Annotated in this window: 207 protein-coding genes, 9 tRNA genes and 3 pseudogenes; 101 read left to right on the plus strand and 118 right to left on the minus strand. The window is 64.2% G+C overall.

Annotated elements, in window-relative coordinates:
- Positions 1-346: 346 nt before the first annotated feature.
- The 3 genes from KM135_RS19785 to KM135_RS12180 form a co-directional block, all read right to left on the minus strand.
- Positions 347-946 carry a methyltransferase family protein gene (locus KM135_RS19785; RefSeq protein ID WP_246606030.1) on the minus strand — a complete coding sequence of 200 codons (600 nt, stop codon included), beginning with the start codon at positions 944-946 and terminating at the stop codon, positions 347-349.
- Between the two features lie 85 nt (positions 947-1,031).
- Positions 1,032-1,412, minus strand: a complete 381-nt coding sequence (locus KM135_RS12175; RefSeq protein WP_221714301.1) for an antibiotic biosynthesis monooxygenase family protein — start codon at positions 1,410-1,412, stop codon at positions 1,032-1,034.
- A 56-nt stretch (positions 1,413-1,468) separates the two neighbouring features.
- Positions 1,469-2,362 (minus strand): NAD(P)/FAD-dependent oxidoreductase, encoded by an 894-nt coding sequence (locus KM135_RS12180; protein WP_221714302.1) that lies wholly within the window; start codon positions 2,360-2,362, stop codon positions 1,469-1,471.
- Between the two features lie 89 nt (positions 2,363-2,451).
- Between KM135_RS12180 and KM135_RS12185 the strand changes: the two genes are divergently transcribed.
- Complete coding sequence (locus tag KM135_RS12185) at positions 2,452-3,099, plus strand: TetR/AcrR family transcriptional regulator (protein WP_221714303.1); 648 nt, start codon at positions 2,452-2,454, stop codon at positions 3,097-3,099.
- Positions 3,100-3,216: 117 nt separating this feature from the next.
- On the opposite strand, the gene KM135_RS12190 is transcribed toward KM135_RS12185, so the two are convergent.
- From KM135_RS12190 to moaA, 3 genes are all read right to left on the minus strand, one after another.
- Positions 3,217-3,291 (minus strand) — tRNA-Asn (locus KM135_RS12190).
- Between the two features lie 65 nt (positions 3,292-3,356).
- Entirely contained in the window at positions 3,357-4,127 is a 771-nt protein-coding gene (locus KM135_RS12195) for an NAD kinase (protein WP_221714304.1), read from the minus strand.
- Between the two features lie 5 nt (positions 4,128-4,132).
- A complete protein-coding gene (moaA, locus tag KM135_RS12200; RefSeq protein ID WP_221714305.1) occupies positions 4,133-5,164 on the minus strand; it encodes a GTP 3',8-cyclase MoaA in 1,032 nt (343 codons plus the stop codon).
- Between the two features lie 68 nt (positions 5,165-5,232).
- Here moaA and KM135_RS12205 point away from each other — a divergent pair, with 68 nt between their 5' ends.
- Positions 5,233-7,326, plus strand: a complete 2,094-nt coding sequence (locus KM135_RS12205; protein ID WP_221714306.1) for a putative bifunctional diguanylate cyclase/phosphodiesterase — start codon at positions 5,233-5,235, stop codon at positions 7,324-7,326.
- Here KM135_RS12205 and KM135_RS12210 read toward each other — a convergent pair.
- The gene (locus KM135_RS12210) at positions 7,323-8,003 is read right to left on the minus strand and encodes a spermidine synthase (protein WP_221714307.1); all 681 of its coding nucleotides are present in this window, start codon (positions 8,001-8,003) and stop codon (positions 7,323-7,325) included. The two genes, KM135_RS12205 and KM135_RS12210, sit on opposite strands and share 4 nt — an antisense overlap.
- A 60-nt stretch (positions 8,004-8,063) precedes the next feature.
- Here KM135_RS12210 and KM135_RS12215 point away from each other — a divergent pair, with 60 nt between their 5' ends.
- Positions 8,064-8,507, plus strand: a complete 444-nt coding sequence (locus tag KM135_RS12215) for a hypothetical protein (protein ID WP_221714308.1) — start codon at positions 8,064-8,066, stop codon at positions 8,505-8,507.
- Positions 8,508-8,513: 6 nt separating this feature from the next.
- On the opposite strand, the gene hemA is transcribed toward KM135_RS12215, so the two are convergent.
- On the minus strand, positions 8,514-9,734 hold the full coding sequence (hemA, locus tag KM135_RS12220) for a 5-aminolevulinate synthase (protein WP_221714309.1): 1,221 nt from the start codon (positions 9,732-9,734) through the stop codon (positions 8,514-8,516).
- A 105-nt stretch (positions 9,735-9,839) separates the two neighbouring features.
- Positions 9,840-10,652, minus strand: coding sequence for a glutamate racemase (murI, locus tag KM135_RS12225; RefSeq protein ID WP_221714310.1), 813 nt, complete (start codon positions 10,650-10,652; stop codon positions 9,840-9,842).
- 121 nt (positions 10,653-10,773) lie between these two features.
- On the opposite strand from murI, the gene KM135_RS12230 reads away from it, so the two are divergent.
- Positions 10,774-11,787 (plus strand): methyltransferase, encoded by a 1,014-nt coding sequence (locus tag KM135_RS12230; RefSeq protein WP_221714311.1) that lies wholly within the window; start codon positions 10,774-10,776, stop codon positions 11,785-11,787.
- Here the strand turns inward: KM135_RS12230 and KM135_RS12235 are convergent, their stop codons facing one another.
- The 3 genes from KM135_RS12235 to KM135_RS12245 all read right to left on the minus strand — a co-directional run bounded on the left by KM135_RS12235 (position 11,788) and on the right by KM135_RS12245 (position 13,145).
- Positions 11,788-12,105, minus strand: a complete 318-nt coding sequence (locus tag KM135_RS12235) for a YnfA family protein (RefSeq protein WP_221714312.1) — start codon at positions 12,103-12,105, stop codon at positions 11,788-11,790. It abuts the gene before it with no gap.
- An 18-nt stretch (positions 12,106-12,123) separates the two neighbouring features.
- Positions 12,124-13,026, minus strand: a complete 903-nt coding sequence (gene folD, locus KM135_RS12240; RefSeq protein WP_221714313.1) for a bifunctional methylenetetrahydrofolate dehydrogenase/methenyltetrahydrofolate cyclohydrolase FolD — start codon at positions 13,024-13,026, stop codon at positions 12,124-12,126.
- 29 nt (positions 13,027-13,055) lie between these two features.
- Positions 13,056-13,145: transfer RNA gene (locus tag KM135_RS12245), tRNA-Ser, on the minus strand.
- Between the two features lie 155 nt (positions 13,146-13,300).
- On the opposite strand from KM135_RS12245, the gene KM135_RS12250 reads away from it, so the two are divergent.
- The 23 genes from KM135_RS12250 to KM135_RS12360 all read left to right on the plus strand — a co-directional run bounded on the left by KM135_RS12250 (position 13,301) and on the right by KM135_RS12360 (position 34,810).
- Positions 13,301-14,404, plus strand: coding sequence for a lytic murein transglycosylase (locus tag KM135_RS12250; RefSeq protein WP_221714314.1), 1,104 nt, complete (start codon positions 13,301-13,303; stop codon positions 14,402-14,404).
- Positions 14,388-15,512 (plus strand): septal ring lytic transglycosylase RlpA family protein, encoded by a 1,125-nt coding sequence (locus KM135_RS12255; RefSeq protein WP_246606032.1) that lies wholly within the window; start codon positions 14,388-14,390, stop codon positions 15,510-15,512. Before KM135_RS12250 ends, KM135_RS12255 begins: the two co-directional genes overlap by 17 nt.
- Positions 15,513-15,559: 47 nt before the next feature.
- Positions 15,560-16,720, plus strand: coding sequence for a D-alanyl-D-alanine carboxypeptidase family protein (locus KM135_RS12260; protein WP_221714315.1), 1,161 nt, complete (start codon positions 15,560-15,562; stop codon positions 16,718-16,720).
- 7 nt (positions 16,721-16,727) lie between these two features.
- On the plus strand, positions 16,728-17,357 hold the full coding sequence (tmk, locus tag KM135_RS12265) for a dTMP kinase (RefSeq protein WP_221714316.1): 630 nt from the start codon (positions 16,728-16,730) through the stop codon (positions 17,355-17,357).
- Positions 17,354-18,346, plus strand: coding sequence for an AAA family ATPase (locus KM135_RS12270; RefSeq protein WP_221714317.1), 993 nt, complete (start codon positions 17,354-17,356; stop codon positions 18,344-18,346). Before tmk ends, KM135_RS12270 begins: the two co-directional genes overlap by 4 nt.
- A 185-nt stretch (positions 18,347-18,531) precedes the next feature.
- Entirely contained in the window at positions 18,532-20,091 is a 1,560-nt protein-coding gene (gene metG, locus KM135_RS12275) for a methionine--tRNA ligase (protein WP_221714318.1), read from the plus strand.
- Complete coding sequence (locus KM135_RS12280; protein ID WP_221714319.1) at positions 20,091-20,873, plus strand: TatD family hydrolase; 783 nt, start codon at positions 20,091-20,093, stop codon at positions 20,871-20,873. The genes metG and KM135_RS12280 overlap by 1 nt, the downstream gene beginning before the upstream one ends.
- Before the next feature lie 4 nt (positions 20,874-20,877).
- Entirely contained in the window at positions 20,878-21,651 is a 774-nt protein-coding gene (locus KM135_RS12285) for an MBL fold metallo-hydrolase (RefSeq protein WP_221714320.1), read from the plus strand.
- Positions 21,652-21,726: 75 nt separating this feature from the next.
- On the plus strand, positions 21,727-21,867 hold the full coding sequence (locus tag KM135_RS12290; RefSeq protein ID WP_246606094.1) for a hypothetical protein: 141 nt from the start codon (positions 21,727-21,729) through the stop codon (positions 21,865-21,867).
- Positions 21,868-21,963: 96 nt separating this feature from the next.
- Complete coding sequence (locus KM135_RS12295) at positions 21,964-23,604, plus strand: GMC family oxidoreductase (protein WP_221714321.1); 1,641 nt, start codon at positions 21,964-21,966, stop codon at positions 23,602-23,604.
- A 25-nt stretch (positions 23,605-23,629) separates the two neighbouring features.
- The gene (locus KM135_RS12300; RefSeq protein ID WP_221714322.1) at positions 23,630-24,526 is read left to right on the plus strand and encodes an MBL fold metallo-hydrolase; all 897 of its coding nucleotides are present in this window, start codon (positions 23,630-23,632) and stop codon (positions 24,524-24,526) included.
- A 132-nt stretch (positions 24,527-24,658) separates the two neighbouring features.
- Complete coding sequence (locus KM135_RS12305) at positions 24,659-25,843, plus strand: cytochrome P450 (RefSeq protein ID WP_221714323.1); 1,185 nt, start codon at positions 24,659-24,661, stop codon at positions 25,841-25,843.
- 1 nt (position 25,844) lies between these two features.
- Positions 25,845-26,657 carry an N-acyl homoserine lactonase family protein gene (locus KM135_RS12310; RefSeq protein WP_221714324.1) on the plus strand — a complete coding sequence of 271 codons (813 nt, stop codon included), beginning with the start codon at positions 25,845-25,847 and terminating at the stop codon, positions 26,655-26,657.
- Positions 26,654-27,547: an NAD(P)-dependent oxidoreductase gene (locus tag KM135_RS12315; protein WP_221714325.1), complete on the plus strand. Its 894-nt coding sequence runs from the start codon at positions 26,654-26,656 to the stop codon at positions 27,545-27,547. The genes KM135_RS12310 and KM135_RS12315 overlap by 4 nt, the downstream gene beginning before the upstream one ends.
- Positions 27,548-27,638: 91 nt before the next feature.
- Entirely contained in the window at positions 27,639-28,859 is a 1,221-nt protein-coding gene (locus tag KM135_RS12320) for a serine hydrolase domain-containing protein (RefSeq protein WP_221714326.1), read from the plus strand.
- A gap of 12 nt (positions 28,860-28,871) precedes the next feature.
- Positions 28,872-29,258: a carboxymuconolactone decarboxylase family protein gene (locus tag KM135_RS12325; RefSeq protein WP_221714327.1), complete on the plus strand. Its 387-nt coding sequence runs from the start codon at positions 28,872-28,874 to the stop codon at positions 29,256-29,258.
- 23 nt (positions 29,259-29,281) lie between these two features.
- Positions 29,282-29,767 (plus strand): nuclear transport factor 2 family protein, encoded by a 486-nt coding sequence (locus KM135_RS12330; protein WP_221714328.1) that lies wholly within the window; start codon positions 29,282-29,284, stop codon positions 29,765-29,767.
- Positions 29,764-30,174, plus strand: coding sequence for a nuclear transport factor 2 family protein (locus tag KM135_RS12335; protein WP_221714329.1), 411 nt, complete (start codon positions 29,764-29,766; stop codon positions 30,172-30,174). Before KM135_RS12330 ends, KM135_RS12335 begins: the two co-directional genes overlap by 4 nt.
- On the plus strand, positions 30,171-30,926 hold the full coding sequence (locus tag KM135_RS12340; protein WP_221714330.1) for an SDR family NAD(P)-dependent oxidoreductase: 756 nt from the start codon (positions 30,171-30,173) through the stop codon (positions 30,924-30,926). The genes KM135_RS12335 and KM135_RS12340 overlap by 4 nt, the downstream gene beginning before the upstream one ends.
- Before the next feature lie 12 nt (positions 30,927-30,938).
- Positions 30,939-32,084: a serine hydrolase domain-containing protein gene (locus KM135_RS12345; protein ID WP_221714331.1), complete on the plus strand. Its 1,146-nt coding sequence runs from the start codon at positions 30,939-30,941 to the stop codon at positions 32,082-32,084.
- A gap of 48 nt (positions 32,085-32,132) precedes the next feature.
- Positions 32,133-33,695, plus strand: coding sequence for a phytoene desaturase family protein (locus KM135_RS12350; RefSeq protein WP_221714332.1), 1,563 nt, complete (start codon positions 32,133-32,135; stop codon positions 33,693-33,695).
- A gap of 121 nt (positions 33,696-33,816) precedes the next feature.
- A complete protein-coding gene (locus KM135_RS12355) occupies positions 33,817-34,023 on the plus strand; it encodes a hypothetical protein (RefSeq protein ID WP_221714333.1) in 207 nt (68 codons plus the stop codon).
- 4 nt (positions 34,024-34,027) lie between these two features.
- Positions 34,028-34,810, plus strand: a complete 783-nt coding sequence (locus tag KM135_RS12360) for an SDR family NAD(P)-dependent oxidoreductase (RefSeq protein WP_221714334.1) — start codon at positions 34,028-34,030, stop codon at positions 34,808-34,810.
- Positions 34,811-35,233: 423 nt separating this feature from the next.
- Here the strand turns inward: KM135_RS12360 and KM135_RS12365 are convergent, their stop codons facing one another.
- The 3 genes from KM135_RS12365 to KM135_RS12375 form a co-directional block, all read right to left on the minus strand.
- A complete protein-coding gene (locus tag KM135_RS12365; protein WP_221714335.1) occupies positions 35,234-36,193 on the minus strand; it encodes a helix-turn-helix domain-containing protein in 960 nt (319 codons plus the stop codon).
- A 142-nt stretch (positions 36,194-36,335) separates the two neighbouring features.
- Entirely contained in the window at positions 36,336-38,705 is a 2,370-nt protein-coding gene (locus KM135_RS12370) for a serine/threonine-protein kinase (protein ID WP_221714336.1), read from the minus strand.
- Positions 38,698-39,240, minus strand: a complete 543-nt coding sequence (locus tag KM135_RS12375) for an ECF-type sigma factor (protein WP_246606035.1) — start codon at positions 39,238-39,240, stop codon at positions 38,698-38,700. Before KM135_RS12375 ends, KM135_RS12370 begins: the two co-directional genes overlap by 8 nt.
- Before the next feature lie 267 nt (positions 39,241-39,507).
- On the opposite strand from KM135_RS12375, the gene KM135_RS12380 reads away from it, so the two are divergent.
- Positions 39,508-40,302 carry a PEPxxWA-CTERM sorting domain-containing protein gene (locus KM135_RS12380; RefSeq protein WP_246606037.1) on the plus strand — a complete coding sequence of 265 codons (795 nt, stop codon included), beginning with the start codon at positions 39,508-39,510 and terminating at the stop codon, positions 40,300-40,302.
- A 101-nt stretch (positions 40,303-40,403) separates the two neighbouring features.
- Here KM135_RS12380 and KM135_RS12385 read toward each other — a convergent pair.
- The 6 genes from KM135_RS12385 to KM135_RS12410 all read right to left on the minus strand — a co-directional run bounded on the left by KM135_RS12385 (position 40,404) and on the right by KM135_RS12410 (position 46,362).
- Positions 40,404-40,479, minus strand: a tRNA-Lys gene (locus KM135_RS12385).
- A gap of 139 nt (positions 40,480-40,618) precedes the next feature.
- On the minus strand, positions 40,619-41,734 hold the full coding sequence (rodA, locus tag KM135_RS12390) for a rod shape-determining protein RodA (RefSeq protein WP_221714337.1): 1,116 nt from the start codon (positions 41,732-41,734) through the stop codon (positions 40,619-40,621).
- Positions 41,731-43,902 (minus strand): penicillin-binding protein 2, encoded by a 2,172-nt coding sequence (gene mrdA / locus KM135_RS12395; protein WP_425517035.1) that lies wholly within the window; start codon positions 43,900-43,902, stop codon positions 41,731-41,733. Before mrdA ends, rodA begins: the two co-directional genes overlap by 4 nt.
- Positions 43,887-44,402 (minus strand): rod shape-determining protein MreD, encoded by a 516-nt coding sequence (locus KM135_RS12400; protein ID WP_343228186.1) that lies wholly within the window; start codon positions 44,400-44,402, stop codon positions 43,887-43,889. The genes mrdA and KM135_RS12400 overlap by 16 nt, the downstream gene beginning before the upstream one ends.
- A complete protein-coding gene (gene mreC, locus KM135_RS12405) occupies positions 44,399-45,301 on the minus strand; it encodes a rod shape-determining protein MreC (protein ID WP_221714338.1) in 903 nt (300 codons plus the stop codon). The genes KM135_RS12400 and mreC overlap by 4 nt, the downstream gene beginning before the upstream one ends.
- Positions 45,302-45,318: 17 nt before the next feature.
- Positions 45,319-46,362: a rod shape-determining protein gene (locus KM135_RS12410; RefSeq protein WP_221714339.1), complete on the minus strand. Its 1,044-nt coding sequence runs from the start codon at positions 46,360-46,362 to the stop codon at positions 45,319-45,321.
- 143 nt (positions 46,363-46,505) lie between these two features.
- Here KM135_RS12410 and mutL point away from each other — a divergent pair, with 143 nt between their 5' ends.
- Positions 46,506-48,293 (plus strand): DNA mismatch repair endonuclease MutL, encoded by a 1,788-nt coding sequence (gene mutL / locus KM135_RS12415; RefSeq protein ID WP_221714340.1) that lies wholly within the window; start codon positions 46,506-46,508, stop codon positions 48,291-48,293.
- A gap of 317 nt (positions 48,294-48,610) precedes the next feature.
- Here the strand turns inward: mutL and KM135_RS12420 are convergent, their stop codons facing one another.
- From KM135_RS12420 to KM135_RS12435, 4 genes are all read right to left on the minus strand, one after another.
- The gene (locus KM135_RS12420; RefSeq protein ID WP_221714341.1) at positions 48,611-49,072 is read right to left on the minus strand and encodes a MaoC family dehydratase; all 462 of its coding nucleotides are present in this window, start codon (positions 49,070-49,072) and stop codon (positions 48,611-48,613) included.
- A gap of 17 nt (positions 49,073-49,089) precedes the next feature.
- Positions 49,090-50,646: an alkaline phosphatase D family protein gene (locus tag KM135_RS12425; RefSeq protein WP_221714342.1), complete on the minus strand. Its 1,557-nt coding sequence runs from the start codon at positions 50,644-50,646 to the stop codon at positions 49,090-49,092.
- Positions 50,647-50,798: 152 nt separating this feature from the next.
- Positions 50,799-51,896 (minus strand): redox-regulated ATPase YchF, encoded by a 1,098-nt coding sequence (ychF, locus tag KM135_RS12430; protein WP_221714343.1) that lies wholly within the window; start codon positions 51,894-51,896, stop codon positions 50,799-50,801.
- A 198-nt stretch (positions 51,897-52,094) separates the two neighbouring features.
- Positions 52,095-53,981, minus strand: a complete 1,887-nt coding sequence (locus tag KM135_RS12435) for a PhoX family protein (RefSeq protein WP_221714344.1) — start codon at positions 53,979-53,981, stop codon at positions 52,095-52,097.
- Positions 53,982-54,190: 209 nt separating this feature from the next.
- On the opposite strand from KM135_RS12435, the gene KM135_RS12440 reads away from it, so the two are divergent.
- On the plus strand, positions 54,191-54,757 hold the full coding sequence (locus KM135_RS12440) for a septal ring lytic transglycosylase RlpA family protein (protein ID WP_221714345.1): 567 nt from the start codon (positions 54,191-54,193) through the stop codon (positions 54,755-54,757).
- 590 nt (positions 54,758-55,347) lie between these two features.
- Here KM135_RS12440 and KM135_RS12445 read toward each other — a convergent pair.
- From KM135_RS12445 to KM135_RS12470, 6 genes are all read right to left on the minus strand, one after another.
- Entirely contained in the window at positions 55,348-57,048 is a 1,701-nt protein-coding gene (locus KM135_RS12445) for a hypothetical protein (RefSeq protein WP_221714346.1), read from the minus strand.
- A gap of 520 nt (positions 57,049-57,568) precedes the next feature.
- The gene (pth, locus tag KM135_RS12450; protein ID WP_221714347.1) at positions 57,569-58,138 is read right to left on the minus strand and encodes an aminoacyl-tRNA hydrolase; all 570 of its coding nucleotides are present in this window, start codon (positions 58,136-58,138) and stop codon (positions 57,569-57,571) included.
- Positions 58,139-58,230: 92 nt separating this feature from the next.
- A complete protein-coding gene (locus tag KM135_RS12455; RefSeq protein ID WP_221714348.1) occupies positions 58,231-58,851 on the minus strand; it encodes a 50S ribosomal protein L25/general stress protein Ctc in 621 nt (206 codons plus the stop codon).
- Between the two features lie 144 nt (positions 58,852-58,995).
- Positions 58,996-59,799, minus strand: coding sequence for a PAS domain S-box protein (locus KM135_RS12460; RefSeq protein WP_221714349.1), 804 nt, complete (start codon positions 59,797-59,799; stop codon positions 58,996-58,998).
- A 125-nt stretch (positions 59,800-59,924) separates the two neighbouring features.
- Complete coding sequence (locus KM135_RS12465; protein ID WP_221714350.1) at positions 59,925-60,848, minus strand: TraB/GumN family protein; 924 nt, start codon at positions 60,846-60,848, stop codon at positions 59,925-59,927.
- 4 nt (positions 60,849-60,852) lie between these two features.
- Positions 60,853-61,683, minus strand: coding sequence for a TraB/GumN family protein (locus tag KM135_RS12470; protein WP_343228187.1), 831 nt, complete (start codon positions 61,681-61,683; stop codon positions 60,853-60,855).
- Between the two features lie 258 nt (positions 61,684-61,941).
- Here KM135_RS12470 and KM135_RS12475 point away from each other — a divergent pair, with 258 nt between their 5' ends.
- The 5 genes from KM135_RS12475 (at position 61,942) to KM135_RS12495 (ending at position 68,597) form a co-directional block, all read left to right on the plus strand.
- Positions 61,942-62,835: a glycine--tRNA ligase subunit alpha gene (locus KM135_RS12475; RefSeq protein ID WP_221714352.1), complete on the plus strand. Its 894-nt coding sequence runs from the start codon at positions 61,942-61,944 to the stop codon at positions 62,833-62,835.
- Entirely contained in the window at positions 62,832-65,150 is a 2,319-nt protein-coding gene (gene glyS, locus KM135_RS12480; RefSeq protein WP_221714353.1) for a glycine--tRNA ligase subunit beta, read from the plus strand. Before KM135_RS12475 ends, glyS begins: the two co-directional genes overlap by 4 nt.
- 99 nt (positions 65,151-65,249) lie before the next feature.
- Complete coding sequence (gene ppdK, locus KM135_RS12485; protein WP_221714354.1) at positions 65,250-67,913, plus strand: pyruvate, phosphate dikinase; 2,664 nt, start codon at positions 65,250-65,252, stop codon at positions 67,911-67,913.
- A complete protein-coding gene (locus KM135_RS12490; protein WP_221714355.1) occupies positions 67,910-68,410 on the plus strand; it encodes a hypothetical protein in 501 nt (166 codons plus the stop codon). Before ppdK ends, KM135_RS12490 begins: the two co-directional genes overlap by 4 nt.
- A 110-nt stretch (positions 68,411-68,520) precedes the next feature.
- Positions 68,521-68,597 (plus strand) — tRNA-Arg (locus KM135_RS12495).
- Between the two features lie 127 nt (positions 68,598-68,724).
- Here the strand turns inward: KM135_RS12495 and KM135_RS12500 are convergent.
- Both KM135_RS12500 and KM135_RS12505 read right to left on the minus strand, forming a co-directional pair.
- The gene (locus KM135_RS12500; RefSeq protein WP_221714356.1) at positions 68,725-69,618 is read right to left on the minus strand and encodes a hypothetical protein; all 894 of its coding nucleotides are present in this window, start codon (positions 69,616-69,618) and stop codon (positions 68,725-68,727) included.
- Positions 69,619-69,996: 378 nt separating this feature from the next.
- Positions 69,997-70,491 carry a nuclear transport factor 2 family protein gene (locus KM135_RS12505; RefSeq protein ID WP_221714357.1) on the minus strand — a complete coding sequence of 165 codons (495 nt, stop codon included), beginning with the start codon at positions 70,489-70,491 and terminating at the stop codon, positions 69,997-69,999.
- 250 nt (positions 70,492-70,741) lie between these two features.
- Between KM135_RS12505 and KM135_RS20025 the strand changes: the two genes are divergently transcribed.
- Positions 70,742-73,354 carry a porin family protein gene (locus KM135_RS20025; RefSeq protein WP_221714358.1) on the plus strand — a complete coding sequence of 871 codons (2,613 nt, stop codon included), beginning with the start codon at positions 70,742-70,744 and terminating at the stop codon, positions 73,352-73,354.
- Here the strand turns inward: KM135_RS20025 and KM135_RS12515 are convergent.
- The 3 genes from KM135_RS12515 to KM135_RS12525 are packed head-to-tail and all read right to left on the minus strand — an operon-like array spanning position 73,351 to position 75,253.
- Positions 73,351-74,253 (minus strand): carbon-nitrogen hydrolase family protein, encoded by a 903-nt coding sequence (locus KM135_RS12515; protein ID WP_221714359.1) that lies wholly within the window; start codon positions 74,251-74,253, stop codon positions 73,351-73,353. The two genes, KM135_RS20025 and KM135_RS12515, sit on opposite strands and share 4 nt — an antisense overlap.
- Positions 74,250-74,843 carry a GNAT family N-acetyltransferase gene (locus KM135_RS12520; protein WP_221714360.1) on the minus strand — a complete coding sequence of 198 codons (594 nt, stop codon included), beginning with the start codon at positions 74,841-74,843 and terminating at the stop codon, positions 74,250-74,252. Before KM135_RS12520 ends, KM135_RS12515 begins: the two co-directional genes overlap by 4 nt.
- Positions 74,840-75,253, minus strand: coding sequence for a ketosteroid isomerase-related protein (locus tag KM135_RS12525; RefSeq protein ID WP_221714361.1), 414 nt, complete (start codon positions 75,251-75,253; stop codon positions 74,840-74,842). The genes KM135_RS12520 and KM135_RS12525 overlap by 4 nt, the downstream gene beginning before the upstream one ends.
- 86 nt (positions 75,254-75,339) lie before the next feature.
- Here KM135_RS12525 and ald point away from each other — a divergent pair, with 86 nt between their 5' ends.
- Positions 75,340-76,455, plus strand: a complete 1,116-nt coding sequence (gene ald, locus KM135_RS12530; RefSeq protein ID WP_221714496.1) for an alanine dehydrogenase — start codon at positions 75,340-75,342, stop codon at positions 76,453-76,455.
- Here ald and KM135_RS12535 read toward each other — a convergent pair.
- The 4 genes from KM135_RS12535 to KM135_RS12550 all read right to left on the minus strand — a co-directional run bounded on the left by KM135_RS12535 (position 76,452) and on the right by KM135_RS12550 (position 79,264).
- Complete coding sequence (locus KM135_RS12535; RefSeq protein WP_221714362.1) at positions 76,452-77,054, minus strand: hypothetical protein; 603 nt, start codon at positions 77,052-77,054, stop codon at positions 76,452-76,454. The two genes, ald and KM135_RS12535, sit on opposite strands and share 4 nt — an antisense overlap.
- Before the next feature lie 12 nt (positions 77,055-77,066).
- Positions 77,067-78,164, minus strand: a complete 1,098-nt coding sequence (locus KM135_RS12540; RefSeq protein WP_221714363.1) for a M64 family metallopeptidase — start codon at positions 78,162-78,164, stop codon at positions 77,067-77,069.
- A 261-nt stretch (positions 78,165-78,425) separates the two neighbouring features.
- Positions 78,426-78,647, minus strand: coding sequence for a hypothetical protein (locus KM135_RS12545; protein ID WP_221714364.1), 222 nt, complete (start codon positions 78,645-78,647; stop codon positions 78,426-78,428).
- Between the two features lie 125 nt (positions 78,648-78,772).
- Positions 78,773-79,264 (minus strand): RNA pyrophosphohydrolase, encoded by a 492-nt coding sequence (locus KM135_RS12550; protein ID WP_221714365.1) that lies wholly within the window; start codon positions 79,262-79,264, stop codon positions 78,773-78,775.
- Between the two features lie 170 nt (positions 79,265-79,434).
- Between KM135_RS12550 and KM135_RS12555 the strand changes: the two genes are divergently transcribed.
- From KM135_RS12555 to KM135_RS12575, 5 genes are all read left to right on the plus strand, one after another.
- Positions 79,435-81,306 (plus strand): 2-oxoacid:acceptor oxidoreductase subunit alpha, encoded by a 1,872-nt coding sequence (locus tag KM135_RS12555; RefSeq protein ID WP_221714366.1) that lies wholly within the window; start codon positions 79,435-79,437, stop codon positions 81,304-81,306.
- Positions 81,303-82,388, plus strand: coding sequence for a 2-oxoacid:ferredoxin oxidoreductase subunit beta (locus KM135_RS12560; RefSeq protein ID WP_221714367.1), 1,086 nt, complete (start codon positions 81,303-81,305; stop codon positions 82,386-82,388). The genes KM135_RS12555 and KM135_RS12560 overlap by 4 nt, the downstream gene beginning before the upstream one ends.
- 81 nt (positions 82,389-82,469) lie before the next feature.
- Positions 82,470-83,423: a metal-dependent hydrolase gene (locus tag KM135_RS12565; protein ID WP_221714368.1), complete on the plus strand. Its 954-nt coding sequence runs from the start codon at positions 82,470-82,472 to the stop codon at positions 83,421-83,423.
- Between the two features lie 9 nt (positions 83,424-83,432).
- Positions 83,433-84,809 carry a cryptochrome/photolyase family protein gene (locus tag KM135_RS12570; RefSeq protein ID WP_221714369.1) on the plus strand — a complete coding sequence of 459 codons (1,377 nt, stop codon included), beginning with the start codon at positions 83,433-83,435 and terminating at the stop codon, positions 84,807-84,809.
- A 69-nt stretch (positions 84,810-84,878) separates the two neighbouring features.
- Positions 84,879-86,147: an SAM-dependent methyltransferase gene (locus KM135_RS12575; RefSeq protein WP_221714370.1), complete on the plus strand. Its 1,269-nt coding sequence runs from the start codon at positions 84,879-84,881 to the stop codon at positions 86,145-86,147.
- On the opposite strand, the gene KM135_RS12580 is transcribed toward KM135_RS12575, so the two are convergent.
- Both KM135_RS12580 and KM135_RS12585 read right to left on the minus strand, forming a co-directional pair.
- Entirely contained in the window at positions 86,113-88,491 is a 2,379-nt protein-coding gene (locus KM135_RS12580; protein ID WP_221714371.1) for a patatin-like protein, read from the minus strand. The two genes, KM135_RS12575 and KM135_RS12580, sit on opposite strands and share 35 nt — an antisense overlap.
- Positions 88,492-88,531: 40 nt before the next feature.
- Entirely contained in the window at positions 88,532-89,239 is a 708-nt protein-coding gene (locus KM135_RS12585) for an endonuclease/exonuclease/phosphatase family protein (RefSeq protein ID WP_221714372.1), read from the minus strand.
- 108 nt (positions 89,240-89,347) lie between these two features.
- Between KM135_RS12585 and KM135_RS12590 the strand changes: the two genes are divergently transcribed.
- The 6 genes from KM135_RS12590 to KM135_RS12615 are packed head-to-tail and all read left to right on the plus strand — an operon-like array spanning position 89,348 to position 94,376.
- Entirely contained in the window at positions 89,348-89,788 is a 441-nt protein-coding gene (locus KM135_RS12590; protein ID WP_221714373.1) for a host attachment family protein, read from the plus strand.
- Positions 89,789-89,847: 59 nt separating this feature from the next.
- Entirely contained in the window at positions 89,848-91,215 is a 1,368-nt protein-coding gene (gene radA, locus KM135_RS12595; RefSeq protein ID WP_221714374.1) for a DNA repair protein RadA, read from the plus strand.
- Positions 91,216-91,224: 9 nt separating this feature from the next.
- Positions 91,225-91,809 carry a CvpA family protein gene (locus tag KM135_RS12600; protein WP_221714375.1) on the plus strand — a complete coding sequence of 195 codons (585 nt, stop codon included), beginning with the start codon at positions 91,225-91,227 and terminating at the stop codon, positions 91,807-91,809.
- Positions 91,806-92,243, plus strand: a complete 438-nt coding sequence (locus KM135_RS12605; RefSeq protein ID WP_221714376.1) for an iron-sulfur cluster assembly scaffold protein — start codon at positions 91,806-91,808, stop codon at positions 92,241-92,243. Before KM135_RS12600 ends, KM135_RS12605 begins: the two co-directional genes overlap by 4 nt.
- Complete coding sequence (locus tag KM135_RS12610) at positions 92,236-94,044, plus strand: cation:proton antiporter domain-containing protein (RefSeq protein ID WP_221714377.1); 1,809 nt, start codon at positions 92,236-92,238, stop codon at positions 94,042-94,044. Before KM135_RS12605 ends, KM135_RS12610 begins: the two co-directional genes overlap by 8 nt.
- Positions 94,041-94,376, plus strand: coding sequence for a DUF423 domain-containing protein (locus tag KM135_RS12615; protein WP_221714378.1), 336 nt, complete (start codon positions 94,041-94,043; stop codon positions 94,374-94,376). Before KM135_RS12610 ends, KM135_RS12615 begins: the two co-directional genes overlap by 4 nt.
- Before the next feature lie 34 nt (positions 94,377-94,410).
- Here the strand turns inward: KM135_RS12615 and KM135_RS12620 are convergent, their stop codons facing one another.
- From KM135_RS12620 to KM135_RS12630, 3 genes are all read right to left on the minus strand, one after another.
- Positions 94,411-94,548 (minus strand): hypothetical protein, encoded by a 138-nt coding sequence (locus KM135_RS12620; RefSeq protein WP_221714379.1) that lies wholly within the window; start codon positions 94,546-94,548, stop codon positions 94,411-94,413.
- Between the two features lie 108 nt (positions 94,549-94,656).
- Positions 94,657-95,754: a 3-dehydroquinate synthase gene (aroB, locus tag KM135_RS12625; protein WP_221714380.1), complete on the minus strand. Its 1,098-nt coding sequence runs from the start codon at positions 95,752-95,754 to the stop codon at positions 94,657-94,659.
- On the minus strand, positions 95,751-96,290 hold the full coding sequence (locus tag KM135_RS12630; RefSeq protein WP_221714497.1) for a shikimate kinase: 540 nt from the start codon (positions 96,288-96,290) through the stop codon (positions 95,751-95,753). Before KM135_RS12630 ends, aroB begins: the two co-directional genes overlap by 4 nt.
- Before the next feature lie 92 nt (positions 96,291-96,382).
- On the opposite strand from KM135_RS12630, the gene KM135_RS12635 reads away from it, so the two are divergent.
- The 5 genes from KM135_RS12635 (at position 96,383) to KM135_RS12655 (ending at position 102,027) form a co-directional block, all read left to right on the plus strand.
- Complete coding sequence (locus KM135_RS12635; RefSeq protein WP_221714381.1) at positions 96,383-96,556, plus strand: hypothetical protein; 174 nt, start codon at positions 96,383-96,385, stop codon at positions 96,554-96,556.
- A 6-nt stretch (positions 96,557-96,562) separates the two neighbouring features.
- Positions 96,563-98,410, plus strand: a complete 1,848-nt coding sequence (locus KM135_RS12640; RefSeq protein ID WP_221714382.1) for a hypothetical protein — start codon at positions 96,563-96,565, stop codon at positions 98,408-98,410.
- A complete protein-coding gene (locus KM135_RS12645) occupies positions 98,410-99,339 on the plus strand; it encodes a tyrosine recombinase (RefSeq protein WP_221714383.1) in 930 nt (309 codons plus the stop codon). Before KM135_RS12640 ends, KM135_RS12645 begins: the two co-directional genes overlap by 1 nt.
- Before the next feature lie 9 nt (positions 99,340-99,348).
- Positions 99,349-100,293, plus strand: a complete 945-nt coding sequence (locus tag KM135_RS12650; protein ID WP_221714384.1) for an acetyl-CoA carboxylase carboxyltransferase subunit alpha — start codon at positions 99,349-99,351, stop codon at positions 100,291-100,293.
- A 252-nt stretch (positions 100,294-100,545) separates the two neighbouring features.
- Complete coding sequence (locus KM135_RS12655) at positions 100,546-102,027, plus strand: M48 family metalloprotease (RefSeq protein WP_221714385.1); 1,482 nt, start codon at positions 100,546-100,548, stop codon at positions 102,025-102,027.
- Positions 102,028-102,139: 112 nt separating this feature from the next.
- Here KM135_RS12655 and KM135_RS12660 read toward each other — a convergent pair whose 3' ends face one another.
- Positions 102,140-102,304, minus strand: coding sequence for a Flp family type IVb pilin (locus KM135_RS12660; protein ID WP_221714386.1), 165 nt, complete (start codon positions 102,302-102,304; stop codon positions 102,140-102,142).
- A 126-nt stretch (positions 102,305-102,430) separates the two neighbouring features.
- The gene (locus KM135_RS12665; RefSeq protein WP_221714387.1) at positions 102,431-102,601 is read right to left on the minus strand and encodes a Flp family type IVb pilin; all 171 of its coding nucleotides are present in this window, start codon (positions 102,599-102,601) and stop codon (positions 102,431-102,433) included.
- Between the two features lie 82 nt (positions 102,602-102,683).
- Here KM135_RS12665 and KM135_RS12670 point away from each other — a divergent pair, with 82 nt between their 5' ends.
- Entirely contained in the window at positions 102,684-103,088 is a 405-nt protein-coding gene (locus KM135_RS12670) for a (deoxy)nucleoside triphosphate pyrophosphohydrolase (RefSeq protein ID WP_221714388.1), read from the plus strand.
- Here KM135_RS12670 and KM135_RS12675 read toward each other — a convergent pair.
- On the minus strand, positions 103,085-103,936 hold the full coding sequence (locus tag KM135_RS12675) for a class I SAM-dependent methyltransferase (protein WP_221714389.1): 852 nt from the start codon (positions 103,934-103,936) through the stop codon (positions 103,085-103,087). The genes KM135_RS12670 and KM135_RS12675 overlap by 4 nt on opposite strands.
- 43 nt (positions 103,937-103,979) lie before the next feature.
- Here KM135_RS12675 and KM135_RS12680 point away from each other — a divergent pair, with 43 nt between their 5' ends.
- The 5 genes from KM135_RS12680 to KM135_RS12700 all read left to right on the plus strand — a co-directional run bounded on the left by KM135_RS12680 (position 103,980) and on the right by KM135_RS12700 (position 106,479).
- Complete coding sequence (locus tag KM135_RS12680; RefSeq protein WP_221714390.1) at positions 103,980-104,726, plus strand: ComF family protein; 747 nt, start codon at positions 103,980-103,982, stop codon at positions 104,724-104,726.
- A gap of 50 nt (positions 104,727-104,776) precedes the next feature.
- On the plus strand, positions 104,777-105,034 hold the full coding sequence (grxC, locus tag KM135_RS12685) for a glutaredoxin 3 (RefSeq protein WP_221714391.1): 258 nt from the start codon (positions 104,777-104,779) through the stop codon (positions 105,032-105,034).
- Positions 105,035-105,050: 16 nt separating this feature from the next.
- Complete coding sequence (locus tag KM135_RS12690; RefSeq protein WP_221714392.1) at positions 105,051-105,875, plus strand: carbon-nitrogen hydrolase family protein; 825 nt, start codon at positions 105,051-105,053, stop codon at positions 105,873-105,875.
- Positions 105,872-106,339 carry a DUF1178 family protein gene (locus KM135_RS12695; RefSeq protein WP_221714393.1) on the plus strand — a complete coding sequence of 156 codons (468 nt, stop codon included), beginning with the start codon at positions 105,872-105,874 and terminating at the stop codon, positions 106,337-106,339. Before KM135_RS12690 ends, KM135_RS12695 begins: the two co-directional genes overlap by 4 nt.
- Before the next feature lie 63 nt (positions 106,340-106,402).
- Positions 106,403-106,479 (plus strand) — tRNA-Arg (locus KM135_RS12700).
- 105 nt (positions 106,480-106,584) lie between these two features.
- Here the strand turns inward: KM135_RS12700 and KM135_RS12705 are convergent.
- Positions 106,585-107,799: a glycosyltransferase family 4 protein gene (locus KM135_RS12705; protein ID WP_221714394.1), complete on the minus strand. Its 1,215-nt coding sequence runs from the start codon at positions 107,797-107,799 to the stop codon at positions 106,585-106,587.
- Between the two features lie 25 nt (positions 107,800-107,824).
- On the opposite strand from KM135_RS12705, the gene KM135_RS12710 reads away from it, so the two are divergent.
- From KM135_RS12710 to mazG, 5 genes are all read left to right on the plus strand, one after another.
- Positions 107,825-108,085 (plus strand): hypothetical protein, encoded by a 261-nt coding sequence (locus tag KM135_RS12710; RefSeq protein ID WP_221714395.1) that lies wholly within the window; start codon positions 107,825-107,827, stop codon positions 108,083-108,085.
- Positions 108,086-108,248: 163 nt separating this feature from the next.
- Positions 108,249-109,349 carry a Gfo/Idh/MocA family protein gene (locus KM135_RS12715; RefSeq protein WP_343228188.1) on the plus strand — a complete coding sequence of 367 codons (1,101 nt, stop codon included), beginning with the start codon at positions 108,249-108,251 and terminating at the stop codon, positions 109,347-109,349.
- Positions 109,346-110,209: a WecB/TagA/CpsF family glycosyltransferase gene (locus KM135_RS12720; protein ID WP_221714397.1), complete on the plus strand. Its 864-nt coding sequence runs from the start codon at positions 109,346-109,348 to the stop codon at positions 110,207-110,209. Before KM135_RS12715 ends, KM135_RS12720 begins: the two co-directional genes overlap by 4 nt.
- Positions 110,210-110,234: 25 nt before the next feature.
- The gene (locus tag KM135_RS12725; protein ID WP_221714398.1) at positions 110,235-111,110 is read left to right on the plus strand and encodes a hypothetical protein; all 876 of its coding nucleotides are present in this window, start codon (positions 110,235-110,237) and stop codon (positions 111,108-111,110) included.
- Positions 111,111-111,215: 105 nt separating this feature from the next.
- Positions 111,216-111,977, plus strand: a complete 762-nt coding sequence (gene mazG / locus KM135_RS12730; RefSeq protein ID WP_221714399.1) for a nucleoside triphosphate pyrophosphohydrolase — start codon at positions 111,216-111,218, stop codon at positions 111,975-111,977.
- A 31-nt stretch (positions 111,978-112,008) separates the two neighbouring features.
- Here the strand turns inward: mazG and hflX are convergent, their stop codons facing one another.
- The 7 genes from hflX to dusB all read right to left on the minus strand — a co-directional run bounded on the left by hflX (position 112,009) and on the right by dusB (position 121,363).
- A complete protein-coding gene (gene hflX, locus KM135_RS12735; protein ID WP_221714498.1) occupies positions 112,009-113,349 on the minus strand; it encodes a GTPase HflX in 1,341 nt (446 codons plus the stop codon).
- A gap of 16 nt (positions 113,350-113,365) precedes the next feature.
- Positions 113,366-113,854, minus strand: a complete 489-nt coding sequence (hfq, locus tag KM135_RS12740; RefSeq protein ID WP_221714400.1) for an RNA chaperone Hfq — start codon at positions 113,852-113,854, stop codon at positions 113,366-113,368.
- Between the two features lie 162 nt (positions 113,855-114,016).
- The gene (gene ntrX / locus KM135_RS12745) at positions 114,017-115,381 is read right to left on the minus strand and encodes a nitrogen assimilation response regulator NtrX (protein ID WP_221714401.1); all 1,365 of its coding nucleotides are present in this window, start codon (positions 115,379-115,381) and stop codon (positions 114,017-114,019) included.
- Positions 115,371-117,617 (minus strand): sensor histidine kinase, encoded by a 2,247-nt coding sequence (locus tag KM135_RS12750; RefSeq protein WP_246606042.1) that lies wholly within the window; start codon positions 117,615-117,617, stop codon positions 115,371-115,373. Before KM135_RS12750 ends, ntrX begins: the two co-directional genes overlap by 11 nt.
- Before the next feature lie 140 nt (positions 117,618-117,757).
- Entirely contained in the window at positions 117,758-119,209 is a 1,452-nt protein-coding gene (gene ntrC / locus KM135_RS12755) for a nitrogen regulation protein NR(I) (protein ID WP_221714403.1), read from the minus strand.
- The gene (locus KM135_RS12760; protein WP_221714404.1) at positions 119,206-120,330 is read right to left on the minus strand and encodes a two-component system sensor histidine kinase NtrB; all 1,125 of its coding nucleotides are present in this window, start codon (positions 120,328-120,330) and stop codon (positions 119,206-119,208) included. The genes ntrC and KM135_RS12760 overlap by 4 nt, the downstream gene beginning before the upstream one ends.
- Positions 120,320-121,363, minus strand: a complete 1,044-nt coding sequence (gene dusB / locus KM135_RS12765; RefSeq protein ID WP_221714405.1) for a tRNA dihydrouridine synthase DusB — start codon at positions 121,361-121,363, stop codon at positions 120,320-120,322. The genes KM135_RS12760 and dusB overlap by 11 nt, the downstream gene beginning before the upstream one ends.
- A gap of 276 nt (positions 121,364-121,639) precedes the next feature.
- On the opposite strand from dusB, the gene KM135_RS12770 reads away from it, so the two are divergent.
- Positions 121,640-122,815, plus strand: a complete 1,176-nt coding sequence (locus tag KM135_RS12770) for a bifunctional 2-C-methyl-D-erythritol 4-phosphate cytidylyltransferase/2-C-methyl-D-erythritol 2,4-cyclodiphosphate synthase (protein WP_221714406.1) — start codon at positions 121,640-121,642, stop codon at positions 122,813-122,815.
- Between the two features lie 140 nt (positions 122,816-122,955).
- On the opposite strand, the gene KM135_RS12775 is transcribed toward KM135_RS12770, so the two are convergent.
- Both KM135_RS12775 and KM135_RS12780 read right to left on the minus strand, forming a co-directional pair.
- Positions 122,956-124,932, minus strand: a complete 1,977-nt coding sequence (locus tag KM135_RS12775; RefSeq protein WP_221714407.1) for a DUF2207 domain-containing protein — start codon at positions 124,930-124,932, stop codon at positions 122,956-122,958.
- A gap of 10 nt (positions 124,933-124,942) precedes the next feature.
- On the minus strand, positions 124,943-125,509 hold the full coding sequence (locus tag KM135_RS12780) for a LemA family protein (RefSeq protein ID WP_221714408.1): 567 nt from the start codon (positions 125,507-125,509) through the stop codon (positions 124,943-124,945).
- 133 nt (positions 125,510-125,642) lie between these two features.
- Between KM135_RS12780 and KM135_RS12785 the strand changes: the two genes are divergently transcribed.
- Positions 125,643-126,170, plus strand: a complete 528-nt coding sequence (locus KM135_RS12785) for a CinA family protein (protein ID WP_221714499.1) — start codon at positions 125,643-125,645, stop codon at positions 126,168-126,170.
- Here the strand turns inward: KM135_RS12785 and KM135_RS12790 are convergent.
- On the minus strand, positions 126,107-126,592 hold the full coding sequence (locus KM135_RS12790; protein ID WP_221714409.1) for a type II toxin-antitoxin system RatA family toxin: 486 nt from the start codon (positions 126,590-126,592) through the stop codon (positions 126,107-126,109). The genes KM135_RS12785 and KM135_RS12790 overlap by 64 nt on opposite strands.
- A complete protein-coding gene (lipA, locus tag KM135_RS12795; protein WP_221714410.1) occupies positions 126,592-127,524 on the minus strand; it encodes a lipoyl synthase in 933 nt (310 codons plus the stop codon). Before lipA ends, KM135_RS12790 begins: the two co-directional genes overlap by 1 nt.
- A 67-nt stretch (positions 127,525-127,591) precedes the next feature.
- Between lipA and KM135_RS12800 the strand changes: the two genes are divergently transcribed.
- From KM135_RS12800 to KM135_RS12810, 3 genes are read left to right on the plus strand one after another with little or no spacing between them, the layout of a single operon-like run.
- Positions 127,592-128,233, plus strand: a complete 642-nt coding sequence (locus KM135_RS12800; protein ID WP_221714411.1) for a carbonic anhydrase — start codon at positions 127,592-127,594, stop codon at positions 128,231-128,233.
- Entirely contained in the window at positions 128,226-128,609 is a 384-nt protein-coding gene (locus KM135_RS12805; RefSeq protein WP_221714412.1) for a gamma-glutamylcyclotransferase family protein, read from the plus strand. The genes KM135_RS12800 and KM135_RS12805 overlap by 8 nt, the downstream gene beginning before the upstream one ends.
- Before the next feature lie 21 nt (positions 128,610-128,630).
- Positions 128,631-128,912, plus strand: coding sequence for an acylphosphatase (locus KM135_RS12810; protein WP_221714413.1), 282 nt, complete (start codon positions 128,631-128,633; stop codon positions 128,910-128,912).
- Between the two features lie 18 nt (positions 128,913-128,930).
- On the opposite strand, the gene ettA is transcribed toward KM135_RS12810, so the two are convergent.
- Positions 128,931-130,610, minus strand: a complete 1,680-nt coding sequence (gene ettA, locus KM135_RS12815) for an energy-dependent translational throttle protein EttA (protein ID WP_221714414.1) — start codon at positions 130,608-130,610, stop codon at positions 128,931-128,933.
- A gap of 270 nt (positions 130,611-130,880) precedes the next feature.
- Between ettA and KM135_RS12820 the strand changes: the two genes are divergently transcribed.
- The 5 genes from KM135_RS12820 (at position 130,881) to KM135_RS12840 (ending at position 134,878) form a co-directional block, all read left to right on the plus strand.
- Complete coding sequence (locus KM135_RS12820; protein ID WP_221714415.1) at positions 130,881-131,096, plus strand: hypothetical protein; 216 nt, start codon at positions 130,881-130,883, stop codon at positions 131,094-131,096.
- A 149-nt stretch (positions 131,097-131,245) separates the two neighbouring features.
- Positions 131,246-131,322 (plus strand) — tRNA-Pro (locus KM135_RS12825).
- A 197-nt stretch (positions 131,323-131,519) separates the two neighbouring features.
- Positions 131,520-133,571, plus strand: a complete 2,052-nt coding sequence (locus tag KM135_RS12830; RefSeq protein ID WP_246606045.1) for a nuclear transport factor 2 family protein — start codon at positions 131,520-131,522, stop codon at positions 133,569-133,571.
- A gap of 201 nt (positions 133,572-133,772) precedes the next feature.
- Positions 133,773-134,627, plus strand: a complete 855-nt coding sequence (locus KM135_RS12835; protein ID WP_221714417.1) for a DNA-binding transcriptional regulator — start codon at positions 133,773-133,775, stop codon at positions 134,625-134,627.
- Positions 134,624-134,878 (plus strand): hypothetical protein, encoded by a 255-nt coding sequence (locus tag KM135_RS12840; protein WP_221714418.1) that lies wholly within the window; start codon positions 134,624-134,626, stop codon positions 134,876-134,878. The genes KM135_RS12835 and KM135_RS12840 overlap by 4 nt, the downstream gene beginning before the upstream one ends.
- 62 nt (positions 134,879-134,940) lie before the next feature.
- On the opposite strand, the gene KM135_RS12845 is transcribed toward KM135_RS12840, so the two are convergent.
- From KM135_RS12845 to KM135_RS12855, 3 genes are all read right to left on the minus strand, one after another.
- Positions 134,941-135,016: transfer RNA gene (locus KM135_RS12845), tRNA-Ile, on the minus strand.
- A gap of 83 nt (positions 135,017-135,099) precedes the next feature.
- Positions 135,100-136,101, minus strand: a complete 1,002-nt coding sequence (locus KM135_RS12850; RefSeq protein ID WP_221714419.1) for a polysaccharide deacetylase family protein — start codon at positions 136,099-136,101, stop codon at positions 135,100-135,102.
- Positions 136,102-136,196: 95 nt separating this feature from the next.
- Positions 136,197-137,921 (minus strand): sensor histidine kinase, encoded by a 1,725-nt coding sequence (locus KM135_RS12855; RefSeq protein WP_221714420.1) that lies wholly within the window; start codon positions 137,919-137,921, stop codon positions 136,197-136,199.
- Positions 137,922-138,072: 151 nt separating this feature from the next.
- Between KM135_RS12855 and KM135_RS12860 the strand changes: the two genes are divergently transcribed.
- Positions 138,073-138,546, plus strand: coding sequence for an Lrp/AsnC family transcriptional regulator (locus KM135_RS12860; protein ID WP_221714421.1), 474 nt, complete (start codon positions 138,073-138,075; stop codon positions 138,544-138,546).
- Between the two features lie 70 nt (positions 138,547-138,616).
- Here KM135_RS12860 and KM135_RS12865 read toward each other — a convergent pair whose 3' ends face one another.
- Together KM135_RS12865 and KM135_RS12870 are read right to left on the minus strand one after the other, a co-directional pair.
- A complete protein-coding gene (locus KM135_RS12865; RefSeq protein WP_221714422.1) occupies positions 138,617-139,942 on the minus strand; it encodes a hypothetical protein in 1,326 nt (441 codons plus the stop codon).
- Between the two features lie 148 nt (positions 139,943-140,090).
- Positions 140,091-140,819, minus strand: a complete 729-nt coding sequence (locus KM135_RS12870; protein WP_221714423.1) for a hypothetical protein — start codon at positions 140,817-140,819, stop codon at positions 140,091-140,093.
- A gap of 333 nt (positions 140,820-141,152) precedes the next feature.
- Between KM135_RS12870 and gyrA the strand changes: the two genes are divergently transcribed.
- Positions 141,153-143,846, plus strand: a complete 2,694-nt coding sequence (gene gyrA, locus KM135_RS12875) for a DNA gyrase subunit A (protein WP_221714424.1) — start codon at positions 141,153-141,155, stop codon at positions 143,844-143,846.
- 269 nt (positions 143,847-144,115) lie between these two features.
- On the opposite strand, the gene KM135_RS12880 is transcribed toward gyrA, so the two are convergent.
- Both KM135_RS12880 and KM135_RS12885 read right to left on the minus strand, forming a co-directional pair.
- Positions 144,116-146,431, minus strand: coding sequence for a serine/threonine-protein kinase (locus KM135_RS12880; protein ID WP_221714425.1), 2,316 nt, complete (start codon positions 146,429-146,431; stop codon positions 144,116-144,118).
- Entirely contained in the window at positions 146,415-146,960 is a 546-nt protein-coding gene (locus KM135_RS12885) for an ECF-type sigma factor (protein WP_221714426.1), read from the minus strand. The genes KM135_RS12880 and KM135_RS12885 overlap by 17 nt, the downstream gene beginning before the upstream one ends.
- A 159-nt stretch (positions 146,961-147,119) precedes the next feature.
- Between KM135_RS12885 and KM135_RS12890 the strand changes: the two genes are divergently transcribed.
- Positions 147,120-147,323: a DUF5818 domain-containing protein gene (locus tag KM135_RS12890; RefSeq protein ID WP_221714427.1), complete on the plus strand. Its 204-nt coding sequence runs from the start codon at positions 147,120-147,122 to the stop codon at positions 147,321-147,323.
- A gap of 126 nt (positions 147,324-147,449) precedes the next feature.
- On the opposite strand, the gene KM135_RS12895 is transcribed toward KM135_RS12890, so the two are convergent.
- From KM135_RS12895 to KM135_RS12920, 6 genes are all read right to left on the minus strand, one after another.
- Complete coding sequence (locus KM135_RS12895; RefSeq protein WP_221714428.1) at positions 147,450-150,788, minus strand: TonB-dependent receptor; 3,339 nt, start codon at positions 150,786-150,788, stop codon at positions 147,450-147,452.
- Positions 150,789-150,876: 88 nt separating this feature from the next.
- The gene (locus KM135_RS12900) at positions 150,877-151,887 is read right to left on the minus strand and encodes a FecR family protein (protein ID WP_221714429.1); all 1,011 of its coding nucleotides are present in this window, start codon (positions 151,885-151,887) and stop codon (positions 150,877-150,879) included.
- Entirely contained in the window at positions 151,856-152,485 is a 630-nt protein-coding gene (locus tag KM135_RS20215; RefSeq protein WP_221714430.1) for a sigma-70 family RNA polymerase sigma factor, read from the minus strand. Before KM135_RS20215 ends, KM135_RS12900 begins: the two co-directional genes overlap by 32 nt.
- Before the next feature lie 179 nt (positions 152,486-152,664).
- Positions 152,665-153,270: a PEPxxWA-CTERM sorting domain-containing protein gene (locus KM135_RS19800; protein WP_246606049.1), complete on the minus strand. Its 606-nt coding sequence runs from the start codon at positions 153,268-153,270 to the stop codon at positions 152,665-152,667.
- Between the two features lie 296 nt (positions 153,271-153,566).
- Positions 153,567-153,642: transfer RNA gene (locus KM135_RS12915), tRNA-Ala, on the minus strand.
- A 109-nt stretch (positions 153,643-153,751) separates the two neighbouring features.
- Positions 153,752-154,081: a TIGR02300 family protein gene (locus KM135_RS12920; RefSeq protein ID WP_221714431.1), complete on the minus strand. Its 330-nt coding sequence runs from the start codon at positions 154,079-154,081 to the stop codon at positions 153,752-153,754.
- Between the two features lie 174 nt (positions 154,082-154,255).
- Here KM135_RS12920 and aroA point away from each other — a divergent pair, with 174 nt between their 5' ends.
- The 8 genes from aroA (at position 154,256) to KM135_RS12960 (ending at position 161,278) form a co-directional block, all read left to right on the plus strand.
- Entirely contained in the window at positions 154,256-155,596 is a 1,341-nt protein-coding gene (gene aroA, locus KM135_RS12925; RefSeq protein ID WP_221714432.1) for a 3-phosphoshikimate 1-carboxyvinyltransferase, read from the plus strand.
- On the plus strand, positions 155,593-156,102 hold the full coding sequence (locus KM135_RS12930; RefSeq protein WP_221714433.1) for a hypothetical protein: 510 nt from the start codon (positions 155,593-155,595) through the stop codon (positions 156,100-156,102). Before aroA ends, KM135_RS12930 begins: the two co-directional genes overlap by 4 nt.
- Before the next feature lie 10 nt (positions 156,103-156,112).
- The gene (locus tag KM135_RS12935; protein WP_221714434.1) at positions 156,113-156,730 is read left to right on the plus strand and encodes a (d)CMP kinase; all 618 of its coding nucleotides are present in this window, start codon (positions 156,113-156,115) and stop codon (positions 156,728-156,730) included.
- Between the two features lie 177 nt (positions 156,731-156,907).
- Positions 156,908-158,614 carry a 30S ribosomal protein S1 gene (gene rpsA, locus KM135_RS12940; RefSeq protein ID WP_221714435.1) on the plus strand — a complete coding sequence of 569 codons (1,707 nt, stop codon included), beginning with the start codon at positions 156,908-156,910 and terminating at the stop codon, positions 158,612-158,614.
- A 220-nt stretch (positions 158,615-158,834) separates the two neighbouring features.
- Positions 158,835-159,116 (plus strand): HU family DNA-binding protein, encoded by a 282-nt coding sequence (locus KM135_RS12945; protein WP_221714436.1) that lies wholly within the window; start codon positions 158,835-158,837, stop codon positions 159,114-159,116.
- Positions 159,117-159,210: 94 nt separating this feature from the next.
- Positions 159,211-159,296 (plus strand) — tRNA-Leu (locus KM135_RS12950).
- Between the two features lie 26 nt (positions 159,297-159,322).
- On the plus strand, positions 159,323-160,795 hold the full coding sequence (locus tag KM135_RS12955; RefSeq protein ID WP_221714437.1) for an ABC transporter substrate-binding protein: 1,473 nt from the start codon (positions 159,323-159,325) through the stop codon (positions 160,793-160,795).
- A gap of 48 nt (positions 160,796-160,843) precedes the next feature.
- Positions 160,844-161,278: a DUF4112 domain-containing protein gene (locus tag KM135_RS12960; RefSeq protein WP_221714438.1), complete on the plus strand. Its 435-nt coding sequence runs from the start codon at positions 160,844-160,846 to the stop codon at positions 161,276-161,278.
- Between the two features lie 2 nt (positions 161,279-161,280).
- Here the strand turns inward: KM135_RS12960 and KM135_RS12965 are convergent, their stop codons facing one another.
- Positions 161,281-161,844 carry a ribonuclease T2 gene (locus KM135_RS12965; RefSeq protein WP_343228190.1) on the minus strand — a complete coding sequence of 188 codons (564 nt, stop codon included), beginning with the start codon at positions 161,842-161,844 and terminating at the stop codon, positions 161,281-161,283.
- Between KM135_RS12965 and KM135_RS20150 the strand changes: the two genes are divergently transcribed.
- Positions 161,728-161,991, plus strand: coding sequence for a hypothetical protein (locus KM135_RS20150; protein ID WP_343228191.1), 264 nt, complete (start codon positions 161,728-161,730; stop codon positions 161,989-161,991). The genes KM135_RS12965 and KM135_RS20150 overlap by 117 nt on opposite strands.
- On the opposite strand, the gene nadC is transcribed toward KM135_RS20150, so the two are convergent.
- The 25 genes from nadC to thiS form a co-directional block, all read right to left on the minus strand.
- Positions 161,978-162,844, minus strand: a complete 867-nt coding sequence (gene nadC, locus KM135_RS12970; RefSeq protein ID WP_221714500.1) for a carboxylating nicotinate-nucleotide diphosphorylase — start codon at positions 162,842-162,844, stop codon at positions 161,978-161,980. The genes KM135_RS20150 and nadC overlap by 14 nt on opposite strands.
- Positions 162,845-162,846: 2 nt before the next feature.
- A complete protein-coding gene (locus tag KM135_RS12975) occupies positions 162,847-164,982 on the minus strand; it encodes a prolyl oligopeptidase family serine peptidase (protein WP_221714440.1) in 2,136 nt (711 codons plus the stop codon).
- Positions 164,983-165,038: 56 nt separating this feature from the next.
- A complete protein-coding gene (nadA, locus tag KM135_RS12980) occupies positions 165,039-166,037 on the minus strand; it encodes a quinolinate synthase NadA (protein WP_221714501.1) in 999 nt (332 codons plus the stop codon).
- 52 nt (positions 166,038-166,089) lie between these two features.
- Positions 166,090-166,872, minus strand: coding sequence for a hypothetical protein (locus KM135_RS12985; RefSeq protein ID WP_221714441.1), 783 nt, complete (start codon positions 166,870-166,872; stop codon positions 166,090-166,092).
- A gap of 69 nt (positions 166,873-166,941) precedes the next feature.
- A complete protein-coding gene (locus tag KM135_RS12990; RefSeq protein WP_221714442.1) occupies positions 166,942-167,823 on the minus strand; it encodes an MBL fold metallo-hydrolase in 882 nt (293 codons plus the stop codon).
- Positions 167,824-167,899: 76 nt separating this feature from the next.
- Positions 167,900-169,546: a M56 family metallopeptidase gene (locus KM135_RS12995; protein ID WP_221714443.1), complete on the minus strand. Its 1,647-nt coding sequence runs from the start codon at positions 169,544-169,546 to the stop codon at positions 167,900-167,902.
- Positions 169,543-169,911, minus strand: a complete 369-nt coding sequence (locus KM135_RS13000; RefSeq protein WP_221714444.1) for a BlaI/MecI/CopY family transcriptional regulator — start codon at positions 169,909-169,911, stop codon at positions 169,543-169,545. The genes KM135_RS12995 and KM135_RS13000 overlap by 4 nt, the downstream gene beginning before the upstream one ends.
- Before the next feature lie 294 nt (positions 169,912-170,205).
- Positions 170,206-170,535, minus strand: coding sequence for a Grx4 family monothiol glutaredoxin (gene grxD / locus KM135_RS13005; RefSeq protein WP_221714445.1), 330 nt, complete (start codon positions 170,533-170,535; stop codon positions 170,206-170,208).
- Between the two features lie 52 nt (positions 170,536-170,587).
- Positions 170,588-170,821 (minus strand): BolA/IbaG family iron-sulfur metabolism protein, encoded by a 234-nt coding sequence (locus KM135_RS13010; protein WP_221714446.1) that lies wholly within the window; start codon positions 170,819-170,821, stop codon positions 170,588-170,590.
- A 10-nt stretch (positions 170,822-170,831) separates the two neighbouring features.
- The gene (locus tag KM135_RS13015) at positions 170,832-171,155 is read right to left on the minus strand and encodes a DUF1476 domain-containing protein (protein WP_221714447.1); all 324 of its coding nucleotides are present in this window, start codon (positions 171,153-171,155) and stop codon (positions 170,832-170,834) included.
- Between the two features lie 314 nt (positions 171,156-171,469).
- Positions 171,470-172,063 (minus strand): 3-isopropylmalate dehydratase small subunit, encoded by a 594-nt coding sequence (gene leuD / locus KM135_RS13020; RefSeq protein ID WP_221714448.1) that lies wholly within the window; start codon positions 172,061-172,063, stop codon positions 171,470-171,472.
- A gap of 346 nt (positions 172,064-172,409) precedes the next feature.
- Positions 172,410-172,970: a twin-arginine translocation pathway signal protein gene (locus KM135_RS13025; protein ID WP_425517038.1), complete on the minus strand. Its 561-nt coding sequence runs from the start codon at positions 172,968-172,970 to the stop codon at positions 172,410-172,412.
- Between the two features lie 155 nt (positions 172,971-173,125).
- Positions 173,126-173,977, minus strand: a complete 852-nt coding sequence (locus tag KM135_RS13030; RefSeq protein ID WP_246606052.1) for an N-acyl homoserine lactonase family protein — start codon at positions 173,975-173,977, stop codon at positions 173,126-173,128.
- A gap of 133 nt (positions 173,978-174,110) precedes the next feature.
- Entirely contained in the window at positions 174,111-175,556 is a 1,446-nt protein-coding gene (gene leuC / locus KM135_RS13035) for a 3-isopropylmalate dehydratase large subunit (protein WP_221714450.1), read from the minus strand.
- 55 nt (positions 175,557-175,611) lie between these two features.
- Positions 175,612-176,520 (minus strand): alpha/beta hydrolase, encoded by a 909-nt coding sequence (locus KM135_RS13040; RefSeq protein WP_221714451.1) that lies wholly within the window; start codon positions 176,518-176,520, stop codon positions 175,612-175,614.
- 3 nt (positions 176,521-176,523) lie between these two features.
- Positions 176,524-177,804 carry an MFS transporter gene (locus tag KM135_RS13045; protein WP_221714452.1) on the minus strand — a complete coding sequence of 427 codons (1,281 nt, stop codon included), beginning with the start codon at positions 177,802-177,804 and terminating at the stop codon, positions 176,524-176,526.
- A gap of 71 nt (positions 177,805-177,875) precedes the next feature.
- Positions 177,876-179,231, minus strand: coding sequence for a cytochrome P450 (locus KM135_RS13050; protein WP_221714453.1), 1,356 nt, complete (start codon positions 179,229-179,231; stop codon positions 177,876-177,878).
- Positions 179,232-179,234: 3 nt separating this feature from the next.
- The gene (locus KM135_RS13055; RefSeq protein ID WP_246606054.1) at positions 179,235-180,347 is read right to left on the minus strand and encodes a hypothetical protein; all 1,113 of its coding nucleotides are present in this window, start codon (positions 180,345-180,347) and stop codon (positions 179,235-179,237) included.
- Positions 180,348-180,365: 18 nt separating this feature from the next.
- Positions 180,366-181,424 carry an alkane 1-monooxygenase gene (locus tag KM135_RS13060; protein WP_221714454.1) on the minus strand — a complete coding sequence of 353 codons (1,059 nt, stop codon included), beginning with the start codon at positions 181,422-181,424 and terminating at the stop codon, positions 180,366-180,368.
- A 15-nt stretch (positions 181,425-181,439) separates the two neighbouring features.
- The gene (locus tag KM135_RS13065) at positions 181,440-182,144 is read right to left on the minus strand and encodes a ferritin-like domain-containing protein (protein ID WP_221714455.1); all 705 of its coding nucleotides are present in this window, start codon (positions 182,142-182,144) and stop codon (positions 181,440-181,442) included.
- Between the two features lie 85 nt (positions 182,145-182,229).
- The gene (locus KM135_RS13070) at positions 182,230-182,880 is read right to left on the minus strand and encodes a CoA transferase subunit B (RefSeq protein WP_221714456.1); all 651 of its coding nucleotides are present in this window, start codon (positions 182,878-182,880) and stop codon (positions 182,230-182,232) included.
- Positions 182,880-183,587, minus strand: a complete 708-nt coding sequence (locus KM135_RS13075) for a CoA transferase subunit A (protein WP_221714457.1) — start codon at positions 183,585-183,587, stop codon at positions 182,880-182,882. Before KM135_RS13075 ends, KM135_RS13070 begins: the two co-directional genes overlap by 1 nt.
- A gap of 139 nt (positions 183,588-183,726) precedes the next feature.
- On the minus strand, positions 183,727-184,173 hold the full coding sequence (locus KM135_RS13080; protein WP_221714458.1) for a GNAT family N-acetyltransferase: 447 nt from the start codon (positions 184,171-184,173) through the stop codon (positions 183,727-183,729).
- A gap of 141 nt (positions 184,174-184,314) precedes the next feature.
- Complete coding sequence (locus tag KM135_RS13085; RefSeq protein WP_221714459.1) at positions 184,315-184,497, minus strand: CsbD family protein; 183 nt, start codon at positions 184,495-184,497, stop codon at positions 184,315-184,317.
- Between the two features lie 92 nt (positions 184,498-184,589).
- Positions 184,590-185,594, minus strand: coding sequence for a sulfur carrier protein ThiS (gene thiS / locus KM135_RS13090; RefSeq protein ID WP_221714460.1), 1,005 nt, complete (start codon positions 185,592-185,594; stop codon positions 184,590-184,592).
- An 89-nt stretch (positions 185,595-185,683) separates the two neighbouring features.
- Between thiS and aroQ the strand changes: the two genes are divergently transcribed.
- From aroQ to arsC, 5 genes and pseudogenes are all read left to right on the plus strand, one after another.
- A complete protein-coding gene (gene aroQ / locus KM135_RS13095) occupies positions 185,684-186,127 on the plus strand; it encodes a type II 3-dehydroquinate dehydratase (RefSeq protein ID WP_221714461.1) in 444 nt (147 codons plus the stop codon).
- Between the two features lie 95 nt (positions 186,128-186,222).
- Complete coding sequence (gene accB / locus KM135_RS13100) at positions 186,223-186,720, plus strand: acetyl-CoA carboxylase biotin carboxyl carrier protein (RefSeq protein ID WP_221714462.1); 498 nt, start codon at positions 186,223-186,225, stop codon at positions 186,718-186,720.
- 13 nt (positions 186,721-186,733) lie between these two features.
- The gene (accC, locus tag KM135_RS13105; RefSeq protein WP_221714463.1) at positions 186,734-188,086 is read left to right on the plus strand and encodes an acetyl-CoA carboxylase biotin carboxylase subunit; all 1,353 of its coding nucleotides are present in this window, start codon (positions 186,734-186,736) and stop codon (positions 188,084-188,086) included.
- A 13-nt stretch (positions 188,087-188,099) separates the two neighbouring features.
- The gene (locus tag KM135_RS13110; RefSeq protein ID WP_221714464.1) at positions 188,100-188,795 is read left to right on the plus strand and encodes an immunity protein Imm33 domain-containing protein; all 696 of its coding nucleotides are present in this window, start codon (positions 188,100-188,102) and stop codon (positions 188,793-188,795) included.
- Positions 188,792-189,131 (plus strand): annotated as a pseudogene (arsC, locus tag KM135_RS13115) (arsenate reductase (glutaredoxin)). Before KM135_RS13110 ends, arsC begins: the two are co-directional and overlap by 4 nt.
- A 114-nt stretch (positions 189,132-189,245) precedes the next feature.
- Here arsC and KM135_RS13120 read toward each other — a convergent pair.
- Both KM135_RS13120 and KM135_RS13125 read right to left on the minus strand, forming a co-directional pair.
- On the minus strand, positions 189,246-191,450 hold the full coding sequence (locus tag KM135_RS13120; protein ID WP_221714465.1) for a xanthine dehydrogenase family protein molybdopterin-binding subunit: 2,205 nt from the start codon (positions 191,448-191,450) through the stop codon (positions 189,246-189,248).
- Entirely contained in the window at positions 191,447-191,920 is a 474-nt protein-coding gene (locus KM135_RS13125) for a (2Fe-2S)-binding protein (protein WP_221714466.1), read from the minus strand. Before KM135_RS13125 ends, KM135_RS13120 begins: the two co-directional genes overlap by 4 nt.
- A gap of 146 nt (positions 191,921-192,066) precedes the next feature.
- Here KM135_RS13125 and KM135_RS13130 point away from each other — a divergent pair, with 146 nt between their 5' ends.
- Positions 192,067-192,984, plus strand: a complete 918-nt coding sequence (locus tag KM135_RS13130; RefSeq protein WP_221714467.1) for an XdhC family protein — start codon at positions 192,067-192,069, stop codon at positions 192,982-192,984.
- Positions 192,971-193,549, plus strand: coding sequence for a nucleotidyltransferase family protein (locus tag KM135_RS13135; protein WP_221714468.1), 579 nt, complete (start codon positions 192,971-192,973; stop codon positions 193,547-193,549). The genes KM135_RS13130 and KM135_RS13135 overlap by 14 nt, the downstream gene beginning before the upstream one ends.
- A gap of 18 nt (positions 193,550-193,567) precedes the next feature.
- Here KM135_RS13135 and KM135_RS13140 read toward each other — a convergent pair whose 3' ends face one another.
- From KM135_RS13140 to ccmC, 10 genes are all read right to left on the minus strand, one after another.
- Positions 193,568-195,073 carry a malonate--CoA ligase gene (locus tag KM135_RS13140; RefSeq protein ID WP_221714469.1) on the minus strand — a complete coding sequence of 502 codons (1,506 nt, stop codon included), beginning with the start codon at positions 195,071-195,073 and terminating at the stop codon, positions 193,568-193,570.
- 41 nt (positions 195,074-195,114) lie between these two features.
- Positions 195,115-196,485 (minus strand): MFS transporter, encoded by a 1,371-nt coding sequence (locus KM135_RS13145; protein WP_221714470.1) that lies wholly within the window; start codon positions 196,483-196,485, stop codon positions 195,115-195,117.
- Between the two features lie 101 nt (positions 196,486-196,586).
- A complete protein-coding gene (locus KM135_RS13150) occupies positions 196,587-198,506 on the minus strand; it encodes a potassium transporter Kup (protein ID WP_221714471.1) in 1,920 nt (639 codons plus the stop codon).
- Between the two features lie 106 nt (positions 198,507-198,612).
- Positions 198,613-199,272 (minus strand): tetratricopeptide repeat protein, encoded by a 660-nt coding sequence (locus tag KM135_RS13155; protein WP_221714472.1) that lies wholly within the window; start codon positions 199,270-199,272, stop codon positions 198,613-198,615.
- Positions 199,269-199,685: a cytochrome c-type biogenesis protein gene (locus KM135_RS13160; protein ID WP_221714473.1), complete on the minus strand. Its 417-nt coding sequence runs from the start codon at positions 199,683-199,685 to the stop codon at positions 199,269-199,271. Before KM135_RS13160 ends, KM135_RS13155 begins: the two co-directional genes overlap by 4 nt.
- A complete protein-coding gene (locus tag KM135_RS13165; protein WP_221714474.1) occupies positions 199,682-200,218 on the minus strand; it encodes a DsbE family thiol:disulfide interchange protein in 537 nt (178 codons plus the stop codon). Before KM135_RS13165 ends, KM135_RS13160 begins: the two co-directional genes overlap by 4 nt.
- Positions 200,215-202,161, minus strand: coding sequence for a heme lyase CcmF/NrfE family subunit (locus KM135_RS13170; RefSeq protein WP_221714475.1), 1,947 nt, complete (start codon positions 202,159-202,161; stop codon positions 200,215-200,217). Before KM135_RS13170 ends, KM135_RS13165 begins: the two co-directional genes overlap by 4 nt.
- Complete coding sequence (gene ccmE, locus KM135_RS13175) at positions 202,158-202,637, minus strand: cytochrome c maturation protein CcmE (protein WP_221714476.1); 480 nt, start codon at positions 202,635-202,637, stop codon at positions 202,158-202,160. The genes KM135_RS13170 and ccmE overlap by 4 nt, the downstream gene beginning before the upstream one ends.
- Positions 202,638-202,643: 6 nt before the next feature.
- Complete coding sequence (locus KM135_RS20030) at positions 202,644-202,775, minus strand: hypothetical protein (protein WP_281422173.1); 132 nt, start codon at positions 202,773-202,775, stop codon at positions 202,644-202,646.
- 5 nt (positions 202,776-202,780) lie between these two features.
- Positions 202,781-203,506 (minus strand): heme ABC transporter permease CcmC, encoded by a 726-nt coding sequence (gene ccmC, locus KM135_RS13180; RefSeq protein WP_221714477.1) that lies wholly within the window; start codon positions 203,504-203,506, stop codon positions 202,781-202,783.
- 186 nt (positions 203,507-203,692) lie between these two features.
- Between ccmC and purF the strand changes: the two genes are divergently transcribed.
- Positions 203,693-205,156, plus strand: coding sequence for an amidophosphoribosyltransferase (gene purF, locus KM135_RS13185; protein WP_221714478.1), 1,464 nt, complete (start codon positions 203,693-203,695; stop codon positions 205,154-205,156).
- Positions 205,157-205,168: 12 nt separating this feature from the next.
- Positions 205,169-205,897, plus strand: coding sequence for an SDR family NAD(P)-dependent oxidoreductase (locus tag KM135_RS13190; protein ID WP_221714479.1), 729 nt, complete (start codon positions 205,169-205,171; stop codon positions 205,895-205,897).
- A 39-nt stretch (positions 205,898-205,936) separates the two neighbouring features.
- On the opposite strand, the gene dnaJ is transcribed toward KM135_RS13190, so the two are convergent.
- The gene (gene dnaJ, locus KM135_RS13195; RefSeq protein WP_221714480.1) at positions 205,937-207,052 is read right to left on the minus strand and encodes a molecular chaperone DnaJ; all 1,116 of its coding nucleotides are present in this window, start codon (positions 207,050-207,052) and stop codon (positions 205,937-205,939) included.
- Between the two features lie 72 nt (positions 207,053-207,124).
- Entirely contained in the window at positions 207,125-209,032 is a 1,908-nt protein-coding gene (dnaK, locus tag KM135_RS13200; RefSeq protein ID WP_221714481.1) for a molecular chaperone DnaK, read from the minus strand.
- 177 nt (positions 209,033-209,209) lie between these two features.
- Here dnaK and KM135_RS13205 point away from each other — a divergent pair, with 177 nt between their 5' ends.
- The 4 genes from KM135_RS13205 (at position 209,210) to KM135_RS13220 (ending at position 215,360) form a co-directional block, all read left to right on the plus strand.
- On the plus strand, positions 209,210-209,707 hold the full coding sequence (locus KM135_RS13205) for a copper chaperone PCu(A)C (protein WP_221714482.1): 498 nt from the start codon (positions 209,210-209,212) through the stop codon (positions 209,705-209,707).
- A 31-nt stretch (positions 209,708-209,738) separates the two neighbouring features.
- On the plus strand, positions 209,739-211,535 hold the full coding sequence (locus tag KM135_RS13210) for a tetratricopeptide repeat-containing sulfotransferase family protein (RefSeq protein ID WP_221714483.1): 1,797 nt from the start codon (positions 209,739-209,741) through the stop codon (positions 211,533-211,535).
- A gap of 147 nt (positions 211,536-211,682) precedes the next feature.
- On the plus strand, positions 211,683-214,052 hold the full coding sequence (locus KM135_RS13215; RefSeq protein WP_246606064.1) for a TonB-dependent receptor: 2,370 nt from the start codon (positions 211,683-211,685) through the stop codon (positions 214,050-214,052).
- Positions 214,053-214,082: 30 nt separating this feature from the next.
- Positions 214,083-215,360: an APC family permease gene (locus tag KM135_RS13220; RefSeq protein ID WP_221714484.1), complete on the plus strand. Its 1,278-nt coding sequence runs from the start codon at positions 214,083-214,085 to the stop codon at positions 215,358-215,360.
- Here KM135_RS13220 and KM135_RS13225 read toward each other — a convergent pair.
- Genes KM135_RS13225 through KM135_RS13235 form a run of 3 tightly spaced genes read right to left on the minus strand, consistent with a single transcriptional unit; the run spans position 215,334 to position 219,465 of the window.
- Complete coding sequence (locus KM135_RS13225; protein ID WP_221714485.1) at positions 215,334-216,947, minus strand: phytoene desaturase family protein; 1,614 nt, start codon at positions 216,945-216,947, stop codon at positions 215,334-215,336. The genes KM135_RS13220 and KM135_RS13225 overlap by 27 nt on opposite strands.
- Positions 216,944-218,110: an aromatic ring-hydroxylating oxygenase subunit alpha gene (locus KM135_RS13230; RefSeq protein ID WP_221714486.1), complete on the minus strand. Its 1,167-nt coding sequence runs from the start codon at positions 218,108-218,110 to the stop codon at positions 216,944-216,946. The genes KM135_RS13225 and KM135_RS13230 overlap by 4 nt, the downstream gene beginning before the upstream one ends.
- Positions 218,107-219,465, minus strand: a complete 1,359-nt coding sequence (locus tag KM135_RS13235) for a M20/M25/M40 family metallo-hydrolase (RefSeq protein ID WP_221714487.1) — start codon at positions 219,463-219,465, stop codon at positions 218,107-218,109. The genes KM135_RS13230 and KM135_RS13235 overlap by 4 nt, the downstream gene beginning before the upstream one ends.
- Before the next feature lie 153 nt (positions 219,466-219,618).
- Here KM135_RS13235 and KM135_RS13240 point away from each other — a divergent pair, with 153 nt between their 5' ends.
- Positions 219,619-220,449, plus strand: a complete 831-nt coding sequence (locus tag KM135_RS13240; protein ID WP_221714488.1) for a hypothetical protein — start codon at positions 219,619-219,621, stop codon at positions 220,447-220,449.
- Positions 220,450-220,869: 420 nt separating this feature from the next.
- Positions 220,870-221,379: pseudogene (locus tag KM135_RS19805) on the plus strand (tyrosine-type recombinase/integrase); the annotation flags it as partial.
- Positions 221,380-221,534: 155 nt separating this feature from the next.
- On the opposite strand, the pseudogene KM135_RS19810 reads toward KM135_RS19805, so the two are convergent.
- Positions 221,535-221,649: pseudogene (locus KM135_RS19810) on the minus strand (IS5/IS1182 family transposase); the annotation flags it as partial.

Raw genomic sequence — 221,649 nt, forward strand, 5'->3', positions numbered from 1 at the left:
GATGAAGCTGCTATACCTCGTACTCAACAAGGCCGCCGATGAATGGAAACGGCCACCGCGCGAGTGGGCCGAGGCAAAAACCCAGTTCGCCGTGATCTTCGGCGAGCGGTTCGTCATCTGATGACGATAACCGGCCTCGCGCACAAAATATCTGACAGTCCCCTGACGAGCAGCTCAAAGCCCAGCACTTTGCACCATTTGGCGTACCAGTCTGTCAGAAAATGCTCGTAACGGCAGACAACGGAATTGAGCATAGCGTCCCCCCTGCACCGCACCCCATAGACTGGCGAGTGCCGGCCAGCAAGTCGTGCGAAATGGAGGTCGCCCCATGAGCTTCGGCCTTTCTCTAGGGCTTAGCCTTTCTGCGCGCGCAAGCGGCACGCCCAAACACGATCGGCCGCTCGTTGCGCTGGAAATAGACCGCAACGCCGTGATCATAAATCTTCGACTGACGCGATAGAGGGATATCGTCCTGTCGCAGCTCCATATTGAAGCTGAGCACCGGTAGCCGCCCTCCCATCTTCCGCACCTCGGTCAACAAGAAATCGCAAGCGCTCGCGATGGTTTTGTCGCAAATGCCGACGCTGGCGGGATACGCGAAGGCGATCGGCCCGTCGAAGCCGATCGCAAGGCCGGCATAGACAAGCGCCATGCCGAGATACATGGGATTGCGGGTCCACCGGTAAGGACCGGTCGTGGCAATGAGGGTCGTTGGCTGCGACGGTGGAACGCTGGTGCCCAGCCGCCGGAACAGCCCCGCCGCCGCAAGCATCGTCGCGCCGCCGGCAATGAACAGCAGCGCCCCCGTCGCGGCCAGCAACCGCCAGTCGATACCAAAAGAGCGCAGGGTGAAGAACCGCTCCGCCGCCAGCCCCAAGAGTAGCGCGCCCAAATAGACGAAGGGCGGAGGGCAGCGCACGCCCGCGCTGTCCGGTTCGACGGTCATGCCCATCTCCAATCTTTGTTCTCTCAAACCAGCATCGACTGCTGGGCGGACAAGCCCGCCGTCGCGCGGAGCCACATTTGCCGGATCAGGCCGTGCAAAAGCCAGGGACGGCGATCTTTTGGAACAGGTGCGGTCTGGCCTCGACCGATGACGGATATGCTGGAAGTTTCGCGAGGAACTCGGGATCAGTGAAGGCGGCGCGGACCGCCTCGGTGGATTCCCACACCACATAGTTCAGATAAGTCGGGCTATCGCCGATCACTCGATGCAGTTGCATGGAAATGAAACCCGGTTGCTTCGTTATGATCTCGGCAGCCGCCCTGAAAGCGTCCAGGAACCCGGCTTCGTCAGCGGGATCGACGACCGTAAAGAGGTTTATAAGCACGAGAGGCGCTGCCGCGACACCGAGTTGGCGGTCAAACGGAAATTTCTCGTCGAGAGGGATGAATGGTTTTGCGGCGGGCATGTTGGCGCTCCCGTCTATCGTGAAATTGAAGCTGGCGTGATCGATGCTGCTTGCTCTCAAACCAGCATCGACTGCTGGGCGAAGATGCCCGCCATGGCGCCTTGCCATGTTGCCGTGGTGACCGAGGGCAGGGTGGGGTTGGTGATGTCGCCCGCGGCGTAGATGCCGGGCATGCTGGTCTCGCGGCGCTCGTCAACCTTGAGGACGATGCCGAGGGGCGTATCGACCGTGGCGAGACCCAGTGCTTCATGCAGACTTGCGGACGGCTTGTTGAGCGGATGCGCGAACAGGATATCGACCGAGACCTTGGAACCGGTATCGAGCATGACGGCCGCCCCATGGTCCCCGTGATGGGCGATCCCGGCCATCCGGCCATCGACGACGGGGATCCCGCGGCGCGCCAGATCAGCGCGGACATCGGATGGAATGTCGTGACCATCGGCCAGGACCGTCAACGTGTCGGTCCAATCGTGGAACAGTCTGACTTGATTCATCGACTGCGGGCCGGACCAGACGAAGCCCCAATGCTGACCAGCAACTTCGAAGCCGTCGCAATAGGGACAGGGTATGATGGACCTGCCCCAGCCTTCGGCATAGCCCGGAACATCAGGCATCTGGTCGACCACGCCATAGCTCAGGATCAGGCGGCGCGCGCTAAGGCTTTCGTTGTCGTCAGTGACGACGCGAAAGTCGTCGATCGTGCCGGAGAGGCTCTCGGCCCGCGCATTTACCAGCCGGATCGCTGGATAGCGCGTCAGTTGCTCCCGCGCCTCGGCCAGGATGTCCAGCGGTGGCTTGTGATCGTGGCCTAGCATGCCATGCGAATGGCCGGCGAAGCGGTTGCGCGGCCGACCGGTGTCGAGGACCGTGACCTTGCGGCGAGCACGGCCGAGCTGCAGGGCGGCAGCGAGACCGGCAAAGCTGCCGCCGATGATGATGACGTCTTCCATGGGAACATCCATTCTTTGGCTTGCACATTTATGAAACTGCGTGGTATCGTAATTCAGGAATTAGGATACTGTCAAGGACCGAAATTGTGATGACCGAAAAAAGCCGGGTGCGACGCGGCCGGCCCGTCAACGAGGCGCTGGGCCAAACCATAGTCGACGCCGCGGGCGAACTCTTTGCGGAATTGGGTTTTCAAGCGACGACATTGGACATGGTCGCCCAGCGGGCGAAGATATCCAAGCTCAGCATCTATCGACACTTCGAGAACAAGGAGGCGCTGTTTGGCGCTGCCTTTGCGGCCCGCTGCCATCAGTTTATACCACAAGCCCTTTTCGAAGGCGTCGATGGTTCGGCCGAAGATCAGCTCATGGCGGTGGGAACATCATTGCTTCGCACACTGTTGCGCCCGGGCGTCCGCAGTGTCGAAGCCATGGTCATGGCCGACAGCCCCAATCAACAGGCGTTGAGCAAGCTCCATTACGAAGCCGGCCCCGCCCACATCATCGCTCAAATCGAGGCCTTGCTGCGTCAGTTGCACGCGAAGGCGGCTCTGAACGTGCCCGATCCTCTCCAGTCCGCCCGCTTGTTTGCCGCGCTTTTCAAAGGGTCCGATCTCCTGATCATCGCACGCTTCGACGAAGCGAGAGCAGAGGACGACAACGAGATCGAATCCTATTGCCGATCGGCCGTCGCCATGTTCATCGCCGCGCACGGTGGTGCGGGCCACGCCGGCGGATAGCCTGGACGAGGATCCTCGATGGTCTGATGCTCTGGAAACAGGGCTATCGAGATCGAAGGGGAGGGGAGAAATTGCACGCTGGCGCGCGCAGCATCGCGCCATGCGTGGAAAAGACGGTGGCTCCCCGAGTAGGATTCGAACCTACGGCCATTCGATTAACAGTCGAATGCTCTACCGCTGAGCTATCGGGGAGCAGTCGGGGTTTCCCCCGACGAGGGGGCGCCTATAGCAGCGCCATTCTTAAGATTGCAAGAGCGTCAGGAGATAAATTGCTCGGCGGCGATGCGATCGTCCAGCGTGTGCTCCGGATCGAACAGCAGGGTGAGCGGCATGGCGAAGTCGATGGCGATCTCGACCTGTGCGACATCGCGCACCTCTCGTTGGTCTGCCACGGCGGAAACCGGCCGTTTGACGGGATCGATGACGCGCATCTTCACGCGCGTGCGCTCGGGCAGGATCGCGCCGCGCCAGCGACGAGGGCGGAACGGACTGATCGGTGTCAGCGCGACGAGACCGCTATCGAGTGGCAGGATCGGCCCTTGCGCCGAGAGATTATAGGCGGTCGAGCCGGCCGGCGTGGCGACCAGAGCGCCGTCGCAGACCAGCTCGGGAATGACGACGCGGTTGTTGACCGACACTTCAAGCCAGGCCGTCTGGCGCGTCTCACGCAGCAGCGAGACCTCGTTGATGGCGGGCAGGGCGATCTGCTCACCCGTGACGCTCGTCGCCAGCATGCGCAGCGGATTGACCTTGAACGCTTTGGCGCGGTCCAGCCGCTGGTCGAGTCCGTCGAGCCGCCATTCGTTCATCAGAAAGCCCACGGTGCCCAGATTCATACCGAAGATCGGCACCGTCCGGTGGTTCTCCAGCATGCCGTGCAGGGTCTGGAGCATGAAGCCATCGCCTCCCAGCGCAATGACGGTATCGGCCTGGGACAACGGCACGAACGTCGAGACGGCCATCAGCCGCCGTGCCGCTTCCTGCGCCGATTCGGTCGGCGAGGCGAGGAGAGCCAGCTTGCGCTCCACGATTGCTATCCGCCCGTCACGCTCATGTGGCGGCGTGTCGAGGGACTGGCGCCCCTCGCCACGTTGAACTGGTGCGCGATCGGCTTGGTGGCGAGCGCGCGATCGAGCAGCGCATCGATGCCGGCGACGCCCTGCTCACGGAAAGCCGCCTTGAGATCGACATGATCCTCATGGCCCAGGCACATGTAGATGCGGCCCTGGCAGGTAAGGCGCATGCGATTGCAGTCAGCGCAGAAATTGTGGGAGAGCGGCGTAATGAGGCCCAGACGTGTCTGCATGTCCGACAGGGCGAAATAGCGCGCGGGTCCGCCGGTGCGCTCGTCCAGCGGGATCAGGTCGTGCCGCTCGCGGATCGGCGCGATGGCCTCGATCAGCGGCAGGAAGCGATCCGAACGATCATCGGCGACCTCGCCGAGCGGCATGGTCTCGATGAGGGTGAGGCCGAAGCCCTGCTCCTCGCAATAGTCGAGGACCGGCAGCACCTGATCCTCGTTGACGTTGCGAAGCGCGACCATGTTGATCTTCACCTTCAGGCCGGCCGCACGCGCCGCCGCAAGACCATCGAGCACCTTGGCCAACTCGCCGCCGCGCGTGATGTGCGCGAAGATTGCGGGATCGAGCGAGTCCAGGCTCACGTTGATACGGCGCATGCCGGCATCGAACAGCATCTCGGCGTGACGCGCGAGCTGCGTGCCGTTGGTCGTCATCGTAAGCTCATCGAGCGCGCCGGATTTGACATGACGCCCGAGGGCATAAGCGAGATCGGCGAAATCGCGGCGCACCAGCGGCTCGCCTCCTGAGAGGCGAATGCGCCGGATGCCGCGCGCAATGAAGCGCTCGGCGATGATCGCAATTTCTTCCAGCGTGAGGATTTCCCGACGCGGAAGGAACTGCATGACCTCGTCCATGCAATAGCGACAGCGCAGATCACAGCGATCCGTCACGGAGATGCGCAGATAGTCGATGCGCCGGCCGTGACCATCGCGCATGCCGCTCGCCGTTGCCGGTCCAGTCTCGATTGCGTTGATCATACGCATGAATTAGGCGATGCCTGTCAAAGGCGCAACCTCGGCGCCCAAAATTGGAACAGGTCGCAGCCGCCTCGATGTCGGATTCTCGCCCAACAACGGACGGCACTGCCGATGCCGCGTCCGGTCTGACGGACGATGCCGACGCGCTGCCGCTGTTCATCCTCTCGCCGGGCCAGCGCGACGAACTTTCGCTTGTCGCAAGCCGACTGGGCTGGAAACCTGTGGCTGCACGGAGCCGGGAACGGGCCGAAAGCCGCTATCTGGGCAGTCTTGCGCGCACGGCCCTGGTCGATCTACGCGGCTTGGGGCCGGATCAGGCGCGGGCCGCGGTTGCCGGCCTTGCCGATGCGGTGGAAGCGTCCGGCGGAGCCATGCTCATCCTGATCGAGGATGCAGGCGCACCACACGTCGCAGAACTCGTGCGGGCCGGGGCGACACACTTGCTGGACGGCGAGATCAACCAGGCACGGCTCGAAGTTGCCTTGCGGGCGGCCGACAAGCTGGCCGAGCGCCTGATCGGCAGTCTGGCGGCGGCGCGCAACCGGCATGCCGTGCAGCGCAGCGATGCGCTGTTCTGGCGTTGGAACGGGGCGGAGCGGACGCTGGCGATCAGCCCGGCCCTCGCCAAGCTGCTGGAACTCATGGCGCCGGGCGTGGATCATAGCCGCTGGACGATCAGCGACCTTGTGCGCGCCCTGCCGCGTCCCGACCGCGCCGGTGCCATTGCCGCGATCCGTCATGCTGTCGATGACCTGATGCCCGCCGCCTTCGCGCACAGCGTGCCCGATCAGGCGCGCCGCCTCGTCCAGCATCTCTATCCGGACTCCAAGGGATTCAGTGGCGAGGTCGAGGAGCTGGATACGCATCGCCGGCCGGATTCGCGCGATCGCGATCCGATGACCGGCCTCGGCAGCCGACAGGGTGCCGTGCGCTGGCTGGATCATGTGCAGGCCGAAGGACGGCGTCCGGTCGTCCTGCTCATCGGGCTTGGCGAGTTCGACCGGGTGAACAGCGCTTATGGCCGGCTCGTGGGGGATGCGATGCTGACGCGCGTTGCCATGCGCATGACGCGGCTCGTCGATGCGATGGCAGCCCGTGACGCGCTTGTCGCCCGCCTGACCGGCACGGATTTCCTGATCGGACTGGCAGGCGAGCCGGGCGGAGGGGAGCCCCAGGTAGAGCGTGCCGCGCTGCTGGCGCGGCAGCTCATCGCCGAGATCAGTCGGCCATTCAACGCCGGCGATTTCCTGATCCGCCTGACAAGCCGCTGCGGCATCGCGATCGGGCATCCGGGCGATCCTGCCGAGCTTGTGCTGCGGCGCGCCAGCAATGCCCTCGCCGATGCCCGGCGTGGGGGCGCGCAGGGCGGCATTCGCATCCGGGTCGCTGACGACAGCAGCCGGATCGTGGACGACGATCGCCTTCACAACGACCTGCGCTATGCACTCGACAGCGGACAGATCCAGATCCTCTTTCAGCCGCAATATAACATGGCGAGCGACGGTATCGTCGGCGTCGAGGCGCTCGCGCGCTGGCAGCACCCGCATTATGGCGAGATCGGCGCGGGCGCGCTGTTCGCTATTGCCGAGCGCTCTGATTTCATGCTGCCGCTTTCGGACCATATCCATGCCCGCGCGCTGTCGGAGGCTGCGGCCTGGCCGGCGGCGCTGGGTCACTTGCGACTCGCGGTCAATGTCACGGCGGCCGATATCGCGGAGCCGGACTTCCTGACGAGTTTCCTGCGTCTGGTCGATGAGTCCGGGTTTGCACGCGATCGCCTGACCGTGGAGTTGACCGAGAGCGGGCTGGTCGAGGATCTGTCGAGCGCATCGCTCCTGTTGATGCAATTGCGCGAGGCGGGCCTGGCTGTTGCCGTGGACGACTTCGGAACCGGCTACTCCAGCCTCGCCTATCTGAAGGCGCTGCCGCTCGATTATCTCAAGATCGACAGCAGCATTGCCCGCGACATTACCGGCAATGGCCGCGATCGGATCATCGTGCGGGCCATCATCGACATGGCGCGCTCGCTCGATCTCGGCGTGATCGCGGAAGGCGTGGAGACCGAGCAGCAGCTTGCCTTGCTCGCGCGCGCGGGCGCTACTTGCTATCAGGGCTTCCTGCGCTCGCCGCCCGTGACGAGCGAGGTGCTTGCGGGGCTGGTGGCCTAACGCACCTTCGGCTTAATCGCGAACCAGATGATGTGGCGCGGTCCCTTGCCGTTCGTCCGTGCGCGAACCGCGACTTCTTCGACCACGAATCCGGCCTGGGACAAGCGGCGCGCAAAGGCATTGTCCGGCGCCGCAGACCAGATCGCCAGCACACCGCCGGGCCTCAACGCGCTGCGAGCGGCGGCCAGCCCCCGCGCCGAATAGAGTCGGTCATTCTCGATGCGCGTCAGCCCGTCCGGACCATTGTCGACGTCGAGCAGGATGGCGTCATAAGTCGCGGTGCCGGCTTCGATCAGGGCGGCCACGTCATCCTCGATCACGCGCACGCGCGGATCGTCGAGACAATCGGCGGCCAGTTCGGCCATCGGCCCGCGCGCCCAGGCGAGGATCTCCGGCACCAGTTCGGCGACCGTGACCTGTGCCTTCGCATCGAGCCGCGCGAGCGCCGCGCGGAGCGTGAAGCCCATACCATAGCCGCCGATCAGCAGATGCGGCGATCCCTGCCCCCCGAGCCGGTCGCAGGTGAGCTCGGCCAGCGCGATCTCCGAGCCGTTCATGCGCGTGCTCATCAGTTCGTTTCGGTCGAGCACGATCATGAAGTCGCCACCGCGCCGGAAGAGCCTTAGCTCGACGCCGCCGGGGACTGCCGCCGTTCCGATCAGTTCGCGCGCTTGCATAAGGGCCTTTCGCTTTTGCCGGGGGTTTACGCTCAGGTCGCGTCTCGTCATAGGGCCGCCATGCGATATTTCCTGGATACCGAGTTCAACGGCTTTGGCGGCGCGCTGATCAGTCTGGCCCTGGTGCCCGAATTTGGCGACGAGGAATTCTACGTCTCGCTACCTTTGCCGGACGAGATACATCCCTGGGTCGAGCAGCACGTCATCCCCTATCTGCGGTTCGTACCGCCGGCATTGGACTATGAACTGAGCCGCGAGCATGCGGCGCATCATCTGGAGGTCTATCTGGCGAGCGATCCCGATCCGGTGATCGTCGCCGACTGGCCGGACGATCTCGCGCATTTCTGCCAGATCCTGCTGACCGGGCCGGGTGAGATGATCGCGCTGAACGGCCTGCGGCTCGAACTGATCAACGGCGTCGGTTTCAGTTCCGCCATGAACAGCAAGGTCCCGCACAACGCGCTGCATGATGCGCGTGCGCTGAAGGACTTCTGTCTCGGATAGCCCGCGTCAGGCGGCCTGGCGGAATTCCAGCTCCAGCCGGTCCCAGATCTCGACCAGCGCCGAGACCAGCTCGCGCATCATCTCTTCCGAGTGCGAGGGGCCGGGCGTGAAGCGCAGCCGCTCGGTGCCGCGCGGCACGGTCGGATAATTGATGGGCTGCACATAGACGCCATATTCGGCGAGCAGGATGTCGCTGATCCGCTTGGCCTTGACCGGATCGCCGACCATCAGCGGCACGATGTGGGTGACCGAAGGCATGACCGGCAGGCCCTTTTCGGCCATTTCGGCCTTTAGGAAGGCTGCGGCCGCCTGTTGCTGATCGCGCTCGACCTGGCTGCCCTTGAGGTGACGGACGGCGGCGAGCACGCCGGCGACCAGCACGGGCGAGAGCGAGGTCGTGAAGATGAAGCCGGGCGCATAGCTGCGGATTACGTCGATGATGACCTGATCGGCCGCGATATAGCCGCCCATGACGCCGAACGCCTTGCCCAGCGTGCCCTCGATGATGGTGACGCGGTTGGCGACCTCGTCGCGCTCGGTGATACCGCCGCCGCGCGGGCCATACATGCCGACGGCATGGACTTCGTCGCAATAGGTGAGGGCGTTATACTCGTCGGCGAGATCGCAGATTTCAGAGATCGGCGCGACGTCGCCGTCCATTGAATAGACGCTCTCGAAGGCGATGAGCTTGGGCGCATCCGGATCGGCCGCTTCCAGCATCTCGCGCAGATGCGCCAGGTCGTTGTGGCGGAAGACCTGCTTCTCGCAGCCAGAGTTGCGGATGCCCGCGATCATCGAGGCGTGGTTGAGCTCGTCCGAGAAAATGATGCAGCCGGGCAGGATCTTGCCGAGCGTCGCCAGCGTCGCTTCGTTCGAGACATAGCCCGAGGTGAAGAGCAGCGCGCCTTCCTTGCCGTGCAGATCGGCAAGCTCATGCTCCAGATCGACGTGATAATGCGTGTTGCCGCCGATATTGCGCGTGCCGCCCGAGCCGGCGCCGACATCGTGCAGCGCTTCTTCCATCGCTGCGATCACCTTGGGATGCTGGCCCATGGCGAGATAGTCGTTCGAGCACCAGACGGTGATCGGCTTCGGCCCGTTATGCCCCGCGAAGCAGCGCGCATTGGGGAACATGCCCTTGTTGCGCAATATGTCGATGAAGACGCGGTAGCGGCCTTCGGCATGCAGGCGCTCGATCGCCTGATTGAACACGTGCTGATAATTCATCGTCGGCAGCAACCCTGTCTCACTTCCGCGCCTCTAGCGAGCTATCGCATGGAAAGCCACTGATAATGGCTCGCAGAATTTCCACTCTCTCTGATCGCTTCGGCATCAAAGCGCCTTGACTCGCGTCAAGCCGAAGCCGGCCAGCGCGGGGGTGAGCGCTTCGACCCAGCTGTCGATGCGCGTGAACACGGCGATCCCCTCGGGGGGCGCATCGGGCCAGGGCGCATCACCGTTCAGATAGGCGATCCGCCGCGCAATGCCCTCGCCGCCGTCGAGAAAGGTCAGCGGACGGGGAGCGGCTGCTGCCAGCTCATCGCGAACCAGTGGGAAATGGGTGCAGGCAAGGACGACCATGTCCATGCGCTCTCCGCCCGGCTGATCGAGCAGACCCGCGAGGGCGTCGGCGGGAATGGCGGGGTCGGCCGGCTCACCGCGCAACCGCGCTTCGGCATAGGCGACCAGGGCGGCGCTGCCATGGCGCAGGACGGTGCAATCGGCGCCATGCTCGGCGGTCAGGCGATCGACATAAGGCTGGCGCACGGTCGCCTCGGTGCCGAGCACGCCGATGACGCGGGTCTTCGAGGCGATGGCGGCAGGCTTGATTGCCGGCACCGTGCCCACCACCGGGATGTCGAGAGCGGCGCGGACATGAGTCAGCGCAATGGTTGCGGCCGTGTTGCAGGCAATGACGGCGATACGCGGCCGATAGCGCTCGACGAGGCGGCCCAGCAGCGCCGGGACGCGGGCGGCGATCTCGGCATCGCTCTTGGTGCCATAGGGGAAGCCGGCGCTGTCCGCGGCATAGACGACCGGGATATTCGGAATGAGGGTCTTGGCGGGCGCGAGAATCGAGAGGCCGCCGACCCCGGAATCGAAGAAGAGAACGGGCGCGTCTGGAGGGGTGCTGGCGTCGGGCATCAGCCTACCTTGTGGCGGAAGGGCGGGGCAGTCAATCGCGGCATCCGAGGCAGGCGGCGCCAAACATATTGAGTCCTCACCATCATTCGGTCAGTAAAGAAACAAGGTAAAGGAGAGGTGAATGATGGCGGATGCCCTGGTGTCGGAGCGCGATCAGGTGATCGGGATGATCACGGGCGCCTGGAAGACGCAGGTCATCGGCGAAGGCGTGAAGCTCGGCCTGTTCGACAGGCTGGGTGATGGCCCGATGGCGGCTTCCGCGCTCGCGTCGATGGCAGGCGCCAATGAGGATGGCGTCATGCGGCTGCTGCGCGGCCTCGCGACGCTCGGCCTGCTCGAGCATCAGCCCGGCAATCGCTTCGCCTTGACGCCGCTCGGACACTATCTGCGCCGCGACACGCCGGATTCGCTGAACGGCATGACCGGTCACTGGGCGGACAGGATGTGGAATAGCTTCGCCGGCATCGGTCAGAGCATCCGCACCGGCGAGGCCTCCGCGCCTTCGGGCATCGATCATTTCGCCGAGCAGCAGGCCGATACCGGTGCTGCCGATGTGTTCAACCGGGCGATGGCGGAAGGCAGCTTGCGCGTGGGCCGGGCACTGGCTCGCGCCTATGATTTTTCGGACTGTCAGCTGCTGATGGATGCGGGCGGCGGCTATGGCGCCTTGCTGGTCGGGCCGCTGGAAGCCAATCCGCACCTCTCGGGCCAGATATACGATCTGCCGAGTCTTTCCGGCGTCGCGACTGCCTATCAGGCAGAGCAAGGCGTCGCGGATCGCGTTCGCTATGTCGGCGGCTCCTTCTTCGAGACGGTACCGGCGAGCGCCGACTGCGTCCTGCTCAAGTTCATCCTGCATGACTGGAACGACGCCAATTCGCTGACCATCCTGCGGCATTGCCACGCGGCGATCGGCGAAGACGGCCGCATCCTCGTGATCGAGCGCATAGTGCCGGAGACTGTGAGCCCAGCCGATCAGGACGTGATCCGCGGTGACCTCACCATGCTGACGGTCGGCGGCAAGGAGCGCACCGAGGCGGAATATCACGCTCTGCTGGGCGAAGCGGGGCTGCGCATCACGAAGATCGTGCCGATCGATGCGGGGTATTCCGCGATCGAGGCGCGGGCGGCCTGATCAGCGCGGCTGAAAGGCGATGATGCTCATGCCCGCAAGCGCGACGGCGACGCCGGCCCAGTCCCAGTTCGTCGGCCTGACCCCATCGACGGCCCAGAGCCAGAGGATCGCCGCGCCGATATAGACGCCGCCATAAGCTGCATAGACGCGGCCAGCAGCGGTGCCGTGCAGGGTCAACAGCCAGGCGAATAGCGCGAGGCTGATCGCGGCTGGCAAGAGCAGCCAGGGCGACTTGTCGCCCCTGAGCCAGAGCCATGGCAGGTAGCAGCCGATAATCTCGGCGAGGGCGGTCGCCGAATAGAGCAGGAATGTCTTCATGCCATCGGCTGCGCAGGGTCAGTCGTGGGCTGGCTCGCGCAAGCCCGCCTTGCGTTCCGCCGACTGGATCGTGTTTTCCAGCAGCATGGCGATGGTCATCGGGCCGACCCCACCGGGGACGGGCGTGATGTAGCTCGCCTTCTTGCGCACACCCTCGAAATCGACATCGCCGACGATCTTCCCATCGGGCAGGCGATTGATACCGACGTCGATCACCACCGCGCCGGTCTTGACCATCTGGGGGACGATAAGGTTCGGCACGCCGGCCGCGACGACGAGGATGTCGGCGAGGATGGTCCACTGGCCCAGATCGCGGGTCTTGGCGTGGCAGATGGCGACGGTCGCGTCACGCGCCATCAGCATGAGCGCCATCGGCTTGCCGACGATGTTCGACGCGCCGATCACGACGACATTGCGGCCCTCGATGGGGATGTCGCTATATTCGAGCAGATGCATGACGCCATAGGGCGTGCAGGGCGGGAAAATCTGGCGGCCGACGACGAGCGCGCCGACATTATAGAGGTGGAAGCCGTCCACATCCTTTTCCGGCGCGATCGTCTCCAGCACTTTGGCCATGTCGATATGGGCGGGCAGGGGCAACTGGACGAGGATGCCGTGAACATTGGGATCGGCATTGAGCTTGCCGATCAGGACCAGCAGCTCCTCGTTGGTGATGCTGGACGGGTGGCGATGGCTGATCGACTTGATGCCGACCGCCTCGCACGCCTTGACCTTGCGGCTCACATAGATGCTAGACGCGGCGTCGTCTCCGACCAGTACGACCGCGAGGCCCGGCGTCACGCCGGTCGCCTGCAGCGCCTCGACTCGCGCGCGCTGCGCTTCACGCATTTTCAGCGCGACAGCCTTGCCGTCGATGAGCTTGGCGCCAGTCTGCTCCGCCTTCAGGGCCGTCGAAGTCACGGGAATCGTCCTTTCATCTCAAAGCCTGTTGGCGGACAGGGTGGGATTCGAACCCACGGTGAGCGCAAACCCACGGCGGTTTTCAAGACCGCTGCCTTAAACCACTCGGCCACCTGTCCGCATGCGGCCCCGTGCAGGGCCGCGCTTGCGAGCGGGCCTAGTCCAAAGCGCGACGGGAGGGAAGGGGCGAGCGTGGGCCGAGCCGAGCGCTGGATCGGGGCCGGGGCGGCACGGCGCGCCTTGCCTCGCCGATAAAGTCTGCCACTATAAGGACATGTCCGTTCTCCGCTTCCCGCTTCGCCAGCTCCGTCTCGTCAGCCTGGCCGCTCTGGTCTGCCTTGCGGGCGGACAGGGAGCGCATAGCCAGCAGGTGACCAATGCCGGCGCGCCGCTGCCGTCCTCGACGGCGGCGGTCGGCGCCGAAACGGCGAGCGGATTCGCGCGCTATCTGGAGGGGCTGCGGCCCAAAGCGCGGGCCAAGGGCGTCAGTGATGCGACCTTCGACCGGACGATCGCCGGGCTGACCTTCAATCCGCGCGTGGCGGCGCTTGATCGGGGCAATCTGCCGGTTGCGGACAATGCGCCGATCCCCGATTTCGAACCCTATCGCCGGAAGCACATTGATGCCTCGAAGATTGCGCGGGGGAGAGCCGTTTATTCCGCCAACCGTGCCCTCCTGACCGGTATCGAGCGCGACACGGGCGTGCCGGAGTCCATCATGGTCGCCATTTTCGGCCACGAGACGAATTACGGGACGATCACCGGCGATTTCGACCTGCTGCGCTCGCTGGCGACGCTGGCTTATGAGGGGCGCAGGCGCGAGCTGTTCGAGCCGGAGCTGCTCGCAGTCATGCAGATGATGCAGCGGGGGATTCCGCGCGAGCGGCTGGTAGGGAGCTATGCCGGGGCGTTCGGCTATCCGCAGTTCCTGCCGACCGTCTATCTGCGCGACGCTCGCGATGCCGATGGCGACGGTCAGCCCAATATCTGGTCGAGCCAGGCGGATGCGCTGGCCAGCATCGCGAATTATTTCGTCCGGGCCGGATGGCGCAAGGGCGAGCCCTGGGGCGTCGCGGTGCGCGTGCCCGCCGGGTTCGACCGGTCCGAGGTCGTCAACCGCACCGTCGCGCCGCGCTGCCGCCGCGTGTTCGAGCGGCACAGCCGCTGGCTCAGCATGAAGGAATGGCAGGCGCTGGGCATCACGACCGTCAGCGGAAACTGGCCGCGCGGCGAGATACAGGCCAGTCTTTTGGAGCCGGATGGCCCCGGCAACACTGCATACTTACTCACTGGTAACTATCGCGCGATATTGGACTATAATTGTTCCAATTTTTACGCGCTGTCAGTGGGGCTCCTTGCAGATGAGGTCGGGCGGTAGGAAGATTTTCGCGGCAGTGCTGGCGCTCGCGCCGCTCGCCGCCTGTGGCATGATCGATGGCCGGGACGACAGCCGTCCGCGCGAACGACTTGCCGTGAACCTGCCCGGCGAAGGCATCCGGACACCGGCCGCATCCGACAGCGCCTATGACGCCCTGCCTGAAGCGCCGATGGCACCGGACGAGCCGGTGCATCTCGTGACGCCGATGAGCGACGAGCGTGTTGTGGTCGGCGATCCCTACATGATCGACGGCAAGGCTTATGCGCCGGCCCCGGCCGCGACCTATGACGAAGTCGGTTACGCTGCCGTGCTCTGGGAAACCGCCGATGGCCGCCACACCGCCAATGGCGAGGCCTATGTGCCCGGCGCGATCAGTGCGGCGCACCGCACCTTGCCGATGCCGAGCTATGTCGAGGTGACGGCGCTCGACACCGGCAAGACCATTCTCGTGCGCGTCAACGATCGCGGGCCGCTGCTGAACGATCGTGTCATCGCGCTTTCGCCCGGCGCGGCGCGTCAGCTCGGCCTGACCGCGATCGACGGGACGTCCGCCGTCCGCGTGCGCAAGGTCAGCCCGACCGAGCAGGACCGGCAGGTGCTGCGCAATGGCGGCAAGCTCGCCGAGCGGATCGAGACGCCGGCTGGCCTGCGCACGGCCCTGGTGAAGCGCCTGCCGAGGGCGCCGGTGCCGCTGGCGGGACCGGTTCGCACGCTCGCGGTGATGCCGCCGCTGGCCGCTGCCGCACCGGCGCCTCAGCCTGGCGCAAACGAACCGATCCGCAAGGTCGTGCCCGTCCAGCATTCGCGCCCGACACCCCGGCCGCCGGTGCCCCGCCCCGCGGCTGCGCCGCCTGCCGAGCGTCCGGCTCCCGCCCCGGCGCCCTTGGCCCGTCGCGGCGGCTATGTGGTTCAGATCGCGGCACTTTCCTCGCGCGCCAAGGCCGATGCGCTGGCGCGCTCCGTAGGCGGCTACGTCATGCCGATCGGTAGCCTCTTCCGCGTCCGCACCGGTCCCTTCCCAACGGAAGCGGCCGCGAGCGGATCGCTCGGTCAGGTCCGCGCCAAGGGCTATGCAGAGGCGCGCCTGATGGCTAATGACGCTCGCTGAGCGCTGGCGTCGCCGCGCTCGAATGTTCGTCATGACCGGATTTCTCGATGCGCTCTTTCCTGCCGTTTGCCCTGGCACTCCCGCTTCTCGCGACGAGTGCCGCGGCGAGCACGCCAAGCTATAACAGCACTGCTCCCGTCGCTTACATGATCGACCTGGCCTCGGGCCGGGTGCTGTTCCAGCGCGATGCCGATCGGCGCATCCCGCCCGCCTCCATGGCCAAGATGATGACGACTCACGTCGCCTTCAAATTGATCAAGGAAGGCAAGCTCAAGCTCAACCAGAGCTTCACCGTGCGCCCGGAAACCTGGCGCAAATGGCATAGCCAGGGATCGACCATGTTCCTGGCCGTAAATGAGCAGGTTTCGGTCGAGAATCTGCTGCACGGTATCGTGACGCTCTCCGGCAACGATGCCTGCGTCGTCCTGGCCGAGGGCATTGCCGGCTCGGAAGAGGCTTTCACCGATCTCATGAATGCCGAAGTCAAGCGGCTCGGCCTTTCCAACAGCCATTTCGGCAACAGCAATGGCTGGCCGGACGAGGGGCGCACCTATGTGACCGCCCGCGATCTCGCTGTGCTCGCGCGCGCCACGGTCGAGGAAACGCCGGATCTCTATCGGCAATTCTATGCGACGACCTCGTTCACCTGGGGCAAGACGCTCGGCAGCGGCGCCGCAATCAGTCAGGCCAATCGCAACCCGATCCTCGGCAAGATCACCGGCGCCGACGGTCTCAAGACCGGTCACACGGAGGAAGCCGGCTTTGGTTTCACCGGATCGGCCGTTCAAAATGGCCGCCGTCTGGTCATGGTCGTTGCGGGTCTGACCAGCTTCAATGGCCGCATCGACGAGTCGGTGCGGTTCATGGACTGGGGCTTCAAGGCCTGGAAAGTGCGGCCGCTCGCCAAGAAGGGCACGGTGATGGGCGAGGCGCAGGTGCAGGGTGGCTGGTCGCGCAGTGTCGAACTCGTGGCGCCGCGCGATCTCGTCGCGACGATCCCTTTGTCCGCCAATGGCCCGGTGAAGGGCCGCATCGTCTATAACGGCCCGATCAAGGCGCCGATCGAGCAAGGCCAGCCGGTCGCGCAGCTGATCGTCGATGCCGGCGATGGTACGACGCAGTCCTTGCCGCTGGTCGCCAATGCGGCCGTGTCCGAAGCGGGCTTCTTCGGCCGGCTCTGGACCGGCTTCCTCTCGCTGTTCGGCTGAGCCGGGAGTGCCTCGCGGCCGCTTCATCACGCTGGAGGGCGGCGAAGGCGTCGGCAAGTCCACTCAGGCGCGTCTGCTGGCAGCGGCACTGGCCGAGCGCGGCATCGAGACCGTACTGACACGCGAGCCGGGCGGAAGCGAAGGCGCGGAGGCCATTCGCGGGCTGCTGCTCTCGGGTGCTGCGGATCGTTGGACCATCCGCGCCGAGGCGCTGCTGTTCGCTGCCGCACGGGCCGATCATGTCGCGCGGACCATCCTGCCAGCGGTCGAGGCCGGCAAATGGGTGATCTGCGACCGGTTTCTCGATTCGAGCCGCGCCTATCAGGGCGTCGGCAATGTGCTGAGCGATGAGGACATCATGGCCCTGCACGGCGTCGGCTCTGCCGGACTGCTGCCGGATCGCACCCTGCTGCTGCGCCTGCCGCTCGGGGAGAGCAGCGAACGGGCGGGCGTTCGCGATGCCGGCGAGGCCGATCGCATCGGCGGGCGCGAGGCCGATTTCCATAGTGCGGTCGCGGCTGCCTTCGAGCGCTTTGCCGATGCGGAGCCGGCGCGTTTCCGCCGGATTGACGCAAGCGGCTCGGTCGAGACGGTAGGTGCGCGCCTGCTCGATGCGCTCTCCGACTGGCTGCCATGACCGACTGGCTCGGCCATGATGCGCAGATCCAGACGTTGATCACGGCCAGCGGCGAGGCGCGGCTGCATCATGGCTGGATCTTCGCGGGGCCGAAGGGCATCGGTAAGGCCGGCATTGCCTATGATTTCGCCAAGCGGCTGCTGGTCTCGGGCGCGGGGCGCAGCGTGCTGGCGGACCGACTGGCGCCGAATGATGACGACATGGCGGTCAAGCTGCTGGCATCCGGCGCGCATCCCGATTTCATGCGGCTCGAGCGTCTGGAACGGGACAGCAAGGGCGGCGAGGGCGGAACGCTCGCGCGGAACATCACGGTCGATCAGATTCGCGGCCTTGCCCGGCTACTCCATAGTGCTCCGGCGCTGGGCACGCGGCGGGTCGTGCTGATCGACAGTGCCGACGACCTGGAGACCGGCGCCGCCAACGCGCTGCTCAAGAGCCTCGAAGAACCGCCGGCCGGCGCCGTCTTCCTGCTCGTCGCGCATCGGCCCGGACGGCTGCTGCCGACGATCCGCTCGCGATGTAGAATGATGCGTTTTCAGACGCTTGATGATGACGTCATGACGATGGCGCTGGCCCAGGCGCTGCCTGAGGTACCCGCTGCGGAGCGTGCCCGGCTGATCGGCCCGGCCGAAGGATCGCCCGGTCAGGCGGTCGCAACGCGAGAGCTGGACCTACCGGCGCTGGAGCAATCGCTGGAGACGGTCGCGCGGGGCGGCCACGGTGCGGACACCGAACGGGCGCGGCTCATGAGCGCGCTCTCCGGCGTCGCCGCGCGGCCACGGCTCGAAGCGTTCGTGGAGATGGTCCCGAAGTTCATCGCTCGGCGGATGCGCGGCGCTGGTGGCCCAGCGCTCGGGCGTGGGATCGGCGCCTATGAAGAAGCGCAGCGGCTCGGGGCAGGGGCCGTAACGCCGTTGCAGCTCGAACCCGGCGCCTTGGTCTATACGCTGTGCGAGACGGTGATGGATCTGGGGCAAGAGCGGGTCTGAGGGAATGCGTGCTCCCGCGAAGGCAGGAGCCCATCATTCAGCCGACAGCTTCATTCGCCTTGGGTCCCTGCCTTCGCAGGAGCACGACGATGTCTTGTTAGGCTAGGAATCGCCGGTCCGCACAGCTAGAGAGGCGCCAATCCAATCGGTCGAGGAGAGGCGGCCGGCAAGCTCAGCAGGAAACCATGCCCAAGCCGCTCACCATCACGACCGCCATCGCTTATCCCAATGGTCGTCCGCATATTGGCCACGCCTATGAGGCGATCGCCACGGACGTGTTCGCGCGGGCGGCGCGGATGATGGGGCGCGACGTCTTCTTCCAGACCGGGACCGACGAGCATGGCCTTAAAGTCGCGCAGACCGCGCGCGGCCTGGGTATCACCCCACGCGAGTTTGTCGATGAGATGGCAAGTTATTTCAAGGAGATGGATGACCTTCTTGGGATCAGTTACGATCGTTTCATCCGGACCAGCGAGCCGGTGCATCATGCCGCGAGCCAGGCGATCTGGGAAGCGATGGCCGCCAATGGCGACCTGTATCTCGATCGCTACGAGGGGTGGTACTCGGTCCGCGACGAAGCCTATTATGACGAGAGCGAGTTGGTCGAAGGGACCGATGGCGCCAAGCTCTCGCCGCAGGGCACGCCCGTCGAGTGGACCGTCGAGGAAAGCTGGTTCTTCCGGCTCTCCAATTATCAAGACAAGCTACTGGCGCTCTATGCGGAGCAGCCCGACTTCATCCAGCCCGAAAGCCGTCGCAACGAAATCCTGCGGTTCGTCGAAGGCGGCCTGCGCGATCTGTCGGTGTCGCGGACCAGCTTCGACTGGGGCGTGAAGGTCCCCGGATCTCCGGATCATGTCATGTATGTCTGGGTCGACGCGCTCACCAATTATCTGACCGGATGCGGCTATCCCGACGATACTGAGCGCATGGCCCGCTATTGGGGGCCGGAAAGCGACATCGTCCACATCATCGGCAAGGATATCGTGCGTTTTCATACAGTTTACTGGCCGGCCTTCCTGATGAGCGCGAATTTGCCGCTGCCGGGGAAGATCTTCGGGCATGGCTTCCTGCTCAACCGCGGCGAGAAGATGTCCAAGTCGCTCGGCAATGTCGCTGATCCCAAGGAACTGGCCGAAGCGTTCGGCGTGGACGCGCTGCGCTATTTCCTGCTGGCGGAAGTCGGCTTCGGAAATGATGGAAGCTATAGCGCGGAAGCCATTGTTCACAGGACGAATACCGAGCTTGGCAATGCATTCGGCAATCTCGCCCAGCGCACGTTGAGCTTCATCGCTAAGAACCTCGAAGGCCGCCTGCCGGAGCCGGCTGCAACGGCCGATGACGAGGCGCTGCTGGCCGCCGTGCGCGAGGCCGTGACCGACATGCCTCGCGCATTCGAAAAGCTCGCGCCGCATGAAGCGATACAGTCCTGGCTGCGCGCCTGCTATGCCTGCAATGCCTATATCGATGCGCAGGCGCCCTGGGCCCTGCGCAAGACCGATCCGGCGCGCATGGAAGCCGTGCTGGCGACGCTCTATGTCGCGATCGCCGAACTGGCGGTGGCGATCTCGCCCGTCATCCCGACCAGCGCGACGGCTCTGCTCGATCATATGGGCGTGCCGGCGGACGCGCGCGGCTATGGCGAGAGCGTCGACTGGTACGAGAGCTTGCGCGCTGGAGGTTTCGTCCTCGCCGCGCCCAAGCCGCTGTTCCCGCGCCTCGAATTGCCTGCCGAGGCCGAGTGATGCTGGTCGATAGCCATTGCCACCTCAATTATGAGGGCCTCGTCGAGGATCAGGCAGGCGTGCTGGCGCGGGCGCGCGCCGCAGGTATCGGCACGATGCTCAACATCTCGACCCGCGAGCGGGAATGGGATGCGATCATCGGCACGGCCGAGCGGGAAAGCGATGTCTGGGCGACCGTCGGCATCCACCCGCATGAGGCGGACAGCCATGCCCATGTCGATACCGCCAAGCTGGTCGCACGGGCAGCGCATCCCAAGGTGATCGGCATTGGCGAGACGGGCCTCGATTATTATTACGATCATAGCGACCGCGCCCAGCAGCAGACGAGCTTCCGCGCGCATATCGCGGCGTCGCGCGAGACGGGCCTGCCGCTGATCGTCCATACACGCGACGCGGAGGACGACACGGCCTCTATCCTGCGCGACGAGATGGGGCAGGGCGCCTATCCAGGCGTCATTCACTGCTTCACGGCGAACGGCGAATTCGCCGACATCGCGCTGGAGCTGGGCTTCTACATCAGCATTTCCGGTATCGTGACCTTCAAGAACGCCAAGGCGCTGCAGGAAACTGCGGCGCGCATCCCGGCGGATCGCCTGCTGGTCGAGACGGACTCGCCCTTCCTCGCGCCGGTGCCGCATCGCGGGCGGACCTGCGAGCCGGCCTATGTGGCGGACACAGCGCGGTTCCTCGCCGATCTGCGCGGAGAGACGGTCGAGGAATTGGAAGCGGCGACGACGCGCAATTTCTTCACGCTTTTCAGCAAGAGCGCCCCGGCAGTTTGACGTCATGACATTGAAACTCGTGATGCTGGGGAGCGGAACGTCGTCCGGCGTGCCGCGCATCGGCAATGACTGGGGCAAGTGCGATCCCGCCAATCCGCGCAATCGGCGCACGCGCGTGTCGATCCTCGTCGAGAGCCCGAAGACGCGGCTTCTGGTCGATACCTCGCCGGACATGCGCGCGCAGCTATTGGCGGCCGACGTGATCCATCTCGATGGTGTGCTCTGGACCCACGATCATGCGGACCATACCCACGGTCTCGACGACCTTCGTCAGGTCATGCATTTTCGCGGGACGCCCGTGCCCGGCTTTGCCCATCGGGCGACCATGTCGAAGCTGAAGATGCGGTTCGACTATGCCTTCGACGGCGGGCAGGGTTATCGCCCGACGATCGAGGAGCATGAGTTGCCGGTCGGTGGGGTTACCATCGGCGACATCGCGGTGACGCATGTCGATCAGCCGCACGGGTCGATCTATTCGAGCGGGTTCCGCTTCGATTTCGAGGGTGCCTCGATCGGTTATGCGACTGATTTCAGTGCTTTGACCGACGACATGATCGCGCTCTACACGGGCGTTGATTGCCTCGTCATCGATGCCCTGCGCGAAAAACCGCATCCGACGCATCCGCATCTCGGCATGGCGCTCGATGCGATCGCCGCGATCCGGCCCAGCCGGGCCATCCTCACCCATATGGACCAGAGCCTCGATTACGCGACGCTCGCGGCATCGCTTCCCGAGGGCGTCGAGCCGGGCTATGACGGGCTCACCGTCACGCTCTGAGCGCGGCGGTGGCGGAAGGAGAGGATAGCCCTGACCGAGGATATCGCCCGGATCATCTACATCGCGCTGGCTCTGGTGCTGGTCGGCAGCGGCCTTGCCTGGCGCAGGCTGCCGCCCGGCAATCTGCTCAAGCTGGCGCTGATCTGGATCGTCATTTTCGGCGTGATCGCTGGTGGCGCGGCCTATTGGTCCAGTTGCTGCGCGGCACCGGGCTGAGGCGGGCGTTCGCGCGGGTGCAAGCCCGCTTCGTTCCCTGCCAAGCCTTGGCCGGGCTTGCTCCCTAGTCTTCCGTTCAGAGGAGAAGGAGGGTCGATGCCGGTCTTGGAGTTTGATTATGTAGTGGTCGGCGGCGGTTCGTCCGGCGCGGCACTGGCGGCGCGGCTTTCCGAGCGCGAGGACCGCACCGTGGCCCTGCTCGAGGCGGGCGGCAACGACACGCATCCCTTCATCCATGTGCCCTCGGGCGTTGCGGCGGCGATCAACACCAAGTCGCTCAACTGGCGCTTCGAGACAGTGCCGCAGCCGGGCATGGCCGGGCGGCGCATCGGCGTGCCCCGTGGCAAGGTGCTCGGCGGCTCAGGGCAGATCAACGGCATGGTCTATTTCCGAGGCCACCCGACCGATTTCGACACCTGGGACGATATGGGCGCCAAGGGCTGGAGCTATCGCGAGGTGCTCCCCTATTTCACGCGCAACGAGAATAACGAGGATTTCCCGGAGTCCGTGTTTCACGGCAAAGGCGGGCCGATCAACGTCAAGTTCGTGCGCAATCCCAATCAGCTGAACTATGATTATATGGCGGCTTTGGCTTCGCTCCAGTTCCCGGCGCGAGCGGACTTCAACGGGCCGGACAGCGAAGGCTATGGCTTCCGTCAGGGCCTGATCCGCGACGGCCTGCGCGAATCCACGGCGCGATCGATGCTCTGGCCCGCCGCGAAGAGCCGGCGTAATCTCAGCGTTCTGACGCAGGCACAGGTGGCGCGCATCCTGTTCGAGGGCAAGCGCGCGACCGGCGTGCTGCTGACCGATGGGCGCGAGATCAGCGCGAGGGCGGAAGTCGTGCTGTGCGCCGGCGCGGTCCAGTCGCCACAGATCCTGCTGGCCTCGGGCGTCGGCCCTGGCGCCCATCTGCGCGAGCTTGGCGTCGATATTGTCCACGATCTGCCCGGCGTCGGCGGCAATTATCACGACCATGTCGCCTGCCCGATCCATATGGAAACGGACAATATCACCTCCTATGGCGTGAGCTGGAAGGCGCTGCCGCGCGGCGCCTGGAACGTCATCCAGTATCTCTGGAACCGGACCGGGCCGTTCGCCGGCAATGTCTTCGAGTCCGTCGCCTTCCTGAAGACCGAACCGTCGCTCTCCAAGCCGGACGTGCAGTTCGTGTTCCAGCCGGCCAAGCGGCTGACGACCAAGATCCCGCTGCCGATCGGCCATGGCTATGCGATCAGCCCGGTCGGCCTCTACCCGAAGGCGCGCGGCACGTTGCGGCTTGCCTCGGCGGACGTGCGCGACGCGCCGCTGATCGATCCGCAACTTCTCTCGGTCGAGGACGACATCGAGACGCTGGTTCGCGCGCTCAGGATCGCGCGCCGCGCCTTCCAGGCGCCGAGCTTCGAGAAATATCAGGGCGTCGAAGTCGCTCCCGGTCCGGACGTGCAGAGCGACGAGGACATCAAGGCCTTCATCCGCTCGGCCGGCTACACCGTCCATCACCCGGGCGGGACCTGCCGCATGGGCACGGACAAGGACGCCGTGGTCGATCCCGATCTCAAGTTGCACGGCATCGAAGGGCTGCGCGTCGCGGATGCCTCGGTGATGCCGATGATGGTCGGCGGCAACAGCAATGCCGCCTGCGTCATGATCGGCGAGCGCGGGGCAGACAAGATCCTCGGCAAGCCCGCTTTGCCGGCGGCCGTGCTGCCGCCGGAGTCGGTTGCTCGGAAATGATAGAAAATCGTTCCAGGAGAGTGTGATGGCAGTCGAACATATGAGAAGTTGGAAGATCGGTGACGTGACCGTCACGCGGATCGTCGAGCTCTGGAACTTCACAGATCATATCAACATGACCATCTCGGACGCCGAGCCCGAGGAAGTCATCGCGATGGAATGGCTGCACCCGCATTATGCGACGCCGGACGGTCAGCAGAAGATGAACTTCCAGGGCTTCATCGTGCAGACGCCGACGATGAACGTGATGCTGGACACGTGCATTGGCAATGGCCGCGACCGGTTCTTCGACGTGTTCCGCGACCTCAACACCAGCTATCTCGAGGATCTCGGCACACTCGGCCTGAAGCGCGAGGACATCGATATCGTGCTCTGCACGCACCTCCATTTCGACCATGTCGGATGGAACACATACTGGAACGGCACGGAATGGGCGCCGACCTTCCCCAATGCGCGCTACCTGTTCGGCAAGACCGAGTTCGCCGCATGGGAGGAAATGCGCAGCCATGACGATCACGGCCTGCATGACGTGCGTCATTTCATCGATTGCATCGATCCGATCATGAAGCTCGGTATGGCCGACCTGATCGACACCGATCATCGGCTCAGCACCGAGCTGTGGGTGGAGCCGAGCCACGGCCATACGCCGGGCCATATCCATCTCTGCATTGAGTCCAACGGCGAGCGCGGCGTGATCACCGGCGATCTCATGCATCACCCGATCCAGACAGCTTTACCTTATCGCCCTGCGCGGTTCGACATGGACCCGGTGGCGGGCGAGGCGACGCGGGTCGGCTTCGTGAACAAGTATCGCGACAGCGGTGTGCTGGTGATCGGCGCGCACTTCGCCGATCCGACGGCGGGTTGGATCAAGAGCGAAGGCGACGGCCAGCGCTTCTTCGGTGTGGGGTTGGAGGAGTGACGCCCGCTCCAAACACCGCCGTGCTCCTGCAAAGGCAGGAGTCCAGGGCGCGGCAGGCTGACATGGCGCTCATGCGCGCTGGGTTCCTGCCTTCGCAGGAACACGGTTCATCTCATGAAGGGCTGCGCTGAAATGTCTCGCGAAATCCCCGAATATCCGCTCGACATTTTCACGCACGACGCCGTGCGCAACGCCAACGCGATCGATGACGCCTTGCGCGAATTCTCGCCCGCCGTGCGACTTGCCGACGGCACTGTGATGATCGGGCGGCATGAGCATGTCGCCGCCGGTCTGATGGACTGGAAAAGCTTCAGTTCGACCTCGCGCCCCTGGCACGATCCGACCTCGCTGCGTCCGGAAATCCTGCTGACCGATGATCCGCCGGCGCACACGCGCGTTCGCCGAGTGATCGGAGATGCCTTATCGCCGAGAACGTTAGACGCCATGCGCGGCATCTTTACAGCCGGTGCAGAGAAGCTCGTGGCAGAGCTGAAAAGCGATAGCGAAAAACCGATCGATGCCGTGACCGAGGTGACCCGCAAGTTCGTCTATGACGTGTTTCCGGACTCCCTCGGCCTGCCGCATGGCAATCGCGACCATATGACCGGCTTCTCGAACATGGTCTGGGCCACGATGGGACCGGAGAACGAGCTGTTCCGCGAGGCCATGGCTGAGGATTTCGGGCCGGTGCTGCAATGGCTGGACGAAGTCGGCGAGCGCGACGGACTGGAGCCGGACGGGTTCGGCATGCTGCTCTTCAAGGCGGCCGACGAAGGCAAGATCACGGCGGCCGAGGCCAAGCTGCTCCTGCTGACGATCCTCTCGGCCGGGACGGACACCACCTACATCACCATGGCCAATGCCCTGCGCGCCTGGGCCGAATATCCCGAGGAATTCGAGAAGGTGAAGGCGGACCCGAAGCTGGTGCGCAATGCCTTCGACGAAAGCCTGCGCTGGGACAGCCCCTCGCGCATGGCGGGCCGCATTACCACGGTCGATGTGCCGATCGACGATATGGTCGTGCCAGCCGGCACGCGCGTCGGCCTCATGTTCGCCGCCGCCAATCGCGATCCGCGCTTCTGGGATGATCCGCTGACCTATAAAGTCGGGCGAGATCTGAAGCATAGCCTCGGTTTTGGATATGGCGTCCACGCCTGCGTCGGCCGCACTCTGGCCTATATGGAAGCCGATGCGTTGTTCGGCGCTTTGGTCCGCGAGATCGACTCGATCGAGCTGGTCGGCGCGGTCGAGCCGTGGATGACGACGGTCGGCCATGGCCCGGCCAAGGTGCCGGTGAAGCTGCACTTCAAGGGATAGGATGAGCGAAGCGCCCCATCATCGCATCCACGCCATTCGCTATGCCCGGCATGAGCGCGTGGCGGCCGAGAACTTCATTGGCGGGGATGACCATGCCTCGCCGATGCCGCTCGACTATTTCGTCTGGCTGATCGAGCGGGACGGCATGGCGCCGGTGCTGGTGGATACCGGCTTCGGCGCGGAAGCGGCGGTGCGGCGCAAGCGCACGATGATCCGGCCGGTGGAGGAGGGGATACGCGCCATCGGCGTCGATCCCGCGTCCATCGAGGATGTCATCATCACGCATCTCCATTATGATCACGCCGGCAGCCTCGATCTGTTCCCCAAGGCGCGTTTCCATGTGCAGGACGACGAGATGGCCTTCGCGACCGGGCGGAGCATGACGCACAAGACCGTGCGCGCGCCGTTCGATGCCGGGCCGGTCGCCCAGATGGTGCATCTGCTGTTCGGCGATCGCGTGGTCTTCCATGATGGCGACGAGGAGTTCGCGCCCGGCATCACTTTGCGCTTCCTGCCCGGCCATACCGCGGGGCTTCAGGGCGTCGAGGTCAGCACGGCACGCGGCCCTGTACTCCTCGCTTCCGACGTGGCGCATCTCTACGCCAATCTGGTGCGCGAGATGCCGTTTCCCATCGTCGTCGATGTGCCTGCCTATCTCGACGCCCACAAAAGGCTGTTCGAGCTGGTGCCGGGCATCGATCATATCATTCCCGGGCATGACCCGCTGGTGCTGACGGCCTTTCCGGCCGGATTGGCGCCGGACGTTTCGCGGGTCGACCTTGCCCCTCTGCAACCCATTGGAGATCTGGTTTGAGCAAGATTGGTTTCATCGGCCTCGGTCGAATGGGCGCCGGCATGTGCGCGCGGCTGTGCGCGGCGGGGCTGCCCGTGGTCGTGCATGACGTCTCGGACGGCGCGATCGGTGCCATGGTGGCGCTAGGGGCGGAAGCGGGCGCGAGTGCGCTCGATGTCGCCAATCGCGCCGAGATCGTGCTGGTGAGCCTGCCCATGCCCGATATCGTGCATGAAGTGCTGCTGGGCGCCAGCGGCGTGGCGGATGGCAGTGCCGTCAAGATGGTGGTCGATCTCTCGACCTCCGGCCCGGCGATGGCGCAGCGCCTGTCCGAGGGGCTCTCGGCGCATGGCATTGCGAGCTACGATGCGCCGGTCTCCGGCGGTGTCGCGGGCGCACGGGACGGCAAGCTGTCGCTGATGTCCAGCGGGCCGGAAGAGACCTGGCCGCAAGTGGAGGCGATCCTCCAGCATTTCGGCAAGGTCTTCTACATGGGCGAGACGCCCGGCGCGGGCCAGACGATGAAGCTGGTCAACAATCTGCTCGGCGCCACGGCGATCGCGGTGACGGCCGAGGGCATGACGCTGGGCATCAAGGCGGGTCTGGATCCGGCCAAGATGATCGAGGTGCTGAACCAGTCGACCGGCATCAACTCGGCCACGCGCGACAAATGGCCCAAATCCGTGCTTCCGCGCACCTTCGATTTCGGTTTCGCCGCCGCGCTCAGCCACAAGGATATGCGCCTGTGTGTCGATGAGGCGCAGGCGCTTGGCGTCGATCTGCCGATTGGCACGCATGTGCGCGATCTGCTGAAGCGCGTGCTCGATGAAGTCGGGCAAGATGCGGACTTCACGGCCATGGCGCTGGTCGTCGAGGATGATGCCGGGCTGACGCTGGAGCGTCCGGCATGATGCGGTTCGCAACCCGACAAGGCGGCTTCGTCCGGCGCCAAGCCGGGGTCGCACCGGTCGGCCTAGGGTGAAGATCACAGGGAGAGAGAGCGTGGACGTCAGCGAGACAATCGAAGCGCGCGGCAGCAGCTACGCCATTTCCGGCACGGTCGCCGAGGGCTTCGAGCGCGTGCTGGAGGCGTTCCGGGAGAATTTCCGCGTCGAGGAAGAGTTGGGCGCCGGCTGCTCCGTGGTCGTCGATGGCCGCACGGTGGTCGATCTCTGGGGCGGATGGGCGCGTGCCGACCAGTCGCAGCCTTGGGACAAGCACAGCACGGTCTGCATGATGAGCGTCGCCAAGGGCGTGACCGGCATTGCGTTTAACATGCTGGTGGATCGTGGCCTCGTCGATATCGACAAGCCGGTCGCGCATTACTGGCCGGAATTCGCGCAGGCCGGCAAGCAGGACATACTGGTCCGCTGGCTGCTCGATCATCGCGCCGCCATCCCCGTGCTGACGACGGACGTCATGACGCCCGGCGGCTTCTTCGACTATCCCGCCTATATCAAGGCGCTGGAAGTGCAGGAGCCGCTCTGGGAGCCGGGCACCCGCGCGGCCTATCATGTTCACAATCAGGGCTTCCTGCTCGGCGAGATCATGCGCCGCGTGACCGGAGAGACGGTCGGTCCCTTCCTGCGCAAATATGTCTCCGGGCCGCTGGGCGCCGAATATATGATCGGCGGCATGGACGAGGAGGAGCAGTCCCATGTCGCGGAAGTGCTGCCCAATACGGGCGCGCGTCTCTTCGCCGCCAAGGATCAGGCGCTCCCGGAAAAGCCGACGACGCCCGAAGGCTGGCAGGACGGCGCAACCTTGCGCAGCTTTGCCTTCCTGCAGAACCCGCAGGAACCCTGGCACACGACGATGAACTCACCGATCTGGCGGACCTGCGAGATCGCCAGCGGCTCCGGCCATGGCAATGCCCGCGGCGTGGCGCGCATCTATGGTGCGGCGGTTGGCTCGGTGGACGGCGTTTCGCTGCTCTCGAAGGACCGGCTCGAGGCGATGCTGGTCGAGCAGCATAACCAGATCGAATTGCTCCAGGACAGACCGTATCATCAGGGCCTCGGCGTGCTGCTAAACACGCCGGCGGCCGTCTATATGGGCCCGAACCCGCGCAGCTTCGGCCATCATGGCCTTGGCGGCTCGATTGGCTTTGGCGACCCCGACGCGAAGCTGGGCTTTTCCTACTGCTGCAACCAGATGCACGCGGTCGGCGACAACGGTCCGCGCGCGCGTCGGCTCATCGAATCAGTTTATTCAAACATTTAAAGGATTTGGAAGATGAACCAGGAACTGTTTGACAAGGGCATGGAGATCCGCCGCTCGGTGCTGGGCGACAGCTATGTCGATTCCGCGCTGGCCCAGATGAACGGCTTCAATCGGCCGCTGCAGGAACTGGTTACGCAATATTGCTGGGGCGAAGTCTGGGGCCGCGAGGGCCTGTCCAAGCGCGACCGCTCGATGATCAACCTCGCCATGATCGGCATCCTCAATCGCCAGCATGAGCTCAAGGCGCATATCAAGGGCGCGCTTACCAATGGCATGACCAAGGACGAGATTGCCGAAGTGCTGTTGCAGGTCGGCGTCTATGGCGGCATCCCGGCTGCGGTCGATAGCTTCCGCACCGCCAATGAGGCGTTCGCCGATCTGGACGCCGGCAAGAAATAAGCAAACGAGGAGAGGACCGGGCCATGACCCCAGCAGATAGTGCCGAGATCGAGCGGGCCTGCGCCCGGCTGATCCTCGAATTCGCCAAGTTCAACGACGATTGGGATCACCAGTCGCTCGCTGACCTGTTCGTCGAGGATTGCGTCTTCGCGCGGCCGCTCGATCCGACGCACCCTTACTACGGGCGTGATAAGGTTCAGGCTATCTTTCGGGATCGCGCGCGGCGCCTGACGCGGCACATCATGACCAACATCCTGATCACCCCGCTCTCGGCCACCGAAGCCAAGGGCACGAGCTATGTGACCATGATGTCCGCGCCAAATCCCGACGAAAAATGGCCGCGCGAGGGCGAGGGGACGTTCATCGGCACCTTCGACGATACCTTCGTGAAAACCGCGGATGGCTGGAAGTTCAGGAGCCGCAGCGGCAATGTGGCGCTCTATCAGGGCGGCCATGTGCCCAACATACCCGTGCCCAGCATCGAAGAGACAGGAGTGCCGCCGCAATGAGCGTGACCGCCAAGAACGCAAACGAGCAGCTCGCGCTGGATTTCTTCGCGTCGCTCTCCACGGGTGATCTGGAAAAGCTTCGCCCTTTCCTGGACGAGAATTCCGTGTGGGAGCCGATGGTCAAGGATATCCCAGGCGCCGGCAGCTATAAGGGAAACGCGATCATCGACGATTTCCTCGGCCCCGTGCGCGGCATGTTCGCGCCCGGTGACCCCAAGGTGCATCCGCAGAATATCTTCTCGGACGGCGATTTCGTCGCGGTCGAGAGCTATTCGGACGGCAAGCTCCAGGACGGGCGGACCTACCACAATCGCTATAGCTGGGTGTTCAGGATGAACAACGGCAAGATCGGCTATCTCCATGAGTATATGGACAGCCACTATGTCGCGACATTGTTCGGCCTATGAGCGACCTTTCCGGCAGGAAGATCCTCATTTCCGGGGCAGGGCGGGGGCTTGGCGAAGCGATCGCGGAGCATCTCGCCGGTCTCGGCGCGGTCGTCGCGGTCTGCGATATCAATGAGGAAACTGCCGCTGCCGTCGCCGCAAGGATCATCAATGCGGGCGGACAGGCCGTGGCCTATGGCGGCGATCTTGGATCGCGCCAGATCTTTCACGATACCGTGGCGGCGTTCGCACGGGCCTATGGGCCGATCGACGCACTGATCAACAATGCGTCCTATCTGGTCTACGAGCCGATCGAGAACATCACCGAGGAGACGCTGGACCGCATGCTGTCCGGCGGGCTCAAATCGGTCTTCTGGGGCGTGCAGGCCTATCTGGCGCATCGCGACCCCAATGCCGATAAGGGTCACATTATCAATTACTCATCACCCGTGGCTTATCGGGGCCGGCCGAACACAGGCGCGTACACAGCGATCAAGGGTGCCGTGGCGGCGCTCACCAATGTGCTGGCCGGCGAGCTCGGCCCGCACGGTATCCGCGTCAATGCGATCGCGCCCGGCTCCGTGCCGACGCCAGCCACGGCCGGCTTCGTCAGTGCCGAGGATTATGAGAAGCGTGCGAAGAACATCCCATTGCGGCGCAATGGCCGCCCGGACGACGTGGCGAAGGCGATTGCCTTCCTGCTCAGCGACGAGGCGGATTTCATTAACGGAGCGATGCTCGCCATTGACGGCGGCATCATCGCGGCAGGCTAGGAGAGAGCGCGCATGAGCGGTTTCTGGCAGGAGAGGCTCGATCATCTCAAGGCCGAGATCGAGGCCGATGTCGAAAAGGGCGCCTATTTCGGCGCGGTGCTGCGCGTCATGCGCGGCGGCGTGGTCGGGTTCGACGAGGCGATCGGCTATGCCGATGGCGATAAGACAAAGCCTCTCGCCAAGGACAGCGTCTTCTCGATCTTCTCGACCACCAAGGCCTTCACCAATATCCTTATCCTTCGCGCGATCGAGCAGGGCCGCTTCGCGCTGACCACCAAGGTCAAGGACGTGCTGCCCGAGTTCACCGGCGCGCCGCGTGACAAGGCGACCTTCTTCCATCTGCTCTCGCACACCTCCGGCATGCCGGGCGTCTGGATGCCCAAGCCGGACATGTATCTCGATCGCCTGGATGAGCTGTATCAGGCCGTGATCGACAATGTGCATGGCAATGTGGAGCCGGGCACACGCTGCGACTATTCCCCCCTGGCGCATCATGTGCTGATGGGCGAGGCGCTCCGCCGGACCGATCCCAAGGGTCGCCGCTTCCGCGATATCCTGCGCGAGGACCTGTTCGAGCCGCTCGGCATGAACGACACGAGCATGGGGCTCCGCGCCGATCTGAACGCGCGCCATGTCCGTCCGGACATGCGAGGAACCGTTCCTATCAAGCACTTATCGCGCACTCTTCCCGGCGATCATGCACTGTTCGAGGATCCCGATGTCGAGGCGCCCCATGTCGGCTGTGCCTCGACCGTACCGGATCTCGCGCGCTTTGCCGAGATGCTCCGCCGCGGCGGTGAGCTGGATGGCGCGCGCATATTGTCGCCCCGCATCATCCAGATGGCCCGTCAGGTGCAGACGAAGGAGTTCCCCAACGAGCTCTATCGCACCGTCCATCTGCGCATGGGCTGGGACGAGATGCCGGCCTATATGGGCCTCGGCTTCAATCTGCGCGGCACGCAGCTTGGCCCGCATCAGCTGGGCACGATGACCAGCCCGGAGACCTTCGGCAATTATGGCGCGGGCAGCGCGATCTTCTGGGTCGATCCCCAGCAGGACGTCAGCTTCACCTGCCTCACAGCGGGCGTGATGACGCAGGCCGCAAATATCGCGCGCTTCCAGAAGCTGGCCGACATCGCGATCTCGGCCTGCACCTGACACACTGAACATGTTTTACCGTTCGCTTGGAACGGAGGGGATAAGGAAATGGCTGACTACGATATCATCGCCATCGGCTCGGGCCATAATGGCCTCGTCGCGGCCGCCTATGCCGCGGTCGCCGGCAAGAAAGTGCTCGTTCTTGAGCGCAACGCCTGGTTCGGCGGAGGCGTCGTGACGCGCGAGCTCACGCAGCCGGGCTTCAAGCACGACCAACATTCGATGAGCCACATCTTCATTCAGGGCAATCCGATGCTCGTGAATGACGAGTTGGGCCTCAAGTCGCGATATGGTCTGACTTATCTCTTCCCGGACGTGCCGATGATGTCGGTGTTCGAGGATGGCCGCACGCTCAAGCTCTATCGCGACAGCGAGAAGTCCGCCGCCAGCATCGCTCAATTCTCGCAGAAGGATGCCGAGGCGTTCCGCAAGGTCTCGGCGCAGGCCGCCGCCTGGCTGCCGATGATCCAGTCGACGCTCTATTCGCCGCCCATGCCGGTCGGTGCGGGCAATGCGATGATGGATTCGAGCTATGAGGGCCGCGAGCTCTGGCGCGTCATCCAGATGTCGAGCCACGATCATCTCTGCGAGCTGTTCGAGACAGACGAGGTGCGCATGCACTTCGCGCGCGTCGCCGGCGAAAATCTCGTCTCGCCGGACGAGAAGGCGACGGGCATCGGTATGTATGTATTCCTGGGCTTCCTGGAGCGCTTCGGCTTCGGCGTGGCGCAGGGCGGCTCCGGCAGCCTCACCGCGGCCCTGATCCGCTGCATCGAGGATCATGGCGGCGCCGTGATCGCGAGCGCGCCCGTCCGCGAGGTAACGGCCTCCGGTGGCCGCGCGACCGGCGTTATCCTCGACGATGGCACGCGACATAGTGCCAAGGATGGCATTATCGGTGCCATCCATCCGCATCTCCTGCCTGAGATGGTGCCGGACATGGCGCCTCAGGCCGCGAAGAACGCGCTGCGCACCCAGATCACCGATGCTGCCTGCATCACGATCCACGCGGCGCTCGATGCGCCGCTCCAGTTCAAGGCCGAGGGCGTCGATGCCGTCATGGTCGAGCTGATGCCGGACAGCTACGAGACGCTGCGCCGCGCCTTCGACGATCTGCGCTATGGCGGCTTCGTCCGTCAGCCGCTCATCGGTCTGGGCTCGCTCTCGCAGTTCGATCCGTCCCGCGTTCCGGAAGGCAAGGCGATCCTCCATGCTTGGGACTATGTGCCCTATCATCGGCCGGACGGCGCGAGCTGGGACGACAGCAAGAGCGCCTATGCCGAGACCATGATCGATCGTATCGCCGATTTCGTACCGAATATCAGAGATATATTGATCGAAGCTCATGTTGATTCTCCGGTCGATATGGAGCGGACCTCGCCCAGCTTCATGCGCGGCGACCTGCATGGCATCGCGACCACGACCTATCAGTCCGGCGCGCATCGCCCGACACCGGAACTCGGCCAGTATCGGGTGCCCGGCGTCGACCGGCTCTATCTGGTCGGCCCGTTCCAGCATCCCGGCGGCGGCGTGTTCGGTGCAGGCCGCGCGACGGCGCAGGTGCTGTTCGACGATCTCAACGTCGATTTCGACAAGGTGCGGATCAAGTGAACACCTGCACCGCCACCATTCCTCGTCATCCCAGCGAAAGCTGGGATCTCATGCGGCAGCAGCGCGCACGGATGAGCGAGACCCCAGCGTTCGCTGGGATGACGGTTGGGGAGCGCGCCGCATGAAAATCTACTCCTCCGATAAGTCCGAGCTTATGCAGGTTGCGAAAATCGAACGCGACGGCAACGACCTCGTCATCAAGGGCAAGGTGTTCGGCACCATGCCGATGAGCGCGCGTCTGAAGCCATCCGAGGCACGCGCCGCGCTCAAGCTGCTGACCCCCAGCCTTATATTTTTCCTTATCACTCTCCCTTTTCGCAAAGGATAAGCCCATGCCCAATCATAAGGATAAGGTGATCATCGTCACTGGTGCCGCCGGCTCGATCGGCTTTGCCACGGCCGAGATCCTCGCCGCGCAGGGCGCGAAGCTGATGCTGGTCGATATCTCGGCCAAGATCGAAGAGCGCGCGGCCGAACTTAAGGCCAAGGGCGGCGAGGTGGAATTCTTCAAGGCCGACTGCGCCAAGGAAGCCGATGTGAAGGGCTATGTCGATGCGACGGTCGCCAGGTTCGGCCGGGTCGACGGCTTCTTCAACAATGCCGGCGTCGAGGGTCTGATCGCGCCCACCTCCGATTATCCGATCGAAGAGTTCGATCGCATCATGTCGGTCAATCTGCGCGGCGTTTTCCTCGGCCTGCATTTCGTGCTCAAGCAGATGGTGGCGCAGGGCAGCGGTGCGGTGGTGAATACCGCATCGATCGGCTCGGAGCGCGGCCTCGCCGGTGGTGGCCCTTATAACGCGGCCAAGCATGGCGTGGTCGGCCTGACCCGCACGGCGGCTGCTGACCATGGCAAGCAGGGCATCCGCGTGAACTGCGTCGAGCCTGGCGTCATCCGCACGCCGCTGCTGGACGAGGTGATGGTCCAGATGTTCGATGGCGATCTGCAGAAGGGCCTCGACAAGCTGGGCTGGGTCTCGGTGATGAACCGTGTCGCGCAGCCTTCCGAAGTCGGCCATGTCGTCTCGTTCCTGCTCTCGGACGAAGCGAGCTTCGTCACCGGCGCGGCCTGGCCCGTCGATGGCGGCGCGCTCTGCACGATCAAGCACGAATAAAGCAGAGCATTCGGTCGGGGCGGACGGCAACCGTTCGTCCCGGACTGTCCTACATGCTTGTCTTCATGGCATGAGAACTGATGCGGCGCATTTCTGCGCCGATCTTTCATATCGTCGAAAACAAAGTAAAATCAGATTGTTAGGCCTGATCCGAACGGACTTTTGCGCACTCACCATGCGCGATATGCACGACCTTAGAGAAGTTAAGCCCCGGAAACGGCAGAAATCGGGCATTTTCCATATGTGCTGCGTGCCCCGATAAGTGCACATAGCGCGTCACGTCGTGACTATTGGCTGCTGCTCAAGCGTTGCTGGCGTTATCAGAGGGAAAACGGGGCGAGTCGTCCGCCGCGGGACTACACCTCATCCCCGTTCGGCCCGACAAGCTCAGGGCGAACAGATGAAGTTGGGATAGCTCAGCCTTTAGATCGCCAATTCCCCCAGCACTGGCTTGCCCCGCGCCGCGCGATAGTCGCTCGGGCTCATGCCGAAGCGACGACGGAATGACCGGCAGAAGCTCGACAGGTCATTGAAGCCGACATCGAAGGCGATTTCGGTGATGGTGACGTCGCTGCCTTCCTTGTCGAGACGCGAGGCGGCCCGCTCCAACCGACGGCGCTGGATATAGGCCGAAGGCGTCGTCGCCATTTCGGCAAAGAGCAACTGCACATAGCGCGCGCTGACCCCGACCCGATCGGCAATGCGATGCGTGTCCAGCTCGGTTTCGCAAAGATGCGCCTCGATGAGATCGAGCACGGCGCGCCGCCGCAGGTCGCGCCGGTTCATGTCGAGCGCGGTCGGGCGCACGGAGCTGTAGGCAAGATCGAGCAGCGGCCAGATGACGTCGCTCATCGTGTCGCCCCAGTCATTCTCGCCGGTCTCGAGCTGACTCCAGGCCGAGCGGAGGAAGCGCGAGAAGAGCGCGCCTGCGCCACTGTCGCCGCGGACGGGGATGCCGACCATCTGGCGCAAGCGCGGCATGCGCGCCTCGACATAGGGCACGGGCAGCCGCAGGACGATGGTCTGCGTGGGTTCGGCGAAGGTCAGTTCCAGCGGCTGCGAGGGATCGAACAGCAGGAAATCGCCTTCGTTGAGCACGCTGGTGCGCCCGCCGGTGTGATTGACGCTGCTGCCGACATGCTGGAGCTGGAGATTGAAGGCGCCGACGTCGATGCCCGGCGAATTGTAGATGCGGGCCGGGGACGAGCAGGGCGAGATGATGTCGCATTCGCGCAGCGCGGCGCGATACATGCGGGCCTCGAAAGCTCCGTCGTCCGGCACCTCGATGGTCAGCGGCGCAATGAACTTGTCCGCGAGCTCGGTCCAGAAAGGCAGTCGGTCGCGTGCCGCGACGCTGTTCGTGTCGATCGCCTGAAGCATCATCGCGATGCCACTCCTCTCAGGTCGCGCCGCCCTCGTTGGAGCCGCTTGCATTGTCCGGAAGCCGGGACGTTATGCGCAAAAGCGCGGACCGGCAAGGCGATAGCGGCAGCATTGCTTGTCCCTGACGGGGACCGCGATCGGTTCAGCGCATCGGAAAATCGATGGCGCCGCCGCTTGCACAGGCCTTCACATGGGCGTCGATACCGGGAATGAAGCCCTTGTGGAAACCGACGATCTGTCCCGTGCCGTCGGCCCGGCGCAGGCTGGTGAGCGCGTCGCCCCATGTAGCACAGGCCAATTCTCGCCGCCCGGCGTCGCGCGCGATGATGCCGAGGATCATCTGCGAGAAGCCGAGATTGCCCAGCGCCTTCCCGCTCGCCTGCCGGTTCACCGCTGCCTGCCGCGCGGCGACAGCGCCCTGACCGGCCATAATGGCCGCGTCGAACTGATCGGCATCGCGCAGGTTCTGCGCGAGCGCTTCCTTGATGTTGGCCTGGAGCGAGCGCACCGCATCGTCCCGGTCGTCGATGATCGCGAGCCGATCGACGACGGCCGCCGCTTCCCGGATCAATCGGTCGGATACATCCTCCGTTCCGGCCCGCGAGCCCGCCGCGAAACCATCCAGTCCGTTCCACGCTGCGCGGTAGAGGATGAGCGGATCGTCCCGACGCTCCTTTAGAAGTGCCTCGTAGATTCTGGCGGCATCGAGATGCAAGGCGAGCGCCTTGTCATAATCCTCGTCGCCCTGAGCCAGCGCATCATAATAAGCGAGCATCGCCTCATCGGCGCGTGCCCTGAAGCTCCCGCGCTGCTCCGCGGTCCAGGCGGCGCGATCCTTGCGGGCCTGGGTGAGAATGGCGGGTATGTCGGGCCGATTGCCGGAGACGTCGGCAAATTCGAGCCTCGCCAGATGGAGCGCGCTTTGCGCTTCGGTCCATTGGGCATCCCGTCTCGCCGGCGTGACTGCGTCCAGCGCTTTGCCCGCTCCCGCAAGTGAAGTCTGAGCGGCCTTCTCGTCTGCGTCGCCATGCACCTGGATGAGGCTGCGATAGACGGCGGACAGTCCACGATAGGTGGAGGCGCGCTCATTGTCGGCGGGCTGGGCCGCGAGTAGCTTGTCCGCGCGATCGAGATTGGCGATCGCGGCAGCACGCTCACCGAGATTGGGGCCGTTGGGGACGCCCTGGATCTCGGCGAGGCGCAGCAGACCGCGCGCGGTCTCGAGCTGGAGTGCAGGCGATGCGCCGGGCGTGTCGGCAAGCGAGGCGAGATAGCGCTGGGCCTGCGCGGCCAGCGCAGCTCGCCCTGCCGTGTTGCCCGGGACGCGACCGAGCTGGTCATTGAGGTCGAACAGCATATGGTTGGCCAGCGTGCGCACATCGTTGAACCGCGTTTCGGCATCGGCGCGGGCGATCTGCGCGCGATGATTGGCGACCAGCGCATAGACCAGTGCGCTGAGCAGCAGGACGAGCGCCAGTGCCGCCGCGCTGATCGGCAGCCGATTGCGCCGCACGAACTTGGCAAAGACGTAGCCGCGCCCACCCTGCGCAGCGACGACGGGATAGCCGCTGCTCCAGGCCTCGACATCTTCGGCCAGCGCCTCGGCCGTCGCATAGCGGTCATTGGGATCATCGGCCGTCGCTTTGGCGACGATGGCCTTGAACTCGGCATCGCTGCCGTTCGGTAACAGCCAGGCAAGCAGCTTACCGAGCGAATATATGTCCGCGCCCGTCGAGACCGCTGCGCTGGTCATGCGTTCGGGAGCTGCATAGCCCGGCGTGAGACTGAGGCTGCCGATCGACGGCGGGCGCGTGCCGTCCTGCGACGGCTCGAGGTCTGGAGCGCGGGCAATGCCGAAATCGATGAGCTTCGGCGCGCCGTCTGCCGTCACGAGCACGTTGGATGGCGTCAGGTCGCGATGGACGACGAGGCTGCGGTGCGCGAAGCCGACGGCCCGGCAGATCGCGCCGAACATGCGGAGCCGTTCGCCGCGTGGGGGGGGGCTGTCCTCGACCCAGCGCAGCAACGACTGGCCGTTGACCAGTTCCATGACGATATAAGGCGCGCCGTCTGGCATCTCGCCGCCGTCGAAGAGCTGCGCGATATGCGGATGCTGGAGCTGCGCCAGTGTTTGCCGTTCCCGCCGGAAGCGTTCGGCGAGGTTCTCGCTGAGCAGGCCGGGCTTGATGACCTTGAGCGCGACGGCATGATCGAAGTCGCCGGACGCGCGCTCGCCGCGATAGACACTGCCCATGCCGCCGCGGCCGATGAGACCGGTGACGCGATAGGCGCCGATCCGTTCGGGGAAGGCGGCGTCATCCTGATCCAGCCACGCGCCGCCGGTCTGCATGTTCGCGCGCCGCTCTGCGGCGATCAAGGAACGGAGCCGCCCTTCGAGTGCGCTGTTGCCTCGCGTTTCCGCTTCGATCCAGCGTTCCCGCTCTGCTTCCGGGATGTCGGTGAGGACGTCGAACAGCCTGAGTGCGGCACGTTCGAGTTCGACCTCATCCATTATCGACCGCCTCCGCCATCGCGTCGGCGAGCCAAGCGCGCGCCGTGCGCCAGCGCCGCTTTATCGTAGCGGCGGATTGCCCCGTCGCCAATGCAACGTCGTCGATGCTCATTGCCCCGAAATATCGCATTTCCACCAGCTCCATCAGCGCCGGATCGATGGCGCCCAACCGGATAAGCGCGAAATTGAGGGATTCCAGGTCAATGCGTTGGCCACCATCGACCTGCGTATTGAGTTCAATCTTCTGATGTTTGCGCTTACCGGCGTGTTTCGCCCGGGCATGATCGGTGAGGACGTTGCGCATGATGCGCGAGGAAAGCGCGATGAAATGGGCGCGATCGACCAGGCTGACGGAGCTCAGGCGCATGAAGCGCAGGATCGCGTCATTGATCAGATCGTCGGTCGAGAGCGAACTGTTGATTTCGCCACGCAGGCGCGCGGCGGCGATGAGGCGGAGCTCTGGCAGCATCCGCTGGATCAGCGCATCGCGCGCGGCGATGTTGCCGCTTCGCCATTGCTGGATGAGATCGGCCATGCCGCCGTCCCCGCTGGTCATCCCGTGCGACCCCACTTTATAGTCGGCTAACCCGTTGAAGCGGCAGAATGTGTCGCTGTCCAGTCTCAATGCGTAACGATCCGTCACAGAGTGGGATGAGTACGTGAAGAAGTATGCAGGCGCCTGTCCCATTTTTGGATCGCTTGGTTAACTTTTTCTGATCCGGTTCGGCGCGTTCTTCCGCTGACTCAGGTGGAAGGGAGGCAAGGGCCTCCTCTTCGACAGGGACTTGTGTGGGAGAATATCATGTCATTTTCGATGAAGGTCGCACTTGCTGGGGCGCTTGCCTCCTCCTTGATTGGTCTGGGTACGACGGCGGGTTTCGCTGCCGAGGTGCCGGTGGATCTGTCGGGTTGGACGGCTCAGGGCTATCCGGGCAATTTCAATTGGGTTCTTCAGCCCGGCAACAACGCGGTCCGTCAGACCGTCAACGGCTCGCCGACCGTGTTTTTCAGCGACTATAGCGCGTTCGGCAATCAGCTCTCCGGAACGATCCAGGTGGCGACGTCGGGCGATGACGATTTCGTCGGGTTCGTTGTCGGCTTCAACTCCGGTGACCTGACCGCGGCGACGACCGACTTCCTCCTGATCGACTGGAAGCAGGGCAATCAGGGCACCGCCAAGCGCGGTCTGGCGCTGTCTCACGTCACGGAAGGCCTGGGCGACAATGATGGCGCATGGGCGCACAACCCAGCCTGGGGTGTTGATGAACTGGCGCGCGGCGCGACGCTGGGCGACACGGGCTGGGCAGACAATGTCGTCTACTCGTTCGACATTGCCTACACGTCGAGCAACATCAAGGTCTGGGTCAATGACGTGCTGCAGTTTGACGTCAACGGCTCGTTCAGCGACGGCCGCTTTGGCTTCTACAACTACTCGCAGGCGTCGGTTCTCTATGCCGGCATCACGAACGAGACATTGCCGCCCCCGCCGCCCGGCGCTGTCCCCGAGCCGGCCAGCTGGGCGATGATGATCCTGGGCCTCGGCGCTGTCGGCACGATCATGCGCCGTCAGCAGCACGTGCGGATCGCCTTCGCCTGATCAGCGCCGCGATCGAAAAATCATGGTGAGCCCGGCCAAGCGTCGGGCTCGCTTTTCCGTCGTTCAACGCAAGGCTGACGGTCGATCCAGGGCTGGGAAGGTGGTGGACGCACTAGGGCTCGAACCTAGGACCCGCTGATTAAGAGTCAGCTGCTCTACCAACTGAGCTATGCGTCCACACTGGCCTCGATGCAGTGCTTTAAGGCGCTGCTTGCGGTCAGGAGGGGCGCCGTTAGCATGGGCCTCCTGGCTTGCCAACATAAAATATCGTTGCGCGGCGCGCTTTTTGTCGAGGGCTGTCGCGGGTTCTGCCGGCCTAGCGCCAGCGGTCGCCCAGCGTCTCGCGATTGCGGTCGATATTCCGGATGATGCCGATGCACAGCATGACGGTCAGCATCGAAGAGCCACCGTAGGACATGAAGGGCAAGGGGATGCCGACGACCGGTGCCATGCCCATCACCATCATGAGATTGATGGCGATGTATAGGAATATGGTCGTCGTGAGGCCGCCCGCCACGAGCCGGGCGAAGCGGTCGTCGGTCTGCTGGGCGACACGCATGCCCCAGCGCAGCAGCAGCATGAGTGCCACGATCAGCAGGGTGCCGCCAAGCATGCCCCATTCCTCCGCCATCGTGGCAAAGACGAAGTCGGTATGGCCCTCGGGCAGATAGTCGAGATGGCTTTGCGTGCCGTTGAGAAAGCCCTTGCCGAACAAGCCGCCCGATCCGATCGCGATCTTGGACTGGCTGATATGATAACCGGCGCCCAGCGGGTCGCTTTCCGGATCCATGAAGATCAGCACGCGCTTTTGCTGATATTCGTGCAGGAAGCTGAAAGCGACCGGGATGATCGCTGCCACGGCGAGACCGGAACCGACGAACAGGCGTAGCGGCAAGCCCGCGAGGAACATCACGGTCAGGCCACCAAAGCCGATCATGCTTGCCGTGCCGAGATCGGGCTGGATCAGCACGAGAACGGCCGGGAAACCGATGAGCACGCCCGCCGGCCAGATCGCGGTCATCGTGCGCGTCTGGGGGATCGGCAGGATCGAATAGAAACGAGCGACCGCGAGCACGATCGCGACCTTCATGAATTCGGACGGTTGGAACTGCATGAAGCCGAGATTGATCCAGCGCTGGCTGCCGCCGGCGACGCCGCCGATCAATTCGACCAGGATAAGCGCGATCAGCACGGCGCCGTAGATTGGCAAGGCGCTCATGCGGATCAGGCTGTGCGGCAGGCGGGAGATGACCTCGGCCATGACAAGAAACACGCTGAAGCGGAAGATCTGCATGCCGGCCCAGGGCATGATATGGCCGCCCGCCGCGCTGAAAAGCACGATCGAGCCGAAACAGGCGATGGCTCCCAGCAGCGCATAGAGTCCCCATGGCAGGCGCGCGATCACCTCCGGCACGGGGACGAGCCTGTTCATTGCACCTCCGGCGGTTGCTGAGGCGTCAGCGCCGGTGGGGAGGCAGAGCCTGCGGCTGGGTTTGCTGTGACGGGACTTGGCTCGCGCGGTATCTCGGTGGATTGAGCGTCTTCGCCCCGCGGTTCGCCGGCTTCAGCCGTATCGGCCGCGTGCTCTGACACCGCGCTATTGGCGGGTGTGCCCGCGTTCGTCGCGTTGTCCAATATGGGTTGCGCAATTGCGAGGCCCTTTGCGATCCGGAACTCGTTCAGCTGCCGCTCCAGCCGTTGTTGCGGCGTTCCGCCCCAGCCCTTCTCGAACTCATGCAGCTTCTCCATCGCCTTGGCGGGATCGTAGAGATAGGTCATGCAGTCCCCGGAAATCATGGGGGCGTCCTGGATGCGGTTCAAATGGCCGCCATGTTCGACGATCGTGAAGATGGCGTAGCGCGGATTGTCGTGCGGCGCGAAGCCCTGAAACAGGGCATGGTCGCGGAATCTGAAAGGCCGCCCCGCATTGCCGCGCCCGCTGCTCGAAAGCGCATTGACCTGAGCCGTGCCCGTCTTGCCGGCGATCATGACACCCGGGATGTCGAGCCGCGCCGCACGGCCCGTGCCGCCGCCGTTCACGACATCCTTCATGGCATTGCGGATGACAGTGAGATGATCGAGCGGAATGCCCATCGATGCGCCTTCGTGCCGCTTCCCATCGTGAATGAAGTGCGGCTTGAGGTCGCGTCCCGTCGCGAGGCGTGCGGCCATGACGCACATCTGGGTGGGGTTTACGAGCATGTAGCCCTGGCCGATCGTAGCGTTGACCGTGTCGTAGGTCTGCCAGTCCTGATCGTACTTCTTCTTCTTCCAGGCCGGATCGGGGACCGTTCCGTAACTCTGACTGGGGAAAGGCAAGTCGAATTTCTGACCCAGCCCCAATCGCCGCGCCATGGCGGCAATCACGTCCATGCCGATCTTTTGCGCGAAGTAATAGAAGTAGATGTTGCAGCTCTGCTCGATGGCACGGTGCATATTCACCGTACCGTGTCCGCCCCGGCGATGACAGTGAAACACGCGGTTGCCCACGCGCAGGCCGCCCGTGCAGACCACGGTTTCGGTCGGCGCGAGGCCGGCTTCCAGGAAGGAGAGGGCAATCATCGGCTTCACGGTCGATCCCGGCGGATAGAGACCGGCAAGTGTCTTGTTGCGGAGAGGAACGTGATCGTCCTCCGACAGCATCTGCCATTCGAGATGGGAGATGCCGCCCGAGAAGCTGTTGGGATCGAAGCTCGGCATGGAGGTCGAGCAAAGGATATCGCCGGTCTGGCAATCCATGATGACGACGGCACCGCTCTGCTCGCCGAGGCGGCGCCCCGCAAATTCCTGGAGGCCGGCATCGATGGTGAGGCGGACGGAGTGGCCGGGTGTGTCGGGCCGCGTGGCGAGATCGCGAACGATTTTGCCGCGTGCGGTCACCTCGACGCGGCGGGCACCGGGCTTCCCGGTGAGATTGTGGTCGAGAGACTTCTCAAGACCTTGCTTGCCGAGCTTGAAGCCGGGCGTGATGAGCAGCGGATCCTTTGTCTTCTGATAGTCTTCGGCTGAGGGTGCGCCGACATAGCCGATCAGATGTCCAACCGAAGGGCCGGCCGGATAGAAGCGCGAGAAACCCTGTGCCGGCGCGACGCCGGGAAACTCGGAGAGGCGGACTGACAGGGCGGCATATTGTTCATAGCTGAGATCATCGGCGACCTGTACAGGCTGGAAACCCGCAGCCTTGTCGAGATCTTCGTTAATGCGATCGACGACATTGGGATCGAGCTTGAGCAGGCTGGTCAGTTCGCCAAGGACACGTTCGCGGTTCTGAAACCGGTCCGGGATGATATCGACGCGAAAGTTGGTCCGGTTGGAGGCAAGCGGCAAGCCCCGGCGGTCCACGATCCAGCCCCGTCGGGGTGGGGTGATCGTCAGGTTGACCCGGTTGCTCTCCGAAAGCAGCTCATATTTCTCGTTCTCGGCAATGGCGATCCAGCCCATGCGGCTAATGAGCATGGCGCCAACGGCCGTCTGCGCGCCGCCCAAGAAGAAGGCGCGGCGCCCGAACGTGAATGACTGACTCGCCTCGGTGACGAGTTTCTTGCCGAACAAATTGAAACCAAAGGGGTTTACACCCAATATCTTCACGGCAATCGCCACCTGTCCAGAGCCGCGCAGAGCCGCACGGCGAGTGGGAACAAGCCGATGCTATAGGCAATCTGCGGCAGGATTTGAACGGCCGAACCGCCATAGCCTGCGAGACGCACAATCATCCACCCGCCACCGATTGCGAAGGCCAAAGCTGCTGCCGCCGTGAACCAGCCGTGCCAATAATCGCGCCAGAAGTGCCGCTGGCTCTCGAAATCGAGGCCAAGTAGGATGATCGTCCAGAGCAGCATGGCGCTGCCGACGGGCTGCCCGCTCATCAGATCGTCGAACAGGCCAAGCGGCAGACCCACCCAGAGCGGCCACATGTCCGGGCGGAGCAGGCGCCAGGCGATGAGCAGCATCAGGCCGAGCGGAGGCAGGAGCGGCGTCTGGGCAATGGCCGGAACGAGAGCGGCACTCATCGAGCCGAGCATGACCGTCACCACCGGCGTTCCGCGGATGTGCAGCAGGGTGCGCCGGCGACCGATGCGATTATCGTAGCGAGCGATCACGGCTCGCCCGCATTGGTCGGAGGCTCAGCGCCTGGCGTTCCCGCAGCAACTGCCTCGGCAGGTCGGAACGGCGTCTGCACGACGATCAGTTCGATGCGGGAAGGATTTGCAAGCGGGATCGCCACTGCGCGGTCGCCTTCGAGCCGCGCGACGATCGCGACCGGAATATTGGGCCGGTAGAGACCTCCAATTCCGGACGTGACGAGGACATCGCCCGGTTTGAACGGATTGCTTTCCGTATTGAGCGCGCGAATCTCGACCGTTCCGTCACCGCGGCCGGAGCTTATGCCCGGAATATTGTCACTCGTGCGGCGGACGGGCACGACATTGCCTTCATCGATCAGCAGCAGGACATCTGCGGTGTTCGGCCCGGCACGCAACACCCGGCCGACGAGGCCTTCAGGCGCCGAGACCGGCATGCCCGGCTGAACACCGCGCGACCGGCCGATGTCGAGGCGCGCCACGCGGGCGGAACTGCTGGCAGTCGATGAAATAAGATGGCCGGCGGACACGACGCCAGTGTCCGTCTCGGTCAGGCGCAACAGGCGCTTGAGGCGAATGTTTTCCTGACGAATTGCGTCCGCTTCGATCAGCTTCGTGCGATTGCCATCGACCTGGCGGCGGAGCGCTGCATTCTGGGAACCGGCATTGATATAGGCTGCAATCGCCTCGTCCAGATTGCCGATGCCGACCACGACCGCGCGCAGGCTGGCCGATACCGGTCGGGTCGCTTCGGCCGTGATCGAGCGCAGCGCGTTGAATCCCGTCGGGTCGGCGATCGAGATGACCAGCAGAAGCAACGCAACCAGTGCCCCGGCTATGGCAATCACATAGCTGGCGAACAGGCTATATTGCGCTTTCCGGTCGTAGCCGGGGCGCCTCTTGCTCGGTGGCGCCATGATGGCGAAGCCTCAGCTCAGGCGGTCTGGAGCACGCCGCGGAAGACCGGATCCTCCATCGCGCGCCCCGTGCCGATCGCGACGCAGGTCAGCGGGTCCTCGGCGACGGTAACAGGCAGACCGGTCTCGTCGCGAAGCTCCTCGTCCAGCCCCTTGAGCAAGGCGCCGCCGCCGGTGAGGACGATGCCCTGATCGACGATATCCGCAGCCAGCTCCGGCGCGGTGTTTTCGAGCGCGATGCGCACGCCCTCGACGATCGTGCCGATCGGCTCGGCCAGCGCGTCAGCGATCTGGCCCTGGTTGATCGCGATCTCCTTGGGCACGCCGTTCACGAGGTCGCGGCCCTTGATGTGGATTGTCGCGCCGACGCCATCGGCGGGCTTCTGCGCGATGCCGTATTCCTTCTTGATGCGCTCGGCCGTCGCTTCGCCGATCAAGAGGTTATGGTGGCGACGGACATAGGAGACGATCGCTTCGTCCATCTTGTCGCCGCCAACGCGCACGCTGGTCGTGTAGGCAAGACCGCGCAGCGAAAGCACAGCGACTTCGGTCGTGCCGCCGCCGATGTCGACCACCATAGAGCCGATCGGCTCAGTGACGGGCATGTCGGCACCGATCGCGGCGGCCATCGGCTCCTCGATCAGGAACACCTGAGAGGCGCCTGCATTGCTGGCGGCATCGCGGATGGCGCGGCGCTCGACGCTGGTCGAACCCGAGGGCACGCAGATCACGATCTCGGGGAAGCGCAGGAAGCGGCGATGGCCATGCACCTTGCTGATGAACCATTTGATCATCTGCTCGGCAATGTCGATGTCGGCGATGACGCCATCGCGCAGGGGACGGATCGCCTCGATGCTGTCGGGCGTCTTGCCCATCATCAGCTTGGCGTCGTCGCCGACGGCCTTGACGCGCTTCACGCCGTTGATGGTCTCGACGGCCACGACCGACGGCTCATTGAGGACGATGCCGCGACCGCGCACATAGACGACTGTATTCGCCGTGCCGAGATCGATCGCCATGTCGTGGGAGGTGAACTTGAACAACTTGGTGAAGAACGACATTGAGTGTCCTGTTCGTGCCCGATGCGCCGCGTGCGACGCACTTTCAGATCCTCTGGGATTGACGCGCGACCCGACCCACCCATTTCGCGACCATGAATGGCTTTCGCTCGCGTAGGACGCTCGCTTGGTCTAGTCGCAATCCAATGTCAATACGCCGCCTCCCAGAGACTCTCGTTAATCGAATCGCTGCCGGTGAAGTGGTCGAACGACCGGCCAGCGCCCTTAAGGAACTGATCGAGAATGCGCTCGATGCAGGCGCGCGTTCGATCGCCGTCACGCTTCGTCAGGGCGGTCTTGAGGGGATCGCTGTCACCGACGACGGGCATGGCATTGCCCGGGATGAAATCGCTCTCGCGCTGGAACGTCACGCGACATCCAAACTGCCGGATGAGGCGATCGAGCAGGTCAGGACGCTCGGTTTTCGCGGCGAGGCGCTGCCCTCGATCGGGAGTGTCGCGCGGCTTACCCTGGCCAGCCGTCAGGCAGGCGGCGATGGCTGGAGACTCGTGTGTGACAACGGCGTCATCGGCCCGATCGAGCCAGCTGCCATGCCGCCCGGCACCCGGGTCGAGGTCGATGGGCTGTTCGAGCGCATCCCGGCGCGGCGCAAGTTCCTGCGCAGCCCGCGATCCGAATATGCCGCCTGTCTCGACATCGTACGCCGGCTCGCCATGGCGAGACAGGACGTCGCCTTCGTCTTCGAGCATGACGGGCGCCGGGTGCTGTCGCTGCCGGGCGGGCAGGAGCGGGAGGACCGTGTCGCGCAGCTCATCGACCGGGAACTGGCGGACAATCACGTCATCATCGCGCTGGAGCGGGAAGGGGTGTCGCTGGCGGGCGTCGCGTCGCTACCGACCTTCCATCGTGGGAGCGCGGACCATCAATATCTGTTCGTCAATGGACGCCCGGTGCGCGACCGGTTGCTGGTCGGCGCAGTGCGCGGGGCTTATGCCGACTTCATCGCGCGGGATCGGCATCCGGTGATGGCGCTGTTTCTTTCGGTGCCTGTCGAGGAAGTGGATGTGAACGTCCATCCGGCCAAGACGGAAGTGCGCTTCCGCGATCCGGCCTTCATGCGCGGCATGATCGTGAGCGGATTGCGGCGCGCGCTGGACGAAGCAGGGATGCGCGTTGCCAATCGGGCCGATGCGAGTTCGACCGAACTCTGGCAGCGGGAGGCAATTCCCGCGTTCGAAGCGGCCTCACCACAACCTGACTGGCCGGCGCGCTCAGCGGGCGGAGCCTATGGAGGGGTACCGTTGTTCGGCGATCGGCAGGCGCGTTTCTCGGGCTTTGCTCCGTCGGGCCGGGCAGAACCGGCTCCTGTGCATGTCGCCGCGGAGCCGCGCGAGTTTCCGCTCGGCATTGCCAGGGGGCAGGTGGCGCGCACCTATATCGTCGCCGAGGCGGACGATGGCCTCATCCTGGTCGATCAGCACGCCGCGCACGAGCGGCTGGTGCTGGAGCGGATGCGCAGGGCGCTGGCGGATGGCGCCGTGGCGCGGCAGGCGCTGCTCCTGCCCGAGGTGGTCGAACTGGACGAGCCGGCCTGCGACCGGATCGAAGGGCGGATCGTGGAACTGGCCGAGCTTGGTCTGGAGATCGAGCGGTTCGGGCCGTCCGCCATGCTGGTGCGGGCTGCACCGGCGATGCTGGGACTCAGCGATGTGACAGGACTCGTCCGCGATCTCGCCGACGATCTGGCCGCGCTGGGCGACGCGACCTCGCTCAAGGGGAGGCTCGATCTCGTTGCGGCGACCATGGCCTGCCATGGATCGGTGCGGGCGGGGCGGGTTCTGTCCGTGACCGAGATGAATGCGCTGCTTCGGGAGATGGAGGTCACGCCGCATTCGGGGCAGTGCAATCATGGGCGGCCGACTTGGATTAAGCTTGCTCATGGGGATATCGAGAAGCTGTTCGGGCGGCATTGACGCCGATTGGCTCTGAGTTCGCACGGATAGGGCGGATTCGTTGCGACAGTCGCGCGCGTAAGCTTCTGAACTTACGTGGTTCTATCGCCTAAATTCGCAAACTTCGTGCATATCGCGCATGGTGAGACGAGATGGGGCGCCACCTCGGCCTGGCAGAATGGCGTGTTTTCAATAGGTTAACGGATCAAAGAACGTGCAGGCTTCTTGGCCGGCTTGTGAAGGCTGGCATGAATTTGCGGTTGTAGGACAGAGTCGATCACTCTCCGTCACCCCAGCGAATGCTGGGATGACGATGAAGGGGAGGCTTGGGTCTGCCCCTAAGCCTGCGGGCGCCGCTTGCGCATCGCCGTCGAGACGAGGCTCAGCACTTCTTCGCCATGCTGGTTGGTCAGGCTGGTGCGGAACTTCACGATGCCCATTTCCGGGCGTGAGCGGCTCGCGATCTTCTCGATGAGTTCGCTCTTGCCGTGCAGCGTATCTTCCGGGAAGACGGGTTTGCGCCAGCGCAGTTCGTCGATCCCCATCGCGCCAAGCGAGCCTTCCTGCCAGCCCGGCGTCGCCTGCCAGTGGCGGACCATGGCGCCCATCATCATCGAGCAGGTGTGCCAGCCGCTGGCGGCGAGCTTGCCGAAATGGGTCAGCGCCGCCGCCTCGTCCGACAGATGGAAAGGCTGCGGATCATAGCGCTCGGCAAAGGCGAGCACTTCCTCGCGGTCCACGGAAATCGGCCCGAATTGATCGATGAAGCCGACGTTGAGATCGTCCCAATAATAGTCCATGCTAGCGCCGTAGCTTATCAAGCGATCGTAAGCGAGGCCTGACCGCGCGGGACGGTGGCGGTCGCACGACGGGAAATGGCACCGCCGGGTACAGAGACCTTGTCCATCACCATGAAGTGCGTTTTCCACGCCTCGGGCGTCACTTCGCAGACGGTGTAGCCGCGCTGATCGTTCACGAACTTGAGCTGGGCGTTGTTGGCGAGAATCTTATCGCTGCCGGCGCGGACATCCTGCCCGTCGCCGCCGCTGGAGATCGAGGTGCTGACGAACTCCGCCGCTACCGGCTTGTCCTTGTCATACAGCAGACCCGCGAAATTCTGATGCTCGTCACCGGTGAGGGCGACAACATTGTCGATCTTGCCGAGGCGGCTCATCAGGCGCGTGCGTGGCGCGTCATAGCTTGCCCAGCTGTCGATATTGAGGATTTTCTCCGGCTGATCGTCGCGCGTGCGGCGGTCGAGCGGCATCATCATGATCTGCTGGGCGAGGCAGGTCCAGGTTGCATCCTTGCGGCCGAGGCTGGCGTCGAGCCAGGCTTCCTGCGCTTGCCCGAGCACGGCGGCCTTGGGATCGGCGACGCCGGGGCAGAAGGGCTTGAAGCCATCGTCGCAGGGCTGGTCCGACCGGAAGCTGCGCGTATCGAGCAGGTTCATGGCCATGAGATTGCCATAGGTCAGGCGGCGATTGACGGCGATGAGGCCATTGCGCGGGAACATGGCGGCGCGGACCGGCATATGCTCGTACCAGGCCTGCATGGCCGCCTGACGGCGCAGCGCGAAGACCTCCGCCGGGACGTCGCGACGCTGCGAGATGTCCTGCACCCAGTTATTCTCGATCTCGTGATCGTCGAACGTCGACAGGAAAGCGTGGCGCGAGCGCGCGGCCTGCAGGTCGAGATCGAGCAGGTGCTGGGCATAATGAGCGCGATAGTCATCGAGCGAGAAGACTTCGCGCAGGCGATGTTCGCGCGGCTTGGTCACCGGCAGGTTCTGCTCGAACAGATAGTTCGGGCTATATTCGTACATGAAGTCGCCATAGTGGAAGACGAAGGCGAGATCCTCGCGCGCGAGATGGCGATAGGCCGTGTAGTAGCCGGACTCGAAGTTCTGGCAGCCGCAGACGCCGAACTTCAGGCTCGATGCGGCCGTGCCAGGGCGGAGCAGGGTGCGGGCACGGCCATAGAGCGAGCGCTCCGAGCCAATCTGGAAGCGGTACCAATAAGGCCGGTCCGGCTCGAGGCCCGAGACATCGACATGGATGCTATGTCCCAGCTCCGGCCGTGCCAGCGCCTCGCCCCTGGCGACGATGGTTGCGAAGCGATCGTCGCTCGAAACTTCCCAGGCGACCGGCAAGGTCGACATCGGCATGCCGCCATGCTGCTCGTATGGCTCGGGCGCGAGCTTGGTCCAGATGACGAAGCCGTCCGGCGCCGGATCGCCCGATGCGACGCCGAGCGAAAATGGCGTGTCGCGGAACCAGCTTTGCGCGCGGAGAATGGCAGGAGCGCCGATGGCGCCGATGGCGCCGAGCGCCGTCGCGCCGGCCGAACGGATCAGGGTGCGTCGTGTGAACATCGACCGGTTCCTAGAAGGAGAGTGTGACGGTCCGGTGGCATGATTTGGAGGGGGCTGTCTACTGACGGCCCGAAAATCGATCAGATCTGTCTTTCTTCCTTGCCAGCTCTGGAGGCCGGCGACAGCCGCGTGACTGCCTCGATCACATGAACTCAGCTATGCAGGAAGTGCATGACGTCGCCATCGTGCACGACATAGGACTTGCCTTCCGCGCGCAGCTTCCCGGCCTCGCGCGCCTTGGCTTCGCCGCCGAGCGTCACATAGTCGTCGAAAGCGATGGTCTCGGCGCGGATGAAGCCCTTCTGGAAATCCGAATGGATCTCGCCCGCTGCTTCCGGGGCAGCCGCGCCCTTGTGGACGGTCCAGGCACGGGCTTCCTTGGGACCGACGGTGAAGAAAGTGATGAGGTTGAGCAGGTCGTAGCCCGCGCGGATGATGCGGGCGAGGCCGGCTTCCTGCAGCCCGAGCGCCTCGAGGAATTCGGTGCGCTCGTCAGGCGCCATGGTAACGATGTCCGCCTCGATCGCGGCGGAGACGATGACGGCCTGCGCGCCTTCGGCCTTAGCCTTTTCGAACACGCGGGCGCTGAATGCATTGCCTTCAGCGGCGCTCTCTTCCTCGACATTGCAGACGTAGAGGACCGGCTTGGAAGTGAGTAGCTGCGCCTGCGCGAAGATGCGTGCTTCCTCGATATCGTTAATCGCGGTGAGGCGGGCGGGCTTGCCCTCGCGCAGCAGATCGAGCGCCTTGCCGAGCACGGTCGCCGCGATCTTCGCCTCCTTGTCGCCGCCTGTCGCCTTCTTCTGGAAGGCGGGGACGCGCTTTTCGAGGCTTTCGAGATCGGACAGCATCAGCTCGGTCTCGACCGTCTCTGCGTCGGCGATCGGATCGACGCGGTTATCGACATGCTGGATGTCGTCATTCTCGAAGCAGCGCAGGACATGGACGACGGCATCCACCTCGCGGATGTTGCCGAGGAACTGGTTGCCGAGGCCTTCGCCCTTGGACGCGCCACGCACCAGGCCGGCAATGTCCACGAAAGCGAGCTGGGTCGGGATGATCTTCTGGCTGCCGGCGATCGCGGCGAGCTTGTCCAGCCGCGTGTCCGGCACGGCGACCTGGCCGACATTGGGCTCGATCGTGCAGAAGGGATAATTGGCGGCCTGCGCGGCCTGCGTCTCGGTCAACGCATTGAAGAGAGTCGACTTGCCGACATTGGGCAGGCCGACGATGCCGCATTTGAAACCCATGGCGTGATGCTCGTGTCCTGAGGATCGGGAAAGTGGCGCAGATAGTCGCTTGATCGGTTTTGCGCCAGTCCGTTTGGGCGAGTTGCGGGATGCCACGCAAAATGAATGAGCCGCCGCGCCGGGGGAGAGGCACGGCGGCTCTTATCGGCCGCTCCGGGACAAGGGACCCCGTGGAGCGGCAGCAGATGGATATCGACGTCAGTTGCCGACGGGCTGAGAGTCCGTGCGGGTCACCACGATCGTCGAGGAGCGGGGCTGCTGGCCCGCGACGGGCCAGTTGCCGGTTGGGTGCTGGATGTTCACGAAGAAGGTCCGCAGGTCCGGCGTATAGGCCAGCCCTGTGATCTCGCAGCCGACCGGACCGACCAGGAAGCGCTTGGACTGCTTGGTCGTCTGGTCGACATAGAACATCGCGTTGTTGCCGAACGTCTGATCGATGCTCCGGCCCGAGACGCCCGAATTGCCCGGGACACTATGGTCGGTCTGCACCCAGAGGCGGCCCTGCGGATCGATGCGGATGCCGTCCGGGCTCGAGAAGGTGTCGCCATTGATGTTGCCAACCAGATTGGTGCCGCCCGAGGAGAGCGAGGGATCGCCCGCCTGCAGGAAGATCTCCCATGTGAAGCCGGTCGCAAGCGGGCTGTCGCCGCTTTCGCGGAGCTTGAGGATGTGACCGTGCAGGTTGGTCGTGCGCGGATTGGCGGCGTCCGTGGTGCGGCGGCCGCTGTTGTTGGTGAGCGTGACGAAGATCGCCTGATTGTTCGGCGCGACCGTGATCCACTCGGGCCGATCCATGACCGTACCGCCCGCGACGCGCGCGGCCGACTTGCAGTTGATCAGCACGTCGCCCTGATTCGCGAAATTGACGATGGTGGGGGTGGGCGGCGTGACGCTTTGCGAGACGTTGCCGGGATCGGATGCGCCCATGACGAGGCCGTTCTTGCCCTGGGTCAGTTCGCGCCACTCGCCCGTGCCGTTGGCGTTGAACTTCGCCACGTAGAGCGTGCCGTAATCGAGCAGATCGATGTTCGCGGCGCGGTTGGTGTTGCTCCAGGCGCGGTCGGGGACGAACTTGTAGACGCAGCCCGGCGTGCCATCGTCACCCATGTAGAAGGCAGTGCGACGGTTGCTGTCGCTCATATAGGCGACATTCTCGTGATCGAAGCGGCCGAGCGCCGTGCGCTTGGTCGGTTGCGCCAACTCCTGATACGGGTCGATCTCGACCACCCAGCCATAGCCGACGGCGGGCTGCGTGGGGTCGAGATAATTGTCGGTCGACTCTTCGCACGTAAGATAGGTGCCCCAGGGCGTGCGGCCGCTCGCGCAATTGTTGAGCATGCCCTTGATCGTGCCCGGCAGGAAGCCTGCAGCCGGACCGCCGGCGCGATAGGTCGAATTGCCGGTGTAGCGCTTGTTGTACTTGGAGTCGGGCTTGATCGCCCACTTTGTCCCGTCGTTCGCGACCTCGATCACCGCGATGCCGACGGCCGAAAGCGCGATGGCCTTCTGGTCGGCGGTCGCGGTCGCGGCGTTGTAGGCTCCGCTCATCAGGATGTTGAAGTCCGGGAACTCGAAATTGATCGCGAGCAGGCCGCCATTGTTCGGATTGGTGCCGGAAAGCTCGAAATATTCCATGCCGTCGTGATTGCCGCCGGCCCATTTCTCGGCCTGAGCCGGAGTAGGGAAGCTGCCGGCATAGCCGGTGACGCCGCTCTCGACCGCGTCGCCCGCCTTGAACATGACGTCGACCTTGTAGCCGGCGGGAACGGTGACCGTGTCGTTCTGGTTGGCAGCAACCGAGGTGAAATTGACGGCATAGCTGACTGACGGCGTCGGCGTGGCGGTCGGCGTGGGAGTCGGGGTCGGCGTGCCACCGATGGGGCCGCCGCCGCCATTGTCATCGTCGCATGCAGCCAGCATGCCCGCGACCGGAAGGATCGAGAGACCGAAAAGGCCGTTCTTGAGAATCGAGCGGCGCGATGGATTGGCGGCCACGATCGCCTCAAGGCTGTTCGCTTCGGCGACATCATTGGCGTGCGCATCGGCGCGATAGGGCGCACGCGCCTCGTCGGTCAGAAATGACATGAAAATTCCCCTATTCTCTCGGGCTGGTGATGGGGAGATTGATGTTCTCCCTGGCAACGCCCTGATTGCAGGCGATTATGTCGGTGCCATTGCCGAACGGCGTCAGTGTCGTGAAGATTGTGCGACATTGGCGTGACTAAGGAGGGCGGGATTGATGTCCGGCGCTTCGGAACCTTGCGCGCAGCGGGTGGTGGGATAGAATCCCCCGGATGACGTGGTCCCTCGCTCGTCCGGTCGCCAGCTTCGGTCTGATCCTGCTGCCGCTGCTCGCCGGCTGCGCATCGACCAGATATCGCCCCGTCAGCGACACGCCGGTGCGGATCGGCAAGCCCTATCAGGCTCGCGGCGTGACCTATGTGCCCGCTGACGAGGCCCGCTACGATCGGGTCGGCTATGCGAGCTGGTATGGCGACGAATCCGGCCACATGACGGCCAATGGCGAGCGGTTTCGCGATGGCGCGATTGCCGCTGCCCACACGACCCTGCCGCTGCCGAGCTATGTCGAGGTGACGTCGCTCGATACGGGCCGGACGATCCTCGTGCGGATCAATGATCGCGGGCCATTCGTGGCCGGGCGGATCATCGATCTGTCGCGCGCGGCGGCCGAACAGCTCGGCATACGTCGGTCGGGCGTGGCGGCTGTGCGGGTGCGGCGCGTGAGCCCGAGTGAGCAGGAGAAGGCGCGGCTGCGCGCAGGCAAGGAGGCCGAACCACGAGTGCCGGTATCGGCCGCGACGCTGGGAGAACTACGCGCGCGCCTGGGCGCGGGACGCTGACCGGGGCAATGTTCGGCCCAAAAAAAGTGGCCCGCGCGGTGGGAGTCGGCGGGCCAGTTGGGAAGGACAAGGGAGAGTGTTTCCTTCATCCATGAAGGTGCCACAGCATAGTTAACAAATGGTTTACGGCCATTGGTCAGATTTGATTGGGCATTGGCCCCGATGACGAGCGCCGGGAGCGGAGCACCCCACCTGGCTTGCGCTCCCGGGGGTCGTCATTCACCGGAATTGGCGGCCCCCATATTGGCGGCCGTGCAAGCGCCGACGCGGTCCCAAGCGGCGTGGGCAAATTGCAAACGAACTACATGTCCGCATTTGGCGAGGCCGTTCCCGCCCGCCGAATGAAGGAAGTTTGGGTGGTCAGCTGCCCGTCCGCTTTCGGGCAGCACATTGTGAAGCCGTCATTATTGTCTCGAAGCCATGGTGGCATCTTTCGACCAACTCGAGCCGTTCCACGTCCCGCGCCGCAACGGCTGCTTTCGCCGAAAACCGTCATTAGCAGAGGCAGTGGCGATTGCGGTCACTGCGCAGAAGTGAGGCGGCTCGATCCCGCTTCACAACGCTGCCTCTCGTTCCCCTGCTGGCAATGCTTACCCGACGCAGTGCCCAGGGCGAGCCGCCTCGTAGCTGTCATAGATCGCGAAGACCTGTTGGTTGCCCATCATGACGAACACGAGGCTCAGCATCATGAAAGCGAGCGGTTTCATGATGTGTGCCCAGTCGCCGCGCTCCGCAATGTCGGCCCATCGTGGAGGACGCTGGCCCGCCTCGCCGGCTGGGACCGGCGCGCGGTCAGCAAACCGTGGCAGAAGGGTGGCCCAAAGCAAGAGCCAGAGCAGGAACATGACTACTTGCGCGGCGTGAGCATGGTTCTCGTTGACCCCCAGCCCGTAGAATTTGCAGGCCGAGGCCAACGCGGCGAAGCTGCGCTGCGCCCCGATCACTGAGACTTCCTGGAATACCGGTGCCAGCGCGGCGATGAAGACTGCCAAGATCGTGAACTGGAAGGCCTGTCGATTGTCGTCGACCCAGTCGAAGAGAATACCGACCCTGCGCCGCCAGCCGTCGGAGAAAATGATTGCCGGCAGAGACAGGAGGCCGGTCAAGTTCAGCACGAGGGCGACCAGAGAGTCGAGCGACGGGTCGTCGTATACCATCCGGTAGAACATCCAGATGACGCACAGGGCGAGGAAGACTACCATGGAAAATGCGAATGCCAGCCCTAGTGCTCGGAGCATCTGCCAGATATCCCGCCACCTAATCGTCGTGTTCGCGATGGAGCCTGCCGGCTGGTCTTCCTTCCCCTCGTAGGCCATCCTTGTAGCCACGGTGGCTGCTACGATCGCACCCAGCCCGTGCCGACGGACTAGCGGATAGAGCATGAGCGATGCCCCGAAGAGGAACCCGATCGAGTGTACCTGCTTGCCAAATAGCAAGTAGGAGATGAGCTCGAGCGAGAAGTAGAATATTAGCCAGGGCTCGAGTAGCCTGAGTGAGATCATGCACCAGTTCGTGTCGATCCCGGCGGCATCGATCCACGTCTTCCCGTTGTGACTGCTGACAGTGACACGGTTCCGGTTCGTGTAGCCCATCCGGTGACACCACGAGCACACGCCGAAGCAGATCGCGGCCACGACCACGAACACGATCACTGCGAAGCCGGAGATACTTATGAGCGACGGCATCAGGCCCAGGTTCTTTGCCAGCAGCGCGAGCGCGAGCATGTCGACCGCCACGAGCGCGGCCTCTGCATTCGCCCGGAAGAACGCCTGGAGATCGGCCTCCGAAACTTTGTTGAAGGTCGCGAAGCGCGCGACGGTCATAGCGATCCTGTACACGGTGCGCGCGAGCAGTGGCAGGCCGTCGGGGTCGGCGTCGCCGGGCGTGTCGACGATCTTGGTGCTGTAGGTCCACCAGATGATTGCGAGGCCAAGCACCCCGGCAGCTACAGCCGTGTGATCCTGCAGGAAGCCGGCGACTTCGGCCATGACCTCCGGGAACGCGTAGATCGCGAACGCCTCTTTGAGCCATCCTCCCAAGATTTTCAGGAAGGCGAAATAGCCGGCGAGGCCTTCGAGCAAGCCCGAGATGAGAAGGGCGTAAACGCCGAGCAGTCCCGCGTGCCAGGCGCCGTTGAGCAGTGACCAGCGGACCATTTCCTGCCTTCCCCTGATGGCGGAGGACTTGGCGATCGTCAGGCCTGCAACGTCGAATGAGACGATGACGGCGATGGCAAGAAAGCCAATGAGAGAGAAAAGGAAGACGGTAGCAGTCAGCGCGAAGTTAGCCACGACACCCCCCGGGTCAATGGATACAGTCCGAAACTAGCGATTGTTTCTAGTTTCGGAAGAGCCTCTCTCGAGCGGCAAATGTGCTCAGCCGTCGAACGAACTTAGCCAAGGGGACAGTTCTTTTGTTCATCCACATGAACCATCGCAGTCTGCAGGCTTTCTAAAATCCATTCGCTTCTTAGCTTCAGAGGCGGTCGAACTCCAAGAATCCAACGTTTGCTTGGTTCGACAGCCAGCTAAGACCAGACAGTCTGCAAACGGCCAGCGTCAGTCGATCAACGTAGCACCCGTGCAGGCTGGAGCGTCTGCTCTCGCTGGAAGCCGCCCTTCAAGTGGCGCCCTGGGAACGACGGGTTTGTCCCAAAAGCTCTCTAAACCGCCTTTGCCCCGGAGGTGAATGGCCGACCGGTTTCAGGAAAACGGCGCTCTGCTCCGAAGGGCGACTATGTCGTCGTGTCCGGACAGGCAGCTTTTGGCACGTGAACCGCAAATAGCGGCCACCCAAATTTGCTTACGCTGGCTATTCCGTGAGGCGTAGCGCGACTTCGTTCATGAAGCGGACGTCGTCGCCCCTGGCGAGCCATTCCGCTTCCCGCGAAAGAGCGCCCAGCAAATCGGCCAGCGGATCAAGCTCGCTCTTGGCATAATTGCCCAGCACATGGCCGGTCACACGGTCCTTGTGGCCGGGATGGCCGATGCCGATGCGGATGCGACGGAAGGCATTGCCCATATGCGCCTCGGTCGAGCGCAGGCCGTTATGCCCGGCCGTGCCGCCGCCGCGTTTCACCTTGACCTTCATCGGCGCGAGATCGAGCTCGTCATGGAAGGTCGTTACGTCCTCGACGCCGAGCTTGTAGAAATCGGCGGCGGCGCGGATCGAGCGGCCGCTGTCGTTCATGAAGGTCTGGGGCTTGAGGAGCAGGATCTTCTCGGGGCCGATGCGGCCTTCGCTCAGCAGGCCCTGGAACTTCTTCTGCCAGGGCGAGAAGCCATGATCCCCGGCAATAACATCGAGCGCCATGAAGCCGACATTGTGGCGATGGAGCGCATATTGCGTGCCGGGATTGCCGAGGCCGACCCAGAGTTGCACGCGCTAGTCCTCCTAGTAAGTTTCAAAACGAAGCGGCCCGGAGCGTCCATGAAAACGCCCCGGGCCGATAGTCCATAGCAGGAAAAGCCGGATTACTCCGCGCCGTCTTCCTCACCCTTGGTCGTGTCGCCTTCGCTCGACTTGAGCGCCGACGGCGCCACGATCGTCGCGATGGTGGCATCAGCTTCGTGAATGCCGGACTCGACACCCTTGGGCAGCTTGATGTTGCTCATGTGGATCGTCTCGCCGACTTCGAGGCCGGAGAGGTCGATGGCGATCTCGTCGGGAATCTCGGCCGCGTCGCAGATCAGGTCCAGCTCGTGACGAACGATGTTGAGCACGCCGCCGCGCTTCAGGCCCGGCGAGGCTTCCTCGTTCTTGAAGTGGACGGGCACATTCACATGCACCTTGGCATGCTCGGACACGCGCAGGAAATCGGCGTGGAGCGGGCGCTCGGTGACGGGGTGGAACGCGACATCCTTGGCGAGCGTGCGGACGGACTTGCCGCCGACTTCGACCATGATGACCGAGTTGAAGAAGTGGCCGGTGCCCAGCAGCTTGGCGAGGAGCTTTTCCTCGACATGGACGGTCTGCGGCTCTTCATTGTTACCATAAATGACGGCAGGTACGCGGCCCTCACGGCGGAGAGCGCGGGAGGCTCCCTTGCCAGCCCGATCGCGTGCCTCAGCCGACAGCGTAAGCGTATCGCTCATAGCGTGTCTCCAGAAGCTTGATTGTGTTCATATCCGCCACGCCTCCAGGGATGACCATGACGGAAGGCGGCGCGCTTAGCGGCAAATCCGTGGAAATGCAAGACTTGCCTGCTTCTCCCCAAGCGAGATTGAGGAGGAATTGGCTTAGCCCAGGACTTCCTGCACGGCCGCGACCAGTGAGCGGGCTCGGACCGGCTTGGGGAAGCTCGGTGCCTCGCCGAAGATAGCCGGATGACTGTCGGTCAAATAGCCCGATGTGACGAAGAACGGCACGCCGTCATTCTTGAGACGTTCGGCCAGCGGGGCGGACGTCTCGCCGCGGCCGAGATTGATATCGAGAATGGCAAGCGCCACCTCGTGACGATCCAGGAGCGCCGAGGCCATTTTCACGTTGTTGGCCGGGCCGATCACGTCGAAGCCTGCGTTTTCCAGCATGGCGGCAAGGCCGAGGCCGATCAGCGCTTCATCCTCGACAACCAGGATATTACGCGGCTCGCCGGGCGCGGTGAGCGTATGCGCCCAGGCACTGGGCTTGTCCGGCCGGGCGCTGTAACGCTCACGCACGATGAGCGAGGCGGCGATGATGCCGCCGGATGCATCGAGCACAGGCGAAGCGGTGACGTTGACCGCGATTTCGTGGCCGGTCGCGGTCATGTGCATCGTATCGATGCTGCCGATCTGATTGCCCTCTCGGACGTGGGCAAGCATCGCTTCCTGCTCGCGGCGCCGATCATAGGGGATGATGCGGCTGATCGGGCGGCCGATCATGTCGCTGGCTCTGTAGCCGAAGAAGCGCGTCGCGGCGGCGTTCCAGCTCAGGACCGTGCCGTGCAGGTCCATGCCGACGATCGGATCGCTGGCGGATTGGACAATAGCTGCCAGCAATGCATTGCTGCCGGTGATGAACGGGCCGTCGTTACGGCTATCGTCAGACTCGAACTGGGCCATGTATGCTCGCCCCCTCGACTGTCCCACACTGGGGCATCATGAGCGAGTCGCGTTGCGATTGCAAACTGATTAATCTGTTAACCCAGCCGTTCCGGATGCGCCGGAAACCATTTGGTTTGAAGTGTTTACTGGGTACGCTCGACGAGCCAGCCGCGCGTGGCGAGGCGATCCTGCAAACTGCCTTTGCCGATCAGGTGCCCGGCGCCGACGGCGACGAACAAAGTGCCGCCATGGCGCTTGAGATCGGCATCGATGACGTCGACCCAGCGGCGGTTGCGATCGTCGATCAGGACGCGGCGCAGACCCGGCGTGGCGGCGAGGGGGGCGAGGAACTGGCGCTCGAGCGTCGCCAGGTCGCCCCGCGCCCAGGCCTCGTGGAGCTGGGCGTAAAGGCGCGGCGCCTCATCCGCCTCGCGGACAGCCTGCGTCAGAAGCAGGCGCTGGTCGCGCTCCGGCAGCCTGTCGAACAGCCCGAGCTGGTGCTGGATCGTCTCCAGCCCCCGGATCGGCTTGCGTGTCCTGGCGAAGCGATCGGCGAAGACGGCTTCCCCGGCATCGGCGGGCGAGAGCTCGAGATTGGAGGAAGCGGCGGCATTGAGCAGCAGGGCGACCGCCCAGCTTTCATAGCGGTCGAGGCCGTGGAGGGAGGCGTCGCGGCCCTTGAGCTTACGATAATGTGCCGCGTCGCTCGCGGAGAGGCGCGTTTCGACGGGCGGCAGGCCGGGCGAGCGTCCGAGCTGCTCGAACGTGCCGCGCGTTCGTCGTTCGGTGTCGAGGCCAGTCACTTCGAGGAGGAGGCGGTCACTCCGGGTCATGGCTGCCTCGATCTGCGGTGACAGCCATGTCTCGCCGCGTGGTACGGCGTGGATCGTCCCGAACAGATAGGCTTGCCGGTCACCCTTGCTGATCCGCCAGAGCGGCGGGCGCGCCGTGCTCTCCGGCGGCGCCATCATCCGGCCGATCTGCCAGCCGAGCCAGCCCATCAGCGCCAGCAGGACGAGCGCGAGGAGAAGCGCGAGCGGTCGTGCCCGGCGCGCAGGGCCGCTCATCGGGTCACTCGATGCGCTTGACGAGTGTCGTGTCGATGCCGCGCTGGGCCAGCAGCGCCTGAACGCTCGACGCACCGGCGAGATGCCCGGCGCCGACGGCCATGAACACCGTGCCCGGCTTCTCCATGCGTGCCGTGATCCAGTCGGCCCAGCGGGCATTGCGATCGGTGAGCAGCCGCTGCTCGAGCTCGGGATTGACCTCGAGCGTGTCGTTCATCAGCGCGGCGAGCTTTTCGGGCTCGCCGGCCGACCAGGCGGCGATCATGTTGCCGATCGTGTCGCCCAGCTGAGGCAGCTCGTTGAGCGTCTCGTCGAGCATCTGGATCTGCAGCGGGTCGGGCAGGCTCTCGAAGAAGCCGATCTGCTGGTCCGATGTTTCGAGGCCGATCAGAGTCTTGCCGGCTTCCTTGGCCATGAGCTTGATCCTGTGATCGGCGCCGCTGGCCGGGTCATAGCCGTGATTGCGCAGCGGCAGGACGGAGAGGGTGATCGCCGCGAACCAGGGCTTCACCCGCTCGAACAGGATCGGCGCGAGGCCATGGGATTCGAGCGCGGCCAGATATCTGGCGCGGGATGCCTCGGGCAGGCGGCTCGTGATCGTCGGGCCGTCAATGTCGAGCGCGCGCTGCATGAGCTTGCCCTGCGTGCCAGTCTCCTCCTCGGCGACTTCCAGCACGACGTCCTGCGACTTGTCGAAGGCCTTGCGGACATTCCCTTCGAACCACTGAATTTCCGGTTTGAGGAGATGGACGGTGCCGAACAGATAGATGGTGGTGTCGTGATCCTTCGCGATCCACAATGCCGGATGCGCATGCACTATGTGCTGAGCGGCCACCTCCGGCTCTTTCGCGGACGCGGCGAACGCGGGCACAAAGGCGAGGGCGCAACCCAGGATCAGTGATTTCCAGCGCATATTGTCCCTACTCTCTGACGGGCGTGCATCGCGGAACTGCTCTGGCGACGCAAGTCTTGACCTCGGCTTAACTTCGCTGACCGCAGCTTCGCTTGACCCCGCATCCCCCATGCGCCAAAGCGCGCCGGTTCGCAGGCCGGACTTTCCGGCGGAAATGCTTAGACGCGAAATGGTTGGGGCATGCAGAGTACAGCATCGGCGCCGCTGAGTTTTCAGCAATTGATCCTAACATTGCATGACTATTGGGCCGCGCAGGGTTGCGTGATCCTGCAGCCGTTCGACATGCGCGTGGGCGCCGGCACCTTCCATCCCGCCACGACCTTGCGCAGCCTCGGGCCCGATCCGTGGAATTGCGCCTATGTCCAGCCTTCGCGCCGCCCGACGGACGGCCGCTATGGCGAGAATCCCAACCGGCTCCAGCACTATTACCAGTATCAGGTGATCATGAAGCCGAGCCCGCCGGATCTGCAGGAACTGTATCTCGGCTCGCTGGCGGCGATCGGCATCGATCCGCTGCTGCACGACATCCGCTTCGTCGAGGATGACTGGGAAAGTCCGACCTTGGGCGCCTGGGGGCTGGGCTGGGAAGTCTGGTGCGACGGCATGGAAGTGACGCAGTTCACCTATTTCCAGCAGATGGGCGGCTTCGACTGCAAGCCGGTCGCGGGCGAGCTGACTTACGGGCTCGAGCGCCTCGCCATGTATATTCAGGGCGTCGACAGCGTGTATGATCTCGTCTTCAACGAGGCGGTCGGCAATCGCCCGGCGGTGACCTATGGCGACGTGTTCCTCGCCAACGAGCAGCAGATGTCCAAGTGGAACTTCGAGGTGGCCGACACCGAGAAGCTGTTCCGCTGGTTCAAGGATTGCGAGGCCGAGTGCCAGGCCAGCATCGCCGCGAACGTGCCGCTCGCCGCCTATGAGCAGGCGATCGAGGCCAGCCATGTGTTCAACCTGCTCCAGGCGCGGGGCGTCATCAGCGTGCAGGAGCGCGCGAGCTACATCGGCCGCGTGCGCGACATGGCGAAGGGCAGCTGCGAAGCCTGGATGAAGCATAACGGGTGGGCGGAATGAGCGCCGATTTCCTTCTCGAACTGCGCTGTGAGGAAATCCCGGCGCGCATGCAGGCCAAGGCCAGCGAGGATCTCGCGCGGCTGTTCACGGAGAAGCTCGCCGAGGCCGGCGTCCAGGCGGAGAAGCTCACCAGCTATGTGACGCCAAGGCGGCTTGCGCTGATCGCGCACGGTCTGCCGCTGGCGACCGAAGCCGTGAGCGAGGAGTTCAAAGGCCCGCGCACCTCCGCGCCGGAGCAGGCGCTCGAGGGCTTCCTGCGCAAGACGGGCCTGACCAAGGATCAGCTTGAGGATCGTGACGGCGTATGGTTCGCCGTGGTCGAGAAGCCGGGCCGTGCGACTGCGCAGGTGCTGGCCGATGCCATTCCGGCGATCGTGCGCGCTTTCCCCTGGCCCAAGTCGATGCGCTGGGGCGAAGCCAGCCTTTCGACCGAGAGCCTGCGCTGGGTGCGTCCGTTGCAGGGCATCGTGGCGCTGCTGGGCGAGGATGTCGTGCCGTTCGCGATCGAGGGCATCGATGCCGACCGCATCACGGCGGGGCACCGCTTCCATTTCGAAGGGCGGATCGCGATCCAGAGCGCGGCGAGCTATGCCGATCAGCTTCGCTCGGCGCATGTCATCGTCGATCAGGAAGAGCGCAAGCGGCTTATCGAGGAGCGGGCCAATGCGCTCGCGGCCGATGCCGGGCTGGCGCTGATCCCCGACGCCGGGCTGGTCGCGGAGAATGCCGGGCTGACCGAATGGCCGGTGCCCTTGTTGGGTCGGTTTGATCCGGCGTTTCTTGAGGTGCCGCCTGAAGTTATCCAGCTTACGCTGCGGATAAACCAGAAATATTTCGTTCTGCGCGACAAGACCGGCGCGCTCGCCAACGCCTTCATCTGCACGGCGAATATCGAGGCTATCGACGGCGGCAAGGCCATCGTCGAGGGCAATGGCAAGGTGCTGGCCGCCCGCCTCTCCGATGCCCGCTTCTTCTGGGAGCAGGACAAGAAGACGAAGCTCGAGGATCACGCGAAGAAGCTGGAGCGGATCACGTTCCACGAGAAGCTGGGCAAGGTGACCGATAAGGTCGAGCGTGTCGCGAAGCTTGCGCGCTGGCTGGTGGAAGAGGGCATCGTAAAATCCTCCCCGGAACGGGGAGGGGGACCGGCCGCGGCAGCGGACGGTGGAGGGGGCGCGCGTCGAAGCGCTTCCGATCCGGCGGTTGTCGCGCCAGCCAACCCCCTCCACCATCCTGCGGATGGTCCCCCTCCCCCTCCCCGTGCCGGGGAGGATTTGGCCGATCTCGCCGAGCTGGCCGCGCGCCTCGCCAAGGCCGATCTCGTCACCGAGATGGTCGGTGAGTTCCCCGAGCTTCAGGGCTTGATGGGCGGCTATTATGCGCGGGCCGAGGGTCTGCCGGATGCGGTCGCCGATGCCATTCGCGATCACTACAAGCCGGTCGGGCAGGGGGATGACGTTCCGACAGCGCCCGTGACGGTGGCGGTGTCGCTGGCCGACAAGCTCGATACATTGCTCAGCTTCTTTGCAATTGGCGAGATGCCAACCGGTTCGCGCGATCCGTTCGCTCTTCGACGGGCTGCTTTGGGCACTTTGTCCCTGCTGACCGAAAATCAAATACGTTTGTCCCTGAGCAGGATTATCAAATTTTTCGTTGGAACCTCGAAACAAGAAACGGGCGCTTCCGAAGTCGATGCTGTTTGGGCGTATGCTCGTTTGTCGAACGCGACGATCGAGTTCTTCGCTGACCGCCTCAAAGTCCAGCAGCGCGAGGCCGGCGTTCGCCACGACCTGATTGATGCGGTCTTCGCCCTCGGCGGCGAGGACGATCTTGTCCGCCTGCTAGCCTGTGTGAAGGCGCTCCAAACTTTCATCACCACCGACGACGGCACCAACCTGCTCGCCGGTTACAAGCGTGCGGTCAATATCCTCAAGAAGGAGCGGCCCGACACCGTGAAGCTGGAGAGCGATGCGGGCGAGGAAGACACGGGTGCGGCGCTCACTGATCCGGCGGTTGCCGAGGCGATGCGGGTGCATGAGGCGCTGCCGCTGAGCTACACCCTCGAGCCTGCCGAAGCCGCACTCATCGCCGCGCTGGATCAGGCCGAGCCGCGTGCCGTAGCGGCCATCGAGGCCGAGGATTTCGAAGGCGCGATGGCGGCGCTGGCGACCTTGCGGGCGCCGATCGATGCCTTCTTCGATGGTGTGACGGTTAATGATAGCGATGAAGTGAAGCGGGAATCGCGGTTAAACCTGTTGACCAGAATTCGTGCTGCGATGCACAAAGTCGCGGATTTTTCCGAGATCCAGGGGTAGGGTTCTCATAGCAAGCGTGCGTGTCCTCTAACCGGGGCGACATTTTCGGTCGTCTGGATACGCTAAATCGACGTGTCGAAAGGCTGGGTGGAACGTCTGATGAGCAAATATGTCTATCGTTTCGGTGGCGGCGTTGATGACGGCGGCAAGGGCGACAAGAACCTGCTGGGCGGAAAGGGCGCCAATCTGGACGGCATGGCGGCGATCGGCCTGCCGGTGCCTCCCGGTTTCACGATCACGACCGAGATGTGTACGCGCTATTATGCGGATGGCGAGACCTATCCGGAGAGCGTGAAGGTCGAAGTCGCCAACGGCATCGCCCATATCGAGGCGATCACCGGCAAGCAGTTCGGCGACAAGGCCGATCCGTTGCTGGTCTCGGTCCGCTCTGGCGCCCGCGTTTCCATGCCAGGCATGATGGACACGGTGCTGAACCTCGGCCTCAATGACGAGACCGTGCAGGGTCTCGCGGCGGCATCGGGCGATGCGCGCTTTGCGTGGGACAGCTATCGCCGCTTCATCCAGATGTATTCGGACGTCGTGCTCGAGCTCGATCACGCCAAGTTCGAGGAAGCGCTGGAAATCGCCAAGGAAGACAAGGGCGCGTTCCTCGACACCGAGCTGACCGCCGAGGACTGGCAGGCGCTGGTCGCCGAGTACAAGTCCCTCGTCGAGAAGCAGTGGGGCAAGCCCTTCCCGCAGGACGTCCATGAGCAGCTCTGGGGCGCGATCGGCGCAGTGTTCGGCTCCTGGCAGTCCGAGCGTGCCAAGGTCTATCGCCGCCTCAACGGCATTCCCGGCGAATGGGGCACGGCCGTCAACGTGCAGGCGATGGTGTTCGGCAATATGGGCGACACCTCGGCGACGGGCGTCGCTTTCACGCGCGATCCGGCGACCGGCGAGAATGCTTATTATGGCGAGTATCTCATCAATGCGCAGGGCGAGGACGTCGTCGCGGGCATTCGCACGCCGCAATATCTGACCACCAGCGCGCGCGAGCGGGCCGGGGCCAAGCCGCTCTCGATGGAAGAGGCGCTGCCCGAGACCTACACGGAGCTCGCGAACGTCTTCAACATTCTGGAGACGCATTATCGCGACATGCAGGACATCGAGTTCACCGTGCAGCAGGGCAAGCTCTGGATGCTCCAGACGCGCTCGGGCAAACGCACGGCGAAGGCAGCGCTGAAGATCGCGGTCGACATGGCCGAAGAGGGGCTGATCACGCGCTCCGAGGCCGTGGCGCGTGTCGACGCCGCGGCGCTCGACCAGCTGCTCCACCCGACGCTCGATCCGGCGGCGCCGCGTGACGTGCTGACCAAGGGCTTGCCGGCCTCGCCCGGCGCGGCCTCGGGACAGATCGTGTTCGACGCCGAGAATGCCGAGCGCCTGAACGAGCTGGGTGAGGCGGTCATCCTGGTCCGCATCGAGACCAGCCCCGAGGATATTCACGGCATGCACGCGGCCAAGGGCATCCTGACCGCACGCGGCGGCATGACCTCGCACGCAGCGGTCGTCGCCCGTGGCATGGGGCGTCCGTGCGTCTCCGGCGCGGGCAGCATCTCGATCGATGCGCCCAACAAGCTGATGCGCATCGGCGAGCGCCTGCTCAAGGAAGGCGACATCATCACGATCGACGGCGCGAGCGGCGAAGTCATGGCCGGCGAAGTGCCGACCGTGCAGCCGGAACTGGCCGGCGATTTCGGCACGCTCATGGAGTGGGCCGACGAAGTCCGTCGCCTCAAGGTCCGCGCCAATGCCGAAACGCCGCTCGACTGCAAGACGGCGCGCGAGTTCGGTGCCGAGGGTGTGGGCCTGTGCCGCACCGAGCATATGTTCTTCGACGCGGCGCGCATCACGGCGGTGCGCCAGATGATCCTGGCGGACAGCGAGGCCGGTCGGCGCGAGGCGCTGGCCAAGCTGCTGCCCGAGCAGCGCGCGGACTTCACGGCGATCTTCACCGAGATGGCGGGCCTTCCGGTTACGATCCGCCTGCTCGATCCGCCGCTGCATGAGTTCCTGCCGCACGAGGATCATGAGTTTGCCGATGTGGCGGCGGCGGCTGGCGTCAGCGTCGATCTGCTCAAGCGCCGCGCGGCGGAGTTGCACGAGTTCAACCCGATGCTCGGCCATCGCGGCTGCCGTCTCGGCGTCACCTATCCCGAGATCTACGAGATGCAGGCGCGCGCCATCTTCGAGGCGGCGCTGGACGTCGCCAAGGCAAGCGGCGAGGCCCCGATCCCCGAGGTCATGATCCCGCTCGTCGCGACCAAGCGCGAGCTGGAGCTGATGAAGGACGTGGTCGACAAGGCGGCCAAGACCGTCTTCGCCGAGCGCGGCGCGAGCGTCGACTATCTGGTCGGGACGATGATCGAGCTGCCGCGCGCGGCGCTCAAGGCCGGCGAGATTGCAGAGATCGGCGAGTTCTTCTCGTTCGGCACCAATGATCTCACGCAGACGACGATCGGCATCAGCCGCGACGATGCGGGCCGCTTCCTCACGCAATATGTCGACAAGGGCATTTTCGCGCGCGATCCCTTCGTGAGCCTGGACGTCGAGGGCGTCGGCCAGCTCATCGAGATTGCGGCGGAGCGGGGCAGGGCGACGCGGCCGGGCATCAAGCTCGGCATTTGCGGCGAGCATGGCGGCGATCCGGCGAGCATCGCGTTCTGCGAGCAGACCGGCCTCGATTATGTGAGCGCATCGCCCTATCGCGTGCCGATCGCCCGTCTGGCGGCGGCGCAGGCAGCGCTGGCGAAGAAATGATCCTGCTCGCCGCGCTGCTGCAAAGCGGCGGCGTGGTGGAACTGGATGCAGAACTTCTGGCCGCGAACAGCGCGACGGTGGTGCTGCAGAAGCGCTGCGCCGTGCCGATCCGTGCCGAGGTCGATCGCACGGCCGACAAGCCTGCCGATGCGGACGTGCGTGCGGATCTGGGCGCGGGCGATGGGACGAAGCTCGTCTATCGGCTCGTCCGGCTCAAATGCGGCGATGTCGTCTATTCGCGCGCCGAGAACTGGTATCGGCCGGACCGGCTGACGGGCGATATGAACACGACGCTGCTGTCGGGCGATACGCCTTTCGGTGTCGTCGTCAGGCCGCTCTCGCCGACCCGCCGCACGCTGTCGCGGGCCATCGCTCTCGAAGAGGGCTTGGTCCTGCGCCATCGTGCGGTCGTGCTCTCCGGCGACGGCACGCCACTGGCCGAAGTGGTGGAAAGCTACACGGAGGCGCTTCCGCTGGCGGTTCCGGCATCGCACTGACCCAAGTTCGGCGCGCGTCGCGATGAGGCCAAAAAAGGGGTTGCCATGCCGTGCCCCCGGGACTATCTGCGCCTCTCCTAAGCCGCCCCGGCGGCCTGAAATTGGCTCAAGCACCCGTAGCTCAGCTGGATAGAGCATCAGACTACGAATCTGAGGGTCGGACGTTCGAATCGTTCCGGGTGCGCCATTTCTTCCGCAGTTTTCCGCGGGTTTCGAGGGGTGTGCCAACCTGCATATTGGCACACTTGCTCTCGTTAAAGCGACAATTCCGAAGCGCACTTTTACCGCCATTCGAGACGGGGCTGCATTGCTTTTTACCCGTGCGTGTTGGCGGATTCCTGCGGATTAAGTACCTCCCCGAGAATGAGGTATCGATAGACGTCACGTAGGCTATTCCGCAGCATGAAGAAGTCTGAATGACTCGTTGGAGCGAAGACGAAAGTGCCGAACCGACTTTTAGGATGCATGGTTCTGATTCTGTCGTCGTAGAACTCCTCAAAATACCTCATGCCGCTTTGCTCTTCACCGAACACCTCATGGATATGAGCACCTGCGTCATGTGCGCTGGGATTGCTGAGCCCTCGGCTTTGTAGGATGTGATCGATGAGAGACTTTGATGCGTCCAGAGAAATGTATAGGCAATAGTGCGCTTCTTCGCTGAAATGGCGATGGCGCGAAAGCATGGCCGCTTTCAAAAATGTCGACAGCCCTCGAAGAAGAAGATGGTCGCTAAGTTTGATTGCCTGGAATATTCTATCCTGGATGACGAGAGGGATCCCGTCCGGCCGGCAGGTATATTCGTTTGGCGGTAACGGAGGATCGATAGATTCTGCTCGAAGCGTTAACATCCACTCACGCAAAGAGAGCTCGATCTCTGTCAGCGTTCTGGGATCCGTCAGATCGGGCTTGTGCTGAATTCGCAAGCTGGTGTGATGAGGATATAGTGTAACAGAGCCGTGTTCGGCTCCCACAGCCAATGCATGTGATGCTAGCAGTCGAACTTCCTCTGGTTTGATTTCATCATGTTCGGAATAGAACTCTCCGTCGAAGCTCATCTCATCAAAGTGGCATGCAATGAAAATGAGGTCTGGACGGACCACATAAGAAGCAGACTCACTAAGGGTCGACATCTGCCAATAATAACCGCCTGGAAGTAGGGGGCGAATAACGGTGCCGGCAGAGATCGTTTCGCGCTTCTTCAGGTCCATAATGCAACCTTCCAGTTCCCCAAGAGCCACCCGGTTTCGTCGCTACCGTGGCACGGTGTTGGCACAGTTAATCCGTCTAACGAGAATGGTATGCCAGACTGCGCCAAGTCATGGCGTACACTCATGTGTGCCAATGGCACTCCTAGCATCACACGGGCCAAACCGGCAGAAATGTGGGACTCTGTTGGCGCCGGGTGCGCCATTTTCCACTTTCTCGTACAATTCGCCGTCAGACTGTGATGCGTCTGATGATCACGCGACAAGCCGCGTTCATCCTGAGCGGCGGCGACGAGCATCGCTGCTGACGCGAAACCTTTGCCAATGCACGCGGATGCTGAGCGAAGGCCGCGTCCGCGCCCGCGTGCATTCGAGTTCAAATCACCGACGGATAATCAGCGAATCCGGCCTCTTCCGCGGCACCCACTCGCCCCGACCGGGGAAGTTCTTCAGTACCTCGCCATCCCACAGGCGCACGGTGCGTCGGTGGAAGAGCCATTTGCCGTCGGCGCTCTTCACCGCGTGGTCGTCATACCAGCCGGTGAAGCGCAGCAGATAGGGCGGCTCGCCCTCGCATTCAGTGACGAAAGCGAAGCTGCGCATCTTCACCGAGCCGTCCTCCTGCGGCATATATTGAGTCTGCGTCACATGATGCTGGCGACCGGGAAAACCGGCAGCATTGCGATAATGCTCGGCGATGCCGCGAATGCCCTCATGGCCTTCCCAGATGTCGGGATCGTCGAAGACCTCCTCCACCATGCGCGCGTCCGGCGTGAAGCAGGCGACCAGCGCGTCAACATCGCCGGTGTCCAGCGCCCAGCTATAGTTGGCGATAAGGTCCTGCAGGCCGAGCCTGTCTTCGATCTTCAAGGTCACTTCTCTCTCTCCTCGTCGTCATGAGACGTCGTTGTGCCGGGGCAGGCTTACGACAATTTGATACAGTTTCAATCATTGCCCACCGCCTCAATTCGATGCAAATGGCTCGCAATAACAGCTTGCCGGTGCCCTCCGGCGCTCAATCCGCATGAAGAATTGGCGTGGAGACCATGACATTGCCAGTCAGGGAAATGACAGCTTCAAGCCGCTAATCTCAAGTGGATTCAGTCAACGAACACGAAATGGACAGATGACCAGGACCTATCGCTTCTCTTCCCTGCTTCTTGCGGCCGTTTCGCTTTCGGCCCTGGCAGGCACGACGGCACAGGCCCAGACGAACGAGAGCAACCCGCAGGACGAGGAAGAGGAGATCGTCGTCACCGGCCAGCGTGAACGCGGCTCGGTGATCGGCGACGTCAAGCCGGAGCAGCAATTGCGCGCGGCGGACGTCCGCGCGCTCGGCGTAAGCAACATCAACGACCTGCTGACCGAGCTCGGCCCTCAACTGGAGAGCGCGAGCGGCAAGCCGCCGGTGACGCTGCTGGAGGGGCACCGCATCGCGAGCTTCCGTGAGATCGCGTCTATCCCCGCCGAGGCCATTGCGCGCGTCGATATTCTGCCCGAGGAAGTGGGCCTTCGCTATGGCTATAGTGCCGACCAGAAGGTGATGAACATCGTCCTGCGGCAACGCTTTCGTGCGTTCACCGGCGAAGTCAGCACGCGCATACCGACCGCCGGGCAGGGCGTGACCAATGAGGTCGAGGCCGGGCACCTCTCGATCCGGCGCGGCCAGCGGCTGAACTTGAACGCGGAATATACCGACACGGGCGGCATATTGGAGAGCGACCGGGGGCTGACCAGTCCTGAAAGCGCGTCGCGCTCGCTCACCAGCCAGCGCGAGGAACTGACGGTCAACGGCAGCTACAACCGGCCGCTGAGCGAGCGGACGCAGGCAACCTTGAGCGGCGAGATCGGCACGGCGCGCACGGGCAGTTTCGTTGGCCTTGCCTTGCCCTCCGTCACGATCCCCGGCGGCACGCTCTATGCGGGCGGCGCAGCGGACCGGATCTTCTATCCGATCGGTCCGAGCTTCGATCCGCTGAACCGCTCGAACAGCACGCAGAGCGGGCGCATCAGCGGGACGATCAGCGCCCAGCGCAGTTCCGGCCAATGGACGCTGACCGGCACCTATAGCCGCCAGGAATCGCGCGGGCTGACCGATCGGCCCTATAATCTCGAAAGCTATCGCACGGCGCTGGCGGCCGGCAACCCGGCTGCCGATCCGACATTGCCGGTCGCCGCCGCCTATCTGATCGCGCGGCCCGCGGACGAGACGCAGAACCGCACCGACAATGCGAACATCGATTTCATCTACAACCGCACGCTCTTCGCGCTCCCGGCCGGCGACATCAGCGCGACGGCGCGAGTCAGCGGATCGATGCTTCGGGTCGAGAACAGCCAGAACCGCGATTTCGTTGTTACCGGCCGTCGGATCGGCCGTGACAGCGGCAGCGGATCGCTGAACCTCGATTTCCCGATTTCGCGCCAGACCGGTGCGTTGGGTCGCATCTCGGCCAATGCCAATGCCGCGATCGAGCAGATTTCCGACGCGGGCACGTTGCGCACGTTCGGTTTCGGGATGAACTGGACGCCCAGGCGCGGCATCAACATCTCGGCCAGCTATCGCGACGAGGAGACGGCGCCGACGGCCACGCAGCTTGGCGACGCGATCGCCGTCACCCAGTTCGTGCCGGTGTTCGACCATGTTCGCGGCGAGAGCGTGCTGGTGACGACGATCAGCGGCGGCAATCCACTGCTCGATGCGGCGCGCGACAGAAATTTCCGGCTCGGCCTCGTGCTGAACCCCATCTCGGACCCGAACGTCACGGTGAGCTTCGATTATAATCACCGTTCGACGAGCGGCGGCATCACCAACTTTCCCGGCATCACGGCCGAAACCACGGCCGCGTTCCCGGGCCGCTTCACGCGCGACGGAACGGGGCGCCTGATCCAGGTCGATCTGCGGCCGATCAACATCACCGAGCAGAAGCGGGATTCGTTGCGCTGGGGCATCAACTTGAGCAAGCGCCTCAAGACGTCGCAGAGCCAGATCAACGCGATGCGTGAGGCCTTCCAGCGCCGCTTCCCCAATGGCGTGCCGGGTGCGCCCGGCGTTGCCGCTGGACCGGGTGCCGGCCAGGAGCGCGCCGCGACGCCGGCTGACGGTGCTCCGCCCGCGGATCCTCCCATGCCTCCCCCCGGCGCCGAAGGCGGACCGCCTCCCGGTGGCTTTGGTCGTCCGGGCGGCGGCGGGCGCGGACCCGGTGGCGGCGGACGCGGCTTTGGCGGACCCGGAGGCGGTGGCCCGGGCGGCGGTGGGCGGATCAACTTCGCCATTTATCACGAATGGGCCTTCGCCAACACGACAAAACTCGCGCCGACCTTGCCTGTGCTCGATCTGCTCGACGGGGATTCGCTCGGCGGCAATGGCGGTCCGTCACGACATCAGATCGAGGTGCAGGCGGGCATCAACCAGAGCGGCTATGGCCTGCGCCTGACCGGCGAATGGAAGAGCGCGACACATGTCGATGGCGTGGCCGGTGTGCCGACCAGCCAGCTGCGCTTCGGCGATCTGGCTACGGTCGATTTGCGGCTGTTTGCGAACCTGACCCAAATGCCGAAGCTGGTTGAGAAAATGCCGTTCCTGCGTGGCTCGCGGATCACGATCGGCATCGATAACTTCTTCAACAGCAAGCAGAAGGTGACAGACGGGACCGGCGCAGTGCCCTTCGCCTATCAGCCGGCATTCATCGATCCCATAGGGCGCACCGTGCGCGTGAGCTTCCGCAAGCTGTTCTTCTAGGTCAGGTCGACGATCTCGCAGTGCGGCGTCGCCGGTGCCGTGTCGCCATATTGCTCCGGCCAGTGCGCGAACGGGCGGACTGCGCCATCCTCTCGCCAGCGGACGACGCGGACCAGATCGACCTGCGCATAGACCCATTGGGCTGCGCCCAGCTCGCCGAGCGCAAGCACGCCATTGTCCGGCGCATCGCCGTCCGGTGGCGCGAACAGGCCGGCCGCGCCGTAATTCTCGTCCAGCACTGGCGACCAGGGCGCCGTGCCGACCGTCGGCGCCTGTGCGACGAAGCACTGGTTCTCCAGCGCACGGGCTTGAGCGCCGATGCGGACGCGCCAATAGCCTTGCAAGTTATCCGTGCAGGAAGGCGAGAGGATGAGGGTAGCGCCCGCCTCGGCCTGCGCGCGGGCGATGAGCGGGAATTCCACATCATAACAGGTCGAGATGCCGATGAGGCCGAGCGCCGTGCGGAAGACGCGAATGTCCGTACCGCCCGCTATGTTCCAGCGCTCGCGCTCGAAGCGGGTCATGACGATCTTGTCCTGAATGCCGACCTTGCCATTTGGCGCGAACAGCCGCGCACGATTGACGATCCGGCCATCGGGAAGCGGGCAGGGGAGGCTGGCGGCAACGATATGGACGTCATGCCGGCGGGCGAGCGCGGCATGATGCGCGTCGATCTCATCGATCAGCCCGGCGACGAAGCGCAGCGACCCTTCGAGACTGCCCATGCTCTCGGGATCGAGCGAGGCCAGCTCCATCGCACCATATTCGGGGAAGACGAGCAGCTTTGCGCCTTGGCTGACCGCATCCTCGACCCAGCGGGCGATCTTCGCTTGCCAGTCGGAGAAGCGCTCCAACTTCTCGATCGGATATTGGGCGAGGGCGAGCGTGAAGGTCGTCACAGCGTGCGGTGCCAGAATTGCATGGGGTGGCTGGTCTCCTCGGCCTGATCGATATCCTGCCAGTCATAGCGCGCGATGGCGCCCTCGACCGGCGCATAGCCGCGCTTTCGCCAGAAAGGACCGAGATCGCGGGCCTCGGACGGTTTCAGCGGATGATCGGCGGGCCTTATGACACCGCAGAAGCAGGCTGCCGAGGCACTCGCCGCACGGGCCGCCGCCTCGCGCGCGTCGAAGAAGGCATGACCGAGGCCGTGGCCGCGATAGCTCGGCAGCAGGACTGACTCGCCGAAGTAGAAGAGACCGGCAGTATCGTGGCCGAGCGCCTCCAATGGCGTGCGGAAGGCCTCGGCCTGACCGGCCATGGGCGAGGCGGTCGCCGCGCCGATGATGCTGGCGCCGTCACGCGCGACGACCAGCACGGCATCCTTGCCGTCGAGGAAATGCGCGAGATAGCGGCGCTCATAATCGAGCGTGCCTGCATAGAGATACGGCCATTCGCGGAAAACGGCGATGCGCAGGCGGGCAAGGTCGTCGAGTGCCGCAGCCCGCGCATCGCGGTCCTTCAACGTCTCGACGACGATGTCGCTCACGCGCTGACCTGCGCGATCCAGTCGGCAAGATTATAATAGACGGTGACACGGCGGATCAGCCCGCCTTCGATCTCGAAGAAGGCGCCGGCGGGCAGGACATAGGTCTGGCCATGGGCAGGCGGCAGGCCTTCGTCGCCGACCAGATATTCGCCATGGACGATGAACTCGGCGGCCGCACGGCTGCCATCCGCATTGGCCATGATCGCGATATCGGCGAGCCGCTCGCGATAGGCGCGGTCCATGCGGCCGAGAAAGGCGCGAAAGGCGTCCTTGCCAGTCTCGCGATCGCCCTGATTGACGTCATGTGCAATGTCCTCGGCGAGGCAAGCGAGCATCCCTTCGTCATCTCCGGCGTTGAACGCTGCATAATAGCGCTCGATCAGGGCAATGGTCTGCTGCTGCGTCGTCATGTGTAGCTCCGTTCGGACTCTGCGGGTCGCCCCTATCTGCGCTATAGAAGCTGCCAAGCCAAAATCCGCAAGCCAGGAGAAAAATGATGCTCGTCGGCACCGTCAAGGAGATCAAGACTCACGAATATCGTGTCGGCCTCACTCCAGAGAGCGTCCATGAATTGATCGTGCATGGCCATGAGGTGATCGTCGAGAGCGGCGCGGGACTCGGCATCGGCGCCAGCGACAATGATTATCGCGCGGCCGGCGCGAAGATCGAACCGGATGCGCAGACGATCTTCGCCGCCGCCGAGATGGTCGTGAAAGTGAAAGAGCCGCAGCCGCAGGAGCGCGCAATGCTCCGCAAGGACCAGATCCTCTATACCTATCTGCACCTCGCCCCGGACGCCGAACAGACGGCGGACCTTGTGAAGTCCGGCGCGACCTGCATCGCTTATGAGACGGTGACGGACGCCCATGGCGGACTGCCGCTCCTGAAGCCAATGAGCCAGGTCGCCGGCCGCATGTCGATCCAGGCCGGCGCGACGGCGCTGGAGAAAGCGCATGGCGGCCGCGGCGTTCTGCTCGGCGGCGTGCCGGGCGTCCTCCCCGCCAAGGTGACGGTGATCGGCGGCGGCGTCGTCGGATTCAACGCGGCGCAAATGGCGGCCGGCCTCGGCGCTGACGTGACCATCCTCGATCGCAATCCCGATGTGCTGGAGAAGCTCGGCACCTATTTCGAGGCGCGCGCCAAGACTCGCTTTTCCAACAAGGCCAATCTTGCCGAATGCGTGGCGCAGGCCGATCTTGTCATCGGCGCGGTGCTGATCCCCGGCGCGGCGGCTCCCAAGCTGGTCTCGCGCGAGATGCTGGGTACGATGAAGGCGGGCGCCGTGCTGGTCGATGTCGCGATCGACCAGGGCGGCTGCTTCGAGACGAGCCACCCGACCACCCATGCCGAGCCGACCTATGTAGTCGACGGCATCGTGCATTACTGCGTCGCCAACATGCCCGGCGCCGTCGCCCGCACCTCGACCTATGCGCTCAACAATGTGACGCTTCCCCATGCTCTCAAGATCGCCGATCTGGGCTGGAAGGAAGCGATGCGCCGCGACAAATATCTGCTCGATGGCCTGAATGTGTGGAACGGCCTCGTCACCTGCTCACCGGTCGCCCGACAGCATGGCTATGAGGTCGTCCCGACTGATATCGCGTTGGGCTAGCGCGGCGTGACGCACCAAGGCGATCGCCCTGCCTCGTCGCAATAGGGTCGCCAGGCCGCCGAGACATCGATCGTCGCCCGCGCATTGGTGGCCGGTGCCGTGACCTCGATCCGGTCGACCGGCCGGTTGACCGCCATCGGCACGACGATCTGCCGCCGTTCGGTGCGGACGATGCCGCTGCCTTCCTGAGCATTGACGACCGCATCCGGCACGACGGCCCGCCCGATCTGCTGAGCGCCGGCAAAGCCCGTGACGGTCACAGCATCGCCGCCGCCCGTATCCCGCTCGGTGCGGGCGGCCGTCCGCGGAATGCGCGCCGGCGTGGCCGAATCGAGCCGGACCTGATCGCGATCGATCGTCAGGGTGACGACGATGCCATCGACCGTATCCTGCTGGACGAAAGCGTTCAGCGGATCGTCCGAGTCCTGGATCGGCCGTGCCTTAGACAGCGTCACCGTTCCGCCGTCCGAGGCGCTGGGCGGCGGCGCGCCACGCAGCGGGTCGACCGGCCGGCCGGTCGGATCGGTGGTGGCGGGCTGGGCAAGGGCCTGACCCGGGATGATCAGCAGCGCGGTGGCTGCAAGCATGAAAGCACGCATGGTTCCACCTCCTCAGTAGCAGCTGCCGTTGACACAGGCAGAGACCTGGTTGCCCATCGCCCTGCCTGCCAGTGTGCGGAAGTCGCTGTCCAGCGCGCGATCCTCCATGGTCGTCGTCGCTCCATCGTCGTTACGCCAGGTTCCGCTGCTGCCGATCTGGACGCATTGCCCCGTGGGCAGCGAATTGCTGGTCGATGTCGATGTGCAGGCCTGCTGGCTGTTGAGTACGTTTTTCGGATTGGAGATCGAGGCATTGCCGCCGCCGACATACTCGTCGCCGAGGCCGAACAGGAAATGCCCGGCTTCGTGGAGCAACACCCAGCTTGCGTCGCCCAGATTGGTCTGGGTCGTGCCAGCGCCGCCACCAAGCGAGATCGAGGCGCAATCGCGGAAGTCGTTGCGATGCAGGATCGCCGTGCCGTCGAATGCGCCCCGGACGGTCGAGGCGGGACTGTTGAAGGTGCGCGAGCAGCCTTCCCCATCCGCGCCGTTCGGGCCGGCCCAGATGTTGAACAGGTTCTTCCACCCCCTGGTCCAGTTCGAGAAGCTGTTGGTGTCGGTGTAGAACAGGCTCAACACCATCGGCTGCATATCGTCCGTGAAGGCGCGGTAGTTCGGCATATCCGCATCGGGAACGAAGCCCCAGTCGATCTTGTCGCCGCGCGGCGTGTTGCTGGAGGGGGCGTCAGTGCGCCATATGACGGGGCGCGCTGTCTCCCACGGAATGTTGAGGGTCACCCCGAAGATGTTGATGGTAGCCGTCGTGAGCGGCGCGCCGCCGGCATAGGTGACCGGGCCGACGGTCGCCGTCCGGTTATTTGCCGCGCGTGTCGTGACCGAATAGCTGACGATTCGCTGCGGCCCGAGATTGAGCGGCAGCGCGCAGGTCACCTCGGTCTTCACATTGGCAAATCCGCAGGTGAGCGACGTCGTGAAACCACCGGTGCGGCACGGGATGAGGCTCGGCAGGATGACGTTGCTCGTCCCGCAGGCCGTAATCGTGCCAACGGTTGCCGTGATGTTGATCTGATTGATCCCGCTTTTCGCTTCCGTGGCGCGGGCGGTGATGGTGGAGGTGTGCGTTTGCGCTCGATAAAGCGGGTCGTGCAAAGCGGATAGTCGAGGAGAGCCGGCACAGCCGGAAAGCAGGATCGTGATCGCGCCGAGCGCGTGCAGTGAGTGTCGCATAAGGGCCTCGCTGGATTGAGTGTCCAAATGCGGCCCGTTTTTTATTTGGATCGATCTTTTACGCTTTTGGCGAGAATGCGACAATCGCGATTGTTACTTAAGCCTGGCTTGACCAATGCATCCGTCTCGATTTGCCTTCGATTTATCGACGGAGCGGTCCCGTCTTGCGTCGGAGGGAACTGCTTAGCTCTCGTAGGTCTGCTTCAGCGTCACGCCGTCGATCATGAGCCCGCCGACGACCATGACCGCCGCGCAACAGCAGAGGAACAGCAGCTCGCCGCCGACCCCCGGATAGTCATCCAGATAGTGGACGCCCCGCGCGGTCGCGCCAAGCGCCACGGCATAGATCGCCAGGAACGCCTCGAACTTGGTCTTGATAGTGAAGAGGCGCTTGATCCTGGTCATGGCCAGACAGACGCAACGTCCGTGCCAGTCCAGCTTTTGGGCGGTTAACGTCGGTTAATCGTTAAAGATGTGTAAAGGGAACCGACGCTTTTCGGGCGATTTCGGCGTCCCGCACATTGCTTGCCTCAGAGCAGATGGCGAAATTCCTGCACGACTTCGCGATAGACGGGGCGCTTGAACGGCACGATGAGCTCGACGAGCTGGTCCGCTTCAGCCCAGCGCCAGGCATCGAACTCGGGATGTGCCGTGGCGATATTGATGTCGCTGTCCTCGCCCTTGAAGCGCACGAGGAACCAGCGCTGCGCCTGGCCGCGATATTTGCCGCCCCAGAGCTTGCCGATGAGCTCATCCGGCAAGTCATAGAGATGTTCATGCACAGAGCGGGCGATGATATCGACCAAGTGCGACGCGATGCCGGTTTCCTCGTCGAGTTCGCGGATCAGCGCGTCCTCTGCCGACTCACCGATGTCGATGCCGCCCTGGGGCATCTGCCACGCATCGCCTTCTTTCGAATCGATCCGCTGGCCCACGAAGACGTGGCCCTGGCGGTTCGCAAGCATGATGCCGACGCAAGGACGGTAGGGAAGGGACGCCAGTTCCACGGTTTTCCTGTTCATCTGTTGATACTCATCGGCGGGTCTTTTCACTCAAGCACCCCGCCTGTGACATGGCGATGGCAAGGCCACACGAAAAAGGCAACGCTCGGGTGCCCCGCAGCTTTTCTACTTTGATTGCCGATGCGGGAAGGACTAGTGGCGACAGCATCCAACATCTGTCAGAGTTTGTCATGGCATCTGCCGCATCCCAATCGACCGCACCACTCGCCAGTGACGAGACCGTGCCCGAAGCCGTCGTCGTCCGTTTCGCCGGCGATAGCGGCGACGGCATGCAGCTCACCGGCGGGCAATTCACCTTATCGACGGCCCTCGCCGGCAACGATCTCGCGACATTCCCCGATTTTCCCGCGGAGATCCGTGCGCCCCAGGGAACGCTCTTCGGCGTCTCCGCCTTCCAGATCAATTTTGGGTCGTCGGACATTACCACGGCCGGTGACGCGCCGGATATCCTGATCGCGATGAATCCCGCTGCGCTCAAGACGAACGTCACGGATCTGAAGGCCGGCGGCCTCATCATCGCGGACAGCGGCGAGTTCAACGATCGCAATCTCGCCAAGGCGAAATATGAGAGCAATCCGCTTCAGGATGGCTCGCTCGCGCGCTGGCAGCTGCTGTCGTTCGACATCTCCGCGCTGACGCTGGAGAGCGTCAAGCCCTTCGGCCTCGGCAACAAGGAAGCGCTGCGCTGCAAGAACATGTGGACGCTGGGGCTGGCGCTCTGGCTGTTCGATCGCAGCCGCGAGCCGATCGTCGACTGGCTAAAGGCCAAGTTCGCCAAGGCACCGGAGCTTGCTGACGCCAATATCGCCGCGTTGAACGCCGGCCATGCCTATGGCGAGACGGCTGAACTGGCCGTGCCGGTCAAGCAGCTCCATCTGCCGCCGGCCCCGGCGCCGGAAGGCCTGTATCGCACCGTGACGGGCGCCGAGGCGATCTCGCTCGGTCTGGTCGCGGGCGCCCAGCTTGCCGGCCTGCCGATGTTCTTCGGCGGCTATCCGATCACGCCGGCCTCGGCGATCCTGCATCATCTCTCGCGCCTCAAGGAATTTGGCGTCACGACCTTCCAGGCGGAGGACGAGATCGCGGCCATCGCGAGCGCCATCGGCGCCAGCTATGCCGGCTCGCTGGGCGTCACCAGCTCGTCCGGCCCGGGTATCGCGCTCAAGGGCGAGGCAATGGGTCTCGCGATCATGACCGAGCTGCCGCTCATCATCGTGAACTCGCAGCGTGGTGGCCCGTCGACCGGTCTTCCGACCAAGACCGAGCAGTCGGACCTCTATCAGGCGGTCTATGGCCGTAACGGTGACGCGCCGATGCCGGTGCTGGCCGCGCGCTCGCCGGCCGATGCGTTCGACGTCGCGATCGAGGCGGTGCGCATTGCCATCGAATATATGACCCCGGTCATGCTGCTGACGGACGGCTACATCGCCAACGCAGCCGAGCCCTGGCACGTGCCGGACATGTCGACTTATGCGCCGTTCAAGGCCAAGTTCCTCGAAACTATACCCGAAGGCGGTCTCAAGCCCTTCGCACGTAACGAGAAACTGGCACGGCCCTGGATCAAGCCGGGCACGCCTGATCTCATGCACCGCATTGGTGGCATCGAGAAGGAAGTGAACACTGGCCACATCAACTATGAGCCGGCCAACCACCAGGCGATGACCGAGCTGCGCCGGGACAAGGTGCTGGGCGTCGCCAGGGGCATCAGGCAGGGCGTCGAGATCGGCGAAGAGACCGGCAAGCTCGCTGTGGTGGGCTGGGGTTCGACCTTCGGTCCCATTCACCAGGCTGTCCGTCGCGCGCGCCGCAAGGGCCATGACGTGGCGCATATTCACATTCGCCATATCTGGCCATTGCCGGAAAATCTGGGTGATCTTCTAAAGGGTTACGACCAGATTCTGGTTCCGGAAATGAATACGGGCCAACTCAAGACCGTGCTGCGTGACCAATATCTGGTCGATGCCCGGCCGCTCAACAAAATCTCGGGTCAGCCGTTCCGCATCGCGGAGATCGAGGCGGCCATCGAGGGGATGCTCGCATGAACGACATGACCACCCTGACCAAGCCGCGCGTCGAGACGGTCCTCAAGGACTGGGAAACCGATCAGGAAGTCCGCTGGTGCCCGGGCTGCGGCGACTATGCGATCCTCAAGGCCGTGCAGCGCACGCTGCCGATGCTGGGCGCCGATCCCAAGAACACCGTGTTCGTCTCGGGCATCGGCTGCTCGTCGCGCTTTCCCTATTATGTCGAGAGCTACGGCTTCCACACCATCCATGGCCGCGCACCGGCGGTAGCGACGGGCGTGAAGCTCGCCAATCCCGAGCTCGACGTGTGGATCGTGACCGGTGACGGCGACGGCCTGTCGATCGGCGGCAATCACACGATGCACATCCTGCGCCGCAATCTCGATTGCCAGATCCTGCTGTTCAACAACGAGATCTACGGCCTCACCAAGGGCCAATATTCGCCGACCAGCCGCGCCGGCACGCGCTCGCCCTCGTCGCCCGCCGGATCGGTCGATCATCCCGCCAAGCCGGCCGCCTTCGCGCTCGGATCGGGCGCGCGCTTCATCGCGCGGGCCTATGACGTCGCCAAGCAGCTCTCGGACGTGCTGATCGCCGCCTACAACCACAAGGGCGCCGCGTTCGTCGAAATCTTCCAGAACTGCATCGTCTATAACAAGGACGTGTTCGCCGACTTCACCGAGAAGAAGAATGCGGATGACGGCCAGCTCTGGGTCGAGAACGGAAAGCCGATGCTGTTCGGCAAGGGCACCAAGGGCATCGCGCTCGATCGCGAGGCGTTGGCGCTCAAGGTTGTCGATGTGACCGATGGCGACTGGCAGGCCGCCGGCGTCATCATCCATGACGTCACCAACCGTTCCGTCGCGCATATGCTGGTCGAGATGCCGTTCGGCAGCTTCCCGATGGCGCTGGGCGTCCTCTATGACGATCCCGCATCGAGCTTCGAGGAAGCGGTGGTCGAGCAGAATGCCCGCCTCGCGGCCGGAAAGACGCCCGATCTGCAGAAGCTGGTGAGCCAGGGCCAGACCTGGATCGTCAGCGCAGGTCCCGCGACCGACGCAGCCGAGGCCGGATCGGCCGGAAGCGGCCCGGAACTCTGACCTCGGACACCGTTCGATAGTGGTCCGTCAATGCTGGTGGACGGCTTGACCGTGCCTGCCGGCTCGCTCCATTGACGGCGCATGGACAATCTTACGCATAGCATGGTGGGCGCCGTGCTCGGGCAGATGGGCCTCAAGCGCCGATCCGGTCTCGGCATGCCCACGGTCGTGATCGCAGCCAATATTCCGGATATCGACGCGACCTGCACGTTTTTCGGCACTGCATCGCTGGCGATGCGACGCGGCCTGACGCATGGGCCGCTCGCCATGCTGCTGTTGCCGGTGCTGCTGGCGGCCATCATGTTCCTGTTCGACCGGTGGCAGGCGCACCGCGGCACGAGGCCGCAGGACCGCGCTCCCGTTCGCTTCGGCGCGCTCTGGCTGATCGCGCTCATCGGCACGCTCAGCCATCCCGCATTCGACTGGCTGAACAGCTATGGCGTCCGCCTGCTCTCGCCATTCAGCGAACAATGGTTCCACGGCGATACGCTGTTCATCATCGATATCTGGCTCTGGGCGCTGCTTATCGGCGGTTATCTCTGGGCGCGACGGGGCGAGAGGATCGATCTGGCGCTGATGATCCGCCGCGCACGAACCATCGCGGCGCTCGCTTGCGTCTATATCTTCGCCAATGGCGTGGTGACCGGCGTTGCCGAGGCGCGCGCCGCCCGCTGGCTCGAGACGGCAGGCCGCAGCCCGGATCAGGTGGTCGCGAACCCGATGCCCCTGCTGCCCTGGCGGCGCGACATGCTCTGGCGTGGGGAGGGGCATCATGGCGGCTTCCCGTTCAGCCTCTTCGATGCCGCATTGCCGGGGCGCCAGGCATCGATCGGCGAGCCGACCGGCATGGATGACCCCGCCGTGGAGACTGCGCGCGCAAGGAACCGGGACGCCGGGGCTTTCCTGTTCTGGTCGCGGATGCCGCTAGCCCGGCGGGATACGAACGGCGATCTGATCCTCAGCGATCAGCGGTTTCAGGGAGTTGCGCTGCGCGGCAGCTTCGTGGTCCGCGTGCCCGCGGGCGACCTGCGATGACGATGGCGCATGGCTGATCCCGTGATTCTCTGGCTACGGCGCGACTTGCGCCTGGCCGATCAGGCGGCATTGCTGGCGGCCTGTTCGGAAGGCCCGGTGCTGCCGGTCTATATTCTCGATGACGAGACCCCTGCCCATCGCCGCATGGGCGCCGCATCGCGCTGGTGGCTGCATCACAGCCTCTCCGCGCTCGATGACGATCTGCGCGCACGCGGGTCCCGGCTCATCCTGCGCCGAGGAAAAGCGGCCGATGTGCTGCCGAAGCTCGCCGAAGAGACCGGGGCAGGACGCGTCCATGCCCTGCATCATTACGAGCCCTGGTGGCGCAATGCCGAGAAGGCGGTCGCCAGGGCGCTGGATCTCGTCCTGCATGACGGCAACTATCTCCACCCACCCGGCACGCTGAGGACCGGGGGCGGCCAACCCTACAAGATCTTCACGCCGTTCTGGCGCGCGCTTCAGGACGTCATGCCGCCCCCGGCGCCGGCCAATCGCCCGGGCGATATCCCGACGCCCGCCAAATGGCCCGCGAGCGACGATCTCGCGGACTGGGACCTGCTGCCGAGCAAGCCCGACTGGGCCGCTGGCTTTGCCGCGCAATGGGAACCCGGCGAAGCGGGCGCCCGCAAGCGGATCGATCAGTATCGCGATGACGTCGCGGACTATGACCGCACCCGCAATCTCCCTTCGATCGACGGCAGTTCCTGCCTCTCCCCGCACCTTCATTTCGGCGAGGTGTCGCCAGCTTACGTCTGGCATCGTTTCGCCGACGAAGGCGGCACGGTCGACGCCTATCTGCGCGAACTCGCCTGGCGCGATTATGCGCAGGGTGTGATCCTGCAATTCCCGGATTATGGAAAGACCGGCGGAAGCGCGAAGATGGACACGCTCCCTTGGCGCGATCTGCGCGAGGCGAAGGGCGATTTCGCCGCCTGGAAGCAGGGCCGCACCGGCTACCCAATCGTCGATGCCGGCATGCGCCAGCTGTGGGCCACGGGCTGGATGCACAATCGCGTCCGCATGATCGCCGCCAGCTTCCTGATCAAGCATCTGCTGATCGACTGGCGTCATGGCGAGCAATGGTTCTGGGATACGCTCGTCGACGCCGACTATGGCAATAACAGCGTCAATTGGCAGTGGGTCGCCGGTTCCGGCATCGATTCCAACATGTTCGTGCGCATCATGGCGCCGCTCACCCAGTCCGGGAAATTCGATGCCGGCGATTATATCCGCGCCTGGGTGCCGGAGCTGGCGGGCCTGCCCGATCCCGCAATCCACGATCCCGATGCGCATGACCGCCGGCCGTCCGCCTATCCTGCCAAGATCGTCGATCATCGCGCGGCGCGCGAACGGGCGCTGGCGGCCTATGCAAGGGTGCGCGGCTGAGCAGGCGAAAGTCACCGTTCTGCGGCGTTCGCGATTGTCATCGCGGCTTCGACACCCCATGATGGCCGCATGACCGTCCACAATCCGCGAGCCGGCCGTCAGCGCGCCTTCCTGCGCCGGGCCAATGCGCGCATGCAGACGGGCTTCTGGAAATATATCCCTGCCCGGCTGTTCTCGCCGTTGCTCGACCGGGTCGATGAGGGGCTGGTCAGCGGGTCGCTCGAACTGCACCTGCCGGACGGTGCCATCTGCCTGCTGGGCGGTCGGTCACAAGGCTTTGCGGCCATCGTGCATCTCCACAGCTGGCGCGCGCTGGCGCGGCTCGCCACATCCGGATCGACAGGCTGGTATCGCGCCTGGGCGTCGGGCGACTGGTCGAGTCCGGAGCCGGTGGCGCTGTTTGCGCTGTTCGCCGCGAACGCCCGCTCTCTCGGAACGGCGGCGCGCTCCTCGGGCCTGCCGAGACTGATCGGCAAGCTCAAGCTCGCCCGCCGTCGCAACAACCGCCGGGGCGCCAGACGAAACATCGCGGAGCACTATGATCTCGGCAATGACTTCTATGCTCTGTGGCTCGACGAGACGCTGACCTATTCGAGCGCGTTGCCATCCTATCCCGACGAACCCATGGCAGACGCCCAGCTGCGCAAGATCGACGCGCTGCTCGAGAGGTTGGGCCTCAAGCATGGCGATCAACTGCTTGAAATCGGTTGTGGATGGGGAAGTCTGGCGCAGCGGGCGCTTGAGAAGGCGGACATCGGCTATGTCGGCCTCACCTTGTCCAGCGAACAATGCGAGATCGTGCGCGACCGGCTTCGCCCGCTGCATGGCGACGCGCAGGTGCGGCTCCAGGATTATCGCGACACACAGGGCAGCTATGATGCCATTGCCAGCGTCGAAATGGTCGAGGCCGTCGGCGAGCGCTACTGGCCGACCTATCTGGAAAGCATCGCGCGCCTGCTGAAGCCCGGCGGCCGCGCCGCCATCCAGTTCATCAGCATCGATGACGATATTTTCCCGGCCTATGCCGCGCGTGCCGACTTCATCCAGCGCTATGTCTTCCCCGGCGGCTGCCTCCTGTCAGAGCGGCGCTTTCGCGAACATGCCGAGAAAGCCGGTCTCATCTGGCAGGATCAGACGCGCTTCGGCCTCGATTATGCCTGGACCTTGCGGAAATGGCGCGAACGGTTCGAGGAAGTCGTCGAGGATGGGCTGTTGCCGCCGCGTTTCGACGCGCACTTCGTCGATCTCTGGCGTTATTATCTCATGTATTGCGAAGGCGGCTTTGCTGGTCGCAGCTGCGACGTCAGTCAGGTGACGCTGGTGAAGCCGCCGGCATGACCGCGTCGATCTCCTGACGAATCTGCGCGATCTGCGCCGTCATAAGCGGTAGCCGCGCTTCCTCCTCGTCGAGAATTGCCCGGAAAGCCGCGCGCTTCCAGCCGGCCTTGCGCTGCTCGTCCGTCACTGGCCCGGCGGGAATCGTCGAGAGCAGGATGTCTATCAGTCGATCCGCGCCATGCAGCCGGCCCCAGAGATAGTCATTCTCGCGATAGGCGCGGCTGAAGAAGGCACCGAAACTGTTGAACTCGATCCCGCGCAATGTCGCGGCCGCGCCGCCAGCGCGGATCGCCGTGGCATCGTCGGGCGAGATGCGATCGACCTTGATCGGGTCATATTCGTCGAGCCCCTCGCCCTGCAGCAGCGGCAGGGTGGCGATGTCATAATAGGGGAAGCCCAGATAGGCCTTGAGCAGCGCGCGGCGCTCCTCCGGCACGAGCCGCAGGACGGCGCCGGCGAAGCGCTCATCGACCAGATTGTCGAGCGCGCGCAGATCGCGCGCCTGGCCGATGGCGTCGATCGCCGCGAGGGGATCGCCCTGCGCCTTGCTCGCCGCCTCGCGCACGACCGGGCCGAACCAGTCCGCCAGCTGCCGCTCGGAATAGAGCGCGATTGCCTCATAGAGCATTTCCAGCATGTCCGAGCGGCCGGCATCCTCCCGCTCGCCCGCTTCCGTCGCTTCCGCCGCGGCAGCGAAGCGTCGGGTCAGGAAGCGCAGCCGCCGGATGCGGAACGAGAGGTCATGGCTGCGGTAGAAGGTGATCAGCTTGTTGCTGGCGCCGTCGGCCGTGCCATGACCGACGCTGTCTATCCCCTCGGCATGCAACCGGTCCCGCAGCGTCCGGCGCAGATTTTCGCGATCGAGCGCGCTGCGGTCGCCGGTCAGCGCCAGGATCAGGTCGGCCAGCTCGTCCACGATGCCGGAGTATTTGACATAGCCATAGGCCGGATAGGCGAAGCCCGCAGCAAGGGCGGCCTTCTGCTGCAGTTTCGCGCGCCAGCTTGCGAGCCGCCTGGTCGTCGGCCGGTCGAGGAACAAGGTGCCGCGCAAGGTGCGATCGACCGTGCGATCGATGTCCGGCCGCAGGGCCTCGATGATGTGCTGCATGCGCCGGATGCGGGCGGACCGCTCGGCGATCTCCTCCAGATTGTCGCGGATCGGCTGCTCGCGTGGAATGTCGCTGATCGCGCCGAAAATGGTGCGGAAGAAGCCGGGAAGGGGCCGCTCGCCGCTCGCGGTGCGTGGCGCCGGCGAGGTCAGGCGGAAGCCCGCTGCGGTCGGCGTGGGCTCGACATAGACGAAACGTCGATCGACATGCCGGCGCGCGGGGCGATCCCTGAGTGCATCGATCGCCTGCGCGAACGGTGCATTGGCCAGCACAGATCCGTCGATCAGCACGGCATCCTCGGTCGTTCCAATGCGCGCATGCTGGGGCAGGGCGCGCTGGAGAAAGGCTTCGCGTCCCGGCCAGGGCCGATCGCGCTGCCGCAGCACGGCATCCAGCTCGCGCACGCTGAAAGGCGGGAAGGCACCGGGAAAACTTGCCGTGGCCCGCGCCGCGAAAACCAGCTCGCTCGGATCGGCCAGGCGACGTGGCCGCGCGCCGCGTGCCAGGAAGCTGATCGTCAGGCGATGCTCGGTCTCGGTGATCTCGGGCGGGCTGTTGAGGCGCAGCGTTTCCTCATGGCCGGTAAAGTCCGTGGCCGTGACGAACAGATCGAGCGGATGCCCCTCGGGCAGCAGCGGCTTGTCCGCATCGCCCGCCGCCATGGCGTCGAAGGCGTCGAGCAGCAGGCTGGAGAAGCCCTTGCCGCCAAAGGGTGGTGCGAACCAGCGGGCGCGCACGAAGTTGGAGAGCTTGCGCCGCACTTCCTCGCGCGCTTCCGGGGCGACGGTCTTGTTCACCGTGTCGCCGCGCCGGCGCATTAGCAGCCAGAGGATCGGCGCCGCCCAGAATTTGGTGAAGCGCGAGAGCGGCCTCGCGTCGGGATCGAGCAGGATGTCGGCGTCGGCGCAGCTCAGCCAGAGTTCGGTCAGAGGATCGAGCGATTGGCCGGTCTCGATCGCCTGGGCAAGGAAGACGCCGTTGATGCCGCCCGCACTCGCCCCCGCGATAATATCCGGCAGCACGCGGACCTTCAGGTCAGCCTCGCCGAGGCACGCATCGAGGATCGCGCGATAGACCGACATGGTGCCGTCTGGCGCCTCGGCCGGATCGCTGGCGCAGAAATCCCGGCTTGCGCGCGCGAGCCGCCAGATTTCCTTGGTGACGCCATGCATGTAAACGGCGAGGCTCACGCCGCCATAGCAGACCAGCGCCAGCCTCAGTTCCTTCTCCCGCATAAGGCTGAGATAAGGCAGCTATCCGGCCTTGTCGATGCGCTCAGGCCTTCACGTCGAACTGCGCCCAGATCGGCAGATGGTCAGAAGCCCGGCGGGAGAGGGCGGTCGCATGCACGCCACTGTCCGCCAAAGCAATCCCGCCGCGCCACATGATCCGGTCGAGCGCCGCCACCAGCTGGCGGGCATGATAGGACCGGCCGCACGGGGCGATATCATAATGCCGGCTGAAATCCGCGAGGCAGCCGCGATTGGCCGTCCATTCGTTGGTGTCGCCCATCAGGATCGTCGCCGCGGCCGGATCATGCGCCTGCTGGATATCGACATGATGCAGCACCGCCGCCGCCTGCCGCCGCCGCCAGAGTCCCGACAGGTCGAGATGCATGCCGACGACGCGCAGCTTCACGCCCTTGACCTCCAGCGAGGCGATCACGGCCCCGCGCGGCTCCAGGCAGGGCAGGTGCATGACGTCGCTGGCCAGATGATCCTGCCCGCTCCGCACCAGCAGCGCATTGCCGTGCCACCCCATGCTTTCGGTGGGCGTCGGCAGCGGTAGGGCGCGATAGTCCGAGTGCAATTGCAGCAGCCAGTCGGGCAGGACGGCATGCCGCACGCCGAAGCGCCTGTCCGCCTCCTGCAAGGCGATAATGTCGGCATCGAGTTCGTTCAGCACGTCAATGATCCGCTCGGGCAGGCGGCGCCGGTCCGTACCAATCGCCTTGCGTATGTTGTAGGAGGCTACCTTGATCATGCGCGTCTTCATTCCGACGCCATGAACGCATGACAAGCGATTTTGACATCGCAACCTTCTCCGGCGTCGGTTCGTTGTTCTCTCGCCGGGTAAACCAAGGAGCAAGCCATGAAGATCGATCATGATGCGCTGGTTATGGTGGTGGATGGCGGCAAGATGCTGCTGTTCCGCAATCACGGCGACGCGAGCTATCCGCATCTCGAGGTGGAGGAGGCGCTGGAACTGAACAATCCGCCCGATCACGAACAGGCGAGCGACGCGCCAGGCCGCGCTTACTCTTCCGTCGGGACCGCGCGCAGTGCGGTCGAACAGACGGACTTTCACGAACTGGAGGAAATGCGCTTCGCCGCCGATGCCATGGACCGGCTGAACAACCGCGCGCTGGCCAACGATTTCGAGAGCCTCATCATCGTCGCGCCGCCCAGGACACTCGGCACCTTGCGCAAACATTATCACAAGGAACTGAAGACGCGGCTTTCCGGCGAAGTGGCGAAGGATTTGTCCGGTCATCCCGTTTCGGAGATCGAGGAAATTCTCGCGCAAAGCTGAGTGATCGCTTCGTCGCGTTTTGCGCTGGCGTTCCCCATTCGTTCTGATATGGGAAGCGCATGGTCAAGCTCAAGCGTCGCTTCGTCTGTCAGGCTTGCGGGTCGCTCTCGCCGCGCTGGCAGGGGCAGTGCGACGATTGCGGCGAGTGGAACAGCCTCGTCGAGGAGGCGCCGCCGACAACCTTTTCGGCCAAGCATGATCTGCAGGCCGGCGGCAGCGCGATCACGCTCATCGGCCTCGACAGCAAGGTCGAACTGCCTGCGCGTCTGGGGACGGGCCTTGCCGAGTTCGATCGCGCGCTCGGCGGCGGCCTCGTCGCCGGCTCGGCGACCTTGATCGGCGGCGATCCCGGCATCGGGAAGTCGACCTTGCTCCTTCAGGCGGCGGCCAGCCTCGCGCGCGGCGGGCGCGGCGTCGTCTATGTGAGCGGCGAGGAAGCGGCCGATCAGGTCCGCCTCCGCGCGCGCCGCCTCGGCCTCGGCGATGCGCCGGTCCAGCTTGCCAGCGCCACATCGGTCCGCGACATTCTGACGACGCTCGGAAACGGGCAGGGCACCGATCTGCTCATCATCGATTCGATCCAGACGATGCACAGCGACATGATCGAGGGCGCGCCCGGTACGGTCAGTCAGGTGCGCGCCTCGGCACAGGAACTGATCCGCTTCGCCAAGAAGAGCGGCGCCGCACTCATCCTCGTCGGCCATGTCACCAAGGACGGCTCGATCGCCGGACCGCGCGTGCTGGAGCATATGGTCGACACGGTGCTCAGCTTCGAAGGCGAGCGCAGCCATCAATACCGCATCCTGCGTGCCATCAAGAACCGCTTCGGCGGCACGGACGAGATCGGCGTCTTCGCCATGGCCGAGGAAGGGCTGACCGAAGTCGGCAATCCTTCCGCCCTGTTCCTCACCGAGCGCGACGAGCGGGTCGCGGGCACGGCGGTGTTCCCGGCGCTCGAGGGGACGCGGCCGGTTCTGGTCGAGATCCAGGCGCTCACCGTCCGCCTCGCCAGCGGCGCCACCCCGCGCCGTGCCGTCGTGGGCTGGGACAGCGGGCGTCTGGCGATGATCCTCGCCGTGCTGGAGGCGCGCTGCGGCCTCAGCTTCTCGGCCTGCGAAGTCTATCTCAATGTCGCCGGCGGCTATCGGCTTCAGGATCCGGCGGCGGACCTTGCCGTGGCCGGGGCGCTCATCTCGGCCCTGTCCGAACGGCCGGTGCCGCAGGAGGCCGTCCTGCTCGGCGAAATCGCGCTGTCCGGCGAAGTGCGCCCGGTCGCCCATGCCGCGCTGCGCCTGCGTGAAGCGGCCAAGCTCGGCTTCCAGCGCGCCCTGCTTCCCGCCGCCAGCACCAAGCATGCCTCCGGGCTTTCCACATCGGGTTTCTCGCGGCTCAGCGATCTTGTTGACCATATGCTTGGGCGGCACTAGCCAGCAGGCATGACCGCTCTCGACATTGCCGTCCTGCTCCTCATTGGCGGCCTGGCCATTCGCGGCTTCATCGCCGGCTTCGTGACCGAATCCATCGCTCTGGCGGCCCTGATCGCCGGCATGCTGGCGGTGCGCCTGTTCCATGCGCCCGTCACGAACATGCTGAGCGGCCTGATCGGCACCGAATATGGCGCGGCCCTCCTCGCCTTCGTTCTGGTCTTTGGCCTCGTCTTCGGCGGCGGCAAATGGGCGGCGCGCTATGCCGGCGGCAAGACCAAGAGCTCGGCGCTTGGCATGGTCGATCGTCTGCTGGGCGCGGGATTCGGCGCCGTGAAGGGACTGCTCGTCGCCAGCATCTGCTACGTCGTGTTCACGATCGGCTATGACGCGCTCTACGGTGTCGAGAGCAACCGCCCGGACTGGATGCGGCTGTCGCGCTCCTATCCGCTGCTGAGCGCGAGCGGTTCGGCGATGAGCGAATGGATCGCCGAGAACAGCCGTCAGGGCGGCTTGCTCGGCCCAAGTGCCTCCGACGATCAAGGCGATGAAGAAGAGGGTGAAGACGAAATCCGGAACCTGGCGATCGCACCATGAGCGCGCTCTACAGTCTCGATGTTCTGCGGATGGCCGCCAGCGTCTCGGAATTCCCGCCTCTGGAGAATGCCGACGCGCGAGATGAGCGCCGCTCGCCCACCTGCGGCAGCCGCATGACGGTCACGCTGAAGCTGGACAAGGATGCCCGGATTGCCGCCATCGGCCTCGACGCCAAGGCCTGCGCGCTAGGCCAGGCCGCCGCGGCGATCTTCGCCCATGCCGCTGCCGGCCAAGACCGTGCCGCGATCGAGACTGCCAGCGAAGGCTGGCGCGCCTATCTCGCGAAAGAGACCGACTCCCTGCCCGATTGGCCGGGCCTCGATCTGCTGGCGACCGGCCGCGACTATCCCGCCCGCCATCCCTCCATGCGCCTCGCCTTTGAGGCAGCGAGCGCCGCTTTGGCGAGCGCGGAGGCGAAGCAGGCGCATGGTTGAGCCGGGGCCCGCTGTCTCCGCAACGGAACTGCTCCTGAGCGAAGGTGTGGTGATGCTCGGCATTGCACTCGCCATGGTCATCCTGTTCCGCCGGCTCGGTCTGGGTGCCACGCTCGGCTATCTCGTCGCCGGCGCGCTCGTCGGGCCGCATGGCTTCGGCCTCGTCGGGGGTGGTCAAAGCAAGATGGATATTGCCGAGATCGGCATCGTCCTGCTGCTGTTTCTCGTCGGCCTGGAGCTCAATCCCCAGCGTCTCTGGCGGCTGCGGCACGATATTTTCGGCCTCGGCCTCCTCCAGGTCGTGCTCTGTGGCCTCGCGCTGACCGGTGTGATCTACGTCGCGACGGGCTTCACCATGGGCGCCGCCATCGCGCTCGGCCTGCCGCTGGCGCTTTCCTCCACCGCGCAGGTGCTGCCGAGCCTTAAGGCGAGCGGCCGCATCAATTCGCCCTTCGGCGAGAAAGCCTTCTCGATCCTGCTGCTTCAGGATCTCGCCATCGTCCCGATGATCACCATCATCGCCGCGCTTTCCCGTGCGCCGGCGGTTCCCGATGCTCCGCCGGGTTGGATGATGGGGCTTTATACGGTCGGCGCGATCGTCGGCCTCGTCCTGGCCGGGCGCTTCGTCCTCCAGCCGCTGCTGCGCCTCGTCGGCCGCTTTGGCGAGCGCGAGCTGTTCGTGACGGTCGGCCTGTTCGCGGTGCTGGCCTCCGCCGCGCTCATGCACACGCTGCACCTCTCGACGGCCTTGGGCGCTTTCATCGCCGGCGTGATGCTGGCGGATTCTCCCTATCGCCACGAGATCGAATCGGACGTCGAGCCGTTCCGCACCATCCTGCTTGGCCTGTTCTTCGTGGCGGTCGGCATGGTGCTGGATATCGGCGCACTGGCCCGCGCCCCGTTCTTCATCGTCGGCATGGCGCTGGTCCTCGTCGCCGTGAAGGTCGCGCTCATCGTGCCGCTCGCCATATTGTTCCGCATGCCGAAGGGGCAGGCGCTCGCGCTCGGCCTGCTGCTCAGCCAGGGTGGCGAGTTCGCCTTCGTCCTGTTCGCGCAGGCACAAGGCGCGCTGCTGATCGCGCCGGAAGCTGCGAGCATGTTCAGCGCCATCGTCACCGTCTCGATGGTCACCACGCCGTTCCTGCTGATGATCGCCCGCCGCCTCGAATTCTCGACCAAGGAAGAGGATGGCAACGGCCTCGAAGGCCCCGAACGGGCAGGGCGGAATGCCGTCATCATCGTGGGCTATGGCCGCTTCGGCCAGACCGTCGCGCAGATGCTGATGGGCAAGGGTTGCAAGGTCACGCTGATCGACAAGAAGCCCGCCCAGATCGAGCAGTCCAGCCAGTTCGACATCAAGGTCTACTATGGCGATGGCACGAACATCGATTTGCTCCGCCGTGCTGGGGCCGACGAGGTCAATCTGCTGGTCTTCGCGATCGACGACCGCAATCTCTCTGCCGCGACGCTCCAGGAGATCCTGGAAGCCTTCCCGCAGGCCTCCGTCCTCGTGCGTGCTTTTGATCGGCGCCAGCTCATCAGCCTCACCGAGCTTAATCTTGGTGGCGTCGTCCGTGAGGTCTACGAATCCGCCGTCGCCATGGGCCGCATCGCTCTGGAAAAGCTCGGCCTCGATCCCGATCAGGTCGATGAGGTGGAGCGGCAATATCGCGAAAATGACCGCAAACGCCTCGACGTGCAGATTTCGTCGGGCGCGCTGGAGGCGGCGAAAGACCTCATGTACCGGCCCGGCCGCACGATGGTGCTGCCGGAGCGGCAGACCATAGGAGACGATGCATGATCGCGAGCCTCGCTGCCATCAGCGCCGCCATCGCCATAGGCGCGGCCGCCTTCGGTGCCCATGGCGCGCCGAGCGCTCAGGCGGCCGAGTGGCTGCGCACCGGCGGCATGTACCAGCTCGTCCACGCCGTCGCCGTCTTCGCGCTCGCCGGCATGCCGGGCAGCCGCGCGCCGGTCATCGTGATGCTGATCGGCAGCCTGATCTTCGCCGTCACGCTCTATCTCATGGCCTTCGGCGCCCCGCGCTGGCTCGGTGCGATCACCCCGATCGGCGGTGTGCTGATGATCGCAGGCTGGCTGTGGGTGGCAGTGCGCTACGGGGCAAAGGTGTAGGGGGCGTTCCTCCCTTCGTTCCCGTGCCTCTGTCCTACAGCCGCATCTTCATGGCATGAAATTCACGATCGATTGATCCGGCTGCATCAGGCCGCTCCTTCTCATCGTCCGAAAATCCGCAGAAATCCGGGGCCGTTCGCGGCTCCCGCAAGACTTTTGCCGAAATCACCATGGCTCATATGCGGGATGATAGAGAAGTTATCTCGGCAAGCCATTGAATCGCGATGATTCTCTATTCACGCATCCCGCGCTAGAATGCCCAGATCCCTGACAAAAGCGGTCAGGCAGCGTCCAGATAGGCCGCGACATCGTCCAGCTGGACGTCCTTGGCGAGATATGTCTGGCCAATCCCACGCGCGAGCAGGAAGGGCAGGGTGCCGGCGCTCATCTTCTTGTCGTGGAGCATATGCTCGACCAGCCGCTCGCCCGAAGCGCTGATGCCGGCATCGCCAAGCGAAGCGGGGAGGCCGGCAGCGCGCAGATGCGCGACGACACGGCCGGTTTCCTGGCCGCTGCACTCGCCGCGCCGAGTCGAGTAACCGAACGCCAGCGCCATTCCGGCGGCGACGCCTTCGCCATGGAGCAGCTTGTCGGAAAAGCCGGTCTCGGCTTCGAGCGCATGGCCGAACGTATGGCCGAGATTGAGCAGCGCGCGCCGCCCGCTGGTCTCGCGCTCGTCATCGGCGACGATGGCGGCCTTGGCGGCAACGCTCTTGGCGATGGCATAGGCGCGGGCCTCGCTGTCGCCGGCCAGCAGCTTCCCGACATTGGCCTCGCACCATTCGAAGAAGCCGGCATCGTCGATCAGGCCGTACTTCACGACCTCGGCATAGCCGGCGCGCACTTCGCGCAGCGGCAGCGTGTCGAGCGTGTCCGGGTCGATCAGCACCAGCGAAGGCTGATGGAAGGCGCCGAGCAGATTCTTGCCCGCCCGGCTGTTGATCGCCGTCTTGCCGCCGACCGAGCTGTCGACCTGCGAAAGCAGGGTGGTCGGGATCTGGATGAAATTGCACCCGCGCTTTACGATCGAGGCGGCAAAGCCCACCAGATCGCCGATGACGCCACCGCCGAGCGCGATGACATGGTCACGCCGCTCGATGCCATGCTCGATCATCCGATCGGTCAGCGCCTCGAGCTGCGGCCAGCTCTTGGTCGCCTCGCCCGCGGGCAGCGTGACCAGTTCGGCGGCGAGGCCGGCGCCTTCAATCGCGGCCTTCAGGCGCGGCCACTGCGCCTCGGCGACACGCTCGTCGGTGATCACCAGGAACGGGCGACCCGTGGCATAGGGCGCGAGCGCCTCACCCGCGCGATCGAGCAGGCCGGCTTCGATCCGCACGTCATAGCTGCGATCGCCAAGGGAAACGGGGACGATGGTCATCGGCCAATGGCTCTCATGATCTTGTCGATGGTGGCATCATGCGGCGAATCCGTGCTGATCACGCGGATCGGCGCCTGCGAATAATAAGGTTGCCGCTCGGCCGCGAGGCGCATCAGCACGTCGCGCGGATTGCGGTTCTTGAGCAGCGGGCGCCCTTCGCGGCGCGAGACGCGCTCGACAAGGATGTCGATATTGGCGTCGAGCCAGACCGCCACTGCCTTCTCGAGGATCAGCTTGCGCGTCTCCTCATTGACGAAGGCGCCGCCGCCCGTCGCGATCACCTTGGGCGTGCCGTCGATCAGCCGGGCGATCACGCGCCGCTCGCCATCGCGAAACTGCGCTTCGCCATAGGTGTCGAAGATTTCCTGCACGCTCATGCCCGCCGCCCGTTCGATCTCGTCATCGGCATCGATGAAGGGCAGGCCGAGCCGCGCGGCGAGGCGGCGACCGATGGTGGACTTGCCCACGCCCATCAGCCCGACCAGCACGAGGGAAGGGAGCGCATCCCGTTCCTCATATTTATCGTTTCGCCCCATGACGAGCGCGGCTATACAGCCGCCGACGCTTGAGGCAACGGCCATCATCCGCTTGCCCGGCACCTGAAACGGTAAGGGCACATAATCCCGTCATGAAACTCAGCCGCCGCGATCCCTACCGCGCCCGTCGACATCCTTTGTTCTTCCTTGGGCCGCTCTTCCTCGTCCTCTTCGTGGCTCTGCTCGTCATTTCCTGGTGGAATGGCGGCGAGAAGCCGACCGGGCAGATTGAAATGGCCGTGCCCGCCGACAAGCTGGGCGGATAAGGTTGCATGCGGCTCACGCGCTCTCATCTGCTGATCGGCCTCAGCGCCCTCGCCATCGCCATTCCGGTGCTGGCGCAGGGCGGGCCTGAATCTCTCCTCCCCGAGGGCTTCGGCAACGAGCCGCCGCCGCGCCAGCAGCCAACGCAGACGCCGAACCAGCCACAGACGCCCGAGCAGGAGACGGCGGCGCCCACATCGATCCTGCCGAGTACGACAGCGACGACGACGATCGATCAGGCCGCTGCCGCGCTCGCGCTCTCCAGCAACGGCACGGAGAATGCCGCCGACGAGATCGGCGAGAAATACGATCTTCCCGCATCCGCCCGTCGCTCGCTCGATACGATCGGACCACTGACGCCGGACCTGGGCGGGCTCGATCGCGCGGCGTTCGGCGCCGGGCAGGGACAGGGTCTTGCCCGCATCATGCAGGCGACGAGCGCGCCATTCCTCTCGCGCTGGGTGAGCATCCTGGCGCGCCGCGCCCTGCTCTCGCAGGTCGATACGCCGAGCGACATCAACGGCGCCGACTGGGTCGCCGAGCGCGCCTGGCTGCTGCTGCGCATGGGCGAGGCGGATAATGCCCGCCTGCTGATTCAGGGCGTCGATTCGGACCAGTTCACCCGGCGGCTCTATTCCGTGGCGATGCAGGCCCAGCTTGCCTCCGCCGACCCGGCCGGCTTCTGTCCGCTGTTGCCGCGCGCGCGCGATTTCACCGATGAGCCGGGCTGGTTCATGGCGCAGGCGATCTGCGCATCTTTCTCAGCCGATCAGGGCACGGCCAGCGCCTTGCTCAATCAGGCTGAGCGTCGCGGCATCGCGCGTGGCATCGACTATCGCCTCGCTGAAAAGACCGTAGGCGCCGGCCCAAACAGCCGCCGCTCGGTCAAGATCGAGTGGGAAGGCGTCAATCGACTGACCACTTGGCGTTTTGGCCTCGCGACGGCGACCAATGTCGAGATCCCTGCCGCGCTCTATGCCAGCGTCGGCCCACAGGTCCGCGCATGGGAGGCCCGCGCGCCGAGCCTGACCCTTGCACAGCGCTTGCCCGGCACCGCAGTTGCGAGCCGCCTGGGGGTGTTCTCCGGCGCAGCGACGCTCAGCTATTATTCCGCGCTGGCCGAGCGCGACGAGTCCGATGCGGCTGCCACCGAGCGCGCCGATTTGCTGCGCGGCGCCTATGCCGGCGAGTCCATCCGTGCGCGGATCGATGCGATGCGCGGTTTCTGGCAAGCCAAACCGGCGGATGACTGGTTCGCCGGGCCGGAGGGCGTCTATTATGGCGCTCTGCCGGTGATCGCGCGGGCGGCTGCTGCCATTCCGGCGACCGATGGCGCCGCCGATGATACGCCGTGGCTCCTCGCCGCGATGCTGTCGGGCGGCTATGATCGCAGCGCCGCGCGCTGGTCCGCCGCGCTGGATCGCCTGCAGGGGCCGGCCCTCGAGCGCAGCTGGGCCTTGCTCGCGACGGGCCTGCCGGCGCCGGGCTTCGATCTTTCGACAACCCGTATCGAGGCATTCGTCTCGGCCGATGCCAGCGACAAACAGCTTCTCGGTCATTGCCTCGTCGCCGCGCTTGGCGGCCTCAACCGGCTCCCGGCTGCGGATCGTGCGCGGTTGCTGCAGGAATCGGGTGTCGACACGACGCCGCGCAAGCCCTGGGCGAAGGGCATCATGGCGGCGGCGCAGCGGCGTGAGCGTGGAACGGTTGCCTTGCTGGCAGCGGTCGGCCTGCAGGGGCAGGACTGGCGCCGCTTGCCGCCGCAGCAGCTCTATTTCGTCATCTCGGCGCTGCGCGAGGTCGGTCTCGATCCCTATGCGCGGATGATCGCCGCCGAGGCGATGGCCCGCCTCTGATGGCGCGCTCCCGAGAGGAGCCCGCTTCCATCGGCGCCCGCGATCGGGCGATGATCGATCGCTATCTCGCCATGCTTGCGGCGGAGCGGGGTGCTGCGCGCAACACCATGCTCGCCTATCGCAACGATCTGGAGGACGCGGCCGGGGTGCTCGGCAATCTGGCCGATGCCGACAGCGATGCTCTTGCGAAACTCGGCCGTGGCTGGTCCGAGCTGGCGCCGTCGAGCCTGGCACGGAAGTCCTCGGCCTTGCGCGGTTTTTTCGCCTTTCTGGAAGCGGAGGCGATCCGGGCCGACAATCCGTCCGACGCCTTGCCTCGGCCCAGCACGCGGCGGCCCTTGCCCAAGGTGCTGAGCCATCAGGATGTCGATGCCATCTTCGCCGTGATCGCGGCCCGGCTCGATACGGCCCATCCGAGTCCGCTCGACCTGCGGCTCGCGGCGCTGATCGAGCTGCTTTACGGTTCGGGGTTACGGGCGAGCGAGTTGGTTTCACTGCCATTGCACGCGCTGGCGACGGATCGGCCCTACCTCATCCTGCGCGGAAAGGGCGGGCGCGAGCGGCTCGTGCCGATCTCGGACCGGGCTCGCGCCGCTGTCGCCGCTTGGCGGCCGCATGTGCCGGAGGAGAGCGCCTGGTTGTTCCCGTCCGGCAAGTCATATCTGAGCCGCGTCCGCCTTTTCCAGCTCGTGCGCACGCTGGCGGCAGCGGCAGGCATCGATCCGGCGCGAGTCAGTCCACATGTCCTGCGCCACGCCTTCGCAACCCATCTGCTCGAGGGCGGCGCCGATCTGCGCGCCCTGCAAGCGATGCTGGGACACGCCGACATCGCGACGACGCAGATCTACACGCACGTTGATGCGGCGAGGCTGGTGACCTTGGTGAATGAGCGTCATCCGCTCGTTGACCTGAAGCGGTCGGGCGCTTAGGGCGCTGCGATGATCAGTTATCTCGACTTTGAGAAGCCGGTCGCGGCGCTGCAGGCGCGGATCGACGAACTACGCGAAACCGCCGATGATGGCGCGATCGATATCGACGCCGAGATCGAGAAGCTCCAGCAGCGCTCGACGACGATGCTGGCCGAGCTCTACGGCAAGCTCTCGCCCTGGCAGAAGACGCAGGTCGCTCGCCACGCCGAGCGGCCGCATTTCCGCGATTTCGTGAGCGCGATGTGCAGCGATTTCATGCCGCTCGCCGGCGATCGCGCCTATGCCGACGACAAGGCCATTCAGGGTGGTTTCGCGACGATTTCGGGCCGCAAGGTCATGCTGATCGGACATGAGAAGGGCAACGACACGGCGAGCCGCGTGAAGCATAATTTCGGCATGGGCATGCCGGAGGGCTACCGCAAGGCCGTGCGGCTGATGGAACTGGCAAGCCGCTTCGGCCTGCCGGTGGTCACGCTGGTCGACACTTCGGGCGCTTTTCCGGGTGTGCAGGCCGAAGAGCGGGGGCAGGCCGAGGCGATCGCCCGTGCGACCGAGGCCTGCCTGGCGCTCAACGTGTCGATGGTCGCGGCCGTGGTCGGCGAGGGCGGTTCCGGCGGTGCCGTTGCGCTCGCATCGGCCAATCGCGTGCTGATGATGGAACATGCCATCTACTCGGTGATTTCGCCGGAAGGTTGCGCCTCGATCCTGTGGCGGACGGCGGACAAGGCGGCGGATGCTGCACAGGCGATGCAGGTGACGGCCCAGCAGTTGCTCACGCTTGGCGTCATTGACCGCATCGTGCCCGAGCCGCTCGGCGGTGCGCATCGCGAACCGCAAGTGGCGATCCAGGCACTGCAAAAGGCGATTACCGAGGAGTTGCGGACGCTCGATGGCCTCAGTGGCACGCAATTGCGCAACCAGCGTGCAGAGAAGTTCCTGGCGCTCGGAAGCTAAGCTACGGTTCTTGCGAGATACTTGTCTCGTAACTTCACAAACCTCGTGTATATCGCGCATGGCAAAGTCCGGTCGCGGCGAAGCTTGCCCTCGATTGCGGATGAGGGAGATGGACGATTCAAAGAGCGGAGACGGGCCAATCCTGCCAGCCTTTGCGGCCTGTAGGAAAGCCCTTGTTCGCGGAACATTCAGGCGCGCTTTGCATTACTTCTGAAGCGGACTATTCGCACTAATGAACAGAAGGGGAGAGACATGGGTCGCACCTATCGCAAGCTCTGGCTGACCGGCGCAATGGTCGCGATCTGCTCGACGACGCAGGCTGGCGTCGCGCAGCAGCGGCAGATCCAGACGGCGACGTCGATGAGCCAGTCCGAGCGCGCGGAAGGCGCCAAGGCGCATCCCGAACTGCTCAACGAGTTTGGCGGGCTATATCAGGGGCCGCAGGCCGCCTATGTGACGAGCGTTGGCCGCAAGATCGCTGTCCAGTCGAGCCTCTCCAGCCAGCAGAATGATTTCACGATCAGCCTGCTCAACAGTTCCGTGAACAACGCCTTCGCGATCCCCGGCGGCTATGTCTATGTGACGCGCCAGCTCATGGCGCTGATGAACGACGAAGCGGAGCTCGCGGGTGTGCTCGGCCATGAGGTCGGCCATGTCGCTGCCCAGCACAGCAAGAGGCGACAGAGCGCGGCGACGCGGAACTCTATTCTCGGCGTGCTGGGACAAGTGCTGATCGGCGCAGTGGCCGGCGATAGCGGCCTCGGCCAACTCCTTCAGAGAGGCATCGGCACCGGCGCGCAACTCCTGACGCTCAAATTTTCGCGAACGCAGGAATATGAAGCGGACGATCTGGGCATCCGCTATCTCGCGAAGGCGGGCTATGATCCCAAGGCGCTTTCCTCGATGCTCTCATCGCTGGCGGCGCAGAATTCGCTCGATGCGCGGACGCGCGGCCAGAACAGCGCCATTCCCGAATGGGCGAGTACGCACCCTGATCCCGCATCGCGCGTGCGCCGTGCCCTGACGAATGCACAGGCGACCGGCTCCAGGGCGACGCTGCGCAACGCCGCGACCTTCATCAGCAATCTGGACGGGCTACTCTATGATGACGATCCCAAGGAAGGGATTATTCAGGGCGCCCAGTTCCTGCACCCGGTGTTCAAGCTCAAGTTCACCGCGCCAAGCGGCTTCGCGATCCAGAATGGCACCAATGCCGTCTCGATCGTCGGCCAGTCCGGCCAGGCGCAATTCACCGGTACGTCGTTCAACGGCGATCTCGACGCCTATGTGCGCAGCGTGTTCGGGCAACTGGCAGGGCAGGGGCAGACGCCCTCCGTCGCTGTCCAGCGCAGCACGATCAACGGGCTGTCCGTGGGCTATGGCAGCGCGAGCATGAGCAACAGCCAGGGATTGAGGCTGGATGTCACGGTAGTCGGTTATCAGTTCGGTCCGTCCACGGCTTATCATTTCGTGGTGGTCACGCCGGCGGGCCAGGGGCTCGGCGGACTTTCGAGCCTAATCAACTCGGTCAGCCGGATGAACGACGGCGAAGCGGCCGCGATCAAGCCGCGTCGCATCAGGCTGGTTACGGTGCGATCGGGCGAGACTGCGCGAAGCATTTCGAGTCGCATGGCCTATGGCGACTACCAGCTCGACCGGTTTCTGGTGCTGAACGGTCTCGCTGCCAATGCGACGCTGAAGCCCGGAACGCGCGTGAAGATCGTGAGCTACTAGGCGTCACGAGGAAATGCCTCGATGGACATTGGTACAAAAAAAGGGCGGCGTCACCGAGGTGAAGCCGCCCATTCTTGCTTTTGAGGAGTCGTCGAACGCCTCAAAGGGAGAGTTAGTCGTTCAGGTTGTTGGCAACCTTGTTGAACGTCGAGTTCAGCTTGCCACCCAGGCTGCTCATGGCGCCGATGGCGGCCACGGCGATCAGAGCGGCGATCAGGCCGTACTCGATCGCGGTCGCACCCTTGTTGTTCTTGAAAAGCTTGCGAATGGACTTCATGTGAGGTCTCCTCAGTCTGCAGTACTTGAAACACCCGGCTACTGAAAATCAGCGAGCTTCCTGGTGATACCGACTGACTGGTTTCCAATTTCCTAATTTTGCGGAAGAACTGTAAAGAATTGATGGTTAATGATTGTTTACTTCGTTTGCGACATTCGTCCACATGCCGTTCGTCTTGGACGCGACATTTGAGAGCGCGCCAATCATGGCCAGAACAACCATCGCGAGGATGAGGCCATATTCGACGGCCGTAGCGCCTTTCTTGCACGACCTGATCCGGTGGAGAAATGCACGCACCCGAAATTCCTCTGCAACAGCCCGATTTGCCGCGATATGTAGGCCCCAAGATGTTAACAATTTGTAGAGGCATGCCCGCCGGATGACCCAGACGCCTCTCGTCGTCGTCGCGGCGGCACTTATCGACGCACAATCGCGGATTTTCGTCCAGCAGCGCCCGGCCGACAAGTCGATGGGCGGCCTTTGGGAGTTCCCCGGCGGTAAGGTGGAGGCGGGCGAGGCGCCCGAGGACGCTCTGATTCGCGAACTGCGTGAGGAGCTGTGCATCGAGACGGAGACCGCCTGCCTGGCGCCCGCAACCTTCGCGACCGGGCATATCGGCGATCGGCCGCTGCTGCTCCTGCTCTATGTCTGCCGTAAATGGCGCGGTCAGGTGCAGCTGACCGAAGCCCCAGAGGGCCGATGGCTGCGCAGTCACGAGTTGTTTTCGCTCGAGATGCCGCCGGCGGACTTGCCTCTGGTCGCGATGCTGGATGCGCTGATCTAGCTCGACGGCGGCTTGAGCGCGTCGGCAAGCGAAATCTTCGCGCTGCCCCGTCGGGCGGGCTTGGGTTGGGTTGCACTGGGGTGCCATCCGCTGCCGTGCAAGATGACGAAACGCTCCCGCGTGCGCCCGTCATTGTCCGACGCCGCGGAAAAGACCTCCGCCGCGCGCGCGAGGCCGGCGCGGGTCAGCGAAGGCGGGGGCGAGGCGAGGCATTGCGCCGCGCCCATGCCGCGCAGATCGGCCAGCAGGCCGAACAACGAGCCATAGCGCACGTCGAGTATCTGGCTGTCGGCAACCGGCATGGCGAAGCCGGCGCGATGCAGCAGATCGCCGAGGGCGCGGACATCCACCTGCGGGTGAAGACGTTGTGCCGGCCGATCACCGTCCGCCGCTAGAAGCGCCTCCCGCAATTTCGGAAGGGAGCCGGCGCCGACGAAGCTGAGCAGCAGCAGACCATCGGGCTCTAGCACTTGATTCATTGCGATGAGTGCGCCCGGCAGGTCGTTCACCGCATCGAGCGTGCCGCAGCACAGGACGAGATCGAAGCTTGCTGCTTCATAAGGTAGCCGGTCCTCGCGGATCTGGTCGCTGCCGGCCCTGCTCGCCCAGACGCTGCCGGGATCGGCGCTTGTCGTGGCGATGCCGCGCATCTGGAGATCCCTGGCGATGCGCTCGTCGGGGCAGCCGATGACGAGCGCGCGCGAAAAGGCGCGTGTGACATCGCTCAGGCGATCCAGAATGTCGCTGGCCATCGCTTCGTACAGGAAATCATGCGCCGCGAAGCTGCGCGCGGCGCGATCGCGGCGGATCACGCGGCGGCGGTCATCGAAGATACTGGGGACGGACATGGCGGGCTTGTGCCGGGTCCGGCGCCATGGGACAAGTCGCGCGATGACTGTGCTGCCGCTTTTCAAGGCCGTTACCCGTCCTTTGCTCGATTATGCACTGCCGCCACGGTGCGCGGCGTGCGGCACGGTCGTCGCGGAGCCGGGCACGTTGTGCGCGGCCTGCTGGAGTTCGATCGACTTTCTCGGCGACCCGATGTGCGAGATTTGCGGTAGGGAACTGCCGGGCACGATGGGAATCGGGGGGCAGTGTGGCGCCTGTCTCGCCACACCGCCGCCTTATGAGCGCGCGCGGGCCGTGATGCGCTATGGCGCGGTGGCACGCGGCATGGCGCATCGGCTCAAATATGGCCGGCGCCTCAGCCTCGCGGCGGTGATGGCCGGGCATATCGCGCGCTTGCTCCCCGAAGGCGATCACGAAGGCGCGCTGATCGTGCCAGTGCCGCTGCATCGCTGGCGGATCTGGTCGCGCGGATTCAATCAGGCGGCGCTCATTGCGCGCCATCTCAGCCGCAAGACCGGTCTGCCGGTGGAGCTCGATCTGCTGCGGCGGGTGAAGAACACGCCGCCCCTGCATGCGCTGGGCGCGCGGGACCGGGCGCGGATCGTGCGCGGGGCCTTTGCGCTGGCGCCGGGTGCCAGGGATCGCTTGGCGGGCCGGACGATCATTCTCGTCGATGACATCTGGACCACCGGGGCGACGGTAACCGCTTGCGCGCGGTTGCTCGGACGGAGTAGCGCGGCGCGGATTGAGATCGTCTGCTGGACGCGCGTGTCGCAATCGGATGATTGACATTCCCCGCACCGGCCACGACATCGAAGACAAGGAGATCTGTCGCAATCATGACGCATGTCGAGATCTATACACGCGCTTTTTGTGGCTATTGCGCGCGCGCGAAGGCCCTCCTGCGCGATAAGGGCGTCGAGTTTGAGGAGTATGACCTCACGATGGGCGGTCCGCAGCGTGGCGAAATGATCGAGCGGTCGGGCGGCCGCGCGACCTTTCCGCAGATATTCGTGGGCGGTCAGCATGTCGGCGGATGCGACGACCTGGTCGCTCTCGATGCCAGCGGCAAGCTGGACGAGATGCTAAGCGCCTGAGAGGCATCGGACGACCATGCGCATCGCCTTGTTCCAGATGACCTCCGGACTCGATCCTGTCGTCAATGCGCGCGCGCTGGTCGATGCCGTGGCGCAGGCAAAGGCCGGCGGCGCGGACATGATCTTCACGCCGGAAATGTCCGGCTGCCTCGATCAGGACCGGCAGCGTTCCGAGACCGTGATCGCGACGGAGGAGGAGGACGCCGTTCTGGCGGCCGTCCGGGCGGCAGCGCGGGAGCAGGGGATCTGGGTTCATCTCGGCTCGCTCGCCCTGCGCGATCCAGGGAGCGCCAAGCGACGCAATCGGAGCTTCCTGATCGACGATCAGGGCGATATCCGCGCCCACTACGACAAGATTCATCTGTTCGATGTGGATCTGCCAACCGGCGAGAGCTGGCGCGAATCGAACACTTATGTTGCCGGCGAACGCGCGACTGTCGCGGAGACGCCGTGGGGCAAGCTCGGGCTGACCATCTGCTACGATCTGCGCTTCCCCGACCTGTTCCGGGCGCTCAGCAATGCGGGCGCCGACATCATTTCCGTGCCGGCCGCTTTCACGGTGCCGACGGGCGATGCGCACTGGCATGTGCTGCTGCGGGCCCGGGCGATCGAGTCCTCGGCTTTCGTGGTCGCCACCGGACAGGTCGGCACACATGAGGACGGTCGCGCCACTTATGGACATAGCCTGGTAGTCGATCCTTGGGGCACGGTGCTGCTCGACGGGGGGGATAAGCCGGGGCTTTACTTCGCTGATGTGCCGCTGGAACGTCTGGCGGACGTGCGGGGCCGCATTCCGGTGCTGCGTCATCGGCGCGAGATTGGCGACGTCGTACACTCATGATCTCGTTCGATCTCAAATGCGCCGGCGGGCATGTCTTCGAAATCTGGTTCCGGTCGAGCAATGACTTCGAGCAGCAGCGCGCGACGGGGCTGATCGTGTGTCCGACCTGCGGCATGCACGGGGTCGAAAAGGCCGTGATGGCGCCAGCAGTGGCGACCAAGGGTAATCAGCGCATGGCGTCAACGCCGGCGGGCCGGTTCATGGCGCCGGGCGGCGGAGAAGCCGAGGAGCGCGTCCGTGCGCTGATGGATGCGCTGGCGCAGGCACAGGCCGAGGCGCTCAAGCAATCACAATGGGTCGGCGACAGTTTCGCCGAGCAGGCCCGCGCGATGCATTATGGCGAGACGGACAGCGTCGCCATTCACGGCACGGCCAATCTCAGCGAGGCACGCGAGATGATGGAGGAGGGGTTGCCGGTAGCGCCGCTGATCGTTCCGATCATTCCGCCGGATCAGGCAAACTGACGCAATCCCTTCCGGCGTCGAGATTGACCGGCTCCGCCCGGCACAATAGAGCGCGTCAGGCGTGCGCCCGTAGCTCAGCAGGATAGAGCATCAGATTCCTAATCTGGGGGCCACAGGTTCGAATCCTGTCGGGCGCACCATCTTCGCTTTGGCCTCAGGCGTCGGCGCGGGCATCCGCTCACTTGGCTATCCCGCATAAGCTCGGGCGGCCGTTTGGCCTTGCGAACCCTGGCGGGTTTGAACTTTCACTCGCCAGCGTTCTTTTCCGCCCGCTGAAAGGCGTCAAGCAGAAGTCGCGCCGATTTATGCAGGTCGTGGCGTTCCTCGACCCGGCGGCGACCTTCCGCCCCCATGACGGCGCGTTGCTCCGCTGTGGCCCGCATGAGGCCACGCAGCGCTTCGGCAATGGCTTCTTCATCTCCCGGCTCGAAAATCCATCCGCACCGATCATCGACCAGCTCCGGTATGCCTGCAATCCGCGTGGTGAGAACCGGGCGGCCGATCGCGAAGGCCTCCATGATGCCGATTGGCAGTCCCTCGGCATAGCTGGGCAACAACATGGCGCGACCGGCTTCGAGCTGTGCCCGCACATAGGCGCCGGTGCCCCATCCATGCAGGACGACCTGCTTATCCACGCCGTGCGCGGCAATCGACTTGCGGATCGCGTCTTCTTCCTCGCCGCCGCCGATCAGCTCGACGACGAGTTCGGGGAATTCCTCCGCCACGGCAGCCACGGCAGGCGGGATGTGGACCTGGCCCTTGTTCGCGCAGAGCCGGCCGATGCAGATGACCCGGCTGCTGTCAGGCGGCGTCGGGTCGAACGGGAAGCCGTCCAGCTCGATGCCGCAGGGGATGATGGACAATTTGCCTGCCGAGTCCGGCGCTTCCTCGACGATCCGGTTGCGGCAATAGTCGGTGATGGCGATCACGAAGCTGGCGCGCGCGACCTTGTCCGCGAGCGACAGCGCCTGCGGTTCACCAGGGAAGAGGTCGTCCGGGCCATGGACCGTGAAGCTGTAGCGCGGCCCGCCGAGCGCATTGGCAATCATCGCCACGGTCACGCCATTGGTCGAAAAATGGGAATGAACATGCTCGATGCCGAGCCGGGCGGCCCGCGTGCGAAAAGCCAGCGCTTCTAGGAAATAGGCTGTGTGCGCGACGAACTTGCGCCGGGCATTGCCGTAAACCCGGCACCAGAGCGGCAGGGCGCCCAGCGTTCGCAGGGGATGGCGCAGGACCGTGATCAGCGCATCGCGGATCAGCGCGCCCTTGCCGCCGGTCAGGATATAGTTCGTGCGGGCCTGATCGGCCTTATCCGCCGGATCGACGAGCTCGCCATCCCAATGACGGACGGAAAAAAGATGGACAGGCTGGCCCATCGCCTCGATCGCCGCGATCTCGCGACGAATGAAGGTTGAGCTGGTCATCGGATATGAGGCGAGCAGATAGGCCAGCTTCATGTGGTTTTCTCCCGCCTTGCGCCGCATGGCGCAGATGAGCGAAGCTGCGGCACCGCGTCATTCCCAATATCAAGCATCAGTTCCGCCTCGACATGAAAATCCTGCTCTCGTCAATCGCTGCCGCCAATTGCGACATGTCGAAGCGAAGATATCGCGCCTGCCCGGTTGTTTTTGGATGAAAAATGCGGACACTCGTTTTGCTAATTCGATTCTGGATGCGCTCTTCCAACGGGATCGTCGATCTTCATCGCTGATCTTAACCGAATATAAGCGGGCGGGGAGATAGCCGCAGCGACATAATATTGAAGGAGAGGCGGGCTAGTGGTCCGCAGTTGGACTGAGGTTTTCACTCGGTCTATCGTGCCGGGCGGTGTCGGGAAACTGGCGCGTCGTCCGTTTGATTGACTTGATCGCCGCGCGAAGTCATAGGCGCCGCGCACAAGGCGGAGGTGGGTTTGACTATCAATGTCGCGGTAATCGGCCTGGGCAAGATGGGTATTTCCCATCTTGGTATCGTGAATGCTCTCAATGACTTCAAGGTCGCGGCGATCTGCGATTCGGCCGCTCTGGTCGGTCAGGTAATCGAGAAATATGGCAAGCTGCGCTATGTGGGCAGCTATGACGAGGTTCTGAACCTGCCGGATCTGCACGCGATCATCATCGCGACGCCGACCACCACGCATGCTCCCATGGTGCGCGCTGCGCTCGAAAAGGGCCTGCATGTGTTCTGTGAGAAGCCGTTGACGCTGACGGCGGCGGAGAGCGAGCAGCTTGCCGCGCTTGCGGCTTCGAAGGGCCTGATCGCACAAGTCGGCTATCACAATCGTTTCATCGGCACCTTCAACGAAGTGAAGGCGCTCATCGATGCCGGCGCGCTCGGTCGCGTCAGCCATGTCCAGGCCGAAGCTTATGGGCCGGTCGTGCTCAAGCCCAGCAAGCCGACCTGGCGCGGGAAGGCCGGGCAGGGCGGTGGGTGCCTCTACGATTACGCCGCGCATCCGCTCAACCTGCTGAACTGGTATTTCGGACGACCCACCGGTTGCACCGGCGCCATGCTCAAGAGCGGCTTCTCGGCGGAAGTCGACGATGAGGTCTATGCAGGGCTCACCTTTGGCGATGGCCCAACCGCTCAATTGTCCGTGAACTGGTCCGATGCATCCGTGCGCAAGATGACCACGCGCATCTCGATCTGGGGTGAGGGGGGCAAGATTTATGCGGACCGCCAGGAAATCCAGGTCTTCCTGACCGGAAGCGCACCGATCCCCGCGGGCTATGATGAGGGCTGGACCGTCAAGTATATCACCGAGCTCACGCCGCCCGTCAGCTTCTACCTGCGCGGTGAGGAATATAGCGCGCAGCTCGAAGCCTTTGGTGAGGCGATCAAGGGCACGCGCAACGGCACGCAGAACGATTTTGCCGGCGCGGCCGACACGGACGCGACCATCGAGATGATCCGCGCAGCGGCGGCGAGCGGCGGAGGCAGCGGCGTGACTATGACGGTGCGGCCGCAGCGCTCCAGCGGCATCCTGGCAAAGCTGTTCGGTCGATGATGGAAACGACCCGCACGACCTCGCGTCCCGGCTTCGGCAGCTGGAAGCAATCGCGGCTGCTGAATGCGTGGGTCGATGCGCTGACAATTCCCGAGATCATCGAGCGGCTCGACGAGGGCATGCTCTTCACGCTCAATCCCGACCATCTCTACCATCTTCAGCGCAATCCGGACTTTGCGGCCGCCTATGCCGATGCCGTGATGGTGTCGTCCGACAGCAAATATGTGTTCTGGGCGCTCGGCGCGATCGGCCGGAACATCAAGTGCAAGACGTCGGGCTCGGACATCGTCCCGGCTTACTACATGCATCATGCCGACAATCCGGATGTGAAGATCTTTTTTCTCGGCGCGAAGCCGGGCATCGCACAGATGGCGCTGGAGCGGGTGAACGGCATCGTCGGCCGCGACATTGTCGTCGGCGCTCACGGGCCTTCGTTCAACTTCGTCAACGACGAGGCGGAGAGCGCCAAGGTCATCGAGATGATCAATGCCTCCGGCGCGACCTGCCTCATCGTCGGGCTGGGCGCACCCAAGCAGGAAGTCTGGATGCACCGCAACCGGCATCTGATGCCGGGCGTGAAGGTCTATATGGGTGTCGGCGCGGTCATCGATTATGAGGCCGATGCCGTGAAGCGCGCGCCGGGCTGGATGAACCGCAACGGGCTCGAATGGGTCTACCGCATGGTGACCGAGCCGAAGCGCTACTGGCGGCGCTATGCGCGCACGATGGAATTTTTCTGGCTGGTCCTGTTCGACCGGTTGGGCGTCTACAAGGCGCCATCCTTCCGCTCGCCCGCGACGATCGAGCGGAAAGAACCGGCGACCGCTGCGGCCGCCGTTCCGGCCCACGAACAGGCCTGAGAGCCTTCAGGAGACACAGGCGCCCATGGAACGCATTCTTTTCGGCGACAATCAGTTCTTCGGCATCAATCACATGTCCGAGGAGAAGGCTCGTCAGCAGGCGATGCGCTTTCAGGACATCGATGCGATCATCGACGTTCTGCAGATCGCGCTGCAAGCTGGCGCGGGCGGCTTCATGTGCACGACGCATGACAAGATCGAGAAGATCGCCGACGATGTGCGCGCCAATCCGGCGAAGTGGCAAGGTTTCACCTTTTATCCGGGCATGCCTTATGCGCATAAATATGCGAACGCGGTGACCGAGCTCGGCTATTTCGATGCCGTGCGCAAATTCCTTCCCAAGGAAGGTTTAGTCGACACGATCCTGCGCGGATCGAAGGCGGTGATCAACAAGGACATCGAGAGCATGATGACCTTGCTCGTGGATGCCGAGATGAAGATGTTCCAGGGCCTGCACACGCCGGTCGTGTTTCTGCAGAATGTCGTGACGGATCTGGTGCAGGGTCTGGGCTTTGCCGACGCCTTCAAGGTGTTCTCGGACCATATCAAGAGCCGCTACAATGCCGAGGCCGGCTTCATCACGATGAACGTGCCGAAGCTGCTGCCGATGCTGAAGGATGCCGGCGTCGAGAATCCGATCGTCTGCGCGAACTACAACAAGATCGGGTTCCGCATGTCCGGCGGCATCGAGGGTTATCGCGAGGTTCTCGATCGTATTCCGGCGCGGATGATCGCGATGTCCGTGCTGGGTTCGGGTGCGATCAGGCCGCGTGAGGCGATCGAGTGGATCTGCCGCGAGCCGCATGTGGAGTCGATCCTGTTCGGCGCATCGAGCCGCGCGAATATCGAGCAGACTGTCGGGCTGATCCGGGAATATGATGCGGCGAAGGCGCCGGCCTGAGAAAATCTCGCGCAGGGCGGCATGAAGGCGATAGGCTGATAGCCGCGCGATCCGCGGAAATGCGTATCTCAATTTAACATAATATATATTATCGGACTTGAAGAGATGAGCGACAGGGCGGCCGATATCACTCCCCTCCAGCAGATCATGGCGCGTTTGCGCGATCCGGAGCATGGCTGCCCTTGGGATGTCGAGCAGAGCTTCGCGACGATCGCACCTTACACGATCGAGGAAGCCTATGAAGTCGCCGATGCGATCCAGCGCGACGACATGGCCGCGCTCAAGGATGAACTCGGCGATCTGCTGCTCCAGGTCGTGTTCCACAGCCGCATGGCCGAGGAATCTGGCTCCTTCGATCTTTCCGACGTCATTACAGCGATTTGCGAGAAAATGGTACGACGCCATCCCCATGTGTTCGGCGATGGCGAGGTCTCGCCCGGTTGGGACGAGATCAAGGCCGCAGAACGTGCGGAGAAGGACAAGGATGATCGTTCGGCGCTGGCCGGCGTGGCCCTCGCCTTGCCGGCGCTGGCCCGCAGCGAGAAGCTTCAGAAGCGCGCCTCGCGTGTCGGATTCGATTGGGACGATATCGCTGATGTGCGTGCCAAGCTATTGGAAGAAATAGAGGAAGTCGATAACGCTCAGAACCGATCCGAGATTGAGGACGAGGTTGGCGATGTGCTCTACGCAGCGGTCAATCTCGCCCGGCATCACAAGGTTGATCCCGAGACGGCCTTGCGCGCAGCCAACGCAAAGTTTGAGCGGCGCTTCCGGGCGATGGAGGCGAAGGCTGGCGATGGCTTCGCTTCGCTGCCGCTGAATGAAAAGGAAGCGCTTTGGCAGGCAGTGAAGCGCGACGAGGGTTGAGTCTCCGCCTTTGACGTCATCTCAGCGCGAGTTAGATTAAGCCGAACTGCCGCAGAAACCGCTCATGATCGGCCGGGTCCATCCGCACCGACAGACGGACCTGCGCACGATCGTCGCTGGTTTCCGGCTCCTCCAGCAGTACATCGCCATGTGCATGAAGCCAGGCCAGCGCCGCCCCATCGGCACTGTCGAGGATGATTTCGTACCGGCGATGGCCCTCCCCCAAAATGTCGGAGAGCCTGCGCTTGAGCGCATCGATTCCTTCACCGGTCAGCGCGGACACGAGCGCGACATCCGGCTCCTCGTCCGCGCGGGCACGCACGGCCACGAGACGATCCGGATCGTCGATCAGGTCGGCCTTGTTCCAGATCTCGATGAGAGGGGCTGGATTGGCATCCGAGCCCCCTTCCCCGTGCGGCACGGCGCCAAGGCCTGCCAGCACGTCCAGCACATCCTCCTTCTGCGCATCGCTGTCCGGATGCGCGATGTCGCGGACATGCAGGATGAGATCGGCTGAGAGCACTTCCTCCAGGGTCGCGCGGAACGCGGCGACCAGTTGGTGCGGCAGGTCCGAGACGAAACCCACGGTATCGGACAGGATTGCCTTGTCGATGCCGGGCAGGCTGATTTGGCGCATGGTCGGATCGAGCGTCGCGAACAGCATGTCCTGTGCCATCACATCCGCGCCGGTCAGACGGTTAAAGAGTGTGGATTTGCCGGCATTGGTGTAGCCGACCAGCGCGATGACCGGCCAGGGCGCGCGCTGCCGCCGGGCGCGATGGAGCCCGCGCGTGCGCGTCACCTGATCGAGCTCGCGGCGAATCCTCGCCATGCGATCGCGGATCATGCGGCGGTCTGCCTCGATCTGCGTTTCGCCGGGACCACCGAGGAAGCCGAAGCCGCCCCGCTGGCGTTCGAGATGAGTCCAGCTGCGCACGAGGCGGCCGGCCTGATAATCGAGATGCGCGAGCTCGACCTGCAGGCGTCCTTCGGCCGTGGCGGCGCGTTCGCCGAAGATTTCGAGGATGAGGCCGGTGCGGTCGATGACCTTGGCACCCCAGGCTCTTTCGAGATTGCTTTGCTGGACCGGCGTCAGGTTATTGTCGACGACGACCAGTTCAGCGCTCATGTCAGCGGCGAGCCTGCCAATTTCTTCCACCTGGCCCGATCCGAACAGGGTCGCAGGGCGGGATTGGCGGACGCGATAGACGGCACCCTCCTCGCCCACGTCCAGACCGATCGCCAGCGCCAGACCGCGCGCTTCCTCAAGTCGCGCGGACACGTCACGCCGCTGTCGTCCGCCGAGATCGGCATGAACGACCAGCGCGCGTGCGCCGCGCGTGACTTCCTCGCGTTCCGAAAAGTGCGCGATGGCTCAGCCTGTCAGGTCAGTCCTGGTCATCCTCGCCCTCTCCGGAGAGGTCGAGCGGATGCGCGGGCTGGACCGTTGAAATGGCATGCTTGTAGACGAGCTGGACGAGGCCATCCCGCTGCAGCAACATGCAGAAAAGATCGAATGCCGAGATGTCGCCCTGGAGCATGACGCCGTTCACGAGGAACATGGTCACGGGCTCGCCCGACTTGTGAACTGCCGACAGGAAGATTTCCTGCAGCAGCTTGGGCTTGCGCTCATTGGCGGAAAAAGCGGATTCGATCCGGGAAAGGTCGATAGGATGCGCCGGCATGACCGTCGAAATGGCATGCTTGTAGACGAGTTGCGTCTGGCCATCGCGGCGAAGCAGAACAGAGAAATTATCGAACCAGGTTACGATGCCTTGCAGTTTGACACCCTTCACCAAAAACATCGTGACGGGGGTCTTGCTCTTGCGGAGGCTATTGAGAAAAATGTCCTGAAGGTTGTTGAGTTTGTCGGCCATTTTTTACTCCGTTATTGGCGGGGCGTTGCCCGCATCGCGCCCAATTTGGACGTCGATTGTCTACCCAGACAGTTGGAGCCTAAGCGATTCCTTGCGGGAAATCCAGCCATGCTTTGCCGCAGCGCACAAAAACATGCCCGGTCGATGGCGTGATCCCCCGGCTCAGTCCCGCCCCTCGCCCAGTCCCAGCGATTTGAGCTTACGATGGAGAGCTGAGCGCTCCATGCCGATGAACGCTGCGGTGCGCGAGATGTTCCCGGAAAAACGCTTGATCTGAATCCGCAGATATTCGCGCTCGAAATTCTCGCGCGCTTCGCGCAGCGGTGCGCCCATGATCGCGCTGGAAAGGCCCAACTCCTCGTTGTTGCCCGTCGCTTCGACCGGGAGCATCTCCAGCTCGATCAACCCGCCCGGCTGCATCGGCGCAAGAATGATCGTGCGCTCGACCACGTTGCGCAGTTGGCGGACATTGCCGGGCCAGTCAGAGGATTGCAGAGCAGCCATGGCATTGGTCGCCATATTGGGCGACGGCATGCCGCGCTCGGCCGCGAAACGCGCCATATAGTGCTCGACGAGACCGGGAATGTCGTCGCGGCGCTCGGCAAGCGGCGGGATGGCGAGCGGCACCACGTTCAGGCGATAGTAGAGATCCTCGCGGAAACGCTTGGCCTCGATCTCTTCCTTGAGATCGCGAGCGGTGGAGGAAATGACCCGGATGTCCACCTTCACCAGTCGCTGGCCGCCGATGCGCGTGAAGCTCTGATCGGTCAGCACGCGCAGGATCTTGCCCTGGGTGGTGAGCGGCATGTCGGCTATCTCGTCGAGAAAGAGCGTACCGCCATGGGCCTGCTCGAGCAGGCCGGGACGGATGACGCCATCCGACCCCTCGACACCGAACAGGGCTTCCTCGGCTCGTTCAGGCTCGATGCGCGCCGCCGTTACGATGACGAACGGCCCCTCTGCCCTCCCCGACCAATTGTGGAGCATGCGCGCCGCGACTTCCTTGCCGACGCCGGCCGGGCCGGTGATGAGCACGCGGCTGCCGGTCCCCGCGACCTTCTTGATCGTTGCGCGGACGCCGTTGATGGCATTGCTGGTACCGGTCAGCTCCTCTTCCTGGAAGCGGGCGCGCAGCACCTGATTTTCACGGCGCAGCCGCTCGGTCTCGGTGGCGCGCGACACGATATGCAGCAGCTGATCGGACTCGAACGGCTTCTCGATGAAATCGACGGCGCCGCGGCGGATGGCGGCGACCGCCGTGTCGATATTGCCGTGACCGGAGATCATCAGCACGGGGATCGTCGCATCGCGCTGCTTGATCTCTTCCAGCAGCTCCAGTCCGTCGAGCCGGGAGCCCTGCAGCCAGACGTCGAGCAGCACGAGCGAGGGTCGGCGCGTCGCCAACGCTTCGAGAGCATCGTCGCTGTTGGCGGCAAGTCTCGTCTCGAACCCCTCGTCTTCGAGGACGCCGGCGACCAGCTCGCGGATATCCACTTCATCATCGACGATCAGAACATCAAGCGCCATTCAAACTCTCTTTCGCATTGTCTCCAGGCCGATCCTCGCCATCTTCCACCAGGCGTGCGAGCCGGGCCACGTCAAATCGCAGCGTCACCACCGTGCCGCCGCTTTCGGCATCGCCGAAGCTCATCGTGCCGAAATGTTCCTCAACGATCTTCTTGACGATCGCGAGCCCCAGGCCCGTGCCCTTGGCGCGCGTCGTCATATAGGGCTCGATGATCCGCTCCCGCTCGACCGGCAGGCCGATGCCGTCGTCGGTCACGATGATGCTGATCTCGCCCTCGGACTGATTGACGGTCATCGTCACATGACCGTGCGGCGCCGATGCTTGCTCCGCTTCGCCCTGAGTCGAGGTCTCACCAAGGTGGCGCTGCTCGATTGCTTCCACGCCATTCTTGACGATGTTGGTGAGCGCCTGCGCGATCTGGCGGCGATCGCAGACCAGCATCGGCTCGGCGGCATGGGCCAGGAAGGTGAACACGATCTGCGGGTGCGCAACTTCATGCAGGAACATCGTGTGGCGCGTGACGTCGATAACCGATTCTTCGCGGAAGACCGGCTTGGGCATGCGTGCGAACGACCCGAACTCATCGACGATACGCCGTAGATCACCCACCTGGCGCACGATCGTCTCGGTCAGGCGGCGGAAGGTGCCGGGATCGGACTCGACTTCCTTGGCATAGCGCCGCTGCAGCCGTTCGGCGGCGAGCTGAATCGGCGTCAGCGGATTCTTGATCTCGTGCGCGATGCGACGTGCGACATCCGACCAGGCCGCACGGCGCTGGTCGAGCAGCTGCTGGGTGATGTCGTCGAAGGTCAGCACGCGGCTGCCGCCATCGGCAACGACGCGCACGGCGAGCGTGCGGATCTCGCCACCCGCGCGAATCTGGATGATATCCGCGCCCGTGCCGGCCGCCATGAGGCTCGCCAGTTCCTCGGAGAGTTCGGCAAGCGGCTGCCCGACGGCCTGGACGCCGGGTTTGACCAGCAGTTCAGTCGCTGAGCTGTTGAGCAGCTGGATGACCCCGTTCTGGTCGACCGAGATGACGCCTGCACTGACGCCGGACAGCACGGCCTCGATCAGGGCGCGCCGATTAGCGAGCTGGCTGTTGGCCGAGACGAGCGCTCCGGTCTGGGCCTCCAGGCGCTGGGTCATGCGGTTGAAGGCGCTCGCCAGCGTGCCGAGTTCGTCGCGGTCGTCGGTGTCGGCGACGCGGGTCGAGAGATCGCCCGCGGTCACACGGCGAGCGGCATCGACCAACTCGCCGACGGGGCGGACGAGCCTGTCCGCAACAGTGAGAGCGAACCAGACGGCCGTGCCGACCAGCACGAGCGCGCCGACGAACAGCGCGATGTTGAAGCGCAGCTGCAATTGTCGGGACCGCGCTGCAAAATCGTCATAGTCGGCGAGCACCGCCTGCGCGCGCTTCATCTCGCTGAAAGCGGAAATGGCCGAATCGCGCGTGGCATAGAGGAACGTGTTCGAATCCGCATAGAGCTGGACGAACGCCTCGATCTGATTGGTCTTGGCTTGGGTCACGACCGGTTCGCCCGCGCGCAGGCGCTTCATCACTTCGGGCGTCAGCACGTCGGCCGCGGTGCGGCGCTCGGGATCCACGGTCGCGGCGGTGCGGGCGACGCCGTCGCGGCCGATCTCGATGATCGCGGAGCGGTTCAGCTTCCGCGTGACGACCTGATAGATGTAGCCCTCGGCGAAGGACGGGCTCGAGATGCTCGACTGCGAGAGATAGTCGCGCAGGTCTCCGGCCATCGTTGTCGTCTCGTCGCCAAGCTCCTTGAGGTTCGACTGGTAGTAGCCGCGCGCAAGATCGCTGGCATTCTGGAGCATGCCCCGCGCGTCGGCCGAGAACCAGAACTGGACGCCATACTGAAAGAGCAGCGACGCGAAGATCACGACCAGCAGCAGGGGGACACTGGCGATGGCCGAGAAGAGCGCGACGAGGCGGACGTGGAGCCGGCCGCTGCCGCCAACGAGGCTGCGCGCGGCGCGACGGCGCGCGATGCGCTGGCCGATCAGCACGAGCAGGATGATGGCGGGCAGCAGGTTGAAGACCAGCAGCAGCGCCACGACCGGCGCGCTCAGCAGCGTATCGTCCTGCTGCGGCCGGTTGATCAGCCAGGCGGTGAAACCCGCGGTCGCAAGCAGAGTCGCGGCTGCCAGCAGTTCGGCCAGACGGCCGAGGCGCGGCGAACCGAACAGCGTCGGTGGCGACTCGTCCATTCCTCCGTGCGGGCTGGCGCGTTGATCCATCGTGGCAGCGATACAACATCCCCGTGGCTCTGAAAACACGCTTTGCGTGAGGCGTTCGGCATTCTTGATGCAACGATGTTCAGAACATAAACAGGCCGAAAATCAATCTATTACCTTTCCCGCAATGGCATTGCCGGGTCGATATCGTAGTGCGTGAGCTTCTTGCGTAGTGTGTTGCGGTTCATGCCCAGCGTTGCGGCCGCGCGGATCTGATTGCCGTCCATCGCGGCGAGCGTCTCGCCCAGCAGGACCGGCTCAATGACCGCAAGCAGACGATCGTGAAGCTCGCTCGCGTTCAGCCCCGCTCCCACGGCGAGCTGCTCCCGCGACCAGCGCCGCGCCGCTTCGCGAAGCTCGACCGCACCCGTTCCCGTCTGGCCGCCAAGCGATTCAGCGAAGGTCAGCACCTGCCGCAGATGCTGGACCTGAATTTCCTGATCGCGCGTCAGCACCGTCAGGCGCTTCATCAGGTTCTGCAGTTCGCGGACATTGCCGGGCCAGTCGTACAGATCCAGCAGGTTGGCAGCTTCTTCCGACAGAAGCTTGCGCGGCAAGCCGCCCGAGGCCGCCTGATCGAGGAAATGCCGCGCGAGTAGCGGAACGTCCCCTGCTCGCTCGCGGAGCGACGGCAGCCGGATCGGCACGACATTGAGGCGATAGAAGAGGTCTTCGCGGAACCGGCCATCGGCGATGAGGTTCGGCAGGTCCTGATTGGTCGCGGCGATGATGCGGACATTCACCCGCACTGGCCGCGTACCGCCGACGGTCGTCACTTCGCCGGACTGAAGCACGCGCAGAAGCCGCGTCTGCGCATCCATCGGCATGTCGCCGATCTCGTCGAGGAAGAGCGTGCCCCCCTCGGCCTGCTCGAACTTGCCGGCTGAGCGCGAGACCGCACCGGTGAAGGCGCCGCGCTCATAGCCGAACAGCTCCGCCTCGATCAGCTCACGCGGGATCGCCGCCATGTTGATCGCCACGAAAGGCTGGGCGCGGCGCGGGCCGAGGCTGTGGATCGCCTCCGCGACCAGTTCCTTGCCTGTGCCGGATTCACCGAGGACGAGGATATTCAGATCATTGCCGACGACGCGGGCAATGGTCCGGTAGACCTCCTGCATCTGTGGCGAGCGGCCGATGAGCGGCAATTCCTCGCTGGCGCCTTCCTCGCCCGGCTCCGGTGCATGGCTGCTGGAGCGGACGCTCATCGCTTCGGCAACGGCGCGGCTGAGCTCGTTCAGGTCGAACGGCTTGGGGAGATATTCGAAGGCTCCCTGCCCCGTCGCGCGCACCGCCGTGTTGAGCGTGTTCTGGGCGGAGAGGATGATGACCTTGAGGTCCGGCTCGTCCAGCAGCATCGCGCCGACGTCGTCGAGCCCGTCGCCGTCCGGCAGCATGACATCGGTAATGAGTACATCGGGCGCGAAGGCCGGCAAGGCCACGCGGCGCTCCTCGATCGAGCCGACCGTACGCACGATATGGCCCTGACGCTTCAGCGCTTCCGAAATGACGACGCAGATGGCCGGATCGTCATCGACGACGAGGATCTTGCCGGTGAGGCGCGTCATGGATGTATCCCCATCGGCAGGAGGACGCGGAAGATGGAGCGGCCCGCATGCTGATCGCGCTCATATTGAACGAGGCCATTCATGTCGCGGACGAGCTTGTCGACCAACGCGAGGCCGAGGCCCTGACCGCTGCGCTTGGCGGAAATGAAGGGATTGAACAGCACGTCGCGAATATTCTCCGGTACGCCGGGACCATTGTCGATCACCTGAAGCTCGATCTGCAGCGGTGCGGTGCCCTTGCCGCGCGTCGAGAGCACGGAGAGGCCGTGACGATAGGCCGTGGCGACCTGCACGGTGCCGCCTTCCCGGCCTTCGACCGCCTCGACCGCATTCTTGACGAGGTTGAGCATCACCTGGACGAGCGCATCGCCATTGACCTGCGCGAAGGGCAACGAGGGATCGTAAGTGCGCGTGATCGGGCAATTGCGCGCGAAGCCGGCGACGGCGATCTCCACCGCGCGATCGAGCAGCGGATAGATATTCTCCGGCCTGCATTCGAGAGGCTGATTGCTGGTGAAGCTCTGCATGCGGTCGATGAGGGCGGCGATGCGATCCACTTCATCGACGATGAGCTTGGTGAGCGGCCGCGTCGCCTCGCTGGCATCGCCTTCGAGAAGCTGGGCCGCGCCACGGATGCCGGAGAGCGGGTTCTTGATCTCATGCGCCAGCATGGCGGCGGCGCCGGTGGCCGAGCGCGCACCGAGCGAGGCGCGGCGCATGCCGAGCGTCTGCGATTGGCCATGGACATGCAGCGCGACGATCCGCCAGCGCTCGTCATCGAGCAGCGGGTGGATCAGGATATCCATCTCGACGGCTTCGTTGCGCCCGGCATGGACGCGAATGTCATAGGCCGAGAGTGGCTTGTCCGTCATCCAGATGGCGGCGTCCATGCGCGGATCGTCGATGCGCAGGACGCGGCCAATGACGCTGCCGACCAGCGCAGAGCGAGCCATGTTCAGCAGCGATTCGGCGCGGGCATTGGCGGTCGCGATGCGACCGTCCGGATCGATCAGCAGCGTGGCGACCGGATGCGCGGAGACAAGCTCGGCGGCGGCGGGAATGCCGCCCGTGGTCGGGAAAGGAGGGCTCGACAGCCTGTTTCTCCCGCGATCAGGCGGCATTCCGCGTCGGTTCGGAGCGGAGATGCTCCGGGCGCGCCAGCTCCGGATGGGCAATGAACGGCGCGTAGAAGCGCTCCAGCATATCGAGCACGCGGGCGGCCTCCGGCACCTGGTTCACGGCATTGCGGAACTCGGCCGAGCCTTGCAGGCCCTTGGTGTACCAGCCGAGATGCTTGCGGGCCATGTTGACGCCGGTCAGCTCGCCATAATGCTCCAGCATCGCGCGATAATGCTCGACGATGAGGGCATATTGCTCAGCGATATCGGGATCGGCGCGAGGCACCTCTCCGCTCAGCGCCTGCATGACCTGGCCGAGCAGCCAGGGCTTGCCATAGGCACCACGGCCGATCATGACGCCGTCAGCGCCGCTCTGTGCCAGCGCGGTCCGGGCGTCCTCGATCGAGCAGATGTCGCCATTGACGATGACGGGCACGGACACGGCGGCCTTGACCTTCGCCACGAAGGCCCAGTCCGCTTGGCCCTTGTACATCTGATTGCGCGTGCGGCCGTGAACGGTGATCAGCTTCGCGCCAAGATCCTCCGCGATATGGGCCAGCTCCGGCGCGTTGAGGCTGTCATGGCACCAGCCCATGCGCATCTTGACGGTCACCGGCACATCGACCGCCTCGACCGTTGCCTTGATGAGGCTCGCGGCGAGCGGCAGATCGCGCATCAGCGCAGAGCCGGCGTCGCCGCTCGTTACCTTGCGCACGGGGCAGCCCATGTTGATGTCGATGATCGCCGCGCCCTTCTGCTCGGAAAGCTTGGCGGCCTCGGCCATTTCATGCGGGGTGCAGCCGACGAGTTGCATCGAGACGGGCTCCTCGACGGCATGCCAGGCGGCCTTCTGGATCGACTGGCGCGTCTCCCGGATGGCGGCCGGCGAGGCGATCATCTCGGTGACGTTGAGGCCCGAGCCATAGCGGCGCACGAGCGTGCGGAACGGCATGTCGGTGACGCCCGTCATTGGGGCGAGGATCACCGGCTTGTCGATCGTCACGGGGCCGATCTGGATGGGTCTGAACGTCGTCATGGTCGAATTGCCTAAAAAACAGGCAGCGCCTGTAGCGTCAATGGGGTCCGAGAGCAAGAATGGCGACGGCGGTCCTTCTTTGTCCCGTGATGTAGGTTATTTTCTTTCAAAGGTTCGGAAAGTTCGGGGGTCGGCCCAAATTTAAAATTCCGGGACGTCGCGCATCGCCCTCTCTTCAATCGCGTGAACCGATTCCTGGCCATGCCATGCGGCCGCGTCTGTAGGACAGCGCATATTGCGCTTTCGCGCCGATGCGACAGCATCTAAGCGCTCGGCATGACCAGTGTCTCCCACGTCGCCGCCATCGTTCTTGCCGCCGGGAGCGGATCGCGCAGCGGCGGGAGCATGCTCAAACAATATCGTGTGCTGGCCGGGCGGCCGCTGCTGGCGCATTCGCTGGAGGCGATGCGGGCGCATGAGCGGATCAGCACGGTCCTGCTGGTGGTTCCGCCGGGCGGGCAGGAGGAGGCGGGTGCAACGCTTGGCGGGCTGGTCGAGGGACTGCTGATCGTCGAGGGTGGCAAGACGCGACGGCTTTCGGTTCGCAATGCGCTGGAGACGCTCGCTTCGGAAGCGCCGAGTCATGTGCTGATCCATGATAGTGCGCGCCCTCGCCTGCCCGCCGTCGTGATCGACCGGTTGCTGGAGGCGCTGGAAAGCGGCGCGATGGGGGCGATGCCGGTGCTGCCGGTCGCCGACACTTTGGTTGCCGCGGACGAGGCATTGGCGGGCGATGTGGTTGATCGGGCGCTTCTCCGGCGTGTGCAGACACCGCAGGCGTTCGATTTTCCGGCCATTCTCGAGGCGCATCTGGGCTGGGACGGCGCGGACGAGCCGACCGACGATGCACAGATGCTGCGCGGGCTTGGTCATGACGTCGTGCTCGTCGAGGGGGATGCGGCGTTGGAGAAGATCACCTATCCCGGCGATCATGAGCGGATGGAGCGGCAATTGGGCGACGCAATGATCGGCCGCACCGGTATGGGCTTCGATGTGCATCGGCTCGTGGCGGGCGAGGACTTGTGGCTCGGTGGCCTGTTGATCCCGCATAGCCATGGGCTTTCGGGGCATAGCGATGCGGATGTGGCCATCCATGCGCTGGTCGACGCGCTGCTGGGCGCATTGGCCGAGGGCGATATCGGCAGCCATTTCCCGCCGAGCGATCCGCAATGGCGCGGGGCGCGATCGGACCGGTTCCTGGCGTTCGCGGTGGAGCGCGTCGCGGCGCGGGGTGGCGTCATCGATCATGTCGATCTGACGATCATCTGTGAGGCGCCGAAGATCGGGCCGCATCGGGTGGCGATGAAGGCGCGTCTGGCTGAGATTCTAGGAATCTCCGAAGCGCGGGTGAGCGTGAAGGCGACCACGACGGAGCGGCTTGGGCTGACCGGGCGTGGCGAGGGCATTGCGGCGCAGGCTGTTGCGACGGTCCGGTTGCCGGCGGGGGACTGAGGCTGCGGTTTATAGCCCCTCCTCTTCAGAGGAGGGGTTGGGGTGGTGCTTTGGCGCTGAATGCTTGGCGCTGCGATGACGATCGCTGCGCGACACCCACCCCCTACCCCTCCCCTGAAAGGGAGGGGCTTAAGGCAGTCTCACCAGCCCGATCCGCCACCACCGCCGCCGCCGCCGCCGGAGGATCCGCCGCCTGACGATCCGCCACTGCTGCTGCTTGGCGATGTCGCAGCCGAGGAGACCGTGCTGGCGAGCGAGGAGCCGACCGTGCTCGCGAAGCCGCTTGGGTCGCGCCACATGTCGCTGTTGCCGCTGTACCAGCCCATCGATTGCGTCGCCGCGCCGGTGGCGGCTGCCGTCGCCAGAACAGCGGCGAACTTGTCGGCCCAGCGGTTCTCGACATCGAGCGCGATGGCATAAGGCAGGTAGCGTTCGAACAGTTCGGGTGTCTTTTCGGGCGGATGCATCGCGTCCAGTCGCTCTTCCTCCGTAATGCCGAGATAGTGGCGGAAGCCGGCGATCCGATCCATGACAGCCCTGCCCTCCACCGTCGGCGCATACATCCAGCGAAAGGCGAGGATGGCGACCGGCAGCAGCGCGAGTGGCGCCAGCACGACATAGGCCCCGTTCGTGATGGCGGCGATGACCGTGCCGAAAGCGAACATGACGGCGAGGCCGCCAGCGATGAAGACGCCGAGCCATGCGAGGAAATAGACCCATGTCTGCGGCCCGCTGCGGGCAATGAGGATCAGCCGCCAGGCGATGGCGAAGAGGCCGATCGCCGAAAGGGGGATGATGAACTGGCTCATCGGGCCGCTGGTGGGGTCGAGCATGATCGCGACCATGGCGATGACGATGATGGCGATGGGGATGGCGACGATGCCAGCGATTGCCCAGAGCTTGTTGTCGAGGAACATGGTGGTGCCGTAATCGCGCTTCAGGCCTGCCTCGAGCGCGGAGCGGGCGGCTTGCAGTGTCGCATGATTGCCCTGTTTGAGTTCGATGCGTTCGCGTCCGGCGAAGAGCGTCGAGCGCATCGCGCTCTCGGGCGCACCGACGTCGCTCGGATTGTCCGAGCGGCCTATGTCGGTGCGGCTCAGCGTGGTCGTACCGCGGCTCAGCCAGCCACCCTCCTCCTGATGGATGTGCAGTTTGCCGTGGACGCCGAGGTCGACGATGGCGGCCGAGAAGGCCTCATTGTCGAAACGCATTTGCGAGATGTAGCGACATGCGGCGGGGGACAGACCGTCGGGCGGCGAGAAGATCGGCACGACCGGCCCGGCACGGGGGCCCCGGCCGACCTTGATCCAGCTGCGCAGATAGAAGCCGACAAGGCCGACCAGCGCGGCGCCGGCCGCACCGATCGCGCCCCAATCCTCAAGCCACCAGCGCATGCGATCGCTCGATCCCGGCGCATCCAGCACACCCTTGGGGAACGCGGCGGCGACGGTGAGGCCCTGTTCACGCTGCAGTCCCTTCGTGGTGCGGAAGGCGATGAAGCCGGGGCGCTCCTCGATAACCTCTGCGTCGCGGTCGGTCGCGCCCTGATAGCCGGTATAGACGGCGCGATTGCCGAATTTGGTGTCGGTCGGCAGCGTGATCCGCGCCTCGGCAATATCGATCGGGAAGGTCCAGCCGGTGCCGGTCGCATTCCAGTAGATCTCGTCATATCCCTCGAAATAGCGGATCTGGCGCGTCGTCTTGTAACGGATGACATAAGTGTGGACGCCGATCGGCAGCAGCACATCGGCCGAGCCGATGCGGATGCGCACGCCGTTTTCGAGGCTCATGCGTTCCCATGGCTCGTCCTTGCCGTCGCGCTGCACGGAGACGACATCGAAGCCGACGCGCGTGCGCTGACCGAAGCCGGTCGAATAGCTGGTCGGAAAATCGCGCTGGATGCCGCGTCGTATCTGGTCGTTGAGCGAGACGAGACGGATTGTCTCGGTGACGTCGAGATCGCCATTCTTCTCGATTCTGACGTCGCTTGTGAAGCTGAGGATGCGCTCTTCGCCTTGCGAGAGCATGACGGCTTCCACCATTTGCGCCCGGGTCTGTGCCCGCGCCAGAAGCGGCACAAGCAGCAGAAGCAGAGCGGCTAGGAGGCGCATCGACATGCGCATCGACTCAGCTCTTGCTGCCGCCGAAATCGACGACCGGGGCGATCTGCAACGTCGCCACGTCGTCGGCGTAGGATTCTTCCTTCTTGAAGCCCATTGGCCCGGCGACCAGCACGTCCGGGAAGGATTCGACCGCGGTATTCAAGTCGCGTACCGTGGCGTTGTAATAGCGGCGAGCGCCGGCCAACTCCTCCTCGATCTCGGACAATTCGCCCTGGAGCTGGCGGAAATTGGCGTCCGCCTTGAGCTCGGGATAGGCCTCGGCCACGGCGAAGAGCTTGCCGATCATGCCGGTGAACGCCGCGTCGGCCTGCGCGGTCGCGCCGACACCTTTGGCCGTGGTCGCATCGGTGCGGTGGGCGGTGACGGCTTCCAGCGTCTCGCGCTCATGCGCGGCATAGCCTTCGACCGTGCGCACGAGATTGGGAATGAGATCGGCGCGTCGGCGGAGCTGGACGGTGATGCCGCTCCAGGCTTCCCGCACCAAAGCGCGCAGGCGGACCAGCCGATTGTAGATGACGATCAGATACAGCGCCAACAGGACGACAACGCCCAACACGATCCACTGCACCATTGATCCCCCCTCGATCGACTGCGTGATGCCTTTGGATCACAATCCGCGGCAACTGACCAGAGGCGATGCTAATGCCTTGGCTTTTGCGGACGATCAGCCCATGGTCGATCGCACCATGGCAGACGACGCGACGATCAGGGACACGGTTCTGCCCGAGGAGCTTGTTTCGCGCGCGCGGCAAGTCATCGAAGCCAACAAGAGAATCGGGCGGCGCATCGCGGTGGCTGAAAGCTGCACGGGCGGACTCGTTTCGGCGGCCCTGACCGAGATTCCCGGATCGTCATCCGTGTTCGAAGCAGGCTTCATCACCTACGCGAATGAGCAGAAGACCAGCCTGCTGGGCGTCGCCGGGGATGTGCTGGACACGTTCGGCGCTGTCTCGATCGCGACGGCCTGGGCGATGGCGCAAGGCGCGCTGACCCGCAGCGGCGCGGATGTCGCGGTCTCGATCACAGGCATTGCCGGACCGGATGGCGGGACCGACCTGAAGCCGGTCGGCACGGTGGTGTTCGCGCGGGCCGAGAAGGACGGCAATCCCAACAATATCGTGGCGGACCTGCGGCGCTTCGACAATGAAGGTCGCGGAAAGATCCGTCTTCACGCGGCGCTTTGTGCGCTCGAACTGCTGCTGCCGGAAGGCGCCGAGACGCCGGAGCCGTGAAGCACGGCGGCGCGCGCTTCGAACGCGCCGATCATCTTGCGCAGCGCCCGATCGAACATCTGACCGGCCAGCATCTCGAACACGCGGTTCTTGAACGCAAAATCGACCTCGAAGTCGATGAACACGCCCCCTGCCCCGTCGGGCCGGAAACGCCAGGCATTGTGCAGGAAGCGCAGCGGGCCTTCGATATAGTCGATGTCGATCCGCTCCGGGCGGAGCTTGTTGACCTTTGACGTGAAAGTCTCGCGCAGGCTCTTGAAGCCGACGATCATGTCCGCGATCATTTCTTCCGTCGTGCTGGAGCGAACGCGGATCGCCGTCACCCAGGGCAGGAACTGCGGATAGGCCCGCACGTCCGCGACCAGATCGAACATCTGCTCGGGTGAATAAGGCAAATGTCGCGTCTCGTGATGCTTGGGCATCAGGTGCTTTGCGCGGCTTTGGCGAGTGCGGCCTCGCGCGCGGCGCGCATCTGCCTGAAGTCGTCACCGGCATGATAGCTGGAGCGCGTGAGCGGGCTGGAGGCGACCTGCAGGAAGCCCTTGGCGCGCGCGATGGCGGCATAGGCCTTGAACGCCTGCGGCGTCACGAACTCCTCCACGGCGGCATGCTTTGGGGTCGGGCGCAGATACTGGCCCATTGTCAGGAAATCGACATCGGCCGAGCGCATGTCGTCCATCACCTGATGCACTTCGAGGCGCTGTTCGCCGAGGCCCAGCATGATGCCGGACTTGGTGAAGATCGAGGGGTCGAGCCTCTTGACCATCTCCAGCAGGCGCAGCGAGGCATAATAGCGCGCGCCGGGGCGGATCGTAGGGTAGAGCCGCGGGACCGTCTCAAGATTGTGATTGTAGACGTCCGGCCGCGCCGCGACGATCGCCTCGACGGCGGCCTCATGCTTGTTGCGGAAATCGGGCGTCAGGATCTCGATCGTCGTTTCGGGCGTCGTCTGGCGCAGCGCCTCGATCACCTTGACGAACTGGCGCGCGCCGCCGTCCGGCAGGTCGTCACGATCGACCGAGGTCACGACGATATGTTCGAGGCCCATCTCCGCGCAGGCATCGGCAAGATTCTGCGGCTCGCGCGGATCGACCGGGCGCGGCATGCCGGTCTTGACGTTGCAGAAGGCGCAGGCCCGGGTGCAGACATCGCCCAGGATCATCACGGTTGCGTGCTTCTTCGTCCAGCACTCGCCGATGTTCGGGCAGGCCGCTTCCTCGCAAACAGTGGCGAGGCCCTTATCGCGCATCAGCTTGCGCGTCGCCTCATAGCCTTTGCTGACCGGCGCCTTGACGCGGATCCAGTCGGGCTTGCGCGGGTTGAGGCCGCCGGGTGCGGATGAGAGATCGTTCATGCCGACCAGATAGCGATCCGCGCGCCACCTTGCCAGCCCTGACGAACTTGGGCAGATCAAATCCGATATGGTCACATTCACGAATATGCTTGAGGGTTATCGCCGATTCCGCGCCACTGGCTGGGCGAATCAGCGTTCGCGCTGGGACGAACTGGCCGATGGGCAGAGCCCGCGCGTGATGGTGATCGCGTGTTCGGACAGCCGCGTGGACCCGGCGGAAATTTTCGACACCAATCCCGGCGAGATTTTCGTCGTGCGGAATGTGGCGGCGCTGGTGCCGCCATTCGAGACCGCTCCGGGCCGGCATGGCGTCTCGGCGGCGGTCGAGTTTGCCGTGCAGGTGCTCGGCGTCGAGGAAATCCTCGTAATGGGTCACGGCCTTTGCGGCGGCTGCAAGGCGGCCCTCACACAGGAGCTGCACGACGCCCCTCCGGGCGAAGGGGGTTTTATCGCGAGCTGGATCTCGATGCTCGACGATGCCCGGGCGCAGGTCGTCGCCGAGCACGGCACGGATCAGGGCCGGATCGCCGGCCGCGCCATGGAGCAAGCCGCAGTCAAGGTCAGCCTTGCCAATCTGCGCAGCTTCCCGTGGATAAGGGAAAAGGAAGCGGGCAACGTCTTATCCTTGAAAGGCGCCTTTTTCGCGATTTCCGACGGGGTGCTGCACATATTGAATGAAGAGACCGGCACCTTCCTGCCCTATGAATGATCCCTTCCTGTTTTTCGTCTATGGGCTGCTCATGACCGGAGGCAGCGGCTACCGCGCCCTAGGCCTCGAAACGCGCGTGCGCCGCATCGGCCCCGAGAAGATTGCCGGACGACTCTATCATCTGGGGCATTATCCGGGGTTGGTGACGGGCCGGCACGGCGTGGTCCATGGCGAGGTCCTCACGTTCGAGGACCCCAGGCTGGTCGATGAGCTCGATGCCTATGAGCTCTACGATCCGGACAATCCGAGCCGCTCTGAATATCGGCGCATTCGCGTCGAAACGCTGGGCAGCGGCGAGAGCGTCTGGGCTTATGAATATAACCGCTCGACCAAGAACAAGCCGATCATCGCCACGGGGAACTGGCGGACGCGGTAGGCGTCCGGATAGGATTGGCGGATGCAGGTGAGTGCGAGACACGTCCGCATCGTCGGCAAGGTTCAGGGCGTCTTCTATCGCGGCTGGACCGTGCAGACCGCGCGTGCTCTTGGGCTTGCGGGCTGGGTCCGCAACCGGTTGGACGGCGATGTGGAGGCCATCGTACAGGGAAAGGAAGCCGACATCGCGCGCTTTCTCGAACTGGCGTGGACCGGACCTCCGGCGGCACGAGTCGATGATGTCTCGGACAAGGTGATCGAGGTGAGCGACCTCAGAGGGTTCGAGCAGCGCCCTACCCTCTGAGGTTTCCGGTCCGTTCGCTCAGCGCGTCAGCTTCTTGTAAGCGAGGCGCGTCGGCCGATCCGCCGCATCGCCGAGGCGACGGCGCTTGTCTTCCTCATAGGCCTCGAAATTGCCTTCGAACCATTCGACATGGCTATTGCCTTCGAAGGCCAGGATGTGGGTCGCGAGGCGATCGAGGAAGAAGCGATCGTGGCTGATGACCACGGCGCAGCCCGCGAAATTCTCCAGAGCATCTTCCAGCGCGCGCAGCGTCTCGACGTCGAGATCGTTGGTCGGCTCGTCGAGCAGGAGGACGTTGCCACCCTCCTTGAGCATCTTGGCGAGGTGGACGCGGTTGCGCTCGCCGCCCGACAGCTGACCGACCTTCTTCTGCTGATCGACGCCCTTGAAGTTGAACGCGCCGACATAGGCACGGGTCTGGATCTCGTGCTTGCCGATGGTCATGAGGTCATGGCCGCCGGAGATTTCCTCCCAGACATTATGGTTGGGATTGAGCGAGTCACGGCTCTGATCGACATAGCCGAGCTGGACGGTCTCGCCGATCTCGATGGTGCCGCCATCGGGCTTTTCCTGGCCGGTGATGAGGCGGAACAGGGTCGATTTGCCGGCGCCGTTCGGGCCAATGACGCCGACGATGCCGCCCGGCGGAAGCAGGAAGTTCAGATCCTCGAACAGCAGCTTGTCGCCATAGGCCATGGTGAGACCCTTGGCCTCGATCACCTTGCCGCCGAGGCGCTTGGGCGTCTGGATGACGATCTGCGCCTTGCCCGGCGCGCGGTTCTCCTGCTTCTCGACGAGTTCGTCGAAGGCACGGATACGGGCCTTGCTCTTGGTCTGGCGGGCCTTGGGAGACTGCCGGATCCATTCCAGCTCCTCCTTGATCGCCTTCTGCCGTCCGGCTTCCTCGCGCTCTTCCTGCTCCATGCGCTTGGCCTTGGCTTCCAGCCAGTTGGAGTAATTGCCCTCGAAAGGAATGCCGCGGCCGCGGTCCAGCTCCAGCACCCAGCCCACGACATTGTCGAGGAAGTAGCGGTCGTGGGTCACGAGGATCACGTTGCCGGTGTAATTGATGAGGTGCTGCTCCAGCCACTGGACACTCTCGGCGTCGAGATGGTTGGTCGGTTCGTCGAGCAGCAGGATATCCGGCTTTTCGAGGAGCAGGCGGCATAGCGCGATGCGGCGCTTCTCACCGCCCGAGAGATTGTCCACCTTCCAGTCACCCGGCGGGCAGCGCAGCGCTTCCATGGCGATCTCGAGCTGGTTGTCGAGCGTCCAGCCGTCGACCGCGTCGATCTTCTCCTGAAGCTCGCCCATCTCGGTCATGAGTGCATCGAAATCGGCATTTTCAGGCGGATCGCCCATGATCGTGCTGATCTCGTTGAACCGATCGACCAGATCGGCGACGCCGCGCACGCCGTCCTTGACGTTTTCGATGACGGTCTTGGTCGGATCGAGCTGCGGCTCCTGCGCCAGATAGCCGACCTTGATCCCCTCGCCTGCCCAAGCCTCGCCCTGGAACTCGGTGTCGATGCCGGCGATCACCTTCATGAGGGTCGACTTACCCGCGCCGTTGACGCCGATGACGGCGATCTTCGTGCCGGGCAGGAACTGGAGGTGGATATTGTTGAAAACGGGCTTCTGCGCGCCGGGGAAGGTCTTGGTGAGACCCTTCATGACGAAGCTGTACTGGACGGCCATCGAGATCGGTCCTCTGGATCGAATGTGTGGTTCGGGAAATCCGCGCCCGGTTAGCGGAGCAGGCTCGCCTTGGCAAATGTCTGCTTCACGCGGAGATCGACAGACATGATATGATGCTCCCGCCGAGATTTTACAGGGGCCGAGATATTGCGCTGCGGCAATTTCTAATTTGTTCGGTTGATAAGACTATTGATTTCCGCGCTCAGGGCGTTAATTGGGCGGCTCGTGCCCTTCAGTGGAGCACGCACTTTGCTATGGGAGCCAAATAAGATGAAGAAGTTTGCTGTGGCCGGCGCCGCGATCGCGCTCATGAGCCTGGCTGCGTGCGGCGAGAAGCCCGCCGCTGAGACCAACAATGCTTCGAACGAAGTCGTTGTCAACGAGGCTGAGAATGCTGCGAACGCCGCCGACAACGCTGCGAACGTCGCAATGAACGCTGCCAACACCGCGAACGCCGCTGCCAACGCGACGAACGCCGCGGAGTAATTGCAGGCGAACTTCGGTTCGAACGCAAATAGAAGGGCGGTACCGCAGTGCGGTGCCGCCCTTTCCGTTTGATGAGGACGACAAAAGCAGTCGGGCGAGTGCCGTTGCCGATTGCCGTCGCCTCCCGCCTCGGTTAAGCGGGCGGCCGTCGGGGAGTAGCGCAGCCTGGTAGCGCATCTGCTTTGGGAGCAGAGGGTCGCAGGTTCGAATCCTGTCTCCCCGACCACATCATCCGCGGCGTCGAGGAAATCCGCCGTGATTTGACCGATCTGGCACTAGCTTTTGCAGAGCCGCGGCTGAACGGCTCAAGACACTTGCAGAACGTGGCCGACGATGTCGATCTCCGCAAAGCGGCGTGAGCTGAAGACGGGAGAGCATGACATGGCGCATCGGATGATCCGGGCAGTCGCAGGAGCGCTGTTGATGAGCGTGCAGGCTGATGCGGCGCAGGCTCCGGCCGACAGCGTTGATGAGCTGGCGCGCGACGTCACGCGACTGGAATCGCTGCGTTCGGTCAAGAATTTGCAGCGCAGCTATGCGCAATATGCACAGTTCGGCCTCTGGAATGAAATGGCCGATCTTTTCGCCGGCAATGGTCGCATCCTTTGGGGCGACAAGGAAATTGCCGGTCGCGCGGCGATCGTCGCCTGGCTTCAGGAGCGCGGTGGTCCGGTCGGGACCGTGCCGGGCGCGATGAACACGCTGCTGATCGACGATCCGCTGGTCTCGCTTTCGATCGACGGCCGCTCGGCCAAGGGGCGCTGGCGTCATTTCGGCCTGATGGGCGACGGAAAGGGCGGCACCGCCATCGAAGGTGGGATGCACGAGAACCACTATGTGCTCGAAGGCGGCCGCTGGAAGATCGCGACGCTGCACTACTGGCCCGAGTTCGAGGGCAATTATGCGGATGGCTGGGGCAATGTGGGCGGGAACGCCCTGCCGATCGTCCCTTATCACTTCACGCCGGATTCGATGGGCGTACCGGTCCCCAAGCCGGATGGGCGGGCACCGAGGAGCGGCGTCTCGCTTGGCATGCTGGCCGCGCGGATCGCGGCGATGAATGCGCAGGACGACGTCCGCAATCTCCAGCACAGCTATGGCTATTATGTCGATCGCAAGATGTGGGACGACGTGGTCGATCTGTTCGCGCAGGACGGCGTGATCGAGATTGCCGGGGTCGGAACGTTCAGGGGCCGCGACGGCGTCCGCAAGGCCATGGAACTCATGGGGCCGGCAGGGCTTCGTCATGGCGAACTCAACGACAGGCCGCAATTTGGTACGATCGTCACCGTGTCGCCGGGCGCGGCCGAAGCCTATGCGCGCGGCACGGAAGTGGCGATGCTCGGGCAGGCCAATGAGGGCAAGGCGAGCTGGGAATTCAGCGTCTTCCGCAATCGCTTCGTCAGGGAAGACGGACTATGGAAAATCCGGGAGATGCGCATCCAGCCGTTGTTGAAGGCCGACTACAGGACCGGCTGGGGCAACGACGAGAGCGGGCGGACGTCGCCGGCTCCCCTGCCCGCCTTTCTCGGGCCGAATCCGGCGACCGGCAAAGCGGTCAATGCGGATGGGCAGACGATTGTTTCGGTGCGTCCCTTGACGAGCGCCGTCCGCGCTTCGGCAAGGCTTGCCGTGTCCAGCCTCGCCGATCTACGTCGGCGCTATCTGCGTTCACTCGCCTATGACGGGTCGATGAACGTCTCGGCGGCCTATGGCTTCTATCTCGACGATGCGCAGTGGGACGACATGTCCCGCATCTTCTCGATCAAGGGCAACAAGCAATCACCGTTCGCGGGCTATTATATCGGCCGGGACCGGATCGCGGGCGCCGCGACGGCACGCTATGGCGCGCAGCCTGATGCGAAGACCTACAGGCGTGGCATGATCCCTTATCACTGGCGGCCTCAGCCGGTCATCATCGCGTCGCATGACGGCCGCTCGACGAGCTTGCGCGCACGGCTGTTCCAGCCGTTCACCTCCAGGATCGACAAGGCATCGGGCAAGCCCAATCCCAATGCCATCAGTTCCGGCATGTATCCGAACGATCAGGTCGTTCTCGAAGACGGCGTCTGGCGGATGTGGACCTTGACCATCGACGAGCATTATTTTTCCTCGCCCAACTGGCAAGACGGCTGGGCTGCGGCGAAGGAACCCCCGCCGGGCGAACGGCCGCCGGCGAGTCCGCTCATGCAGCGTTACCCGCCCGATATCGCCATCACCGAACTCGGCCGGCGCGAAGAAGGCTTTCGCGGCGGGACAGGCACGACGATCACCTGGCCGGGCATTCTCCCCATGTGGTTCCATTACCGCAATCCCGCGAGCGGCCGGACGCCGGAGCGATACTGGCCCGACTGCGTGCCCTGCGAGATGCGGCCAGAGGCGAGGTTGACGGCGCATGGCTATCAGCTGCCGCCATCCGGCCCGCAGTCAGACGGCATCGCGGCAGAGAGCGGCAAGGCTGCCGGCCAGCCCTGAAGGCGGGGCATCAGTCGTTCTGCGATCCTGTGCGGCGTTTCGTTTGGTGAAACATGCGTTCGCAATTGAATCGATTGCCGTCGCGGAGGAAAACAGCCTCGGCCATTTCTGTCAAAAATACTCGACGAGTACGTTTCAATAAGTAAAACGATATTTCGATATTTGAGATTGAACCCGGTACAGCCGGAACGGAAGTGGGCCATGATACGGGAAGCACCCTCAGAGAAAAACAGCTCCATCCGCTCGGTCGAGCGCGCGATCGATCTCATCCAGGCTCTCAATCGCCGCCCTTTGTCCACCTTGCATGATCTGCACTGCGAGACCGGCCTGCCCAAGCCTTCGATCGTCCGCTTGCTGCGGACGCTCGAAGCTAAGGGACTGGCCGCGCAATCCTCCAGCTATGGCAGCTATCAGTTGCTCGGCCGGGTCAAGTCGCTGTCCAGCGGCTTCCATCATGATCCGCTGATCATCGAGGCGGCCGAGGACATCATGATCGACTTCACCAAGCGGGAGGGATGGCCCGTTTCGCTCGCGCTGTTTGACGTGAATGCCATGGTCGTGCGCGCCTGCACCATGCCCCTTACCTCGCTGGCGCTGATTCACTCCTCGCTCAATACTCGTCTGAGTGTCGTCAGCCGCGCGCTGGGGCGCGCGTACCTCGCCTTCTGTACGCCCAACGAGCAGAAGATCATCCTGGAGATCGCCAAGAACAACGACGATCCGGAGGATGAGGTGGCCCATAATCAGGAAGCGGTCGCGCGGATGATCGAGCAGGTGCGCGAGCGCGGCTATGCGACACGCGATCCGCTCATCCAGCCGCGATCCTCCACGCTCGCTGTACCGATCCGCCAGGGCGACCGCGTTGTCGCGAGCCTCGGCATGACATGGATTGCTGCGGGCATGCCGCTGCACAAGGCCATTGAGCAATATGCGCCGCGTCTCCGCGCGACCGCCGATTCCATCTCGCGCGAACTGGCAAGCCGCACGCCCAGCGCGCGCGTGCCGTTTCGTGTGCCGCTTGGTGAGCCCATCGCGGAATTGCCGGATCTCGATTGACGCTCTGCAACGCCCTGCCGCATTTCGGGGAACGCGCCTTCAGGCTTGGCTGTTCTTCCTATGCCCGGATCAATGGGCATGAAGAGGACCTGAAAATGGCAAATCAGAATCAGCAGAACGACCAGAACCGCCAGCAGAGCGGTGGTGACAAGCAAAACCAGCAGAATCAGCAGAACGATCAGAATCGTCAGCAAGGCGGTGGTGATCGCGAGAAGAGGGACGAACGCCAGGAAAATCAGCCTCAGCGCTGATCGTCCGATCGATCAGGGGACGGGCCGCCTTCGGGCGGCCCTTTCCTTTTGTGCAAGCAAGATGGTGGGCCCGGCAGGACTCGAACCCGCAACCTAGCCGTTATGAGCGGCCAGCTCTAACCATTGAGCTACAGGCCCCAAGCCATCAACCGGCAGCTGACACCGGCGAGCGAGGCGTTACCCCGCTCCCTCCCCATTTTGCAAGGGCCGTGGCAATCCGGTCAAAGGGCGGCGAGTAGCTCTTCCTGGCTCAGCGGCTGAACGTCGTGGCGCGCCAGATGATCGAGCACCTCGTCCCACCAGCGGTAGAAACGCTCCACGTCGGCGGCGTTGCGTGTGTAGGGCGTATGGCCCGGCTCGACCGTCGGCGAATGGAAGGAGAAGCTGAGGATCGGTACATCCTCGGCGATCAGGCTGTCTATCGCCGCGCAGCATTCGGCGGCGCTGATCCCCTCCGGTGTCAGCGGCACGCGCGAGAGCAGCCCAAAGCGCGAGAACGCACCGGCCAGCGCGCCGGTGCGCTGGAGACGCGGATGCAATTGCTCGCCCCAGGAGCCGAGATGGCCGACATAAGCGGTGGAGAGCGGGAGCTCGATCAGCTTGCCTTCCGGCCCGGCCCGATAAGGATGCAGCGGCATGCCGGAGAAGTCTGGGCCATGCTGGGCACGATAGTCGAACCGGCTGCGCACGGAGCTGTCCATACGGAAGCCCGCTTCCTCGAGCAGCCCAGCGGTATACGGGCCAACCCCATAGCGTCCGGCGCGATAGGCGAGCGGTCGGACACCCACACGCTCTTCGATCCGGTTGCGCAGCGCGATGAGCTTGGTGCGTTCCAGCGCGGGCGGAAGATTGCCGGCATAGCTGTTAAATGCGGAGACTTCCTCCTGGTGCGGCGGATTGACCCAGGGATGCAAGTGGGCGCCGACATCCGCGCGCCCCTCTTCGACCCAGGAGCGCAGGAGCGCGCTCGCGGCATCGTCGTCTATCACCGCATAGTCAGTGACATAGATCGGCTTCACGCCCGCGCTGCGGATGAACGCCTGAAAGCGCGCCATGCCGGCAACGACACTCACTTGCGTCGCGTTGCGGCTGAATGGCGCCGACCAGTCGAATTCCTCCTCCGTGTCGATCCACAGCATGAAGCGCCGCCCCATGGCCTGCGGCCAGGCGATCGCCGCGGCGGGCGATGGACGGTCGAGCAGATTGGCGACGGAGAGTGCCACTTTCGGGTGCCTTGCCTTGAAGTGATCGCAGGCTTGCCGGTCTAACGGAAAATTCCTGCTGTTGGCTTAAGCCATGGCGGGCCGGGCAGGCAAGCTCAGCGCAGATTCTCCTGATCGCCGTCGAATGCGGCGGCAGCGGGCAGGATCACCCCGAACACCTCCGGCGCGATGTCGAACGCGCCGCCGAGATGCGACGCGATACCGCGCACCAGCTTCAAGGTGAAAGCGAGGCCGAGCGGTGGAGCATCGCGCAGCTTCTGATCGACCAGATAGCCATGATCCAGCAGGTCGCGGTCGGCGAGGTCGCGCAGCGCCTTCGGACGCAGCATGACGAGGCCCACGGACGCGCCGACGGGATCGGCCGCAATGCGCAGCGTCAGGCGCTCCCCCTCGCCCAGCGCGGCATAGCCGGCACGGACAAGATGAGACAGCATGCGCTCGATCTGACTGCGATCCCCGCCGATCAGCGGCAGATCGGCTTCCGCCTCGATGTCGATGCGCGATGGGCCGTCAGGATCGAAGCTGGTGACGACCGACCGCAAGATGCCGGTCAGATCGACGCTCTCGGCGGCAGTGCGATGGTCGCCATGCTCGATGCGGCTTGCCATATCGAGATCGTCGAAGGTCGATGTGAGCGAATGGGCATCTGAGAGGATGCGCCGGGCCATGTCGCGATATTCGTCCGTGACCGGTCCCATGAGCTGCGCCTCGATCATCTCGGCATAGCCTTGAATGGCGTTGAGCGGCGTGCGCAGCTCGTGAATGAGCTGGCGTGTGCTGGCGGCCGACAGCCCTGCCCAGCCGCTGCCCTGCGCTGCCGGATTGGCGCGCACCATGCCTTCATACGCGAATTCGCGTCGCGCCGAGCCGGCATAGCCGAGGAAGCGGCCGCTGGCCCGATCGAAGCGTGGATCGGCAGCGATGCGCCATTCGCCCTCGAGCGGTCCATCCCCGATGGTGAAGCGCGCATGCTCGAAGGCCGCACGTCGCCGGAAGGCGCCCAGCGCCATGCCGTCAGCGCCATGGCGGCTGTCGAGCGCGGGCATGCCGATGCTCAATCCGGCCGCCGCAGCACGCGGTGCGCCGGACACGAAGCGCATCGTCCCGACCGCGTCCGTTTCGAAGGCGAACTCGGACACAGGCGGCGGTGCATACGCCGGCTCGCGCTGAACGGGCTCCAGCTCGGGAAGATCGTCCTCCACGGGAAGGGCGGGCGCATCCGGACGCAACGTCCGGGTTTCCTTGTAGCGCTCGATCTGCTCGACGATCCGGCCGATCTGGCTCGTTTCCGGGGTTTCCCTCGTCGCATCGGCCGCGACCTGCGTCAGTTCCAGCGCGTCGAGCATGTCCTGTGTCACCAGCGACGGCAAAGCGAGGTCGATCGACCCGAACTGGCGCAGCGTTGCCTTGGCGAGCGAGTCGAGGTCATCACGTCGGCGCAGAACGCTGCGCGCAAGCGGACCAAGATCGGGAATGATCGCCGCCCAATCCGCGTCGGTCAGACGCACACGGGCCATCATGGTGGAAACGAGCGTCGGATGATCCTGCGACAACAGGCGCACGAGCCCGGGCGAGCGCAGGCGAGGTCCGAGTTCGGCGACCGAGGCAATGCGCTGATCGACGCTGATCTGCGTGCGCATTTCGGCGACCATGCCGAGCACGATGTCGCGCTGCTCCGCGTCGAGCGCATTGGCCGAATCCGCGCCGGACACATCATATTGCGCGAGCAGATCGATGCACTGGCGCCAGCGCGTCACGGTCGCACTCGTCCCCTCGCCCATATTGGCGAGCACGGTGCGCAGAAGATCGTTGAAGCGCATGGCAGTCCCGGTTCCCATCGTTAACCGGTGACTAACCATGGTTACCGGCAGCGGCTAGGCGTTAAAAATGGGACGTTGCATTGTGGGACAATTTCGTTGTGGCGACATTATCTTCTGGTATATGTCGCGACAACGAAAGGAAATATCAGGCATGCCAGGCGCCGCCATCGACGAAATCGACCTGAAAATCCTCGACGCGCTGCAGGCTGACGGCCGCATGACCAACGTCGATCTGGCCGCGAAGGTCGGCCTGACCGCCCCGCCCTGCCTGCGCCGGGTCCGCACGCTGGAGGAGCGCGGCTATATCGCCTCCTATCATGCGCATCTCGATCCCGTCGCCCTGGGCTACACGATCACGGTGTTCGCCATGGTGAGCCTCAAGAGTCAGGCGGAAAGCGATCTGCGCGCCTTCGAAGCTTATGTGGCCGAGCTGCCGCAAGTGCGCGAATGCCATATGCTCAACGGCGAGATCGACTTCATCCTGAAAGTCGTCGCGCAGGATTTGCGCAGTTTCCAGCAGTTCCTGACCTCGAAGCTCACGCAGGCGCCCAATGTGGCGAGCGTCAAGACCTCGCTGACCATTCGCACGTCCAAGAACCTGCCGGGCGTTCCGATCGAGGAATGACGCCGAAGGGGATATGAAAAAGCCGGCGGAGGCAAGCCCCGCCGGCTTTTTCGTCAATGTCGTGAGCCGATCAGGCAGCCGGTGCTGCAGGCGCAGCCGCCGGCGCACTCACCCAGACCGACCAGAGATCGGCGATCTGCTTGCGCACGCCTGTGCCCTGAACCTTGCCGAAGGCTTCGGCCGCACCGGCCTTGTCGCCCGAGCGGGCGAGCGCGATGCCGAGGCGCGTGTTCACTTCATTGGCATCGACCCCGCCCTTGGTGAGGGCAAGGCGATAGAGCTCGGCAGCCTTGGCATATTCGCCATAGCTCAGGAAGGCGTTGGCAGCCGATGCGGCGGGCTTTCCGGTCGCGGCGGCGGCGGCGGCTTTCTCGGACGCCGGCAGCGACGCCTTGTCCTTGGCGATGCTGCCATTGGCGAGCTGATAGAGATCGCCGAGCGCGGCCTTGTCGATCTCGCCACTGGCGCGGCCGGTGTCGATGACGCTCTTCACTTCGCCCGGAAGGCCCAGACGCCAGGCGGCTTCGGCATATTCATTGTAGCTATAGGCGTTCTGCAGCGACTTGCTCGACTGCATGAGGCGCAGCAGGTCGATATTCTCGTCGCGCGTCATGGTCGAGTTGCTGTCCTGCAGCATGCGCAGGGCGAGACGCCAGTTTTCCGCCGTGCCGGCATGGGCGAGCGCGAGCTTGGTCCACGTGCCGGCGCCCGGATCGCTGCTGTTCATCGCCATGCGGAAGCCGAGATTGTACCAGCTCGGATCGGCTGCCTTGCCGGTTGCCTGCTCGGTGTCGATCGCCTGCTTGAGATAAGGCAGGCCCTGCTGGATGAGCTGCTTGCCGGCAGGCGTGTATTGATTGTTGGCGATGTGCGCGCGCGCCTCGGCGAAATAGGTGTTGGCGAGCTGCGCCGTCGTGCCCGAGCCGCCGAAACCGGCCTTGGCCGCGGCATCGAGATGCGTGCGGGCGCCGGCATAGTCATTGCTCTTCAGCGCGAACTGGCCGACATAATAATGGAATTTGCCGACGTCGGCCGCGGGCGCCATGCCGGAGGCGAGGATCTGCTCCAGGCCCTTGCGCTGCAGCGCTTCGTCCTTGAGGCCGAGGCCGATGTTCAGCGTGAGCTGGCCGAGGAAATAGGTGTCGTCCGGCTTGGTCGCCGTCTGCGCGATCTCTTCGGCCTTAGCCTTGGCACCGGCGAAGTCGCTGGCGGCCGTCAGCTTCTGCAGTGCTTGCGCGCCGGGCATGAAGCCCTTGCTCAGCGACAGCTTCGGCGCGGCATTCTGCTCGGCCTTCTCATCTTTCTTCTTTTGAGCCATCGCGCTCGACGGCACGACCAGACCGACCGAGACAGCGGCCAGCGCGATCGACAGGGCGGTGTTGGACAACAAGCGCATCAATCATTCCTCCAAACCAAGATCAAAATGTCTGCTCGCCGGGATCGAAGGCCGGACATTCAGTCACGGATTTCCTCATGGCGATATGTGCGTGAACCGCGTTTGAACGCCCTATAACCCCGCTTGTTAAGCTTGTCATCGGGGGCAATCACATAGCGGCGGCCGATTTTCGCGGAAATTGCCCGGCCAGTCGCTGCCAGCTTTCAGCGTCCGGATCGCCGGACAAGTGCGCGAGATCGGCGCCGCGCCATGCCCAGGACGGATCGGGCGATTTGCCTGCGGTCATCTCCATGGCAATGGCCCGGCGCAGATGCGGCAGGCCCTGACGCACGAGCGCCTTGCCGGTGGCATCGAACCCCACTCCCTCGCGATGCTCACCGGCCTCCCCGAAATAGGCCTCGGCCAGATGGAGCAGCGTCCTCGTGTTTGCGGGCGCGATATCCGCGGCGGCCATGAGATGAAGGCGCGCACTAACGAAATCCCGCGCATTGAGCGCGAGCGAACCGGCATAGTCGTGATAGCGGGCAGCATCGGCCGGCGCAGCGAGTCCCGTCTCCAGCAGCATGGCGAGGCCCTTCCGCTGCAGCCCTTCGTCGTTGAAATATCGGCCGATCTCGAGCTGGAAGTTGCCGAGCAGATGGCGATCGGCCGGCGTCTCGGCGTCGCCCGGCAAATCCGCCAGCTTATTCCTGGCCCCGATGAAGTCGCCCTTGCGCACGAGGTCCTGAACGATCCGGCCTGACGGGGCGAACCGCGCGCTCGGCACCAGCTTCATCGTCGTTTCCCGTTGGGCGGTCACGGGCGTCGGGCATGTCAGCAAGACGGCAGCGATCGACAGGCTGCGCAATGACGTGGAAATGGAAAGAAGCGCGTTCATCGGCTCTCTTTTGCGACTACCGACCTGTTATCAGAGAGATGGCGAATGTCAGCGATGAACGGCGGCAGGCCGTCGCGCGGTTGGCGCGGTGCATCCCGGTTCCGTGCCCTTCGGCCGGTGGCCGGAGCAGCCTGCGCTTCGCCCCCTCGGCCCTCGCTCCGTGAACGATCACGGTCCCGGCCTCACTTGCTTCCTTTCGCTATGGACGCCGATGCCGGTGCCGTGGACAGTCTGTCCGCCTCTTCAGTCGCCCCATTTTTGCTGGCAATCCCATGCCCCGGCGTCTAGGCATTCCCATCTCATTTTTCATGCAACAACCATAAGAGAAAACGTTTGAGCAGCGACGAGCCATCCCTCGGCGAACCTTCCGATATCAGCCCGATCAACATCGTCGATGAGATGAAGTCGAGCTATCTCGACTATGCCATGTCGGTCATCGTTTCGCGCGCCCTGCCAGACGTGCGCGACGGCCTGAAGCCCGTGCATCGCCGCATCCTCTGGGCGAGCCACGAGGGCGGCTTCGTCGCCGGTCGGCCGTACCGCAAATCCGCCAAGATCGTCGGCGACGTGATGGGTAATTACCACCCGCATGGCGACTCCGCGATCTACGACGCGCTGGCCCGACTGGCGCAGGACTGGTCGATGCGGGTCATGCTGATCGACGGCCAGGGCAATTTCGGCTCGATGGACCCCGATCCGCCGGCCTCGATGCGTTACACCGAGGCGCGCCTCGCCAAGGTGGCGACGACCGCGCTGCTCGCGGACATCGACAAGGATACGGTCGATTTCCAGGACAATTACGACGGCTCGCATCAGGAGCCGACGGTTCTCCCGGCGCGCTTCCCGAACCTGCTGGTCAATGGCGCCGGCGGCATCGCGGTTGGCATGGCGACCAACATTCCGCCGCATAATCTCGGCGAAGTGCTGCGCGCCTGCAAAGCCTATATGGACAATGGCGCGATCAGCCTCGAGGAACTGATGGAGATCATTCCCGGTCCGGACTTCCCGACCGGCGCGATGATCCTGGGCCAGTCCGGCGCGCGCAATGCCTATTCGACCGGTCGCGGCTCGATCATCATGCGCTCGCGCTACGAGATCGAGAATCTGCGCGGCGACAAGCAGCAGATCGTGCTGACCGAGATTCCCTATCAGGTCGGCAAGTCGGGTTTGGTCGAGAAGATCGCCGAGGCCGCCAAGGACAAGCGGATCGAGGGCATCAGCGACATTCGCGATGAGTCCAACCGCGAGGGCGTGCGTGTCGTCATCGAGCTGAAGCGCGATGCGACGCCGGACGTGGTACTGAACCAGCTCTGGCGGCACACGCCGGCGCAATCGAGCTTCCCGGCCAATATGCTCGCGATTCGCGGCGGCCGGCCCGAGACGCTGACGCTGCGCGACATCATCGAGAGCTTCGTGCGCTTCCGTGAGGAAGTGATCACGCGGCGCACCAAGTACGAGCTGGCCAAGGCGCGCGAGCGGGCACATTTGCTGCTCGGTCTCGTCATCGCCGTGTCGAACCTCGACGAGGTCGTGCGGATGATCCGTGCCTCCTCGAGCCCGGCGGCGGCGCGCGAAGCGCTGATGGCGCGCGATTGGCCGATTGCCGATATCGCGCCCTATATCCGGCTGGTCGAGGCGCAGGAGGCCGAGATCGAAGGCGATAGCTATCGTCTTTCGGAGCTTCAGGTCCGCGCCATCCTCGACCTGCGCCTGCATCGCCTGACGGCGCTCGGCCGCGATGAAGTCGGCAGCGAGCTTCAGGGCCTCGCCACCGCGATCGAGGGGTATCTGGAGATCCTCGGCAGCCGCATCCGCCTCTACGAAGTGATGCGCGAGGAATTCGACGCGATCGAGGCCGAGTTCGCGACGCCGCGCAAGTCGACCATCGCACCTGCTGCCGATGGCATCGAGGATGAGGACCTGATCGAGCGCGAGGACATGGTCGTGACCGTGACCATGACCGGCTACATCAAGCGCACGCCGCTCGACACCTTCCGCGCGCAAAATCGCGGCGGCAAGGGTCGCGCCGGCATGGCGACCAAGGATGAGGACGTCATCACTGAGCTGTTCGTCACCTCGACGCACACGCCGGTGCTGTTCTTCTCCACCGCCGGCAAGGTCTATCGCATGAAGGTCTGGCGTCTGCCCGAGGGCGGCCCGGCGACGCGCGGGCGGCCGATGATCAACCTGCTCCCGCTGGCGGAGGGCGAGACGATCCAGACCGTGCTGCCGCTCCCCGAAGACGAAGCGGAATGGGCGAACCTTCACGTCATGTTCGCGACCGCAAGAGGGTCGGTGCGCCGCAACTCGATGGACGCCTTCTCGAACATCCCGTCGAACGGCAAGATCGCCATGAAGTTCGAGGGCGAGGATGCGGACGACAAGCTGATCGGCGTGGCGCTGCTGACCGAGGAGGACGACGTCCTGCTCGCCTCGCGTCAGGGCAAGGCGATCCGCTTCCGCGGCGACGACGTGCGCGAGTTCCAGAGCCGGAACTCCACCGGCGTGCGCGGCATGACGCTGAAGGACGGCGACGAGGTCATCTCGCTCTCCATTCTGCACCGCGCTGGCATCGCCGACATGGACGAGCGCGAGGATTATCTACGCTTCGCACCGTGGAAGGGCGAGAAGGAAGGCGAGCCGACCATGTCCGCCGAGCGCTATGCGGAATTGCGCGCACGCGAGCAGTTCATCCTCACAGTCTGCAGGAACGGATACGGCAAGCTCAGCTCGGCGTTCGAGTATCGGCGCACGGGGCGCGGTGGTCAGGGCATCACCAATATCGACAATATCGAGCGCAACGGCCTTGTCGTCGCCAGTTTCCCGGCCACGCAGGAAGACCAGCTCATGCTGGTCACCGATCAGGCCAAGCTGATCCGGATCGGCCTCGACAGCCTGCGTGTCATCGGCCGTGGCTCGGCGGGCGTGCGCCTGTTCGACGTCGCGCAGGACGAGCATGTGGTGAGCGCCGCACGCATCGAGGAAAGCTCCGAAGAGACGGCGGACAGCGAAGAGCCGGAAGCCTGAAGAAAAAACGAGCGGCGGCCGGCACATCGGCCGCCGCCGCTCAAGGCCGCGGGGACGGGTCGCACATCATCCCCGCGGTATCGCGACCGGAACACTCGAGTCCGCCGTCATGGGAAGACAAGAGCAGGAGGGATCGACGCAGGCACCGGGCCCCACCCCCGGCTCCCCGCCTCGACCGTTCCGGCCAAGCAATGCATCCTCACTCAGCTAAGCGCGAATTCTCCGGAAAACGGGCCAGTCATCGGGGCAAATAATTTCGCGCGCCTCGGTCAGATGGTCGCCATGGCCGCCGTGCATTGCTTCGCGCGCACCTCCTCGACCTGCTTCGAGGCGCTCATGAGGTCGAGCGCGGTGAGCTTGCCGCGCGCCCTGATGACGGCAATGAGCTGCCGCGCCTGCTCATAAGTTGCGCAGGCTTCCGCGCGTCGCCCATATTGGATCTGGAGATCGCCAAGGCCCTTGATGGCCACCATATAGTCGCGCATCCGCATGGGATCGTCGGGCCGTCGATCGAGATGGGTTTTGCGCTCGGCGATGTTGGCCCGGATGATCGCGATGCCGGTATCCACCTCACCGGCCTGTGCCAGCGCCTGACCACGCGCATTTTCGGAGATGCGGACCATGCGGCGCGCATCCTCGTCATCGGGATCGGCCGCGAGGATTTCCTTCGTGCGCCGTGAGCTTTCGGTGAGTACCGCCACGGCCTCCCTGGGATCACCGAAGCCCGCGATGGAACTGCCGAGAGCCCACTGCGCCCGCGCGATCCGGCGGTTCATGATCTGATCGCCGGGATGCGTCTTCTCATAGGCCAGCAGTACGGCGAGCGCGTCCCGATAGGGCGGCAGCGACTGCTTCTCGCTGATCGAGTAGTAGATCGCCTCGGCATAGAGATCGAGCGCCGTAGAATGCGCGATGACATGATCGCGAATCGCGTCGCGCGGGATGTAAGAAAGCGCCGTGCGCGCCGACCGGATTGCCTCGGCATAGTCCGAGTTCCATTGCTGGGCGACGGACAGCTCGATGAAATATTGCGCGCGCAGGAAGTCGGGGCTGCCCTTCGCTGGCTCCAGCAACTTGTCTGCCCGTGCGAGATCGGCGAGCGCCGCCTGCACGTCGTTGCGCGCGAAGCTGTTGAGACGTGCGCGATCGAGCAGGATGCGGATTGTCAGCAGACGTGCCTGCTCGCCGACAAGTCCATCGACGAGCCTTAGCGCCTTGCCGAGATTGTCGTAAGCGGCCTGCGTCAGGCCGAGATTGGGCACGCCCGGCTTGCCCTGCGCTTCCGCGACGCGCTGCAGGCCCTGCGCCGCCTCCAACCGGAGATCGGCCGGCGCCTTCGGGCTCGCGGCGAGCCGATCGAGATAGAATTGCGCCGCCTGCACGGTCCGGCTGCGCACGGCGAACGTGCCGGGACGGCTCGCAAGCTGGGCAAGCAACTCGTCCGAGACAAGCTTGGCCGCACCGCGCGCATCGACGAAACGGGCCTGCGCTTCCTGGTTTGCCCGATCGGCCATCAGCGCATTGCGCGTCGCGATGCCCGCCAGCCCGCCCAGCATGGCCAGCGCCACGCAAGTCGCGATAACGCCCATCCGATGGCGGGCAATGAACTTGTCGGCACGATAGCGCAGGGTCGCAGGGCGAGCCGCGACCGGCAACTGATCGCTCCAGCGATCCAGATCGGCGATCAGGGCGGCCACGCTGCCATAGCGATCGGCCTCCTCGGGCGCCCTCGCATTCTCGGCAATGGCCTTGAGGTCGGGGTCGGCCGTGCGCGTCAGCTCCGCCAGGATGCAGCCGAGCGCGAAGAGATCGTCTCCCGTGGTTGGCGTGTGCCCGGCGAGGCGCTGCGGGCTCGCGAAGTCGCGTGTCATCGGCAACACAAGACCGGTCGTGTCAGCATCATCCTCGATCAGCCGCGCAATGCCGAAATCGAGCAGCTTCACGCGCCCCTGCCTGTCGACGAAGATGTTCGAGGGCTTGAGATCGGCATGCACGACGAGCCGCGAATGGGCGAACTGAACGGCATCGGCAGCCATGACGAAGATGCGCACCCGCTCCTTGAGAGCGAGCGGCTCCGCAGCCTCGTCGATCGGCACGCCGTCGACATACTCCATCACGAGATAAGGCGTGTGGTCGGGCGTGATGCCGCCATCGATCAATCGCGCGATACTGGGATGTTCGAGCCGGGCGAGAATCTGCCGTTCGGCGCGGAACGCCGCGCCCGCCAGATTGACGAGGCCCGGCCGGATGAATTTCACCGCGACCTTCTGATCGTAGAGCCCGTCGTTGCGCTCGGCGAGCCAGACACCGCCCATGCCGCCCATGCCGATGCGCCGGACCAGGCGAAATGCACCGACCTGCTCGGGCGGTGGAGAGAGATCGCTGGTGATCAGGCCGCCGGGAAACTGGGTTGGCAGCACGATTTCGGAATCCTGCATCGCCGCCTTGAGCGCCGTTACGCGGTCCTGCACCGCCTTCGGTTCATGGGCGAGAAGCGCGGCCTCGGCCTGATCATCGAGCGGGGAGTCGAGCAGTTGCTCGACAAGCGCGAGAGCGCGCTGCTCGACTTCAGGCGACCGAGACATGCTCCCCTGCCTTCAAATAATCGTGCAGCCAGGCGCGCGCGGCCTGCCAGTGGCGCTTCACCGTCCGCTCGGGAATGCCGGTCTGCTTCGCCGTCTCCTCGACCGTGAGGCCGAGCGTAAAGCGCATCTCGACGATCAGCGCGTGGCGCTCGGAATAGACCTGCAGCGCGGTCAGGGCGGCGTCTAGATCGGACAGGTCGACCAGCGTCGTCGCCGATCCGCCCGGCCATTCCGTCAGCACGGTCGGCGCACGGCGCTTGGCTGCTCCGGCCTTTCGCACCTCGTCGATCAGTATGCGCCGCATCGTGCGGGCCGCCAATGCCAGCAAATGCCCCCGGTCCTCGATGGACAGTTCCTCGTTCGAGAGGATCAGGCGAATGGCAGCGTCGTGGGCAAGGTCGGTGGGCTGGATTTGCGCGGCCATGCCGTCACCCGCCAGGATGCGGCGCGCAACCCGGCGCATGTCGTCATAGCATTGCGTCAGCAGGCGTTCCGCCTCCCGCGCCGGCTCGCGCGACCTCGTTTCCATGCCCTGAATTATCCCACCAACGGCATATATCGATGATTTAGAACAGGTCGTCGCGGCGCGCCAGCCTGTCAACCATGAGCGCCCGGTCAAAATGGGACGAACGGAGGGCTGCCCCCTCGCCGGCTTGACTTGCCGCGACGATGGCTTTCAATCGGCGCTATGGCGCAGACTGGCGACAATATTGAGCTCGAAGGCATGCTCGTGCGTGACGGGGCGGGTTTCGCGATCCGCGTGGAGCGTGGCGTGCTGTTTCATCTTCAGCTGCATCGTGTGCCGGTCGATTGTGTCGAGAAGCGCGTGCGCGTCATCGGGACCCTGATCGGCGAGAGACTGATCGAAGCCGATGGAGTGGCGGCCGCCTGAGCCGAACAAAGTCCGGATCCCGCAGGGGAGCCACGGGATCCGGTATCAAGTTAGCAAAAGGATGATGCTCGAAATGGACAAAGTCCGCCCGGAGGATCGATCTTTTTTCCGAAGGGGGCAAAATGCTCAAAGCCGCACGCGAATTCCGCCCCTGAAGCGCATGCCGAACGTGTCGAAGAACACCGGGCTGGTCGGATAGGCCGACAGAAGCCCGTTTGCGCCGCCGCCCGGCGCGACCGGCGGCTTCACGTCGAACAGATTGTCGATCGCCCCGAAGATCTCAACATGCCGGTCGGCTTCACCCAGCGATATGGCATGGGACATTGCGAGGCCGACATAGGTCGCGGAGGGCACACGGTTGATGTTCACGCTGTCCGGGCCGGTCGGGTCGTAGCGCGGGTCATCGGGGCCGATCCATTCCCGGTTGAGCGCCGCCTTGCCGACATGGCGCACGGTCAGTGTCGTGTTGAACGGTCCGTTGTCGTAAGCGAAGATTCCCTGCCACATCCATTTCGGCATGGGGTTGAAGTCGCCGCCGTCAATGACCGGGCCGGACTGGCCCGCATAGTCGAGCGGCGGCACGAGCAGCGATTGCTGCGCGACCAGATCGTACTGGTGGTTTGCGAGCAACCGCAGGTCGAGATTGCCCTTGACTCGACCGGACAGGCGATCGAGCGGCAGACGATAGAAGACTTCGAAATCGAAGCCCCGCACGTCGATGCTCGCACTGTTCACCTGATAGGCATCGATGCGGACAATGTCCTGCGGCGTGGCGAAGCTGATCCGGTCGCAGAGAATCCGGGAGCCGCTGCACAGATCGACGATCCGCTGCGCGGTCAGCGACGAGATCGCGTCCTTGAGCATGATCTGATACCAGTCCGCCGATAACCGCAGGCCCGGTATGAAGGGCGGCGAGATGACAAGTCCGGCGGTGATCGTGTCGGCGCGCTCCGGTTTCAGCGCGAAGCTGCCGCCGCTGAACACAGGCGTTGCATCGGTCTTGTCGAGACCCGGAATATTGGGATTGAGCACCCTGCCCTGCACCGTGGTCGGATCGGTCGGCGCATTCTTCAGGAACAGCTCGCGGAAGCCGGCCGCGCGAATGTCGCGCGACATCGTGGCGCGAATGCGCAGTCCATCGACGGGGTCGAAGATCGATCCCAGCTTCCAGCTCGTCGCCTCGATGGATTTCGATGCGCCCGTCCCGCCAGGGCCGGTGTCGCTGCTGAAATTGCGCGTATAGCGCAGCGCCCCGTTCAGTTCGAACAGCTTGCCGAACGACGAATCTCGGAAGATCGGTACGTTCGTCTCAACGAAACCCTCGGTCACGTTGATGGCGCCGCCATAGTCGAGACCGAAGGAGAAGGCGAAATCATTGGCGTTGATGCCGTCGTGGGTCACCTCGCCCTTCTCGGCCCGATAATCGATGCCGGCCGCCACCGAGATCGGGCCGGCGCTTCGATCTGCTGCCAAAGCACCTTGCACGCTCGCCGAAAGGGCGTGCTGGCGATATTTGAACTGCTCATCGACTGGTCGCCAGACATAGTCGGTTGCCGCTTCGCTGAGATTTCCGAGGCCGAACAGGTTCATCGGCGCACAGCCGATCGCCACCGGATCGGGATCGGCCTTCAGCGTCTCGGCACAGACGATCTGCCCAGCCGCATTGCGAACGGCGTCCAGTGCATAGATGAAGGCCTGATTGTGGCGCGAGCGGGTGAGCTGCGAGTGTCGCCGGTTCTCCCCATATTGATAATAGAAATCCAAGCGCCAGCCGGGCAGCAGCGCGCCCCGCGCACCAATCACCCCGCGGAAGATCCGGGCATCTGCGATATTGTCGTTGCCGACTTCCGCATCGACATCCTTGCCGAGGCTGAAATTGGCACCGTCAAGCAGCGTCACCAGCGATGCGGGCAGAAAGGCGTTGGTCGCCTTGACCGCGAAGTTGGACCGGGCGGCGGCGGCAAAGCTCACGCTGCGCGACTTGCGTCGCGAATAGGACAGCTCCGTGAACAGCGTGAGCGCGTCCGTGGCCTCGAAACTCGCCGATAAATAGGTCGCGTGGCGCTCGACAGGCGTCTGGATCAGCGGATCAGCATAGGTCGAGACCCCATCGCCGCCCTGCCGCTGTCCGCTGACACCCTTGGGCACGTAACGCCCCGGATCGAAATCGACGATGCCAGTGCCATCCGCGGTGAAGCGCTTGTCCACGGCCGCCAACGGAGGATTGATCGCCAATGTGGTCGAGGTTGCCGCCGCGACGAGATTGCGTACTACACCGTAGGGCGTGTTATACGCGACCCGCGAGTTCGGGCCGACAATGAAATTCGGTTGCCCGTAACCCGCCGAACCTGGAACATTGTAACCGGACGCATTTGCCGCATTGTTCAGCGTTCCGGGCTGAATCGCGTTCGCATTCGTGTAGACGTCCCAACTTTCGGCGCACCAGGCGCGCTCCGGTGCGCAATGCCCGATGCCCCGCTGGTCCTGATATTCCCCGCCCAGTACGAGCCGGCCCCTGCCTCCGGCGAAACCCGTTCCGAAGGCGGCGCCGACGTGGAAAGTCTGGCCGTCGGCGCGCGACGTCCGTCCATGATCGGCCTGCGCCCGGAAGCCGGTCAAACGATCGTCGAGGACGATATTGACCACGCCTGCCACTGCATCCGAGCCATAGGCTGCCGATGCGCCGCCCGTCACCGTTTCGATCCGCGCGATCATAACGGAGGGAATCAAGTTGAGATCGACCGCCCCGCCGTCCGATGTCGGAATGAACCGCCGGCCGTTCACCAATGTCAGCGTGCGCGTGCCGAAGCTGGGGTTGAGACCGCGCAGATTGGCGTAAAATGCGCCGATATTGCCGTCGATCTTGTTGCCCGAGGACGCATCGGACTGCGTCGCGACATTTTGCGGGATCAGGCGGACGGCGTCGGATGCGTTGCCATGCCCGAGTTCCTGCATCAGACTCGCGTCGATCACCGTCAGGGGAACGGGGGAATCATAGCCGTCCGTGCGCAGGCGCGATCCCGTGACGAAGATGTCCGGCAATGGTGCAAGGCGCGGCGCAAGATCGCGCGCGAGCTCGGCGTCCGTCGCGGCCCGCTGCATCCTTGGCGCGGGCCGCTCCGCCGAACGCCGGCGGGGCCGAGCCGCGACGCGCGGCGGTGTGGGGTCGAGGCCCAGCGTGATCGAGTTGTTGCTGTCGGCGACGATCCGCACGCCAGTGCCCTCCAGCATGGCGCGCAGGGCGGCGCGAATGTCGAGCTGGCCCCGAATGGCCTTGGTGCGAATCGAACGCAGGCTGCGCCCGGGCGCGACGATCTGGATACCCGCTTGCCGTGCGAAGGTCGGGATCGCCCGATTCGCCGGCTGGCTGGGTATGTCGAAGCTGCGCTGCTGCGCCATCGCCGTCTCCGGCACGCAGCACGCCATCGCCACGAAACTACAGGCAAGGATGGCCGCTCTCGGCAAGCTACTCGCGTCTCCCCCAATGCGCCCGCTTATCGTGCGGGTCGTGGTGACCAGACGCCGGGCCGACGGAAAACTCGGCGCGACCGGATCAGCGCGTCAGTATAATATTGCCGGCGGTCTTTTGCATATGAAGATTGAGACCCAGCGCGACGGCCTGGGCAAAACCTTCCGGATTATTAGCGGCATAGAGGCCGGTGACAGTTTCGGCGGCGACGGCCGGGTCGGCAATGCGGATATGCCGGTCGCTATAGCGCGCGAACTGCGCGACTGCCTGGCTGAGCGGCGTATCCTCGAAGGACAGCATGCCTTCCTGCCAGGCCAGCTCGCGCTCGAGAGTCCCGGCCGCCACCTTGCCATCAATCATCACTCCGTCCGGCTTGATCACCGCGCGCATATTGGCGCCAAGATGCCGCGTGTTCCGCCCGAGGAAGCTGCTTTTCGCGACATCGACATTGCCGTCGCACACCTTGACCTCGGGCGCGCCCGCCTTGAGCCGGCATACCGCGAACGTCGCGCTCTGCGCCCGGACCGACATTTCGCCGGTCTCGACCGTGAATGCCGGCCTCTTGGCGGTAGCGACCTTGAACAGGGCCTCACCATGGACGAGTTGCACGTGGCGATGCGTGTCATCGATCGTCACGGCGATGCGGGAGTCCGTGTTCAGCGTCACCGTGGAACCGTCGCTCAGCGGCACGAGGCGGACTTCCCCCCTGCCCGTTTCATAGACCACCGCCGCCGCACGCTGTGTCGGCAGCAGGACGGCAAAGGCGCCGGTCGCCGCGACCGCCGCCCCCCCCATCAGCATCCGCCGCCGCGTCAGGAACGGCGCGGCAGGTGCTTCGAGGGAGTCCGGCGCAACGGCTTCGCTGGGCACGCTCTCGAAACTCGAAGGTTCGAAACCGGCACCCAGCGCCCGCGCCCGTCTGACATGGACGAGGACCGCCTGGGCGCGGGCAAAGGCACCCACCCGGCGGATGTCGCACTCCAGCCATTGCTCGAATTCGGTTTGCTCTGCCTCGCCCGGACCAGCCTCGTCGAACCGCATTGCCCATTGGGCTGCAGCATCGTCAATCTCGGCGCTGGTCTCTCGTCTCGACATGATGAGGCGGTCGGATCCTTACGACAGGGTCTTGCGATCCATCCTTAGATGCATCGGGACCTTCCATTCCGCCTCTGCCAAGTTGTCGCACAAAGGTCGATAGGCTTTTCGCCAGACTTTTCTGAACCGCATTGGCTGTCATGCCCAGACGCGCGCCGATTTCGCGGTGCGAAAGATCATGCGCGAACCGCAGGGTCATCGCCATCTGACTGGCCTTGGGAAGCCGCGCGATCATCGTCGCGAGCAGGCGGAGTTGTTCCCGGTCGGATGCCTGCACCTCCGGTCCGGGCTCGTCGGACGCCACTGCCAGCTGATCGAGCTGCTCGACCGCCTGGATCGAGACGACGCGGGAGCGCCGCACATGCATGAGAATGATGGACCGGGCGATCTGGAAGAAATAGGCTCTCGGGTTGCGGATCCGCTCGACGTCATCCAGCGTCGAGAGCTTGGCGTAGGTTTCCTGGATGACGTCGTCGACGTCGAGGTCGTCAGGGAATCGCCAGCGGCAAAGTTGCGCGCGCAGGCTGCGCTCATGCGGCAGGATATGGCGGCCGAGCCATGCCGCGCGTTCATTCGAGAAATCGAACCTCCCAGCCACGAGCGCGCCGTGCCCCCTCCGATCATCGTCTTGTTTGGGCAGGATGTTAGCCGCTCACAATTGGCTCACAAGTGAATTAAACGGCATTGCTGATGAGGACGGAACCACGTCTTGCCTCAAACGGAAAGCGCAGCCAAGTCGCCCCGGCCGCGCTTCCAAAAAGTCGATCCGAGGCCGTTTCAGGCGAACGCAATGCTCGTCCTGCGGCGACGCATCGCGGCCCCGACGATCGCGAAGCCGCCGATCATCATGGCCCAGCTGGCGGGCTCCGGCACCGGCGTGATGCTGAAGTTCGAGACCTCGATCGCGTCGATCGCCTGCGCATTGGCAAAACGTGCGGTCAGGATGAATTCGCCCGGATCAGTTTTGAAATAGACCTGCTGCGCGAAGCTCTGGTCACCGGCGGTCTCGGAGAAGGCCATGCTCACGGGCGAGAAGACGAACGCACCCAAGGTGGTCGTGAGTGTCAGGCGATTGCGAACGTCGGGCGACCCCCAGAGAAACGACAGATAATCGGTTCCGGGCGCGAAGGTCAGCAGCGCGATCGCGCCCGACGATGGGCCGGCTGCCAGAAAATTGCCGACCGTGCCGACCGGTATGGACGCGATTGGCTGATCGCTGGAATAAACCGTGCCGCCGGTCAGCGTCGCGACCGAGCCGCCATTTAGCCCGGCCGAGGTCAGCGTCAGGATCGGGCCGCCGCCGCCAAGACCCGAAACGAGCGCGTTGGCTGACATCGGCATGGCCAGCGCGCTGGCGCACAGAACAAGACGAGCGAACTTCATGTCACCACTCCCACCAATTCTCATCCCATCGAAAATCTCGCACAATTCATCGGGATGTCAAACGGTTATTGCGCCGTTCAGGATCATGTCCTTGAAAGATACGGATTCCCCGAGAACTGTTAATTTGTGAGCACAAATGAACGCCCCAGGCCTTCCTGGCCCGGAGACATCTGATAAATCGGAAAGTTGTCAGGCATACGCATCGCTCGTCTTGCGGCGACGCATCGCGGCGTCGGCAAGGTCGCGCCAATCAGCGCACGGCATATGCACGTTCAGCATTATGTTTTGGAAGGAAATGGTGGAGCCGAGGGGGATCGAACCCCTGACCTCTACACTGCCAGTGTAGCGCTCTCCCAGCTGAGCTACGGCCCCGATCATTTGATGGCGATGGATGGGCCCATCGCCGCGAGGCGTCGCCTTTATGTCAGGCCCCGCCTCGCTGCAAGTCCAATTTCAATAGGCTGGTAAAGTTAACGTTGCCTCAATTTTCTTCGTCGCTGTCGTCACCGGCCTCGACGCCGAGATCGTCGTCGCCGCCAAGGTCGACGTCGTTATCCGGCGACCCTTCGGCGTCATCGACATCGATATCGATGTCCAGATCGTCATCGGCATCCGTGTCCGTTTCGGCCACGACCGCGGCCTGCTTGGGCAGTTCCTCGAACGGCAGCGGCTGCTTGGACTTGAGCACCGGCTCGGGCGTCCAGACGTTGCCGCACTCGATGCAGGTCACGGGCTCGTCCTTGCCCAGATCGTAGAAGCGTATCGCGCACTTGGGGCAGGTCCGCTTCGTTCCCCATTCAGGCTTCACCATGTGCCGCCTCTATCCTTCCAAAAGAAATGAAATCGTGCGCGAACAGGTCGCCCTGCCGCGAAGTGTCGCGCGCCTTGCCATAGCAGGTCCGCGCTGTCAAAAGCAGTTGGCCATTTTTCTTTCGCCGCGTGCGACTGTCGCTACGACGGCCCGTTTTCCGGATTGCAACGTTCCATGACAGAGATTGCGCGCAACATGCTCTTCGAGCCTGGTGCTCCGCTTCGCGGCACCGCGCAGGTGCCGGGCGACAAGAGCATTTCCCATCGCTCACTCATGCTCTCCGCGCTCGCGGTCGGCGAGAGCCATGTCTCCGGCCTGCTGGAAGGCGAGGATGTGCTGGCCACCGCCGCCGCCATGCGCGCGCTCGGCGCGCAGATCGAGCGGAACGAGAACGGTGTCTGGCATATATATGGCGTCGGCGTGGGCTCGCTCACGCAGCCCCAGACCGCACTCGACATGGGCAATAGCGGCACCTCGACCCGCCTGCTCATGGGCCTGCTGGCCAGCCACAACCTCACCGCGACCTTCATCGGCGACGCAAGCCTCAGCAAGCGCCCCATGAGTCGCGTGACGACGCCGCTCGGCCTCATGGGCGCGGAGTTCATGAATGCGCCCGGCGGCCGCCTTCCGCTCACGATGCGCGGCCTCGTGCCCGCCGTGCCGATCGAATATCGTCTGCCGGTCGCGTCCGCGCAGGTGAAGTCGGCCATTCTGCTGGCCGGCCTCAACGCACCGGGGATCACCCGTGTCATCGAGCCGGTCCCGACCCGCGATCATAGCGAGCGCATGCTTCGGGGGTTCGGCGCGCAGCTTGAGGTCGAAGTCGAGCCGGACGGTACGCGGATCATTTCCGTCACCGGTGAGGCCGAATTGCGCCCGCAGACGCTCGTCGTGCCGGGCGACCCCTCCTCCGCCGCCTTCCCTGTCGTCGCGGCGCTCATCACGCCGGGCTCGGAGGTGACGGTCACCAATGTCGGCATGAACCCGACGCGCACCGGCATCTTCCGCATGCTCCAGGCAATGGGCGCGGACCTCAGCATCACCAACGAGCGCGAGGTCGGCGGTGAACCGGTTGCGGATCTGGTCGCACGGCACAGCGCTCTTACCGGCATCGACGTTCCGCCGGATATCGCGCCGAGTATGATCGACGAGTTCCCGATCTTCTTCGTCGCCGCCGCCCATGCCAGCGGCCGGACGCGCACCAGCGGGCTCGACGAACTGCGCGTCAAGGAGTCCGATCGTCTCGCCCTGATGGCGCATGGCCTCGCGCGCATCGGTGCCTCGGTCGAGGAACAGGAAGACGGCCTCATTATCGATGGCCGTGCCGGCGATCCGCTCGACGGCGGCAACAGCGCGCCGACAATCGCCGCCGAGCTGGATCACCGCATCGCCATGAGTTTCGCTGTCGCGGGCCTCAATACGCGGAGCGGCCTCATCATCGATGATATGAGTCCGGTCGCGACCAGCTTTCCGGGCTTCACGGACCTGCTGCGCACGCTGAGGGGTGAGTCGTGATCCTGCTCCCCATGATGTTGCTGCAAATCGGCTTCGGTAGTCCGGGCCATATTTACCGGCCCTCGGCGGATCAGCTGCGCATCGATCGCGGCTTCTCGATGGTGCTGATCGACACGCTCTATCTCGATGCGCGTGGCTTCATGAAACTGGATCGCTCGGGCGCCTGTCTGGCCAGCATCAGCTGCGAGACGATGGACAAGAGTGGCGTGCGCTATACCTTTGGCGGCGAGACGATGAACCGCCGCTTCGTCATCGCCAAGACCGTTCGTGCTGCGGACTATCTCTGGAAATCGATCCCCGCACTCGGCATCGGGCAATTTCGCGACAAGCCTATGGTCATGGCCGCGGTCGGCCGCGAGACCCGCGGCGCGCCGTTCGATTGCCGACCCGACGCGAGCGGCGAGCTGTGCATCCTCCCGCTCAAGCCGGGCCGGATCGAGATCAGCTTCGATACCGATGGCAAGCTGCTCCAGGCGAGCCTGATCGGCTACGACGACTATCCATGATCGTCGCAGCATGATCATCGCCGTCGATGGGCCGGCCGCGTCGGGCAAGGGAACGATCGCGCGCGCTCTGGCGGCGCATTATGGCCTGCCGCATCTTGATACCGGGCTGCTCTATCGCGCCGTGGGCGTGTCGGTGGCGCGTGCCGGCGGCAATCCGGATGATCCGGACGATGCTCTCGCCGCCTGTGACTTTCCCGATGAGCTGCTGGCGGATCCGGAATTGCGGTCCGAGGAAGCCGGTCCGCTGGCGAGCCGTGCCTCGCGCCACCCCGGCGTGCGTGCCGCCTTGCTCGAGCGCCAGCGCGCCTTTGCCGCCCAGCCCGGCGGCGCGGTGCTCGATGGGCGCGATATCGGCACGGTCATCGCGCCCGATGCCGACGCGAAGCTTTTCGTCACCGCCAGCGTCGCCGTCCGTGCTCGCCGCCGTCATGCCGAGCTGGCGGCGGAGTCGCTGGAAAGCGTCGCCGCCGAGATTGCGGCCCGTGACAAGCGCGACATGGAGCGCGCCGATGCGCCGCTCAAGCAGGCCGAGGATGCGGACTTGCTCGATACGAGCGATTTGAGTATAGGCGCGGCCGTTCAGCGCGCGATCGCGCTGGTGGAAGCTCGGCTGCAGGATCGCGCATAGGCGACCCGGACGAGGCGCTTCGCTATTGCGCGGCGGCCTTTTGCTTTTCTTAAAGCTATTGGTTCCATCGGCTCCCGCACGCCGGATGCTCGGCCGGCATGAGGCCGTCCGGGCAGTTTGGCCAAAGACCACCGGAGACAACCGGTTGGCCAGCAACGACGTTGAAGGAACCTATTCATGGCCTCTACGGCAAACCCCACGCGCGACGATTTCGCTGCGCTTCTCAATGAATCACTCGGCGGTGCGGACGGCGGCTTCGAAGGCCGCGTCGTCAAGGGCACCGTGACTGCGATCGAGAACGACATGGTCGTGATCGACGTCGGCCTCAAGAGCGAGGGCCGCGTTGCCCTGCGCGAGTTCGCCGCCCCCGGCCAGAAGGCCGAGCTGAGCGTCGGCGATGAAGTCGAGGTCTATGTCGATCGCGTCGAGAACAGCAATGGCGAGGCCATGCTGTCGCGCGATCGTGCGCGTCGCGAAGCCGCCTGGGACAAGCTCGAGAGCGAGTTCTCCGAGAATGCCCGTGTCGAAGGCGTCATCTTCGGTCGCGTCAAGGGCGGCTTCACCGTCGATCTGGACGGCGCCGTGGCGTTCCTGCCCGGCTCGCAGGTCGATATCCGTCCGGTGCGCGACGTCACGCCGCTCATGGACATTCCCCAGCCCTTCCAGATCCTCAAGATGGATCGTCGCCGCGGCAATATCGTCGTGTCGCGTCGCGCCATCCTCGAGGAAACCCGTGCCGAGCAGCGCAGCGGCCTGATCCAGACGCTGGCCGAAGGTCAGATCATCGACGGCGTCGTCAAGAACATCACCGATTATGGTGCGTTCGTCGACCTCGGCGGCATCGATGGCCTGCTGCACGTCACGGATCTCAGCTACAAGCGCATCAATCACCCGAGCGAAATGATCGGCATCGGCGACACCGTGAAGGTGCAGATCATCCGCATCAATCGCGACACGCAGCGCATCAGCCTCGGCATGAAGCAGCTCGAGAGCGATCCGTGGGAAGGCGCTTCCGCCAAGTATCCGGTCGGCGCGAAGCTCTCGGGCCGCGTGACGAACATCACCGAATATGGCGCATTCGTCGAGCTGGAGCCGGGTATCGAAGGTCTGGTCCACGTCTCCGAGATGAGCTGGACCAAGAAGAACGTCCATCCGGGCAAGATCGTCTCCACCTCGCAGGAAGTGGACGTCATCGTGCTCGAGGTCGATGCCGACAAGCGCCGCATCAGCCTGGGCCTCAAGCAAGCCATCTCCAATCCTTGGGACAGCTTCGCCGAGCGCCACCCGGTCGGCTCTACCGTCGAGGGCGAAGTCAAGAACGCGACCGAGTTCGGCCTGTTCATCGGCCTCGATGGCGATGTCGACGGCATGGTCCACATGTCGGATATCGCCTGGGGCATCTCGGGTGAGGATGCGCTCAACCTGCATCGCAAGGGCGAAATGGTCACGGCCATCGTGCTCGACGTCGATGTCGAGAAGGAGCGCATCAGCCTCGGCATGAAGCAGCTCGAGAAGGGTGCGCCCGCGGCCGGCGCAGGCCGTTCGGGCGGCGCGGGCGTGAACAAGAACGAGACGGTCACCGTCACCGTTCTCGAAGTTCGCGACGGCGGCCTCGAAGTCCAGGCCGGCGATGACGGCGTGACCGGCTTCATCAAGCGCAGCGACCTCGGCCGCGACCGCGACGAGCAGCGCCCCGACCGCTTCCAGGTCGGTCAGAAGTTCGACGCGCTGGTGATCGGTTTCGACCGCTCCAAGAAGCCGAACTTCTCGGTCAAGGCCCTGCAGATCGCCGAAGAGAAGGCGGCCGTCGCGCAATACGGCTCGTCCGACAGCGGCGCGTCGCTTGGCGACATTCTGGGCGAGGCGCTCAAGGCCAAGAACTGATCGCTCTTGCAAGTCAAAAGCAACAGTTGACAAAAATTTCCGGGCCGGTCGATCCAGTATCGATCGGCCCGTTTCATTATGCCCAGGCAGCGCGATTCCGCTTGATTTGGGCCTTGTCTGTGGCAAATCGCGTTAATCACGAGAGCGTAAAATTTGGGGTAATCAGAGCGCTATCGTCGATAAAGGGGCAGGCTTCGGCCTTATCGGAAAGATCGAAGAGATGATTCGTTCGCAGCTCGTGCAGAAACTCGCCATGCTTCATCCTGACCTGAGCGTTCAGGAGGTCGATCGCATCGTCGATATCGTGTTCGATTCCATCGGCGGCCGCCTGGCCGACGGCGGCCGCGTCGAGCTTCGCGGTTTCGGCGCATTCACGACTCGTTCGCGCGGAGGCCGCACGGGCCGTAACCCGCGCACCGGCGCAGCAGTGGTCGTCCCGGCCAAGCGGGTGCCGCACTTCAAGCCCGGCAAGGAAATGCGGGTTCGTCTCAACGCGAGCTGAGCGTGACGGGCGTGCGGGGTGCGCGCCTGTTGCCAAGGCTCTGGCACCGAACGAAACGCCATGGCATGGACCACTGGCGTGGTTCGGCGCGCATGCGGACGTGGCGAAATCGGTAGACGCAGCAGACTTAAAATCTGCTTCTCCCTGAGAGTGCGGGTTCAAGTCCCGCCGTCCGCACCAGCTATCCGATGGAGATCGCGGACGACATGGGCACCCGGCCCCGCAAATCGAGCAAGCCGCGTTGGGCAGGGCTGACCGCCGCTCTGCTCATGCTGTCAGGATGCAATGTCGGGCAGGATGACGGCCCCATCGAGGTCGATGTCATCGGCCAGGCCGAACAGGCCGCCAATCCCCTGCGCGACAGCAATCCGCCGGCGGCCAAGGCCGTCCTGGGTGCGACAGCGCAAGGTCTTCTGAGCTATGACGCGCGCGGCGAGGTCGTGGACGCGCTGGCCGAAAGCTGGATCGTCGCCGACGAGGGCCAGAGCTACATCTTCCGGCTCAAGCGCCTGACCTGGCCGAACGGCGAAACGGTCAAGGCAGAAGAGGTCGCGAGGCTTCTGCGCGAGCGAATGCGCGCAAATCCGCTTTCCATGGCCGGGCTCAAGCCTGACGTGCGCGCAATGACCGACCGGGTGATCGAGATCCGGCTCCGCGCGGCCTTGCCCGCCTTCCTGCAATTGCTGGCACAGCCCCAATTCGGCATCCTGACCCGCGCGGGCGGGACCGGACCTTTTCGCCAGGCGCGCTATGGTGATGTCCTGATGCTGACTCCCGTTCCTCGTTCGACAGTCCCTGTCGAGGAGCAGGAGGTTGTGGCCGGGGAGCAGCGCGCGCTGCGCGCCAGCAGGGCGTCGCTGGCCCTCGTCCGCTTCAAGCAAGGCGATGCCGATCTCGTGATCGGGGGGCGTTTCCCCCACCTTCCGCTGATCGGCGCAGTGGGCATCGAAGCGAATGCCGTGCGTGTCGATCCAGTCGCAGGGCTTCTCGGACTGGGCATTACCGGGACTTCGGATTTCCTCGATGACGTGTCGGTCCGCGATGCACTGGCGCGCGTGATCGATCGCGCGGCGCTCGCGGAAACATGGAATGTGCAGGGCTGGCGGACAGCCGAATATCCCCTGCCCGCGCCGCTCGGGATCAATCGCCAGCCGAGCGCTCCGGCCTGGACGGGGCGGCCGATCACGGAACGTATCGAGTCCGCGCGCGACGTGATCGCGCGGTGGCGCGCGGCGAATGGCGAGCCGCCGATGCTACGGATCGCCTTGCCGGAAGGACCAGGTGCCTCCTTGTTGTTCATCCGTCTTGCGCAGGATTTCGGCCAGCTTGGACTGCGCGTGGACCGGGTCGCGCAACGCGAGCGGGCCGATCTGGTCCTGATCGACGAAGTCGCCCCGTTCGATAGCGCGCTCTGGTATCTGAGCCGTCTTGACTGCGCGGCCGGCTTGCGCTGCGATCCCGAGGCATCCGCTTTGCTTGCCGAAGCCCGGCAGGCGGGCGATCCGGCCATTCAGGCCGAACGCCTGACGGAAGCGGAAGGTCGCGTCGTGGCGCATGTCGGCTATATTCCGCTCGGCCAGCCCATTCGCTGGGCCTTGGCGGACCGGCGCCTGACTGGCCTGCAGCTTTCGCCACGGGGCATCCATCCATTGAACAGGCTCATCGCCATTCCCAACTAGGGAGAGGCCGGGCGGATTGCCGGCGTCGAAGAAGGATCGCTTTTGCCGATGGCAGGCCAGAACAACCCGCGTTTCGATGAGATGATGGCACAGCTCGATCGCATGCCTGGCATGGGCCGCGATCCGCAGTCCGTGCGCCAACGTGTCGAGATGATGGAGCATATGCTCGAAAATGCGTTCGTTGTGCCCGGTACGCGCTTCCGCGTCGGTCTGGATGCCGTTCTGGGCGTCTTGCCGGTGCTGGGCGACCTGATATCGGCGGCGATGGGCGCGTGGATCGTCTGGGAGGCGCGCAATCTCGGCATGTCGCGCTGGCAATTGCTGCGGATGAGCGCGAATGTCGGCATCGACACCGCGATCGGTGCCATCCCGCTGGTCGGCGACGCCTTTGATCTCGTCTTCCGATCGAACAGCCGCAATCTGCGGATCATCCGCAAGCATCTCGACCGCCATCATCCGCAGACGGCGATCATCGACGGCTGAGATCAGAGGCGGATGCGGATCGCTCTGGTCGGCGACGGGGCCGGCCGATCGTCCGCCCCACAGACCGCGAAGCGCTGACGACGGTCGAGGCAGATCTGAACTTCCTCCAGCCAGCCATCCCGCGTTGTCCGTATCTTGATGCTGCGCGCGGACAATGCGCGTCCATTGGCCGAAACCATGGCTGCCGTCAGGCTGCCGACGGTAAGACCATCGCGGCGTGCGAGCGCCAGCGTGTCCGGAAACCGCAACCGGCCGTAGGCGGCCCGCGCCTGATCGAAATAGGCCTCCGGCTTCCGCGCCATGCAAGTACCGTGCTTCGCCCATTCATGCTGCATAAGGTTCGCAGACGGTGTCGCGCACAAATTGCTGCGCAGCACGGCCGCGGAAAGCGGTGCTGCCGGCCTACAATATTGCGGCCAGCTACCGTTGCGGCCTTGTGGCCAGAGGCCGTGAAGAATGAACCCAAAACGATTGTTTTCACATTGGAAACGATCGGGATTTCGGGCGCGGGCACAATGCTGCGGCGACCAGCTGAGCGCGAGAATATAGCCATCGATGGGAACGATCCGCCGCGCAGCATCGGGCCGCGCATTGCCGTTCAAGGTGGGCAATCGGTCGGGCAATTGACAGGCCGTGAGTTGCGCTTGAGCAGGCGTCGCCGTCAGCAGCGCAACGGCGAGGAGCGCGCGCAGCCGCACGTCATTCATGCGTGAAATCAAGCCCGATATCTGCCGCTGGCGCCGACTGCGTCAGCCGCCCGACACTGATATAGTCCACCCCGGTTTCGGCCACGGCGCGGATCGTATCGAGTCGAATGCCGCCTGAAGCTTCGGTCGGCACCCGCTTGCCGACCAGCGTGACGGCGCCGCGCAGCACCTCGGGCGTCATATTGTCGAGCAGCAGATGCGTCGCGCCTGCCGCGATCGCCGGCTCGATTTGATCGACCCGGTCGACCTCGACGATGATGCGGGCAATGCCTGCCGCTCTTGCAGCACCCACTGCCTGGCCGATCGATCCGGCAACCGCGATATGATTGTCCTTGATCATGGCCGCATCCCAGAGACCCATGCGGTGGTTCTGCGCGCCGCCCATGCGCGTCGCATATTTTTCAAGCACACGCAGGCCGGGGATGGTTTTGCGCGTATCGAGCAAGATCGCGCCCGTACCGGCGATCTTGTCGACATAGCTGCGCGTCATCATCGCGATTCCCGAGAGATGCTGCACCGTGTTGAGCGCCGATCGCTCTGCCGTCAGCATGGCGCGGGCCTGGCCACGCAGGCGCATCAGATCGGTCCCGGCGGGGACCTGATCGCCTTCGCTCACCAGCACATCGATCTTCACATCTGGATCGAGCGCCCGGAAGAACGCCTCGGCAATCGGCAGGCCCGCGACCGTGACGGCATCCCGGCTGTCCATCACGCCGGTGAAGAGCGCGCTCGCCGGGATCACGCTTTCCGACGTTACATCGCGGCCGCCATCGCCCAGCGGTCCGCCAAGATCCTCCGCCAGCGTCGATGCGACGAAGGCATCGAGATCGAAGCCCTCCAGCGAGAACGGCGCGGTCACAATCACTTGCCCTCCCCCATCAGTTCGCGCTTCAGGAAGGCCTGCAGCATTGCCGCGCGGACGGCATCCTCCGCATGATCGGCGCCGACCGAGTGGCCGCCTTCCATATATTCGTGATAATAGACGGTCTGGCCGTAGTCCTTGAGCTTCGCCGCCAGCTTGCGGGCATGGCCGGGATGCACGCGGTCATCCTTGGTCGAGAGGTAGAAGAAGACCGGCGGGTAATGCACGCCCTTCTTCACATTCTGATAGGGCGAATAGAGCTTCATGAACGCCCAGTCGGCGGGCACGTCCGGATCGCCATATTCGGCCATCCAGGAGGCACCCGCGAGCAGCTTGGAATAACGCTTCATGTCATGCAGCGGCGATCCGGAGATGACCGCGCCATAGAGATCGGGGCGCTGCGTCATCGCCGCGCCTACCAGAACGCCGCCATTGGAGCGGCCGGAAATGCCGATCTTGCCCTTGATACTGATCCCCGCCTTGATGAGATCCTCGGCCACGGCATGAAGATCGTCGAAGCTGTTCTGCCGCTTCTCGCGCAGCGCCGCCTCATGCCAGGCTGGGCCGTACTCTCCGCCGCCGCGGATATTGGCCAACACATAGGCGCCGCCATCCTCGACCCAGAACAGGCCCATGGGACCGGCGCGATAAGGCTGTCCGGTCATATAGCCCGGCGTCTGCGCCGCGCGGAAACCGCCATAAGCGTGGATGATCGCGGGCACTGCTCCGGTGACACTCTTCTTGCGCACCAGGAAATAGGGCACGCGGGTGCCGTCCTTCGAGATCGCGAAACGCTGTTCGACCTTGAACTGGCTGGCATCGAAGCGTGCGGGCAGGCTCTGGACCTTGCTCGGCGTGCCGTTGGCAGACACCGCCATCAGCGCCGGGGGCTCCAGCATCGTCTCGACGGTGGCGAAGGCGACGTCCTGCTTCCCCGCGCCGCCCAGCAAATGAACGGTGGCATTAGGCGCCAGCGCCACGGCCCTGTTCGACCAACTGCCTTTTGCGTCACGCCGCAGGGCGAGCAGCTTGCCCGATACGTCGTCCAGCACCTTCACCCACAGGACATTATCGGTGGCGCTCACATCCTCGATCGCCTGGCTCTTCGAGGGCGTGAAGACGGGTTCGGGCTGCACCGTTTTCCCGGCCGCGATATCGGGCAGCGAATAGGAGACGAGAGACCCTGCCGGGACGCTGCCGAGCGCCTTGTTGAGGAAGACGATCATGCGACCGCCGATCACGTCTCGCATGTCGGCGCTCTCGGGCACCGGTGTGCGCACGAAACGGCCGTCGGCAGCGCGCAGATACTTCTCGCTATTGTAGAAATCGGTGGCGCGATAGGCGAACACCCAGCGCCGGTCGCCATCCTGCGTCCCGCCGCCTTGCACACTCACATCCTCGGCCTTGCCTTCCAGCACCGTCTTCGCCGCCGAAAGCAGCGTGCCGCGCGTCCATTGCTTGAGGATGCGCGCATAGCCGGAACTGGTCATCGAGCCGGCGCCGTAATCCGTCCCGACGAGCAGCGTGTTCGCGTCGATCCAGGCGACGTTGCTCTTGGCCTCGGGGACGACAAAGCCGTCCGTCACGAAGCTGCGGCTGTCCATGTCCCACTCGCGCACGACATCCGCATCGGTGCCGCCCGGCGACACGGAAATGAGGCAGCGCTTGTACGACGGCGCAAGGCAATCGGCACCATGCCAGACCCAGCTCTTGCCCTCGGTCTTGCCGAGCGCATCGACGTCGATCAGCGTCGTCCAGACCGGCTTTCCGGCCAGATAGGCATCGAGCGGCGTGGAGCGCCAGAGGCCGCGCGGATTCTTCGCGTCGCGCCAGAGATTGACCACGCGGTCGCCCATGACCTCGTCCGGCGTCGCGATCTGCGCCTCATCGTCGAGAATGGCGCGAGCCCGGGCGCGGTCCTGTTCGAAATCCGGCATGGCGCGGATGATCTTGTCGGTTTCCGCATTCCAGCTCTGCACTTGCGCGAGCGCCTTCGGCCCTTCGATCTCTTCCAGCCAGAGGAAGGGATCGTCCTTGTCGTCCGAGGTCTGGGCGACGAGCGCGGTGCCGGCGACGCCAAGCGCGACAGCAACGAAAGCGAAGCGCACGACTCCGCCGGAAATGATCTTCTTCATGGCCTTGGCCTAGCTGGCCGGAAAGCCCGCTTCAACCGGGGCGATGAGGCGAGCGCTTAGGGACGCGCCCCGACATCGCCTTTGCCGACCGTTCCGCTGGCCATGTCGAGCATGCGCTGGAGGCTGCGATGGGCGGCGACACGCAGGTCCTCGTCCATCTCGATGCGCGGCTGCAGGTCACGCAGGGAGAGGTACAGCTTCTCCATCGTGTTGAGCGCCATATAGGGGCAGACATTGCAGTTGCAGTTGCCGTCCGCGCCGGGCGCGCCGATGAACTGCTTCTCCGGCACCGCCTTTTCCATCTGGTGGATGATGTGCGGCTCGGTCGCGACGATCAGCGTGTCGCTGCTCATTGTCTTGGCGAACTGGAGGATGCCGCTGGTCGAGCCGACATAATCGGCATGATCGACGATATAGGGCGGGCATTCCGGATGCGCGGCGATAGGCGCGCCGGGATGCTGCGCCTTGAGCTTGATGAGCTCGGTTTCGCTGAAGCTCTCATGCACGATGCAGACGCCTGGCCAGAGCAACATCTCGCGCCCGAATTTGCGCGCCAGATAGCCGCCCAGATGCTTGTCAGGGCCGAAGATGATCTTCTGATCGGCAGGAAGCTGGCTGATGATCGTTTCGGCCGACGAGCTGGTGACGATGATGTCGCTGAGCGCCTTCACCTCGGCCGAGCAATTGATGTAGCTGAGCGCGATATGATCCGGGTGCGCCTCGCGGAACGCCTTGAACTGCGCGGGCGGGCAGCTGTCCTCGAGGCTGCAGCCGGCATCCATATCGGGCAGCACAACTATCTTCTCGGGCGAAAGGATTTTCGCCGTCTCGGCCATGAAGCGCACGCCGCAGAAGGCGATCACATCGGCATCGGTCTCGGCCGCCTTGCGCGAAAGCTCGAGGCTGTCGCCCACGAAATCGGCGAGGTCCTGAATCTGCGGCTTCTGGTAATAATGCGCGAGGATGACCGCGTTGCGCTCCTTGCGCAGCCGGTTGATCTCGGCGAGCGGGTCCAGCCCCGCAAGGCTCCCGCCAATCCCGCCACGTGCATCCATCACCGAATCTCCCGTCTCTATGCCGGGGAGATGGCCCTAGAGGGGCGTCCGATCAAGGCGCAAGAAAGTCGGGCGGCAAATAGGCCTTCATGTCGCGCTCGGCGCCCGGCGTCCCCGCCACGACATCGCGGGTGATCGATATGCCAAGATCGCTATAGGCGACGACATCCGCGAGCAGCTGGCTGCCGGCGAGGAAAGCGAAACCCCAGAGCCAGGCAGGATGCACACGGCCGGAACGGCGCTTGTCCGCGATGATGCCGATGAGGATGAAGATCGAGGGCACCGCGACAGACGCAATCCACCAGCCCCAGGGAATGAAAAACGGCATTGGCAGTAGCCGGCCAAAGCCGGGACCGGTCATGCAGGCCATGGCGCAGCACATCAGCCGTCGATGCCAGTCACTCCGCTGGCGGACGATCAGCGCCCAGGTCACGATGCAGGCGAACGCGACCATGCCGAGCGAATTGCCGAACAGAAACTCGTTCATGTCGAAGAAGAAGGGGCCGCCCGTCGCTTGCAGAGATCGGATCGTCAAAGCGATGCCAAGGCCGACCATCGTCGGCATCCACGCCAGAGCGAGAACGCCGAGACTGCGATGGAGACGCACGTTTCCGGTCGCTACGAGGGCGTTCTGAGTCACGTAAAGGACCACCCATCCGAAGAACACGAAGGCATGGACGTGATAAAGGAGCGGCACGCCGAAAGTCGAACGGCCGCTCGCGAGATTGAACGTGAAACCGGCGACAATGACCAGCGCCATTGCAATCGCCATCTTGAAGAAGAAGCTGCGTTCCCGCTCGATCGCGGACTTTGGGCTCGGCGCTATCGTCGCCATGGTCTCACCCCCTGAGCCATTGTCGATGAGCGAAGGTGATCCCTATTGCCGCAAGCGTCAAGGGCGACTTCAGCTCGCCAGCGACCAATGCCCTTCGGTCGCCCGCTCGACCAGTGCGCGTCCATCGAGGTCGATGAGATGCGCGAGCACCGAGCGCCCGGCGGCGCCATGCAAGCGCGGGTCCAGACCGACATACATGACGGCGACCATCTCCGGGATCGTCGAGGCGCCTTGCCGATCCAGGAAGCGCAGGATCTGCCCTTCCCGCATCTTGCGATGGCCGAGCATGCCGCGGGCGAAGCGCTGAGGTTCCTTGATCGGCTCGCCATGCGCCGGATAGTAGATCGCGTCCTTGCGGCCGACGAGCCGCTCCAGCGAAACCAGATAGTCGGTCATGTCCCCATCGGGCGGCGAAACGACGCTGGTCGACCAGCCCATGACATGATCGCCGGTGAAGAGCGCACGCTCCTCCTCAAGCGCGAAGCAGAGATGATTGGACGTGTGGCCGGGCGTTGCAACGGCGGTGAGCGTCCAGCCCGTCCCGCCGATCGTCTCTCCGTCCGTCAGCACGCGATCCGGCGTATAGTCGAAATCGAAGGAGGCGTCGGCGCGGGGACCGTCATCGTTCAGAGCCAGCGGTGCGCAGCCGATAATCGGTGCGCCCGTGAGCCTGGCGAGCGGTCGCGTGGCCGGGCTGTGATCGCGGTGTGTGTGCGTGCAGACGATGGCGACGACGGGCCGGCCATCGATAGCCTGCATCAGCGCGTCGAGATGACGCTCGTCATCCGGGCCGGGATCGATGACGGCGAGATCGCTCTCGCCGATCAGATAGCTCTGCGTGCCTTGATAAGTGAAGGGCGAGGGATTGGGCGCGAGCACACGGCGGACGAGCGGTGAGAGCCGCATGGCGACGCCGGTGTCGGAAGAAAGCTGGGGAGCAGGCTGGGCCATGCTCCCCATGTGTCACTCGGTTCCCGGATTGCAAGGGATTAACCCGGGGCCGCGCTGCGAGGCTTCTCCCGACCCCTCAGTCCCGTTCGGAGCGCATCCGCGCGATCTGGCGATCCAGATCGGCGATGATGCGGTCGCGTATTCTCTGCGAAAGATCGTTTTCCTGCTGGATGTCGGCGCGGGCTTCCTGCATGCCGCGGATCGCATCGGCGCGGGCTTTCTGCGCGATGTCCTTGCCGCAGATGCGGATCGAGATCTTCTTGCGCTGCTTGCCGTCGACGCTGACGGTTTCCTCGCTCGTATTCACCAACTCGCGAGCGCCGCCGCATCCAGTCCCTTCACTTACCTCGACGATCGGCACCATGGCCTGGATCTCGTCTTCGCTCGGCACATTCCTGGAGAACTCGCGATCCACCTTGTAGGCGTAGCGATATCTGCGCGCGTCCGCTGCGGGAGCCGGGATCGACCGGGGTGACGGCGCAGCCACAGGCGCCGGCGGTGCGGGCGGGACCGGCGGCATGCCGGCGAGCGCTGGCGGTGCCGGAGGGGCCGGCGGCGCAGGCACATCGGCGAGCGACGGCGGAGCCGGTGGTGCGGGCGGTGCCGGAGGAGAATCCTCTTCCGCCGCCGCGGCGCTCGTCGCCAGAGCGAGTTGCTGCGAGCGCGTCGCCTTGATCTCAGTATTGCTGGCCGCCGCGAGCGCTGCGGGAACGGCCGAGAGCGACGGCAGCAACGTCGCCTTTTGCGCGATCGGCAACGCTTGGCTCACCTTGGCGCCAACCTGGGCAGCCATCCCCTCGCCCGACGCCGTCAGCGCGAGTCCGGTCAGGACAACGGTGCCGGTGAGCGCGAGGCCGGCGAAGCGGCGGCGCATGCTGGGGGTCTTCTTCGACAACATGGACAATCTCCGTTTCAGACGATCGACAGTGGCGAGGTGGCAGATCGCGGCATAATCCCGCCGACCCGCAGCGCATTTGACCAGCGCGCGGCCATAGGCATGGCCCAGGCCCTTGTCGCGGATCGCATCGATCACGTCGGCGTCGCAGGCCATTTCCTGATCGGTGCGGAACGCGCGATGCGCGATCCAGGCAAGCGGATTGCACCAGTGGAAAGCCAGGAAGCCGAGCGCGACGGCATTGGCGATGAGGTCGCCGCGCCGGTGATGCGCCAGCTCATGCGCCAGCGCCATGGCATGCTCCTCGACATCGAAGCGCGTCAGCGCGTCGTGCGGGAAGATGATGAAGCGTCTGGTGAGGCCGAAGGCGATCGGTCCGCTGATCCGCGGGCTGGCGAGCAGCTTGATGCCCTTGGCGGGAGACCGGCGGACGCGGGCACCAGTGAGGATCTTCTGTGTGAAGCGCCGGTAGCTGATGATCTGCCAGACCGCGAAGCCCAGCGCGCCGATCAGCCACAGGGCCACGAGTGCAAGCATCCAGGACAAGCCGCTGCTCGCAGCCTGCTCCGCCGGCCCGGCATCGAATTGCGTGACGCGCTGCCGGATGAGGTGCGTCAGCGCGCTCCCATGCTGAGTCATATGCGTGAGCGCGGGGGTATCCGGCATCAGCGATGCGATGGGTGGCGACACCATGCGTAGGGCCGGCAGCAGCCAGAGCGCATAGGCGACCTTCGCGCCGAACATCTGCTGGACAGGGTTGCGGAGGAGCATCACGAGCGCGAGCAGCGCGCTTGTGACGATGAGGGTTTCGACGAGCCAGGCGATCATGACTTGAGCGCCTTCAGCAGAGCCTCGATCTCCGCAATGTCCTTGTCGGACAATTGCTGGGTCTCGGCGAGATGGGCGACCAGCGGGGTGACGCGGCCACCGAACAGACGATCGACCAGACGCTGGGACTCGCCGGCGACATAGTCCTCGCGCTCGACCAGGGGACGATAGAGGTAGCGTCGACCGTCCGCCTCATGCGCCACGACGTTCTTGGCGACCAGACGGCCAAGCAGCGTCTTGACGGTTTGAAGGCTCCAGTTGCGCTCGTCGGCGAGCGCGTCGCTTACCTCGATGGCGGTCAGCGGCGCGCGGCGCCACAGCACTTCCATCACGGCATGCTCGGCATCACTGATGCGTTCGGCCATGTCTTGTCCTCCCTACGCAGACTCGACTGACTACAGATGTAGTCATCATCTACGCATGTAGTCAATACTCTTGTGAAGCTGCACGTCAGATGAACAATTGGTCAGACTTGTCGGGGAATTTTACAGGTCCGGAGATGCCGTCGGACCCGTTAACCAGCGATGCCCAGGTTTTCCGTGCTTTGGCGGAACTGGCACGCGGATTGCGAGGTAGAGAGTACACCCGCACTCAGGGGGATGTGGCTGAAGGTCTTCTCGCCCATCCCCCAATTTTTTGCCCGGAAAACGGGCGAAAACTCAGGCGGCGATTACGCCCTGATCGGTGAGAAGCTGCTGCAGCTCGCCCGCTTCATACATTTCCATCATGATGTCCGAACCGCCGAGAAACTCGCCCTTCACATAGAGCTGCGGAATGGTTGGCCAGTCGGAAAAACTCTTGATGCCCTGGCGAACCTCCTGATCCTGCAGCACGTCAACGCTCTCGAACGGCGCGCCGAGACGCTCCAGGATGGCGACGGCGCGGCTCGAGAAACCGCATTGCGGGAAGAGCGGCGTGCCCTTCATGAACAGCACGACGTCATTGTTGCTGACGATCTCGCTGATGCGATCGTGGGCGGTATCGGTCATCGGTCAAATCTCCGGCAGCGGGCAACGGCCCCCTCGCCGCTCCCTATGGATTTCAATTGGGAACGGCCGTCGTCAATTGCAAGGCATGGAGCACACCGCCCATCCGCCCACCAAGCGCGGCATAGACGGCGCGCTGCTGGGCAATGCGGCTCATGCCGCGGAAGCTCTCGGACGTGACGCGGGCGGCATAATGATCGCCGTCGCCGGCCAGATCGGTAATCTCGACCGTCGCATCCGGAATGCCTTCGCGGATCAACGCGGCGATATCGTCGGCAGCCATGGGCATCGGACGGCCCTCAGCCTTCCTGCATGAACTGGCGACGGGCCTCGGCCATCTTGTCGCTCAGCGCCGTGCGGATGCGGCTCTCATCCATATCGACACCGGCCGAGACCAGATCGCCGAGCAGCTTGCGCACGACATCCTCGTCGCCGGCTTCCTCGAAATCGGCCTGGACGACAGCCTTGGCATAGGCGTCGGTTTCTTCCCTGGTGAGGCCCATCAGCTCGGCCGCCCACTCGCCCAGCAGGCGATTGCGGCGTGCGGTGACGCGGAAGGCCAGTTCCTGGTCCTTGGCAAACTTCGTCTCGAACGCTTTCTCGCGATCGTCAAATCCGGTCATGGCTGAGAAATCCTCATATCTCGAATGAATCCAACGTTCCTTAGAAAGAGACCCGCGCGATAGCAACGCGCGGTTTCGCTCCTTCGCCGCCCATTCGTTGCCGGGCGTTTCGATCGACGATTGTGTCCTATGCGCATCCTTCATCCGTTTTGCGAAGTTGCGAAGGTTCGGAAAGTTCGGGGGTCAGACCGAAAGTAAAAGCACTTTCCGCGAGTCGATCCGCGTCCTTCATCTCCTGCGAGCGGAGGATGACAAGGAAACGCGGCTGTAGGACAGCGGATTTTTCAAGCCCCTGCCCTCGCGACCAAGGCGCGTCAGGCGGCTTTGGGCGAGAGCCAGGGGCGCAGCTGCGCATCCTTGCGTTCGAAGGCCGAAATCGCCTTGTCGCGCTCCAGTGTCAGGCCAATCTCGTCGAGGCCGCCGAGCAGGCACATCTTGCGGAACGGATCGATCTCGAAGGTGAAGCGATCCTGGAACGGCGTCGTCACCGTCTGATGCTCGAGATCGATGCTGATCGTGTCGGTCTTGGCGACTTCCACGAGGCGGTCGACGGCTTCCTGCGGCAGCACGACGGTCAGGATGCCGTTCTTGAAGGCATTGCCCGAGAAGATGTCCGAGAAGCTCGGCGCGATCACGGCGGTAACGCCCATGTCGATCAGCGCCCAGGCGGCATGCTCGCGGCTCGACCCGCAGCCGAAATTGTCGCCCGCGACGATGATCGGCGCGCCGGTATAGCGCGGATCGTCGAACACGTTGCCCGGCTCCTTGCGCAGACCCTCGAACGCGCCCCGGCCAAGACCGCTGCGGCTGATCGTCTTCAGCCACTCGGCAGGAATGATGATGTCCGTGTCGACATTCTTCATGCCGAACGGATAGGCGCGGCCTTCGACGTGATTGACGGGTTCCATGGCAATTCCAGCGTAAGTTAGGCTGACAAGCCCGTGACGGATGCTGGTTGGAGCGTCAAGGGATTAGGCCGGCATCGTGCCGCTCGGATTCATCATACCGTTTTCGGAGGTGTCGGTAGGCTATCAAGCTAAGTAAATTGAGAATGATCACGGCAGACACTGTGATGAGCGAAAATCGCCACGCTTCCGCGTCGCTGGGGCATGGGTACTCCAACGTAACCGGCAGGCAGTTGGACCACTTGCCGACAATCAGGAATGCCGCGAGAGGCCACGAAAAGATGCAGAACGAGAGCACAATCGCCATGAGGCAACCGGACAAGACTGGCTTCATATCTGACCGCTGCAGCTATCCGGCCTTCTTCGCGGCAACGGCCGCATCCCAAGTCGTCCATTCGATCGCGCGTCCGGGATAAGCGACTTTCGCGAACGGCCAGTCCTTTTTGATCCAGTTCGTCACCCATGAGTAAAGCTCGGCGTCGAAGCCTGCGTCATATTCCGCCTTGGTGACCCACAGCCGGACCACGGCATCATAGCCGCCGACTGCGCTCGGAGAGACATATACGGAGCCGCGCTCGCGAGAGCCGTCGGGTGTCAGCACGGCATAAGCGAAGGACTCGCGCTTCTCGAACCTGGCCTGCTCGGTTTCCATGTCCTTCATGGCATCGTCATCGGAGATGTTCTTGTGCGGCCAGCTGGTGCTGCGCGTGAACGTCTTCTGCAGATGCTCGATGGACGACATGTAAGCGTCGAAATCCACCTTCACCAAGGCGGGGCCGAGTGGCACGAGCTTGAAGCCGGGGGTCTGCACCAGGGTCGGGACTTTGAAATCGGCGGCAATGAAGGAGGCTTTGATGTCGGATTCCGGTTTTGCGGTGGCCTGGTCCGCGAAGGCCGGGCCGGCGGTCATGGCCAGCATCGCCAAAGCCAGAGTTGCACGTCTGATGCTCGCATTCATCGATCTGCTCAAAGCCTCCGCTTTTATCCGAACCCTCATTCAACTTCGCCTAGCCTTCTGTCGAGCGCAAGGCTTCCTATCCGTCTCGCGACAGGAGAAGGAGGGGGTTACTCGGCGGCCTTGGGGAAGGCAGGCAGTTTCGGCAGCGAGCGGGGATCGTGCTGGATGATCACGGTCGCCTTGAGGGCCGTCGCGATGTCCTTGAAGCGATCGATCGAGACGAGCGAGTCCGCGCGGTTCGTGTTGAACTGCGGGACGCCGGCGTGATCGTAATTTTCCTGGAAATGCACGACATCGCCCGAGAGCAGCACCGGGCCGGTCCTGGGCAGGCGCACCAGCAGGCCGTGATGGCCGGGCGTATGGCCCGGCAGGTTGAGGATGACGACGCTGCCGTCGCCGAACACATCCTTGTCCACGGCCACCTTCTCGACCTTGCCGCCACCGCTGATCCAATTGGCGAGCGGTTTCGGATCGACGCCGGGAGAGAGCGGCTGTGCGGTAAGCGCGTCCCAATCGCCTTGTCCGATCAGCAGAGTTGCGTTCGGGAAGCTGCCGGCCTGCCCGGTATGATCGGCGTGATAATGGCTGATGCCGATAAACTCGACCTTGGCCGGATCGACGCCGAGCTCGGCAAGCTGCTGGAGGATCGTTCTGGGCAGTGCGACCTGCTCGCTTGGCGCGGCAAAGCCTGCGTCCCAGAGCATGGTGCGCTCGCCATGCCGGATGAGATAACAGCTGGCGACGAACGGGAGCTTCAGCGGCGGATTGGAATAAGCGAAGGCATCGGAGAAGCCGCCGACATCTCGGGGCTGCTTGAAGGTGCCGCAGTCGAGGCGGGTCAGCGTGACTTTGGCGGGCGTTGCGGTCGCGGTCTGTGCTTGTGCCGAAGCAGGTGCCGCAGCCGGCAGGCCAGTCAACATCGTCGCAGCCAGAGCCGCGATGCTCATTCCCTTGCGCATACTACCTCCCATCAGGAGGTTCAGTGGCGCGCGGTTTCCTGCTTCGAAGCGGCGTGCCCGAGGCCCACCGCCATCGCGGCGCTGCCGACCGCTCCCAGCACGAGAATCCAGAAAATCTTTTTCATTGCGCCCCTTAACCTCGTTCATTTCCCATTAGGTCGCGAACGTCGGCAAGTCGACCTTTTATTGCGGCTGCGGCGGCCATGACCGGCGAGACGAGATGCGTGCGCGCACCCGGACCCTGACGGCCCATGAAGTTGCGATTGCTGGTCGAGGCACTGCGCTCGCCGCTCGGCACACGGTCCGGGTTCATGCCCAGGCACATGGAGCAGCCCGGCTCACGCCATTCGAAGCCGGCCTCGATGAAGATGCGGTCGAGACCCTCGGCTTCCGCCTGGCGCTTGACGAGGCCGGAGCCGGGCACGACCAGCGCCTGCTTGATGCCGTCGGCAATATGGTGCCCCTTGAGCACGGCGGCGGCAGCGCGCAGATCCTCGATGCGGCTGTTCGTGCAGCTGCCGATGAAGATATGCTCGACGGTGACGTCTTCCATGCGCTGGCCGGCATGGAGACCCATATAATCGAGCGACCGGGCGGCGGCGGCGCGCTTGGCCGGGTCCTCGAAGCTCTCCGGATCGGGCACGGCGCCGGTGATCGGCACGACATCCTCAGGGCTGGTGCCCCAGGTGACGTTGGGCGAGATGTCGGTCGCGTCGAGCCGCACGAACTTGTCGAAACGCGCGCCCTCGTCGGTCACGAGCGTCTTCCACCACTCGATGGCCCGCTCCCATTCCTCGCCGGTCGGCGCCATTGGCCGCCCCTTGAGATAGGCGAAGGTCTTCTCGTCCGGCGCGAACAAGCCCGAGCGCGCCCCGCCCTCGATCGCCATGTTGGCGACGGTGAGGCGACCCTCGATGCTCATGTCGCGGAAGGTCGAGCCGCGATATTCCATGACATGGCCGGTGCCGCCGGCCGTGCCGATCTTACCGATCACGGCGAGGATCACGTCCTTGGGCGTCACGCCATAGCCGAGCGCGCCCTCGACCTCGATGGAGAGCGTCTTGCTGGGCTTCAGCAGCAAGGTCTGCGTGGCCAGCACATGCTCGACCTCGCTGGTGCCGATGCCGAACGCCAGCGATGCCAGCGCGCCGTGCGCGGCGGTGTGACTGTCGCCGCAGACCAAAGTCGTGCCGGGCAAAGTGAAGCCCTGCTCGGGGCCGACGACATGGACGATGCCCTGCTTCTCGTCGGTCGGACCGAAATAGGGAACGCCGAACTCGGGCGCATTGCGCTCCAGCGCGGCGAGCTGCTCGGCGCTTTCCTTGTTGGCGATCGGGATACGATGACCGGCCGCGTCGATGCGGGGTGTCGTTGGCAGGTTGTGATCCGGCACGGCAAGGGTCAGATCCGGACGGCGCACCTTGCGGCTATTGGCGCGCAGGCTCTCAAATGCCTGCGGGCTGGTCACTTCGTGGACGAGGTGGCGGTCGATATAGATGAGACAGGTGCCGTCATCGCGGGTTTCGACGACGTGGGCGTCCCAGATCTTCTCGTAGAGCGTGCGTGGTTTCTCGGTCATTTCGGTGCCGCACTAGCGCTGGCGGACCTTACGGGAAAGCATAAAGTGCCCGGTATCAGGGCTGTGCCGGGCGAGAAAGGCTTTGCGCGAGGAAAGCGCCACTCTGCGCCCGCACCGGGCCGAGCCAGGCCAGTTGCCGCATCAGGGAGAGCAAGGTGGCTTCGTGCGAGAGGCCGTCAAGCAGGACGAGCCGGACCGGGGCGCCTTTGGCGCGGAGTTGTCGGGCAAGCGCGATACTGTTGCGGGGCTTGACGCGGGTGTCGGAGCGACTGGCGAACAGGAGCGTGGGCGGCGCGTCCCGGCGGGCCAGGCGGACGGGTTGTGTGAGCTGCGCGGGCGTGTCGCCGAAGGCGAGCCTCGCGGCCTCGTCTGAATAGGGATAGAAATCATAGGGGCCGGAAATGCCGATGACGGCGCGGATCGTCTGCGGCGGCACATGGGCCTCGGCCAGCCAGCGGTGGTCGAGAGCAAGCAACAAAGTCATGTGGGCACCGGACGAGTGGCCGACGAGCGCTATGCGATCCGGATCCCCGCCCATCGCCGCGATGTTTCTGCGGGTCCAGGCGAGGACCTGGGCGGCATCCTCCATGAAGGCCGGGAAGGGATGCACAGGCAGCTTGCGATAATCGGGGACAATCGCGATGTAGCCGAGCCTGGCGAGTGCCCGGCCGGCGAAGCCATAGGCGGCGGCCGAGCCGTTTCGCCAGGCACCGCCATGGAAGAAGACCACGACTGGGCGTGCGGGTGCTGCTGCCGAAGGGCGCCAGATATCGAGGCGCTGGTCGTGCGTGCCATAGGAAACCCCCTGCCCTGCCCGCTCGACACCGATGCCGCCGCCGGTCATTCGGTCGGCGCCGGACAGGAGGCCGATGGAGGTCAGATCGGGCGCGAGGGGAACCGACCCGCCAACGAAGATGAGCGCGAGAAGCAGGATCGCCCCGGCGAGCCGCTTCAGCCACCGCATCCCTCAGCCCCCAATCGGCCGGGCGAAATCCGCCTCGATCGTGCGCGAGGCCAGCCAGTAATGGAAGGACGACCAGAGATAGAGCGCGGACATGGTCGCCATGGCGAGGCCCAGAGCGACTCCGGGATCGATGCCGCCCGCCGCATAATGGCCGCTCAGCAGGCCGAGGATGACCGGACCGAAGCCGCCGCCGACGAGCGTGTAGATCATGCCGGTGAAGGCTGTGCCGGTGGCGCGCATGCGGGCGCTGAGCATGTTCTGGAAAGTGCCGGCCGTGGGGCCGAGATAGGTGTACTGGAACAGGCCGGTCAGGCCGACGAGAGCGACGATCACCGCGGGTTCGTCGCGCGTGATCGCGAAGGCATAGAGCGGGGCGGAGACCAGCAAGGTGAGCGCGGGCATGAGGGCATAGCCTTTGCGGTTGCCGCGCCGGGCGAAGCGATCCGACAGCCAGCCCGCGCCGAGGATGCTGAGGGTCGAGGGCAGGCTCGCAACGAGGCCCGCGACCAGGCCCGCCTCGACCAGCGTATAGCCAAAACGGCGGATCAGATAGGCGGCGAGGAAGGCGTTGAGGCCGAAGCCGACCATGCTCGCGATCGTCGCCCCGGCCAGCATGTTGCGCATGGTCGGCCAGCGCCAGTAGCGGCCGATCACCGCGCCGACCGGGGGAACGTCCTTGCTTTCGCCGGGCGCATCATGGGCGCCGCGCTTCGGCTCGGCTACGAAAAGCGTGAGCAGCAGCGCAAGGATGAGGCCGGGAATGGCGGCCACGAACAGCGCCACGCGCCAGCCATAGAGCTGCGCGATGAGCGCGCCGCCGCTCGCGCCGAGGAACGCGCCGATCGGCGGGGCGAGATTGAGCGCGGACATCATCGTCGCGCGCTTCTCGCGCGGGAAATAGTCCGAGACGACCGAGTGGGTGGAGGGCAAGCCCACCGCCTCACCGACACCGACGCTGATACGGGCAAGGACGAGCTGCGCGAAATTGTTGGCCAGACCGCATGCGGCCGTCGCGATCGACCAGAGCACGGTGCCGACCGAGATCAGGGTCAGGCGCCGCCGCCGCTCGGCAATGCGCGCGACGACGAGGCCAAGGACGACATTCAGCACGGCGAAGGCCAGGCCATTGACGATGCCGAGCTCGGTATCGGTCAGGCCGAACTCAATGCGCAGCGGCTCGGCCAGCACGTTCATGATGATGCGGTCGATGAAGCCGACGACGCCGATGGACGTGAGCAGCACCAGCGCCAGATAGGGGCGCTCCTTGATCGTCTTGATGGTCATTCCCCTCTCCGCTCCCTTTCTGCCTTGTTGCCCGAGGCTTGCGGGCAAGGGCAACCGGAAAAGGGCGGCAGTCAGCTGCGCGGGGTGAACCGGACGAAGATGCCCTTCTCGGACCGCAGCGTGACGCGACTGATCGGCTCTGGCTTGGGGCCTTCCGGATAGCTGAGTTGGAAATTCTGCACGATCGTGCCGAGTACCAGCATCGCTTCCTGATTGGCGAAGCCCGCGCCGATGCAGACGCGGCGTCCCTTGCCGAAGGGCATGAAGGCGCGGCGGCATGCCTCGGCCTGTTCGGGGTCGGAGAAGCGATCCGGATCGAACGCATGCGGGCAGGAAAAATTGGCTTCGTTGCGCTGAATGAGCCAGGGCGAGATGATGATCATCGATCCGGGCGCCATCTCCTTTTCCCGCATGACCGTGGGCTGCGTAACGGCGCGGATGAAGAAGCTGACCGGCGGATAGAGGCGCAAGGTCTCGTGAAAGACGGCGCGCAGCTTCTCGGCCATCTTGAGCTTCTCGAAGCTCAAGGGCTCCTCACCCATCTCCTCGATCAGCGCATCCTGGAGATGCGGGCACTCAGCGAGCAGATAGAGGCCCCAGCTCATCGCACTGGCCGCCGTCTCGTGCCCTGCCAGGAACACCGTCGAGACCTGATTGACCAGCGCCTTGAGCGTGAAAGGTTCACCCGTTTCAGGGTGCCGGGCTTCGAGCATGGAATGGAGTATATCGTCCGGCCCGGCATCGCCTGAGCTCCGATAGGCGTCGTAGCGCGCCTGAACGATCGGCAGGAAGGTCGCGTGGATATGCCGCACGATGCCGCGCGCGCGCATGAGCAGCAGGCCGATCGGCACGCCATAGGTCTTGAGGATTGCGCCGGTCTGGATGATTCGCTGGAACTTGTGGAAGGATCGAAAGATCTGATCGGAATCGCGCGCGCTGATCGGCTGCGAGAATATCGTGCGGAAGATGATGTCTGCGGCGACATGAGTCATCAGCGGCTCGACGCTGATCGGCTTCGAAAGATCGATCTCGCGCATATGGCTGACCAGATCATCCACCGCACCCCGCATCAGCGGAAACGCCCGACGCAAGCCGGTCTGCGCATAGGCCGGCTTCACCATCTCGCGCTGCGCCTGCCAGTTCGCGCCGTTTGCGGAAAATACGCTGTCGCCGATCAGCGGATCGAGCATTTCCAGCAGATGCTCGTGCTTGGGATAGACATGCTGCCGGTCGTCCAACACCTCATCGACCAGGCTCAACTCGTTCGGCATGTAGATTTGAAGTGCGGGCAGACGCACCTCGCCCATCTTCATGGTGTAGCTCTTCTCGAACAGGCCGTGAATCCAGCTGCGCCAGTTGGTCGCGAAGCGGCGCAGCGCCTTGGCCTTGCTCTTGAGCGGTTCCGGATAAGGCGGCGTGAATGTCATGACTCAGGCCGGCTCGCGCTCAAACGCCGCAATCGAGGCGGCAAGCGGCATGCCGCCGCTGGTCAGGCGGAAATAGTCGAGCGGGGAAATACGCGGGAAGCTGCGCAGATAATCGAAATGCGTCTCATACTTGTTGCGGCGGCGCAGGCGATGCGCCTCGGTATCGGCATATTTGAACCAGCGCGGCGAGAGCGAATGAATGGTCGGGCGGTGCGCCTCCTTCACGGAAACACAGGGATCGAGCAATGCAATGCAGGCGCCGTCTGTGAGTGATCCAAGGTCGAGCCAGAGGAAGTCGCCCCGCGAGACCGTCGAGAGAACCGTCTCATAGCGCGCGGCATCGCGGCGGCAGCCGAGCAGCGGCACGGATGAACCCAATGTCAGCAGCCCGAAACTGGCAGGCATCACCCCGCCATTTTTCTCCAGCAGCGAGGCCATGATCGGCATGGCCAGGATGCCGCCATTGCTGTGCGTGACGAACAGCACTTCATCCCAGTCCTGCGACAATTCTGCCTGGATAGTCTGCGCCATCTCCTCCAGGCGGTCGTCAAGGGCCGGATCGGTCGTGCGCCGTGCGTAGCGATCGTTAAAGATGACGAAGCGCAGGAGCCAGAAGCTCTTGAGCCTATGGATGACGAAGAAGCTCAGAGCGAGGCCGATCACCAGCGCCGGGATGATCCCCACGAGGAGCCAGATCAATCCGATGAGCAGCAGCGGGATCACGACGACGGAGGTCGCCGGATAATAGAAGGCGATCAGCGAGCCCGGCGGGAAGGTGCGGGTGATCGACCAGTCCATGCGCGCCGTGAAGGAGAGCGTGGAGGCGATCGCGCCCCAGAGCAGGCGCAGCGGGTTATGGTCCCATGTCCGCCGGATGATGTCGTCCCAGCCCAGAAAGGTCATGTCGGCGGACGAGCCGGCCGTCTTGTCCTCGACCGTCCAGCGACTGTTCAGCGGCCCGGCCCGGCGCCGGTCGCTGACTACGACCTCATGACCGGAGCGCTCGGCATAAAGCGCGGCCTGCTCGGCATAGAGCTGATGATAGAAGCGGGCGCCCCGGGGGTCATAGCCGCCGAGGTAGAATATCTTCCGCCGAAATCCGTTCAAATCCCCCAAGACCCCCGCCAGCGTTCGTCAGGAGGACGCTGCGATCGCTTCGCCGATCGGCGAGGCATCCCTGTCCCCCTGCTGGCGCGCATACCATGCGTCGAGACGACGGTCCATGATCCGGAACCAGAGCGGCGGCACCAGCGAAATCAGGAACATCGCGGCATAGCCATAGGGCAATTGCGGCGCCTTGTCGTTCTGCTGGAGGCGGTGATAGGGCCGCCGCGCGGCGCTGTGATGTGCGCTGTGGCGACCAAGATTGAACGTGTTGATGTTGGTGATGATGCTGCTCGTGTCCCAGCTGTGGCCGGGACCGGGGGCCTCATATTGCCCATTGGCCAGGCGTTTGCGCAGCAGCCCATAATGCTCGACATAATTGATGCTTTCGAGCAGGCAGACGGCGACGAAGGCCTGCGCGACCATGAAGATCAGCGCGTCTGAACCAAGCGAGCGATAGATCGCGATCAGGAGCAAGGCGAGGAGCGCGTAGATCGACAAGACCCGGGCTGGCCGGAAGCGAATGCCGCTGACCAGGCCGCGCACGATCGATCGGGGGATGAACGCATAGAGATTCTCGCCGCGCCGTGCCGTCGCATGGTCCGCCGGCGTCGCAAAGCGCGGATGATGACCGAGAATATGCTCAACGCAGAAGTGCGGATAGAGCACGGCGGAAAACAGCACCCAGCCTATCCCGCGCTCCCAGGCGGTCGATCGATGGATCAGCTCATGGCCGACGACGATGCCGACATATCCCGTCACGATCCCGACGCTGATCGTCAGGCCGATGAACTCCGCTGTGGTGAGCGTCCAGGACGCGGCAACCCACAGGCCCCATCCCAGTGCGAGCAGCACCGCAGCGCTCGCGGCAACGAGCGCGGCATCATAAGCGCGCTCCTTGCCCGGCGTGAGCCCTTGCAAGGCGATGTCCGAAGGCCAGCGGGACTTGCCGAGCCAACGGTCTGCGATCGGGACGACCCCAAAGGCCAGCAGCGGCAATGTGAAGAAGCCGATCCCGCCCAGCGCAGCGCCCAGGATCAGCAGCGCCACCATCCAGAGGCTGGTAAAATAGGCGAAGGGATAGCGCATCGCGGCCCGACTATTTCAGGTCGCCTGCCGTGCGCAAGGCCTTTCGACCGCCATCGATACCGGCCCGGAGGCGGTTTCGGGCATCTCATCGGGCCAAATGCGCAGGCGCTGCATACGCCAGTTGAGAAATACGGCCGGCAGGCGGATCAGCATGAGTTCGCGGTGAATACGAAGATCGACAAGCCGCTCCCACCAGCGCGGCTGCCGACGCCCGTTGCGCGCCAGCCAGTCGCGATAGGGCATCCAGTGGCTCGGTTCGTCCCGCTCGATCACCCGGAAGATGGCCTTGAGTGCCGGCTCCTTGCGGATGGCGCGTGAGCGCAGCAGAACATCGACCTGCTGCATCCCGCGCTGTTCGGTGAGCATGATGACGCGGCACAGCTTTTCGAACAGCCCTTCCTCGGCCACGATTGCCTCTGTATCCAGCTCGTCGATCGCTCGCCCGAACATGATCCGGACGAAATGATCGATATGGCCACAGGTGCGCGCGACCGCGAGCGGCATGCGGCCCGCGCGCTCGAAATAGCGGCGGAACATCAGATAATGGCGATACTCATCGACCCGATGCTTCTCAACCGCGGCGATGAAGGTCAGATCGTCCGGGCACCGCGCACGGACTGCCTCCAGCACGCGGTCGAGGCTCGTATAGCCCCGATGCTCGTTGTAGAGGTAGATCGACGCCAGAACATCGACATAGCGACGGTGAAAAGCCGGCAGCATGAGGCGCAGAATACGCCTCCGATTGGGGCCTCACAATGGCGGGAAGAAGGCGGAGCGATCACGCCCCGCCCGCTCGCGGATGCACTCAGGCCGTAGCCAGCGCGTTTTCGTACCTGCCGGTGGTCTTTTGCGCGACTTCCTCGGCCGTGACGCCCGGCGCCAGCTCGATCAGGCGGAACGGCGAGTCATGATCCGGCCGCTGGAAGACGGCGAGATCGGTAACGATCATATCGACCACATTCTTGCCGGTGAGCGGCAGGGTGCAATCCGGGATGAACTTGGGACTGCCATCCTTGGCATTATGCTCCATGACGACGATGATCTTCTTGACGCCGGCGACGAGGTCCATCGCGCCGCCCATGCCCTTGATCATCTTGCCGGGGATCATCCAGTTAGCGATGTCGCCCTTCTCGCTTACTTCCATCGCGCCCAGCACGGTGAGGTCGATGTGGCCGCCGCGGATCATCGCGAAGCTGTCCGCCGACGAGAAATAGACCGAATTGGGCAGCTCGCTGATCGTCTGCTTGCCGGCATTGATGAGATCGGGATCGACCTCGTCATCATAAGGGAACGGGCCGATACCGAGCATGCCGTTCTCAGACTGGAGCGTCACCTCGACGCCGGCCGGGATGTGGTTCGCAACCAGGGTCGGAATGCCGATGCCGAGATTGACGTAGAAGCCGTCCTTGAGTTCCTGCGCCGCGCGCGCGGCCATCTCATCACGAGTCCAAGGCATTATGCGGCCTCCCTCTGGCGAACGGTGCGGAATTCGATCTTCTTGTCGTAAGGCGCGCCGATGACCATGCGCTTCACATAGATGCCCGGCAGGTGGATCGAGTCCGGATCGAGGCTGCCGACCGGCACCACTTCCTCGACTTCGGCCACGCAGACCTTGCCGGCGGTCGCCATCGGCTGATTGAAATTGCGGGCGGTCTTGCGGAAGATCAGGTTACCCGCCTCGTCCGCCTTCCAGCCCTTGATGATGCAGAGGTCCGCATAGATGCCGCGCTCCAGCACATAATCCTGGCCGTCGAAATTCTTGGTTTCCTTGCCCTCGGCCACCAAAGTGCCCACGCCCGTCTTGGTGTAGAAGCCCGGAATGCCCGCGCCGCCGGCCCGGCAGCGCTCGGCCAGCGTGCCCTGCGGGCAGAACTCGACCTCGAGCTCGCCGGAGAGATACTGGCGCTCAAACTCCTTGTTCTCGCCGACATAGGAACTGATCATCTTCTTGATCTGGCGCGTGCGCAGCAGCTTGCCGAGACCCTCATTGTCGATGCCGGCATTGTTGGAAGCGACAGTCAGATCCGTCACGCCCGACTCGCGAATGGCGTCGATCAGCCGCTCCGGAATACCGCAGAGGCCAAAGCCGCCCGCGCAGATCTGCATGCCGTCGAACAGCAGGCCGTCGAGCGCGGCCTTCGCATCGGGGTAAAGTTTCTTCATGGGCGACTCCCGGAGTGGAACGATACCAATATTGCGCCGCCCATAGGATGCACGTGCATTTCGGTCAAACATGAGTGAATCGTTGAAATTCGAAACGACCATATCTGTTGCGTGCGTGCAATCTTTTCTGCCGTTTCGCTCATCGCAGCCAGCGATAGCGGACGTCGGGAAGCTTCTCCTCATTGCCTTCGCCATCGGTGAACTCGACAGCCATGAAGCCGTGCCGCTCGTAGAAACGCCGGGCACCCAGATTGGCTTGGAACGTCCAGAGCTGGAGGCCAGCGCGCTGCGCTTTGACCGTATCGAGCATGGCAGAGCCGATCCCCCGCCCGTGCCAATCGGGATCGACATGAAGCTGGTTGATCCACCCCGGCGCGAGAGCGATCTGGCCGACAAGAGCCTGATCCGCAAAAGCTCCGATGATCTCGCCGTTGGGAAAGAGCTGCTCGCGCCAATGCGCCCGATCCTCCTCGGCGCTATGCAGATGCTCGTCGAAGCAGGCGACGGTGAGCATCGCGCGGCGAAATATCGCGGCGGCTGCATCGATGTCCGTAAGGCCGAGCGGCCGGATCGTGATGCGCGACATGCTTCTCAGCCCTCCCAGCGTCGGGCCTATGTAGCTTCGAAAGACCGATCAACCCAAGCGAACAGGCCATCCGACATGGGGTCGGATGGCCTGCCGTGCTGCCCCGCCGGAGCCCTTTCCCGCGGTGCGATATAAATCGGCTCAGATCTTGTCGCCAAGCGCGCCTTTGATCGATCCCTTGACCTGCTGGGCCTTGCCCTTCAGTTCCTGACCGACACCTTCGGCCTTCTTGTCGGGATCGTTCTTGCGTTCGCCCTCGATCTGCTTGGCATTGCCGGCGATCTCGTTGCCGATACCCTTCACCTTGTCGATCAGTTCGCCCATGATACTCTCCATCGTCGTTCAGTTATGAAAAGAACGGCCGGCGGTTTCACGGGTTCCTTGATTTTCAGGGATTTGCGACGAGCCGAAGCTGCCTAGATCAATCCCGCCAGCGGGCTTGAGGGGTCCGCATACATGCGCCGGCCCATGCGTCCGGCGAGATAGGCCATGCGCCCCGCATCGACCGCAGCCTTCATTGCGCCGGCCATCAGGATCGGGTCCTTGGCCTCGGCAATGGCGGTGTTCATCAGAACGCCGGTGCAGCCCAGCTCCATCGCGACCGCAGCATCCGACGCGGTGCCGACGCCCGCATCGACCAGCACCGGCAGCTTGGTGCCTTCCACGATGAGACGGACCGTCACCTTGTTCTGGAGGCCAAGGCCCGATCCGATCGGCGCGCCGAGCGGCATGATCGCGACGGCACCTGCATCCTCGAGCTGCTTGGCGGCAATGGGATCGTCCGTGCAATAGACCATCGGCTTGAAGCCTTCCTTGGCCAGCACTTCGGTCGCGCGGATGGTCTCTACCATGTTCGGGTAAAGCGTGCGTGCTTCGCCGAGCACTTCCAGCTTCACCAGATCCCAGCCACCTGCCTCGCGCGCCAGGCGCAGGGTGCGGATCGCGTCCTCGGCCGTGAAACAGCCGGCCGTGTTGGGGAGATAGGTGATCACCCTGGGATCGATGAAGTCGGTCAGCATCGGCGCCTTGGGATCGCTGATGTTCACGCGGCGAACGGCGACCGTGACTATCTCGGCGCCCGATGCCTCGACGGCGGCCGCGTTCTGCGCGAAATCCTTGTACTTGCCGGTGCCGACGATCAGCCGCGAATTGAAGGTCTTGCCGGCGACCGACCAGCTGTCGTTGTTCAGCACGGACATTCCATCTCCTCCGCCCACGAAGTGGACGATCTCCAGCTCGTCGCCGTCCTCGACGATCACGCTGTCCAGCGTTCCGCGCGGCACGACTTCCAGATTGCGCTCGACGGCAACCTTCTCCGGCGCGAGGCCGAGCTCGGCAGCAAGCTGGGCCAGCGTCAGGCCGGCGCGCACGCGGCGATGCTCGCCATTCACATGGATGCCGATGGTCCCGTCCACGCTCATCGCCTCGATGCACCTTTTCCTTTGAGGGCCGTCCCGGCCGCCATATAGGGAGGCCCCGGACGCTCGCAACCAAAAGGACAGGATCGCTCATGACGACGCCGCGAAAAATCTTCGTGCTGAACGGCCCCAATCTCAATCTGCTCGGCACGCGCGAGCCGGAGATTTACGGCTATGACACGCTCGATGACATCGCCGATCGCATGGAAGACGAGGCACGCCGGGCGAATACGGAGATCGACTTTCGCCAGTCCAACCATGAGGGGCATCTGATCGACTGGCTGCACGAGGCCAATGCCGAGAGTGCGACGGCGGTGATCCTGAATGCAGGCGCCCTCACCCACACCTCCCTGGCGCTCTACGACGCGATACGCGCGATTACCGTGCCGGTGATCGAGGTCCATATTTCCAACCCCGCGGCGCGCGAGGCCTATCGGCATCACAGCTATGTCGGCATGGCCGCGAAGGGATCGATCGCGGGCTTTGGTCCGTTGGGCTATATGCTGGCGCTCGAAGCCGCGCTGGAAATGGACTGACCGCGATTTCCGTTGAAGCTGTTGCCTTATGGGCGGAAGGGCAATAGGCCCTGCGCCCATTCCAAGAAACAGAATAGACCTTCAAGGGACATAGAATGGCCGACAAGACCGACAGCAATGGCAGCGCAATGCAGGTGGACGTGAAGCTCGTGCGCGAACTCGCCAAGATGCTCGATGCGACCAACCTGACCGAAATCGAAGTGGCCGACGGCGATCGCAAGATCCGCGTCGCGCGCAAGCCCGCCGCGCAAGCGGCGAGCTATGCCGCGCCCGTCGCAGCCGCTGCTCCGGCCTCCGCGCCTGTCGCGGCTGCTCCGGCACCCGCTGCTGCTGCGCCGGCCGCCGGCGCTGCCGCTGCTGCCGGCACCGTCAAATCGCCGATGGTCGGCACCTGCTACCTCGCACCCGATCCGGAAGCCGCGCCTTTCGTGAAGGTCGGTGACAGCGTGAAGGCGGGCCAGACGCTGCTGATCGTCGAGGCGATGAAGGTGATGAACCCCATCAGCGCGCCAAGCGCCGGCACGGTGCAGGCGATCCTCGTCGAGAGCGGCCAGCCGGTCGAATATGATCAGCCGCTGATCGTGGTCGCTTGAGGCGCTTGAGATCATGAGCATCGAGAAGCTGCTGATCGCCAATCGCGGCGAGATTGCCTTGCGCATCCATCGCGCCTGCCACGAGATGGGCATCAAGACGGTGGCAGTGCATTCGACGGCGGACGCCGACGCCATGCATGTCCGCTTGGCCGACCAGGCCGTCTGCATCGGGCCGCCAGCTGCGCGCGACAGCTATCTCAACATTCCGGCGATCATCTCCGCCGCCGAGATTTCGGGCGCGGATGCGATCCATCCCGGCTACGGCTTCCTCTCGGAGAATGCCCAGTTCGCCGAGATCGTCGAGGCGCACGGCCTGATCTTCGTCGGCCCCAAGCCCGAGCATATCCGCGTCATGGGCGACAAGGTCGAGGCGAAGCGCACCGCCGGTTCTCTCGGGCTGCCCCTTGTCCCCGGATCGGCCGGCGCGATCGAGGACGTGGTCGAAGCCAAGGCGATCGCGCGGGACATCGGCTATCCGGTCATCATCAAGGCGGCGTCGGGCGGTGGCGGGCGCGGCATGAAGGTCTGCGCGTCAGAAGACGAGCTCGAGTCCCTGATGCAGCAGGCCGGCAGTGAGGCGAAGGCCGCATTCGGCGATGCGACCGTCTATCTCGAGAAATATCTGGGCGATCCGCGTCATATTGAATTCCAGATCTTCGGCGACGGCGAGGGCAACGCCATTCATCTTGGCGAGCGCGACTGCTCGCTGCAGCGGCGTCACCAGAAGGTGCTGGAAGAAGCCCCGTCCCCGGTCATTTCCAAGGCCGAGCGCGACCGCATGGGCGGGATCGTCAGCAAGGCCATGGCCGACATGGGCTATCGCGGCGCCGGCACGATCGAGTTCCTCTACGAGAATGGCGAGTTCTACTTCATCGAGATGAACACGCGCATTCAGGTCGAGCATCCAGTAACCGAAATGATCACCGGCTTCGATCTCGTCCGCGAGCAGATCCGCATTGCCGAGGGCCGTCCGCTCTCGGTCGCGCAGGAGGATCTCGTCTTCTCCGGTCACGCCATCGAGTGCCGCATCAATGCCGAGGACCCGGAGACGTTCGCGCCCTCCCCCGGCAAGGTGCAGATGCTCCATGTGCCCGGCGGCATGCATGTCCGCGTCGATAGCGCGCTCTACCAAGGCTATAATGTGCCGCCTTATTACGACAGCATGATCGGCAAGCTGATCGTCTATGGCCGCACGCGCGAAGGCTGCCTTATGCGCCTCAAGCGCGCGCTCGAAGAGTTCGTGATCGAGGGCATGAAGACCACGATCCCGCTGCACCAGCGCCTGATCGCCGATCAGGACGTCCAGAACGGCGACTATTCGATCAAGTGGCTGGAGGAATGGCTGGAGCGGCAGAAGGCAGATTGATTGGCATGGTAACGTGACCTCGATTTCCGAGTACTGGGATCGTTGGAAACGAAGGCGTTTCGGTCGCTATCGCGTAGAGGATCCTCGACCGATTGCTGCGACTTCACCTTACACCTTCTTCCTGCCTTCCGAAAATGAGCTACTGGCACTCGCACCAGGCGATCGGGTCAAATTGACATTCGTTGGCGAGCCGGGCGGCAAGACCTATGGCGCGGAGCGCATGTGGGTGACGATTACCGAGCTATTTGGCTCGACGCTCTCTGGTCGTCTCGACAACGTTCCGTTCGAGTTGCACCAGCTTCGCGTCGGCGACGGCGTTCGCTTCGAGCGAAGTCAGGTGCTCGACATTCAGTGGAACGAAGACAGAGAGAGGGCACCGCCGAGCGCACCACCATATCGGGAATATTGGGATCACTGCTTCGTCGATCGCGGCGTGCTCGATGGCGAGATGCCGGTCTATTATCTCTATCGCGAGACACCTGACGATCAGGGAGACGACAAATATCCGGACAGTGGCTGGCGATTTCGCGGTGATTGGCGTGGCGTTACCGAAGAAGAGTTCCAAGCTTGGGAATTCGACTATATCGCGATCGGGAAGGTGCTTAATGCGGACGATAGTTGGGTCCATCTGATCGATGCGCCGATTGGTTCAGCCTTCATCCGCAACGACAAGACGAACGAATTCATTCGCTGCGAGGACAATGAATGAAAGCTACCATCTATCACAATCCGCGCTGCTCGAAGTCGCGCGAGACGCTGGCGATCCTGCAAGAAGCGCCGGGCGTCCAGGTTGAGATCGTCGAGTATCTCAGGACGCCGCCGAGCCGCGCCAAGCTGGCGTCGCTCTATGAGCGTGCCGGGATCACGCCGCGCGAGGGGCTGCGGAAGGCCGAGGATGGCGCGAAGGCGCTGGGCGGTGCCAGCGACGACGCAATCCTCGATGCGATGAATCGCGGACCCGATCCTGATCGAGCGCCCGCTGGTCGAGACGGATAAGGGCGTACGGCTTGGCCGGCCGCCGGAGCGGGTGAAGGAAATTCTCTAACGTCCTCCGACACCCCAGCGAACGTTGACGTGTCGTCCGGTAGCAGAGCGCGTTACCGCCAGAGATCCCAGCTTTCGCTGGGATGACCGCTGATTTGCGGTGTCGGCTAATGACCTAAGCCAGGTTCGCCGGGACGATCGGCAGAGACCGCAAACGCTTGCCCGTCGCCGCGAAAACCGCATTGGCAATCGCCGGGATCACCGGCGGAAGCGCCGGTTCGCCAAGACCCGAAGGCGGATTGTCCGACAGCACGAACTCGACGACGATGTCCGACGGCGCATTGGTGATGCGCGGCAGCGGATAGTCGTGGAAGTTGGTGCGGTTGCCTGCGCCGTCTACAAAGGTGACGACCTGGCCGAGCAGAGTCTGGCCGATTCCGTCGATCACCGAGCCCTGGACCTGATGCACGGCGTTGATCGGATTGATGATCTGGTTGCCGACATCGCCCGCGACCCAAACCTTATCGACATGCACCGCGCCGCCGGGGCGCACCGTGATATCGACGACCTCGGCGAAATAGCCGCGATGGCTGTAATAGAAGCCGAAGCCACGGCCCTTGCCCCCGCCACTCTTGCCATCGCCTTCGCGCCCCTTCCAACCCGACATTTCGCAGACCTTGTTGATGACGCCGAGTGCGCGGCCGGTGTGGAACTCGCCATACTGACCTTGCACCGCCGGTATGAGGCGCGGCTCGCCCAGGATGCTGCGCATGAACTCCGGCAGATCCTTGCCCGCCGCCAGCGCGACCTCGTCGAGGAAGCTGTGGAACACGAAGGCCATCGCGTTGGACGTCGGCGCGCGCAGGAAGCCCGTCGGCACGTTCGTCTTCATGTAGGAGACGCAGTAGCAGATGTCCGACAACAGCGGCCCGGGGAACTCGCCCGCGCCCATGCCGGCGGCCTGGATCGGCTTGCCGTCCGCGCCATAGCTCACGAAATGGTCCTTGAGCGCGATCAGCTTACCGTCCTTGTCGAGACCCGCCTCGAAGCTGTGCCAGCCACCCGGCCGGAAGAATTCGTGCCGCATATCGTCCTGCCGGTTGAACAGCAGCTTCACATGCTTGCCCGGCATCGCCTTCGCGATCTGGCCGGACATGGCCATATAGTCGTTCATCAGACGCCGGCCGAAACCGCCGCCGATGCGCGTCATGTTAATCGTGATCGCCTCGGGCGCGATGCCCATCATCTCCGCGACCAGCGCGCGGCCACGCTCGGGCGCCTGCGACGGCGCCCAGAACTCGACCTTGCCGTCCTTATAGAGCGCGGTGCAATTCTGCGGCTCGAGATTGGCGTGGCCGATGAAGGGATAGTCGTAGTCGGCCGTGACCTTCTTCGCCGCACCGGCCAGCGCCTTATCGACGTCGCCCCGGCGCAAGATGTCCGCGCCGGGCGCCTGCTTGTAGAGCTCAGCGGCATTCTCGGCGAAGCGTGCGCTCGAATTCTTGCGTGCCTCGGCGTCGTTCCAGACAGGCTTCAGCGCCTCACGCGCCTTGTTGGCCACCCACCAGCTGTTCGCGATGATCGCGACGGCGTCATTGGCGCCCTTGGGATTGTAGCTCGTGTTGATCGGCACGACCGCGACGACGCCGGGCAGTGCCTTGACCGCCGCTTCGTCATAGCTCGTAATCGTGCCGCCATAGGCCGGGCAGCATTCGACTGCCGCATAGAGCATGCCCGGGAAAGAAACGTCGATACCGAACAGCGGGCGCCCCGCGACGATATCGGACGTATCGACGCCCATATGCGACTTGCCGATGATCTTGTACTGCGCCGGCGTCTTGAGGGGGACCGTGGCGAGATCGGGCGCGGCCACCTTGGCGGCATCGGGCGCGAGCTGCGCATAAGTGAGCGTGCGCTTGCTGGCGGCATGCGTCACCTTGCCGCTGCCGGTCGTCAGTTGATCCTCGGGGACGCCGAGGCGGGCCGCTGCAGCCTTGACCAGCATTTGCCGGGCAGCCGCGCCGATGCGCCGCATGGGCAGGAAATGATTGGGCGTCGCGAAGCTGCCGCCCGCGATCTGGCCGGTGTAGAGCTTGCCGTCCGAGAGCGTCTGCTCGATCTTCACCTGCGCCCAGTCGACATCCAGCTCCTCGGCGATGAGCATGGGCAGCATCGTCTTGATGCCCTGGCCGACTTCGGGATTCTGCGCGCCGATGATGAAGCTGTTGTCCGCACCGATGCGGATATGCGCGTTCATCATGACCGGCTTCGCGCCGGGCGTCGCAGCGATCGCCATCTTGGCCTCGAAGGCCAGGGCCGCGCCGCCGACCAGGGTCGCGCGGATGAAGGCGCGCCGATCGAGATCCAGGACCGTGCTCATGCCGTGGCTCCTTCCTCGATCCCGGCCGCCTTCTTGATGGCGGCGCGAATGCGGACATAGGTGGCGCAGCGGCAGATATTGCCGCCCATCGCCTGATCAATCTGCGCATCCGTAGGCTTGGGCGTGTTGGCGAGGAGTGCGCTTGCGGACATGATCTGGCCAGCCTGGCAATAGCCGCATTGCGGCACGTCCAGCTCGACCCACGCATCGCTGATCTTCTTGCCGGACGGCGTCGTCGCGACATGCTCGATCGTCGTGACCTGCTTGCCGACGACGGCGCTGATCGGGGTGATGCAGGAGCGGGTCGGGCGCCCGTCGATATGGACGGTGCAGCAGCCGCAGAGCGCCATGCCGCAGCCGAATTTGGTGCCGACCATGTTGAGGTCTTCGCGGAGCACCCAGAGGAGCGGCTTTTCCTGATCAACGTCGACTTGACGCGGTTTCCCGTTGATCGACAGCGTCGTCGCCATATTCATTCTCCCTGCGCAATCTCGGCGCGCAAGAGCATGAAGAAGAACGAGCAGTTGTCAACGTCCACAGCACTGCCATATGCAAAACAAAGCAAATATTTCGGCCTGATCCAAGTGTCTATATTTCAAAATATACAGGATAGAGTTTGAGCGACATGGACGACATAATCCGGGCAGCGCGCGAATGGGCCGGGCAGCCCATGGCGCTGGCCACGGTGATCGAGGCATCGGGTTCCGCCCCTCGCCCGCGCGGCGGGCATATGCTCGTCACCGGCGACGGCCGCTTCGCCGGTTCCATTTCGGGCGGCTGCGTCGAATATGACGTGTTCGCACTTGCCGAGAGCGTGATCGCCGGCGGGCCTGCCAGCGTCCAATATTATGGCAGCAACGATCCGAGCATCTGGCTCCCCGGGTTGCCCTGCGGTGGGCAGATCGGTGTTCTGGTCCAACCCGTCGCGGAGGGCGGGTTCGCGCCTGCCCTGTTCGAGGACATCGCCCGAGCCCATGCGAGCGGCGCGTCGTTGACCCTATCGACGGACCTCGAAACGGGCCGGACCAGCCAGGGCAAGCTGGATGGACAATTCGTCCACGTCTATGAGCCGCCTCGCAGGCTCCTCATCGTCGGGGCAGTCCAGATCGCGCAGGTGCTGGCGTCGATCGCGCGCGCGACGGGCTTTGCGGTGACCATCTGCGATCCGCGCGAACGCTTTCTGGCGCCCGAGCGCTTTCCGGATGTGGACCTGACGGACGCCTGGCCGGACGAGGCCGTCAACGCCTTCGCGCCGAACCAGAGCTCGGCCGTCGTGACCTTGAGCCACGATGTGAAGATCGATGATCCCGCACTGGTCGCGGCGCTTGCTCATCCTACCGGCTATGTCGGCGCGCTCGGATCGCGCGCCAACCATGTCCGCCGCCTGGAGCGGCTCGCGGCGATGGGCGTGTCTCCCAAGGACCTGGCGCGGATCGATGGGCCGGCGGGCATTTCCATCGGGGGGCTGGGGCCGCATGAGATCGCGCTATCGATCGCGGCGGGCATGGTCGGAGCCTTGCGTGGCGTCCGATGAGCGGCTTGCCGTTGCCTTGCTGGCGGCGGGGCGATCAACGCGGTTCGGCGATGCGAACAAGTTGACGGCGCTGCTGGGCGGGCGTCCGTTGGTCGACTGGGCGGCGCAGGCCGGCTTGGCGGTCGATGCGCACTCGCGTTTCATTGTCACCGGCCCGGGAGACCTTGCGCCCATCGCAAGCTATGAGCGCATGATCAATCCGCACCCGGAGCGAGGCATGGCCGGATCGCTCCGCGTCGCTGCCCAGGCTGCGGAGCGAGCAGGCACGGATGCTTTGCTGGTGTTGCTTGCTGATGTGCCGTTTGTCGAAGCAGCTCATCTTCAGCGCCTTATCGAGCGACATCGATTCGATCCGGAACGGCCGGTCTTCTCGATCGTGCCTCGGGGCGCGGCCCAACCCCCTGCCTTGTTTCCGGCGCGCTGTTTCGCCGCGCTTCAGGCTCTCGAAGGCGACAAGGGGGCGCGGGCGCTCGCGGTTGATGCGATCCTCATCGAGACGGAGACGGACAGCCTTCTCGATATCGATACGCCGGATGACCTGAACCGGGCAAAGAGCCGCTTGTAGCTTTCGGAGCAGTCGCGCTCAGGCCGTGAACGCATCCCCGAACATCTCGCGCAACGTCGTCTTCTGGACCTTGCCCATACTGTTCTTGGGCAGTTCCGGCAGGAAATAGACGCGCCGTGGCTGCTTGAAGCGCGCCAGCGTGCCTTCCAGCGCGGCGATCACGGCCGCCTCGTCGGCAAAGGCCGGAGCGCGTGGCACGACAGCCGCGACGACGCCTTCGCCCAGATCCGGATGCGGCACGCCGATGACGGCCGACTCATGAATTTGCGGCAGCTCGTCGAGCGCCGTCTCCACTTCTGCCGGATAGATGTTGTAGCCACCGGCGATGATGAGATCCTTGGCGCGGCCGACGATCGAGACATAGCCGCGCGGATCGATGAAACCGAGATCGCCCGAAATGAAATAGCCGTCGCGGAATTCCTCGGCGGTCTTTTCTGGTTTGCGCCAATAGCCCTTGAACACGTTCGGTCCGGCGATCTCGATGACGCCGACCTCGCCCTGCGGCAGCACCCGGCCGCTTTCGGGATCGGCAATGCGGATGTCGATGCCGGGCAGCGGCATGCCCACCGTACCGGCGATCCGGTCGCCGTCATAGGGATTGGACGTGTTCATATTGGTCTCGGTCATGCCGTAACGCTCGAGAATGGCATGGCCCGTCCGCGCCTCGAACTCACGGTGGATCTCGGCCGAGAGTGGCGCCGAGCCGGAGACGAACAGGCGCATATGGCCGACGAGCGAGCGGTCGAAAGCCTGTTCGGCCAGCAGGCGGATGTAGAAAGTCGGCACACCCATCATCGTGGTCGCGCGCGGGAGGGCGGCCATCACCGCCTCGGCATCGAACTTCGCCTGGAAGATCATCGAGGAACCGGCCGCCAGCGTCACATTCGTGCCCACGAAAAGCCCGTGCGTATGGAAGATCGGCAAGGCGTGCAGCAGCACGTCGTCCGCCGAGAAGCGCCAGTGATCGACCAGGGTCAGCGCATTGGAGGCCAGATTATCATGACTGAGCATCGCCCCCTTGGAACGGCCGGTAGTGCCGGAGGTGTAGAGGATGGCAGCCAGATCGTCGGCTTCGCGCGCCACGGTCACCCAGGCACCCGACATGCCGGCGGCAAGCGCGCTGAGGCTCCCCTCGCCCGCTTCGCCCAGCGTTTCGACACTGATGTCTCCCGCCAGAGCGGCCAGTTCTTCGTGCCGAGCGGGGTCAGAAACGAACAGCGCCGGCTCGGCATCCTCGATGAAGTAGCTCAGTTCGGCTGAGGTATAGGCGGTGTTGAGCGGCACGAAGATCGCGCCCGCCCGCAGGGTCGCCAGATAGAGCATGAGCATGTCGATGCTCTTGGGCGTCTGGACCATCACCCGGTCCCCAATGCCGACCCCGCGCGCCGCAAGCGCATTGGCAAACCGCGCCGATCCCGCCATCATGTCGCCATAAGTGACGAGCGAGCCATCTTCCAGCCAGGCAAAGGGCCGCGTTTGATCGGCTGGGAAACGGGCGGCGAGCGTATCGAACAGATTGGCCATGGGCGCCCTCTAGCTGGCTGTGCGGAAAAGCGGAACTGCCCTCAACGGCTCGGCGCTATGTGCCGATCGACGATCAGCGCGCCAAGTATGACGACCGCCGTCATCGCGACGACCACCGCGAAGAATGGCCATGTCGCATTGCCTGCCAGCGTCAGCAGCAGGCCACCGGTGGCGCCGATGAGCACCCCGCCCAAGCGCCCGATCATCAGCCCCACGCCGATGCCTGTCGCGCGCACCTGCTCGGCATAGCCCAGCGTCAGCAGCGCATAGCCGACCGCGATCACCATGCTCGCGAACATGCCCATGCCGCTGATCGCGAGCATGACGAGCCAATAGGTGGCCGGATTCGGGGCTTCCGATGCGCCATGGAGATGGGCCGCAAGGATTATGACCGTGGCGGCCGTCAGCACGGCGCCGACGAGCGTGATGCGTAGCGAGCCATAGCGATGGACGAGGAAGCCGGTAAGGACCGCGGCGGTGATCGCCAGCAAATGGAAGAAGGCGCTGGCCTGCAGCGCCTGCGTGATCGTGAATCCGCTCATCGTGAGGAAGGTCGAGGACCAGTTCGGAAAGGCGTAGACCACGAACTGCGCGGCGAAGAAGAAGGTCCAGCCACCGACATTGAGGCGCAGATAGCGGCGCGAGAACAGGGTCTCGCCCCTGTCGGAGTGCCGTTCGGCTTCCGTCGATGGACGTGCAAGCGCTTCCGGCGCGATCTCGATCCCGGCATGGCGCTTGAGCAGCCTGCCCGCTTTCTCCGTCTCGCCCTTGCCGGCGAGATAGGCGGCCGATTCCGGGAGCAACACCAGCACTGCCGTGGCGACGAGCAAGGTCAGGATGCCGCACAATATGAAGCAGCCACGCCAGCCCACCATCGGCAGAAACAGTTGCAAGGCAAGACTGCCGAGCAGACCACCGAATGGCGTGCCGATCGACATGAAGGCAATCGACTTGGCCTGTGCGCGGCGCGGCATCCATTCGGTCACCAGGGCGATAGAGCTCGGCGCGGCCGCACCGAAACCGAGACCGCTGATGAAGCGGATGGTCGTCATCTGCGTCACGTTTTCCGCGAAGGCGGCCACGACGGTCGCAAGCCCGAAGAGGAAAGCCGAGATGACGAGCACGCGCTTGCGACCGAACATGTCGCCCAGCCGCCCACCAGCCCCCGCGCCGATGGCGAGTCCGAACAGCGAAGCGCCGAGCGCCGGACCGAAATGGGCGCGATCGACATTCCAGTCTTCCAGAATGACGGGTGTCACGAGGCCGAGCAACTGGATGTCGAGCCCGTCGATCATCAGCATCAGCATGACGAGAGCGAGCACGCTCATCTGGCGCGCAGTGATCGGCTGCGCATCCAAGCGAGCGGAAATGCCGGCGATCATCCCGCGCGCGGCACTAGCATCAACAGCCATTCACTCCCCTCCGCGCTCTCCCTGCATTCTCTGGCAGGCGCGCGGAACGCTGGCTAGCGGCCAAATGACCGCCAGCGGCAGAATTTTTGGCATCACCGAAGCTAGATTTCGACCTGGCTGCCGAGCTCGATCACGCGGTTGGTCGGCAGGCGGAAGAACTCCATCGCGCTTTCCGCGTTGCGCAGCATCCAGGCGAACAGCTTCTCGCGCCAGATGCGCATGCCTGGTCGCGCCGAAGGCAGCAATGTCTGTCGCGCGAGGAAGAAGCTGGTTTCCATCATCTTGAAGTTCTGGCCGCAGCCCGACACCTGGGTCAGCGCCGCCGGCACATCGGCTTCCTCCATGAAGCCGTAGTTCAGGATGACCCGGAAGAAACCGCGCCCCAGATCCTCGATCTCGTAGCGCGCGGTCGAGACGACCATCGGCACATCCGCGATCTTGACGGTGAGCAGCACGACGCGCTCGTGCAACACCTTGTTGTGTTTGAGATTATGCAGCAGTGCGTGCGGCACGCCGTCCGGTGTCGAGGTCATGAACACCGCCGTGCCGGAAACGCGCACTGCGCTGTTGGAGGCCGAGGCGATGAACACTGGGATCGGCATCGCCGCCTCGCGCAGGCGATCCATCATCAGCTTGCGGCCCTTGGCCCAGGTGGTGAGCATGGTGAAGACGATGAGGCCGATGAACAGCGGGAACCAGCCACCGTCCGGAATCTTGGTGAGATTGGCCACGAGATAGGCGCCATCGACCAGATAGAAGACCGCAAGCAGCGGCACGGAAATCCAGGTCGGCCACTTCCACAGCTTGAACAGCACCACGGTCAGCAGGACATTGTCGATGAACATCGCGCCCGTCACCGCGATGCCATAGGCTGCGGTCAGGTTGGACGAGGTCTGGAAGGTCAGCACCAGCAGGATGACCATGATCATCAGGCCCCAGTTCATCAGGGGAATGTAGATCTGGCCGGCCGTCGATGCGCTTGTATGCGCAATGCGCAGGCGCGGCATGAAGCCGAGCTGGATCGCCTGCTGCGTGACCGAGAAGGCGCCGGTGATGACCGCCTGCGACGCGATGATCGCGGCCAGCGTCGCGATGCCGACCAGCGGCAGGCGGAAGGCATCGGGCGCGAGATTGTAGAACGGGCTTTGCAGCGCCGAGGCGCCCTCGCGGATCAGCAGCGAGCCCTGTCCCATATAATTGAGCATCAGCGCCGGCAGCACGAACCAGAGCCAGGAGAGGCGGATCGGCTTGCGGCCGAAATGGCCCATGTCCGCATAGAGCGCCTCGGCACCCGTAACGGCGAGCACCACGGCGCCCAGCGCCAGAAACGCCTGCAGCGGCGTCAGCAGGAAGAAATCGAGCGCATAGAGCGGATTGATCGCCCAGAGAATGTCCGGGTGCTTCAGGATGCTCATGATGCCGAGCGTCGCGATCGAGATGAAATAGATCATCATGATCGGCCCGAACAGCGAAGCGACGCGGCTCGTGCCCGAGCGCTGGATGAAGAACAGGAAGATCAGGATCGCGACCGCCAGCGGCACCACCAGATTGCCGAACGCGGGATTGACGACCGCGAGACCCTCGACCGCCGACAGGACCGACACCGCCGGCGTGATCATGCTGTCGCCATAGAACAGCGCCGTGGCGAACACGCCGAGCAGGACAATGCCCGCCGACCAGCGCTGCGAAGGCACGGAACGGCTGATCAGGGCGAGCAGCGCAAGACTGCCGCCCTCGCCCTTGTTGTCCGCCTTCATGATGATCGAAACATATTTGAGCGTCACGACCAGCATCATCGACCAGAACATGAGGCTGATCGCGCCCATGATGTGCGGCGTATCGAGATCGAGCGGATGATGGCCTGCGAAGGTCTCGCGGAAGGCGTAGAGCGGGCTGGTACCGATGTCGCCGAAGACGACGCCGATCGCGCCGACGGAAAGCTTCAGCAAGCCTTCCTGGCTATGCCCGTGGCCCGCGGCCGGTGCAGCTGCACCGGCATTGCCCTGATCCGGCGTGGTCACTTGCCCGCCTGAGCCACTGTCATCGGTTGCGCGTCCCCTGTCCGGTGGCCCCCGCCTCCGGACGGCGCGCGGCCTAGCACTTCACCTTCCATGGTGCAACGCACAATCACTGCGCCGGGTTTCCGCTTTGGGACATGGCCTCGCGGCGGCGCATAAGCTCCTGAAGCAGGGCGATATTGCGGATCAGTTCCTCGCGCAGTTCCATGTCCTCGGGCAAGCGCGCGGCAAGGCGCAGCCAGATATCGCGCGATCGCTCGAATTCGCCGGATTCGGCGAGGGCCAGACCGTAGAAATAAGCCGGCGAAACGCCTGTCGGCTGCAGCGCCATCGCCTTGCGATAGGCATAGTCGGCGGAGGGGGAGAGCGTGCCGTTGCCATGCGCCAGCAAGGCATTGCCGAGCCCGACCCAGAGATTGGCATCGTCAGGGAATTCGCGCAGCCCGGAGAGCAACACATTGGCCGCCTTCTCCGTGTCGCCCGCGCGCGCCAGACCATCCGATATCACCAGCCAGCGCGTGGCGCCGGAAATGCCCTCACCGATCTCCTGGCGCTTCTTGGCCAGTGCCTCGTCGAACCTCACCTGATTGGTGCCCGCGGTCACCGGCTTGCCAGCCAGTGCAGGGCGCCCCTGCCAGGCATAGCCGGCGAGGCCGAGCAGAAGTGCCGTCGCGACCGGCGCGATCCGGCGCACGGGCACGCGCGCCCCGAGCAGGATGCCGACACCCGTCACGAGCGCCAGCGCCAGGGCGATGACGAGTCCGGTCATGACTTTGCATTCCTGCGTCGGCGAATGCGGCCATAAGCCAGCGCCCCGCCCGCGCCCAGCAGCAGCAGCGGCGCAGCCCAGAGCGGCCAGAGGATCGGCTCGACCGTCGGCTGATAGCTGATCCAGTCGCCATAGCGCTCGATCAGCCACGCGCGGATATGCTCCGGCTCCTCGCCCCGCGCGATGCGCTCGCGAATTTCGGATCGCATGTCGGAGGCCATACTGGCATTGCTGTCGGCGATCGACTGGCTCTGACAGGTCAGGCAGCGGATCGTGTGCATCAGCGCCGTCGCCTTGGCTTCCATCGCGGGATCGTCGAGCTGGCGGTCGGCATAAGGCGCCGGCGGCAGCGCGGTTTGGGCGAAGGCCGGAAACGCCAGAAAGAGCGCGAAGAAGAGCAGCAGGCGGCTCATGTCTCAGCCTCTCTCAGCTTCTGCATGAGCATCTCAACGTCCTGCGGCCCGATATAGCCAATATGCTGATAGCGGATGATGCCCTTGCCATCGACCACGAAGGTCTCCGGCACGCCCGACGAGCCAAGATAGAATTGCAGCGTGCTGCGCGCATCGAGGCCGATGCGCTGGAACGGATCGCCATGGCGCTTGAGGAAAGCATCGACGTCCGGCCGCGCATCGCGGATCGCCACCGCGTCGATGCGCACGCCCCTCTGGGCAAGCTGGGCGAGTTGCGGTGCCTCGGCGGCGCAGGGTACGCACCAGCTCGCGAAGACATTGAGCAGCCGCGGCTTCCCATCCGCCATCTGTTTGGTCGAGAGCGCCGGCTTCATCGACGAGGCAGCCGGCAGATCGATGCCCGGCACGGGCTTGCCGATCATGCGCGACTGCACGACCTGCTGCTGGTCGCGATTGAGACCGAGCGAGGCAACCACCAGGAAGATCAGGTAGGCGATCAGCGGCACCCAGAGGATGAGTAGACGCTTGTTCATGCCGCCACCATTGCCGCCGCCGCCGAGGCCTGCGCCTTGCTGTTGCGTCGCTCGCGCCGGACGCGGCCGATCAGCGCCAGCACGCCGCCAAGCGCGATCAGCCCGCCGCCCAGCCAGATGAAGGTCACGAACGGCTTCCACCAGATGCGCAGCTGCCAGCGGCCATCCTCCAGCGCCTCGCCCAGCACCAGATAGAGCTGTCCGTTCCAGCGCGTCATCTGCACGGACTCGGTCGTAGGCGTCGGGGGATCGGAGAAGAAGCGCGCCTGCGGATGGGCGACGCCGATGACGCGGCCGTCCTTGCTGACCGTAAGCGCCGCCTGCATGGCCGTCCAGTTCGGGCCGGCAAAGGGCATGACGGAGTCGAGCCGCACGGTCATGCCGGCAATCTCATACGTGTCGCCGGGCTTGGCAGCCGCCAGCCTCTCGCTCGAAAAGGCGCTTTCGGAGGCCATGCCCGCAAGACTCACCGCGCAACCGAAATGCGCGATCACCATGCCATAGGTGAACAGCGGCGTGCGCAGCAGGTTGCGCTTCCAGAGCGGGGCGAGGCTGGCGAGCGCCAGCGCCGCCGCCACGGCAAGTCCGAGCGTCGGGAGCAATCCGACGGCGCGCGATGACAGTCCGACGATGGCGATGAGCGCCAGCAGCGCAAGACCACCGGGCACCGCCGCTCGCCGCAGAAGCAGCTTTGCATCGTCCTTGCGCCAGCGCAGCATCGGGCCGATGACGAGGACGACCATCAAGGCGAGCGCGATCGGCCCGATGATCGTGTTGAAATAGGGCGGGCCGACGGACACGCGCACGCCCATCATCTCGGTGAGCAGCGGATAGAGCGTGCCGATCAGGACAAGAGCCAGAATCACGCAGAGCAGCAGATTGTTGATGACCAGCATGGCTTCGCGGCTCACCGGATCGAACCGCGCGCCTTCGTTCACCGTATGCGCTCGCAGCGCGAACAGGATGAGGGCGCCACCAATATAAATACCGAGCAGGATCAGGATGAAACTGCCACGTGTCGGATCGACCGCAAAGGCATGGACGCTGGTGAGAATGCCCGAGCGAACGAGGAACGTCCCTATCATCGACATGGCAAAGGCGACCACCGCCAGCATGATCGTCCAGGCACGCAGGGCGTCGCGCGTGGCGAGAACCGAAGCGCTGTGGAGCAGCGCCGTCGCCGCCAGCCAGGGCATGAGCGAGGCATTCTCGACCGGATCCCAGAACCACCAGCCTCCCCAGCCCAGCTCGTAATAGGCCCAATAGGAACCGGCAGTGATGCCGAAGGTCAAAAGAATCCACGCCGCCAGCACCCATGGCCGGACGGCACGGGCGAAGCGCGCATTGACCTGCCGGGTCAAGAGCGCACCCACCGCGAACGAAAAGGCCACGGAAAGCCCGACATAGCCGATGTAGAGCGTGGGCGGATGGAAGGCGAGACCGGGGTCCTGCAGCAGCGGATTGAGCCCCTGCCCGTCCCTCGCAGCCGGATCGAGCCGCGCAAACGGATTGGAGGCAAGGAGCAGGAACGCATAAAAGCCAAGGCTGATCGCCGCCTGCGCGCCAAGTGTCGCGATATGGGTGCGTTTGTCGAGGCCCCGCTCGAACAGCGCGACGGCCGCCCCGGCGAGGCTCATCACCGCCACCCAGAGCAGCATTGACCCCTCGTGATTGCCCCAGGCCCCGGCGAATTTGTAGATGAAGGGCTTCATCGAATGGCTGTTGGCCGCCACGAGATAGACCGACATGTCCGATCGCAGGAACAGGATGATGAGGAGCGTCATGGCCAAGCCAGTCAAGACGCCCTGCGCGACCGTGACCGGCCGGATCAAGCGCAGCGCATCCGCATTGCCTTTGGCCACCGCTGCCCAGGCGAACAGCAATTGCGCGCCCGCCAGCAAGGCGGCGAGCCACAGGGCGGCAAGTCCGGCTTCGGCGATCATGGTTTGGCCGCTTCGACCTTGTGGGTCTTGGGATCATATGTGATCCCTTCCATCTCGCGCGGCATGTAGCGCTCGTCATGCTTGGCGAGGATATTCGTTGCCCGGAAAACCCCTTGCGCGTCGAACGCCCCTTCCGCCACCGCGCCGCTATTCTCCTTGAAAAGGTCGGGCGTGATACCGCTGAAGCTCGCCGGAACGCTGGCCTTGCCGTCGGTCAGGCGAAAGTTGACGGTCACGCCATCCGGCCCCCGCTTCAGGCTGCCGACTTCCACCATGCCGCCGAGACGGATCGCCTTGCCGGCCTCGACCTTCGCCGCCTGCGCCTCGCTCGGCGTGTAGAAATAGGCGGCCTGATCCTTCAGCGCCGACATGGCGAGCAGGACGCCGCCGATCATCGCGACCAGCGCCAGCGCCACCAGCACGAGGCGCTGATGCTTGCGTTTGGGACCTTGTCTTGTCGATGCCAGCACAGTCATGAGGGTTCAGTCTCGTTCGAGCAGGTGGGTCGCGCGCTTCTCGGCCGTGCGCGCCGCACGCCAGGCCCAGAGGCTCGTGGCCAGAGTAGCAGCGACGGTGAGCGCATAAGCGGAAATGACGAAGGGCCAGGGATTCACGGGATTCAGCCTCGCGACATGCGGCGCAGTCGCGCCTCGATTCGGTTTTCGGCCAGGATCGCGCGCATGCGCAGGAAGACGATCGCCGCGAACCAGAGCGAGAAGCCAAGCACGGTGAGGCCGAGCGGCCAGAGCATCGAGCCGTCGATGCTGCTGCCCCTGAGCGTGATGCTCCGGCCCTGATGCAGGCTGTTCCACCACACGACGGAATAATGGATCACCGGAAGGTTCAGCGCGCCGATCAGCGCATAGATCGCTGTCACACGACTGACGCCGCCTTCGTCGCCTTGCTGGGCGCTGGAGCGCGCCAGGGCGATATAGCCGATATAGAGAAACAGCAGCAGCAACATGGAGGTTAGCCGGCCGTCCCACTCCCACCAGGTTCCCCAGGTCGGCCGACCCCAGATCGATCCCGTCACCAGGCACAGGGCCGTGAATACCGCGCCGGGGACCGCGATCGCCTGCCCGGCGACGCTGGCCAGCGGATGCCGCCAGACAAGTTGCATGATCGCGGCAACGGTAAGCCCGGTCCATCCGCCCATGCCCAGCCACGCGGTCGGCACATGAATATAGAGAATGCGCACGGTCTCGCCCTGCAGATAGTCCGCAGGCGTCACGAACAGCCCGGCCAGAGATCCCGCGAGGATCAGCGCGACGCCGCCCCAGAAGCACCAGGGCGTCGCAGGCACGGCTATGGCGAGGAATCGGCGCGGGTTCGCGAAAGCGTGCATCGCGCTCCTTTAGAGCCGTCGGGCAGCACTTGCCAGTGGGTTGATTTTGCCCGGTGGCGTGCCAATCGCTCATTCGAACATAAATTTGCGTCAGGGAGGCGACAAATCCGATCGGCGCCCCTATATGGCGCGCAAATGAAGGATCGCGCCGGGGCGGAAACGCCTCGTGGCCCACTGAGTAGAGCCATGCTGACCACCCATCCGTTCGATGACGACAAGCTGCGTGAAGAATGCGGCATTTTCGGTGTATATGGTGGCGAAGGCGCCTCCGCCATGGTCGCGCTGGGGCTGCACGCGCTCCAGCATCGCGGCCAGGAGGCGGCGGGAATCACCAGCTTCGATGGCGAGGAGTTTCATACGCATCGCGCCATGGGCCATGTCGCCGGCAATTTCGACAATGACGAGATCATCCGCAGGCTGGCGGGCGATGTCGCCTGCGGCCATGTCCGCTATTCGACGACCGGCGAGACGGCGCTGCGCAACGTGCAGCCGCTTTATGCCGATCTCGCCTCGGGCGGCTTCGCGATCGCGCATAACGGCAACATCTCGAATGCGATGAATCTGCGCAAGCGCCTCGTCCGTGAAGGTGCGATCTTCCAGTCGACCAGCGACACGGAAGTCATCGTCCATCTGCTAGCCAAGTCGCGCTATCGCACTCTGCTCGATCGGTTCATCGATGCGCTCAAGCAGGTCGAAGGTGCCTATTCGCTGATCTGCCTGACACGCGAAGGCCTCATCGCCTGCCGTGATCCCCTCGGCATTCGTCCGCTCGTCATGGGCCGCATCGGCGAGGCGGTGATCTTCGCCTCCGAGACCGTCGCCTTCGACGTAGTTGGTGGCGAATATATTCGTGATGTCGAAGCTGGCGAGCTGATCGTGGTGACCCAGGGTGGCGAGATCCGCTCACATCGCCCGTTTGGCGAGACGCTGCAGCCACGCCCCTGCATCTTCGAGCATGTCTATTTCTCGCGACCCGATTCGGTCGTCGACGGCAACAGCGTCTACGCCGTCCGCAAGGGCATCGGCGCGCAGCTGGCCATCGAAAGCCCGGTCGATGCCGATCTGGTCATTCCGGTGCCGGACAGCGGCGTGCCCGCGGCGATCGGCTATGCCCAGCAGTCGGGCCTGCCGTTCGAGCTCGGCATCATCCGCTCGCACTATATCGGCCGCACCTTCATCCAGCCTGGCGACAAGGTCCGCCACCTCGGCGTGAAGCTCAAGCACAACGCCAATCGCGCGCTGATCGACGGCAAGAAGATCGTGCTGATCGACGATTCGATCGTGCGTGGCACGACCAGCCTTAAGATCGTGCAGATGATGCGCGAGGCGGGCGCCAAGGAAGTGCATATGCGCATCGCCAGCCCGCCGACGCGCCACAGCTGCTTCTATGGCGTCGACACGCCCGAGCGCGGCAAGCTCCTCGCGCACAAGATGGATGTCGCCCAAATGTGCGCCTATATTCACGCCGACAGCCTCGCCTTCGTCTCTATCGACGGACTCTATCGGGCCATTGGCGAGAGTACGCGCGACGACAACAGCCCGCAATATTGCGACGCCTGCTTCACCGGCGACTATCCGACCACATTGACCGACTTCGACGACGTAGCCGAAGTCGATCAGCTCGAGCTCCTGCGCGAGCGCGTGGTCTGAGCCGAACATAATATGACAGACCAGATTGACAACCGGCCCCTTGAAGGCCGCCTCGCCCTCGTGACCGGGGCAAGCCGCGGAATCGGCGCTGCAACGGCGCTGGCGCTCGCTGCCGATGGCGCGCATGTGATCCTCGTGGCACGTTCCGTGCCGGATCTGGAGAAGGTCGAGGACGCCATTCACGCCGCGGGCGGCCATGCGACCATCGCGCCGCTCGACCTGACCGATGGCGAAAGCATCGGCCGCTTAGCGCAAGCCGTCAGTGGCCGCTGGCAGGCGCTCGATGTCATGGTCCTGAACGCAGCGACTCTGGGCACGCTGGCAGCGGTCCCGGCGATCGACACCAAGGAATTCGCACGTCAGCTGACGCTCAATATCGCTTCGACCCAGGCGCTGATCGCCGCGTTCGACCCGATGCTGCGCGCGAGCAGAAACGCCCGCGTCATTGCGCTCTCGACCGGCGTCGCCGCGGCCAATCCGCGCGCCTATTGGGGCGCTTATGGTGCCTCGAAGGCGGCGCAGGACGTGCTGGTCGCGGCTTATGGCAAGGAAGTGAGCAACATCAGCGCTATTCGCACGCATATCGTCAATCCGGGACCCACCCGCACGACGATGCGCGCTCGCGCCTATCCGGGTGAAGATCCGGCGACGCTCAAGACGCCGGATGTGGTCGGACGTGCGATCGCCGATCTGGTTGCGAGCGATGCGGCCGACGGCACCCGGATCGACTTGCCGAAATAGATCTATCGAACGGACCGGCACAAAGGCCGGTCCGTCAGTTCAGCCGAACATGCCCTTAAGCTTGCTGAAGAATCCGCTCGATTCCGGGCATTCCTCGCCGGTTTCGGTTTCCCGGAATTCCTCGAGTAGTTCCTTCTGACGCGCGGACAGTCTGGTCGGGGTCTCGACCTCGATCTGCATAACCATGTCGCCGCGGCCGCGCCCATTCAGCACCGGCATGCCCGCGCCGCGCTGGCGCAGCTGCTTGCCCGACTGAATACCCGAAGGAATGCGGATCTCGTGCTCGACGCCGTCGAGACCGGGCACATGGATCTCGCCGCCGAGCGCCGCCATGGTGAAGCTGATCGGCACGCGGCAGAACAGATTGGTGCCTTCGCGCTCGAAGATGGCGTGCCGTTTGACGTGCAGAAAGATGTAAAGGTCACCCGAAGGCGCGCCGCGCGGACCCGCTTCGCCCTGCCCTGCAAGGCGGATGCGCGTGCCCTCGTCCACGCCGGGCGGGATCTTGACATCGAGCGAGCGCTCCTTGTCGATCCGACCTTCGCCGCGACAGGAACGGCAGGGCGACTTGATGCGCTGACCAGCACCATGACAGCTCGGGCAAGTCCGCTCGATGACGAAAAAGCCCTGCTGCGCCCGCACCTTGCCGTGACCAGAGCAGGTGCCACAGGTCTCCACGCCCGTTCCAGGCTCGGCGCCACTGCCGTCGCAACTCTCGCATTGTGTCGAGACATCGATCCGGATCGTGGTGTCGCGTCCGTGAAAAGCGTCCTCGAGGCTGACTTCGAGATCGTAGCGCAAGTCGGCGCCGCGGCGCTGCTGCTGGCGTTGGCCGCCGAAGCCGCCGCCGAAGATCGTGTCGAAGATATCGCCGAAATCACCGAAGCCTGCGCCGCCGAAGCCATTGCCGCCGCCAGCGCCACCCTGTTGGAAGGCGGCGTGTCCGAAGCGATCATAGGCGGCGCGCTTCTGATCGTCCTTCAGACAATCATAAGCTTCGTTGATGGCCTTGAACTTGGCTTCGCTTTCCTGACAGCCAGGATTGCGGTCAGGATGATATTTCATCGCCAGCTTGCGATAGGCGGATTTGAGGGTCGGCCCATCCGCCGTGCGCTCGACTTCGAGCAATTCGTAATAATCGACTTCGCTGCTCATGCCCGGAACGCGCCCCAAATCAGGACCCGACCGGCGATTTGCGCGCGCCGGTCGGGTCCCGATGTCATTGTCTTATGCCTTCTTGTCGTCTTCGACTTCGGAGAACTCCGCGTCGACCACGTCTTCATCGGCGTTCTGAGCGGGGCCTTCCGCGCCGGGGGAAGCGGATGCGGCCTGCTCCTTCTCGTAGATCGCCTGACCCAGCTTCATCGAGACCTGGGCGAGATCCTGCGTCTTGGCCTTCATCGCTTCGACGTCACCGCTCTCGACGGCACTCTTGGCAACCGAGATAGCCGCTTCGATCTCTTCCTTAAGTGCCGGCTCCACCTTGTCGCCATGCTCGGCGATCTGGCGCTCGGTCGTATGGATCAGGCTCTCGGCATTGTTCTTAGCCTCGGCGCCTTCGCGGCGCTTCTTGTCCTCTTCAGCGAAGCGCTCGGCATCTTTGACCATCTGCTCGATGTCGGTCTCGGACAGACCGCCCGAGGCCTGGATCTTGATCTGCTGCTCCTTGCCGGTGCCCTTGTCCTTCGCGGACACGTTCACGATGCCGTTCGCGTCGATGTCGAACGTGACCTCGACCTGCGGCACGCCGCGCGGCGCCGGCGGGATGCCGACCAGATCGAACTGGCCGAGCAGCTTGTTATCCGCCGCCATTTCGCGCTCGCCCTGGAACACGCGGATTGTCACCGCCTGCTGATTGTCCTCGGCGGTCGAATAGACCTGGCTCTTCTTGGCCGGGATCGTCGTATTGCGATCGATCATGCGGGTGAACACGCCGCCCAGCGTCTCGATGCCGAGCGACAGCGGGGTCACGTCGAGCAGCAGCACGTCCTTGACGTCGCCCTGCAGAACGCCGGCCTGAATGGCGGCGCCCATGGCGACGACTTCGTCAGGATTGACGCCCGTGTGCGGCTCCTTGCCGAAGAAATCCTTCACGATCTCGCGGACGCGCGGCATGCGGGTCATGCCGCCGACAAGAACGACTTCGCTGATCTCGCTGGACGAGACGCCGGCATCCTGCATCGCCTTGCGGCAAGGCTCGAGCGTGCGCTTGATGAGATCCTCGACCAGGCGCTCCAGATCGGCGCGCGTGATCGTCTTGACGAGGTGCTTGGGGCCATTCTGATCGGCCGTGATGAAGGGCAGATTGACCTCGGTCGTCTGTGCCGACGAGAGTTCGATCTTGGCCTTCTCGGCTGCTTCCTTCAGGCGCTGCAAGGCGAGCTTGTCCTTGGTGAGGTCGATGCCCTCATCCTTCTGGAAGCCCTCGGCCAGATAGCTAACCACCTTGGCGTCGAAATCCTCGCCGCCCAGGAACGTGTCGCCATTGGTCGACTTAACCTCGAACACGCCATCGCCGATCTCGAGGATCGAAATGTCGAACGTGCCGCCACCAAGGTCATAGACGGCGATGGTCTTGCCATCCTGCTTGTCCAGGCCATAGGCCAGAGCAGCCGCGGTCGGCTCGTTGATAATGCGGAGCACTTCGAGACCCGCGACCTGGCCGGCGTCCTTGGTCGCCTGGCGCTGCGCGTCGTTGAAGTAGGCAGGAACCGTGATGACGGCCTGCGTCACCGTCTCGCCCAGATAGGCCTCGGCGGTTTCCTTCATCTTCTGCAGGATGAACGCACTGATCTGCGACGGGCTGTAGTCCTGGCCGCCGGCCTTGACCCAGGCGTCGCCATTCGGGCCCTTGGCAATGCTGTAGGGGACGAGCTCCATGTCCTTCTTGGTCATGGGATCGTCAAAGCGGCGGCCGATCAGGCGCTTCACCGCATAAATCGTGTTGTCCGGATTGGTAACGGCCTGACGCTTCGCCGGTTGACCAATGAGCCGCTCGCCATCCTTGGCGAAAGCGACAATCGACGGCGTCGTGCGCGCGCCTTCGGCGTTTTCGATCACTTTAGGCTTTCCGCCGTCCATTACGGCGACGCAGCTGTTCGTCGTGCCGAGATCGATACCAATAACCTTAGCCATGTTTGCCCTCTTGTACCCCAAATAAGTTCAGCGGTTCACGGCTCCGGGTCACGCTGTGCGCCAACCCGGGAACACCGTTTCGTGGGCGGATATAGGGCGGCTTTCGCTTGGCACAAGTCATGCGGGTGCATAGAGAAGCGGACAATTTCGGGACAGGCTCGACGAAGGAGACAGAGGATGCGCTTTACCCCGTCAACCATGATGATGGGTGCCATGCTGATCGCGATGGCGGGATGCAGCGAACCGCCCCCGCTATACGTCGATGGCGCCTATGTCCGCCTCAATGCAAATCCCAATGCGCCGTCCGCCGCTTATTTCACCATTCACGGCGGCGGCGAGGCCGTGGTTCTGCGCGACGTGACGACCGAGGAAGCCGTCCGCCTCGAGCTGCACGAAAGCATGACGCAGGACGGCATGGCCTCGATGAAGAAGGTCGAGACAGTCGATGTACCGGCCAAGTCCACGGTCAAGTTCGAGCCGGGCGGCAAGCACGTCATGCTGTGGAACGTGAACCCGCAAGCCATTGCCGACGGCAAGATGAGCTTCACCTTCATCTTCTCGAATGGCGACCGCATCCTGGTCGATGCGGCCGTGCAGAAGGCGGACGGCAGCGCGGCCACAGCGCCGGCGGGCAATGCCGCGAGCGACGATATCGGCAATCATAGCGGGCATTGACCGCGTCATACGTCGCGTTAGGCAAAGCGAGATGCTCGTCTCCGCCCCGCGCCCCACGCTTGGCCAGATCCGCCGCGCGCTCGACGAGGCGCCTGCGACGGCTCTGGGCGATGCGCGCCGACTGATCCGGGTCGAGCCGACCAATGCCGAAGCGCACCGTCTTGCGGCCCGCGCCCTCCGCAAGCTGGGGCGGGAGGATGAAGCGGAAGCGAGCGAACTGGACGCTATCAGTGCGTCGGTCCATGATCCCGATCTCCAGCAGGCTGCGCATGCGCTCGCAACCGGCGCGCTGCCTGTCGCCGAACGTTTGTTGCGTGAACGACTCAAGGCGATCCCGCACGATGTCGCCGCGATCCGCATGTTCGCCGAGCTGGCGGGGCGCATCAATCGCCTCGGCGATGCTGAAAATCTGCTCCGCCGCGCGTTGGAGCTGGCGCCCGCTTTCGCGGCGGCGCGGGCCAACCTCGCTACCGTGCTGCATCGCCAGAACCGCACGACCGAGGCGCTCGCCGAGCTCGACAAGGTCGAGACAGCGGACAACGAAAATCCCGGATACGCCAATCTGCGCGCCGCCGCGCTCGGCCGCATCGGCGAGTTCGAGGAAGCGATCACGCTCTATCGCAATGTGCTGGAGAAAATGCCCGGCCAGCCCAAGATCTGGATGAGCCTGGGTCATGCGCTCAAGACCGTCGGCCAGCAGCAGGAGAGTATCGCCGCCTATCGCGCCGCGCTCGACCTGCAACCGACGCTGGGCGAGGTCTGGTGGAGCCTCGCCAATCTCAAGACGACGCGCTTCCCCGATGACGACCTCTCACGCATGAGCGAGGCGCTGAACGCCCCCGCCTTGTCCGACGACGATCGGCTGCATCTGCATTTCGCGCTCGGCAAGGCGCATGAGGAGCGCGAGCAATGGCCGGAGAGCTTCGATCATTATGCGCGGGGCAACGCAATCCGCCACGGCCAGCTCGGCTATGAGCCTGCCCTCATCTCGCGCTTCGTCGAGAAGGCGCGCGAGACGTTCAGCGATATGTTCTTCGCCGAGCGCGCCGAATGGGGCTGCCCCGCCCCCGATCCGATCTTCATCCTCGGCATGCCGCGCGCCGGTTCGACCCTCATCGAGCAGATCCTCGCGAGCCACAGCGCGGTCGAAGGGACGATGGAACTGCCGGATATACCCGCGCTAGTCGCTCAGGCCTGCGGCAAGGATGGCATCTATCCCGCGGAAATCGCAAATCTCGGCGCGAGCGAAGTGCGCGCGCTCGGCGAGGCCTATCTCGATCGCACGCGCATCCAGCGCAAGACCTACCGGCCATTCTTCATCGATAAGCTGCCGAATAACTGGATGCATGTCGGCTTTATCCGGCTGATCCTGCCAAACGCCCGGATCATCGACGCCCGGCGACATCCGCTTGCGAGCTGTTTCTCCAACTTCAAGCAGCATTTCGCGCGGGGCCAAGGCTTCAGCTACGATCTGGCGGGCCTCGGGCAATACTATGCCGACTATGTCGCGCTTATGGCGCACTGGGACGCCGTGCAGCCCGGCCAGGTCCGGCGCGTGATCTACGAGGATTTGATCGACGACAGCGACTCCGCGATCCGTGCTTTGCTCAAGCAGCTCGATCTTCCGTTTGAGGATCGTTGCCTCCGCTTCTGGGAGACGAATCGCCCAGTGCGTACAGCGAGCAGTGAGCAGGTGCGTCGTCCGATCAATCGCGAAGGTCTTGCGTCCTGGTCGCCCTATGAACCCTGGCTCGGCCCGCTGAAAAATGCCCTCGGCGAAATTCTCGAATATTATCCTGCGCTTCCTCCAACGCTGCGGCGTGGGTGAAACGCCTGCCGCTTCGTGCGCCGTGGCATTTGTGTCACGCTACTGCAATATATCACTAACTCACCTTTCTAGTCGCGCGAATCCCCCTTCACCTTTTCCAAAATCAGGCCGAATTTGTGCGCGACAGCATAAAGGGAGACGCCTGTGATGACCAAGTCTCGACCGCTTCGTTCCGTGCGAACCACCAGCGCTTTGTTGCTCGCCTCCACGATGTTCGGCACCTCCGGCGCGGCACTCGCGCAGGAACCCCAGGCCGCTGCCGACGACGGCAGCGACGTGATCATCGTGACGGCAACGCGGCGCGAGGAGAACATCCAGCGTGTGCCGATCAGCCTTCAGGCGCTCGGCAGTCAGACCCTGGAGCAGCATCAGACCGCCAGCTTCGACGATTATGCGAAGCTCCTGCCGAGTGTGAGCTACCAGTCGTTCGGCCCCGGCCAAAGCCAGCTGTTTTTCCGCGGAATCGCCAGCGGCGGCGACGGCCTGCCGGGCGGCGCGTTGCCGACGACGGGCGTCTATCTGGACGAGGTGCCGGTCACGACCATCGGCGCCATGCTGGACGTGCATATCTACGACATTTCGCGCGTCGAGGCGCTCTCGGGTCCGCAAGGCACGCTGTTCGGCGCCAGTTCGCTCTCGGGCACGATGCGCATCATCACCAACAAGCCGACCGCATCGCGTTTCGAGGGCGGCTATGACCTGCAGCTCAACAAGTTCGGCAAGGGCGACATTGGCGGCAGCGCCGAGGCCTTCGTCAACCTGCCGCTGAGCGAGACGGTGGCGCTGCGCGTCAGCGGCTTCTACGAGCGGGTCGGCGGCTATATCGACAACACGCCCGGCACCCGGGTCTATACGCTCTCGGACAGCGATCCGACCAACGACAAGACCGTCAGCAACACCGCGCTGGTCGAGGACGATTTCAACGATGTCGAGACCTATGGCGGGCGCGCCGCGCTCAAGGTCGATCTCGACGATGACTGGACCGCCACGCTATCCGGCCTCGCCCAGCATCAGCAGACCAACGGCAGCTTCCTCTACGATCCGCGCGTCGGCGATCTGGAGGTCCATGATTTCGTGCCCAGCCACACGCAGGACAAATGGTATCTCGCCGCGCTGACGATCGAGGGCAAGCTGTCGGATTGGGACATCGTCTATTCGGGCAGCATCCACCAGCGTTCGCTCGATATCACCAGCGACTACAGCTATTACACGGTCTATTACGACAATGTGCCGGGTTATACGAACTTCCCGCTCCCGAGCGGTGGGTATCTGGACCCGACGCAGAAGTTCCACAACAAGCAGCAGCTCACCAAGCAGACGCATGAGTTCCGCGTCTCTTCCCCGGCGACGGATCGCTTCCGCATGACGGCAGGCATGTTCATGCAGCGCCAATCCAACACCAATCTCGCGGAATATAACATCCCGGGCCTCGCCTCGACCGGCCTTGGCCTCAACGTGCAGGGCGACAATATCTTCCTGACTGACACCGAGATCATCGCGCGGGACTATGCGGCCTTTGCCCAGTCCTCGTTCGACATCACGCCAAGCCTGACCTTGACCGGAGGCATCCGCGCCTTCTGGTATCAGAACACGCTGACCGGCTTCTCGGGCTTTGCCAGCAATGCCGCGGGCGCTGGCTGCACCGTCCCGATCACGATCGGCAGCTGCCAGACGATCGACAAGAAAGCGAGCGAGAGCGGCGAGACGCACAAGGTCACGCTCACCTGGCAGGCGGATGAGGATCGCATGCTTTATGCGACCTATTCGACCGGCTTCCGGCCCGGCGGCAATAACCGGCGTCCGGGCATCAATCCCTATAGCCCCGACACGATCGACAATTTCGAGCTGGGCTGGAAGACGAGCTGGCTCGACGGAAAACTGCGCGTCAACGGCGCGGCTTACTATCAGGAGTGGAAAGCGCTGCAATATGCGCTTTCTCCGCCGGGATCGGTGGGCGTCACCAACGTCTACAATGCCGGCGATGCGCGCGTATACGGCGTGGAGCTCGACTTCTTCTGGCGGATGGGCGCGTTCACCCTTTCCGGCACCGGCGCCTATAACAACGCCGCGCTGAAGACGAATTTCTGTGCGATCGACCTCACGACCGGCAATCCCTTCCCGACCTGTTCGGGCGCGACCATCTCGGCGCCCAAGGGGACGCGACTGCCGATCCAGCCCGAGTTCAAGGGCACGGTCACCGGCCGCTACGAGTTCGATATCGGCGGCGGCGAGAGCTTCGTGCAGGCAAGCGTGCTGCATCAGACCAGCACGACAAGCTATCTCGGCCCGGTCGAGGCGGCGATCCTTGAGGACACGCCGCCCTTCACGACGGTCGATTTCTCGGTCGGTACCAAGATCGGCGACATCAGCCTCGAGGCGTTCATCCAGAATGCGTTCGACGAACGCGGGGAGCTAAGCCATAACAGCTTCTGTGCCCCGGTTTATTGCGGACAATATTATCGCATCTACCCGATCAAGCCTCAGCTGTTCGGGATCAAGGTGGCGCAGCGTTTCTGATTGCAGCGATAGCCTCCGGGCGCGACGCGGATGAGTGATCGCGCCCGTCTGGGCCTGCCCGGCGCCATCGCCCTGGTCATGGGCGGGATGATCGGCACGGGCGTTTTCCTGCTGCCGGCCGCCCTCGCTCCGTTCGGCTGGAATGCGATCATCGGGTGGCTCATCACGATCGGCGGCTGCCTTTGCCTCGCCTATGTGATCTCGGCGCTTTGCCGCTCCCACAAGGGAGCCATCGGACCCGCCGAACTGGTCGAACTCAGCTTCGGCCGACCGGCCGGTTTTCTGATCGCTTTCAGCTATTGGGTCTCATGCTGGACCACGACGGCGGCGCTGGCGGTCGGCGCGCTCAGCTATCTCTCTGCCTTCATTCCATTTCTCGGCGAGCATCCGGCGCTGTCCGCGCTCGCGCTGATATGGCTGCTCACGCTGGTCAATCTAGCCAGTGTCCGGCTGGTCGGCGGCGTTCAGCTCGTCACGATGCTGCTCAAGCTTATACCACTGGCAGTCGTTGGCGGCCTGATCGCCTTGCTGTTTGCCAACACCGGCACGGCGAGCGTCCAGCAGCCCGCCGCCGCCCTATCCTTCGCCGCGATCAACGCCGCCACGTCGATCGCGCTCTTTGCCGTCATCGGCTTCGAGGCAGCCTGCGGCGCCTCACACAAGATCGCCGATCCGCAACGCAACGTCGCCCGCGCCACGATGATCGGCATGGCTTTGACCGGTCTCATCTACCTGTTCATCTGCACCGGCATGATGCTGCTGATGCCTACCGCCCAGCTGGCCTCCTCGCCGGCGCCGCTCGCGCTGTTCATCGCGACCTACTGGGCACCAGGCCCGGCAGCGGTGATCGGCATTTTCGCCGCGATCAGCGCCATCGGCGCGCTCAACGGCTGGACTCTGGTACAGGGTGAGATGCTGCTCGAGCTTGCTCGGCGCGACATGATGCCGGCGTGGTTCGCGAAGACGGCGCCCAATGGCATCGGCGTGCGCTGCCTGCTGATTTCCGCCGCGCTCGCGAGCCTGCTCGTGATTGCCAACAGCAGCCGGTCCATGGCCGCCCTCTTCTCCTTCATTCTGCTGCTGACGACTTCGATTACGATCTGGCTCTATCTCGCCGTCGCTCTCGTGGCGCTCAAGCAGCGGGTGGCGATCCCCGCGGCGATCATCGGCCTGTTGTTCGGTCTCTGGGCATTGGTCGGCACCGGATGGGATGCCTCGCTGCTCGGCATCCTGCTCATGCTGGCCGGCCTGCCCTTCTACTGGCTGGCGCGGCGCGAAGCCTCACACCGCTTGCGGCCAGCGACCTGAATTCCCGTCGCGCAGCACTTCGTGCGCGCAATTATGGCCCGGCGCGCCGGTGACGCCGCCGCCCGGATGGGCACCCGCCCCGCACATATAGAGCCCGCGCACCGGCCCGCGATAATTGCCATGTCCCAGCACTGGCCGCGCTGCCCAGAGCTGATCCAGCGACATATGACCGTGCATGATGTCGCCGCCGACCAGCCCCAGCTTGCGCTCCAGCCCAAGCGGCGAGAGCGCGCTATAGCCGAGCACGGTCTTGCGGAAGCCCGGCGCGAAATGCTCGATCGTGTCGAAGATCGCGTCGATGGCGCCCTGCTCTTCCTTCGGATCGTCCCAGCGTCGCCCGTCCGGCAGGACCGGCGCGAATTGCTGGCAGAAGAGGCTGGCGACATGTTGGCTGGCCGGAGCCAGACTGTCGTCCACAGTCGATGGGATCAGCATCTCGACGATTGGCCGTTTCGACCAGCCATAGGCCCGCGCATCGACGAAGGACTGGTCCATATAGTCCAAAGTCGGCGCCAGGATGATACCGCTCCGATGATGCTCACCCGCCTCCGGCAGCGCCGAGAAGCGCGGCAGATCGGAGAGCGCGACATTCATGCGGAACGTGCCCGATCCCGCCTTGTAGCCCTTCATCCGCCGCGCGAAATCTGCCGGCAAATCGGCCGGGTCCATCAGGCGATTATAGAGCAAGGCCGGGCCGGCATTGGCGATCACCCGCCGCGCCGCAATCTCCTCGCCGCTTTCGAGGCGTACGCCGGCGACCATGCCGCCATCGACCAGCACTTGCGCAACCGGGCTTTCCAGGCTGATCTCGACGCCTGCCTCGCGGCAAGCATCGGCCATGAGCTGCGTGATCCGCCCCATGCCGCCGATGCTGTGGCCCCAGGCGCCCTTCTTGCCGTTCACCTCGCCAAAGACATGGTGCAGCAGGACATAGGCGCTGCCGGGCGTATCGGGTGACGCATAATTGCCGACCACGGCATCGAACCCGAACGCGGCCTTCACGGCTTCGCTGTCGAACCAGCCATTCAGGAAATCGCGCGCCGACTTGGTGAAGAGATCGAGCACGTCGCGCTGCTGCGCCAGCCCCATTTTCGCGAAGCGCCGCCCCTGCATCGCCGCATCGATGAGCGCGCTCCAGCCTCCTCCCGCATTGGGCGGCGTCTTGAGCGCCATGTCGCGCAGCAAATCGGCGACGCCATCCAGCATATCATAGTAAGCCGGCAGCGCCTCGGCATCGGCGTTCGAGAATTTCCGGAACTCCGCCTGTGTCCGCTCTAGCCCGCCGGCGAGCTTCAGATAGCCGCCATCTTCCTGCGGCAGGAAATTGGAAATGGGCCGCTCGATCACGCGATAGCCGCGTTTCACCAGCCCCATGTCGGCGATCACCTTGGGCTGAAGCAGGCTGACCGTGTAGCTCGCCACCGAATTTCGGAAGCCGGGATGGAACTCCTCGGTGACGGCTGCACCGCCGACGACATCGCGCCGCTCCAGCACACGCACCGACAGGCCGGCACGCGCGAGATAGAAGGCGCAGACGAGGCCATTATGGCCGCCGCCGATGATGACGGCATCGTACCGGCCCGTCATGCCGACCAGCCCGGCGCAGGCTGCGCTTCCTGCCGCGCCTGCGGGATCAGATCTCGCATCCGCCGGCAGAAGCTGCGCAGGCAGACTTCGCTCGTCCCCAGCGGACCGACCGAAAAGCTGTGCGAGGCCATGCCTTGCTGCACCCGCGTGATAAGCGCCGTGTCCTCCAGATTGACCTGCCGGTTGATCCGCCAGTTGAGATAGCGCGCCGCCTTCATCGCGCGCCTCCCATCGGGCAATGCATAGCTGATCTCGCGAATCAGGCACTGCGTCGGGCTGACCGGCAACCATTGCATGAAGTCGATCTGGTCGGGATAGACATCGAAGGCGACGTTCGGCCAGAGCTTGAAGTAGAGCCAGCGGCGCTTGTGGCTCTCCGGCAGATGCGGAACGTCCGGGAGCAGCCGCTGATAGAGCCGTTCGGAGAGATTGGCAGAGGGCCGCTCGACCAGATCGCCGACCATGCGATCGACATGCGGTTCGGCCGCGATCGCATAGCTTTTCGAGAACAGCCGGGTCAGGCCGGGATGCGCAACATTGATGTGCAGATTGTCGGAATAATTGTCGCCGACATTCTTCCAGTTCACATCGCGCGGGCGCAGGGTCACCCGGCCGATCGCCTCCAGCTCCTCGAAACGATAAGGCGCCACCTCGTCGGCATAAGGCGCGATCATCTCCGCCACCGATGGCCCGCCATCGTCCTTCAGCCGGACGAAGACGAAGCCCTGCCAGAACTCCTGCTCGACCGGCGCGAGACCGTGACGAGAGAGATCGAGGCCCGGATAATCGGACTTTCCCGGAACGCCGGTCAGCCGGCCGTCCGTCTCGTAAGTCCAGGCATGATAGGGACAGACCAGCTTGCGCGCGCAGCCTGCCTGCCCGTCGACCAAACGCGATCCGCGATGCCGGCAGATATTGAAGAAGCTGCGCACTGCACCGTCAGTGCCACGAATGGTGACGATGCTTTCGCCGAGGAAATCCAGCGTGCGCCAATCGCCCGTCGCCGGAATCTCATTGACATGGCAGACCGCTTGCCAGCTCGGCCGGAACACGCGCTCCAGCTCCAGCGCGTGGAATTCGGGATCGCTGTAGGTCCAGGCCGGCAAGCTCCAGCCTTCCAGCGGATCGCCCTGATCGGCGACGAGAGTAGGCCGCGCTCTCATTTGGCCAGCGCCGTCACGAGATCGATCCAATAGGTGACGGCTCCGTCCATCCCCGCCACCGGCACGCGCTCGTTGAGGCCATGCGGCACGCGGTCCTTGCTCTTCTGTGCGAGGCTCGCGACGCCATAGCTCGGCACGCCGACGGCGCGGAAGAACAGGCTGTCGGTCGCGCCGGCCTCCATATAGGGCACGACCGGCGTCCCCGGGAACCGCCTGGCGACGGCCATCTTGAGCGCCTTCATCACGTCATCGCGCAGCGGCGACGCATCGGAGGCGAGCGGATCGCCCTCCGCCTTGATCGTCATCGCCGGCTCTGCCAGCACCTCGGACAGCGTCGCCTGCACGTCGGCAATGGCGACGCCCGGAAAGATGCGGCAATTGATGTTCGCCGTGACGGTTTGCGGCAGCGCGTTCGGCGCGTGGCCGCCCTCGATTTCGGTGGCGATGCAGGTCGTGCGCACCTGCCCGATGAGTTCCGGATTCGTCGAGAGCGTATCGGCCGCCTTGTCGTCCCGGGGATTGGCGAGAAACGCCTGCATGGCCTCGCGCCTTGCACCGGTCTCGTCGGCCAGACGCGCCGTGAAGGACGCGCGCGTCAGCTCGTTCTGCATGGCGGGGAATTTATACGCTTCGAGCCGGGCGAGCGCCCGCGTCATGCGATAGATCGGATTGGTCGCGGTCGGCGTGCTCGAATGACCGCCGGGGTCAGTCATGGTGACGAGGAAGTCCGCATAGGTCTTCTCACCGGCCTGGAGGGAGACGACTTCCGCCTTGCCGTCCTCGCCGAGCAGACCGCCGCCGCCATCGCCGTTCAGGGCCAGCGCGGCATGCTTGTATTTCTGCGCCGCCGCCTTGGCCGTGATGCCCGTGGTTTCCTCGTCGCCGGTCAGGATCAGCACGACATCCTGCTTCGGCCTGAAGCCCTGCTGCTTCAGGCGCGCCATCGTCACGATCATCATCGCGACGTCATATTTATTGTCCTCGATGCCGCGGCCGAACAGATAGCCATTCTCCTCGACCGGCACGAACGGATCGCGCTCCCAGTCGGAGGCTTTCGCCTCGACCACGTCCATATGACCAAGCATGAGGATCGGCTTGTCGCTCTTGCGGCCTTTCAGCGTGGCGGCGAGATAGCCGGTCTCGCCGATCGGCGTGAAGACGACCTCGTCCTCCTTGTAGCCCGCGTTCTTCAAGATACCGGCATAATAAGCAGCCAGCTCCGGCACCTTGCCGCGCCCCTCGACCGTCGGGATCGCGGTCGACTTCATGAGGATTTCCCTGGCCGGCGGCACGGTCTGAGCCTGCGCCGCTACGGAAAGGCCAATGAGGCCAAGGGCTGGAATGAATGAACGCATTTGCCGCTACTCGATCCGGATAATGTCTCGACCGGGCAGTGATGACACGGCCCGCAAAGCCGCGCAACGCCTCAGAATTTCGTTCGAACTGGCAAAGCAGGGATTGAACCCTCGACGTCTGCCGTTTGAAGTTGAAGCCACGATGGAGGGTATATGAGGGGCAAATCGTACATCATTGCCGCAGCGATATTGGCCGCTTCGGCGGCTGGAGCGGTGGCTCGCGAAGATTCAACAATCTCGAAGACCGAAACGCGGTCATTACCGGCACCCGAGGTGAAACGCCGCGTCATGAACCAACTTAGCGAGATATTGACGGAAGAACGGTTCAATCATCGACGGCCGCCCGTCCGGCTGCTGGACGATATGTCGTTTATCACGCGCGCACGCGCCACGCAGGTTCCGAATCTTTGCCAGATTGATCGGTTGGAGATCACCTTCGAGCCGCAGGACACGGATGGCGGCAACGCCGATACGCCAGTTTCCGCGAAGGGTTTCTCCGCCACTCGATATTTTCATTTCCATCGTGCGCCGTCAGCTCCCTACGAAGCAAGTGTCGACTATGGTCAGGCGCCCAACGATGCCGCATGCCGAGAAGCAAAACTCTGGGAAGACGAGTTCTTCACTGCTGATGACGACCGAACCGCGACAGATGGCTACCTGCTCGCCCATCGCGTCATGGATGCGATGATCGCCGGCTCTCAGAGCTTCCAATTGAACTGCGAGAAATATCCCTCCGAAACTGATCGCGAATGCGCTGATATCGCGCGCGATATCAAAACCGCTCAGATTTCGAGGATAGATCGCTGCGAAACCGATATCCCGGAATTTGCGCTAGCTTCGTGTTACCGAGCATTCGTGGGCGATCGATCGTTGCGCATCATCGCAAGTCCATACGCTGCTGGCCCCAACGTTCCGACGCCACTGACCGTGCTTCGGGTCGAACTAGATTCGCTCATCATCATGGCGCATGAGCGGGTTGACTAGCCGTTCGGGGAGTTCACACGACGATGATCTGTCACAACGCGGCGACCGAACCAGAAATGGTGGGCGCGGTAGGGATTGAACCTACGACCCCACCCGTGTGAAGGAGAGCATCCACTGTCATCGAGCGCCTTTGTGGTTATAGCCGTTCCCGGATTTCCGCCATTTCTTAGAATGGCTTGTTTCTGACGTTTTTGAGCGATTTCCGGAGTTATTTTCGTTGTCAGTGGGGATAGCGTGGGGAGAAAATCAGTGCAGAATTCTGCCTGAAACGGCCCTCGCCTTCTGGATTCCCCACCAGCATATCCCATATTCCTGTCATCAACGGAATAGGAAACCAGGATGACAGTGACCAAGCGCCCAGTAGGCCGCCCAGGACGTTTCGCCGAATTCGAGGCATTTGAAGCATCCCTACCCGCCCTCATGGAGAAGCGTCCGGCCTATCGTGACGGCATTGGCATCTTCAAAGGTGCGACCAGTTCAACCGTCTGGGTCAAGATCAGACTCCCCCGTGGAGGCACCTATAGAGGGCGCACAATCCCGGTCGGCGGCGCCGTAGAGCACAAGCTGGGAAAGCGTTCGTCATGGGACTGGCAAGGACTGGTGACGGAACGTGATCGATTGCAAGGTCTCGCTGATCGCGGAGAGCCGCTGGAACCGGAAGAGGTGCCACTCTTCGAGAAATATGCCGCCGATTGGCTCGACAGGAAAAAGCCTACGATCAAGACCTATGGCGTCACGAAAGGCAACATCGCCGCATTGAATCCCGCCTTCGGGAAGAAGGCATTGAACGTCATCACCGTTGCAGATGTGAACCGCTGGATTGGGAAGCAGAGCGCAACTCTCAAGCCGGCTTCCGTGCAGCGACAATTAAACGTGTTCAACGCAATCCTGAACGACGCCGTCCGCAACGGCCTGATTGATCGCAACCCTTCGGAGCGAGCCGACAGGATCAAGGGCATCGAGCCTCGGTTGCGCTTCATCACAGAGGATGAATGGAAGCGAATTCTCGAAACCGCAGAAGCCATAGAGCGGAAACAAGAGGATGAAAAAGAAAGGATGCCTCACCGTATTAGGGTCCGGACTCACTACAGCCACCAGATGACGGCAGCGGCGATGCAGATGGCTCCCATGAAGTTTTTGAGGTTGCGATCGAAGCGGGTGGCGATGCGTCGCCAGTCTTTGAAGCGACAGAACATGCGC

Origin of the sequence: Sphingobium xanthum (assembly GCF_019737615.1) — a bacterium.
In the GTDB taxonomy this organism is placed as follows: domain Bacteria; phylum Pseudomonadota; class Alphaproteobacteria; order Sphingomonadales; family Sphingomonadaceae; genus Sphingobium; species Sphingobium xanthum.

What these genes read in the sequence shown, in the direction of transcription:
- KM135_RS12630 (WP_221714497.1), bottom strand. Translation starts at nt 96,290, where the DNA reads ATGGGGCGAAACGATAAATATGAGGAACGGGATGCGCTCCCTTCCCTC.
- KM135_RS12680 (WP_221714390.1), top strand. Translation starts at nt 103,980, where the DNA reads ATGACTGTGCTGCCGCTTTTCAAGGCCGTTACCCGTCCTTTGCTCGAT.
- KM135_RS12880 (WP_221714425.1), bottom strand. Translation starts at nt 146,431, where the DNA reads ATGTCTCGGTCGCCTGAAGTCGAGCAGCGCGCTCTCGCGCTTGTCGAG.
- KM135_RS13210 (WP_221714483.1), top strand. Translation starts at nt 209,739, where the DNA reads ATGCTCGTCTCCGCCCCGCGCCCCACGCTTGGCCAGATCCGCCGCGCG.
- KM135_RS13165 (WP_221714474.1), bottom strand. Translation starts at nt 200,218, where the DNA reads ATGAACAAGCGTCTACTCATCCTCTGGGTGCCGCTGATCGCCTACCTG.
- KM135_RS12580 (WP_221714371.1), bottom strand. Translation starts at nt 88,491, where the DNA reads ATGCGGGAGAAGGAACTGAGGCTGGCGCTGGTCTGCTATGGCGGCGTG.
- KM135_RS12900 (WP_221714429.1), bottom strand. Translation starts at nt 151,887, where the DNA reads ATGTCGAGACGAGAGACCAGCGCCGAGATTGACGATGCTGCAGCCCAA.
- KM135_RS12600 (WP_221714375.1), top strand. Translation starts at nt 91,225, where the DNA reads ATGACCGCTCTCGACATTGCCGTCCTGCTCCTCATTGGCGGCCTGGCC.
- KM135_RS12335 (WP_221714329.1), top strand. Translation starts at nt 29,764, where the DNA reads ATGAGCGTGACCGCCAAGAACGCAAACGAGCAGCTCGCGCTGGATTTC.
- KM135_RS12985 (WP_221714441.1), bottom strand. Translation starts at nt 166,872, where the DNA reads ATGGCGACGATAGCGCCGAGCCCAAAGTCCGCGATCGAGCGGGAACGC.
- KM135_RS12325 (WP_221714327.1), top strand. Translation starts at nt 28,872, where the DNA reads ATGAACCAGGAACTGTTTGACAAGGGCATGGAGATCCGCCGCTCGGTG.
- KM135_RS12560 (WP_221714367.1), top strand. Translation starts at nt 81,303, where the DNA reads ATGAACGACATGACCACCCTGACCAAGCCGCGCGTCGAGACGGTCCTC.
- KM135_RS13145 (WP_221714470.1), bottom strand. Translation starts at nt 196,485, where the DNA reads ATGGCTGTTGATGCTAGTGCCGCGCGCGGGATGATCGCCGGCATTTCC.
- KM135_RS12695 (WP_221714393.1), top strand. Translation starts at nt 105,872, where the DNA reads ATGATCTCGTTCGATCTCAAATGCGCCGGCGGGCATGTCTTCGAAATC.
- KM135_RS12790 (WP_221714409.1), bottom strand. Translation starts at nt 126,592, where the DNA reads ATGCCCAAGCATCACGAGACGCGACATTTGCCTTATTCACCCGAGCAG.
- KM135_RS12615 (WP_221714378.1), top strand. Translation starts at nt 94,041, where the DNA reads ATGATCGCGAGCCTCGCTGCCATCAGCGCCGCCATCGCCATAGGCGCG.
- KM135_RS12525 (WP_221714361.1), bottom strand. Translation starts at nt 75,253, where the DNA reads ATGACGACGCAGCAGCAGACCATTGCCCTGATCGAGCGCTATTATGCA.
- KM135_RS13075 (WP_221714457.1), bottom strand. Translation starts at nt 183,587, where the DNA reads ATGAAGAAACTTTACCCCGATGCGAAGGCCGCGCTCGACGGCCTGCTG.
- KM135_RS12330 (WP_221714328.1), top strand. Translation starts at nt 29,282, where the DNA reads ATGACCCCAGCAGATAGTGCCGAGATCGAGCGGGCCTGCGCCCGGCTG.
- KM135_RS12570 (WP_221714369.1), top strand. Translation starts at nt 83,433, where the DNA reads ATGGCTGATCCCGTGATTCTCTGGCTACGGCGCGACTTGCGCCTGGCC.
- KM135_RS12475 (WP_221714352.1), top strand. Translation starts at nt 61,942, where the DNA reads ATGCAGAGTACAGCATCGGCGCCGCTGAGTTTTCAGCAATTGATCCTA.
- hfq (WP_221714400.1), bottom strand. Translation starts at nt 113,854, where the DNA reads ATGGCCGACAAACTCAACAACCTTCAGGACATTTTTCTCAATAGCCTC.
- KM135_RS12810 (WP_221714413.1), top strand. Translation starts at nt 128,631, where the DNA reads ATGCAGGTGAGTGCGAGACACGTCCGCATCGTCGGCAAGGTTCAGGGC.
- nadA (WP_221714501.1), bottom strand. Translation starts at nt 166,037, where the DNA reads ATGGATGCACGTGGCGGGATTGGCGGGAGCCTTGCGGGGCTGGACCCG.
- KM135_RS13220 (WP_221714484.1), top strand. Translation starts at nt 214,083, where the DNA reads ATGAGTGATCGCGCCCGTCTGGGCCTGCCCGGCGCCATCGCCCTGGTC.
- hemA (WP_221714309.1), bottom strand. Translation starts at nt 9,734, where the DNA reads ATGAATTATCAGCACGTGTTCAATCAGGCGATCGAGCGCCTGCATGCC.
- KM135_RS12345 (WP_221714331.1), top strand. Translation starts at nt 30,939, where the DNA reads ATGAGCGGTTTCTGGCAGGAGAGGCTCGATCATCTCAAGGCCGAGATC.
- KM135_RS12340 (WP_221714330.1), top strand. Translation starts at nt 30,171, where the DNA reads ATGAGCGACCTTTCCGGCAGGAAGATCCTCATTTCCGGGGCAGGGCGG.
- KM135_RS12870 (WP_221714423.1), bottom strand. Translation starts at nt 140,819, where the DNA reads ATGAACGCGCTTCTTTCCATTTCCACGTCATTGCGCAGCCTGTCGATC.
- KM135_RS12425 (WP_221714342.1), bottom strand. Translation starts at nt 50,646, where the DNA reads ATGTTCACACGACGCACCCTGATCCGTTCGGCCGGCGCGACGGCGCTC.
- KM135_RS12235 (WP_221714312.1), bottom strand. Translation starts at nt 12,105, where the DNA reads ATGAAGACATTCCTGCTCTATTCGGCGACCGCCCTCGCCGAGATTATC.
- radA (WP_221714374.1), top strand. Translation starts at nt 89,848, where the DNA reads ATGGTCAAGCTCAAGCGTCGCTTCGTCTGTCAGGCTTGCGGGTCGCTC.
- murI (WP_221714310.1), bottom strand. Translation starts at nt 10,652, where the DNA reads ATGCCCGACGCCAGCACCCCTCCAGACGCGCCCGTTCTCTTCTTCGAT.
- dusB (WP_221714405.1), bottom strand. Translation starts at nt 121,363, where the DNA reads ATGACGACGTTCAGACCCATCCAGATCGGCCCCGTGACGATCGACAAG.
- KM135_RS12645 (WP_221714383.1), top strand. Translation starts at nt 98,410, where the DNA reads ATGGCGCGCTCCCGAGAGGAGCCCGCTTCCATCGGCGCCCGCGATCGG.
- accB (WP_221714462.1), top strand. Translation starts at nt 186,223, where the DNA reads ATGGCCGACAAGACCGACAGCAATGGCAGCGCAATGCAGGTGGACGTG.
- KM135_RS12500 (WP_221714356.1), bottom strand. Translation starts at nt 69,618, where the DNA reads ATGGACCTGAAGAAGCGCGAAACGATCTCTGCCGGCACCGTTATTCGC.
- glyS (WP_221714353.1), top strand. Translation starts at nt 62,832, where the DNA reads ATGAGCGCCGATTTCCTTCTCGAACTGCGCTGTGAGGAAATCCCGGCG.
- KM135_RS13070 (WP_221714456.1), bottom strand. Translation starts at nt 182,880, where the DNA reads ATGCCTTGGACTCGTGATGAGATGGCCGCGCGCGCGGCGCAGGAACTC.
- KM135_RS12175 (WP_221714301.1), bottom strand. Translation starts at nt 1,412, where the DNA reads ATGCCCGCCGCAAAACCATTCATCCCTCTCGACGAGAAATTTCCGTTT.
- KM135_RS12420 (WP_221714341.1), bottom strand. Translation starts at nt 49,072, where the DNA reads ATGGACTATTATTGGGACGATCTCAACGTCGGCTTCATCGATCAATTC.
- KM135_RS12365 (WP_221714335.1), bottom strand. Translation starts at nt 36,193, where the DNA reads ATGATGCTTCAGGCGATCGACACGAACAGCGTCGCGGCACGCGACCGA.
- mutL (WP_221714340.1), top strand. Translation starts at nt 46,506, where the DNA reads ATGTCAATACGCCGCCTCCCAGAGACTCTCGTTAATCGAATCGCTGCC.
- KM135_RS13085 (WP_221714459.1), bottom strand. Translation starts at nt 184,497, where the DNA reads ATGGGCGAACTGATCGACAAGGTGAAGGGTATCGGCAACGAGATCGCC.
- KM135_RS12260 (WP_221714315.1), top strand. Translation starts at nt 15,560, where the DNA reads ATGCGCTCTTTCCTGCCGTTTGCCCTGGCACTCCCGCTTCTCGCGACG.
- lipA (WP_221714410.1), bottom strand. Translation starts at nt 127,524, where the DNA reads ATGAACGATCTCTCATCCGCACCCGGCGGCCTCAACCCGCGCAAGCCC.
- KM135_RS12725 (WP_221714398.1), top strand. Translation starts at nt 110,235, where the DNA reads ATGGAACGCATTCTTTTCGGCGACAATCAGTTCTTCGGCATCAATCAC.
- KM135_RS12800 (WP_221714411.1), top strand. Translation starts at nt 127,592, where the DNA reads ATGGTCACATTCACGAATATGCTTGAGGGTTATCGCCGATTCCGCGCC.
- KM135_RS13030 (WP_246606052.1), bottom strand. Translation starts at nt 173,977, where the DNA reads ATGCGCAAGGGAATGAGCATCGCGGCTCTGGCTGCGACGATGTTGACT.
- KM135_RS13205 (WP_221714482.1), top strand. Translation starts at nt 209,210, where the DNA reads ATGCGCTTTACCCCGTCAACCATGATGATGGGTGCCATGCTGATCGCG.
- purF (WP_221714478.1), top strand. Translation starts at nt 203,693, where the DNA reads ATGCTGACCACCCATCCGTTCGATGACGACAAGCTGCGTGAAGAATGC.
- KM135_RS13025 (WP_425517038.1), bottom strand. Translation starts at nt 172,970, where the DNA reads ATGACCGCCGGCCCGGCCTTCGCGGACCAGGCCACCGCAAAACCGGAA.
- ccmC (WP_221714477.1), bottom strand. Translation starts at nt 203,506, where the DNA reads ATGCACGCTTTCGCGAACCCGCGCCGATTCCTCGCCATAGCCGTGCCT.
- dnaJ (WP_221714480.1), bottom strand. Translation starts at nt 207,052, where the DNA reads ATGAGCAGCGAAGTCGATTATTACGAATTGCTCGAAGTCGAGCGCACG.
- KM135_RS12205 (WP_221714306.1), top strand. Translation starts at nt 5,233, where the DNA reads ATGTCGGATTCTCGCCCAACAACGGACGGCACTGCCGATGCCGCGTCC.
- KM135_RS13045 (WP_221714452.1), bottom strand. Translation starts at nt 177,804, where the DNA reads ATGACCATCAAGACGATCAAGGAGCGCCCCTATCTGGCGCTGGTGCTG.
- KM135_RS13065 (WP_221714455.1), bottom strand. Translation starts at nt 182,144, where the DNA reads ATGCTGCCGGCTTTTCACCGTCGCTATGTCGATGTTCTGGCGTCGATC.
- KM135_RS13120 (WP_221714465.1), bottom strand. Translation starts at nt 191,450, where the DNA reads ATGAGCACGGTCCTGGATCTCGATCGGCGCGCCTTCATCCGCGCGACC.
- KM135_RS13235 (WP_221714487.1), bottom strand. Translation starts at nt 219,465, where the DNA reads ATGCGTTCATTCATTCCAGCCCTTGGCCTCATTGGCCTTTCCGTAGCG.
- aroB (WP_221714380.1), bottom strand. Translation starts at nt 95,754, where the DNA reads ATGACCATCGTCCCCGTTTCCCTTGGCGATCGCAGCTATGACGTGCGG.
- KM135_RS12215 (WP_221714308.1), top strand. Translation starts at nt 8,064, where the DNA reads ATGCGATATTTCCTGGATACCGAGTTCAACGGCTTTGGCGGCGCGCTG.
- KM135_RS12180 (WP_221714302.1), bottom strand. Translation starts at nt 2,362, where the DNA reads ATGGAAGACGTCATCATCATCGGCGGCAGCTTTGCCGGTCTCGCTGCC.
- moaA (WP_221714305.1), bottom strand. Translation starts at nt 5,164, where the DNA reads ATGCGTATGATCAACGCAATCGAGACTGGACCGGCAACGGCGAGCGGC.
- KM135_RS12855 (WP_221714420.1), bottom strand. Translation starts at nt 137,921, where the DNA reads ATGCGCTTCAACGATCTTCTGCGCACCGTGCTCGCCAATATGGGCGAG.
- KM135_RS12360 (WP_221714334.1), top strand. Translation starts at nt 34,028, where the DNA reads ATGCCCAATCATAAGGATAAGGTGATCATCGTCACTGGTGCCGCCGGC.
- KM135_RS12295 (WP_221714321.1), top strand. Translation starts at nt 21,964, where the DNA reads ATGCCGGTCTTGGAGTTTGATTATGTAGTGGTCGGCGGCGGTTCGTCC.
- KM135_RS12550 (WP_221714365.1), bottom strand. Translation starts at nt 79,264, where the DNA reads ATGAACAGGAAAACCGTGGAACTGGCGTCCCTTCCCTACCGTCCTTGC.
- KM135_RS13000 (WP_221714444.1), bottom strand. Translation starts at nt 169,911, where the DNA reads ATGGCCGAACGCATCAGTGATGCCGAGCATGCCGTGATGGAAGTGCTG.
- thiS (WP_221714460.1), bottom strand. Translation starts at nt 185,594, where the DNA reads ATGAGCGTGGACGGGACCATCGGCATCCATGTGAATGGCGAGCATCGC.
- KM135_RS12635 (WP_221714381.1), top strand. Translation starts at nt 96,383, where the DNA reads ATGAAACTCAGCCGCCGCGATCCCTACCGCGCCCGTCGACATCCTTTG.
- KM135_RS12185 (WP_221714303.1), top strand. Translation starts at nt 2,452, where the DNA reads ATGACCGAAAAAAGCCGGGTGCGACGCGGCCGGCCCGTCAACGAGGCG.
- accC (WP_221714463.1), top strand. Translation starts at nt 186,734, where the DNA reads ATGAGCATCGAGAAGCTGCTGATCGCCAATCGCGGCGAGATTGCCTTG.
- KM135_RS12370 (WP_221714336.1), bottom strand. Translation starts at nt 38,705, where the DNA reads ATGGATGAGGTCGAACTCGAACGTGCCGCACTCAGGCTGTTCGACGTC.
- KM135_RS12300 (WP_221714322.1), top strand. Translation starts at nt 23,630, where the DNA reads ATGGCAGTCGAACATATGAGAAGTTGGAAGATCGGTGACGTGACCGTC.
- KM135_RS12280 (WP_221714319.1), top strand. Translation starts at nt 20,091, where the DNA reads ATGCTGGTCGATAGCCATTGCCACCTCAATTATGAGGGCCTCGTCGAG.
- KM135_RS12885 (WP_221714426.1), bottom strand. Translation starts at nt 146,960, where the DNA reads ATGGAAACGAGGTCGCGCGAGCCGGCGCGGGAGGCGGAACGCCTGCTG.
- KM135_RS13155 (WP_221714472.1), bottom strand. Translation starts at nt 199,272, where the DNA reads ATGACCGGACTCGTCATCGCCCTGGCGCTGGCGCTCGTGACGGGTGTC.
- KM135_RS13230 (WP_221714486.1), bottom strand. Translation starts at nt 218,110, where the DNA reads ATGAGAGCGCGGCCTACTCTCGTCGCCGATCAGGGCGATCCGCTGGAA.
- KM135_RS12805 (WP_221714412.1), top strand. Translation starts at nt 128,226, where the DNA reads ATGAATGATCCCTTCCTGTTTTTCGTCTATGGGCTGCTCATGACCGGA.
- leuD (WP_221714448.1), bottom strand. Translation starts at nt 172,063, where the DNA reads ATGGAACCCGTCAATCACGTCGAAGGCCGCGCCTATCCGTTCGGCATG.
- KM135_RS12270 (WP_221714317.1), top strand. Translation starts at nt 17,354, where the DNA reads ATGACCGACTGGCTCGGCCATGATGCGCAGATCCAGACGTTGATCACG.
- ychF (WP_221714343.1), bottom strand. Translation starts at nt 51,896, where the DNA reads ATGGGTTTCAAATGCGGCATCGTCGGCCTGCCCAATGTCGGCAAGTCG.
- KM135_RS12995 (WP_221714443.1), bottom strand. Translation starts at nt 169,546, where the DNA reads ATGATCGCCTGGCTCGTCGAAACCCTCATCGTCACAAGCGCGCTGCTC.
- KM135_RS13040 (WP_221714451.1), bottom strand. Translation starts at nt 176,520, where the DNA reads ATGCGGTGGCTGAAGCGGCTCGCCGGGGCGATCCTGCTTCTCGCGCTC.
- mazG (WP_221714399.1), top strand. Translation starts at nt 111,216, where the DNA reads ATGAGCGACAGGGCGGCCGATATCACTCCCCTCCAGCAGATCATGGCG.
- KM135_RS12620 (WP_221714379.1), bottom strand. Translation starts at nt 94,548, where the DNA reads ATGGTGATTTCGGCAAAAGTCTTGCGGGAGCCGCGAACGGCCCCGGAT.
- KM135_RS12435 (WP_221714344.1), bottom strand. Translation starts at nt 53,981, where the DNA reads ATGTCATTTCTGACCGACGAGGCGCGTGCGCCCTATCGCGCCGATGCG.
- KM135_RS12935 (WP_221714434.1), top strand. Translation starts at nt 156,113, where the DNA reads ATGATCATCGCCGTCGATGGGCCGGCCGCGTCGGGCAAGGGAACGATC.
- KM135_RS12255 (WP_246606032.1), top strand. Translation starts at nt 14,388, where the DNA reads ATGAGGTCGGGCGGTAGGAAGATTTTCGCGGCAGTGCTGGCGCTCGCG.
- KM135_RS12565 (WP_221714368.1), top strand. Translation starts at nt 82,470, where the DNA reads ATGGACAATCTTACGCATAGCATGGTGGGCGCCGTGCTCGGGCAGATG.
- KM135_RS12250 (WP_221714314.1), top strand. Translation starts at nt 13,301, where the DNA reads ATGTCCGTTCTCCGCTTCCCGCTTCGCCAGCTCCGTCTCGTCAGCCTG.
- KM135_RS13050 (WP_221714453.1), bottom strand. Translation starts at nt 179,231, where the DNA reads ATGACATTCACGCCGCCTTATCCGGAACCGCTCAAGAGCAAGGCCAAG.
- KM135_RS12655 (WP_221714385.1), top strand. Translation starts at nt 100,546, where the DNA reads ATGGGTCGCACCTATCGCAAGCTCTGGCTGACCGGCGCAATGGTCGCG.
- KM135_RS12975 (WP_221714440.1), bottom strand. Translation starts at nt 164,982, where the DNA reads ATGAAGAAGATCATTTCCGGCGGAGTCGTGCGCTTCGCTTTCGTTGCT.
- rpsA (WP_221714435.1), top strand. Translation starts at nt 156,908, where the DNA reads ATGGCCTCTACGGCAAACCCCACGCGCGACGATTTCGCTGCGCTTCTC.
- KM135_RS12490 (WP_221714355.1), top strand. Translation starts at nt 67,910, where the DNA reads ATGATCCTGCTCGCCGCGCTGCTGCAAAGCGGCGGCGTGGTGGAACTG.
- KM135_RS12350 (WP_221714332.1), top strand. Translation starts at nt 32,133, where the DNA reads ATGGCTGACTACGATATCATCGCCATCGGCTCGGGCCATAATGGCCTC.
- KM135_RS12355 (WP_221714333.1), top strand. Translation starts at nt 33,817, where the DNA reads ATGAAAATCTACTCCTCCGATAAGTCCGAGCTTATGCAGGTTGCGAAA.
- ccmE (WP_221714476.1), bottom strand. Translation starts at nt 202,637, where the DNA reads ATGACTGTGCTGGCATCGACAAGACAAGGTCCCAAACGCAAGCATCAG.
- KM135_RS19785 (WP_246606030.1), bottom strand. Translation starts at nt 946, where the DNA reads ATGACCGTCGAACCGGACAGCGCGGGCGTGCGCTGCCCTCCGCCCTTC.
- KM135_RS12990 (WP_221714442.1), bottom strand. Translation starts at nt 167,823, where the DNA reads ATGGCCCAGCCTGCTCCCCAGCTTTCTTCCGACACCGGCGTCGCCATG.
- leuC (WP_221714450.1), bottom strand. Translation starts at nt 175,556, where the DNA reads ATGACCGAGAAACCACGCACGCTCTACGAGAAGATCTGGGACGCCCAC.
- KM135_RS12575 (WP_221714370.1), top strand. Translation starts at nt 84,879, where the DNA reads ATGACCGTCCACAATCCGCGAGCCGGCCGTCAGCGCGCCTTCCTGCGC.
- KM135_RS12770 (WP_221714406.1), top strand. Translation starts at nt 121,640, where the DNA reads ATGACCAGTGTCTCCCACGTCGCCGCCATCGTTCTTGCCGCCGGGAGC.
- KM135_RS12760 (WP_221714404.1), bottom strand. Translation starts at nt 120,330, where the DNA reads ATGCCGCCTGATCGCGGGAGAAACAGGCTGTCGAGCCCTCCTTTCCCG.
- KM135_RS12455 (WP_221714348.1), bottom strand. Translation starts at nt 58,851, where the DNA reads ATGAGCGATACGCTTACGCTGTCGGCTGAGGCACGCGATCGGGCTGGC.
- KM135_RS12820 (WP_221714415.1), top strand. Translation starts at nt 130,881, where the DNA reads ATGAAGAAGTTTGCTGTGGCCGGCGCCGCGATCGCGCTCATGAGCCTG.
- KM135_RS12310 (WP_221714324.1), top strand. Translation starts at nt 25,845, where the DNA reads ATGAGCGAAGCGCCCCATCATCGCATCCACGCCATTCGCTATGCCCGG.
- KM135_RS12380 (WP_246606037.1), top strand. Translation starts at nt 39,508, where the DNA reads ATGTCATTTTCGATGAAGGTCGCACTTGCTGGGGCGCTTGCCTCCTCC.
- KM135_RS12670 (WP_221714388.1), top strand. Translation starts at nt 102,684, where the DNA reads ATGACCCAGACGCCTCTCGTCGTCGTCGCGGCGGCACTTATCGACGCA.
- KM135_RS12775 (WP_221714407.1), bottom strand. Translation starts at nt 124,932, where the DNA reads ATGTCGATGCGCCTCCTAGCCGCTCTGCTTCTGCTGCTTGTGCCGCTT.
- KM135_RS13080 (WP_221714458.1), bottom strand. Translation starts at nt 184,173, where the DNA reads ATGTCGCGCATCACGATCCGGCCGCTCGGCCTTACGGACATCGATGCA.
- KM135_RS13010 (WP_221714446.1), bottom strand. Translation starts at nt 170,821, where the DNA reads ATGCCCATGGCTGCCGACGATATCGCCGCGTTGATCCGCGAAGGCATT.
- KM135_RS12285 (WP_221714320.1), top strand. Translation starts at nt 20,878, where the DNA reads ATGACATTGAAACTCGTGATGCTGGGGAGCGGAACGTCGTCCGGCGTG.
- KM135_RS13170 (WP_221714475.1), bottom strand. Translation starts at nt 202,161, where the DNA reads ATGATCGCCGAAGCCGGACTTGCCGCCCTGTGGCTCGCCGCCTTGCTG.
- KM135_RS12460 (WP_221714349.1), bottom strand. Translation starts at nt 59,799, where the DNA reads ATGGCCCAGTTCGAGTCTGACGATAGCCGTAACGACGGCCCGTTCATC.
- metG (WP_221714318.1), top strand. Translation starts at nt 18,532, where the DNA reads ATGCCCAAGCCGCTCACCATCACGACCGCCATCGCTTATCCCAATGGT.
- ettA (WP_221714414.1), bottom strand. Translation starts at nt 130,610, where the DNA reads ATGGCCGTCCAGTACAGCTTCGTCATGAAGGGTCTCACCAAGACCTTC.
- grxC (WP_221714391.1), top strand. Translation starts at nt 104,777, where the DNA reads ATGACGCATGTCGAGATCTATACACGCGCTTTTTGTGGCTATTGCGCG.
- ntrC (WP_221714403.1), bottom strand. Translation starts at nt 119,209, where the DNA reads ATGACGCGCCTCACCGGCAAGATCCTCGTCGTCGATGACGATCCGGCC.
- KM135_RS13190 (WP_221714479.1), top strand. Translation starts at nt 205,169, where the DNA reads ATGACAGACCAGATTGACAACCGGCCCCTTGAAGGCCGCCTCGCCCTC.
- KM135_RS12465 (WP_221714350.1), bottom strand. Translation starts at nt 60,848, where the DNA reads ATGAGCGGCCCTGCGCGCCGGGCACGACCGCTCGCGCTTCTCCTCGCG.
- KM135_RS13240 (WP_221714488.1), top strand. Translation starts at nt 219,619, where the DNA reads ATGAGGGGCAAATCGTACATCATTGCCGCAGCGATATTGGCCGCTTCG.
- KM135_RS12230 (WP_221714311.1), top strand. Translation starts at nt 10,774, where the DNA reads ATGATGGCGGATGCCCTGGTGTCGGAGCGCGATCAGGTGATCGGGATG.
- KM135_RS12210 (WP_221714307.1), bottom strand. Translation starts at nt 8,003, where the DNA reads ATGCAAGCGCGCGAACTGATCGGAACGGCGGCAGTCCCCGGCGGCGTC.
- KM135_RS12555 (WP_221714366.1), top strand. Translation starts at nt 79,435, where the DNA reads ATGGCATCTGCCGCATCCCAATCGACCGCACCACTCGCCAGTGACGAG.
- KM135_RS13060 (WP_221714454.1), bottom strand. Translation starts at nt 181,424, where the DNA reads ATGCGCTATCCCTTCGCCTATTTTACCAGCCTCTGGATGGTGGCGCTG.
- mreC (WP_221714338.1), bottom strand. Translation starts at nt 45,301, where the DNA reads ATGGCGCCACCGAGCAAGAGGCGCCCCGGCTACGACCGGAAAGCGCAA.
- grxD (WP_221714445.1), bottom strand. Translation starts at nt 170,535, where the DNA reads ATGACCGATACCGCCCACGATCGCATCAGCGAGATCGTCAGCAACAAT.
- KM135_RS12690 (WP_221714392.1), top strand. Translation starts at nt 105,051, where the DNA reads ATGCGCATCGCCTTGTTCCAGATGACCTCCGGACTCGATCCTGTCGTC.
- KM135_RS12960 (WP_221714438.1), top strand. Translation starts at nt 160,844, where the DNA reads ATGGCAGGCCAGAACAACCCGCGTTTCGATGAGATGATGGCACAGCTC.
- ppdK (WP_221714354.1), top strand. Translation starts at nt 65,250, where the DNA reads ATGAGCAAATATGTCTATCGTTTCGGTGGCGGCGTTGATGACGGCGGC.
- aroQ (WP_221714461.1), top strand. Translation starts at nt 185,684, where the DNA reads ATGACGACGCCGCGAAAAATCTTCGTGCTGAACGGCCCCAATCTCAAT.
- aroA (WP_221714432.1), top strand. Translation starts at nt 154,256, where the DNA reads ATGACAGAGATTGCGCGCAACATGCTCTTCGAGCCTGGTGCTCCGCTT.
- KM135_RS12920 (WP_221714431.1), bottom strand. Translation starts at nt 154,081, where the DNA reads ATGGTGAAGCCTGAATGGGGAACGAAGCGGACCTGCCCCAAGTGCGCG.
- KM135_RS13015 (WP_221714447.1), bottom strand. Translation starts at nt 171,155, where the DNA reads ATGACCGGATTTGACGATCGCGAGAAAGCGTTCGAGACGAAGTTTGCC.
- KM135_RS12535 (WP_221714362.1), bottom strand. Translation starts at nt 77,054, where the DNA reads ATGCGTGCTTTCATGCTTGCAGCCACCGCGCTGCTGATCATCCCGGGT.
- KM135_RS12750 (WP_246606042.1), bottom strand. Translation starts at nt 117,617, where the DNA reads ATGGACGAGTCGCCACCGACGCTGTTCGGTTCGCCGCGCCTCGGCCGT.
- KM135_RS12545 (WP_221714364.1), bottom strand. Translation starts at nt 78,647, where the DNA reads ATGACCAGGATCAAGCGCCTCTTCACTATCAAGACCAAGTTCGAGGCG.
- rodA (WP_221714337.1), bottom strand. Translation starts at nt 41,734, where the DNA reads ATGAACAGGCTCGTCCCCGTGCCGGAGGTGATCGCGCGCCTGCCATGG.
- KM135_RS12375 (WP_246606035.1), bottom strand. Translation starts at nt 39,240, where the DNA reads ATGGCCGATCTCATCCAGCAATGGCGAAGCGGCAACATCGCCGCGCGC.
- KM135_RS20025 (WP_221714358.1), top strand. Translation starts at nt 70,742, where the DNA reads ATGACCAGGACCTATCGCTTCTCTTCCCTGCTTCTTGCGGCCGTTTCG.
- KM135_RS13125 (WP_221714466.1), bottom strand. Translation starts at nt 191,920, where the DNA reads ATGGCGACGACGCTGTCGATCAACGGGAAACCGCGTCAAGTCGACGTT.
- dnaK (WP_221714481.1), bottom strand. Translation starts at nt 209,032, where the DNA reads ATGGCTAAGGTTATTGGTATCGATCTCGGCACGACGAACAGCTGCGTC.
- KM135_RS12720 (WP_221714397.1), top strand. Translation starts at nt 109,346, where the DNA reads ATGATGGAAACGACCCGCACGACCTCGCGTCCCGGCTTCGGCAGCTGG.
- KM135_RS12780 (WP_221714408.1), bottom strand. Translation starts at nt 125,509, where the DNA reads ATGGTGCAGTGGATCGTGTTGGGCGTTGTCGTCCTGTTGGCGCTGTAT.
- KM135_RS12650 (WP_221714384.1), top strand. Translation starts at nt 99,349, where the DNA reads ATGATCAGTTATCTCGACTTTGAGAAGCCGGTCGCGGCGCTGCAGGCG.
- KM135_RS12865 (WP_221714422.1), bottom strand. Translation starts at nt 139,942, where the DNA reads ATGCGCTTGTTGTCCAACACCGCCCTGTCGATCGCGCTGGCCGCTGTC.
- KM135_RS12890 (WP_221714427.1), top strand. Translation starts at nt 147,120, where the DNA reads ATGGCGCAGACTGGCGACAATATTGAGCTCGAAGGCATGCTCGTGCGT.
- ald (WP_221714496.1), top strand. Translation starts at nt 75,340, where the DNA reads ATGCTCGTCGGCACCGTCAAGGAGATCAAGACTCACGAATATCGTGTC.
- KM135_RS13160 (WP_221714473.1), bottom strand. Translation starts at nt 199,685, where the DNA reads ATGAGCCGCCTGCTGCTCTTCTTCGCGCTCTTTCTGGCGTTTCCGGCC.
- KM135_RS12660 (WP_221714386.1), bottom strand. Translation starts at nt 102,304, where the DNA reads ATGAAGTCCATTCGCAAGCTTTTCAAGAACAACAAGGGTGCGACCGCG.
- KM135_RS12305 (WP_221714323.1), top strand. Translation starts at nt 24,659, where the DNA reads ATGTCTCGCGAAATCCCCGAATATCCGCTCGACATTTTCACGCACGAC.
- KM135_RS12410 (WP_221714339.1), bottom strand. Translation starts at nt 46,362, where the DNA reads ATGTCGTTCTTCACCAAGTTGTTCAAGTTCACCTCCCACGACATGGCG.
- ntrX (WP_221714401.1), bottom strand. Translation starts at nt 115,381, where the DNA reads ATGGCGCTTGATGTTCTGATCGTCGATGATGAAGTGGATATCCGCGAG.
- KM135_RS12675 (WP_221714389.1), bottom strand. Translation starts at nt 103,936, where the DNA reads ATGTCCGTCCCCAGTATCTTCGATGACCGCCGCCGCGTGATCCGCCGC.
- KM135_RS12830 (WP_246606045.1), top strand. Translation starts at nt 131,520, where the DNA reads ATGAGCGTGCAGGCTGATGCGGCGCAGGCTCCGGCCGACAGCGTTGAT.
- KM135_RS13140 (WP_221714469.1), bottom strand. Translation starts at nt 195,073, where the DNA reads ATGGCCAATCTGTTCGATACGCTCGCCGCCCGTTTCCCAGCCGATCAA.
- KM135_RS12440 (WP_221714345.1), top strand. Translation starts at nt 54,191, where the DNA reads ATGACGTGGTCCCTCGCTCGTCCGGTCGCCAGCTTCGGTCTGATCCTG.
- KM135_RS12605 (WP_221714376.1), top strand. Translation starts at nt 91,806, where the DNA reads ATGAGCGCGCTCTACAGTCTCGATGTTCTGCGGATGGCCGCCAGCGTC.
- KM135_RS12705 (WP_221714394.1), bottom strand. Translation starts at nt 107,799, where the DNA reads ATGAAGCTGGCCTATCTGCTCGCCTCATATCCGATGACCAGCTCAACC.
- KM135_RS13215 (WP_246606064.1), top strand. Translation starts at nt 211,683, where the DNA reads ATGACCAAGTCTCGACCGCTTCGTTCCGTGCGAACCACCAGCGCTTTG.
- KM135_RS12590 (WP_221714373.1), top strand. Translation starts at nt 89,348, where the DNA reads ATGAAGATCGATCATGATGCGCTGGTTATGGTGGTGGATGGCGGCAAG.
- KM135_RS12860 (WP_221714421.1), top strand. Translation starts at nt 138,073, where the DNA reads ATGCCAGGCGCCGCCATCGACGAAATCGACCTGAAAATCCTCGACGCG.
- KM135_RS12585 (WP_221714372.1), bottom strand. Translation starts at nt 89,239, where the DNA reads ATGATCAAGGTAGCCTCCTACAACATACGCAAGGCGATTGGTACGGAC.
- KM135_RS12710 (WP_221714395.1), top strand. Translation starts at nt 107,825, where the DNA reads ATGGCGCAGATGAGCGAAGCTGCGGCACCGCGTCATTCCCAATATCAA.
- KM135_RS12955 (WP_221714437.1), top strand. Translation starts at nt 159,323, where the DNA reads ATGGGCACCCGGCCCCGCAAATCGAGCAAGCCGCGTTGGGCAGGGCTG.
- KM135_RS12610 (WP_221714377.1), top strand. Translation starts at nt 92,236, where the DNA reads ATGGTTGAGCCGGGGCCCGCTGTCTCCGCAACGGAACTGCTCCTGAGC.
- KM135_RS13225 (WP_221714485.1), bottom strand. Translation starts at nt 216,947, where the DNA reads ATGACGGGCCGGTACGATGCCGTCATCATCGGCGGCGGCCATAATGGC.
- KM135_RS12835 (WP_221714417.1), top strand. Translation starts at nt 133,773, where the DNA reads ATGATACGGGAAGCACCCTCAGAGAAAAACAGCTCCATCCGCTCGGTC.
- KM135_RS12945 (WP_221714436.1), top strand. Translation starts at nt 158,835, where the DNA reads ATGATTCGTTCGCAGCTCGTGCAGAAACTCGCCATGCTTCATCCTGAC.
- KM135_RS12640 (WP_221714382.1), top strand. Translation starts at nt 96,563, where the DNA reads ATGCGGCTCACGCGCTCTCATCTGCTGATCGGCCTCAGCGCCCTCGCC.
- KM135_RS19800 (WP_246606049.1), bottom strand. Translation starts at nt 153,270, where the DNA reads ATGAAGTTCGCTCGTCTTGTTCTGTGCGCCAGCGCGCTGGCCATGCCG.